The sequence below is a fragment of the Desulfobacterales bacterium genome (assembly GCA_030066985.1).
In the GTDB taxonomy this organism is placed as follows: Bacteria; Desulfobacterota; Desulfobacteria; order Desulfobacterales; family JAHEIW01; genus JAHEIW01.
In genome coordinates this window covers 1-210,871 of record JASJAN010000001.1, presented here as the reverse complement: position 1 = coordinate 210,871, position 210,871 = coordinate 1, and the positions used below count along the sequence as shown (strand labels likewise).

The 210,871-nt window shown below is 49.5% G+C and carries 155 protein-coding genes, 1 pseudogene and 1 riboswitch; of the genes and pseudogenes, 83 read left to right on the top strand and 73 right to left on the bottom strand.

Annotated elements, in window-relative coordinates; all coding sequences use genetic code 11:
- Positions 1-208: 208 nt before the first annotated feature.
- Entirely contained in the window at positions 209-2,170 is a 1,962-nt protein-coding gene (locus QNJ26_00780) for an aldehyde ferredoxin oxidoreductase N-terminal domain-containing protein (GenBank protein ID MDJ0984045.1), read from the bottom strand.
- A 463-nt stretch (positions 2,171-2,633) separates the two neighbouring features.
- On the opposite strand from QNJ26_00780, the gene QNJ26_00775 reads away from it, so the two are divergent.
- Complete coding sequence (locus QNJ26_00775) at positions 2,634-3,563, top strand: cation diffusion facilitator family transporter (GenBank protein MDJ0984044.1); 930 nt, start codon at positions 2,634-2,636, stop codon at positions 3,561-3,563.
- Between the two features lie 158 nt (positions 3,564-3,721).
- Here the strand turns inward: QNJ26_00775 and smpB are convergent, their stop codons facing one another.
- From smpB to QNJ26_00760, 3 genes are all read right to left on the bottom strand, one after another.
- Positions 3,722-4,180: an SsrA-binding protein SmpB gene (gene smpB / locus QNJ26_00770; protein MDJ0984043.1), complete on the bottom strand. Its 459-nt coding sequence runs from the start codon at positions 4,178-4,180 to the stop codon at positions 3,722-3,724.
- Between the two features lie 374 nt (positions 4,181-4,554).
- Positions 4,555-6,318 (bottom strand): phosphoenolpyruvate--protein phosphotransferase, encoded by a 1,764-nt coding sequence (gene ptsP / locus QNJ26_00765; GenBank protein ID MDJ0984042.1) that lies wholly within the window; start codon positions 6,316-6,318, stop codon positions 4,555-4,557.
- A 9-nt stretch (positions 6,319-6,327) separates the two neighbouring features.
- Positions 6,328-6,609, bottom strand: a complete 282-nt coding sequence (locus QNJ26_00760) for an HPr family phosphocarrier protein (protein MDJ0984041.1) — start codon at positions 6,607-6,609, stop codon at positions 6,328-6,330.
- A 172-nt stretch (positions 6,610-6,781) separates the two neighbouring features.
- Between QNJ26_00760 and QNJ26_00755 the strand changes: the two genes are divergently transcribed.
- The 11 genes from QNJ26_00755 to QNJ26_00705 all read left to right on the top strand — a co-directional run bounded on the left by QNJ26_00755 (position 6,782) and on the right by QNJ26_00705 (position 19,163).
- Complete coding sequence (locus QNJ26_00755) at positions 6,782-7,000, top strand: UXX-star (seleno)protein family 1 (GenBank protein MDJ0984040.1); 219 nt, start codon at positions 6,782-6,784, stop codon at positions 6,998-7,000.
- 310 nt (positions 7,001-7,310) lie between these two features.
- Complete coding sequence (locus tag QNJ26_00750; protein MDJ0984039.1) at positions 7,311-8,906, top strand: PAS domain S-box protein; 1,596 nt, start codon at positions 7,311-7,313, stop codon at positions 8,904-8,906.
- Between the two features lie 289 nt (positions 8,907-9,195).
- Positions 9,196-9,957, top strand: coding sequence for an ABC transporter ATP-binding protein (locus tag QNJ26_00745; protein ID MDJ0984038.1), 762 nt, complete (start codon positions 9,196-9,198; stop codon positions 9,955-9,957).
- Between the two features lie 5 nt (positions 9,958-9,962).
- Entirely contained in the window at positions 9,963-11,888 is a 1,926-nt protein-coding gene (locus QNJ26_00740) for an AMP-binding protein (protein MDJ0984037.1), read from the top strand.
- Positions 11,888-12,781, top strand: coding sequence for a branched-chain amino acid ABC transporter permease (locus QNJ26_00735; protein MDJ0984036.1), 894 nt, complete (start codon positions 11,888-11,890; stop codon positions 12,779-12,781). The genes QNJ26_00740 and QNJ26_00735 overlap by 1 nt, the downstream gene beginning before the upstream one ends.
- Before the next feature lie 3 nt (positions 12,782-12,784).
- Positions 12,785-13,879 carry a branched-chain amino acid ABC transporter permease gene (locus QNJ26_00730; GenBank protein MDJ0984035.1) on the top strand — a complete coding sequence of 365 codons (1,095 nt, stop codon included), beginning with the start codon at positions 12,785-12,787 and terminating at the stop codon, positions 13,877-13,879.
- Positions 13,880-13,961: 82 nt separating this feature from the next.
- Positions 13,962-15,194, top strand: coding sequence for an ABC transporter substrate-binding protein (locus QNJ26_00725; GenBank protein ID MDJ0984034.1), 1,233 nt, complete (start codon positions 13,962-13,964; stop codon positions 15,192-15,194).
- A 104-nt stretch (positions 15,195-15,298) separates the two neighbouring features.
- Positions 15,299-16,120, top strand: coding sequence for an ABC transporter ATP-binding protein (locus QNJ26_00720; GenBank protein ID MDJ0984033.1), 822 nt, complete (start codon positions 15,299-15,301; stop codon positions 16,118-16,120).
- Between the two features lie 123 nt (positions 16,121-16,243).
- Positions 16,244-16,636 carry a universal stress protein gene (locus QNJ26_00715; protein MDJ0984032.1) on the top strand — a complete coding sequence of 131 codons (393 nt, stop codon included), beginning with the start codon at positions 16,244-16,246 and terminating at the stop codon, positions 16,634-16,636.
- Between the two features lie 316 nt (positions 16,637-16,952).
- Positions 16,953-18,479, top strand: a complete 1,527-nt coding sequence (locus QNJ26_00710) for an AMP-binding protein (GenBank protein MDJ0984031.1) — start codon at positions 16,953-16,955, stop codon at positions 18,477-18,479.
- A 204-nt stretch (positions 18,480-18,683) separates the two neighbouring features.
- Positions 18,684-19,163 carry an amino acid-binding protein gene (locus tag QNJ26_00705; GenBank protein ID MDJ0984030.1) on the top strand — a complete coding sequence of 160 codons (480 nt, stop codon included), beginning with the start codon at positions 18,684-18,686 and terminating at the stop codon, positions 19,161-19,163.
- Positions 19,164-19,690: 527 nt separating this feature from the next.
- Here QNJ26_00705 and QNJ26_00700 read toward each other — a convergent pair.
- Positions 19,691-20,344 carry a hypothetical protein gene (locus tag QNJ26_00700; protein MDJ0984029.1) on the bottom strand — a complete coding sequence of 218 codons (654 nt, stop codon included), beginning with the start codon at positions 20,342-20,344 and terminating at the stop codon, positions 19,691-19,693.
- Positions 20,328-20,780 (bottom strand): hypothetical protein, encoded by a 453-nt coding sequence (locus QNJ26_00695; GenBank protein ID MDJ0984028.1) that lies wholly within the window; start codon positions 20,778-20,780, stop codon positions 20,328-20,330. The genes QNJ26_00700 and QNJ26_00695 overlap by 17 nt, the downstream gene beginning before the upstream one ends.
- Positions 20,781-21,335: 555 nt before the next feature.
- On the opposite strand from QNJ26_00695, the gene QNJ26_00690 reads away from it, so the two are divergent.
- Positions 21,336-22,166 carry a PAS domain S-box protein gene (locus QNJ26_00690; GenBank protein MDJ0984027.1) on the top strand — a complete coding sequence of 277 codons (831 nt, stop codon included), beginning with the start codon at positions 21,336-21,338 and terminating at the stop codon, positions 22,164-22,166.
- A gap of 127 nt (positions 22,167-22,293) precedes the next feature.
- Here QNJ26_00690 and QNJ26_00685 read toward each other — a convergent pair whose 3' ends face one another.
- The 5 genes from QNJ26_00685 to QNJ26_00665 form a co-directional block, all read right to left on the bottom strand.
- The gene (locus QNJ26_00685) at positions 22,294-23,454 is read right to left on the bottom strand and encodes a M20 family metallopeptidase (GenBank protein ID MDJ0984026.1); all 1,161 of its coding nucleotides are present in this window, start codon (positions 23,452-23,454) and stop codon (positions 22,294-22,296) included.
- Between the two features lie 137 nt (positions 23,455-23,591).
- Positions 23,592-24,746, bottom strand: a complete 1,155-nt coding sequence (locus QNJ26_00680) for an acyl-CoA dehydrogenase (protein ID MDJ0984025.1) — start codon at positions 24,744-24,746, stop codon at positions 23,592-23,594.
- Positions 24,747-24,875: 129 nt separating this feature from the next.
- Complete coding sequence (locus QNJ26_00675; protein MDJ0984024.1) at positions 24,876-25,427, bottom strand: XRE family transcriptional regulator; 552 nt, start codon at positions 25,425-25,427, stop codon at positions 24,876-24,878.
- Between the two features lie 116 nt (positions 25,428-25,543).
- A complete protein-coding gene (locus QNJ26_00670; protein ID MDJ0984023.1) occupies positions 25,544-26,395 on the bottom strand; it encodes a 3-hydroxybutyryl-CoA dehydrogenase in 852 nt (283 codons plus the stop codon).
- Positions 26,396-26,529: 134 nt separating this feature from the next.
- Positions 26,530-27,705, bottom strand: coding sequence for an acetyl-CoA C-acetyltransferase (locus tag QNJ26_00665; protein MDJ0984022.1), 1,176 nt, complete (start codon positions 27,703-27,705; stop codon positions 26,530-26,532).
- Positions 27,706-28,138: 433 nt separating this feature from the next.
- On the opposite strand from QNJ26_00665, the gene QNJ26_00660 reads away from it, so the two are divergent.
- From QNJ26_00660 to QNJ26_00650, 3 genes are all read left to right on the top strand, one after another.
- A complete protein-coding gene (locus QNJ26_00660; protein MDJ0984021.1) occupies positions 28,139-28,921 on the top strand; it encodes an enoyl-CoA hydratase in 783 nt (260 codons plus the stop codon).
- A 94-nt stretch (positions 28,922-29,015) separates the two neighbouring features.
- Positions 29,016-30,182 (top strand): pyruvate carboxyltransferase, encoded by a 1,167-nt coding sequence (locus tag QNJ26_00655; protein MDJ0984020.1) that lies wholly within the window; start codon positions 29,016-29,018, stop codon positions 30,180-30,182.
- 265 nt (positions 30,183-30,447) lie between these two features.
- Positions 30,448-31,203, top strand: a complete 756-nt coding sequence (locus QNJ26_00650; GenBank protein ID MDJ0984019.1) for a DUF6125 family protein — start codon at positions 30,448-30,450, stop codon at positions 31,201-31,203.
- Positions 31,204-32,668: 1,465 nt separating this feature from the next.
- On the opposite strand, the gene gpt is transcribed toward QNJ26_00650, so the two are convergent.
- The 5 genes from gpt to QNJ26_00625 form a co-directional block, all read right to left on the bottom strand.
- Entirely contained in the window at positions 32,669-33,163 is a 495-nt protein-coding gene (gene gpt / locus QNJ26_00645) for a xanthine phosphoribosyltransferase (GenBank protein MDJ0984018.1), read from the bottom strand.
- A 175-nt stretch (positions 33,164-33,338) separates the two neighbouring features.
- Positions 33,339-34,292 carry an ABC transporter permease gene (locus QNJ26_00640; protein ID MDJ0984017.1) on the bottom strand — a complete coding sequence of 318 codons (954 nt, stop codon included), beginning with the start codon at positions 34,290-34,292 and terminating at the stop codon, positions 33,339-33,341.
- Positions 34,293-34,445: 153 nt separating this feature from the next.
- A complete protein-coding gene (locus QNJ26_00635) occupies positions 34,446-35,528 on the bottom strand; it encodes an ABC transporter permease (protein ID MDJ0984016.1) in 1,083 nt (360 codons plus the stop codon).
- Positions 35,529-35,558: 30 nt separating this feature from the next.
- Positions 35,559-37,136, bottom strand: coding sequence for an ABC transporter ATP-binding protein (locus tag QNJ26_00630; protein ID MDJ0984015.1), 1,578 nt, complete (start codon positions 37,134-37,136; stop codon positions 35,559-35,561).
- 346 nt (positions 37,137-37,482) lie between these two features.
- A complete protein-coding gene (locus QNJ26_00625) occupies positions 37,483-38,586 on the bottom strand; it encodes a BMP family ABC transporter substrate-binding protein (GenBank protein ID MDJ0984014.1) in 1,104 nt (367 codons plus the stop codon).
- Between the two features lie 549 nt (positions 38,587-39,135).
- On the opposite strand from QNJ26_00625, the gene QNJ26_00620 reads away from it, so the two are divergent.
- From QNJ26_00620 to QNJ26_00555, 14 genes are all read left to right on the top strand, one after another.
- Positions 39,136-40,392, top strand: a complete 1,257-nt coding sequence (locus tag QNJ26_00620; protein ID MDJ0984013.1) for a threonine synthase — start codon at positions 39,136-39,138, stop codon at positions 40,390-40,392.
- Between the two features lie 157 nt (positions 40,393-40,549).
- Complete coding sequence (locus QNJ26_00615) at positions 40,550-42,019, top strand: pyridoxal-phosphate dependent enzyme (GenBank protein ID MDJ0984012.1); 1,470 nt, start codon at positions 40,550-40,552, stop codon at positions 42,017-42,019.
- A gap of 372 nt (positions 42,020-42,391) precedes the next feature.
- Positions 42,392-43,606 carry a YgeY family selenium metabolism-linked hydrolase gene (locus tag QNJ26_00610; protein MDJ0984011.1) on the top strand — a complete coding sequence of 405 codons (1,215 nt, stop codon included), beginning with the start codon at positions 42,392-42,394 and terminating at the stop codon, positions 43,604-43,606.
- A gap of 44 nt (positions 43,607-43,650) precedes the next feature.
- Positions 43,651-44,598 carry a carbamate kinase gene (arcC, locus tag QNJ26_00605; protein ID MDJ0984010.1) on the top strand — a complete coding sequence of 316 codons (948 nt, stop codon included), beginning with the start codon at positions 43,651-43,653 and terminating at the stop codon, positions 44,596-44,598.
- A 238-nt stretch (positions 44,599-44,836) separates the two neighbouring features.
- The gene (gene xdh, locus QNJ26_00600; protein ID MDJ0984009.1) at positions 44,837-47,401 is read left to right on the top strand and encodes a selenium-dependent xanthine dehydrogenase; all 2,565 of its coding nucleotides are present in this window, start codon (positions 44,837-44,839) and stop codon (positions 47,399-47,401) included.
- 334 nt (positions 47,402-47,735) lie between these two features.
- Positions 47,736-49,025 carry an amidohydrolase family protein gene (locus QNJ26_00595; GenBank protein ID MDJ0984008.1) on the top strand — a complete coding sequence of 430 codons (1,290 nt, stop codon included), beginning with the start codon at positions 47,736-47,738 and terminating at the stop codon, positions 49,023-49,025.
- A 270-nt stretch (positions 49,026-49,295) separates the two neighbouring features.
- Positions 49,296-50,495 (top strand): knotted carbamoyltransferase YgeW, encoded by a 1,200-nt coding sequence (gene ygeW / locus QNJ26_00590; GenBank protein MDJ0984007.1) that lies wholly within the window; start codon positions 49,296-49,298, stop codon positions 50,493-50,495.
- Positions 50,496-50,607: 112 nt separating this feature from the next.
- A complete protein-coding gene (gene ygfK / locus QNJ26_00585) occupies positions 50,608-53,883 on the top strand; it encodes a putative selenate reductase subunit YgfK (GenBank protein MDJ0984006.1) in 3,276 nt (1,091 codons plus the stop codon).
- A gap of 255 nt (positions 53,884-54,138) precedes the next feature.
- A complete protein-coding gene (locus tag QNJ26_00580; protein ID MDJ0984005.1) occupies positions 54,139-55,554 on the top strand; it encodes a nucleobase:cation symporter-2 family protein in 1,416 nt (471 codons plus the stop codon).
- Positions 55,555-55,746: 192 nt separating this feature from the next.
- On the top strand, positions 55,747-58,035 hold the full coding sequence (xdhA, locus tag QNJ26_00575) for a xanthine dehydrogenase molybdenum-binding subunit XdhA (GenBank protein MDJ0984004.1): 2,289 nt from the start codon (positions 55,747-55,749) through the stop codon (positions 58,033-58,035).
- Positions 58,036-58,317: 282 nt separating this feature from the next.
- On the top strand, positions 58,318-59,196 hold the full coding sequence (gene xdhB / locus QNJ26_00570; protein MDJ0984003.1) for a xanthine dehydrogenase FAD-binding subunit XdhB: 879 nt from the start codon (positions 58,318-58,320) through the stop codon (positions 59,194-59,196).
- Complete coding sequence (gene xdhC / locus QNJ26_00565) at positions 59,193-59,666, top strand: xanthine dehydrogenase iron sulfur-binding subunit XdhC (GenBank protein MDJ0984002.1); 474 nt, start codon at positions 59,193-59,195, stop codon at positions 59,664-59,666. The genes xdhB and xdhC overlap by 4 nt, the downstream gene beginning before the upstream one ends.
- A gap of 207 nt (positions 59,667-59,873) precedes the next feature.
- Entirely contained in the window at positions 59,874-60,410 is a 537-nt protein-coding gene (locus QNJ26_00560; protein MDJ0984001.1) for a bacterioferritin, read from the top strand.
- A gap of 255 nt (positions 60,411-60,665) precedes the next feature.
- Entirely contained in the window at positions 60,666-61,511 is an 846-nt protein-coding gene (locus QNJ26_00555) for an HDOD domain-containing protein (GenBank protein MDJ0984000.1), read from the top strand.
- 208 nt (positions 61,512-61,719) lie between these two features.
- Here QNJ26_00555 and QNJ26_00550 read toward each other — a convergent pair whose 3' ends face one another.
- The 3 genes from QNJ26_00550 to QNJ26_00540 all read right to left on the bottom strand — a co-directional run bounded on the left by QNJ26_00550 (position 61,720) and on the right by QNJ26_00540 (position 67,461).
- Positions 61,720-63,483 (bottom strand): formate--tetrahydrofolate ligase, encoded by a 1,764-nt coding sequence (locus QNJ26_00550; GenBank protein ID MDJ0983999.1) that lies wholly within the window; start codon positions 63,481-63,483, stop codon positions 61,720-61,722.
- 257 nt (positions 63,484-63,740) lie between these two features.
- Entirely contained in the window at positions 63,741-65,717 is a 1,977-nt protein-coding gene (locus QNJ26_00545) for an ABC transporter ATP-binding protein (protein MDJ0983998.1), read from the bottom strand.
- Entirely contained in the window at positions 65,707-67,461 is a 1,755-nt protein-coding gene (locus QNJ26_00540; GenBank protein ID MDJ0983997.1) for an ABC transporter ATP-binding protein, read from the bottom strand. The genes QNJ26_00545 and QNJ26_00540 overlap by 11 nt, the downstream gene beginning before the upstream one ends.
- 100 nt (positions 67,462-67,561) lie before the next feature.
- On the opposite strand from QNJ26_00540, the gene QNJ26_00535 reads away from it, so the two are divergent.
- The gene (locus tag QNJ26_00535; GenBank protein ID MDJ0983996.1) at positions 67,562-69,559 is read left to right on the top strand and encodes a ribonuclease catalytic domain-containing protein; all 1,998 of its coding nucleotides are present in this window, start codon (positions 67,562-67,564) and stop codon (positions 69,557-69,559) included.
- A 353-nt stretch (positions 69,560-69,912) separates the two neighbouring features.
- Here the strand turns inward: QNJ26_00535 and QNJ26_00530 are convergent, their stop codons facing one another.
- Positions 69,913-70,392: a YbaK/EbsC family protein gene (locus QNJ26_00530; GenBank protein ID MDJ0983995.1), complete on the bottom strand. Its 480-nt coding sequence runs from the start codon at positions 70,390-70,392 to the stop codon at positions 69,913-69,915.
- Between the two features lie 410 nt (positions 70,393-70,802).
- Between QNJ26_00530 and QNJ26_00525 the strand changes: the two genes are divergently transcribed.
- A complete protein-coding gene (locus QNJ26_00525) occupies positions 70,803-71,432 on the top strand; it encodes a TetR/AcrR family transcriptional regulator (GenBank protein MDJ0983994.1) in 630 nt (209 codons plus the stop codon).
- A 100-nt stretch (positions 71,433-71,532) separates the two neighbouring features.
- On the opposite strand, the gene QNJ26_00520 is transcribed toward QNJ26_00525, so the two are convergent.
- A complete protein-coding gene (locus QNJ26_00520; protein MDJ0983993.1) occupies positions 71,533-72,975 on the bottom strand; it encodes an AIR synthase related protein in 1,443 nt (480 codons plus the stop codon).
- A 330-nt stretch (positions 72,976-73,305) separates the two neighbouring features.
- Here QNJ26_00520 and QNJ26_00515 point away from each other — a divergent pair, with 330 nt between their 5' ends.
- A complete protein-coding gene (locus QNJ26_00515) occupies positions 73,306-75,030 on the top strand; it encodes a cobalamin-dependent protein (GenBank protein MDJ0983992.1) in 1,725 nt (574 codons plus the stop codon).
- 317 nt (positions 75,031-75,347) lie between these two features.
- Here the strand turns inward: QNJ26_00515 and QNJ26_00510 are convergent, their stop codons facing one another.
- Both QNJ26_00510 and QNJ26_00505 read right to left on the bottom strand, forming a co-directional pair.
- On the bottom strand, positions 75,348-76,988 hold the full coding sequence (locus QNJ26_00510; protein ID MDJ0983991.1) for a DUF799 family lipoprotein: 1,641 nt from the start codon (positions 76,986-76,988) through the stop codon (positions 75,348-75,350).
- A 199-nt stretch (positions 76,989-77,187) separates the two neighbouring features.
- Positions 77,188-78,882 carry an FHA domain-containing protein gene (locus tag QNJ26_00505; protein MDJ0983990.1) on the bottom strand — a complete coding sequence of 565 codons (1,695 nt, stop codon included), beginning with the start codon at positions 78,880-78,882 and terminating at the stop codon, positions 77,188-77,190.
- A gap of 367 nt (positions 78,883-79,249) precedes the next feature.
- Positions 79,250-79,327: riboswitch (cyclic di-GMP riboswitch) on the top strand.
- Positions 79,328-79,509: 182 nt separating this feature from the next.
- On the opposite strand from QNJ26_00505, the gene QNJ26_00500 reads away from it, so the two are divergent.
- Both QNJ26_00500 and QNJ26_00495 read left to right on the top strand, forming a co-directional pair.
- Positions 79,510-80,328 (top strand): DUF799 family lipoprotein, encoded by an 819-nt coding sequence (locus tag QNJ26_00500; GenBank protein MDJ0983989.1) that lies wholly within the window; start codon positions 79,510-79,512, stop codon positions 80,326-80,328.
- A gap of 251 nt (positions 80,329-80,579) precedes the next feature.
- Entirely contained in the window at positions 80,580-81,386 is an 807-nt protein-coding gene (locus tag QNJ26_00495) for a glycerophosphodiester phosphodiesterase family protein (protein MDJ0983988.1), read from the top strand.
- Between the two features lie 225 nt (positions 81,387-81,611).
- Here the strand turns inward: QNJ26_00495 and QNJ26_00490 are convergent, their stop codons facing one another.
- The 3 genes from QNJ26_00490 to QNJ26_00480 form a co-directional block, all read right to left on the bottom strand.
- Entirely contained in the window at positions 81,612-82,979 is a 1,368-nt protein-coding gene (locus tag QNJ26_00490) for an MFS transporter (protein ID MDJ0983987.1), read from the bottom strand.
- Positions 82,980-83,224: 245 nt separating this feature from the next.
- Positions 83,225-83,926, bottom strand: a complete 702-nt coding sequence (locus tag QNJ26_00485; protein MDJ0983986.1) for a SagB/ThcOx family dehydrogenase — start codon at positions 83,924-83,926, stop codon at positions 83,225-83,227.
- Between the two features lie 64 nt (positions 83,927-83,990).
- Entirely contained in the window at positions 83,991-88,388 is a 4,398-nt protein-coding gene (locus QNJ26_00480) for an acyl-CoA dehydratase activase (GenBank protein ID MDJ0983985.1), read from the bottom strand.
- A gap of 619 nt (positions 88,389-89,007) precedes the next feature.
- On the opposite strand from QNJ26_00480, the gene QNJ26_00475 reads away from it, so the two are divergent.
- Positions 89,008-90,483 (top strand): efflux transporter outer membrane subunit, encoded by a 1,476-nt coding sequence (locus QNJ26_00475; GenBank protein MDJ0983984.1) that lies wholly within the window; start codon positions 89,008-89,010, stop codon positions 90,481-90,483.
- Between the two features lie 135 nt (positions 90,484-90,618).
- Here QNJ26_00475 and QNJ26_00470 read toward each other — a convergent pair whose 3' ends face one another.
- Complete coding sequence (locus QNJ26_00470; GenBank protein MDJ0983983.1) at positions 90,619-92,103, bottom strand: CDP-alcohol phosphatidyltransferase family protein; 1,485 nt, start codon at positions 92,101-92,103, stop codon at positions 90,619-90,621.
- A 548-nt stretch (positions 92,104-92,651) separates the two neighbouring features.
- On the opposite strand from QNJ26_00470, the gene murJ reads away from it, so the two are divergent.
- The gene (gene murJ / locus QNJ26_00465) at positions 92,652-94,229 is read left to right on the top strand and encodes a murein biosynthesis integral membrane protein MurJ (GenBank protein MDJ0983982.1); all 1,578 of its coding nucleotides are present in this window, start codon (positions 92,652-92,654) and stop codon (positions 94,227-94,229) included.
- A 109-nt stretch (positions 94,230-94,338) separates the two neighbouring features.
- Here the strand turns inward: murJ and QNJ26_00460 are convergent, their stop codons facing one another.
- From QNJ26_00460 to QNJ26_00445, 4 genes are all read right to left on the bottom strand, one after another.
- Entirely contained in the window at positions 94,339-95,328 is a 990-nt protein-coding gene (locus tag QNJ26_00460) for a beta-ketoacyl-ACP synthase III (protein ID MDJ0983981.1), read from the bottom strand.
- Positions 95,329-95,521: 193 nt separating this feature from the next.
- Positions 95,522-96,682, bottom strand: coding sequence for a radical SAM protein (locus QNJ26_00455; protein ID MDJ0983980.1), 1,161 nt, complete (start codon positions 96,680-96,682; stop codon positions 95,522-95,524).
- Between the two features lie 106 nt (positions 96,683-96,788).
- The gene (locus QNJ26_00450; protein MDJ0983979.1) at positions 96,789-97,010 is read right to left on the bottom strand and encodes a hypothetical protein; all 222 of its coding nucleotides are present in this window, start codon (positions 97,008-97,010) and stop codon (positions 96,789-96,791) included.
- A gap of 93 nt (positions 97,011-97,103) precedes the next feature.
- A complete protein-coding gene (locus QNJ26_00445) occupies positions 97,104-100,898 on the bottom strand; it encodes an AsmA-like C-terminal domain-containing protein (protein ID MDJ0983978.1) in 3,795 nt (1,264 codons plus the stop codon).
- Positions 100,899-101,281: 383 nt separating this feature from the next.
- Between QNJ26_00445 and QNJ26_00440 the strand changes: the two genes are divergently transcribed.
- The 4 genes and pseudogenes from QNJ26_00440 to QNJ26_00425 all read left to right on the top strand — a co-directional run bounded on the left by QNJ26_00440 (position 101,282) and on the right by QNJ26_00425 (position 105,014).
- Complete coding sequence (locus tag QNJ26_00440) at positions 101,282-101,791, top strand: tetratricopeptide repeat protein (GenBank protein MDJ0983977.1); 510 nt, start codon at positions 101,282-101,284, stop codon at positions 101,789-101,791.
- A gap of 249 nt (positions 101,792-102,040) precedes the next feature.
- On the top strand, positions 102,041-103,060 hold the full coding sequence (locus QNJ26_00435; protein MDJ0983976.1) for a zinc-dependent alcohol dehydrogenase family protein: 1,020 nt from the start codon (positions 102,041-102,043) through the stop codon (positions 103,058-103,060).
- Positions 103,061-103,295: 235 nt separating this feature from the next.
- Positions 103,296-103,658 (top strand): annotated as a pseudogene (gene nifU / locus QNJ26_00430) (Fe-S cluster assembly scaffold protein NifU).
- A gap of 180 nt (positions 103,659-103,838) precedes the next feature.
- Positions 103,839-105,014: a cysteine desulfurase family protein gene (locus QNJ26_00425; GenBank protein MDJ0983975.1), complete on the top strand. Its 1,176-nt coding sequence runs from the start codon at positions 103,839-103,841 to the stop codon at positions 105,012-105,014.
- A 21-nt stretch (positions 105,015-105,035) separates the two neighbouring features.
- Here QNJ26_00425 and QNJ26_00420 read toward each other — a convergent pair whose 3' ends face one another.
- The 7 genes from QNJ26_00420 to QNJ26_00390 all read right to left on the bottom strand — a co-directional run bounded on the left by QNJ26_00420 (position 105,036) and on the right by QNJ26_00390 (position 114,262).
- Positions 105,036-105,494: a hypothetical protein gene (locus tag QNJ26_00420; GenBank protein MDJ0983974.1), complete on the bottom strand. Its 459-nt coding sequence runs from the start codon at positions 105,492-105,494 to the stop codon at positions 105,036-105,038.
- 374 nt (positions 105,495-105,868) lie between these two features.
- Positions 105,869-106,219: an FHA domain-containing protein gene (locus tag QNJ26_00415; protein ID MDJ0983973.1), complete on the bottom strand. Its 351-nt coding sequence runs from the start codon at positions 106,217-106,219 to the stop codon at positions 105,869-105,871.
- Positions 106,220-106,315: 96 nt separating this feature from the next.
- Positions 106,316-108,844 (bottom strand): serine/threonine-protein kinase, encoded by a 2,529-nt coding sequence (locus QNJ26_00410; protein MDJ0983972.1) that lies wholly within the window; start codon positions 108,842-108,844, stop codon positions 106,316-106,318.
- A gap of 74 nt (positions 108,845-108,918) precedes the next feature.
- Complete coding sequence (locus QNJ26_00405) at positions 108,919-109,737, bottom strand: general secretion pathway protein GspB (GenBank protein MDJ0983971.1); 819 nt, start codon at positions 109,735-109,737, stop codon at positions 108,919-108,921.
- A 195-nt stretch (positions 109,738-109,932) separates the two neighbouring features.
- Positions 109,933-111,660: an AAA family ATPase gene (locus QNJ26_00400; protein ID MDJ0983970.1), complete on the bottom strand. Its 1,728-nt coding sequence runs from the start codon at positions 111,658-111,660 to the stop codon at positions 109,933-109,935.
- Positions 111,661-111,972: 312 nt separating this feature from the next.
- Entirely contained in the window at positions 111,973-113,100 is a 1,128-nt protein-coding gene (locus tag QNJ26_00395) for an aminopeptidase (GenBank protein ID MDJ0983969.1), read from the bottom strand.
- A gap of 244 nt (positions 113,101-113,344) precedes the next feature.
- On the bottom strand, positions 113,345-114,262 hold the full coding sequence (locus QNJ26_00390) for an HD domain-containing protein (protein ID MDJ0983968.1): 918 nt from the start codon (positions 114,260-114,262) through the stop codon (positions 113,345-113,347).
- 538 nt (positions 114,263-114,800) lie between these two features.
- Between QNJ26_00390 and QNJ26_00385 the strand changes: the two genes are divergently transcribed.
- From QNJ26_00385 to QNJ26_00375, 3 genes are read left to right on the top strand one after another with little or no spacing between them, the layout of a single operon-like run.
- Positions 114,801-115,442 (top strand): HD domain-containing protein, encoded by a 642-nt coding sequence (locus QNJ26_00385; GenBank protein ID MDJ0983967.1) that lies wholly within the window; start codon positions 114,801-114,803, stop codon positions 115,440-115,442.
- Between the two features lie 5 nt (positions 115,443-115,447).
- Positions 115,448-116,137: a hypothetical protein gene (locus tag QNJ26_00380; GenBank protein ID MDJ0983966.1), complete on the top strand. Its 690-nt coding sequence runs from the start codon at positions 115,448-115,450 to the stop codon at positions 116,135-116,137.
- Between the two features lie 4 nt (positions 116,138-116,141).
- On the top strand, positions 116,142-117,392 hold the full coding sequence (locus tag QNJ26_00375; protein MDJ0983965.1) for an IMP cyclohydrolase: 1,251 nt from the start codon (positions 116,142-116,144) through the stop codon (positions 117,390-117,392).
- A gap of 273 nt (positions 117,393-117,665) precedes the next feature.
- Here QNJ26_00375 and ltaE read toward each other — a convergent pair whose 3' ends face one another.
- Positions 117,666-118,700: a low-specificity L-threonine aldolase gene (gene ltaE / locus QNJ26_00370; GenBank protein ID MDJ0983964.1), complete on the bottom strand. Its 1,035-nt coding sequence runs from the start codon at positions 118,698-118,700 to the stop codon at positions 117,666-117,668.
- Between the two features lie 258 nt (positions 118,701-118,958).
- Between ltaE and QNJ26_00365 the strand changes: the two genes are divergently transcribed.
- The 3 genes from QNJ26_00365 to QNJ26_00355 all read left to right on the top strand — a co-directional run bounded on the left by QNJ26_00365 (position 118,959) and on the right by QNJ26_00355 (position 123,615).
- Positions 118,959-120,914 (top strand): acetoacetate--CoA ligase, encoded by a 1,956-nt coding sequence (locus QNJ26_00365; GenBank protein MDJ0983963.1) that lies wholly within the window; start codon positions 118,959-118,961, stop codon positions 120,912-120,914.
- Between the two features lie 14 nt (positions 120,915-120,928).
- Positions 120,929-121,339, top strand: coding sequence for a tRNA (N6-threonylcarbamoyladenosine(37)-N6)-methyltransferase TrmO (gene tsaA / locus QNJ26_00360; protein MDJ0983962.1), 411 nt, complete (start codon positions 120,929-120,931; stop codon positions 121,337-121,339).
- Between the two features lie 86 nt (positions 121,340-121,425).
- Positions 121,426-123,615 (top strand): ATP-dependent RecD-like DNA helicase, encoded by a 2,190-nt coding sequence (locus QNJ26_00355; protein MDJ0983961.1) that lies wholly within the window; start codon positions 121,426-121,428, stop codon positions 123,613-123,615.
- Here the strand turns inward: QNJ26_00355 and QNJ26_00350 are convergent.
- On the bottom strand, positions 123,599-123,838 hold the full coding sequence (locus QNJ26_00350) for a hypothetical protein (protein ID MDJ0983960.1): 240 nt from the start codon (positions 123,836-123,838) through the stop codon (positions 123,599-123,601). The two genes, QNJ26_00355 and QNJ26_00350, sit on opposite strands and share 17 nt — an antisense overlap.
- Before the next feature lie 293 nt (positions 123,839-124,131).
- Here QNJ26_00350 and QNJ26_00345 point away from each other — a divergent pair, with 293 nt between their 5' ends.
- A complete protein-coding gene (locus QNJ26_00345) occupies positions 124,132-124,635 on the top strand; it encodes a DUF4136 domain-containing protein (GenBank protein MDJ0983959.1) in 504 nt (167 codons plus the stop codon).
- A gap of 223 nt (positions 124,636-124,858) precedes the next feature.
- On the opposite strand, the gene QNJ26_00340 is transcribed toward QNJ26_00345, so the two are convergent.
- Positions 124,859-125,170, bottom strand: coding sequence for a DUF4124 domain-containing protein (locus QNJ26_00340; GenBank protein ID MDJ0983958.1), 312 nt, complete (start codon positions 125,168-125,170; stop codon positions 124,859-124,861).
- A gap of 159 nt (positions 125,171-125,329) precedes the next feature.
- Between QNJ26_00340 and QNJ26_00335 the strand changes: the two genes are divergently transcribed.
- Entirely contained in the window at positions 125,330-125,503 is a 174-nt protein-coding gene (locus QNJ26_00335) for a hypothetical protein (protein ID MDJ0983957.1), read from the top strand.
- A 164-nt stretch (positions 125,504-125,667) separates the two neighbouring features.
- The gene (gene purB / locus QNJ26_00330; GenBank protein ID MDJ0983956.1) at positions 125,668-127,020 is read left to right on the top strand and encodes an adenylosuccinate lyase; all 1,353 of its coding nucleotides are present in this window, start codon (positions 125,668-125,670) and stop codon (positions 127,018-127,020) included.
- Positions 127,021-127,474: 454 nt separating this feature from the next.
- Here the strand turns inward: purB and QNJ26_00325 are convergent, their stop codons facing one another.
- The 6 genes from QNJ26_00325 to mutM all read right to left on the bottom strand — a co-directional run bounded on the left by QNJ26_00325 (position 127,475) and on the right by mutM (position 131,728).
- Positions 127,475-127,654, bottom strand: a complete 180-nt coding sequence (locus QNJ26_00325; protein MDJ0983955.1) for a hypothetical protein — start codon at positions 127,652-127,654, stop codon at positions 127,475-127,477.
- A gap of 386 nt (positions 127,655-128,040) precedes the next feature.
- Positions 128,041-128,220, bottom strand: a complete 180-nt coding sequence (locus tag QNJ26_00320; GenBank protein ID MDJ0983954.1) for a hypothetical protein — start codon at positions 128,218-128,220, stop codon at positions 128,041-128,043.
- Positions 128,221-128,661: 441 nt separating this feature from the next.
- On the bottom strand, positions 128,662-128,835 hold the full coding sequence (locus tag QNJ26_00315; protein ID MDJ0983953.1) for a prepilin-type N-terminal cleavage/methylation domain-containing protein: 174 nt from the start codon (positions 128,833-128,835) through the stop codon (positions 128,662-128,664).
- Positions 128,828-129,544, bottom strand: a complete 717-nt coding sequence (locus QNJ26_00310) for a hypothetical protein (GenBank protein MDJ0983952.1) — start codon at positions 129,542-129,544, stop codon at positions 128,828-128,830. Before QNJ26_00310 ends, QNJ26_00315 begins: the two co-directional genes overlap by 8 nt.
- A 200-nt stretch (positions 129,545-129,744) precedes the next feature.
- On the bottom strand, positions 129,745-130,686 hold the full coding sequence (locus QNJ26_00305; GenBank protein ID MDJ0983951.1) for a DUF3786 domain-containing protein: 942 nt from the start codon (positions 130,684-130,686) through the stop codon (positions 129,745-129,747).
- Positions 130,687-130,897: 211 nt separating this feature from the next.
- Positions 130,898-131,728, bottom strand: a complete 831-nt coding sequence (mutM, locus tag QNJ26_00300) for a bifunctional DNA-formamidopyrimidine glycosylase/DNA-(apurinic or apyrimidinic site) lyase (protein ID MDJ0983950.1) — start codon at positions 131,726-131,728, stop codon at positions 130,898-130,900.
- 247 nt (positions 131,729-131,975) lie between these two features.
- Here mutM and QNJ26_00295 point away from each other — a divergent pair, with 247 nt between their 5' ends.
- The 7 genes from QNJ26_00295 (at position 131,976) to QNJ26_00265 (ending at position 141,642) form a co-directional block, all read left to right on the top strand.
- Entirely contained in the window at positions 131,976-133,133 is a 1,158-nt protein-coding gene (locus tag QNJ26_00295) for an acyl-CoA dehydrogenase family protein (GenBank protein MDJ0983949.1), read from the top strand.
- A gap of 49 nt (positions 133,134-133,182) precedes the next feature.
- Entirely contained in the window at positions 133,183-133,821 is a 639-nt protein-coding gene (locus tag QNJ26_00290) for an XRE family transcriptional regulator (protein MDJ0983948.1), read from the top strand.
- A gap of 425 nt (positions 133,822-134,246) precedes the next feature.
- Positions 134,247-137,294: a pitrilysin family protein gene (locus QNJ26_00285; GenBank protein ID MDJ0983947.1), complete on the top strand. Its 3,048-nt coding sequence runs from the start codon at positions 134,247-134,249 to the stop codon at positions 137,292-137,294.
- Positions 137,295-137,560: 266 nt separating this feature from the next.
- Entirely contained in the window at positions 137,561-138,601 is a 1,041-nt protein-coding gene (locus QNJ26_00280) for a trypsin-like peptidase domain-containing protein (GenBank protein MDJ0983946.1), read from the top strand.
- On the top strand, positions 138,601-139,314 hold the full coding sequence (locus QNJ26_00275; GenBank protein MDJ0983945.1) for an MBL fold metallo-hydrolase: 714 nt from the start codon (positions 138,601-138,603) through the stop codon (positions 139,312-139,314). The genes QNJ26_00280 and QNJ26_00275 overlap by 1 nt, the downstream gene beginning before the upstream one ends.
- Before the next feature lie 480 nt (positions 139,315-139,794).
- Positions 139,795-140,718 (top strand): exopolyphosphatase, encoded by a 924-nt coding sequence (locus QNJ26_00270; GenBank protein MDJ0983944.1) that lies wholly within the window; start codon positions 139,795-139,797, stop codon positions 140,716-140,718.
- A gap of 210 nt (positions 140,719-140,928) precedes the next feature.
- Positions 140,929-141,642 (top strand): WbqC family protein, encoded by a 714-nt coding sequence (locus tag QNJ26_00265; protein ID MDJ0983943.1) that lies wholly within the window; start codon positions 140,929-140,931, stop codon positions 141,640-141,642.
- Between the two features lie 452 nt (positions 141,643-142,094).
- Here QNJ26_00265 and QNJ26_00260 read toward each other — a convergent pair whose 3' ends face one another.
- From QNJ26_00260 to QNJ26_00220, 9 genes are all read right to left on the bottom strand, one after another.
- Entirely contained in the window at positions 142,095-143,780 is a 1,686-nt protein-coding gene (locus QNJ26_00260; GenBank protein MDJ0983942.1) for a sulfatase-like hydrolase/transferase, read from the bottom strand.
- A complete protein-coding gene (locus QNJ26_00255) occupies positions 143,770-144,891 on the bottom strand; it encodes a glycosyltransferase family 4 protein (protein MDJ0983941.1) in 1,122 nt (373 codons plus the stop codon). Before QNJ26_00255 ends, QNJ26_00260 begins: the two co-directional genes overlap by 11 nt.
- Entirely contained in the window at positions 144,891-145,268 is a 378-nt protein-coding gene (locus QNJ26_00250; protein ID MDJ0983940.1) for a 6-carboxytetrahydropterin synthase, read from the bottom strand. Before QNJ26_00250 ends, QNJ26_00255 begins: the two co-directional genes overlap by 1 nt.
- 214 nt (positions 145,269-145,482) lie before the next feature.
- Positions 145,483-146,154 carry a methyltransferase gene (locus QNJ26_00245; protein MDJ0983939.1) on the bottom strand — a complete coding sequence of 224 codons (672 nt, stop codon included), beginning with the start codon at positions 146,152-146,154 and terminating at the stop codon, positions 145,483-145,485.
- A gap of 217 nt (positions 146,155-146,371) precedes the next feature.
- Entirely contained in the window at positions 146,372-147,403 is a 1,032-nt protein-coding gene (locus QNJ26_00240) for a zinc-binding alcohol dehydrogenase (protein ID MDJ0983938.1), read from the bottom strand.
- Positions 147,400-148,215, bottom strand: coding sequence for a RibD family protein (locus tag QNJ26_00235; GenBank protein MDJ0983937.1), 816 nt, complete (start codon positions 148,213-148,215; stop codon positions 147,400-147,402). Before QNJ26_00235 ends, QNJ26_00240 begins: the two co-directional genes overlap by 4 nt.
- Before the next feature lie 29 nt (positions 148,216-148,244).
- Positions 148,245-149,354, bottom strand: coding sequence for a CDP-alcohol phosphatidyltransferase family protein (locus QNJ26_00230; GenBank protein MDJ0983936.1), 1,110 nt, complete (start codon positions 149,352-149,354; stop codon positions 148,245-148,247).
- Between the two features lie 493 nt (positions 149,355-149,847).
- On the bottom strand, positions 149,848-151,317 hold the full coding sequence (locus tag QNJ26_00225) for an exonuclease domain-containing protein (protein ID MDJ0983935.1): 1,470 nt from the start codon (positions 151,315-151,317) through the stop codon (positions 149,848-149,850).
- Positions 151,318-151,606: 289 nt separating this feature from the next.
- The gene (locus QNJ26_00220) at positions 151,607-152,728 is read right to left on the bottom strand and encodes a hypothetical protein (GenBank protein ID MDJ0983934.1); all 1,122 of its coding nucleotides are present in this window, start codon (positions 152,726-152,728) and stop codon (positions 151,607-151,609) included.
- A gap of 190 nt (positions 152,729-152,918) precedes the next feature.
- Between QNJ26_00220 and QNJ26_00215 the strand changes: the two genes are divergently transcribed.
- The 6 genes from QNJ26_00215 (at position 152,919) to QNJ26_00190 (ending at position 159,548) form a co-directional block, all read left to right on the top strand.
- Positions 152,919-153,119 (top strand): hypothetical protein, encoded by a 201-nt coding sequence (locus QNJ26_00215; GenBank protein MDJ0983933.1) that lies wholly within the window; start codon positions 152,919-152,921, stop codon positions 153,117-153,119.
- Between the two features lie 430 nt (positions 153,120-153,549).
- On the top strand, positions 153,550-154,158 hold the full coding sequence (locus QNJ26_00210) for an RNA polymerase sigma-70 factor (GenBank protein MDJ0983932.1): 609 nt from the start codon (positions 153,550-153,552) through the stop codon (positions 154,156-154,158).
- 178 nt (positions 154,159-154,336) lie between these two features.
- Entirely contained in the window at positions 154,337-154,843 is a 507-nt protein-coding gene (locus tag QNJ26_00205; protein ID MDJ0983931.1) for a zf-HC2 domain-containing protein, read from the top strand.
- Between the two features lie 34 nt (positions 154,844-154,877).
- A complete protein-coding gene (locus tag QNJ26_00200) occupies positions 154,878-155,081 on the top strand; it encodes a hypothetical protein (protein ID MDJ0983930.1) in 204 nt (67 codons plus the stop codon).
- On the top strand, positions 155,071-155,766 hold the full coding sequence (locus tag QNJ26_00195) for a DUF3106 domain-containing protein (GenBank protein MDJ0983929.1): 696 nt from the start codon (positions 155,071-155,073) through the stop codon (positions 155,764-155,766). The genes QNJ26_00200 and QNJ26_00195 overlap by 11 nt, the downstream gene beginning before the upstream one ends.
- A 392-nt stretch (positions 155,767-156,158) precedes the next feature.
- Positions 156,159-159,548 carry a hypothetical protein gene (locus QNJ26_00190; protein ID MDJ0983928.1) on the top strand — a complete coding sequence of 1,130 codons (3,390 nt, stop codon included), beginning with the start codon at positions 156,159-156,161 and terminating at the stop codon, positions 159,546-159,548.
- Between the two features lie 2 nt (positions 159,549-159,550).
- Here QNJ26_00190 and QNJ26_00185 read toward each other — a convergent pair whose 3' ends face one another.
- On the bottom strand, positions 159,551-159,841 hold the full coding sequence (locus QNJ26_00185) for a PilZ domain-containing protein (GenBank protein ID MDJ0983927.1): 291 nt from the start codon (positions 159,839-159,841) through the stop codon (positions 159,551-159,553).
- A gap of 219 nt (positions 159,842-160,060) precedes the next feature.
- On the opposite strand from QNJ26_00185, the gene QNJ26_00180 reads away from it, so the two are divergent.
- Both QNJ26_00180 and QNJ26_00175 read left to right on the top strand, forming a co-directional pair.
- Entirely contained in the window at positions 160,061-160,231 is a 171-nt protein-coding gene (locus QNJ26_00180; protein ID MDJ0983926.1) for a hypothetical protein, read from the top strand.
- Between the two features lie 530 nt (positions 160,232-160,761).
- Positions 160,762-160,989, top strand: a complete 228-nt coding sequence (locus tag QNJ26_00175) for a hypothetical protein (GenBank protein MDJ0983925.1) — start codon at positions 160,762-160,764, stop codon at positions 160,987-160,989.
- 202 nt (positions 160,990-161,191) lie between these two features.
- Here the strand turns inward: QNJ26_00175 and QNJ26_00170 are convergent, their stop codons facing one another.
- A complete protein-coding gene (locus QNJ26_00170) occupies positions 161,192-161,908 on the bottom strand; it encodes a hypothetical protein (protein ID MDJ0983924.1) in 717 nt (238 codons plus the stop codon).
- Positions 161,909-161,990: 82 nt separating this feature from the next.
- On the opposite strand from QNJ26_00170, the gene QNJ26_00165 reads away from it, so the two are divergent.
- Entirely contained in the window at positions 161,991-162,578 is a 588-nt protein-coding gene (locus QNJ26_00165) for an isochorismatase family cysteine hydrolase (GenBank protein ID MDJ0983923.1), read from the top strand.
- Between the two features lie 124 nt (positions 162,579-162,702).
- Here QNJ26_00165 and QNJ26_00160 read toward each other — a convergent pair whose 3' ends face one another.
- The 3 genes from QNJ26_00160 to pspA form a co-directional block, all read right to left on the bottom strand.
- Complete coding sequence (locus QNJ26_00160) at positions 162,703-163,086, bottom strand: PspC domain-containing protein (GenBank protein ID MDJ0983922.1); 384 nt, start codon at positions 163,084-163,086, stop codon at positions 162,703-162,705.
- 3 nt (positions 163,087-163,089) lie between these two features.
- Positions 163,090-163,341 (bottom strand): phage-shock protein, encoded by a 252-nt coding sequence (locus QNJ26_00155; protein MDJ0983921.1) that lies wholly within the window; start codon positions 163,339-163,341, stop codon positions 163,090-163,092.
- Positions 163,342-163,490: 149 nt separating this feature from the next.
- Positions 163,491-164,180 (bottom strand): phage shock protein PspA, encoded by a 690-nt coding sequence (pspA, locus tag QNJ26_00150; GenBank protein ID MDJ0983920.1) that lies wholly within the window; start codon positions 164,178-164,180, stop codon positions 163,491-163,493.
- Between the two features lie 189 nt (positions 164,181-164,369).
- On the opposite strand from pspA, the gene pspF reads away from it, so the two are divergent.
- Entirely contained in the window at positions 164,370-165,431 is a 1,062-nt protein-coding gene (gene pspF / locus QNJ26_00145) for a phage shock protein operon transcriptional activator (protein ID MDJ0983919.1), read from the top strand.
- Between the two features lie 409 nt (positions 165,432-165,840).
- Here the strand turns inward: pspF and QNJ26_00140 are convergent, their stop codons facing one another.
- Positions 165,841-168,252, bottom strand: coding sequence for a penicillin acylase family protein (locus QNJ26_00140; GenBank protein MDJ0983918.1), 2,412 nt, complete (start codon positions 168,250-168,252; stop codon positions 165,841-165,843).
- Positions 168,253-168,586: 334 nt separating this feature from the next.
- Here QNJ26_00140 and rmuC point away from each other — a divergent pair, with 334 nt between their 5' ends.
- The 11 genes from rmuC (at position 168,587) to QNJ26_00085 (ending at position 190,348) form a co-directional block, all read left to right on the top strand.
- A complete protein-coding gene (rmuC, locus tag QNJ26_00135) occupies positions 168,587-169,960 on the top strand; it encodes a DNA recombination protein RmuC (GenBank protein MDJ0983917.1) in 1,374 nt (457 codons plus the stop codon).
- Positions 169,961-170,157: 197 nt separating this feature from the next.
- Complete coding sequence (locus tag QNJ26_00130; GenBank protein MDJ0983916.1) at positions 170,158-171,426, top strand: MFS transporter; 1,269 nt, start codon at positions 170,158-170,160, stop codon at positions 171,424-171,426.
- Positions 171,427-171,553: 127 nt separating this feature from the next.
- A complete protein-coding gene (locus QNJ26_00125; protein ID MDJ0983915.1) occupies positions 171,554-173,428 on the top strand; it encodes a GNAT family N-acetyltransferase in 1,875 nt (624 codons plus the stop codon).
- Between the two features lie 203 nt (positions 173,429-173,631).
- Positions 173,632-175,578 carry an ASKHA domain-containing protein gene (locus QNJ26_00120; GenBank protein MDJ0983914.1) on the top strand — a complete coding sequence of 649 codons (1,947 nt, stop codon included), beginning with the start codon at positions 173,632-173,634 and terminating at the stop codon, positions 175,576-175,578.
- A gap of 371 nt (positions 175,579-175,949) precedes the next feature.
- Entirely contained in the window at positions 175,950-177,527 is a 1,578-nt protein-coding gene (locus QNJ26_00115; GenBank protein MDJ0983913.1) for an acetyl-CoA decarbonylase/synthase complex subunit delta, read from the top strand.
- A gap of 78 nt (positions 177,528-177,605) precedes the next feature.
- Entirely contained in the window at positions 177,606-179,642 is a 2,037-nt protein-coding gene (gene cooS / locus QNJ26_00110) for an anaerobic carbon-monoxide dehydrogenase catalytic subunit (GenBank protein MDJ0983912.1), read from the top strand.
- Between the two features lie 71 nt (positions 179,643-179,713).
- Positions 179,714-181,930, top strand: a complete 2,217-nt coding sequence (gene acsB / locus QNJ26_00105) for an acetyl-CoA decarbonylase/synthase complex subunit alpha/beta (protein MDJ0983911.1) — start codon at positions 179,714-179,716, stop codon at positions 181,928-181,930.
- 122 nt (positions 181,931-182,052) lie between these two features.
- Complete coding sequence (acsC, locus tag QNJ26_00100; GenBank protein ID MDJ0983910.1) at positions 182,053-183,393, top strand: acetyl-CoA decarbonylase/synthase complex subunit gamma; 1,341 nt, start codon at positions 182,053-182,055, stop codon at positions 183,391-183,393.
- A gap of 91 nt (positions 183,394-183,484) precedes the next feature.
- A complete protein-coding gene (locus QNJ26_00095) occupies positions 183,485-184,375 on the top strand; it encodes a dihydropteroate synthase (protein MDJ0983909.1) in 891 nt (296 codons plus the stop codon).
- A gap of 511 nt (positions 184,376-184,886) precedes the next feature.
- Positions 184,887-189,083 carry a PEP/pyruvate-binding domain-containing protein gene (locus QNJ26_00090; GenBank protein ID MDJ0983908.1) on the top strand — a complete coding sequence of 1,399 codons (4,197 nt, stop codon included), beginning with the start codon at positions 184,887-184,889 and terminating at the stop codon, positions 189,081-189,083.
- Positions 189,084-189,085: 2 nt separating this feature from the next.
- A complete protein-coding gene (locus QNJ26_00085) occupies positions 189,086-190,348 on the top strand; it encodes a glyceraldehyde 3-phosphate dehydrogenase NAD-binding domain-containing protein (GenBank protein MDJ0983907.1) in 1,263 nt (420 codons plus the stop codon).
- Positions 190,349-190,509: 161 nt separating this feature from the next.
- On the opposite strand, the gene QNJ26_00080 is transcribed toward QNJ26_00085, so the two are convergent.
- Positions 190,510-190,806 carry an antibiotic biosynthesis monooxygenase family protein gene (locus QNJ26_00080; protein MDJ0983906.1) on the bottom strand — a complete coding sequence of 99 codons (297 nt, stop codon included), beginning with the start codon at positions 190,804-190,806 and terminating at the stop codon, positions 190,510-190,512.
- 253 nt (positions 190,807-191,059) lie between these two features.
- Positions 191,060-191,914 (bottom strand): 16S rRNA (adenine(1518)-N(6)/adenine(1519)-N(6))-dimethyltransferase RsmA, encoded by an 855-nt coding sequence (gene rsmA / locus QNJ26_00075; protein MDJ0983905.1) that lies wholly within the window; start codon positions 191,912-191,914, stop codon positions 191,060-191,062.
- A 264-nt stretch (positions 191,915-192,178) separates the two neighbouring features.
- On the opposite strand from rsmA, the gene QNJ26_00070 reads away from it, so the two are divergent.
- The 3 genes from QNJ26_00070 (at position 192,179) to QNJ26_00060 (ending at position 196,680) form a co-directional block, all read left to right on the top strand.
- A complete protein-coding gene (locus tag QNJ26_00070) occupies positions 192,179-192,550 on the top strand; it encodes a hypothetical protein (GenBank protein ID MDJ0983904.1) in 372 nt (123 codons plus the stop codon).
- Between the two features lie 229 nt (positions 192,551-192,779).
- A complete protein-coding gene (locus QNJ26_00065; GenBank protein MDJ0983903.1) occupies positions 192,780-195,770 on the top strand; it encodes an insulinase family protein in 2,991 nt (996 codons plus the stop codon).
- A gap of 121 nt (positions 195,771-195,891) precedes the next feature.
- On the top strand, positions 195,892-196,680 hold the full coding sequence (locus QNJ26_00060; protein MDJ0983902.1) for a sugar phosphate nucleotidyltransferase: 789 nt from the start codon (positions 195,892-195,894) through the stop codon (positions 196,678-196,680).
- Between the two features lie 422 nt (positions 196,681-197,102).
- Here QNJ26_00060 and panB read toward each other — a convergent pair whose 3' ends face one another.
- From panB to QNJ26_00015, 9 genes are all read right to left on the bottom strand, one after another.
- Positions 197,103-197,954 (bottom strand): 3-methyl-2-oxobutanoate hydroxymethyltransferase, encoded by an 852-nt coding sequence (gene panB, locus QNJ26_00055; GenBank protein MDJ0983901.1) that lies wholly within the window; start codon positions 197,952-197,954, stop codon positions 197,103-197,105.
- Positions 197,955-198,095: 141 nt separating this feature from the next.
- Positions 198,096-199,019 carry a 2-dehydropantoate 2-reductase gene (locus QNJ26_00050; GenBank protein MDJ0983900.1) on the bottom strand — a complete coding sequence of 308 codons (924 nt, stop codon included), beginning with the start codon at positions 199,017-199,019 and terminating at the stop codon, positions 198,096-198,098.
- 151 nt (positions 199,020-199,170) lie between these two features.
- Positions 199,171-200,154, bottom strand: a complete 984-nt coding sequence (locus QNJ26_00045) for a dipeptide ABC transporter ATP-binding protein (protein MDJ0983899.1) — start codon at positions 200,152-200,154, stop codon at positions 199,171-199,173.
- Complete coding sequence (locus QNJ26_00040) at positions 200,147-201,154, bottom strand: ABC transporter ATP-binding protein (protein ID MDJ0983898.1); 1,008 nt, start codon at positions 201,152-201,154, stop codon at positions 200,147-200,149. The genes QNJ26_00045 and QNJ26_00040 overlap by 8 nt, the downstream gene beginning before the upstream one ends.
- A 145-nt stretch (positions 201,155-201,299) precedes the next feature.
- Positions 201,300-202,580, bottom strand: a complete 1,281-nt coding sequence (locus QNJ26_00035) for an ArgE/DapE family deacylase (protein MDJ0983897.1) — start codon at positions 202,578-202,580, stop codon at positions 201,300-201,302.
- 66 nt (positions 202,581-202,646) lie between these two features.
- Positions 202,647-203,471 (bottom strand): ABC transporter permease, encoded by an 825-nt coding sequence (locus QNJ26_00030; protein ID MDJ0983896.1) that lies wholly within the window; start codon positions 203,469-203,471, stop codon positions 202,647-202,649.
- Positions 203,468-204,412, bottom strand: a complete 945-nt coding sequence (locus tag QNJ26_00025; GenBank protein MDJ0983895.1) for an ABC transporter permease — start codon at positions 204,410-204,412, stop codon at positions 203,468-203,470. Before QNJ26_00025 ends, QNJ26_00030 begins: the two co-directional genes overlap by 4 nt.
- A gap of 196 nt (positions 204,413-204,608) precedes the next feature.
- Positions 204,609-206,105, bottom strand: coding sequence for an ABC transporter substrate-binding protein (locus QNJ26_00020; protein MDJ0983894.1), 1,497 nt, complete (start codon positions 206,103-206,105; stop codon positions 204,609-204,611).
- A gap of 40 nt (positions 206,106-206,145) precedes the next feature.
- Positions 206,146-207,150: a P1 family peptidase gene (locus tag QNJ26_00015; protein ID MDJ0983893.1), complete on the bottom strand. Its 1,005-nt coding sequence runs from the start codon at positions 207,148-207,150 to the stop codon at positions 206,146-206,148.
- Positions 207,151-207,402: 252 nt separating this feature from the next.
- Here QNJ26_00015 and hisS point away from each other — a divergent pair, with 252 nt between their 5' ends.
- Positions 207,403-208,662: a histidine--tRNA ligase gene (gene hisS, locus QNJ26_00010; protein ID MDJ0983892.1), complete on the top strand. Its 1,260-nt coding sequence runs from the start codon at positions 207,403-207,405 to the stop codon at positions 208,660-208,662.
- A 303-nt stretch (positions 208,663-208,965) separates the two neighbouring features.
- On the top strand, positions 208,966-210,732 hold the full coding sequence (gene aspS, locus QNJ26_00005; protein ID MDJ0983891.1) for an aspartate--tRNA ligase: 1,767 nt from the start codon (positions 208,966-208,968) through the stop codon (positions 210,730-210,732).
- Positions 210,733-210,871 lie beyond the last annotated feature (139 nt).

Here is a 210,871-nt window from a genome sequence, read left to right as displayed (position 1 = left end):
TACCGCTCAGTTATAATGGATGAAAATCATTTTATCGCATTAATTTTCACCCGTTGGTCTTCGCTTTCAGCTTCGCCCCAACAAGCTGGGCGAGTCGGACGCTTCCACCTGTCCGCCTCAGGCGGATTATTCAGAGCGAAGCATCCGCCTGAGGCGGATAGCTTCGCCCTGAAGTGCCTTGCATCTGAAAGCCTCCAACTCATGCAAATTAAGGTACTTGTTTTTCCTTTTTTACCGATGTTTCTTTGGCAGAAGCATCTTCACCGTCTGACAGGATACCTCTTTCTATGAAATCTTTGCTCACATAATCCAGGCCCAGTTCGTCGAGGGTTTCCTTGGTGGGGATCCCGTCATTGTTCCAGCCCTTGAATTTATAATATTCGTCAAGCAGTTTGGTTTCCATCTCAGGGTCCCTGATCTGCCAGTGATCCTCGGGAGGCTTCTCATCGACTCTTCTTAAGCCGCGCCTGATATTCAGGGCTCTGACCAGGTTGCGGTTCCTGCGTCCGATTTCCCATATGGTGTCTGGATCCAGTTCCAGTCCGGTGGCATGGGAAATAAAATCCGGCAAATTATACAGATGATAGGGCGGCCGGCCGCCAAACTGGCCCCTGAACGAAGAAAGGAAGGCGCAGGTTCCGATGGCATCATCAATGTAATGCATGGTCTCATTCCAGTCGGCAATATTGACAGACGCTTCAACGGTTGGATGGCTTCGCGGCTCCCACTCTGAAAACCATTTTTTAAATCGTTGAGGTGCGGCGTCCCAGTTTTTAACAAATTCTTCGCGCTCTTTCTTGTCAGCAATGGGCACCTGGGGAAATGAGCCTTCCACCTGGGTGATGCACATCTTCTCACCGGTGGCGTACATCAGAAAGTAGGGGTAATTGATCATTTTGAGCTTAAGGGGCACCTGCTCAAATTTTTTCATGGTGTTATGATCATATTCCTCGGCCCCCTTACCGATTTGGCGGGCGGCATGATATACCCCGTTGGCCAACGCATCGCCGACCCCTTCGCGTCTGACCATTTTTTCAACCAGGTAGAAAAACCGTTCACCGGAGTCGGACGGAAATTTCGGCAGATCTTTGTCGGTTAAAATCCCGGCTTCATAGAGCTCGATGGCAAAGGCCAGAATCTGGGGCGTGGAAAACCCGTCCAGCCCGTATTCCTGGGTGACGCCCAGGATGTCATAATTAAAATCCAGCTCTTTGTAGGCCGCCATCGCATAGGTCAGCTTGCTGTAGCATTTTAAAAAATAGGTGGGCCGTCCCGGATACGAAATGGCCTGATGGCAATCCTTGGGGCAGTTGTAACAGGCCGTCCATCGCAGCCGCACGCTGTCGCTGATGGCCGCCCACTTTTCTTCAAGCTCCTTGTTCCAGTACCCTTTGATGCGCTCGCGCGCATTGCCCCAGGCAAAATTATTAACATGCCACTCTTCGTCATCCTCGTGCAAAAAAACATCCCCGCAATTGGGGTTTTCATAGATGGACTGGTACATGGGATTGCACAGCTCGAAAAGCTCCGCCGGTTGGGCGACATTGATGTCCCTGGTCCCGCGCACAGCAATGGCCTTTAATTTTTTATCCCCCATGATTACGCCCACGCCTCGCGAGGCGCTTGAGTTGGCGTGCTCGATGGTCGACAGGTAGACCCTGTTTTCTCCGGCCAGACCGATGGCGGCCACTTGGGCATCGGACTCATTCACTTCCGCTTTAATGCATTCACCGGTTTCCAGGGCGCCTTTGCCCTGCAGATGGCTGGCATCCCGGATTTCGACTTTGTCATTGTGGATCCACAAATAGACCAGATCGGAGGCCTTGCCGCGGATGATGATTTTATCGTAGCCGGCATGCTTGAGCTCCGGTCCAAAAAAACCGCCGAACAGTGAATGCGAATACAGGTTGGTCTGGGGCGAGAAGGTATCAACGGAGGTCCGGTTGGCGCCGGGAACGGGTGTGGATATTAATATGCCCGCACTGAATATCAGCGGATTGTCTGGTGAAAAGGGCTCGACTTCCGGCGGAACCCTGTCCCACAGGATTTTGGCGGCAGTCCCCTGACCCCCGAGGTGCAGCGGGGTTAAATCCGGGTCAGATTCTACGCGCTCAATGCTGCCGCGAGATAGATCAATCTCTAAATTATATCCTGTCTCTGCGTACCTCATTTTATTCCCCTTATAAATTGACTATATGTTTGATGCATCAGAAGACGGCTAGGTAAGATTTTGAAATTATGTGTAATTTTAGTGGCATTCCATTACGGCTATAAATTAACTACAATATAGCTACAAAATAGCCACATAAAAAACATTTATAGGCGGTTCCCTAAAATTTGTCAAGGAAAAACTCCGCTTTAAAGCGCATCCGCCTATGCCTGGCTAAGCTGTGATGAATGCAAATATGGATCATTATAAATCTATGTATTGTTGTTTTTCGGCTTTATTGCCCTTTAGAGACGTCAAATGGCCGTTTTCTGCGCTAATTTGACAATAACCGATGCAAACCATATGTTGAGTTTTCTGTGACCGCTGTATTTTTTGTTGACCTCATACATGCTGTTTTATATTTATCTTCGAATCCAGCGGGTAAAGTCCCAATGATTCATTTTCCATATGGAGCCCTTTTGCCATGGCATCTGCATCCTCTAAAAAAGTCATCTATGCAGCCTTGATCGGAAATGGTCTGATTGCACTGACAAAATTTATTGCTTTTTTTCTGACCAAAAGCTCGGCCATGCTGTCTGAGGGGGTTCATTCGGTGGTCGATACCGGCAATCAGGTACTGCTGCTTTACGGGTTGCACCGTGCCAAACGTCCGGCCGATGAGCGCTTTCCCTTTGGCCACGGCAAGGAGGTTTATTTTTGGGGTTTTGTGGTGGCGATTACCATCTTCACTATTGGTGCGGGGGTTTCCATTTATAAAGGCGTCCACCACATTTTACATCCCGTCCCCATCGAAAATCCAACGATCAACTATGTTGTGCTGGGCTGCGCCCTGATATTTGAAGGCGCGGCCTGGTATTTTGCCTTTGCTGAATTTACCAAAGCCAAGGGAAAATGGGGCTATTTCGAAGCGGTGCAAAGGGGCAAAGACCCTTCCATGTTCGTGGTTCTATTTGAAGATTCTGCCGCCATGCTGGGTATCATCGCGGCTTTTATTGGGATTTTTCTAAGTCAGATTACGGGAAATTATGTATACGACGGTATTGCATCGGTGGTGATCGGATTGATTTTGGCAGGGACGGCCGTTTGGCTGGCTTATGAAATCAAGGGATTGCTGATCGGTGAAAGCGCCCCGCCCGAAATCGTCAACGGAATAAAAGAAATCGCGAAATCTTATCCCAAAATAAAACACGTCAACGAGGTCTTGACCCTGCACATGGGGCCTGAATTTGTCCTGCTGAATCTCAGCGTGGACTTTGCCGATAGCCTTTCAGCCGGTGATGTTGAAGATACGATTTCCAGGCTGGATCGCCACATCAAACAAACCTACCCCAAAATCAAGCGCGTCTTTGTCGAAGCCGAATCCCGGCGGGATACGGCTGCTGTTGTTCAATGAACCGCAGATAACACCGATTTAAAAAACAAAATCAATTATCCACAGATTACGCTTACCGGTCGGCCCGTTGAGCTGGTTAAGCCCGTTGAGCCCGAAAGAAGAGGAAAGCCGCTTAGTTTTTACTTTTTAAACCGGCCAACCGGCAACGGGCTCAACCTTTAGTAATTTTTGCGTTCGCGCTCCATGTCGCGCTTCTCATCGCGGCGCTTGATGGCCTCACGTTTGTCATATTTGCGCTTTCCCTTGACCAGGGCCAGCAGGATCTTAACCCTGCCGCCCTTAAAGTAAAGTCGTAGCGGTACGAGGGTGTGACCCTTTTCATTGACTTTGCCGTAAAGTCGCTTGATTTCATATTTGTGCAACAGCAGCTTGCGCGGCCTCAGCGGGTCGTGGTTGTCATAATAAGCGAAGGGGTAGGGGGCAATATGCAGCTGGTAGACAAATACTTCACCGTTTTTAATGCGGGCATAGGAATCCTTAAGGTTTGCCTGTCCCATTCGCAATGATTTGACCTCGGTGCCTCTGAGCTCCAGGCCGGCTTCGTATTCGTCGACGATAAAATAATTACGGCGGGCTTTGCGATTCTCAGCAATGATTTTGATGTGCTCTTTTTCCAAAATAGCAAAATCGCTTTTTTTATTGGCCTTAGATAAAGTATAGATCTACTCGTTTTAGTATTTAGACAGGATTTACAGGATTATTTAGGATCATTCTTTATCTTTCTCACTTCCCGGATGGAAGTGAGAAAACTCAATCCGCTTTCAGCGGAATATTTATTGCTTTGGTAAGGCCGGCCAATGATTCAGAAAATTATAGTCGTGCAAATTCAGCAACCACGTAATTATGAGTACGTTGTCATTCGCCGAAGGCGATTGTGTATTTTCAGTTTCTTCTGGAAACTGAAAATGGAAATTAAAATCTTGTAAATCCTGTAAATCCTGTCATAAAAAATGCCGACCATCCAAACCCTGAACCTTGAACGCGGAACCCTCTACTCAGAATACACCTGCTCTGCTAAAATGCTGCCGTAAGTTTCTTTGATCAGCTCAAAGGTACTTTTGGCGGTGGTTTGTTTAAGTACTTCCTTTAAAAAAAAGCGGGTATCTGCCACATTCATGGCCCGAATCACCCGTTTGATATCCGGTATGGTTTGAGGGTTCATGCTGAGCTCATCCATTCCAATGCCCAATAGAAGCGGGATGTGATGAGGTGTGCCGGCCATTTCACCGCACATAAAAATCTTGATTTCCTTTTCGCGGGCGACATCGGCGACCTGCTTAAGCATCCGTATAATGGCCGGGTCAAGGGGTTGGAAGAGATGAGCCACCTGCTCGTTGCCGCGGTCGATGGCCAGCGAGTACTGAATCAAGTCATTGGTTCCGATGCTGAAAAAATCCACCTTGTCGGCGATCACGTCTGCCATTATCACCGCTGAAGGCACTTCGATCATGGCGCCGATCTGAATATCGCGGTTGTACGGCAAGCCGTCTTTTTCCAGCGATTCAGCCGCCTCGTCCAGCATCCGGATGGCTTCGCAGAGCTCAAAGTAAGTGGATATCATCGGAAACAAAATACGGACATTGCCATATGCGGCTGTTCGGAGAATCGCCCTTAACTGATCTTTAAACACCTGCGGTTTTCTGAGGCAATAGCGGATGGCTCGCAGACCCAAGGCCGGATTGGTTTCCTCTGAGTTGAACTGATTGGTTAAGGCTTTGTCACCATTGATATCGAGGGTGCGGATGGTGACCGGTTTGGGGTCCATGACCTCAACCACATCTTTGTATTTATCCAAGAGCTCATCTTCGCTGGGGAAATCGACACGGTTGAAATACTGAAACTCTGTGCGGTACAAACCGATACCGTCACCGCCGTAGTTGAGCAATGCAAATACTTCCTCGGGCAGCTCGATGTTGCCCATCACCGCCAAACGGACACCGTCAGTTGATTCTGCCGGTGCTTTACTCTCACGGGTGATGACCGCTTTGTATTCTTCATAATTGATTTTGCGTTCTTCATATTGAACTAAGGTGTCTTCGGTCGGATGGATAATAACAGTACCGCTATTGCCATCGACAATGATGAGGTCATCACTGCGAATTGAGGCGCTGGCTTTTATTAATCCGACTACGGCAGGTATCTCTAAACTGCGCGCGATAATACCGGTGTGCGCTGCTTTTCCACCACGGTCGGTAATAAAGCCCATCACCCGTTCCAGGTTGATCTGGCTGGTTTCAGCCGGGGTCAGGTCATGGGCCACCAGGATGACACGTTTGTCGATGGCTGCGATATTGACCTTTTTGGCCCCGACAAGGTTGTGCATAATACTGTCGGCCACCTGGACGACATCAGTTGAACGCTCTTTTAGATAAGGGTCGGTCATACTCTGGAAAACTTCGATCAGGTTCGATACGACTTTTTTAAGGGCCCATTCGGCATTGACGCTTTCCTGTTTGACAGTTTCAATCGTGCGGCCGTAAAGCATTTTATCTTTGAGCAAGGCCATATGCGTTTCAAGGATATGGGCATGCTGCAATTCTTCAGGGCTTTTCTCGACAATTTTGCGCAGCTCGTCCCGTGATTTTTTGACAGCCGCCTTAAAGCGTTTGATCTCTTTTGCCAGATCTTTGGCCTCGACATGATATTTTTCGACGACTTCGACACCTTCACTGTCTACCAGGTAGGCCTTACCAATGCAGATTCCCGGAGAGGCATTGATTCCTTTAATAACGATTTCTTTGGTATCTGTTTCCATTAGATCAGCTTATTCTCCAAATCCGCTTTCAACCAATTTTGTGATGGCCTGCAGGATTTGAATATCGACTTTGTTTTCTATGCCTATGGTAATACGCGTGCCCTTTTCACATGCCAATGTCAGGATATCCACAATGCTGGCGGCATCGGCTTTCTGGTCACCTTTCATAATCCAGACCGACGTCGTCGCTTGATTGGCGAGCTCAGCGATTTTGGCAGCCGAACGCGCGTGCAAACCGAGTTCATTGATGATGGTGACTTTGCGGGATAGGTTTGATTGTCGGCGCGACATATAACCAATATTATAAGAATTTTGGCAAATTATCAAAATATCAATATATGTCAATTTGAAAACATTGACAAGACTGGAATTGGCTGTTAAGGTTTTTCTGATATTGATTACAACCAATTGAAATTAATATAAATTAATCAACAATTACCCTAAGAACAGGAAGGATTGGGCCATGTCTGAAAAAGTATTGATTTTTGGCAAGGATGCCTGACCCTACACGAGGGCAGCTCGTGAAGCGTATGCCAAGGGCAACAAGAAAGTCGAATATCTGAATATCATATCTGATCCCGATCAACTCGACGTTATGCTGGAACATTCCAATGGGGCACGTAAAGTACCGGTGATCGTCGAGGATGGAGAGGTTACCATTGGTTTTGATGGGGGGACGTGAGGGGTCTAAATTTGTTCAGCTGGAAGCTGAACAAATTCGTTATTGGTTATTGGCCGCTGACGACTGGAACACAGGGGGGTGCCCCTCTGCAGGAACAGGTACCCGTCATTTGTGTAATAGGAACATTTTGAAAACAGCCGAGGACGAGGACAATAAAACCCCTCAACTTTCGTCCTCGTCCTCGAAATCTAAACTCACAAAATTTTCAAAAACCTTATGACGCAAGAAACCAGCCGCAAAAAGTAAGAAGCGGTAGGGAAATTGAATTTTAGAAAGCCGACCGGCATCTTCTAATCCTATTGTGAGTGCCATGTTAAAAACCACGTCCAAGCAAGCGTCAAGAGACAAATCGCAGGTCACCCTAACACAGCTGGAGCAGGAAATCCGGTTGTTGAGGGAGGCCGAGGAGGCGCTTCGTCGTCAAAATGAATACCTGACGGCGTTGCATGAAACTTCGCTGGGGCTCATAGACCGTTTGGACAAAGAGGAGTTGCTCGAGACGATTTTAGAGCGTGCGGCACGGCTCAGTGGTACAGAACATGGCTATATCTACTTGCTCGAGCCCGGTGATGCGCAAATGCAAATTCAGGTGGGCATGGGTTTTTTTAAATCCCAGCTGGGGTTGCGGGTTAAACCAGGTGAGGGCATGGGCGGTAAGGTCTGGCAGAGCGAAAAACCATTGCTGGTCGATGACTATCACTCCTGGGAGGGGCGGTTAAGCGATAGATCATTGGATCAGCTTCATTCGGTGGTCGGGATACCGCTTAAATACGGTAGCCGGGTCCATGGTGTTATCGGTCTGGCAAGTGTCGAGACAGACAAAAAATTTCATGCAGAAGATATTGCCATCCTGGGCCGTTTTGCTGAGCTGGCACTGGTGGCGCTTGATAAAGCGCGCTTATACGCTGACGTTCGACACGAGCTGGCCGAGCGCAAACGCACCGAAATAACCCTGCGTGAAAGCGAAGAGCGCTATCGACTGCTGCTGGAATCTTCCCCGGATCCGATTGTGGTCTACAATATGCGCGGCCGGGCCACTTATGTAAATCCGGCCTTTGAGCAAACCTTCGGTTTTTCGAGTGATGAGGTGTTCGGCAAGACCATTGATTTCGTCCCCGAGGAAAGCTGGCCGGAAACCCGGGAGGCCATTGAAAATATGCTCAGTGGTAAAAAAATTCATCTGTTTGAAACCCAGCGCCTGACCAAAGACAGCCGGGTGCTGGATGTTCAGATCAGTTCAACGCTTTACCGGGATCAGGCGGGCAAACCGGTGGGCAATATTGTGATTCTGCGGGATATCAGCGCTCAGAAGAAGGCTAAAAAGGTCTTGCAGGAATATCACGATCAATTAGAGGAGCTGGTGGCCGAGCGAACCGCAGAGCTGGCCAAAACAAACCGCCAGCTGGAGTTGGAAATAGAAGAGCGCAAAAGAGCCGAGGAAGCTTTGCGCAAAAGAGAAGTGGAACTGGAGGCCCAATCCCATCACCTCGAAGAAGTGAACACCGCCCTTAAGGTTCTTTTAAAGCAGCGCGAAGATGACAAAAAGGAGCTCGGCGAAAATGTGCTGTCAAATGTCAAGGAATTGATCAGCCCTTATCTTGACAGATTAAATAAAAGCCGCCTCAACACAGACCAAAAGACGCTGATCAATATCATGGATTCTAATCTGGAAAATATTATCTCACCTTTTATCAGCAAACTGTCTTCAAAATATTTTAATTTCACCCCCATGGAAATAAAAGTCGCCAACCTGGTTAAAGAAGGCAAGACCAACAAGGAAATCGCGGAGCTGCTGTGTCTATCCAAAAATACCATATTATTTCACAGACATAACATCCGCAGTAAACTGCGCCTGAAAAACAAAAAAATCAATTTGCGATCCCATCTTTTGTCCTACGATAAATAGTGGTTATTACCCGCTATTTTACTGCTATTTTATCAACTTGACATTCTTCTCCTTTGCGGTATGTTTAGCGTCGTTGGTTATTCATTTCAATATCTTATATTACCGCCCAATATTATTGATAAACTCGTGGATGCTGTTGGGCTCTATTATTCTCTTGACTAAAGCACAGATACATTATAGCTAAGTCATTTTAATCATAAACCGTTCAAGCAAATGAATTGCATTCATTTCTTCTAAGTTATTCCGGCCAGGAAAAGACGTTTTCTAAACTTGAAATAGCGGGGGGTTGATGGCGACATTAAAGGTAGACGATGTCACGCTTACATTTGGCGGGCTGAATGCTTTATTCGAAGTCAGTCTGGATGTTCAACCGGGGCTGATCACCTCAATCATCGGCCCCAACGGCGCCGGCAAAACAAGTTTATTGAACTGTATTTCTGGATTTTACCATCCGACATCGGGTGACATCTTCTACGGTGATCACAAACTCAACAAAGCCTCACCGCACCAGGTTTCCATTATGGGAATCGCGCGCGCTTTCCAGAATATCGAATTGTTCAGCGGCATGACGGTTTTAGATAACCTCATGTTGGCCCGGCATAAAGACCTGCACTACAGTCTCTGGAATGCGATCTTCTATTTTGGCAAAGCCTCCCGGGAAGAATCGCTAAACCGCCAGTATGTCGAAGAGGTCATCGATTTTATGGAGCTGGAGGCTTACCGTAAGAAAACGGTCGGCAGCCTGAGCTACGGGATCCAAAAGCGCGTAGAGGTGGCGCGGGCCCTCACCCTGGCACCCGAATTGCTTTTGCTCGATGAGCCCATGGCGGGTATGAATATCGAAGAAAAAGAAGACATGGTGCGATTTATCATCGACATCCAGAAGGAGCGAGATGCCACCGTTGTCCTGGTGGAGCATGACCTGGGGGTGGTCATGGACATTTCAGATCACATCTATGTCCTTGATTTTGGTGAGCTGATCGGCTCCGGATCCCCTGAAGAAATCGTCAAGATTCCCAAGGTTGTCGAAGCATACATTGGAGAAGAATAGCCCTGATGCAAGACAAAAAAGAACTCCTTAAATATACCATTCCGCAGCTCTTACGCTGGCGGGTCAATCAGACCGGCGACAAGGTTGCCCTGCGTGAAAAAGATTTTGGATACTGGAACAATTACACCTGGAAAGATTTTTACGAGCGGGTGCGCAAAGTCGCCCTGGGGCTTGATAAGCTGGGGATTAAAAAGGGAGACAAGCTGGCCCTGATCGGCGACAACATTCCCGAGCTGCTGTTTATGGCCGTTGGCGCCCAGTCCATCGGTGCGGTTTCGGCCGGCATCTATCAGACCAGTCTGCCCGATGAAATTGCCGAACTGATCAATTACATGGACGTTACAGCCGTTTTCTGTGACGATCAGGAACAGGTGGACAAGCTGGTGGAGGTCAAAGACCGCATTCCCCAGGTCCGCAATGTGATCTATGAAGATCCGCGCGGCATGCGCGACTACCGCGCCGACGACTGGTTTATTGAAATTGAAGACCTCTATGAAATCGGCGCCGCAGCTGAGGCCGAAGACCCGCAAAAATTCGACGCCTATATTGATCAGGGAAAGCCTGACGATGTATGCCACTTCTGTTTGACCTCCGGCACCACCGGGCTGTCCAAAGCATCCATGATGACCCACAAAAACTATATCAACATGGGTATTCAGATCACCAAGGTCGATTACCTCTCAAACACCGACGAATACCTTTCGTTTTTACCCTTTGCCTGGATCGGCGAGCAGATGAACTCCTTCGGGGTGGCCATGGCCACCGGCATCACGATTAACTTTCCGGAATCTGTCGAAACCAGCATGGAAGACCTCAAGGAGATCGGGCCCCACTTCATGTTCGGCGCCCCCAGAATCTATGAAACCATTCGCTCGCAAATCTGGCTTAAGATCGATGATTCCTACTGGCTCAATCGCTTCATGTACAATAAATTCATCAAGATCGGCGAAAAGGCGGCCCGCTATCGCATGAGCGGTGAGACCATGCCGGCATCGCTGCGCTTTATGGCCTGGCTGGGAAAGATCCTGGTCATGGATCCGCTGATCAACCAGATCGGGCTGCGCAGGTTGCGGCGGGCTTACACCGGCGGTGCGGCCCTGGGTCCCGAGCTGTTTACCTTTTACCAGGCCATCGGTGTTAACCTGAAGCAGATTTACGGCCAGACTGAAATTACCGGTATTGCCTACATGCACCTTGACGGTGACGTCCGGCCCGATACTGTCGGCAAACCGCTGCCCGAGACCGATTGTAAAATCAGCGAGCAGGGAGAGATCCTGTCGCGCTCTCCTTCAGTTTGTGCGGGCTATTACAAGCGAGACGAACAAACGAAAGAATTGCTGGAGGGGGATTGGCTGCATTCCGGTGATGCCGGATATATCGACGAAAATGGCCACCTGATCGTCATCGACCGGGTCTCCGACGTCATGCACAACAGCAAGGGCGAGATGTTCAGCCCCATGTTTTTAGAAAACAAGCTCAAATTCAGCCCGTATATCAAAGAAGCCGTCATTTTCGGTGATAAGCAGGAGTTTGTGGCGGCCCTGATTAATATCGACCCCATCGTGGTTGGCAAGTGGGCCGAAGACCGCGGGCTATCCTTTACCACCTACATGGATCTTTCCAACAAACCGGAGGTTGCCGAGCTGCTCAAAGAAGCGGTCGTTGACATCAACGCGCGCGCGGAAAAGGCGCATTTTAAAATCAAGCGCTTTGCGGTGCTGTACAAACTGCTGGACATGGATGACGGCGAGCTGACCAAAACCGGCAAGATCCGCAGAAAATTTGTCATGGAAAAATACAAAGACCTGTATGACGCTCTTTATGATGAGAGCGTCAGCAAAAAGAAGGTCGAGGCTTTTTTCCAGTATCAGGACGGCCAGTCCACCACCGTGGAGGCTGAAATGCACTTTTATACCATGGAAGGGGTTTAATGAGCTATTTTTTCCAGCTGGTCATTAGTGGTATCGTGGTGGGCTCCATCTATGCGCTGTCGGCGCTGGGATTCGTGTTGATCTATAAGTCCAGCCGCGTGCTCAACATCGCCCACGGGCAGATCATCGCCTCGGGGGCCTTTATTACCTATGCCCTGACGGTTTGGGTGGGGATCCACATTGCGATTTCATTTATACTGAGCATGATTATCACTTTTTTTCTGGCCATGAGTGTCGAGCGCATATTTCTGCGCCGCCTGATCGGCGAGCCCATCATATCGGTGATCATGGTAACCATCGGGCTGATGTCGATTATCGACGGTATTATCTACATGACACCGTTTGGGTCGGAAAATTTCTCGTTTCCGGAATTTTTACCCAAAACACCGCTGGCCTTTGCGGGCGTTTCCGTTTCCTGGACCCAGCTGGTGGGTGTGATCATCACCTTTATCATGATCGCCGCTTTTACCTGGTTTTTCAAGGCGTCCACTGTGGGCATTTCCATGCGGGCGGTTTCAGATGATCAATTTGCGTCAATGTCCATCGGCATATCGGTGCCCAAGGTGTTCGGTCTGGCCTGGGCCACGGCGGGGTTGAGTGCTGCTGCGGCCGGGGGCATCATCGGCAATATCACGGGTTTGAATTTCGATGTCCTGCACTCATTTGGCATCATCGTGTTCCCAGTGGTGATCGTGGGTGGGTTGGACTCCATTTTCGGGGCGATCGTGGCGGGCATTATAATGGGGCTGATCCAGCAATTTGCTTCCGGCTACCTGGACGGCAACTGGGGGCTTTTCGGGACCGCGGATGTGCTGCCTTATGTCATTTTGCTGATCATTCTGTTGATCAAACCCCATGGTCTTTTTGGGATACACGAAATAGAGCGGGTATAGTCTATGTCTGAAAATCGATGGTTGGCCACCGGCAACTTTTTTACCTCTTATAAGGACGAGCAGCGGATATTCCTGACGCATATTGACCGGGTGGTTTTTATCTGTTTTTTAGTGCTGCTGTTCGTCTGGCCGCTTTTTTTCAAGGTCGGCAATAAATACATGCTGGTCATCGACAGCATTCTGATAGCCATCGTGGCGGTCTATGGCCTCAACCTGCTGACCGGCTTTGCCGGGTTGATATCCATCGGCCATGCCGCTTTCGTGGGGGTGGGGGCTTACACCCTGGCTTCTTTTTCAACCGTTCTGGGCAGCGACCACGTGCTGCTGACCCATTTCTGGCCCCTGATGATTCTGGTCGCCGGCGGGGTCGGCGCGGTTATCGGCGCCATCGTGGGGCTGCCGTCGTTGCGGCTCAAACACCTTTACCTGGTGATCGCCACGCTCTCTTTTCAGATGATTTTTCAGTGGGTCATTAATTTTGCGCAATTTTTTAACCAGGGACAGACCATAGCCATCGGGCGCGTGTTCTGGTTTGCCGGCAAGGTTGCGCGCAAACAGCACTATTTGTTCTGGTACTATGTGATTCTGATCATCGTGGTGATCCTGGGATTTGCGGTTCGCAACCTGCTGCGCAGCAAACACGGGCGCTGCCTGGTGGCCGTGCGCGACAATGACCGTGCCGCCGATGCCATGGGCATGCACCCCGGATTTACCAAAGTGTATGCCTTTGCGCTGTCGGGCTTTTTCGCCGGCGTTGCCGGGGCCCTGCATGCCTATTTGTGGCGGGGGGTGGGTTTTGAGTCCTTTACGCTGCATCACTCCATTTCCTACCTGGCCATGGCCATTGTGGGCGGCCTGGGGACCCTGGTGGGTTCTTTCTTCGGCCCGGCGGCCATTTTGATGCTGGAGCTGCAGGTGGAAAACTTTGCCGAATTTGTGGGGCACTATTTTACGGCCGTGGGGGATGTGGCTACGGCCTTTCGGCCGCTGTCCTTTGGTCTGGTGATCGTTTTGTTTTTGATATTCGAGCCGCGTGGCATCGCCAACTGGTGGCGGATCGCACGCACCTATTTCAAGCTTTGGCCCTTCCGCTTTTGACGGTTAGGCGCTGAAATAACCCTATGCAGTCTTAAACGTTCCTTAAGATGGCAAAATGCTAATCAAACAAAAGGAGGAAGAAATGAAAAACAAACAAGTCACTTTCATGCTGGTTGTTCTGTCTTTTGTGCTGATGCTGGGCTTTTCCACTCAGGCCATAGCCGCAGAAACCTACAAGGTCGCTTTATCCCTGGCAATTACCGGCCCGACATCTGACGTCGGCAGCCAGTATGCAAAGGGTGTCGAGGATTATTGCAAATATGTCAACGATGAAAAAATTCTCGGCGATGACAAGCTGGTGTGCATCATCCGCGACGATGGCTACAAGACGGAAGTGACCAAACGAAACTTTGAAGAATTTTTAGATGAAGACATCGTCTTCTATTTGAACTATTCCACCGGCAGCACGATGGCTTTGCGACAGGATTTTCAAGAGGAGAAAATCCCGGTTCTGCCGGCTTCCTTTCATGCCGGTAACCTGGAGGGAAACGATTATATTTTTCTGCCCATCGCTTCTTATTCCAGCCAGGCAGTCGGCCTGGCCGAGTATGTGGCTGCAAACCACAAGGGCAGCGGCAAACCCAAAATTGCCCTGTTTCTACATCCCTCCGCGTTCGGACGCGCGCCCCGCGATGATGTTAAAAAATCAATCGCCGCAGGACTGGGCGTCGATCTGGTGGAAATCGTGGAGCACGGCAAGGACCTGGACAACACGGCCATGCTCAAACGCCTTAAGAGCAAAGGCGTGCAGTATGTGATCAGCCAGACCGTGCAACCGCCGGTGGCCACCATGCTCAAAGGGGCTCAGAGCCTGGGCATGATCGCTTCGACTTACGGTGAGGCCGGTAAAATTACCTTCCTGGGTTGTCATTATGGTGGTGGGCCTGCGCTTGTCTCTTTGGCCGGTTCGGCTGCCGATGAGAACTACTATTGGACAACATCTTACAAAATGATGACCGCCATGGGGCCGGGAAGGGACGCACAGTTTGCCCTGGCCAAACGCTATGGCCGGGATGAGAAAGTGGCCAAAGATGCCAACTACACCAACGGCATCATGGTAATTCAGGTGGCCGTAGAGACCATGCGGCGGGCCAAAGCAAAAGGCAAAAAGATAAACCGTGAGACCTTGTACCAAGAACTGCTGGCCATGAACGGGTTCAATGCCTATAACACCTTGACCACCGTGGGTCCGGTGACATTCTCGAAAACCGATCGCGAAGGTGTGGACACCCTGCAGCTTTACGTTTCCAGGGGGGGGCTATTCTATGAAATCGGTGCCCCGTTCGTTTCCGAGTATGTCCAGAAGATCAAATAATAACGACATCGCTCTGCGATGTTAATTAATGCAGCTTTGCAGCATTAAGCTACCTAAAAAGGGAGGGTTGCCGCGTGCAACTCTCCCTTTCAAAAGTAAAAAAAATGACAAACGAAACATCCAATGGCAATCTGCTCGATGTCAATAACATCGAAGTGGTCTACAACGACATTGTTCAGGTGCTGCGCGGCGTTAGCCTGAGCGTGCCCAAGGGCGGTATCGTTGCCCTGCTGGGAACCAACGGGGCCGGTAAGACGACCACCCTGCGGGCCATTAGCGGCCTGCTCAAGCCTGAAAACGGCTTTATCAAGGATGGCTACATCAAATTCGATGACAACGACATCACCAACGTCCTGGGCACCCAGGTTGTCAAGCTGGGAGCGGTTATGGTGCCGGAAGGGCGGCGTGTGTTCAAGCATTTGACCGTAGACGAGAACGTGCGCGTGGGGTCCATCACCCGCAAAGACGGCACCCAGAACGTGCGCGACGACCAGAAACTCATGTTCGAGCACTTCCCGCGCCTGGCCCGGGTCACCAACCGCTTAGCAGGCTACTGCTCCGGGGGTGAGCAGCAAATGATCGCTATTGCACGCGCGCTGATGTCGGCGCCCAAGATGCTGATGCTGGATGAACCCTCTTTGGGATTGGCGCCGTTGCTGGTCAAGGAAATTTTTGAAAACATCAAGCGCATCAACGAAGAGATGGACACTACTCTGCTGATCGTGGAGCAAAACGCCAAAATTGCGCTGGAAGTGTCAAATTACGCCTACATCATGGAGACCGGCAAAATCGTTCTTGAAGGGCCTTCTGATGAATTGAAAGACAACCCGGATGTTAAGGAGTTTTACATGGGGGTCACCCAGGGCGGCGGTCGTAAATCCTTCAAAGATGTTAAATCCTACAAACGGCGCAAACGCTGGATGTAGAAGTAACCATCGCCAGAGACGGTGGTTGATAAGTGGTTAAATGGTTGAATGGTTAACTGGGAAAATATCATCTTACCGTTAACGATTTAAGCATTTAATCATCACCGAATATAGAGGTGCGACATGCAATTTTTGATTGGCTACAATGGTTCTTCTGAAGCAAAAGCGGCTTTATCTCTGGCAAGAGATTTCGCGAAAACCTTTAGTGCCAAAGTCTATGTAATGTCATCCCTGGAGGGTGGCGCCGGGGAAAAACCTGAAGATATCAATCAAGCCGAACAGAATCTGCGCGAAGCCAAAGATTTTTTTGACGAACAGGGTGTTGAATGTGAAACCCACCAGATGGCCCGGGGTTTGACACCCGGCGAGGATCTGGTGAGATTCGCCGAGGAAAATCAAATCGACCAGATTTTTGTCGGCATTGAAAAAAAATCCAGAACCAGCAAGCTAATACTCGGGTCTACGGCTCAGTTTGTGATTTTAAAAGCGCCGTGTCCGGTGATTACCACTAAATAAGCGATGATTATTTAGCGGGTTGGTAATTATATTGGATTGAGCAGCGCCATGAATAATCACTCGTGAAATCCGCGCGAACTCGTGCTTAAGGGTTTGTAGCAAAAAAACAGTTAAATGGCACTCTAATAATTAGATAAAAATTTGCGCGTTTTTAGCGATCTGCAGCACCTCGCCTATTCCTGTTTTTTCAAACGATCCCTAATGCACTCAAATCCGCCTGCGGCGGACGTCGTGTTTACGAGCGATCACCCATGGCGCTCCTTGTAAGTGTTTGAATGAAAAATTCTCCAAAACCTTTAATAAATAGGACTAGAGTATGGGCCTTTATGATTTGACCTTCTATGACGTGATTCAACGCAACGCTCAAAACTTCACAAACCGTCCTGCATGGTTTGAAGTCGATGATGAAAGAACGCTGACATTTGCAGATATAAAAGAACAGGTGGATCGCCTGGCTTTCGGCCTGCAGAAATTGGGCCTCCAAAAAGGCGATCGCATCTGTGCGGTAGGCAAAAACAGTCTGGAATTTTTTCTGCTGTATGGTGCCGCAGCAGCACTGGGCGCGATTGTTTTGCCTATCAACTGGCGCCTGTCGGTGGATGAAGCTCTTTTTAATGTAAATGATTGTGAACCTAAAATTTTTTTTGTGGACAAAGAATTTGAGGAACTGGCTCAGGAGCGCAAGGACAAATTACCGTCGGTTGAGCATTTTTTCAATTTAAATTCTGCAGATGGTGAATTTGCTGCATTTGCCACCCTGTTGGATAACCCGGGCGAGTTTGATGCGGTGGATGTCGTCTCAGATGACGGCCTGGTGATTATTCATACCGCCGCTGTGGCCGGCAGACCCCGGGGTGCGCTGTTGACCCATGGCAATGTGATCGCTGCCAATGTCAGCTTGAACCTGCTGTTTCATTTATCGGTTGATGATGTGCATTTAAACCTGTTGCCGTTATTTCATGTCGCCGGGTTGTTTATGGCCACCGGCAGTTTCCACGCCGGAGTACAGAGCGTCAACATGAGCAAATTTGATGCCTCCCAGGCGGTGGATTTGATTGATGAGAAAAAGGTCACGGTTCTGTACGATTTTTCACCGATTTTAGGCTCTATACTGGATGCACACGAGAAATCCGACAAAGACATCACCTCTTTGATAACCGTAAAAGGCATTGAAAATCCGGAAACTATTGAAAGATATCAAAAGGTCACCGGCGGCACCTTTTTTTGCGTTTACGGCCAGACCGAAACATCGGCCATGGCCACTCTGGGTCGCTACGATGACAAGCCGGGTTCCGCCGGCCGGATTCTTGAACTGGCTGATGTGAGGTTGGTGGATGACAATGACGACCTCGTCGGCACCGGGGAGATCGGAGAAATCGCCGTCAAAGGACCGATGGTCTTCAAAGGCTACTGGAACCTGCCGGAAGATACCGCCTACACTTTCCGCGGCGGCTGGCATCATACCGGTGACCTGGGCCGTTTTGATGTAGACGGATTCCTGTGGTACGAGGGCCGCAAAGCCGAAAAAGAGCTGATCAAGCCGGGTGGGGAAAACGTTTACCCGGCCGAGGTTGAACGCGCCATATTAGAGCATCCGGCCGTTGAACAAACCGTGGTCTTCGGCGTTCCGGATCCGACCTGGAAAGAAGCTATCAAAGCGGTCTGTATTTTAAAAGAAGGCCAGGAACTGGACCACCGTGAACTGACCGCCTTTGTCAGCCAACACATTGCCAGCTATAAAAAACCAAGTTATGTCGACTTTGTCGATGAATTGCCCCTTCTGGAGGACGGCTCCCCGGATCGGGCCAAAATCAAAGAGCTGTACGGCGGGACGCAGGAATAGGCGGCTTCAGCCGCCAGCTCCTGGTTTATGGCTTTTCGTCTATTATCATATTTGGATAAAAATCTTTCCGAATACTTTTTCCTTCCGATTCAAAGAGTGTTGACTTCCTGCCGTATTATCCTTATATCCTACGTTTATCATTGATCTTTTATGTCTAAATGTTTTTGATATAAGATCGCAAGACGAACATACGAGGAGAAACCAATGGTCAGACAGGAGATATCTCTTTTTCTAAAGAATGTACCCGGCGAGCTTGGCCGGTTGGCAGCTATGTTTGGAGAAGCCGGTATCAATATCGATGCCATCACCATCCAGGATGCATCAGCCTATGTTCAAGAGCTATTTAAGGCTAGAGGTAAATCACTGAAACGCATTGCATCAGCTGCCAGCTATAATTCGATGCGCAAAGATTCAGTTGAATTTGCCCTGATCCGCCTTTTGGCCGGCGACACGGACAAGGCAGTTGATCTGCTGTCAAAAAATGATTTTATTTTTGATGTCATGCCCGTGATTGCCCTTGAGCTTGACAATAAGCCGGGGGAACTGGCCAACATTTCTTCTAAGTTTGGCCAAGAGGGCATTAACATCAATTATGTCTATGGATCGGTTTCCTCGCCTGATGAGAAATGTCTGTTTGTTTTTTGTCCGGAGGATATTGACAAGGCATCAAAGATATTTTCATAGCAAACCCTCATCTTTTGTCCGATAGTCCGCCTCAGGCGGATTGCGATCGACTCGACTGAGCTCGTCGCAGGCCGCTTCAAAATGCTCACGTATTATCGTGTACGCTCCGCTTTTGAAGCGAATAGACGCCTTGCTATCGAACAAAACTTGAGGGTTTAATTTTTTAACTTTACTATCCTCGCCAGATATGGTTGACGCAAACTTCATCGAGCCCTGTTAAGTAGCAGGCTATCCTACCTTCTATCATCTCCTTTTTTATTCGATATAGCTGCGAGTCAGGAATGTGTTTCGCCAGCTGTAAGGTGATCTCTCTACTTCTAAGAAATAGGTGGTGCAAATAGGTGTCAAGTGTCAGAGAATAGAGGACCCGTTTTCGCTTTATCAAGCTACGCCGGGCAAGCAGAGGTCAGAAGACAGAAGGCGGAAATTGAAAGTGGCTGCGGCACGAATGAATTTGCTGAATTTCGTGCCGTTTTAATTTTCTGGCTAAAAGAAATGATGGCACATCACCCCTCAAGGGTGAAGTATTATCTTTTGGATTGAGGTGTTCGGAAGATAAGGGTTTCATCTGTATGGTATTGCATTAAAGCGGTTTGTGGATAGTTGATGTTCTTTAAATTATCAGAAACAATTTTCTGCGCAATCTTCTCTTCATTTTTTACGATCTGATCATCAATAAAGCAGCAGTATTTGGCGCCAAAAAGAAACCAATCGCTGCGACATTCAAAATGTATTGAGCCAATGTAAACTACCGGTGAATTGGGTTGAATGTCAAATCGATAGCGTTGTACATTTTGCCAGCGGGCGGCATAATCAAAAGCATTCGTTCTGCGCTGGCCTTGAAATCCAAGGTAATAAATGCCCGGTTCCAGAATCAGATAGGTCCACCCCTGCTTGCCGGTTTTAGCTGTCAGTAATTTTGGCAAATAGACGGGCTTTAGCGCGCCGCCGGACTCAAAATCACCGATTGCCATGGACATATTTTCACCCGTTATGCATCCCTGAATCGGCTCCTCACCATCTTCACCTGATATTTTGCAGGTCACTCTGAGAAGCACGAGTGATTTTTGCCCCTGCTCTATTGCCGAAAGGTCGCTGCGGCTTGGGGGCAGGCTGATCGCACATCCGCCAAACACACCAAAAAACAACACCACAAGCGCTATTTTATTCAGGTGTTTCATCTTTCCTGATCCATCGCATCAAATGATCACCATAGGACACAAATAATGATCGCGTTGTTATTTCATAATTCTGCACAATATCTTCCGCATCAAATCGAATTAGCAAAACATAATTTTTCGGAATATCTGCTGCGCCGACAGAAGCCTGATAGCCGCCTGCAATGGCCCAAATCATGATCGCCTGGCGTGTCTGCCAGTCATACGCGAAGATGTTTTTATCTATCAGGAAAATATGCGGCGGGCCCAATTGGTCCGTTATTTCGGATTTAGTGGTTATTCCCTGCTTAACAAAGACAAGCTGCTGATCGGTGACTTTTTCTCCTGATAATACCTTGTTTTCTGGCGTTGGTATGGTGATGCACCCACTCAAGACCAGTAAGATAGGTAAAAATGCAAATATTTTAGTGTTCGTTATTATCTGGGTGTGTGGGCTCATGAGATGTCATCAAGGTTAAATAGTTTAGATATCATGGATTTTTGTTCCTTTTCTGCTTAGGTATAAAAGCAATCAATATGCCAAATTTTCTTCAACAGCGCTTTATTATATAAAACTGCAACGGTATAAGGTGTCTTTTAGCGGGCTATCAATTATCTTACATAATTACAGAATATTAAAACCACATCTGAATAATAGGCTTATTGGTTGACATTATTCTGGGAAGTGGCATGGTTTGGATCAACCAACTGCAATGGTGCAACCCATGTTGACAAAAATTGTGCCCTCTTCATCAAAGACCATGCGATTAAGCGGTTTAGCGTGGGCAACAATAATTTATACAGCAACAATAGTTGCATTGTTTATGCCGAAGAAAGCGCTTGAAACCTTCCAAATGATCACCATCGTTATACAGCTCATGGTTATCAAAAAGCTGTCTTACGGCCATTATTTACAATCCGCATGGATACTGGTATAAATCCCACTTAACGAATCGGTTCAGCATGTTTACATTGTCCATGACACTAAAAGCTAAACCTTTTTCCATCTCAGATTATGGATCGCCTGCCATCAAAACAAACAATTTTAATCGCGGACGCCAATGCGGAAAACAGTAGCGTTCTGAAAAAGATTTTGTTACCTGACTTTGGCATCAAAGTTGCCAAAGATGCAAAGGAAACCATCCGGCTGGCCTTATCTTCCGATACCCCCGCATTGATCCTTTTAAACATCATGATGCCGACCGCAGATATGCTTGGGGTTTGCCAGCAGTTAAAAGCGGATCCAGCCACCAAGAACATCCCAATAGTCCTTCTATCGGAGCCGACCTTTGATGATCAGGTAGCAAAGGGATTTGAGGTCGGTGCGGCGGATGTCATTACAAAACCGTTCAACAGCGCTGTGGTCAAAGCCAGGGTTAAAACCCACTTAGAGCTGAAGGGATTTCGAGAGAAATTTGAAAATAGCGTTAAACAGCATATGAGCAAGCTGGATGAGGAAATTAAGGAACGCAGAGAAATTGAAGATAGCTACCGCGCGCTGGTTGAGCATGCCAGAGACGGCATTGCCATTATTCACGATTTTAGAGTCAAATTCGCCAATCCTGCCTTTAGCAAAATGATCGGCATCCCCGAAAAAGAGCTGATCGGCGCGCATCTTAAGAAATTTATTTCAGAAGAAGAATTTATCAAAAATACCACGCGCTATTCCGACAGGATCGCCGGTTTGAATCTACCGCGTATTTACAGATCACAGGTGATTCATGCAGACGGGTCGACCATCGACGTCGAGCTCAATGTCAGCGTCATACCCTATGGCAGATCACTTGCCGCTCTGGTGTTTATGCGCGATATCCGCGAAGAGGAAGCTTGGCAGTATTGTCGCTAATGACCAAGAGGCTAGATAGGGTATATTAAGAATTCACACCTCTTGGCTTTTGTGGCAATGCCACTGTTCATTTCAGCAAACATAGGCCTGCTGACTTTGGGTTGGGGAAGAAGCCAGGGGTGCGATTTCAGGAAATCCGGCCGTCTGCAAATGCTTTTACGATCTCACACACCAGGTGAACGTTCGGCACGATACTGTCCAGTTCGATGTACTCATCTAGACCATGCGCACCGCCGCCGCGAATCCCCATGGCATCGATTGTGGGAATGCCGAGGCAGGCTGTAAAGTTGCCGTCCGAACAACCGCCGGTGGATGTCAACTGCATATCGATACCAATCCCTTCACCGATGACCTTTATCTGCTCCCACAGTTGCAGCGTTTTTTCAGACGGCACCATCGGCGGACGATTGATCCCGCCTGCGATCTCAACCCGGACATCCGGTGTTTGAATATTACGGCTAAGGGCTTGAAAACCGTCTTCGATTCGTTGCGCTTCGTCCGGCTCGGCGATACGCACATCCACGCTTGCGTTGGCCAGGTCCGGGATCACATTAGCAGCCGTCCCACCTGAAACCACGGTGACATTGACGGTAGTGCCGATGTCATCGCGGGCCAGATCTTTGATGGCCAGGATTTGATGGGCCAATTCGATGACGGCATTGGCGCCATCTTCCGGAGCAACCCCGGCATGAGCTGCCCTGCCGTGACAGGTGACATGAAACACACCGCCGCCTTTGCGGTGCAGGAGCCGCTCACCGCTGGCTCGCCAGGGTTCAAACACAAAGACACAACGACTTCTTTTGGCCAGGCCTTCGTACCAGGGACGTGAGACGCGCGATCCGATTTCCTCATCGCTGTTAAAAGCCATGGCAATGGTGATATTATCAGCTCCATCCGTTTGCTGCATGACTTCGGCAACATGCAGCATGGTGACCAGACCACCTTTCATATCGCTTACGCCCGGACCATAAGCCCTTTTGTCGTCCTTGGAAAAAGGGCGGCTGGCGACGGTTCCCTTTTTAAAAACCGTATCCATATGCCCGATAAACAGCAGATCGACGGCCGCATCCTCCCCATCGAGCGGCCGGTTGGATACCTCCAGACATGGCACTTTACCATCATCAAATGCGTGGAGGGTCGTCGGCCATCCGATCTGATCAAATCGTTTACGGAAAAAACCGGCGACTTGATCCAGGCCTTCCGGGTAATGACTGCCACTGTCGATATTGACGACGGTTTCAAGATCACTGATAAATTGATCATAGCGTGACGCAATAAGATCGTACATTGGATTCTCTTTCTTTTTGAGGGATCAATAAAGATGTTAATATGGCACTGACACTGAAACCACACCGGAATTCTCAAACCGGTTCGATTTAAAATAATACAGCCATCGGACAAAAGATGAGGGTTTTGAATCCAGTTTTAAGGTTTGCGCTTGTCTTTAAGCACATGATTGGAAATCACCACCCGCTGAATTTCGGAAGTGCCTTCATAGATGGTGAATACGCGGGCATCGCGGTAAAAGCGCTCGACCGGATATTCTTTGGTAAAACCGTAGCCACCGTGCATTTGCAGGGCTTTGGCGGTGGTGCGGTTGACCATTTCGGAAGCAAACAGCTTGGCCATTGAGGCCTGGGCCGTGTAATTTTCCCCGCGATCTTTCATTTCGGCAGCCGCAAAGGTCATCAGCCGGGCCGCTTCGATTTCCGTCGCCATATCGGCAATCATCCAGCGCAGCCCCTGGAATTTGGATATGGCCTGGCCAAACTGTTCCCTTTCCTGGGCATACTGAACGGCGGCGTCAAAGGCCGCCTGGGCCACGCCCACCGATTGGGCCGCAATCCCAATACGGCCGCCATCGAGGCCCGTCATGGCGATTAAAAAGCCATCGCCGTCGTTGCCCAATCGGTTTTCGGCCGGGATGCGGCAATCCTCAAAAATAAGATCAGTGGTATCGGAGGCGCGCAGCCCCATTTTGTCTTCAAGCGCACCGACCGTTAATCCCGGCGTGCCCTGTTCAACTAAAAAGGCACTGATTCCACGATGGCGTTTGCTCTCATCGGTTTTGGCGGTGACGATAATAAGGCCTGCATTTTTGCCGGTGGTGGTAAATCGCTTGGTGCCGTTAAGGATGTAGCTGTCACCATCAAATTCGGCTTTGGTGGTTTGCCGGGCCGGATCTGAGCCTGCATTGGGTTCGGTCAGGGCAAAGGCCCCGATGATGTCGCCGGTTGCCAGTCGGGTAAGATAGTTCTTTTTTTGCTCTTCGCTGCCATAGCGTAGGATGCTTTCACAGACAATGGAGTTATGGACTGACATGACCACGGCAGTCGATGCACAGGCGTAAGCCACTTCCGAAAGTGCCAGGACATAACTCACCGAATCGGCGCCGGAGCCGTTATATTCGGGGGGTACCATCATGCCCATCAACCCCAGCTCGCCCAGTTTTTTTAAGTTGTCGCCCGGAAATTCTTTGGTCTTATCCCGCTCCATGGCCTTGGGCGCAAATACAGCTCTGGCCAGATCCCGAACCATCGACTGAACCATGAGTTGTTCTTCGGTTAACTTGAAAGACATGTTTTAATTCCTTGTTAGCTGCCGGTCACCGGCTGCACGCTGCTGGCACCGACCAGATCCTGTGAATAAAACGATAGCTTTCTCATAAAGCCGCGATCCAGAAGCCAGCTGCCAAAGACCAGCAGCCAGTTAAGGTGAATAAATTACAACCAACAACTCAGCCGACTCTTCGCTGACGTTTGTCATCTTGTGACGAATACCGGAGTTGAAATGCAGCGAATCGCCATTACTCAATACGTTGACGTGCTCTCCCACAATAACCTCGATTTTACCCGTCAGGACATAGACAAACTCTTCACCTTCGTGATGGTAACCGACGCCCTTATGGTCTTGTTTGGGTTCAACGGTGACCAAAAACGCCTTCAGGTGTTTATTTTCAGCTCCGGGTGTCAGCGTCGTGTAAGCGTAATTTTTGGTTCGCTTGGTGTGTGCCTTGATGCGACTTTCAAGCTTTGACTCCGGCTCTTTGAGCAGAGCTCCTGAGTCGATTTCCAGTGCTCTGGAAATTTGCAGCAGGGCGCCCACCGGGGGAATGGACTTGCCAGCTTCAATTTCTTTCAGGTAATCGGTGGAAAAGCCGGTTTCATTTGCCAGCTGCTCAAGCTTCATTTTTTTCCCTGTGCGGGCCTTTTTGATTTTTTGGCCGATAGGGATGCGTTTTTTAACCTTTCTTCGCGGCATCTTCCCTCCCAGTCGGTTAGCCGGTTGACCGGTTGTCCCGTTGGCCGGTTGTCATCATTACTCACAGTTTACAATGACCGGCAAACGGGCTCAACGGGCCTACGGGCAAACCGGGATTATTTATATTCGAAAAAGCCTTTACCTGTTTTTCTCCCCAACCAGCCGGCTTCGACATATTTGCGCAGCAGCGGGCAGGGGCGATATTTTGAATCTTTGAACCCGTCATAAAGGGTTTCCATAATGGCCAGACAGGTATCCAGACCGATTAAATCTGCCAGGGCCAGCGGACCCATGGGATGGTTCATTCCCAGTTTCATGACCGTATCAATATCTTCACGGTTACCGACGCCGTGGTAGAGGCAATAAACCGCTTCATTGATCATCGGCAGCAATATGCGATTGGCGATAAACCCAGGGAAGTCATTTGCTTTCGCCGGTGTTTTGCCGAATTTTTCAGCCAGTTCCCAGGTGACCTGCAGGGTTTCATCCGATGTGGCAATGCCGGGGATGACTTCCACCAGCTTCATAATGGGCACCGGGTTCATAAAATGCATGCCGATCACTTTCTCGGGCCGCTGGGTTTGGGCAGCGATGCGACCGATCGGAATAGATGACGTATTTGTGGCCAATATCACAGCATCGTTGCAGATTTCATCCAGATCCTTAAAGAGCTGATATTTTATTTCTTCATTTTCTGTGGCAGCCTCGACCACATAGTCGGCCGATGCCATATCCGCTAAACTCACGCTGGTTTTGATGCGGCCTAAAATCGCACTTTTGTCGTCTTCTGACATTTTGCCTTTATCAACGCTGCGGCTCAAAATTTTGGAAATGCTTTCAAAGCCTTTTTCTACAAATTCTGTTTTGATGTCATTCATGATGACATCCAGACCACTCATCGCCGCAACCTGGGCGATTCCGCCGCCCATCTGACCGGCACCGATTATACCAAATGTCTTAATCTCCATCTTTTTCACCTCTTCATTCTTCTCGTCTTGAATCATAGATTCCAGCTATTAATATTCAAAAGGTTTCGGGTGTCAGGGTCAATTAGAAGTGCTGACACCTGAATCCGCCTGCGGCGGAAAACCTGAAAACTTCATTACCTTTTGACAATCATCGCTACGGCTTCACCGCCTCCTAAGCACAAGGTGGCCAGACCGGTTTTTTTATTCTGTTTGATCATTTCATACAAAAGGGTGACCAGGACCCGGCAGCCGCTGGCACCAATGGGATGGCCCAGGGCCACACTACCGCCATTGACATTGACCTTTGCCGCATCCAGATTGAGTTCTTTTAAAACGGCCACCGTGGATCCACTGAAAGCTTCATTAACTTCGAACAAATCAATCGCGTCCTGGGATATGCCTTCTTTTTTCAAGACCTTGGGGATGGCCAAAATAGGCGCCACCAGAACATACTTCATTTCCAGCCCGGCAGATGCCTGGGCGCCGATGGTGGCCATAACGTCGCAGCCCAATTCATTGGCTTTTTCCCGGGACATCACGACCACGGCGGCAGCGCCGTCACTGATGATGGAGGCATTACCGGCGGTGGCCCAGCCGTTTTTTTGAAAGGCCGGCGACATCTTGGCCAGAATTTCATAATTCGTCTCCCGCGGGCATTCATCCTGTTCGAACAGCACCGGGTCCCCCTTGCGCTGGGGAATCGCCACCGGCATGATCTCGTCTTTAAATTTTCCGGAGCTGATGGCTTCTAAAGTTCGGCGATACGATTCAGCGGCATAACGATCCTGATCTTCTCGGCTGACATCATATTTTTCCGAACACAGATCATTAGAAATGCCCATATGAAAATCATTGACGATATCCCATAAACCGTCGTGCACCATATGGTCCTGCAGCTTCCCGGTGCCCATGCGATAACCAAAGCGGGCTTTTTCCAGAAAATAGGGGGCCATACTCATATTTTCCATGCCCCCGGCCACAACGATATCCGCGTCACCGGTCTGAATGGCCTGGGCGGCCAGCATGACAGATTTTAGCCCCGAGCCGCAAACTTTGTTGATGGTGAAACACTCGGTTTCCCAGGGCAATTCCGCCTTGACGGCAGCCTGCTTGGCTGGATTCTGCCCATAGCCGCAGGGCAGCACCATCCCCATAATAGCTTCATCGACGTCATTTTTCTGAATGCCGGCCCTGTTGATGGCTTCTTGAATTACCATGGCCCCCAACCGAGTGGCACCGATATTGGCCAGGGAGCCGTTAAAATTGCCCAACGGGGTCCGCACGGCACTAACTATGACTGCCTCATTCATGTTTAATACTCCTTACTGAAAATGGGAATTAAATTCGGATGACTGCTATGTCAAAAATGGTTCAGTATCTTTCACTTTTTCCTATACGGCATAGCAGATGAAAGCAAGCTTCAAATGCAAACTGAACGAGCGCTCGTTCGATGGATAGCATGTCTCGATTTGGCTTGTCAAGTTTTTCAATCTACAGGTGCGCATATTATTTATCTAATTGAAATATTATGAAATAATTGCTTTTTGATCTCTAATTGCATCTGGGCAATATTCCTATTGACAAATGGGTACAGTTCCATTACTAATGAATAATTGACCGAGCGCTCGCTCAATATTGATAATATGCTAATATTATTGTTAAATTTAAATATTTAACCTCTTAATTTGGGGTCGATATAAGATCTATCCTTTAATGATGCTTTTTTGATGTGGGAGGACATGTATGAGTGAAAATGTTTTAGCGGTTGAACGGGAAGAGAATATCGTTACATTGACCTTAAACCGCCCGGAGGTCATGAATTCATTAAATTTTCCGTTGCTGCATGCGTTGAAAGATCAGATCGATGCGTTGCGGTTTCAGCGGGATGTGCGTGTGGTGATTATTACCGCAGCCGGTGAGAAGGCCTTTTGTGCGGGTGCTGATCTTAAAGAGCGGGCCACATTGCCGCCGGAGAAGGTAAGGGAATATATTTTCACCATCCGCAATCTGTTCACTTCCATTGAGGAGCTCAACAAGCCGGTGATTGCGGCTGTCAACGGTATCGCGCTGGGTGGCGGGACCGAGCTGTCTTTGGCCTGTGATATCCGCATTGCCGCCACCAATGCCACCATGGGTTTGACAGAAACGCGGTTGGCGATCATTCCTGGTGCTGGTGGTACCCAGCGACTGCCACGGCTGGTGGGTCGTGGTAAAGCCAAGGAGCTCATTTTTACTGGACAGCGCATCAGCGCCGAGGAAGCGCTCAAGATCGGTCTGGTCAACAAAGTCTGTGATCAGAAAGACTTGCTCGACGAATGCAAGAAAATGGCTGCCATGATCTGTGAAGCCGGGCCGGTGGCCATCGAACAGGCCAAGTACGCCATCAATCGCGGGTTGGAAACCGACATCCACACCGGTCTTGCCATTGAATCCAATGCCTACTGGGTCTGCATCCCGACCAAGGATCGACTCGAAGGGCTGGCGGCGTTTAAAGAAAAACGCAAACCAAACTACATAGGCGAATAATCTCCTAAATTTTATCTAAAATTCAGGAGACAATTACATTATTAACTAAGCCATTTTTGATCGTAAACTCATCATAAGGAGGGAAGAAAACAAAATGACTGAATATGATTACTGGAAAATTTTTCCGAGAATGCCCAAAAAGGTAACCGTTGGCGATATTACCGTCAGAGACGGGTTTCAACATCTGGAGCAATTTATCTCCACCCGGGCAAAAATATTTTATGCCGAAGAGCTCATTTTTGCTGGCTGCCGCAACATCGAGGTGACCAATCTGGGCAATCCTTATCTGATGCCGCAATTTAGCGATGCCGAAGAGGTGTTGGCCCATCTGCGCAGCGACCGCTTCAAAAACCGCTGTGCCAAAAAAGGGATCAACTATGACGACCTCACCATTACGGCGGTCACGATTCGCGAAGGTTCGGTTGATCGGGCCATCCGGCTCAAGGAAAAAGGGCTCGGTCCGGATCGCTGCTTGATGATGGTTTCAACCGAAGAAGAGCATCATTTCGCCAATTCGGGGACAACGCTGCCCGAGTACTGGAAAGAAGCAGAGCGCTGTATCAAAAAATGCACCGATGCCGGTTTAAAAATGTGCGGTACGGTCAGCACCATCTGGGGCAGCCCGATCGCCGGTGCCACCGAGCTTCAGGATGCCGTCGATTTCACCAAACGCTGGCTGGAAATTGGTGCCTCTGACATCGAGCATGCCGACCACGACGGCAGCGCATCAGCCCCGGATGTCTATCGCTATTTTTCAATGATCCTGGATCAAATACCGGATACCTCGCTGCATATCGCCCATTTTCATGAGACCAAACGGGTGGCCTCGGCTTCGATTCTGGCAACCCTGCAGGCTGGCATCACCCATTTTGAAGCCACCCTGGGCGGCATGGGCGGACAGCCGGCCAATTTCCTGGATGACTGCCCGGTGCCGGGGACCGGTGAGTACTATTATGAAGACCCCCGCTTTGTCGGCCTGACCTGCCTGGAGGATATGCTGGTTCAGATCGACGAGATGGGCATTGAACACGGCTACAATGTTGATCGGGTATTATGGCTGGGGCGCCAGATGGAGCGCACCGTTGGCCATCGTCTGCGCAGCGAGGCCGCCATCAATGGTAGAACCCTTGTAGAAGGCCATCCCAAATTTGCCCGCCCGGGTCTTAAGAAGTTAAAAGAAAAAATAGGGGAAACACCCAGTCAGCTTTTTCCCTCGGAATGGGATGCTGAGCCTGTGTTGCCGGAGCAATACCGCCCATAGTCTGAATCAAGCGTTTCAAATTTAAAAAAGGATAAATTTTTCTTAAGGAATTCTATCGTTTTTGATTTTTAAATTTGAAACCCTTCGGGCTTGCCGATCTTACCGCATCTACAGTGTTAGATGGCGTTCCGCATAGTACACTATAGCGGAACGCCATCTGCCGTGTAGCTGCGGCAACCTCGTCAATCGCTCGATTCAGGTTTAATCTGAATCAAGCGTTTCTACAGAAATTTCTGAATTATCGCACTCCGTAGGAGAATCATCTATGAATGAAAATGTGGGAAGCATCGATGAGTTGAGTCAGGAGGATACCGCGCGACTGGTGATGGATATGTTCCATCGCATTATGATTCATTATGCCCTGTGGTTCACCGAAGTGCGGCATCAGATGGGCATGGAGCGCGCGCTGGATATCTTGAAGACCGCCTCGGAAAGAAGTATCGGCATTCAGCTAAGTCGGCTGGCCAAATTTATCGGATTTGAAATGAAAGACGGTGTGCCGGAGCCGTTACTGAACATGTCAAAAGCTTCGCTTCAGCAACTGATGGACCAGGTGGCCGTCAACTGGCTGGCCAATGACGGGGTCTGGTTTCAGGCAGTGGAGTTTAGCAGCGGTATGGATGATGCCAAGCGCTGTAACGACACCTGCTGGGCCCATTTTTCACCGTTCGAAGCCCAATCGATTAAAAATTTCCTGGAACTGCCCGAGGCGCCCGGGCTGGATGGTTTGAAAAAGGCGCTCAATTTCAGGGTGTATGCACGCATCAACGAACAAAGCATTATCGACGAAGATGACGGCAGTATTGTTTTTCAGATGAATGAATGCCGGGTGCAAAACGCACGCAAGAGAAAAGGACTGGATGATTATCCCTGCAAATCAGGCGGGATGGTCGAATATACCTATTTTGCGCGCAGCATCGATCAGCGCATCTCCACCGAATGCATTGCCTGCCCGCCCGATAAGCACCCGGATGATTGGTATTGTGCCTGGCGTTTTAAAATTAAACGAGACAATACTTGATCCGATAGCGCACTGAGCTACAAGAGGTCAATAGTATCACGGGATTAGAGGCCTTCAAAGACTTGGTGGATATTTGAGCTGTCAAAGGTTTTCTATCAGCCTCTATTAGGTAGGTTCCAAGTATCAGGCAACATATTGCGTCGGTCATCTGTCATTTTGGCTTCTTAGCTGAATAAGATTGGTTTTTGCGAAGCGCACCGATGATATCTTTTAGCTTGTTTCGGATTGTTTTTTTGTGCAGCGTATTTTTAGAAAATATATAACCACAATATTGGCATCTTTGTGTTTTTTGTTGTGGCAATTTACATCTTGGGCAATGGATTATGGTAGCTTTCATTTTACTTACCGATAATATTTCTATCATTGCTGAACTTCAATAATTTTGATAACCGCAACCAAGTAACTATATGAAAAGAAAATAAATAATAGATCTTAAATGTCAATTAAGTGCTTATAAGCATATGGGAGGATGATCGCATTAGAAAAGATAATTATAACGATCGGCGCATGTAGTTTAATAGTTTTCTTTAAATGAAGAAATTGTCATCAGGGGGGGATATTTGAATTTTTTCGAGATTATTAAAGAATTGATCTGCAAAATTCCTGCCTGGTAAATTTTAAATAATTCATAAAACAATTAGTTGAGGATAAATTTTTGATTTTAAAAAATTAAAATGAATTACCACCTATTGCGTACTCTATTTTTGTGCATTTTAATATAAGTCATAATAGAACAACTGTCGAAGCTTACAGCGATTCCATATGTGCTGCTGCGTATAATTTTCCCGCCGAGTTGAATATTCTCAAAAGTGAATGGACTAAAAAAAGCGAGAGTTATTTTCTGACCGACAGGAAGAGATGCGTTAATATCAATATAAGCGCCAGTCGAATTAAAATCGAGGATTAATCCTTTATGGCTGTGATTATTAAGGATACAATTGACCGGTATTAAACACGATTTCCTGGGAGACAAGCGTTCATCGGTGATTGACTTTGCGTATTCTAACAACAAAAACCGTTCTCTTTCTGACATATCCAAAACAAGCTTTAACAAACGTGAAAAGGTTGTATTGTAGCGCATGTTTTTGGGTTTGCCTGCAAGTTCGTTTGAAACATACATAAGCCGTTCTTTCTTGATGGGATTGAGTTACTCAGGGGGCATGTTGCTCAAAAGAATCATCAGATCATATAGGCTCTCCGTATCTTATTCCGCAAACCATTCTTTCGCCTTGTGCTTATTCTTAAGTTTTAATGAGCAGATAGGTTACCCGTAAACACGATATTAATCGGGTAACGATATTTGGAGAAACCTTCAGATATCATCAAACTACAGCTATGTAGCTGATATCCGCTCAGTTTGCAACTACTAGTAATGGTGACAATAGGATTTGTAATTAAGTCGATGTCAGATTTGAGTGTAAGTTCTAAACAAGTGAAGTCAGATAAAATTTTGGGTTACACCAATTTATGGCTGGTCCTGTTTGATATCCACGATGGGCTGTACAAATTGGGATTCGGTATCCCAAGGAAACAAAATCCAGGTATCCTGGCTGACCTCGGTGATAAAGGTGTCAACCAGCGGCCGCCCCTCGGGCTTGGCGTAGACGGTGGCAAAGTGCGCTTTGGGCATCATCTCCCGGACCAGACGGGCCGTCTGGCCGGTATCCACCAGATCATCCACCAGCAGCCAGTCCTCGCTGTCGATATCCACCGATTTTAATATCGAGCTTGAGCCCTGATCGCGACCATCGTAACTGGAAACACAGACGGTATCCACCAGGCGAATTTCCAACTCGCGCGCAATGATGGACGCCGGCACCAGACCGCCCCGGGTAATGGTAACGATGCCTTTCCAGGCCTGCATATCCACCAGACGCCAGGCCAACGCCTTGGAATCCCGATGCAGCTGTTCCCAGGATATGGGGAATGTCTTCGTGTAACGCGTTTGAGTCGCTTGCATATTGTACCTCTCTAAAATTGAGGGATTACTAAATTTGTTAGTCGTCAGTTGTTTGTTGTCCGTTGTAAAAAGAATGATGTAGAATTTATGCTACTGCCTTGTGAATCCAAAAGATTTTGCTACGGACAACTGGCGATTGACAACTGATATTGCGCTTTCAAGCGCAATAAAGACTCTATTTATCTTCCCGCATGTAGGACTTGGCCAACGCACTGGGCGCGCCCACGCGTTTGCTCAATGCTTCCCACCAGGTTAAAACGACGAGCACCAAAACGGTGGCCAGGTACGGCATCATATTTAAAAAGGCGGCCGGAATGTTTGTTCCCGATGCCTGCAGGCGGAACTGTACGGCATTGATGCCGCCGAAAAGGATGGCGCCCCAGACCGCCCTGGCCGGATTCCACATCGAAAAGATCACCAGAGCGATGACGATCCAGCCTCTGCCGCCGGTAATGTTTTCGGTCCACCCCGGGGCGTAGGACAGTGACAGATGGGCGCCGCCAATACCCACCAGCATGCCGCCAAGGATGGTATACAGGTAGCGCGTCCGTGCAATATTGATTCCCATGGCATCGGCGGTTTGCGGGTTCTCGCCCACCGCCCGCAAATTCAAGCCATTACTGGTTTTGTAAAGGTAGTACCAGCCGGCTGGCAGCAGGAGATAAACAATATAGGTCATCACATCTTGATTGAAGACGGCGCCGATGATCGGCAAATCGCTTAAAAGCGGTATAGCAAAGGGTTCAAATTTGGGGCCTACCAGCCCCACCAGATAGCCTCTGTTTGATTCCGGGCCCAGCCGCTGCCCTAAAAAACTGGCCATCCCGGAACCGAAGAGGGTGATGCTCAAACCACTGACCACCTGGTTGGCCCGCATGGTAATCGATAAAAATGCATGAATGCTGGACATGGCCCCACCCACCAGCATGGCCACCAGAATTCCCAAAAACAGGCTGCCGGTATGATAAACGGTGGCAAACGAGGTCACCGCACTCATAAGCATTGTGCCTTCAACGCCTAAGTTGAGAATCCCCGAGCGTTCGGTATAAATTTCTCCGACGGTGGCATACATCAGAGACGTCCCGGAGCGCAGGGTGATGGCCATTAAAGATGTTACCAGTTCGATCATATTCTTACTACCAATGGTTTCAGGTGTTCCGCCTGAGGCGGATTCAGGTGTCAGCGAACAGATAACAGAGGACAGAAAACAGAGGACAGATGAAGCGTTTCAATATCCATTATTTCAATCTGACTTCTGTCGTCTGACCTCTGTCTTCTGATATCATCCAGATTGGGCCTCCCTTGTTTTGGGTTTGATGATACGTAATTTATATTCGGTAAACAGGGAGCCCGCCAGCATGGGAAAAAGCAGCATGCCTTGCAATACGAGGCCCATGGCGGCCGGTAATCCCATCATCATTTGAACCTGGTCGCCGCCGACCAGAAGGGCAGCGATTAATAGGGCCACAAATATGGCTGCGATGGGATTAAGTTGTGCCAGCCAGGCGACAATGATCGCCGTATACCCATAGCCGATGGAAAGGCCTTGCTGCAATCTGCGCGAAATCCCGGTAACCTCACAGACCCCGGCCAGCCCGGCCAGGGCACCGGCCAGCAGTAAAGCAATCATGATATTTTTAGCGATTTTAATGCCCTGGGTCTGGGCAGCGCCAGGATTATTACCGATGACCTTGAGTTCAAAACCCCAGCGGGTGCGGTTGAGCACAAACCAGAGCACCAATGCCAGGGCCAGCGCAAATATCAGCCCCAGATGGGCGCGTCCGGCAATCCTCGGCAGCCAGGTAAAATCCGGGAACTGTGGTGTGCCGGGGAAGCCGAAGCCTTTGGGGTCGCGCCATGGTCCGTAATAGAGATGTTCTGCAAAAAGAATCGCCACGTAATTGAGCATCAAGGTGGTCAGCACTTCATCCACCTTTAAGCGCACTTTGAGCAGGGCGGGAATGCCGGCCCAGAAAGCCCCCGCCAGCATGCCCACCAGGATGGCCAGCGGCAAAACCATCCAGGATGGCAGAAAAGGGGACCAAAACAGCGCCACCCAGGTCGCCGCAATGCCGCCAAAGGTCAGCTGGCCTTCGGCGCCGATATTCCAGAATTTTAAACGGAAAGCGATCAATATGCCCAGACCGGCCAGCATCAGCGGTGTGGCTTTTACCAGAGTTTCGGTGAAATTCGGCCATGATCCGAAAGCGCCCTTAAACATGGCAATAAAGGTCACAAACGGATTGGTTTTGAAGATGGCCAGCAAGATGGCGGTTAAGATAAGCGAGATAAAAAAAGACGCCAGTGGAACCAGGAAGATGGCTTTGCGAGAAAGTGTTTTTCGTTTTTCGAAAACAAACCGCATCAATTCGTCTCCAATTCGATTAAGCCCAGATCAAGCTGTTATCTCCTCTAATGTCACACCGGCCATCATCATTCCCAATGTTTCGGTGTCAGCCTTGCTGGAGGGCAGAATTCCCATAATTTTGCCTTCGAACAACACCGCAATTCGATCCGCTACGGTCACCAGTTCCTCGAGGTCTTCCGATACCAGCAAAACAGCGGTACCCGCCTCGCTTTGCTCGATCATCTGTTTGCGCACAAATTCAGTGGCACCCACATCCAGACCCCGGGCCGGGTAAGCGGCCACCAGCAGCCCACGACAGGCATCGATTTCGCGGGCTAAAATGGTTTTTTGGATATTGCCCCCGGACAAAAACTTGGCGTGGGTATGCGGGGTGGGGGTATCAATGCGAAACAGATCAATCATACGGCTTGCCAGATCGAGTATGCGGGCAGGGTGCAGAAGGCCCTTTTTTACCAGTGGGGGCTTGCGATAGCATTTCATGGCCAGATTGTTGGCCACACTCATATCACCGGCAACGCCTCTGGCGATCCGGTCCGCCGGGATGTGACTGACGCCGGAATTGATGATATCCAGCGGTGATTTGTTGGTTTTGTCTTCATTAAAGATGCGGATGGTTCCACTGCTGACATTGCGCAGACCGGTGAGAATTTCAACCAGCTGTTTCTGGCCGTTTCCGGCCACGCCGGCAACACCCAGGATTTCACCGCAATGTATCTTAAGAGAGATTTCGCTCAAGGCCGCCATCCCCTTGTCGTCGTTTGCACTGACATCTGCTAATTCAAGGGCAACTTCTCCCAGCTCGCGCTCCTTTTTTTCAAGCTGAAAGAGCACGTCCCGACCGACCATCAAGCGGGCCAGCTCCTGGGGATTGGTTTTGCCAGTTTGTTTAACGGTGACCAGGCGGCCTTTGTTGAGCACCCTCACCCAGTCGGAGAACGCAATGACCTCCTCCATTTTATGGGTGATGAAGATGGCGGATTTGCCTTCACCGGTCATCTGCTGCAGAATACCGTTGAGCTCTTTGGATTCCTGGGGGGTTAAGACGGCGGTGGGTTCATCCAGTATCAGGATTTCAGCGCCGCGGTAAATGAGCTTTAAAATTTCAACCCGCTGCTGCTCGCCGACGCTCAACTGCCAGATGCGACTGTCCGGATCGACCTGAAGATTGTAGCGTTCAGAAAGCTGCCGGATGCGGCCACGGATATCTGCCATATCCGGGACAAACGGCAGGTCGGGTAATCCCAGGATGATATTTTCCGCCACCGTCATGGTGTCCACCAGCATAAAGTTCTGGTGGACCATTCCGATGCCGAGCCGCATGGCATCTCGCGGCGAATCAATCTCGACGCGTTTGCCCCGGATAAAGACCTCGCCCTCATCCGCCCGGTACATGCCGGCCAGGACATTCATCAGGGTACTCTTGCCCGCACCGTTTTCACCCAGCAGGGCCAGAACCTCACCCGGATAAAGCTCCACATCCACATCTTCGTTGGCGACCACATTGGGGAACCGTTTGGTGATCCCCTTCATCTCCAGAATGGGCGTTTTGGTTTCGTCTGACATGGCTTTAGGATGATCCGGTGTTTGCTTAAAAGATAGCCTCACGCAAACCTGCCCGCCTCGCCTTGCTCGCATGGCGGGCGTGGGCCGCAAAGCAGATTAAAAAGTTTTTTAAAGAAAAACGAAACTTTAAAAGTGGTTTTAAAACTTTAGATTACGCCTAATGGCACGGCGCGATTTTAAATAAATTAAATGTTAAAAAGTGGATTTTAAAGCCCCAGATTATCCCCGAGGGCAAGGCGTAAGCCGGTTCGAAAGTGGAGCATACATGTAGTATTCGAGCATTTCGAACCGGCTTAATGCACACCTTTATTTTCATAAAATAGATGTGTAATCCATTTATCCTGGATAACGCAGCCATCGGGGATTAGATGGGCTTTAAAATTCACTTTTACTGGCCGGCTTTGCCGACAACCCCCTCAACAAAATAGCTCATATTGAGCATATCCGGGTCGCTCATCTTGCCACCGGCCGGAACCACTTCCTTTCCGTTTTGATCCTTAATCGGACCCCAGAAGACATCCCAGGTTCCGTCTATCATCTGTTTTTGCTTGGCAGTCACCAGGTCTTTGACATCCTGCGGCACTCTGGGGCTAAAATCCGACAGTTTGACCATGCCGTCTTTCAACCCGCCCCAGTACTGGTGCGTTTTCCATGAGCCGTCCATAATGGCTTTGACGGTGGCGACATAATAGGACCCCCAGTTCCAGACCGGGCTGACCAGGACGCTGTCACCGACAAACGCGCGCATATCCGAGTCGTAGCCAATGCTTACTAAGCCCCTTTCTTTGGCGGCCTTCTGCGGCTCGGTGGTGTCCTGATGTTGGGCAATGACGTCTGCACCGGCGTCCAGCAGCGCAATAGCCGCTTCTCTTTCCTTGACCGGATCAAGCCAGGTATTGGTCCACACCACCCTGACCTGAGCTTTGGGATTAACCGAACGAACACCCAGGGTAAAGGCGTTGATGCCCCGAATCACCTCTGGAATGGGAAAAGCCGCTGCATAACCGATAATGTTGGTTTTGGTCGCTTTTCCAGCCACAATTCCTGAGAGATAGCGCGGTTGATACATGCGGCCAAAGTAAGTGCTCATATTGGGAGCGGTTTTAAATCCCGAGCAGTGCTCGAAATAAACCTTGGGAAAATCCCCTGCAACCTCCAGCATGGGGTCCATGTACCCGAATGAGGTTGCGAAAATGACATTATAGCCCTGCATGGCATACTGCCGAATGACCCGGGCCGCATCCGGCCCCTCGGGCACGCTTTCGATATAAGTGGTCTTGACTTTGTCGCCAAATTCTTTCTCCAGCATTTTTCTGCCCGTATCGTGCTCCCAGCTCCAGCCGAGATCTCCAATGGGACCGACATAAATAAATGCCGCTTTCAAGGCTTCCGCAGCGTCCGCTTTCGCCGGTCCCGGTGCCCCACCGCCGAATAAACCCCAGGTAAATGCGACGAAAACCACCAGTGCTATAAAAAATTTATTTCTTTTCATGACAGCCTCCTTTCAAAATTGATGACTCAGGACATTTAAATGCCAAAAATGGGTTTAATATCCTAAATTTATTGACGAATAATGAAAATGGACATTGAGAGCTATGGCCCAGCCGCCATTTTTTCGGTCTGCTGAGCGTGGTTGGATCATTATGATTGGATTCAGGTGACGTATCACAACCTGTTTGCGAGTGCAAGCTTCAGATGCGCATCTTTAATCATTCGGCAAAGAACGGTCTGTTTTAACAACCGATCCTTTATTTTTTTTATAAATGCGGGTATGGTCTTAAATACAAATTATTAGGTTTGCGTCCCGCAAGTGATTTAATAAATAGTGAACGATTTTGTCAGTCGTTTTATTCGGCAATACAGGTATCAGGTGTTCCGCTTGAGGCGGATTCAGGTGTCAGGGAAGTTAAGACCAAAATCCGAACCAGGACAAACATGCGACCATTATTGCTATTGAGTAGCAAAGACTTGACACTGGTCACCGAAGGCCTGACACCTGACACCAGTTTTATTCTATTTTATTCTATAAGGAGCGAATTGATTGCAGCACATACACGGTTTGAAATGTCTGGTTTGCGGTAAGCTCTATCGGCCTGAAGACGTCGACTACGTCTGCCCGGATCATGGAGACGAGGGCGTTCTGGATGTGGTTTACGATTACGATGTGATCAGCCGGCAGTTGAGCAAAGAATCTCTGCTGCAGTCCGATGATCTTTCCATCTGGCGCTATCGGCTGCTGCTGCCCGTTGACGCGCGCATTGATGTCCCGGGCCTTTCAATCGGCTGGACGCCTTTGTATCCGGCGCAACGCCTGTCGACAGACCTGGGTCTGAAGAACGTCTGGGTCAAAGACGACGGACGCCAACCCACCGCCTCCTTTAAAGACCGCGCCAGCGCCATTGCCGTGGTGAAAGCCAAAGAAAAAGGCGCCCGGCTCATTACCACGGCCAGCACCGGAAATGCCGCCGCTGCTTTAAGCGGTTTGTGCGCCAGCATGCAGCAGGCCAATGTGATCTTTGTTCCGGAAACCGCCCCGCAGGCCAAAATCGCCCAACTGCTGGTATTTGGCTCGCACGTCTTTCTGGTCAAAGGAACTTACGATGATGCGTTTGAGCTGTGTCTGCAGGCCACGCGGAAATATGGCTGGTACAATCGCAATTCCGGGTTCAATCCTTACATGACCGAAGGCAAAAAAACAGCCGCTTATGAAATTTGTGAGCAATTGGACTGGCGGGCACCCGACTGCATCTTTGTGAGCGTGGGGGATGGATGTATCATCGGGGGCTTGCACAAGGGCCTCAAAGACCTGCAAGCTCTGGGCTGGATCGATAAGATGCCTAAATTAATGGGGGTGCAGGCTGCCGGCAGTAACTATTTGTACACCGCCTGGAAAAATAAGGAAGATATTCTCACCAAATCACCCATCGATGCCCATACCGTGGCAGACAGTATCAGCGCGGGATTGCCGCGGGACCGCATCAAGGCCCTGGTCGCCGTCAATGATTCTGAAGGCGCCTTTATCTGTGTTGAGGATGACGACATACTTGCCGCCATACCCGAATTGGCCCGCAAAACAGGCGTTTTTGCCGAGCCAGCCGGCGCAGCCGCTTACGCCGGCCTTGTCAAAGCGGTTGATCGGCAGCTGGTGTCCAGCGATGATTCCATCGTCGTTTTAAACACCGGCAATGGTTTAAAAGATGTCGCCGGCGCCATGCAGGCGGTTGAGCAAGTTGGGACCCAGCCGGTTCATGTCGAGCCGGATCTTGATGCTCTCAAGCAGGTAGTTGCCACATGGTAAATATAAAATAGGTGTCAGGTTTCGGGTGTCAGGTGTCAGGATTGCGAACCTCATGACTTTCGAAATCACCAGATCCTGCACTCTGTCATCCCTTTGCTGACACCTGAATCCGCCTCAGGCGGAACACTTGAAACCTCTTACTTGAGGAGATTGTACCGTGATTGATTTGACCATTGTTCCCGAAGGGCTTGAAAGCGCCGTTCAAAGGGCCAAAGAAAAAAAGATCATCATTCCCACATTCAAGCAGCAGCAAGATCCCGGCCGCATACCCGAGGCCATCGTCGCCCGGCTGAAAAATATCGGGCTGTGGGACATCGATCCCTTAAACCTCTTTCGGATCACGTGGCACAATGAGCCGGTGCCTCAAGGCGGCGGATTTGGCGATGTGAATTTCATTGAATTCCCCAAGGCAATCACCGGTGTCGAGGCGCGCATCGTGGCAATTGTCGGTAAATGGTTTCCTACCGGCGCGCATAAGGTGGGAGCCGCCTTTGGCTGCCTGGTACCGCGTTTGGTAACCGGTCAGTTCGACCCTGCTGTCCAGAAAGCCGTATGGCCGTCGACGGGTAATTACTGCCGCGGCGGGGCATACGATTCCACTTTGCTGGGCTGCGAATCCATTGCCATCCTGCCGGAGGGGATGAGCCGGGAACGCTTTGACTGGCTCGCATCGGTTTCCGGGGAAATCATTAAAACCCCGGGCAGCGAAAGCAATGTTAAAGAAATTTTTGACAAGTGCTGGGAGCTGCGGCAATCCGGACAGGATCTGACGATTTTTAATCAGTTTGACGAATTTGGCAATTATCTCTGGCATCATGAAATCACCGGGCCAGCGGTGCTGAAAGTCCTCAAACGCATCATGGGCCCTAAAGATAAATTTTGCGGCTTTATGTCAGCTACCGGCTCGGCCGGCACGATCGCCTGTGGCGATTTTCTCAAAAAGCAGTTTCCGGCCAGTAAAATTGTGGCCAGTGAGGCGCTGCAGTGCCCAACGTTGCTACGCAACGGGTTTGGCGAACACCGCATCGAGGGCATCGGTGACAAGCATGTGCCCTGGATTCACAATGTCAAAAATCTGGACATGGTCGTGGCCGTTGACGACGAAATTCCCATCAGCCTGATGCGTCTGTTTAACGAGCCGGCCGGCAAAAAATATCTGGCGGCCAAAGGCGTTCCTGCGGAGCTGCTTGAAATGCTTGACCTGCTGGGCATATCCTGCATCGGCAATTTGGTGACAGCCATTAAATTCGCGCGCTATTATGAACTGGGGGATCAGGATATTGTCATGACGGTGCTGACCGATTCGATGGAGATGTACGCCAGCCGGCTGGTCGAGCTCAACCAGGAACGCGGCAAGTTTAGCGATAGCGATGCGGCTGCTGTTTATGCCCGCCATATTGAGGGGCTGACCATCGACAACATGGAGGAACTGACATACTACGGGCGGAAACGCATCCACAATCTCAAGTATTATACCTGGGTTGAGCAGCAGGGTAAAACCTACGAAGAGATCCAGCAGCAATGGTATGATGATGATTACTGGAACAGTATCCCTACCAATGCGGATCAAATCGATGCCCTGATCGAGGAGTTCAATTCCAAAACCGGACTACTCGATAAGCTATAGCTGTTAAAGCGGAATGGATTCCATTTAAATTTTAGAAATTAGACAGGATTTTCTTTTCTTTCACGGTTTCCGGATGAAACCGTGAAAATACAATCCGCCTTACGGCGGAAACAATCAGGGTTATAAATTGGCTATACATCAATCAAAGACGGCTGCGATATGATGAACTCTCTGTAAAGAGGCGTTGTTTTACATCTCATTTTGGAAATTGGTACTTTATCATATATTAGGATACTGCGCATTCCGCGAAGCGGATTAGGTTTCATCACTTTCTTCCGGAAAGTGATGAACATAAAAAGATCCGGTAAATCCTGTTAATCCTGTCATAGAAAAATAAAATCAGGATCCATTCAGATTGATAGAGGATTTGACATGAACATTGATTTTAAAGCAGTTTTGAATCGTGCCAACAAATATAAGCCCGAGATCTCAAAATTCTTGCGCGATATGATTGCCATTCCCAGCGAAAGCCGTCAGGAAGAAAAGGTCATCCAGCGCATCAAGCAGGAAATGGAAGCAGTTGGATTCGACCGGGTGGATATCGACCCCATGGGAAATGTCTTGGGGTATATCGGAAACGGACGGCATCTGGTTGCAATGGACGCCCATGTGGACACAGTGGGTGTCGGTGATCCCGAACAGTGGGATGTTGATCCCTATCAGGGGTATGAAGATGATGAGATCATCGTGGGGCGCGGCGCCAGCGACCAGGAAGGCGGTATGGCCGCTATGGTCTATGCCGGCAAAATCATCAAAGATCTGGATCTGCAAGATGACTATACACTGTTGCTGAGCGGAACGGTTCAGGAAGAAGACTGCGACGGCCTCTGCTGGCAATATATCATCAATGAAAGCAACATCCGGCCCGATTTCGTTGTTTCTACTGAACCCACCTCCTGTCGGATCTACAGAGGCCAGCGCGGTCGGATGGAGATCAAAGTGTCGACCAGCGGGGTCAGCTGTCATGGCTCGGCACCTGAAAGGGGCGATAATGCCATATTCAAAATGGCGCCGATTCTCAATGAGCTTCAGGTGTTAAACGGTCGTTTACGGGAAGACGATTTTTTAGGCAAGGGGTCGCTGACGGTTTCAGAAATTTTTTCCAGTTCGCCCTCACGCTGTGCGGTTGCCGACGGCTGCTGGATCTCCATCGATCGACGCTTGACTACCGGTGAAACCAGCGAATTGGCATTGCAGGAAATTCGGGAATTGCCAGCTGTCAGAAAAAGCGGTGCCCGGGTGGAGATGTATACCTATGACCGGCCATCGTATACCGGTCTGGTCTATGCAACGGATTCCTATTTTCCGGCCTGGACTCTGGAAGAAAAACATCCGGCCTGTCAGACGCTGGTGGCCGGCTATCAAAACCTTTTTGGAAAAGACCCGGTGGTGGATAAATGGACATTTTCAACCAACGGGGTGGCCATCACCGGGATGTCTGATATTCCCTGTATCGGTTTTGGGCCGGGACATGAAGATCAGGCTCACGCACCTAACGAGAAGACCTGGAAAAGCGAGCTGGTTCAGGCCGCAGCCATGTATGCTGTCATACCGGCAATGTATATTGATCTTATTACCAGAAATTAGTGTATTGCTTGGATGAATAGAAATATTTCAGCAAGGTGGGAACCATGCCCAAATTGCTTGTCATCGCTATCGGCGGCAATTCTTTGATAAAGGATCCCCGTTATCAGCGTGTCGAGGATCAATATGCCGCCATCTGTGAAACCGCCCGCCCGATTGTTGATCTTATCGAAGGCGGTTACCGAACGATCATCAGCCATGGGAATGGCCCTCAGGTAGGCTTTATTCTACGACGATCGGAAATTGCCTACATGCATGAAGGGCTGCATTTTGTGCCCCTGGCAAGCTGTGTGGCCGACACCCAGGGCGCCCTGGGCTACCAGATCCAGCAGGCACTTGAAAATGAGTTCAACAAGCGCCGCTTGAACCAGATGGCCGTGACAGTCGTTACGCGGGTCGAAGTTGATCCGTATGATCCTTCATTCGCTGATCCAGACAAGCCCATTGGTTCTTCTTACAACGAACTGCAGATTAAAAACCTGCAAAAAGATCATCCGGAATGGGCGGTCATCCGCGATGCCGGACGCGGTTACCGGCGAGCGGTGCCTTCCCCGATGCCTGTCCGCATCATTGAGCTGGATGCGATTGAAACTTTAGTCAATCAAGGGTTTTGCGTTATTGCCATTGGCGGTGGTGGCATACCGGTCGTCCGCCTTGACGATGGCACGTTTGAAGGCCGTGATGCCGTTGTCGACAAAGACTATGCCTCCAGTTTGCTGGCCACCCGCTTAAATGCCGACATTCTGTTGATATCAACGGCCGTTGACAATGTTTTTTTAAATTATGGAACAGCTGACCAAAAGGCCTTGGACGCCATAAGTGCAGAGGAGACCAAACGTTTGATGGCCGAAGGCCATTTTGCCGCCGGCAGTATGCTGCCCAAAATTAAAGCTGCGCTGGATTTCCTCGAGCACGGTGGTGAGAGCGCGATCATTACCAGCCCGCACCTCTTGAAGGCGGCCATAGAAGGAGAAGCCGGTACGCGTATAATTTGAAATGTCTCACGCAAAGCCGCAAAGACGCCAAGATAAAAAAATAAGTTTATCTTCGTGTACGATGAACATCCGCAGTGGCTTTGAAGCTGACGACAACGAATAATATTTAACCACGAAGAACACGAAGAACGAAAAGAAAACAAAATTTTACTTTTTAAAGCCCTTCGTGAACTTCGTGCACTTCGTGGTAGATTTATATATTTAGATAAACCATCCATTCGAACAAGATATGTGAATCATGATAAAATTTACATTAAACGGCGTGGACATATCCTATGACGGTGACCACAAGCGGTCATTGTTAAATTATCTAAGAGAGACGGCCGGCATTGTTTCGGTTAAAAATGGTTGCAGTGGGGAAGCAACCTGCGGTGCTTGCTTGGTCGAGGTGGATGCCAAGCCGGCGTTATCCTGTGTAACCCCCATGCGCAAACTGGATGGTGCCAGCATCGTCACCATTGAAGGTTTTCCGGCAAGCCTGCGCCAAACACTCGGGCGGGCATTTGTGGCCCAAGGAGCGGTGCAGTGCGGTTTTTGCACACCTGGCTTTTTATCGCGCTCCAAAATACTTTTGGAAAACAACCCCCAACCCAGCCGCCAGGAAATTATTAAAGCCCTTCGATTTAACCTGTGTCGCTGTACCGGTTATATCAAAATTGTCGATGCCATCGAACTGGCGGCCGAGCATTTGCGCAATAATCAGGAGATTCAACTTACCGCTAGCGGCAAGGTGGGCACATCTCAGCCCAAATACGATGCCTATGACAAAGCAGTTGGCCGCAGCGCGTTTATTGATGATATGCGCATTGATGGCATGCTGCATGGGGCCCTCAAATTCAGCGACCATCCCCGGACGCAAGTCCGCCGGATTGACGTTGCCGCAGCAGAAAACATACAGGGTGTCGTGCGGGTTTTTACGGCCAATGATATTCCCGGTGAACGCACCATCGGCGTGATTCACCAGGATTGGCCCGTGATGATTGCAGCCGGTGAGTCTACGCGCTACATCGGAGATGTCCTGGCCGGCGTGGTGGCCCAAGACGAAGATACTGCCCGCCGGGCTGCTGCTGCGATCGATGTGGAATATGATGTCCAAGAGCCGTTGACAGATGTGCATCGTGCTGAAAACAGCCCCGTTAACGTCCATGAGTCCGGCAACCTGCTGAGTGTATCCCATATTCAACGCGGCGATGATATTGATTCGGTTTTTAAGGCATCAGCCCATGTGGTCGAAGCGACTTATCAGACCCAGCGGGTGGAGCACGGCTTTTTGGAAACTGAGGTCGCGATTGCATTGCCCATGGGACGGGACGGGATTGAACTTTATGTTCAAAGCCAGGGTGTATATGAAGACCAGCGGCAGATCGCCCGCATCCTCGGTGTTGCCAGCGATAAGGTCAGCGTTAAACTGGTTCCCACTGGCGGGGGATTTGGCGGCAAAGAAGATTTGACCGTTCAGGGTCATGCGGCTGTTTTCAGTTACCTGCTCAATCAACCGGTCAAGGTCAGCTTAAGCCGCTCAGAATCCATTCGCATGCATCCCAAGCGACATCCCTTTTACATGCAGTACACCCTGGGGTGTGATGAACACGGTAAGCTGACCGGCTTGTCCGCGCGCATTTTAGGAGATACCGGCGCTTATGCATCATTGGGGGGTGAAGTGCTGGAAAGGGCTGCCGGTCACGCCACCGGAGCTTATTACGTTCCGAATGTCGATATTGAATCCAAAGCGGTTTATACCAACAATATCCCCTGCGGCGCCATGCGGGGCTTCGGGGTTAATCAGGTCACCTTTGCCATGGAAGGCTGTATTGAAAAGCTGTGTGTTAAAGGCGGGTTTGACCCCTGGCAGTTCCGGTATGATAATGTGCTTGAAACCGGCAAAGCCACGGCCACCGGGCAGATTCTGGGTGAAGGCGTCGGTTTGAAAGAGACTCTGCTGACGGTCAAAGACGAATTTTACGCGGCCAAAACAGCGGGGCTGGCCTGTGGCATCAAAAACTGCGGCATCGGCAACGGCGTCCTTGAAGAATGTGACGTTAAAATTGAAATTCAACCTGAAAATCGCATCCTATTACAGCACGGCTGGACCGAAATGGGCCAGGGGGTGGATACCGTCGCCCAGCAGATTCTGTGCGAAGAAATCGGAATCGATAATCCGGATTGTGTTGAAGTCAGCGTCAACACCGAGTCCAAAGCACGGGCCGGCATGACTACCGCCAGCCGTGCAACCTTTCAAATGGGACATGCCATCATCAGCGCAGCAAGTGATCTTAAAAAGGATTTAACCTCCAAGAGCCTGGCGCAATTAAAGGGCAAGGTATATACTGGCCGCTGGGTTTGTGATTGGACCACCCCGCTCGATGAACCGGGAGAAGTGCTGACCCATTATTCTTATGGTTATGCCACCCATCTGGTGATCTTGGACGAATCCGGACAGGTGGACCGGGTCATCGCGGCCCATGACGGAGGGAAAATCATCAACCCGATCCTGTTTGAAAGCCAAATTGAAGGGGCGGTCGTCATGGGGCTTGGTTATGCGCTTAGCGAGGAACTGCCCATGGAGGAAGGGCAGCTGAAAATAAAACGTTACGGCAAGCTGGGTCTTCCGCGCATCAAACAGGTACCGCGCATTGAGGTCAAGAAGGTAGAAGTCAAAGATCCGCTGGGCCCTTACGGTGCCAAAGGGATAGGGGAGATTGGCAACATCCCCACGGCCGGTGCTGTTGCCAATGCATTGTTTCGCTATGATGGGGTGCCGCGCTATCAACTTCCGATCAATAAGCGGCAAAAAGTATTATAGGTTCTTTGTTACGTGTAGCATATGATTTGTTTTATCGAGGACGTTTACGAGGACGACGACGAGGACGAAACGTTATATGCTTTATCGTACTCGTCCTCCTACTCGTCCTCGTCCTCGGCTTTTTGGAGGTGTTCTTTGTATCAAACAATCGGCACTTACACCGCTGCATAAAAAAAGTGCCAGACAGCCAGCAACCAGAGGACAGGCGACAGAGTACAGAATGTGATGCTTGCCATCCAAAAAATAGTCATCTGTCTACTGCTAATAACTGCTGAACCATTGAAATAAGATCTCTAAACCTGGAACCTGCACTAACCAATGATAAGGAGAAGGGATGACCCTATACCTGAAGGATGCCACCTATATCGATTGGAAGACCCTGGCGTTTACCGCGACTCATTTGGCGGTTTCCCCTGGTGATGACGGCGGTATCGAGTTTATAGATGCGCTGCCGTCAGCAGATGACTTGGGCGCCGATGATCAGATTTTGGATTGTCGACATCAGCTGGTTACCCGGGCATTTGGTTGCGCTCATCATCATATCTATTCCGCTCTGGCCAGAGGGATGCCGGCACCGGCGAAAATTCCCCAAAATTTTTCGGAAATTCTGCAATATATATGGTGGCACCTGGATAAATCCCTTAACACGGATATGATCGAAGCCAGTGCGCTGGTCTCCGCATTGTATTGCGCCAAAAACGGGGCCACCTTTGTGATTGATCATCATGCCTCGCCTTTTGCCATCGATGATTCGCTGGAAACCATCGCCAGGGCATTTGATCGTATCGGCATTTCCCATTTGCTGTGTTATGAGATATCCGACCGGGACGGGGAGGGATCTAAAGAAAAAGGCCTGCAGGAAACCGATTCCTTTCTAAGCTCTGGACGTCAGGGCCATGTCGGCTTGCATGCCTCTTTTACCGTCGGTGATGATTTGCTCAAACGGGCCATCGATCTGGCCCACAAGCATGATACCGGTCTGCATGTGCATGTTGCCGAGGATGCGGTCGATCAGGATGCCTGTTTAAAACAATACAACAAAAGGGTAGTGGAGCGTTATGCGGACACCGGTGCGCTGGAGCTGTCCAAATCGATATTTTCCCATTGCATCCATTTGAGCGAAAAGGAAAAACAACTGCTGCGCGACTCCGGTATTTACGTCGTGCAGAACACCGAAAGTAACTTGAATAACAATGTGGGCGTTACCAATTACCGGGAGCTGGGCGATAACATCATCCTTGGAACTGATGGCATGCACAGCGATATGCTGCGCAGCGCCAAAGCTGCGTTTTTAACCGGTCAGGCGACCGAAGGCCTGGGTATGGACACGGTTTACAACCGCTTTCGAAAGGTACATGATTATATTCGGGAAAACGGATTTAGCGGCGACGGGGACAATCATCTGGTTATCTTAGATTATGATTCGCCCACGGATATCAATGCCGGAAATTTTTTAGGGCACTTTGTCTATGGGATTGATGCCCGCCACGTGGAGAGCGTAATTGCAGGCGGCAAGCTGATAATCGAAAACAGAAAACTGCTGACGATGGCCGAAGACGAAATCTTGGCCTATTCACGGGAGATGGGCCGCATGCTATGGGCGAAAATGAGTGGTGACAAATAAGCTGTTTTTTTCTCACCGCAAAGACGCAGAGCACGCAGAGAGTTTTTACCTTTTGTCCGATCGGGAGATTGCGATCGGACAAAAACTCAGCTCTATGGGTGTGGAGGTAATTTTCAGCTGCCGCAGGCATAGTTGTGTTGATTTGCCGTCATCTCCCGGCAAATCAAAGAATTTAAATCTTTGCGATCTTTGCGCCTCGAGCGCAGCGGGCGGTGATATTATATTGCTAAATGATTGTACGTACATCAAATAAGTAGGGGTTTACATATCATGGTCAAACAAGAACTTTTGAAAAGGATCGAATCCCTGAAGCAAAAAAATGTCAGCGGGATGTATCTGAACGATTTTCTGCTGACCTGGGATAAATCTGAGGATGAAATTGCCGCCACTTTGCAGACAGCGGAAATATTGCGTGCTTTGCGTCAGCAGAATATCTCCAGCCGTTTATTTGACACCGGTCTGGCCATTTCAATTTTCAGAGACCAATCCACCCGGACCCGCTTTAGTTTTGCCAGCGCCTGTAATTTGCTCGGTCTGGCCATTCAGGATCTAGACGAAGAAAAATCACAGGTTGCCCATGGCGAAACCGTGCGGGAAACGGCAAATATGATTTCATTCCTGGCGGAGGTGATTGGTATTCGAGATGACATTTATATCGGCCAGGGCCACACCTATATGAAAGAGGTGGCCCAGGCGGTCAGTCAGGGACACCAAGAGGGCGTGTTGCCGCAGCGGCCGACTTTGGTCAACCTGCAGTGTGATATTGATCATCCCACCCAGACGATGTCCGATGTGCTTCATCTGATCAACACTTTCGGCGGCCCTGAAAATTTGAAAGGCAAAAAAATCGCTATGTCCTGGGCCTACTCGCCTTCCTATGGCAAACCGCTGTCGGTGCCCCAGGGCATTATCGGCCTGATGAGCCGCTTTGGGATGGAAGTTGTGCTGGCCCATCCCGAAGGCTATGACCTGATGACGGATGTGGTAGGCGTTGCGCAATCAAACAGCACACAATTCGGTGGGTCTTTCAGTCAGGTGACGAGCATGGCGGACGCTTTCAAGGATGCCGACATCGTTTATCCGAAAAGCTGGGCGCCCTATAGCGTTATGGAGGAGCGCACGCGCTTGCTGCAGGACGGCGATCGCAAAGGACTGCAAGCGCTTGAAAAACGCTGCCTGGAGATCAACCAGCAACATATCGATTGGGAATGCACCGAGCAGTTGATGAAAACTACCCGGCAGGGCCGGGCGCTGTATATGCACTGTCTGCCGGCTGATATCAGCGGTGTCAGTTGCGAAAGGGGCGAAGTGGCGGCGTCGGTCTTTGAGCGTTACCGGGTGGCGCAGTACACCCAGGCCAGCTATAAACCATATATTATTGCGGCGATGATTTTTCTGAGTAAATTTGAGAAGCCGGCGGAGAAATTATCCGAGCTGGTTCAAAATGTTAAACGAAGGGTTCATAAGTGACTAAGGTGATCTAAAATGCCTAATGAGCCTAAAATAATGGTCTCGCTTCGCTATATCTTTTAAAAAGATAGAATTCCTTAACTTTAGTCACTCCAATTATTGGAGAAATTCCATGAGTGATAAATTCACCTGTTGCCCGATAGGCCGTCTGCTGCAATGGATTCTGGAAGAAGAAAAGCAAGGCCAGATCTTCGGGATTCGTCAAGAGCTTTTCTTTGTGCCCCAACCGGGTGATACCTTTAAAATGCAGCGTTACGGTCAGACGCTGGAGACACCCATCGGGGTGGCTGCAGGCCCGCACACACAGCTTTCACAGAACATCATTAGTGCCTGGCTAACCGGTGCCCGGTATATAGAGCTTAAAACCATCCAGACGCTGGATGAGTTGGAGGTGACCAAACCCTGCATCGATATGACCGATGAGGGCTATAACTGCGAATGGTCCCAGGAACTTAAGCTGGAGCAGTCGTTTGACGAATACCTGAACGCCTGGATTGTTTTGCACATTCTCAAAGATAAATTCGGCTGGGGAGAATCCGGGTCGGCCGGATTTATCTTTAACATGAGCGTCGGCTATAATCTGGAGGGCATCCTCAATGCCAATGTCCAACAGTTTCTGGATAAGATGGCCGACTGTGGTGCCGAGAAAAGCGCCAAAATTGAACAACTGGCAAAGATCTATCCGCGAGTCCGGGATCTAGATATCCCTGACCGACTGACCGATAATATTACCATTTCCACCATGCACGGCTGCCCGCCGGATGAGGTCGAAAAGATCGGTCGCTATTTTGTCGAGGAGCGCAAACTGCACACCACCATCAAGTTGAATCCAACACTGCTGGGGCCCGAAAAGCTACGTCATATCCTGAACGATAAATTGGGCTTTGAAGTCCATGTCCCGAATCTGGCCTTTGAGCATGATCTAAAATATGAGGCCGGTGTTGCATTGATCCAAGCGCTGCGAACCAGCGCTGATAAAATCGGCGTTAAATTTAATCTGAAGTTGACCAATACGCTGGAAACCACCAACGATCATCAGAACCTGCCCGACAGCGAGCAAATGATTTACATGAGCGGTCGCGCGCTGCATCCGATCAGTATCCATCTGGCCGAGCGCCTGCAGGCCGAATTCGACGGTCAGCTGGATATCAGCTTTTCGGCCGGCTGCGATTGCTTCAATGTAAGCGAACTTCTGGCCTGCAATTTGCGCCCGGTAACGGTTTGCTCCGATATCCTAAAGCCCGGCGGATACGGGCGTCTGAGCCAGTATATTGAGGAAATTTCAGCCCGTTTTGAGAAAGCCGGTGCGGATTCGATCAACACCTTTATTACCGCCCGGGCCCAAACTGAGGATTCAACACGGGCATCCTTGATTAATCTTAAAACCTATGCTGCGGCCGTCGTCGCTGATGAGGCCTATCAGAAATCACAGTTTCCCTATGAAAACATTAAGACACCGCGAAAACTGACGGCCTTTGATTGTGTCCAGGCACCGTGTGTCTCCACCTGCCCGGCCAGCCAGGATATTCCCGGTTATATGCACTACACAGCTTCGGCCGACTACCAGAAGGCCCTGGATGTCATTTTGGAAACCAACCCGTTTCCCAACATGCAGGGAATGGTGTGTGATCATTTGTGCCAGTACAAATGCACCCGTATGAATTATGATGGCTCTCTGTTAATCCGGGAGATCAAACGCTTTGTTGCCCAAAAACAGGATCGCACCGGACCGCGCAAACCGACTGCGCCCAATGGGCTCAAAGTTGCCATCATCGGCGCCGGCCCATCCGGGCTGGCCTGTGCATATTTTCTGGCGCTGGACGGTTTTGACGTCGATGTTTACGAAGCCAAGGATAAACCCGGAGGTATGGCAGCTGACGGTATCCCCAGCTTTCGCCTGGATGACGACAGCCTGAAAAAAGACATCGAGGGCATTGTTGCGCTGGGGGTTAAAATTCATTTTGGTTCGACCATAAATTCGCAAAGATTCGAACAACTGAGAAGCACCTATCAATATGTTTACATTGCGGTGGGCGCCCAAAGCGGTTTGAATTTAGGCATTCCCGGTGAAGATGCACCGGGCGTATATGATCAGATCAGTTTTCTAAGGGCGGTTAACCGCAACCAGGCACCGGAGCTGGGCAAAAATGTGGTCGTTATCGGCGGCGGCAATTCGGCCATGGATGCGGCCCGCACCGCCAACCGATTGGTGGGTCCGGAGGGTAAAGTCAGTATTGTTTACCGCCGCACCCGCGAAGAAATGCCGGCGGACCTTGAAGAGGTTCAAGCCGCACTCGCAGAAGGTGTCGAACTGATTGAGCTGACAGCACCGGAATGCCTGCTGGTGGAAGATGGGCGCGTGACATCCAACGTTTGTTTCAAGATGGAACTGGGTCAGACCGATGCCAGCGGCCGGCCGCGGCCAATCAAAATCGAGGGGACTGAATTTGAAATTCAGGTGGACAGTGTGATCTCCGCTATCGGACAGCGGGTCGAGCTGGATTTTTTTCCGGATGAGGATTTGCAACCTGATCCCGACACCTTTGAAACCCAGCTGATCAATGTCTTTGCTGGCGGAGATGCTGTGCGCGGGCCGTCCACCTTAATCAAGGCCATCGCTGACGGCAAGCGGGTCGCTGAGACCATCAGGCAACGGGCAGCCGTCGAATTTGAGCTGCCGGCAGCTTGCAGCGATCGCAAGCCCGATTTGAAAACGCTGCAGATTGCCCAGGCGCGGCGAATGTTCGGCCCTCGGATGCCTGAAACGTCCACCGACAAACGGCATAGCTTTGATTTGGTGATCCAAACCCTGGATGAGGCCGCCGCCAAGCAGGAAGCCAAGCGCTGTTTGCAATGCGATCTGCTGTGTAATATTTGCACCACGGTTTGCCCCAATCGGGCCAATATGGCTTACGCGTTGGATCCGATTGAATTTCATGTTTGCCAGGTCGTGCGCCTTGGCAAAGACATCCGCATCGAAGAATTGGAGAAAGTCAGCATCACCCAGCCGTTTCAGATTATTAACATCGGCGATTTCTGTAACGAATGCGGCAACTGCACCACTTTCTGCCCGACCAGTGGCGCACCGTATAAAGTCAAACCCAAATTTTATTTGACTGCCGACAGTTTTAAAAACGAACAAAACGGCTACACATTTATGGATGGGGTATTGAAAGCCCGAGTGGATGGCAAACTGGAAAGCTTATCCCAGGATGCAGACCGCCTCATTTATGAATCATCGGAGATCAGAGCGCAGCTGAATGGTAAAACGTTTAAGGTTGAAGACGCGACGCTGCTGTCAGATGCAAACACCCCGATTGAGCTGCGCCATGCCGCCCGGATGGCGGTTCTGTATACGGCTTTGAAAGATTTGCCCATATTTGTGTGAATGCAATATGGTCTGATTCTGCCCCGCAGAAATATGCATATATTTTCTTACCACAAAGACACGAAGGTCACAAAGAAACGCTTTAAACAATTTACTTTTCGTGACCTTTGTGGTCTTGATGTCTTTGTGGTTAAAGTGCATTATCGCGCAAAACCGCAAAGCTGGCCAATGGATTTCCGAAGATTAGAAAAATCTTTGCGCCTTAGCGTCTTTGCGTGAGGCTTGTTTTCCGGCCAAGCCGGATCAGGAGATACCATGCAAAATTCGAACAATGCCGTCGATCCCGCCCTGGAAATAGTCTACGGGCTGAATGATAAACCACCGTTGGGGGAAACCCTGTTTGCGGCCCTGCAGCATCTGTTGGCCATCATTGTCGGCATCATGACACCACCGCTGATCATTGCCAATGTGCTGGGGTTTTCTCCGGAAATGAAGGCCTATCTGATCAGTATGGCGCTTTTTGTATCCGGCATTGCCACCTTTATTCAGGTTAAAAAAATTGGACCGGTTGGGTCAGGGCTTTTAAGCATTCAGGGCACCAGTTTTGCGTTTTTAGGCGCCATTATATCCGTCGGCATTGCGGCCAAAAAATCGGGTGCCAGCCAGGAAGAGATTATGTGTATGATTTTAGGGGTCTGTTTTGTGGGATCTTTCATTGAAATGATCTTCAGCCGGTTTATTCCCTTGCTGCGTAAAATTATCACCCCGCTGGTAAGCGGCATTGTGGTTACGCTGATTGGTCTGTCCCTGCTAAAAGTCGGCATCACTGATTTCGGCGGCGGTAAATGGCTGCTGGACAACAAACCTGAATTATTTGCCAGCCCGACCAACATTTTCCTGGGAGCCCTTGTCCTGTGTACCATTATTTTCTTAAATCGAAGCCAGAACAAATTTGTTCGTATGAGCGCGATCGTCGTCGGTTTGGTATTGGGCTACGTTGTGGCCGCCATGCTGGGGAAGGTGAACTTTGCAAGGCTGGCCGGTATGAGCTGGCTGGCGGTCCCGCATCCCTTTAAGTTTGGGTTTTTTCAATTTTCATGGACGGCATTTATTCCAATAGCGCTGTTATACCTGATTACAACCGTGGAATCCATTGGCGATTTGACCGCCACCTCGATGGTATCCAAACAACCTATCAGCGGGGACCGATATTTTAAGACCATTTCGGGCGGCATACTGGGCGATGGGGTCAACTCGGCCTTGGCGGCGCTTTTTAATTCTTTTCCAAACACGACCTTCAGTCAAAACAATGGTGTTATTCAACTCACCGGTGTGGCCAGCCGCAAGGTGGGCTATTTTATTGCCCTTTTGCTGGTCATTGTCGGCATGTTTCCTGTGGTGGGCGGTATATTCAGCATTATTCCCAATTCCGTATTGGGTGGTGCGACCATTATTATGTTTGGCACCGTCGCTGCCGCTGGTATTAAAATCATCGCTTCCAGTGTGATCAACCGCCGCGGTATGCTGATCATGGCCATATCGCTGGGTACCGGTTTGGGAGTTGTCTTCGTTCCCCAGATATTGAGTAAATTCCCGGATATTATTCAAAAGATATTTGGCTCGGCAATTACCACCGGCGGCTTGACGGCCATTTTTTTAAATATCGTATTGCCGCGCGGGGGGGTGATGGATGAGCAAGTTAAAGATGAGCCCGAACCTGCAACGGTATAATAATTTACTTTGGTTATGATCTTTTAAAATTTACCACAGAGAACACAGAGATCACGGAGAAAGAACTAAGTGTATTATCTTTAAGAAAACAGCATCAGAATTTTTCTCTGTGGGCTTTGTGAACTCTGTGGTGAATAATAAGTATTTGATTTCATAGATTACGCCAGGAATATTATAGAAAGAGAGGCGGCAATGGCAATTGGCAAATCTGTTAAACGGGTCGATGCGGTGGCGAAGGTAACCGGCCGAGCTAAGTATACCGACGACTTTTACATGCCCGGCATGTTGGTGGCCAAATATTTACGCAGCACCATGGCTCATGGCCGTGTGAAAAAAATTGATACCCGCAAAGCAAGAGAGCTCCCCGGGGTGGAAGCCGTATTCACGTATGAAGATGTTCCCAAAAGCCTTTATGCCACTGCCGGCCATCCATACTCACTGGATCCGGCCCACAAGGACGTCGAAGACCGCCTGCTGCTCACCGAGCATGTCCGCTACTGGGGTGATGAAATCGCCATCGTGGTGGCCGAAAACAATATTGTTTTGCAAGAGGCACTTAAGCTGATCGAGGTGGAATACGAGACCTATGAGCCCCTGGTCGATCCGCAGACCTCGCTGGCGAAAGGCGCACGCGAGATTCATGCTGGATCCAAGAATGTGATTGGTGAGTCTGAATATACCGTGGGCGGCAAAATCGAAGATGCTCTTAGTCGTGCCGACATTACCCTGGACAACCAATACCGTACACAGATGTGCCAGCACTGCCATATCGAAAATCATATTGCCTATGCTTACATGGATGACCTGGAGCACATCGTTGTGGTGTCATCGACCCAAATTCCACACATTGCCAGAAGAATCGTCGGTGAGGCTTTAGACATACCGTGGGGGCGAATCCGAATTGTTAAACCCTATATCGGTGGCGGATTCGGTGCCAAACAGGATGTCATTCTTGAACCCATGGTGGCTTTTCTAACCTTGAAATTGGATGGACGACCGGTCAAGATCGATCTGTCTCGTGAAGAGTGTATGATCGGCACCCGAACGCGTCACCCCTTTGACATAAAGATGCGCGCCGGCGCCAATCAAGATGGAACCCTGGTGGCGCTGGAAATAGATGCAGTGGCCAATACGGGTGCCTATGCATCTCACGGGCATTCGGTAGCCGGTGCCGCCGGTTCAAAATCCCGCTCGCTTTATCCGCGGGCGGCCATGCACTATCACGCTAAAACCGTCTATACCAATACGCCGACCGCCGGCGCCATGAGGGCCTACGGGGCGCCGCAGGTCATCTTTGCCGTGGAGTGCATCGTTGAAGAGGCGGCCCGTAAAATCGGGATGGATCCGGTGGCCTTTCGAGTGCAAAACGTTGCGCGGCAGGGCGATGCGGATCCGTTAACCGGTGAGCGCTTTGAAAGCTGCGGTCTAATCGAATGCCTCCAAAAGGGCAAAGACCTGATTGACTGGGATAAAAAGCGGGCGGCTTGGCGCAAAAAACAGACCGGGCCGCTGCGGCACGGCCTGGGTGTGGCCTGTTTTAGCTATGCCTCCGGTACCTATCCGGCCTGCCTGGAAATTGCCGGAGCGCGCATCATTCTCAACCAGGATGCCTCTTTGCATATTCAGGTGGGCGCCACCGAAATCGGGCAGGGTCTGGATACGATTGTGGCCCAGATGGCTGCCGAGACGGTAGGTGTGCCATATGCGGTTGTGCATGTGGTCTCCACCCAGGACACGGACGTGGCCCCCTTTGATACCGGCGCTTATGCCTCGCGCCAGGCCTATGTGGCCAGCAACGCCGTGTTCCGGGCGGCGCGAGAGCTAAAAGCCAAAATCCTTGAACACGCCGGCCGGGTAACCGGAATCCTGGGCGGGGAGCTCGACATTCTAAACGGAGATATTGTGGATCGCAAAGACCCCGCACGCAAGGTTATTGCGCTCAAAGAAGTGGCGCTGGACGCTTATTACGACAAGCAGCACGGCGGTCAGTTAACCGCAGATGTCTCTCACAAAACCTGCACCAACGCGCCGACTTTCGGCTGCACCTTTGTTGAAATCGAGGTGGATATACCTTTGTGCAAAGTGGAGATAAAAGAAATTTACAACGTGCATGATTCCGGTGTTATCCTGCACCCCGTGATGGCAAAAGGCCAGGTGCACGGCGGGGTGGCCATGGGCATCGCTGCCGGGCTTTATGAGGAGATGAAGATCGATTCTGAAACCGGCAAGATATACAATAATAATTTTCTGGATTATAAAATACCCACGGTTGTGGATGTGCCGGACATTGGCTGTGAGTTTGTCGAAACCTATGAGCCGTCATCCGGTTACGGCAACAAGGCGTTAGGCGAGCCGCCGATTATTTCACCGCCACCGGCGATTCGCAATGCCATCTATGACGCCACCGGCATTGCCATCAATGAGCTGCCCATGACGCCGCATACGCTGTTTCGGTATTTTAAAAAAGCCGGGTTGATTTGACTATGATATCAACGCCCGCTTCGCTCAAGGCGCAGAGATCGCAGAGAAGGCTCTTTTTCCTTTGTCGTTGAGAGGACGACAAAGGAAAACCACTTAGCAGCTGCGCTGCAAAATAATAAAAACTAGGCTTCTGAGATTTTAGGAAGCTTATCATCACAGCCCGTAGAGCTTGATGATTTTCGCTTTTCGGCGTCTCAGCGAAAAGCGAAAAAATAAAAAAACTCAGCGTCCTCTGCGTCTCTGCGGTGAACAAAATCAAATTCATCCTAAAAAGGAGAGTGAATGTTTAATTTTAAGAGCTATTCCAAGGCCGGCAGTGTTCAAGAGGCGATTCAGCTCTTAGAGCAAAATCCCGCGGCGCATCTGATTGCCGGTGGCACCGATATGCTGGTCAAACTGCACAAGGGCAAAGCGCAGTTTGATCACCTGGTGGATATTCACGATATCGCCGAGCTCAATTATATCACCCAAAACGATGCGGGCGATATCATCATTGGACCTCTGGCGTGCTTTACGCATGTGGCTGAATCCGAGTTGATTTGCAAGCACATACCGGTCTTAGCCGAAGCCGTCCTTACCATCGGCGGGCCTCAGGTTCGAAACATGGCAACCATCGGCGGTAATCTATGCAACGGTGTGCCCAGTGCCGACAGCGCCACACCCCTGATCGCCCTTAATGCCACTGTGACCATTGACGGTGGAAATGGTTCCCGCCAAATGCCTTTGGAATCATTTTTTCTGGGTCCCAGCCAGGTGGCGGTCAAACAACATGAAATACTGACCGCGATTACCATTACCCGGGACAACTATACTGGCTATTTTGGGCATTTTCATAAGTATGCCATGCGGGATGCTATGGATATTTCCACCATCGGCTGTTCAGCGGTTTGCAAGATTAAAGATGGCATCCTACAAGACCTTCGGCTGGCCTTTGGGGTGGCCGCACCTGTTCCCATTCGCTGCAAAGGGACTGAAGATAAAGTTCGGGGCCGGAAGATCACATCGAAACTGTTGGATGATATTGCCACGGCTGTGCCGGCTGATGTTCGCCCGCGGACATCCTGGCGGGCGGCCAAGGAATTCCGGCTGCAAATCATCACCACTCTGGCCCAGCGGGTTGTGGAGCAGGCAGTATTGAAGGCGGGAGGAATCATACAGTGAATCATAAAATTACCCTTACGGTAAACGGTAAGCCAAAAGAAATCAGCGTTGATGTACGACAATCTTTGCTGGAAGTCCTACGGGAACAGATAGGACTGCTGAGCGTCAAGCAGGGATGTGCTGTGGGTGAATGCGGCGCCTGTACGGTTTTAATCGATGATGTGCCCATCGATGCCTGCCTGTATCTGGCGGTTTGGGCCGACGGCAAGTCCATTCGCACGGTGGAGGGCGAAAGCCGCGACGATAAACTATCCCGGGTGCAACAAAGCTTTGTGGATGAAGGTGCGGTGCAGTGTGGCATTTGTACACCCGGATTTGTAATGGCGGCCACATCATTGGTCGAAAAACACAAGCAGCAAAAAGTCAGCCGCTATGAGATCCGGCGCGGTCTGGCCGGCAACCTTTGCCGCTGCACGGGTTATGACACGATCGTAAGCGCCGTGCAAAAATGTCTGGATGATGACGATTAATCGTCAGTTTCCCGCAAATGACTTGCTGCCCAGGAACGCGCTTTACTATTCGAATTTGAGCTCCGCAATAGTCAACTCGATTTGACAATTCTTTCGACCATATTATGTTAAATTAAACTGTTTCTATGCGGATTGACCCTGCCAAACATAAAACCTTAAACCTGGCGTCATTGGCTGCTAAAGATCGCCTTTTATCGGAGGTAAATTATGGCAAAAGTTTCTAAAGAGAAAAGAACCAAAAAAGTCATTGAGGTGTTGAACAAGGCCCGTGCCATGGAGTTGCAAGCGATACATCAGTACATGAACCAACATTATAACCTGGACGACCTCGACTATGGAGAGCTGGCGGCAAAAGTAAAGCTGATTGCCATCGATGAAATGCGACACGCCGAGCATTTTGCCGAGCGGATTAAAGAGCTGGGCGGCGAACCCGTTGCAGGGCATGACGGCAGCGTTAAAAAAGGTCAGGCGGTCGAAGGTATTTTCCCATTTGACGCCAATCTGGAGGATGACACCATTGATGTGTATAATCAGTTCCTTCTGGTTTGTCGCGAAAATGGAGACAGCGTCAGTATGAAGTTATTTGAAGAAATCATTGAGGAAGAGCAGGCCCATTATAATTATTTTGATAGTGTTGACCATCATATCAAAAAACTGGGAGATACGTATCTTGCTAAAATTGCCGGGACACCATCATCCACAGGGCTGGGACCCAGTGGATTTGCTGTATCCGAAGACGGATAATAAAATTAATAATATTAGACAGTTAAAGATTCTGTGCAAAGATCGAGAAATCCTTAGGATGACTCGATCTTTTTTTTGAAATTTTTGAACTTACCAATTACCATCCGCAACTTGTCGTGGCAGCATACCACCATGACCTTCAGAAACGCCATATCTTCTGAAAACGCCCAATTTCCTTAAGATTTTCATCCGTTGACCGATATACTCCTTATACCATTGCGATCCAAATGAGACCACCTCGGGGGAGGGTAATCTGTGACAAACCGAAAGATTTACCGCATTGCACTGAAAGTTGAAGCTTTCCCAGGCATGCCAACCACGGCAGCCAAACTGCTTCCCCTTCTGGACAATGCCGACTCAACCGCATCAGAAATTGAAAGCATCCTAAAATATGATCCGGGATTGACCGCCAATATTTTAAAATTGACCAACTCAGCCTATTTTGGCATCCCTACCCGCATCAGTTCGGTTAAGCAGGCCATCGTTTTGTTGGGTTGGAAGCGACTCTTGCAGGTGGTGACGACCATCTGCATGAGTCCGCTGATGAATAAAACGATCCCCGGATACGATCTTCCCAGAGGAGCCCTCTGGCAGCATTCGGTGGCCGTATCGGTGGCAGCAGAGATTCTGGTTAAAGAGCTGAAAATACCCGACGCCGATGAAGTTTTTACCGCGGCGCTGTTGCATGACGTGGGCAAATTAATTCTGGGCGGGTTTGTCAAAGAAGATCTGCAAAATATCGAAGACATGGTAACCAAAGGCATTGCCTTCGACGTGGCAGAATCCATGGTACTGGGAACCAACCATGCTGAAATCGGCGGCCAGATATTGGATAAATGGTCTTTTCCATCAGATCTGGTCAGTGCGGTTCAGTGGCACCATGATCCGGAATCCTGCGAGGAACATTGCAATCTGAGCGACATTGTGCACGTGGCCAACACCATGGGCATCATGACCGGTTTTGGAAAAATCGATCAGGATCTTGCTTTGGAGCACTTCGGACCGGTAGCGGATCGACTGGGGCTGGCACCTGAAAATCTCGAAAAAATGGCCCAACAAACAGCGACGTATGTCAAGAAACTGATGACCACCTGGAACTAAATCAAGTCAGCTTCAAACTCACTGTGTTCCATGCTGCGAATCACGCTGCCAGTCGGCAGAAGCCAGATAACAAAACCATAGAAATTCCCCCGCCGCGCCGTAGCATTTGCGAAGGTGGGTGACCGTTGATCCCTGAACCTTTGAAAAAAAATGGGGCCTGGAAAGTGTTACCAGGCCCCATTGTTTTTTAGGGTTTATATGGGCCGAATTAGAACAATCCGGACACCTGTCCGGTATTGACGTCAACATCCACCCGTCTGAAAGCCGGGTCGGAGCCGGTGCCGGGCATCAGGCTGATGGTGCCGGCGCAGGGGCACAGAAATTTGGCGCCGGAATAAATCAGCACGTCCCGCACGGGCAGCGTCCAGCCTTTGGGCGCACCCTTGAGCGTCGGGTCGTGGCTCAGGCTCAGGTGGGTTTTGACCATCATGGTTGTAAAGTCGGCGTACTTGGGGTCGTCCTCGAGCATTTTGGCCTTGGCCTCGGCTTCTGGAGTCCAGGCCACACCGTCGGCACCGTAGACTTCTTTGGCGATGATGTCGACGCGGTCGCGCAGTTTCATCTCCAGCGGATAGAGGAATTTGAAGTCGTTTTCCTCTTCACAGGCTTCGACCACGGCATCGGCAAATTCCAGGGCGCCGTCGCCACCCAGCTCCCAGTGCTTGGACTCAGCACAGCGGGCACCGGCCGCCTCAGCTGCTGCACGCACCACCTTACATTCTTCATCCGTATCGGTGTAGAAGCGGTTGATACAAACCACCGGGTTGATGCCGGCCTTACGGATGGTGTTGATGTGATGCACCATGTTCACGCAGCCTTTTTCAACCATTCCGACGTTTTCTTTGGTGTATTCTTCCGGCATGGCGATGCCCGGCGTCACTTTGGGGCCGCCGCCGTGGCTCTTCAGCGCGCGGATGGTGGTGGTCAATACGGATACATGCGGTTTCAAACCGCTGAAGCGGGATTTGACGTTCCAGAATTTTTCGAAGCCGATATCAGCACCGAAACCCGACTCGGTGACATGGTAGTCGAACAGTTTCAGGCCGACGCGGTCGGCGATAATCGAAGACTGACCGACGGCGATATTGGCGAACGGTCCGGCATGCACCATGCAGGGGTTGTATTCGGCGGTGCACATCATGGTGGGGTTGATGGTGTTGCGCATAAAAGCGGTCATGGCGTTGCCGCATTCCAGATCGCCCGTCGTGATGGGCTTGCCGCTCTTATCGAAGGCCACTGTGATGTTGTTGAGCCGTTCTTTGAGGTCGGCCAGATCGCGGATAATCGACAGAATGGCCATGCACTCAGAGCCCACGGCGATCCCGAACTTGGACTGCATGGTGAATCCGTCGAAGCGGCCCCCGATACCGATAATGATGTTGCGCAGGGCCTGGGCACAGAAGTCGATGATCCAGCCCATCTCCACACGAGTGGGATCGATGTTCAGGCGCGCCATGCGCGTCAAGCGGTCCAGTTGTTCATCGGAGTAGTTGCGCTCATGCTGCATGCGCGCGGTCAAGGCCACCATTGCCAGGTTGTGGGCGTTCATGATGTCGTTGATATCACCGGTCAAACCCAGGGAAAATTCGGTCATCGGAATCAGCAGGGAGTTGCCGCCGCCGGCCGCAGTTCCCTTGACATTCATGGTGGGCCCACCGGAGGGCTGACGCAGCGCGCCGCCCACATTCTTGCCGCGCTTGCCGAGACCTTCCATCAAACCGCAGGAGGTGGTGCTTTTGCCCTCTCCGAGCGGGGTCGGTGTGATGGCGGTCACCTCAATGTATTTGCCGTCCGGCTTGTCTTTGAGCCGGTCGATAATTTTAAGAAAATCGAGTTTCGCCAGTCGGCCCATCGGAAGAATTTCATTCTTCTCAAGACCCAATTTTTCCTGCCATTCTTCCGGTGTCGGCATGTTCTTTTCTGCCGCCTCCGAAATTTGCCAGTCTGCCATCTTTACTGCATCATAAGCCATCTACTTAACCCTCCTTTCCATTTGTTGATTGAGCTATTACAAAGTCGTTTCGGTCCTATAAACAGCCTAATACCGTGGTTATTTAAGACAATATGCGTGTACCATCTGACCAGGCGTTTGGCAAGAGATTTATTAAAGAAGGTTTCAGGTTTCAGGTGTCGGTAAACAGATGACAGAAAACAGAAGTCAGACATACCCCATCTTTTTCCAATCTTTATCCTCTGTCCTCTGTCGTCTGACCTCTGTGAACTGAGACCTTAGCTGTGCAGCTGATTGAGTTGAAAATAGAACCCTTGTCGGGCCATTAATTCTGCATGCGTTCCGGTTTCAACGATACGGCCTCTGTTCATGACGATGATTCGGTCGGCGTGGCGCACGGTTGACAAGCGATGGGCTACTACCAATGCGGTCCTGCCCTTCATCAATTTTTCAAGGGCCTGTTGAATCCATAGCTCAGTTTGCGAATCAATGTAAGAGGTGGCTTCGTCGAATAATATCAGCTGCGGATTTCTGGCAAATGCCCGCGCAATCGATATCAGCTGCCGCTCGCCGCTCGAAAGGGAAATTCCCCCTCCAGAAAGGACGGTGTCCAGTCCGTCAGGTAATCTTTGAATCAGGCGGGTGCAGTTGGCCGCTTCAATGACCTCCTGCATTTGCTCATCGGTTAAGCGATGGGTATTGTCAAATATATTTTCGCGGATGGTGCCGCTAAACAGAAACGGCTCTTGCATCACCAGAGCCATCTTGTGGCGAAACTCAGTTGGATCCAATTCTACGATATCGACATTGTTGATCAGTATACGGCCGGCAGTGGGATCGTAAAACCTGGGAATCAGGTTCACCAGTGATGTTTTACCGGCACCTGTCGGGCCGACCACCGCCACCGTGTCACCAGCTTTAATTTGCAAAGAGATGTTTTTAAGCACTTTTTCATCACTGATATAGCTAAAGGAAACCGCATCCAGTCGCACTTCATGGATGCGATCCAGACCCGCTGCATCCGGCCGAACACGATCTTTTGGCAGGGTGTTTTGCGTGTCCAAGATCAACAATATCCGTTCAGCCGAGGACATCGCATTTTGCAGAATATTATATTTTTCAGCCAGATCCCGAATCGGTCTGAAAAACATTTTGATATAGGATAAAAAAGCTACCAGGGTCCCTAAACTTAGCGATTCTTCCAGCACCCGACCGCCGCCATAGAAAATCACCACGGCGATGGCGATTACCCCCATCAGTTCAATGATGGGCATAAAGATGGCCAGGACATGGATTTGGCGCATACCGGCCATATAATTTTCGTGATTTAGCTGTCTGAACTTTTGGTAGTTTTTTGATTCCTGGACAAACAGCTGAATCACACCAATACCTTCGATGGTTTCTGCAAAACGAGTGTTGATCTCAGCCAATTTGATGCGCAGCGTCCGGAAAACGTCCCGGGCTTTTACGGAAAATACGGCCGAAGCGTAAACCACGATGGGCAGGACCGTAAACGTTGCTAGGGCAAGCTTCCAATTGAGGGCCAGCATAATGGTGGCAATACCGATCAGCAAAAAGATGTCCTTAAACACCAGTGAAATGACCGAGGTAAATAATTCATGCATGTTCTGGACATCATTTGTCAATCGGGTGACCAAACGACCTACCGGATTGCGTGTGAAAAATTCAATCGCCAGGTTTTGTACATGCGTAAAGAGCTTCATCCTTAGATCGTGCATGATCATGTGACCGCAATATTCCATGATCATTTTCTGGCTAAAGTTGAGAATGAAATTAAAAAAGACGATGGCCAGAAAGATGAGCGCCATTTTACCCAGACCGGCCACATCATTTTGACGCAATGCTTTCAGATCGGATTTCTCGAGCTGTCCCAAAGCATCGATCGGAATCAGGGCCGTTTGGCCCTGCAGTTGGAACAAGGCGCTGTATTTTTGAACGATCTCCCTCTGAACGGCATCCGTTAGATCAGCCTTCAAATAGCGGGCGCGGGTCCCGTCGGTCTGCGATGGGGTTGTTCTCATCGGGGCTGCTTGCGGAACGATATAGCGGTCAATGGCGACTTTGGTCACATAAGGCAGTGCCAAATCCAAGGCGGTTATGCCCAATACCAGCAAAATGGAGTAGAGGATGAGGTGCCGGTAAGCCCGCACAAACGGCAACAATCTTCTCATCAGTTTGAGGTCATAGGGTTTGCCCAGCTGTGTTTCCTCAAAATATCCGTAATCAGGATGCATTCAGGTCCTCTTCCAATTCCTGCAAATGAAATGCTCTGGCGTAATATCGATCGGTTGCGACCAAATCCTGGTGGGTGCCCTGCTCGATAATGCGTCCCTGCTCGAGGGCGATGATCTGGTCCGCAAAACGAACGGCGGAAATGCGATGGGATACGATGATGATCGTTTTTTGGCCGATCATTGATTTGAGCGTTTCGATGATGGCTTTTCCGGTAGCCAGATCCACCTGGCTAATGGGGTCATCCAAAATTAATATGCCGGCATCCTGGTTGAATACCCGCGCCAGGGCAATACGTTGTTTTTGACCGCCGGATAGAATCACGCCTTTTTCACCGACCAGTGTGTCATAGTTATTGGGAAATGCCTGGATCGTATCGTAAACGGCAGCTTTCTGGGTCACCTTCTGCAGCCGGGATTCGGACGTCGCCAGATGGTCAAAAGTGATATTTTCCCTGACGGTTCCGGCAAACAAAAAGGGCTCTTGGGGCATGAAGGCGATCTGTGATCTTAAACTGCCAATTTTCAGCGATCGGATGTCATGGCCGTCAATCTGGATGCTGCCGCCGGACACCTCATATCGTCTGGGTATCAGATTCACCAGGGTTGTTTTACCGCTGCCCGGCGGGCCGACAATACCGAGAACGGTTCCGGGCTCAATTATCAGCGATATCCCCGAAAGTGCCGCCGGGCTGTGGTTACCATTCGGTGCATATGAGAAATCAACGCTATCAAAGACAATGCGACCGTCAAACCGATCGAGCTCCTTGGCACCCTTAAGATCCTTTATTTCAGGACGGGTCTTTAGAATTTGATTTAAGCGATCCAGTGAAGCGCGCCCTCTTTGAATCAAGTTGGTTACCCAACCAAGGGCCATCATCGGCCAGGTCAATAGCGCCAAATAGCTGATGAAGGCCACAAAGTCTCCGGGTGTGATGGTCTGAGCGATCGTCTGGCGTCCACCCAGATACAGTACGATGGCCAAACTCAAATTGGTAAACAGCAACATCATCGGAAAAAAGGAACCCACAATTTTGACCAGACCCAGGTTCTCTTTGACATAGTCTCGTGAGACGCTTTCTACCCGGGCGGCTGCTTTTTGCTTATGGTTGTGGGCTTTGATAATGCGAATACCGGCGAAACGTTCTCGAATGACCTCGGTTAAGTCAGCAAAGGTGGCTTGAACACGCTGATAGCGCTGGTGCATTTGTTTGCTGAAAATTTTGGTCGCGATGGTAATCAACGGCATGGGGATCAGGACAAAAAGGGTCAAGGTAACATTGATGTAGAGCATAAATCCAATCGCGGCTGCACCCAATACAACGGCATCATTTAATGCCACCATTCCCATTCCGGTGGCCATTCGGACCTGTTGAATATCATTGGTGGCATGGGCCATTAAATCGCCGGTCTGAGTCTTATCAAAATAAGAGGCAGACAGCGTCTGGATATGGGTAAACAGACGGTTACGCAATCCCTCTTCAACGCGTCGCGATGTTCCCAGCAAGCAACGCCGCCACACATAACGAAATATGCCAATCCAAATGGCAATCACGGCCATATAAACCGCATAGCGCATCAGCTGGCCCACGTCGATTTGCAAAACGGTCAGCCCATCTACGGCCCATTTGATAATGCGCGGTATAAACAGCTGCAGCACGTCAACGATAATTAAGCTGAACAGACCGATGGCAATTTTCCAGCGATTTTCTCTAAAATAAGGCTTGATGAGAGTAATGGTTTTCATGCAGCGTGACGTCAAACGGTTATTTATTATAACAATCTGAAAATAAACAAAATTCTATCTTTCGTTGACTTCGTCGGTGTCGGTTGTTATTGTAAATTTTATGGAATCAGGATGTATTGTTGAATATATTGACCGCCAGAAAATAACGTGCGCCGTGGTTCTTGAAGTCAAGAATCAGCGGCTACGCTTGTTAACCGAAAACAATCGCGAGGTCAACCTTTCCCGCAAACGATTGCTGCACCATGATAAAATGCGTCTCGATCTCACATTGGGCAGAGATCAAATGGTTGAGACCTTGAAGCAAGTTGTTCGCAAACGCGAACAATTGATTGACCATATTGATATCCGTGATCTGTGGGAAGTGCTCAACACAGAGCAGAACTGGATCGATCTGAGGACCATGACCGAATTCTGCTTTCCGGAAAGCGCCTCAGGTGACCATGAAGCAGCGGTGATGCGCGCTTTATTTAATGATCGGCTGTATTTTAAATTTAACCCCGATGGTTTCCGGCCCAACTCCGAAAAACAGGTCGAGCTGCTCGCTGCCCAACGCAAACAGGCCGAGCGAAAACGCAAACTGATTGAAAGCGGGGGCAGCTGGCTTAAGTGGATGTTAAACTCGGACCCATCCAAGGTGCCTTCCTTTGCAGATGCAGATACCCAGGAATTTAGCGACATTTTAAGATCTTATTATCTTTTTGGCAAAGATAGCAATGATTATACAATTGCCAAGGCCATGGCGGCCAAAGCCGGTGTTGAGCGCATCGAGGAGATTTTTCGGGTCCTGGTGAAGCTGGGTGTGTTTGATGAAAATGAAAATATTGAATTGTTGCGCTGCCAGGTATCGGCTGGATTTTCGGAAATGGTGTTGACGCGTGCGGCGCAGATTGTCAGCGCAAACCCGGTGCTTTCCGCTGCACCAGAGCGCAGCGATCTGACCGATATGTCCCTGATGACCATCGATGGCCAGGGAACCCTGGATTTCGATGATGCCATCAGCATTGAAACAACTGCTGATGGATTTCGACTGGGTGTTCACATCGCCGATGTAGGCCATTTTATACCCAAAAAGGATGTGGTTGACCAGGAAGCGCTATCGCGCGGCAGCTCCATTTACATGCCGGATCTTAAGATATCCATGCTGCCGTCGGTTCTAGCGGAAGGTCTTTGCAGCTTGAAAGCCGGCGAGCTGCGCCCGGCCATCAGCATTATGATTGGATTGAGCCCGCAAGCTGAGGTCTTGAACTATGAAATTATACAAAGTTTGATAAAGGTCAAAGATCAGCTGACCTATTTTGATGTTAATAGTGCCGCAGATGAGAGTCAGGATATACGCATTTTGCGCGATATTGCCCAGAGATTTCGCCAAAAAAGACTGGATGATGGGGCTGTTCAAATTACGGTGCCGGAAATCAGCATCTGGGTCAATGAGCACCGGGAAGTTTCTGTAAACCAAGTTAATCGGGAAAGTCCGGGCAGAATGCTGGTTTCAGAGCTAATGATCATGGCCAACTGGTTAATGGCCAATTATTTAAAAGAACGCCAAATACCCGCCATTTTCAGGTCGCAGCGCAAGCCCCGAGAACGCTTATACAAGAAAAATGCCGGTACGCTTTTTCAAAACTGGATGCAGCGCAGACTCCTTAGCCGTTTTGTTTTGGATGCCAAACCGGATACCCATTCGGGTCTGGGACTGGATGCTTATATCACGGCAACCTCGCCCATTCGGAAATATTCGGATTTAACCAATCAGCGCCAGATTAGAGCCGCGTTGGGGCTGGAAACAGCTTATACCGCCGAAGAAATCGCGGATATCATTAAATCCCTTGAGTTGCCCATGAGCCATGTCGGCCGTTTTCAATACACCCGCCATAGATATTGGCTCTTAAAATATCTTGAAAATCAAATCGGGCAAAAAGAAGAGGCCATCGTTTTGCATCGGGCCCGCCGAAATTACCAGATCCTGTTGAACCATTACATGTTGGAGTGCGATTTGCCTATATCGAGCGGCATCGAGTTAAAACCGGAAGATTTGATCCAGGTGACGATTCAGCGGGTTAGTGCTAGGCAAGACATCATCCAAGTGGCCATCGGCTAGTACCTGAAGCTTGCATGAAAATTAATGAGAAGAAAACTAACACGAAAAGAGACCCAGTCGAGCAATTAAAAAATTAATCTAAAATACCGTAATTTTATCAAGGATGGATATCATTTTATCTCATTAATTTTCACCCTTCGGGCGAGCCGGAGGCTTCCATCTGCTGCGTTATCAAAGGCGAAGCATAGTGAACTATAGCTTCGCCCTTAAGTGCCTTGCATATGAAAGCCTCCGACGCGTGCAAACTTCAGGGATCCATTTCCTATTTTTTATTGGGGATGAGCTAACCTTTGATATCAGCGACCTGATGCTTCATGTAACAACTGGCATTTTGAAAATTCTCTCATTCATAGCTACTTAACAGAAATGACGGTGCCGGCGGTGATGGTTTTGAGATCGCCGGGGGTTAGCTTGAACACAGCGTGAGGTGTTCCGGCAGCCGCCCAGATTTCATCGTACTGCAACAGATCTTCGTCAATGAAAATCTTGAGCGGGCGGTCATGGCCGACCGGCGGAACCCCACCAATGGCAAAACCGGTCATCTGGCGAACGTAATCAGGCGTGGCCATTTTGACGGGCTCGGAGACATTGTTCGCGATGGCCTGCTCATTGACCCGGTTGGCGCCACTGGTGGTCACCAAAATGGGCTGATGGGAGTTCTCACCCTCGAATATGAGCGATTTTACGATTTGCCCCACCTCACATCCGACGGCCCGGGCCGCATCCGCCGCGCTTCGCGTAGTGTCTTTCATTTGAACCACTTCACAGCTCAGATTGTGGGCTTTTAACGCCGCCTGCACTTTTTTGGCACTGGATTTTAGTTTTGCGGTCATATATCCTCCATTTTGGGCTGTCCCACCTTGTCATTTAAAGCAACCGCGAGCAAGTATTTATTCGCATATCTCATATACCCGATTGTGTGCGTTTATCAAAGAATATTTATTGCCAACATCAGTCGCTACTGACTTTCAGGTCTAATAGCCACAGCGGACTAAATGCTGTTTTTTGCTGTGTAGACTTTCATGCTAAGTTTTTATCAATTTTATGAATGCCTTTCAATCTCCATTTTTTTTTATATTTTTACTTTTTTATATTAATCAATAATTATAATTATTATAATTAGTTAAAGCAATTTAGACTCACTGCGCATGGGGGTGGCAGCAAATATTTTACTTGACTAAATAATAAATAATAATTATATAGTCATATTATAAATAAATGATATTCAGAAAGGATCTGGGCCATGGGAATCCAGGAAAGGAAAGAAAGAGAAAAGGAGCGGCGGCGACAGCAGATCATGGTTGCCGCTAAAAGGGTTTTCTCAGATAAAGGTTTCAATAAAGCCACCATGGAAGACATTGCTCAGGAAGCGGAACTCAGTCCGGGAACTTTGTATCTTTATTTCAAAAACAAAGAAGAGCTTTATGCTTCGTTATCGCTTCGAATTCTTCAATATCTCTTAATTCGTGTCGAACATGTCAATGAAGAAAAAGACTCCGGGCCGGAACAAAAGTTGAAATCTCTGGTAGATGCCATGTACGATGTCTATGAATTTGATCCGTTGATCATTATCAACATGTTTCACCTGCAATCCAGTGAAACGCTGAAGAACTTATCGCCACAGCTCATGGAAGAAATTAAAATGCTGTCGCGTAAATCCCTCGGTTCGATTGCGCAAATATTCAAAGAAGGTGTAGAAAAGGGCATCTTCATTGACAAGCATCCAGTGGCACTGGCTGACACGTTTTGGGCTTTGTTTTCCGGTGTGGTCTTATGGCTGACCAGTAAAAAAATAATCGATGAAAGAAAAGATTATCTAAAACAAACGCTTGATGTTGGCTTTGAAATATTTCGTCGCGGGCTCAAAAAGTAGACAAAAACTTCCTGGTTGGCCGGTGAGGCCGTCAGGCTCGCAAAAAAGTAATACAGTCTATTTATATGGTTAACCGGCAACGGGCTTACGGGCTCAACCATCAAAACAACTTCGTGATTTCATCCGCTTCAAAACTGGGCCAAGCAACTTGCTTGTTACCCTCATAGGCCTGGATTCCCTGACCACTGTCCATTACTTCACCAATGCAGCTTATCATGACGCCAGCCGCTTCGATGCGCTGCATCAGTTTTTGACTCTCGGTGCTGCGGCAGCAGATTAAAAGACTGCCGGAACCAATCAATCCCAGCGGATGAATATCCAACACATTACATACTTTTTGCGTTTCCGGATAGACGGGGATCTGATCCATGTCGATCCTGATTTTATGCGCCCCTGCCACGCTCAATTCCGACAGCGCTGTCGCCAGCCCCCCTTCGGTTACATCATGCATGGCATCGGTTCCTGGGTTTTGTGCGGCAATTTTAGCTTCAGTCATTACGCTGATCTGATCTAAAAAATGACGGCAATGATCAATTTCGTTGGCAGATACGCCCCGCTTTTTGAGACGGTCACCGAATTCTCTAGCAATAATAGCGGTCCCTTCAACCGCCACTCCCTTGGATAACAGCACGTGGTCCCCTTTTTTCATCTGGCGTTTATCAATCAGATCCTTGCGGGAAACCGTACCCGCCATCATTCCGGCCACGACGGGTCTGACGACAGCGTCTGTAATCTCTGTGTGCCCGCCGCACAGCGTAATGTCCCAATGCTGACAAAAGCGTTTGAGTTCATCGAACACACCTTTAATTTGTGAAGGCGTTGTGCCGCAGGGGAAAAATAGCGTTGTTAAAAACCACCTGGGAGTCGCACCGGAAGTGGCAATGTCATTGGCATTGATTAAGACGGCATATTGTCCGATGGAATCGGTGGCAAAGGTAATGGGATCGGATTTAAGGACCAAGACTTCTTCGGTCTCGATATCAACGGCGGCAATATCTTCGCCAACACCCGGATTGATCAAAACGCTTGGGTCTTCAAAAATAAATTGATCTAGAAAATTTCGTAATAGCGGATTCGGCAATTTGCCCGCCGGAAGCGGGATGCCCATGCGGACCATATCTTTAATTTCGGCAATGTTTTCGAACTCAAAGTCGGCGGAGGATGCCTCCGGGCCCGCTTCCTGTCCAGCGCGCATCCATGCGGTTATGGCGCCTATCTGCTGCGCGGCCCGGATCTCGGGTGGATGCGGTGATATGAACAGGACGCTGCCGACCGCTATATTCATCTTTTGTGCGGCACGATGAATCAGGTCCGCATCCGCTTTGTGGCGCATGATTTCAGGCCGGCTGATGATGACATCCATATCATCTTCATTGATAAAAGGACAACTGCGCAATGCCTCCTGAACAGTGTCTAAATCCGAGCGGCTGATAATGCCAAGTTGCAGATCTTTTGCAATAAGATCCTGACTGGATTTCAGCAAAGCAGTCGTGGGTTCAAGGCGCAATAGAACAGCCTTGATATGGATGGGTCGGTTTGTCATGATGCGTGTTTCCATGCCAGAATGCAATTGAAAAGTCAAATCGCATGCGCTTTAGTCACTTTGCAATTTGATACCTGTTTTGACAATAACGAATTTCAGGTTTAAACATATTCTTATCGAGGATGAGCACGACATGGGGCATCTTTGGTTTGCTGTGATCTCGTCCTCGCTATCAAAGTTATCAATGGCCTTCATAGCTGCCAATCTCTGTGAATACCGTCAATTGAGGGTCGGGGCGTTTTGTTATTTAAACCATCCCGCGATAATCAACCGTTGGGTACAAAAACACCCCGGTCCTTTAACAAATTATTTGGGTGACACGATATTGGAATGAAAATATTATTAATATATCCGTATTGTCTCGAGTCACGGCTGAACGACGAGGATATCAGTGTGGTACCCCAGGGGCTCTTTTACATTGCAGCGCTTCTCAAAAAACACGCCTACGATGTGGAGATCTTAAACTGGCATAACACCAGCAACCGTTCCCAAGACATCAAAGCCGAACTGATAAACAAAAACCCGGATGTGATCGGGTTTTCCATCCTGCATGCCAACCGCTGGGGGGGAATCGATATTGCGCGTATTGCCAAACAGGTGAATCCGCAAGTTAAAGTTGTTTTTGGCGGCATTGGCGCCACCTTTTTGTGGGAGCACTTTTTAACCCATTTTCCCGAGGTGGATTTTGTTGTGATCGGTGAAGGCGAATACTCTTTTTTGAACCTGATTCAATGCCTCGATCAAGGCACAGCTTATCAACTTGACCACGTCAAGGGACTGGCCTTTCGCAAGGACGGTCGTGTGCGCCGCAACTCAGATGCCGACCCGATATGCGACCTCGATCAACTTCCCGTACCGGCGCAGCATTTTAGCTATCAACACGTATCGCTGACTCGCGGCTGTGCCGCCAATTGCCATTTTTGCGGCTCGCCCCAATTTTGGGGCCGCCAGGTTCGATTTCATTCGGTGGATTATTTTGTCGAGCAGCTTTCGTTGCTCTACCAGCAAGGGATCCGGTTTTTTTATGTCTCTGATGACACGTTTACAATCAGCACCCGTCGGGTCATTGAGATATGTAAAAAAATCATTCAAACCCAAATGGATGTGCAGTGGGCGGCCATTTCGCGGGTCGATATGATCAATGCCGAAATTCTCTACTGGATGAGAAAAGCCGGCTGTATCCAAATCAGTTACGGGGTGGAGAGCGGTTCTGAAAAAATACGCAAACTACTTGGCAAAACAATAAGCAGCCAGCAGATCCGCCAGGCATTTGAGCTGACGCAAAAGTACGGTATCATGGCGCGCGCATTTTTCATTTATGGCTGCCCCCAGGAAAGCTGGCAAACCATTGAGGAAACGATTGAGCTGATAGATGCCATAAAACCATTGAGCATCATATTTTATATCTTGGATTTATATCCGGGAACAGCCCTTTTTGATGATTACAAAAACCGTAACACGCTTAGCGATGATATCTGGCTGCAACGAATCGAAGATATCATGTATTTTGAAACCGACCCCTCGCTATCAAAGGATCTCATCCTGGAATTTGGCAAAAAGCTCCGAAACCGGTTTTATGAAAAGCTCCCTGAATTTGTCGAGGCTCTGGATCTGGTCGATGACCCGGAATTTTACCCGCAGCATTCGGATTTTTTTTCGCGCTTGGCACTGACGTTTGACAAAGGCGATTATTCCGGTATCGACGCCATCGCTCATAAAGACCAAATTGCCGAAAAACTCTATCGCCGATCTCTGACATACGCCCCCAATGCGCGTGCCTATCTGGGATTGGGCATGCTGTATCAACAGCGCAGAGCCTTCGATGAGTCCATTCAAATTCTACGAGCGGGACTTGAAATTTTCCCACACGAGGAGCAATTGCAGCTTTGCGTGGCGATCAGCTATATGAATGTTGGAGATTATCACCAGGCGCTGGGTTTGCTTTTAAAATTACAGCACCTGAAGGAAGGGGTCTATTTTATCGCCCAATGCTATCAGGCCTTAGATGATGTGACCAAGGCCGAGCTGTATCTTAAAAAATACCAGACACTGTAAAAGATTGACCAGCCATCCAGCAATCGGGCCCCTTTGATTGACCAATTTTCGGATGGCAATACCTGGCTTTTTCACGAGTTGGAGGCTTTCATATGCAAGGCATTTTAGGGGCGAAGCTATAGTGAACTATGCTTCGCCCCTAATAACGCAGTAGATGTAAGCCTCCGGCTCGCCCATCGGGTGAAAATTAATGCGATAAAATGATTTTTATCCGTTTCACCCAACAGATTTTTTATGGTAATAAAATTAATTTCCCTAATATGTTTTCTTTAAATGAAAATTTTACATCGCAGTAATTTTTATGAAAAAGCCAGGTACTAGCTGTCAATCCTGAATTCAATCGGTTTTTCCAGGATCGGCTGAATTTTGAATTGGCCGACAATTTCGGTCTGTTCAGGATCCTCAACCCCCCACCAATTGTGTTTGGCTTTAACCTTGCTGGCAGAGTCTGCGACCTTGATGGCCCAGTTGCCATTGTTGACGATATTGTTTTGCTGAATTTTGGCCTTTGATTTTTCCAGAATAAACCCGCCGGCGCCATTTTCGGTAATCACTGAATTTTCGACGGTCAGCTGGGCTTTACGGGCAGCGATCCCAATTTTGCCGGATGTGCGCACAAGCGTATGGCGAATTTCAGCAGTGCTATGCTCAAGAACGATTCCCCAGACATTATCCTGAAAGCGGCAATTTTGTAATTTAACCGTCGCGTCTGTCACTCTGAGGCCAAATTCGGCATCCGAAATTTGACAGTAATTGATCTGGGTGCCGTTTTTGGTTTTATCTAAAAAAATACCTTTCCAGCCCCCGTCACCCAAGCTGGCGAAACGCACAGGCGCTTCTTTTGTTCCATTGATCCGAAGCTCGCCCTTTACAATCAGACCCAGATCCAGAAACCATATGACCGTTCCGGGCTGGACGGTTAGTTTTGCCCCTGGCAAGACCACCAGCGCGTCTTCTACCAGATAAGGGCTTTTGGCAGCGGTGAGAATGGTGTTTTTGGTGATTTTTGGCGGCAGCACTGTTGGCTCGCCGATTTTGATGGGACCCAGGGTGTCGACCCACTGGCTGCCGGTACCGGTATTGGATCGCAAATATCCGATTATACGCCCGTGGGGCAGGCGATCTTTGCTGCGGATGCGATAGGCACCGATATAAACACCGGGTTCCTTTTCTTTTAGTGGCAGATTTTTAACCAGCGGCGGGATACTCCAACTGGCCTTTTGATTTTTTTCACCGATCATGGCGACTTTGAGTAAATCCCCCGGTCGCAGCAATTTGCCTGCCGCGTTGTGAACCAGCGCAATAATTCTAGGGGGCGGTTCGCTCACCCCTTCGCGGTCTGGAATGGTGGCGACCATCTGCATGCAAAGTTCGGCGGCGGCCTGGAGGTGAGAGGCTTTTTGATGCGTAATGGCGGTTTTGACAATCGTTGCTGCCAATCCGGTCAGACTCAGGGGAACACTGCCATCCTGGATATGAATATTGTGCTCAAGCTCCCAAATGATCTGCTCTGAATCGCAACGCACCATTCTGGCTTTCAAGCCCGCAGAGTTGTCCGAGTACACTAGCGCATAAGTTTTACCCAGGCTGGTCACCTCGCCGAAAATAACCGCATCAACACCCAGCAATTGACCCAGTCGGGCTGCGGCAACGGGATCACCGGATACGACCGCCTGATAAAGCTCATTTCTTCTCAAGTTGTCATCGATGACAAACGGCTCTATATCTAAATAATTCAGTGAACTAAAGAAGTTGTAAAACATTTTACGAACGATACTGCCGGCCTCCGGGTTAGAGGTCTTGTTGACAAAAGGCACAATCGCAACCTTGTGCGGCAATTGATCCTTATCAAGTACGGCCGGTTCAGGGTCAGGCATCAGCATATTTTTGATGGCACAACCGTTGATGCCCGCTGCCAGGCAAATGACGACCAAAAAAGTAAAAGTTTTATGTCTCATGGGATGATCTCATCAAAAGGTTAAGTATAACGGTCACGGCCAAAAGGCTCGACATCCTTTCTGAAAGAACCATTTCACAAACGGTTCAATGCACGAAGGCTTCTATTTTGTGTTTTTCTTTAATTTTTGTTTGCTGCTTTCTGCTGGTTTCTTATGGCACCCTCATACCCGGAAGGATAAATAGGTACCGCAATCAGAATTACCAGGGGGTATCGGAGTCAGATTCGCCTTCTTTTTCCTCAAATAGATATTTCATGATCCGGGAACTCTCGGTACCGGATTCTTCCAGCAGGCGCTGGATTTCTTCACGCTTTTTCTTTTCTTCTTTCTTTGTCAGCTTGCTGCCGCGGGTATTGCTGGCATTGCTGCCTTTTTTAGCAGAAACCATTTTCTGGCGGCAGGCCGTAATTTTGGCTTTGATTTTTTTGGATTCAGGGTCGATGATACTGTAGCGTTCAAAATAAAAAAGGGCTTTGGGCCAGTTTCGTTTTTTGTAATAACCTTCTCCATGCTCGCGGTAATAAGTTTTCATCTGTTGAATGCGCTGAAGCGCCAGTTCGTGCTTGGGATTGGTCGCCAGAATAACCTGGTATACGGAAAAAGCATTTTTATTAACCGGTGTCAGATACCGTTTAGCGATAAAATGGCTCTCGGCTTCTTTTAGCAGCTGGGCCATATTGTGTTTTTGATGGTTTTTTTGCTGATACGCCAGCCAGATCCGGCGAATGGCTTTTTGGGCCTCTTCAAAGTATATACTGTCTTCACGAATAGAGGCGTATTCTCTCAAGGCAGATTGATGCTGGTTATTTGATTCCAGCTGTTCCCCTAAAGTTAAACGGTAATAATCCAAACGATCCCAGAGCGTTTCGGCCTCTTGTCCGTGTCCATATTTGGCCAGATACGCTTTTAAAAATTCCTTGGCAGCATCCACGTCTCCCTTTTCTGCCTTTTGCTGAGTGATGGCCAGAGTGATCTGGGCCAGCATATCTTTTGCCATTTGCGCATTTTCAGGCGAAAGATCGGTGAGCAGCAGCTGTTTGATGGCATCCCTAGCGGGCAAAAATTCACCCAATTCAATCTGATCGGCAACCGCGGTCAATTTTTGTTGCGCCTTCCAGGGCATATAAGCGTGCATGTAGAGCAAGTACCCTGAAAAAGTGAGAATCAACATCGCTGCCAGCCACAGCCCTCGGCCGGATTTTTTCTCGGGAAGCACAATTTTTTGGGTTGTTTGACGGGCGTCGGTTGCTTGATCAGAAATAAAGGTAATTGAAAACGTGCCCATTCTGAGCTGATCTCCCGAATAAAGGCGTTGTTCTGAAATCGTCTGGTCATTCAGAAAAAGGGGATTGGTGGTGCTGATATTGCGGGCAACAAAACCATCGTCCTGCTTTTCAATTACGCAGTGTTTTCGAGAAATGGACGGGTGCATCAATTTCAAGGTGGCTTCGTTGGATCTTCCAATAATCAATTTGTCCAATTTTAAGGGAATAATTTTGCTTTTACCGGAAGCGGTGGTGCATACCAGTCGCGGCCCCAGTGATTCATCACTGGGGGTATCCAGCACCATGGTCTTATCGTCCATGGGGGTGGGTTTGGATATCGGATGTGCGGTATCTGTCATCTGAATGACAAAAGTGGATTTTCCCAGTGCCAATTCGTCCCCATTATTTAAAAATTGACCCTCGGTGGGGTGCCCATTGACGGTTATCTCACTGCGTCCCAGGTTTTTGATGAAATAGCGATTCTCTTTGTGGCCGACCTGGGCCTGAACGTCTGCAACCTGGGGATCACCGATGACAATCTCACAGTGATCTGACTTTCCAATACGGAAACTTTTCTTTTGAGTTTCGTGAACCTTTTGAGGATTCGATTTTTGAATTAATTTAAACATTAACCACTCAGCTTTTTGGTATTCTGATCAAAACGGACCGTATCATGCAGAGATGATAAAGAATTTGTACACTCCAGGTATATGGTTTTTATCGGCATTTTTCAGAAAGGCTTTAATTGAATAACCGCTTTTTTTTGGCTTGATTTGAATTATTGGATCGCGGTCAGAAAAAGCGGTGGGGCTGGCTGGTAGGACGCTATTTTGTCACAAAATCTGACAATATTTGTCATTTTGAGGGTGCGATAAACAGGGCGCACTATTATAAGTTGCTAAAATTAATATTCTATTTGAATTTAAAGCCTTGGGCCTGTTTATTGCACGCTTTTAAAGGCGAACGCTGCCATATGAGCGTTTCATTAAAATTCGTTGATGAAAAAGCCAAAACCCGAGTAATCGGGTGACGGAAAGCCACGGGTCCGCTTCGGCGGATCGCCGGGTTGCCAAAGCATGTCTGCAAAGCTGGTTACCGGAATAATGGTGGCGCAGCTTTTTTTTTGGCAAAACCCCAAAGCTAATTTGGCAATGGCCAGGACCTTTCTCAGCGAAATTGATCCTGGACATAACTCTGCTGAGGTTCGGTTGTGCAACTGAATAAATTGCAGCAACCATTAAACAGGGGGCTTTGCAATGTTCACATTCGTTGATTGCAAAATTTGGGTTCGGCACTTAGCATCTTGGGTATCGGTCATCATTTGTTTGATGATGGTCAGCGGTTGTGCCTCTCAGCTGGGCTTTGTCAAAGACAGTGATGATGAAGTCCAGTGGGTCATTGTCAGAAATCCTCCCAAATCAATCGCCATTTTGCCGTTTGGCAACCAGACCGAATCAGAGGACCTCAACGAATTTGTGCGTACCACATTTTACAGCCATTTATCTGCCCAACCTTACAGGGATATTGAGCTGCATGAGGTCGATCGCAAGCTCAAGATCCATAACGTGATGAGGCCGGATAAATTAGACCATGCATCGGCCCGCATGCTGGGTCGAATTTTGGGCTGTGATGCCGTTGTTGTTGGCAACGTCACTGAATATCAGCGCTTATATGCGGGTATTTATTCGCAGTTGGCCGTGGGCGCATCCATAGCGGTTTGGGATACCAGATCCGGAAAACAAATCTGGTCGGATGAGCATACGACTCGTCATCATGAAGGCGGTATTCCGCTGGCGCTAACCGACATCGCAATGATCGGTATCCGGTCCGGCCTGAATTTAACCGAATCCGAGAAAGTCAAGACGGTGGATGAATTGTCGCGCTATTTAACCAGCCGGGTTCCGATTCCGGATCTGAACGGCCATAAGAAGGGCCCCAAATTTGTCAGTCTCAAGCGCCTGACCAAAACCAAACACCAACGCATCGAAAGACCGAAGCCCAAGCGTCTGAATAGAAATTTGCGAAAACAAAGTCTTAAAAAGCTGACCAAAGTTAATCATCCGCAGTATCGTTAATTCGTTTCCATCCGGTCTTGGTTTAATTTTCGGATAGGCATTTATTTGAGCCCGTCCGCAAACACCCTTAATGAGTTGATTTGTCTAGTTCCCAAATATCTAAACCCCCAATTCTAATCGATCAGCTTTTTTCAAACGCTACGTTGTAGTCGATAAATTTGCTTGAATTTCGATTATGGTTCTGGAACTATCGGTCTGATTAAATGCGGCATCACGCAAAATTTGAATCGCCCGTGATGGATTGGGATGAAATGAAGATTCTGCCAACTTTAGAGACCACCATTCGCCACGCACTGGACCGGTTTTATGCCCGTTGGCCGCAGCGTACTCCTCCCGATGAATGTCTGCGAAGGTGTAAAATTATTTCCCATCGCGGCGATTACGATAATCGGGTCATTTTTGAAAACACCTTGGCGGCATTTGACCGTGCCAGAGAGAGCAACGTTTGGGGAATCGAGCTTGATTTGCGCTGGACAAAGGATCTTCAACCGGTCATCCTGCATGATACGAACCTGCGCAGGGTGTTCGGCACCGATCTGAACATCCATCAGGCCACCCTGGCTGAAATTAAATCCAAGTGCCCTATGGTCCCGTCATTGGCCGAACTGGTCCCCAGGTATAGCCCCCAAATGCATCTGATGATTGAGATCAAAGCCGAGGAATATCCGGACCGGGCCCGCCAGAACCGGATTCTAAAAGAGTTGCTGGCCCCCTTGCAGCCAGTGGAAGACTATCACCTGCTTACCATGACACCACAGATGTTTAACCTCATCGATTGTGTCCCCCGAAACGCCTTTTTACCGGTTGCGCATCTTAATTTTTCACAACTGAGCAAACTGGCCATAGAACAAAATTACAGCGGGGTCGCCGGGCATTATGCCCTGCTGACCCGCTCGCGCCTTAAAAAGCATAAAATCTTCATGCAGCATCTGGCGACCGGTTATGTCAACTCCAAATACTGCTTATTTCGTGAGCTGAATCGGGGTGTCGAATGGGTTTTTTCCGACAATGCCGTGGAACTTCAAAAGACCGTCAATCGGTTGATAGGTCAAAGGTAGGTTCGGATATCTTGAAACCCTGGAGCTTATAAAAAAGTAAAAGCGATTTCAAAAATAGTAGATCACGTCTAAGGGCAAGGCGAAAACCGATTCAAAAGTGGAGTCCGCCTCCGGCGGATTAGTATTCGAGCATTTTGAATCGGTTTTTAATCCGCCACGAATATTGGCGGACCATTGGGCGTCTGTCCGCCTCTGGCGGATTAGATGCATTTTTGAGATCATTTTTTAGTCGGCTTCCAGCAGGGCTGCCTGCTCCCGCCCCTTTTCCTCATCGACAAAATAAAAAAGCACCGCACCGGCGATAAACAAAATTAGAATGGAGGCGATGCCCCAACGAGATGCCATTTGGCCAACGGCAATGATCTGCTCGGGTGTTGGTGAGGGCGGCATCAGCAATCGTCTGGCGGTCAATCCGACTGTGCCTATTAAAATCGGTCCCAAAATAACAGCAAATTTGCCCAGCATATTATAGAAGCCGTAATATTCGGCAGCTTTGTTCTTAGGAATCAGACGTGAATAATACGATCGGCTGAGGGCTTGGATACCGCCTTGCACCAGACCGATGGCAATAGCCAGGATGTAGAATTCGATTTTATCGGTCATCATCGCGCCCCACACCGTAATGCCCATATAAAGCGCAATGGCAAGATAGATGGATTTGCGAACGCTCCAACGCTCTCCCAACGTGCCGAAGACCAGGGCCGCTGGGAATCCGATAAACTGGACGAGTAACAGCGCGATGATTAAATCATTGGAATCAAAACCCAGAGAGAGGCCATAATCCACAGCCATGCGAATAATGGTATCCACACCGTCGATATAAAACCAATAGGCCAGCAGAAAGGTAAAAACCACTTTGAGGTGGCGAATTTTTTTAAATGTTCCGACAAATTGGCGGAAACCTGCGGCGAGAATATTTTCATCGCTTTTATCCGTAGCGGTGCCTTTTTTCTCCGGCACCCAGAATATGGTAAAAAAAGTAAACAGACCCCACCACAAAGCCACCGATAAAAATGAAAACCGCACAGCGGCAGCGGCATCGGGTAGTCCGAAGGTGTGGGGTCTCAATGTCATCAGTACGTTGATCAAAAACAGCAGACCCCCACCAAGATACCCCATGGAAAACCCCAGACCAGAGACATAGTCGATTTTTTCTTCGCCCACAATATCCGGCAGCAGGGCATCGTAAAAAACGTTGGCACCGGAAAAGCCGATGATGCCCATGGCGTAGATGAAAATGGCCCAGCCCCACTGTCCCCTCTGGACCATAAACAGGGCAGCTGCCATCAAAACGCCCAGATAGGCAAAAAAAACCAGAAATTTTTTCTTAGCCGATCCCTTATCGGCTATGGCCCCCATAACGGGGGCCATCAGGGCGACAATCAAACTAGCGATGGAATTACCAAATCCCAACTGGGCGGTGCTGACATTCACATCTGAACCGTAGCTCCAATACTGTTTAAAAAAAATGGGAAAAAATCCGGCCATCACTGTGGTAGCGAACGCAGAATTGGCCCAGTCATACAGAGCCCAGCCCCAGATTGCCTTGCGGTTCTTTTTCAAGACAACATCTTCGTGTTTGCTATCAGCCATGTCTCGGTGTTGGTCATAACATTATCAGGTGTCAGGTGTCAGGCCTTCGGTGACCTATGTCGGGCCTTGCTACCGAATAGCAATATCAGTCGGATCTTTTCGTTGTGTTCGATTTTAGTCTCATCTTCACTGAAACCTGAATCCGCCTGCGGCGGAACACCTGAAACCAAGTTATGCATAGTACCAATTTTTAACACGAATTCTTAAAATAGCAAGGAAATCCAATGGTGAAGTGATAATCCGATTTACCGCCCGACGGGCAGCAAGTACAACGGCTGTTCATCAACGGGCAATCGGGCGATTTCTTTGACCGCCTCATCCCTAAAAGCACCGATCACTGCTGTCTGAAGCCCCAACGCGATTGCCTGCAAGCTTACGTTTTGGGCCGCATGGCCAACTTCCATGTGGACGTAGCGCAGACCGCGTCGGCCGTATTTATCGGTGGTGCGCGCATAAACGGCACAAAACAGCAAGACGACGGGTGCTTTTTTGATGGCCCCTTGGCGCAGAGCCGCACGACTGATCTCTGATCGCTTGTCGCCGGAGATAATATTGACCAGTGCATGTTGGTCGGGGCGGTATTTATATATGGCGGCGGGAAGGTCTTTGACCCGGCCGGCAATGACATAGAGCTCCAGCGGATAAAGGGCTCCGGCCGAAGGTGCCGTCCGGAAACCGCGCGGATGGGTTACTCCCTGGGCGGACCACACGAGCTGGGAAATTTCGGCAAGACTCAGGGGGTCCTTCTTGTACGAGCGCACCGATCTTCGGCTTTGCAGGGCCTTTTCGACCGAGATATCTCCATCGCTGCGCGCTGCGGGCAACTGAATCGTCTGAGTCGGACTTGCCGGCGACATGGATTCACCTCTCCCGGGTGCATACGGGTTTAAGGTCAGCCACACAACCACTGCCATCTGGGTCGCAACCCTGATAAAAGCCGGACGCATGGGTTCTCATCCTTGATTTGGCAATTGCGATTCGTATGGTTGCAGCCCGGTATTGCCATTTGGCTTAATGCTGACCGGGCTTGTACGGGTAATGCTGAATGCGGTTGTGCAGTCGTTCGGCCCGTAAACAAAACGTCTCCAGTTTGGCGTCGATGAGTTGTGGAAAAGGGGAACCATCGCTTTCGATTGCCAGAAACGGAAGCTGTTCGACATCGGTCAGAACGGCTTTCAGCTGCTGGTTGGCCGGTTCTGTTGCCAGTTTTTCTTCACGGGTCATGGTTTCGTTTAATATGGCTTCCGACAACCGGTTGGGCATGCAGCCAAACGGGCCAATGGCAATGACACCGCAGGATTGTGTAACAATTTCGGTTAGGGAACCACCTACCGTCAGTACCGCTTCACCCGGAAGGTTTTTGGATATATAAGCCGAGGCATTTTTGATGAAGGTATCGATATCGATAGGCTCGGCGTGCACCAGGCCGGATTGGTTCAATATCGATTTGATTCGCCTTTCATAGCGGGCCTGAAATTTGTTGCGAATTTTAAATCTTAATTTTTCCAATATGTTCATATTGTCAGGACTCAGCCCCTGATCGACCATGTAATTGCAATATAACAGCCACTCGGCAACCGGTGAACAGACGGTGGCAAAACCTTTTTCAGCCAGACGCTCTGTGATGTATTGACGCGAAAGCGCATCCCGCCGCACAAATATTTCACCGGAGAGCGTGATTTTAGGGACGCTTTCAAACGGTTTTTTCATAGATAACTGCTGCAGATGCCTGGCAGTGTGCTTTAATTGGTGTTCGAGAACCGAAAAGTCTCCATCTTCCAGTGCAGTTAGGAGCGCCTGCCATTCGTTTTCAAAGAGTTCCATGGCTTTTTTGGTTTCAACCGCATTGGCCAGAATCATCGAGCGAATGTCTTCCATGACATCGGAAACAACCACCGACCACCATCCCCGTGTTTCGAAATCCTTGTCCATCCCCATATACCCATCTTCAGAACTCAGGGTAAACAATGCCACATCCGGTATTTCAAGCCGTTTGATGAGATCTTCCATAAAAATATAGTATTGCCCGAATCGACATGGCCCGGTGCCGGTGGCAAAAAAATAAACCACAACCTCATCATCGCGTTTGCCGTTATTGATATAGCTCAACAGCGTGCCGGTGGTCAGAATCAGGGGCAGACATTCCTTGCAGGAGGTATTGGCGCGACCCAGTTTCAAAACGGCTTCGTCAGAGGGGCGATGCGCCTCGGCCTGAAAGCCAGAACCTCTCAAAACGGCGGCAAATGCCTCAGAAGACAGCTTGCCCATTGATGCCAGTAAAACGGTGACCCGCGGATCGGTCATCGGTAAAGTTTCACCGGAAGATGTCACTATATTGGCCGCTCCATTTTGACTTGTGATTTGGGCTGGACGAAAAATTTGCGGTCGTTGATTGATTTTTTTCTGGGTGACCAACTGTCGGTAGGCCTGAACAATATCCAAAAACGCTTCAACCCGGGTTTCCAGCCCCGCATCTGCTGTGTGGCTGTCCAACTCAAGGGTCAGGGAGGGCTTACGGCCCATAATTTCGCGGAAATACCCGACGACAAATGAATCCGGCCCGCAGGAAAAATTGGTGATGTAAGTACCAAACAGCTGGGGGTGGCGTTTGACCAGCCGACCGGCTTTCATCATCAGTTTGCCCATGCCCCAGTACATATGTCGCTTGGATCGTTCTTTGCTGATTTTTAGGAAATCAAGCGGTATCACCAGAATACCCCTGGAGGCAAATTTATACGGGATGCCCATATGGGCCTCATCGGCGTAGCCATTATAGGGGCGCGAAAAAATCACCACGGCGAATTTTTCCGGATCCGCCTCCAGTTCGGCCATGGCGTTTTGCCCGATGGTCTGCATTTCCGCCATACAATCCAATTGTCTGCGCATGGCGATTTCAAACGCAGCTTCAGCTTCCTTGCGTTTGATGCCCATTTGCATGGCAGAGGCAACCAACGGCTTTTTGGCTTCGGCGATGCCCAGTGAAAGATCGACCAAAGGACTCAAAAGCTTGGTTCCCTTTTCGGCAAGCTGTCCCAGTCTCTTGCGGAAGGTGGTTTGCAGGTAAAAGGTTTCCCCCTGAACCAGCGGGCACACCTGGGAGTGCGAATCTTCCCCGGCGTTCGCATCGTTGGGTACCGCCTTAAAATGGGGTAAAAAAATAAAATCGGGTGGCGATTGGTTTTCGATCAGCGAATAGAAAAACCCGTGGGCCAGTTCCACCGGATAGCAAAATGGCGCGTTACGCTGGTCAATACCCTCCTGTGAGGCTTGCGACGGCAGCACAACCGCATATCCCAGTTGGGCGAAAAAATTGGAATACAGCGGATAGTAAGTGTTGATCAAAAAGCTGCGGTTGAAGCCAATGGTCCCCCGCTGTTTGCGGCCCACATCCGCTGGTTTGGCTGCACCGTATTTCTCAAATATGAGCTGCTGGCGGACGCGTACCAGGTCCAATTTTCCGACGTCATATTTTACATTGTGACGCAGGTTGTAGTAGCGGTTGCAGGCGCCACCAAACGGATACTTTTTGCCTTCAACCTGAATCATGGCAATGTCGCACCGGCGGTCGCATTTTTCCTTTCCGCCTTTACAAACAAATGATTTCCCGTAGGTAACGCTTCGGTTTGCCAGCGTTTCCAGATTGAATTGGTCTGTGGGCATCAGTCCGGTATCGATTCGATTTTTGACAGCCAGGGCCACACCAAATGCGCCCATAAGCCCGGGCTCCGGCGGAACGACGATGGGCTTGCCGATCAAGGACGCCATCGCCAGTGGCACCGCTTTGTTGTAACAGACCCCACCCTGCATAAATACTTTTTCACCTACCGGTCGGTTGCCTTTGACGCGATTTGAATAATTCATGCAGATGGAATAAACCAGACCGGCAACAATGTCTTCGTGTCGCACGCCCTCATGGATGGCGTTTTTAATATCAGAGGCAATAAAGGCGGCGCACTGATCGTTAAAATTCGGCGGGTGCTTTCCTTGTAAGGCCGCATCGGCGATTTTTTCCATCGCAACCCCAAGGGTTTCATAGGCCGATTCCTCCAAAAAAGAACCGGTTCCGGCCGAGCAAGCCTCGTTCATGGCATAATCGGACGGCACCCCATTGGTGATATAGGTGTATTTGGCATCTTGACCGCCGATTTCAAAAATGGTGTCCACCTGCGCGTCAAAGTATACCGCCGCAGTGGCATGCGCGATAATCTCATTGATGACCCCATCGCTAAGCGCATGTAATCCGGCGATCTGCCGGCCTGAGCCGCATATACCCAGACCGATTATCGACAGCTGCGCAGCGTCCACCTGCGTCTTGATTTGTGCCAAAATAGATTCGTAGCAGCGCCGGGACGCACCCACCGGATCGCCGTTGGTGCGCAAATAAACCGAGGCCAATATGGCATCATCTGATTTGCGCAAAAGAACGGCCTTGGTGGTGGTGGAGCCGACATCCAGCCCAAAAATACAGGTATCACCGGGGCGAGCCTGCCCTTTTTCGATGGTTTTAAATTCAACCTCAGCGGTGTAATCGTTTAACGGTGGTAAGGTATCAAATGACGTGATTTCAGAATGAAATAAATTCTTTGCACCTTGAACAGCGGCGGTTTCATGTTCAAGTGCCCAGAGTGCGGCCCCCAGCGCTTCAAAATAAGGAGCTTCACCCGGTACGATTAGCCCGGGGATATCCTGGTTGAGATAATCGACCATCATGTTGTTGCGGGCGGTGCCGCCGACCAGCAATAAGTTGCGCCGCTCGACCTTTTTTAAAAGTTCCAAAATTTTATTGGCCATCATTTTGCACAATCCGGCGGTGACCTGGGATTTTGGAACCCCCTTATTGGTGGCGTGAGTGCAATCCGATTTACAGAACACCGAACAGCGACCCGAAACGTGGTGGGGCGACGCTATCGACGCCCACTGGGCAGCTTCATCCAAAGACACATTCATGCGCCGCAGTTGCTGCAGAAAGAATTCACCGGTGCCCGATGCACATTTGTTGCCGGTGATCACGTTTGATATGCTGCCGGTCTGATCCAGAACATAGACCATAAACGTCTCACCACCGGCGGAAATGATTGCCGGACAATCAATACCTGCCGGTTTAACAAATTGATACGCATATTCGACGGCTTCAGGTTCGGATATGGAGGTCAGATTTACAAATTTGCGGAATTTGCGACCGGTGGCCGCGATGCGGTCAAATGAGCTAACATTCAGGTTTTCAAAAGCTTTTAACAATGTACGCTTGGGATCGCCTTCGTGGGGATACAGGGCGGATTCAATGAGCAACGGTCTGGGTCGCTGTTGCGCATCGCCACCTGTCGATGGCCCTGTGACCTGCTTTAACTGGACAATCGATACAGTTGATGCCCCCAAACAGATTCCCAAAGATGTTATTGCTTCAGTCATCGATTCTGCTTCAACTTTCAGCCGATTTAATGGTTCAACTTGTTGATGAGCCGGTATCCTAACAGCTGTCCATGGGAAGGATTGTTGTGGCCCAATATTCGGTTCATGCCATAGCAGGCCTGAAACCTGATGATGGTAATCATCCTCCAAATATCCGGTCACCCGAAGGTTGGCAAAAAGACAATGCCCGGTCTCATGGCGTCATCGCCCAGATCAGAAGGCCGGGATTTCCGGAAGGCATTTCTCAATGGCTACCTGTGTTTTTAAGGCTTAGCGAATGCCTCTAAATGCGGTACACCTAATGTGAATGTCTATTACTTTAATTTGAATCGTCTTGCAAGGCTTATGTTCTGCAATTATTGAGTTTGATGCATTGGTTCAATCAAAAAACCCAACCCTCATGGGTGCTCGTGATGATGGCTTCTGGGAAGGGTGTTTCCATTTATTAAATAAAATGAATTCAATAGGATATATAAGAATTTACCTTTGGCCGAACCCTTTTGCGAATTGGCTTAGCCCAAGCCGGGCTTGACATTAAATCTGAGGTTTTATACAACCTCTTAGTTTGATAATTAAATAAAATCAATGGATTGGATAACAGACTAAAGGAGATACCATCATGACACCCCGTTTGATTCTGATCGGCATACTGGGCGTATTGCTCAACACGTTGATCGGGTGCATTAATTTGGGTCCGCATTATCAGCGCCCCGATGTCAACATTGATATGCCGGAATTTTTTCAGAACGATACGTTAAAATCCGACGTCGATGCGGTGATTGCCGATCGATGGTGGCAGGATTTCAATGATCCCGAACTCAACCGGCTGGTTGAGGAGGTCCTGGTGTATAACTGGGACTTGAAGCAGGCCGCGGCCCGCATACTGGAAGCCCGGGCGCAGTTTGTTCAGGTAAGTGCCGACCGCTGGCCCCAGGTCAATGTTGATTATGAATGGGATAAACGTCGTTTCGGGGGGGTTAATGTCGGGCGCGGTCGCACGATTACCACCCACCAGCTAACCTTTTTGGCTCTGTTTGAAATCGACCTGTGGAGCCGCCTGGCCAAGGCCTCCAGGGCAACCTGGAATGATATCCTGGCTGATGAGGCCAATCGACGAACGGTTGCCCAGACCCTTGTGGCGGAAACCATCAACCTGTATCTGCAAATTGAAGCCTTTGAGCGGCGTCTGCAGATTGCCGCCGATAGCATCACTGCTTTCCAGCGCAGTTTACAGTTTGTCGAAATCCGTTATCGTCGTGGCCTGGTCTCTGCTCTGGACGTTCGCCAGGCGCGGCGCGTCCTGGCCGGTGCCCAGGTTCGTGTCCCCGAATTGCAGCAACAACTGGGGATCACCCAACAGCAGCTGGCGATCTTACTGGGTCGTTATCCCGAAACTTCACCGGCACGAACCCAGCCCCAGGACTACTATCGTCAGCCGGCGCCGGTGCCGACCGGTCTGGCGTCCAGCCTGCTGCTCAAACGGCCCGATATTCGTGCTGCCGAACTGCGGCTACGGGCCTTAAACGAGCAGATCGGCGCTGCCAAGGCGGATCGCTTTCCGCAAATTACCCTTACCGGCAGTTACGGCTGGAATTCAGATGGTAAAGACCGGCTGCTAAAAAGCGACAGCGTGATCTGGAATTTCACCCGGGGTGTCGTGCAACCGATCATGAATGCCGACCGCCTCAAAGCCCGCCAGCGCGGTGTCGAAGCCCAGTATGAGCAAGCGGTTTCAGATTATGCCAACACCGTTTTAAATGCCTTTGCCGAGGTGGAAGGTGCGCTGTTGACCCGTAAAAAGCAATTGGAGCGCCGGGAGCGCGAGGTGGTATTTCTGGAGGAGGCCCGGGCGACTCAGCGGGTGGCTCAAAACCGCTATATCAAGGGGTTGATTCAATACTTGGACGTGCTGGATGCCCAGCAGACGCGGTTTACCGCTGAAGACAATCTGGCCCAGGTGGATTTGAATATTTTAACCAACCGCGTTAATCTGCACCGCGCCCTGGGGGGCAGCTGGGCCGTGCCGGAGCCGATTCAATTGCAGCCGGATGGCTATTTCTTTGACTTTGAAACCGAAGATACTGTGCTGCCATAAGCACAAATCCAAACCTAAATCGGTTAAGCCGGTTGAGCCCGTTGCCGGTTGGCCCGTAAAAATAAAATCAGACACATTATACCGATTTCAACCGGCTCAACCCAAAACCGTGATCGCCAATTTTTAGCAAAGCATTTATGGTATAGCCGGTTTGGTGCGGGTCTCCCGGGCAGCGATTTCCGGATCGATACGCCAGGTGACCAGGGGGGAAAGGGTGTAAAGCAGCATATAGATCAGGCTGGCCTGACCATAATAGGGTGTGAATACGGAGAAGATAACCATCAGTGATCCGCGCCCAAACCAGGGATGCCGACTCATGAAACGACCCAGATGCAGATATCGCACTGGATAGGCATTCATTAGGAGGGCGGCCACGATGACCAACCCAGCGCTAGAAACACCCCAGAAGCGAACCCATTCGGAGCTGTCATTGACGACCTGGCTAAAAATAATCAGACCCGACATCACCAGCAAAGCGGCTGCCGGCGTCGGCATACCCTTGAAAAACCCGGGAATCGGTGATTTATCCAGCGTAAAATAAACCAGGCGTCCAATGCCCAGCAATGCATACGACCATGCAATCCAGCCCAGGGGCAGTTTTTGCAGGACCGGATCTGGATGGCCGGATAGGGTGATATAAAAAATCCAGGCCGGAGCGATACAAAAACTGACTGCATCTGAAATGTCGTCGAGCAAACTCCCAAAGCTGATGCCCTCTTTTGGTTTTTCGTCATCTAAAGGTTCTGTCAGACCCAGTCTGCGGGCAACGGCGCCGTCGAGCTTGTCAAACAGCGCCGCGCCGATCAGAAACAGCGATGCTTCTCGGATGCGTCCCTGGTATGCAAAAAATACCGCCAGCAGCCCCATGCCGGCATTCATCAGGGTCAACGTATTGGGAAGGAAGGCCAGAATGCGACGGCGCATCTGCTCATCTCCTAGACACAAATCGTCCAGACACAGTCGGCCGTATTTGCGAACATAACCGGCAATCGAGGCAAAGTTGATAATCAAAAAAATGATTTCGATAAACAACAAACCCCGCAACGGCAGATTTCCCAGCCACGATATCCAGAAATATATATTCGAAGGTGGTCCTTCGGGCACATAAAACGCATAGGCATAAAGCAAGGCCCCCACCGGTGCAGCGACAATCGTCCGCAGGCGGGTAAATTCTTTGTATTCGAGTTCCTGGTCATTGCGGATGGCAAAACCGCGCATAAAATGGGCGAAATTGTCCCGAACCAAAACGGTTACCGCCAGTAATAACACCAGGATGGCATGCAGCATCTCTCCCCGGGTGGGATCCGGTGAACTGAAGTGGACGCGCCACATGACGCCAACAGCCAACAACGGAAAGATAATCGAGTAGACCAGTTTATCCATCAAGCGGTCGGCCAGCTGCGCTAAGGGTGGGTGAAGCTCAAAACGTGCCGCAAACCAGCCATCAACCAGGTCAAAGCTCATGGCAATGAACAAAAACAGCACACCGATCGTATACATAATCGGACTTTGGGTCCACATAACCGCAATGGCGCAAATTAAGCCGGCAAACACCAGCGGTGGTCGTCCGTAAACAAAGAGTGCCGTTATCTTTTGTGAAATATGTTCTCTTTTGGTCATTACTTCAATCATCTTAAAAGATTTGCCTATTCCTGTCAAGAAACGGCACTTTGAGCCGCTCCTGAGCCTTCTTCAAGGGTTTCACTCTTGATCCCTCTAGAATATGGGTTCAACCTCTGGCAAAAGCAAGCTTTACCTGGATCTTGCATGAAAATGAATAAGAGATTGTAAGGCCATATTACTGAAAGCGGGTCAAAAACTGGCATCATAAACCAAATGGGCTTTTCAAAAAATAAGGATACATATCATTTAATCTTATTCATTTTCACCCTTTGGGCGATCGCAGGCTTTCATCTGCTGCGTTATTTAGGGTGAAGCATAGTACACTATAGCTTCACCCTTAAGTGCCTTGCATATGAAAGCCTCCGACGCGTGCAAAATCCAAGCTTTACCTGGATCTTGCATGAAAATGAATAGGGGATCTTCAATTATTTACTGATCACCAGTGTCATCGATGATGCTTTGCCTTCTGCGATGCTTTCTGATAAGGCAATGGCAACATTAGCGGCCGAATATGCTTTTTAATCTCACTTTAACAGGCAACCCGCATGTCGCGTTCCGTCTACAAAAAAGTTGGCATTGCTTCCCTGATAATGATGACATCGATTTTGCTGAGCAATCTAATCGGGTTGGTCAGGGAAATGGTCATTGCTTATTTTCGGGGAGCAGGGAGCGAAGTTGATGCCTATCAGCTCTCTTTTCTAATACCTGAAATATTAAATCATATTCTTGCCAGCGGTTTTCTTTCCATTACATTCATTCCAATTTTTTCCCGCTACCTCTCGGAAAAGAATGAGAGCGGGGGGTGGCGTGTATTTTCTATCATTCTGTCCAATTTTGGGGCGCTGCTCATATTTTTCATTCTCATCGCTGAAGTGTTTACCGCCGAAATCATTTCGGTGCTGGCACCTGGGATTGATGACCCTGCGCTCAAAATAGCGGTGATTCGTATGACCCGCATCATCCTTCCAGCTCAGATCTTCTTTTTTGCCAGTGGGCTATTAATGGCTGTCCAGTATGCCAAAGAAAATTTTGCGATACCCGCCCTGTCCCCGATTATCTATAATCTCTGTATCATTTTGGGCGGGGCTCTATTGGGTAGCCGGTTGGGGATGCTTGGTTTTTCCTGGGGGGTTTTGGGTGGTGCGGCCTGCAATTTTATGGTTCAGGTCATCGGCGCTCGAAGGGTTGGTATGACGTTTCGATTTTCATTTGAGCTCAGACATCCAGACCTTAAAAAGTATATCGTTTTAACACTTCCGCTGATGCTTGGCCTGACCATGACCTTTTCTCGAGAATTTTTTTTCAGGATTTTTGGTTCCTATCTCCCGCCGGGCGGAATTTCCGGCATCAACTATGCCCTCAAGATCATGCTCATTCCGGTTGCTTTATTCGGGCAGGCCATTGGAACAGCCGTTTATCCATTTTTGGCACGACTGGTCGCTGAAAACAAATTGGCGGAAATGAACAATCTGCTGAATAACACCCTGCGTTACTTAGCGCTGGTCATACCGGTTTCGGTATTGCTCATGGTGGTCCGAAATGAGGTGGTGTCTATCATTTACCAGCGCGGCCAATTTGATGCTGCCGCAACTGCCCTGACAGCGGATATTCTGATCTATTTGCTCGTGGGTGCGTTTGCTCTTGCGGCCTATACGATTGTGCCCAGGGCCTTTTATGCGACACAAAACACTTTATTTCCGGCTATTTATGGCAGCATAGCGGTTTTACTCAGCATCCCTTTTTATATTTTAGGATTGCGATATTTCGGAGCCAAGGGTATCGCCATCGCAATTTCAATTTCGGAGATTTTACAGGTGGCTGTGCTGTATATGATATGGAATAAAAGAAGCCAAAATACCGCAACTCGACCGGTTTATGTTTTTTATGGGAAGATGATTGGTCTCAGCGTCATTCTGGGACCACTGCTTGTCTGGTTTAAAGCAAACCTTCTGAAAGGGATTGATACTGCCACTTTTACTGGAAGTTTGTTGGTCATAGCCCTGACCACAACCGCTTTTATGGCCGTAATGGCAGTAGTTGCCTATGGATTGAAGGTTAACGAAATTACCGATGTAGCCGGGCAGATGGTCAATAAAATCAAACAAACCATCGGGCTTTCATAACATCGATTTTCCGCCAAAGATCTCGGCCGCATTGAAGACGATTTTCGGACGTAGAGCATTATCGAAATAGCCGCTGTTCAACGTTCAAAGTGTTATCGATGCGGCTGGGCTACCATCGAATTAGGGCACTGCCCCAGGTCAATCCGCCACCGAAAACCGGCAAGCAGACGAAGTCTCCAGCTTTGATACTGCCGTCACTCGCAGCTTCATCCAAAGCAATGGCACAGGACGCCGAAGAGATATTGCCATATTTTTGCAGCGTCAGGTAAAAGCGGTCAAAGGGGATTTTGAGCGATCTGGCAATGTTTTGAAACATACGGATGTTGGCCTGATGCGGTATAATCCAGCTGATCTGATCGACCGTTAAATCGTTGAACGTTACAGCTTCATTGATGGCTTCGATAAAATGGCGCACCGCCACCCGGAAGCTCAAACTGGCTTCAATCATATTCAGGGTATGTCGGCCCTGGTCGACGCTTTCATGGGAGATAGGTGTGGTTTTTGAACCGCCGCCAGGCAGCAGCAGATCCTGTCCTTTGGCACCGTCTGTGTGGATGTGGGTGGATAGAATTTCGTGACCATCCGTTCCCAATGCCAGCACCGCAGCTCCGGAGCCGTCGCCCCACAGAATGCAGGTATTTCGATCCTGCCAATCAAGGGTACGGGTCATTATTTCAGCGGCCACCACCAAAACCCTTTGGCAGGTTTTGTTCATTAGGTACTGTTCGGCCACGTTTAAACCGAAAATGAAGCCGGAACAGGCTGCAGTGACATCAAAGGTAATTGCTTGCGGTGCGTCCAGTTTGGCCTGCAGCCAGTTTGCGGCTGATGGACAGCAGGTGTCCGGCGTAATGGTGGCCATGATGATTAAGTCGATATCTCCGACGGTCAGACCGGCGGCCGCCAGCGCTCTTTGAGAGGCCGCGCACCCCAGGTCAGCCGCTGTAACATCGGGATCCGCGATTCTTCGTTCCCGCACGCCGGTGCGCTTGCGGATCCATTCATCGGTGGTGTCCAGCCCCATCTTTTCCAGATCACTATTGGTCAACCGCTTCGGCGGGACGTAAGAGCCGGTTCCCAGGATGCGAATTGCTTGCACTTTTCATTTCTCCGGGAATTCGTTCTTAATGTCAGTTGGATGTTTAAACCTGGTGTATAGTGTTTTGTGTTTAGTTTTTGGTGTTTGGTATGAACTATATCGCTTTGTATTGGATTTTAGCTTGCTAACACTAAACACCAAATACAACACACACCTCATATAAAGGCTGCATTTCTGATCATTTAGGAGATTATCAGATGTACCGGTCGACCATTTCAGAAATCATTTTCTCGATTCCCTGTGGGCCCTCTTCCTGTGTCACGGTTTCAATCAGGTTTTTGATTTTTTGGTAGGTCGCCGGATCGCGCTTCAAATCATCAATTGAGCGATAGGCGCCGCCGCGGCGGCCGGCGCGATAAATCAGACGGTCGCTATCCGAAAGATCCTGATAGGCCTGAACAACAGCCAGCATTTTTTCCTTTTCATCTGGCAATTTGCCGCTGACTTCTTCGAGCAGATTCATAATATGATCGCTGGTGACCGTGCTGTTGATGCCATCCAGGGTTTGAATGAAAAGCCCGATTTCTTCGGCCAACATATCGTCGGTTTGCATTGTGAAGCTGCCATCTTCCAGCCGGCTGTGCAGCGGTACATGCAGGGGGACCCGGAGACTGCGAAGACGAATAAAATGGGGATTAATTTGATTGAGCACCTTGGCGGTTTCGACGGCATGATCGCGCCACATTTCTTGGCCGCCCAGTCCGGGCATCACGTATTCAGATACCTGCATGCCGGCAGCCAGCAAGCGTTTACCGGCTTCTATGTGCTGCGCTCCGGTAACACCCTTTTTCATCAGCTTCAGCAAGGGGTCATAGCCACTTTCCAGCCCGATATGAACGCGATCGAGGCCGGCGGCGCGGATTTGTTTTAACGCGTCAACCGATTTGCGAATGACGGTTCTAGACCGGGAATAAGTGGTCACCCGCTTAATCTCGGGAAATTGCGCTTTTAAAAACTGCAACACCGTCACCAGGTCTTTGGTGCTCATGATCAGGTTATCTGCATCCTGCAAAAAACAGGCATCTGTCTGGTAATACAGCCAGGCAGCAATGCTTTGATATTGATTGCTGGTGCCGGGTTGATTGAACAACGCGCTGACCACCGCATCGGTGACAGTGCCGTTGTGACCCAGCTGTTCTGAAAGCGCTTTGATTTCATCTGCAATCTGCCTTGCGGCGAGTATATCCTCTTTTATTTCATCGACGGTTCGAAGCGAGAATTTGTCGCGTTTGTACACCGGACAAAACAGGCACTGGTTCCAAGGGCAGTTGCGCGTCAATCGCAGCAGCAGACTGCGGGCTTCATTGGGCGGTCGGATGGGGCCCTGCTCAAATGTGGGGGGGGTAGCATTCATGGGTCTGTTGCCATATCCTCAGATGGGTTATTTATGGGGCAGAATTGTCAATTTTTCAATAAAAAAAAGGACGGCCGCCGCAGCCGTCCTTGAAGTTTGAGTGCATCTACGCAATCGGTGACGGTTTGCACAGATGTTCTTGCTCCATTGCCACGCGTCCACAACCACCACACACAAATTTCATTTCAGCGATTTTATCTTTGCACTGATGGGTGTGATCCGTTTCGGGGGCGCCGCAGAAGCTGCATTTGGCCTTGTCACCACACGGATTACACAGATGCCCGGGTGCATTTGCAACCGCACCACAGTTTTTACAGGTATAGGCCATTTTCCATCTCCTTTAATTTGAGGTGTTTTGGGTGTCAAATTTTCAATTTCAACATTAGTACGCTTCATGCAAAAGTCAAGAATGGGGAGGGCTTTAAGGAGATGTGCCGGGCGATTTTTTTTCTTTGGGTGAGGGTTGCTCTTTTTTATCGGGAAGAACCGGCTGAATAATGGTAATCGGAAGCTTGAGGGTTCTTTCCAGAATGCCTAATAAACCTGAACCCACTGCCGTCGGTGAAAGCGGTATGACATCCGGGTCCCCAAGATCGCCGATGGCTCTGAACGGAATCGAAATCAGATTGCCCCCCAATATGTTGCCGACCAGGGGGATGATCTTCACAATCCGATCAACGGTTTTAAACGGGGCCACCAATACGACCAGATCGACTTTGTTTTTGATCAAATCGATATCCCCCTCAATGGCGATACCCATGGAGGGGCTGTCAATGGAGGTGTCTGTGATGATCAGTTTGCCGTCTTTAAAGACACCATTAGCCGTCATCGAGTTATAGGCAAAGCCTTTGCCCTTCAGATCCGGAACTTCCCCCCGGTAAATTTCGGTGACATTGAGCAATGCAAAAATTTTGGCCAGCAAGCCGAAACGATAAATGCGACCCTCTACAGAATTAAAATCCAGATTTCCGGTCAATGATTTTGCAAATTCGCTGGGCCGGGCCTTGCCCAGCAGCTCACCCCCCAAATTGTAACTGCCCGCCATTAAATGCGGCCTGTCAAACAGGCAGGTAAGACTCGTGTCCAGTTCCTGGTCTTTTGCAACCGGATTAAAATACAGCTCAAAAGACTCACCGGAGATCTTAAGAATGCCGGGAAACTGGATGCCGCAGAGGTTGGCTTCCCGAATGACAATTCGGGTATCGGTTTTACCGAAGGTAATGTCAGCGTGAACCGGGCGCCAGCTAAAACCATTATAGGTAAAACTGTCTAACTCTACGCTCAAACCGCCGCGCAGCCCTAGCTTTTCATCGGGCGCTGTGGTCTTCTCCACGCTGGTAATTTGTTCAATCTGGCTCCATTTCAACTGATCGGCTGTCAGCTGCAACTCAAGCGACAACAGGTCTTCAGAAAAAGTGGCACCGCCCTCAAGGTTAATCTGACTGTCTTCCCATTCAATTTGCACCGTGCTCAGATCGATACGACCGTTGAGGCCTGCAGCGCTAGGGGTGTCCTTGGCAATAAAATCTACTGTTTTGACCTGGATCGGGGCTTTGAAAAAATCCGATACCCATTCTAAATCTTTTATGTCGCCGGATAAATGGAATTGCCAGGCTTTGGATGCACCCACCGGACCTTTGAAATCCAATTCCGTAAGTATCATTTTGCCCCCGGTGGCTTTATACCCTTTGAACATTTTATTCAGGGTGTCAAAGCTCACCAGCCACGGGTAAAGCTCTGCGATCTGGATATTGGCTGAATCGGCATTGAGCTCGATTAAGGGGATTTTACCCCATTGCTTTCCGAATGATAGATGGCGTATGGTGGATGTGCCGAACCTGGCATTGGTTTCCTGGATATCGAATCGCGTGCGCCGCCAAAACAACTCGCCACCGCTCAACTCTATATCGGTCGGAAATTTTGCTGAGCGGATATGCCATTTATCAATGACGCCGCTGAAGGTAAATTTTCTTTTCGATTGGGTGCTGGTGGGGCCATCAAATGTCAGGCTCCTAAAGGCCAGGTTACCGCTTAAAACCGGAACATCTCTGACACGTTTTTTCAGATCCCGATGGCTTTTGAGCCAGGCATAGACTTCATCCAGATTTATCACGCTTGCACCGGCGTTGGCCGTCAAAGACGATTTCTTACCCCATTTGAGGGTGGCATTCAGACCTGAAAATATCGACTGCCCAACCTGAGCGGTCCATTTATTTACCTTCAACTGCTTATTATGACAGCTAAATTGTCCCCGTGTGATGGTCACTGGACCGGGTATCTGAGCTGAGCTCAACATCAGATTTTGAATCACCCCTTTGGATTTCACCTGCCACTGGGCCGGCTTAAATAGGGGGCCATTTAGGGTAGGGTTTTGCAAAAGGATGGCGCCGGCGATGGTCTCAATCTTTTTGAGGTCCTTTTCAAATGTTTGCATTTGGCCCAGCCAGGTGTGCAGTTGGCTTAAATCGATGTGGGCCGATGTTGATGATGCTTCCAGCAGTGACGCTTTTTGCCACCCAAAGCGGGTTGACAGCCCGGTCAAGCTGGATTTTCCAAAACGAACATCGCAATTGGTCAACGCTATCTGATCCCCGTCCAAAACGAAGCTGCCGCCTTTTACCGTCATCCGATAAGGTATTCGCTGGTAGGTTGTATTGACCGTGAAGTCAGAGGCCATGACCTTCACTTTGGTATCACGCAAATCTTCACCAATCACCAGCATGCCCAGAGCGCTGCCTTCAACTTTTTTGAAAAGCTTTAGCTCTTTTTGAAATTGCTTGTCATCGATCAGACGGGCCAAAACAGAAGGCAGCTGCGACAGATCTGCCTGGACAAGTGCTTCAATATGAAAAGGGGCGGTTGCATCTGTCAGGGGGATGGAGAGTTTGCCATTTTTCGCAAATGACTTTCCCATTTGCGCCTCGGCATTTTCACCCTTTAAGATGCCGTTGGCAATCGTGGCATCACCCTGCACATTCTCCAGTTCCAGCGAGCCGACCGGAATCGATATTTTCCCGCCGACGAGTTTGCCCTGGATCACCAAATTTTTTGTGTCAGCCAGTTGGGTCCAATCAGGTGCCTGGCTTTGCAGGGTGACTCTCTCAAAATCACCGTCACGCAATATTTTAAAAATATCGGATACGTTTTCGGCATTTTCGGTCAGTGCCAGCGCTAATTTTTGGGCTTTGCCCACATTGATCTGCCGGCCTTCCAGTTCCAGTTGAACGACGGGCTGTCGGGCATCTATATTGAGACGACCCGATAGACTCAAGCGGGGCTCTGTCAAATCAAGCCGCGAAAGATCCAGCGAAAGGTGGTCTTCTTTGAATTCAAAACGGGCCTGCACACGGGTGTCGTTTATTTTTAGCTCTTTGTTCGCACGTTGCCAGTACATATACGGGATGGACCCCTCAATATCAGCCCGCACATTATTGGGACCATCTGTCATTAGGTCGATGGTTAGGTTTGCGCGCGCATTGGTCATTTTGAGGCTATGATCGGGAAATAGGTATTCAACCACGGCATGCGGCCGGAGCTGATTCAATTTAATTTGGCTGTTCAATTTAAAACCGGATTCGGCGTACCGGCCTTCAATCGATATGTTCTCCCAGTAGTTTGATTGGCATTGCGCCGAAAATTCAATGGATGCCCCCTTATGTTTGATCTGGCTGGTGACACCCTGAAGTGCTAAAAACCGCTGTTGCCCCTTATAAAAATTGACGCGGCCATTACGAACAGTGATGGCGATGCTCGGAATCTTGAGCTCCGGCATCGATTCAATAATGGCCTTGAGCCAATCGACGGGGGCTTCTAACGAAAACGGTTTACCATCTGTTTTTTGTGTTTCTGTGGTTTCCGGGAATTGAACCGTAATATTCGGCGATCGCGAATGGACCACTCTGATTTCTATATCACCGGTGATCAGCGGCAGGATTTTCGGATAGATCTTCAGCGAATCTATCGTTCCTTTGACGTTTTCAGGCACAGTAAAACGAACGTCTGAAATCACGACATGCGGACGCGGGAAAAACGCCATTTTAAGACGCTGGTATTCAATTGTGCCCCCTAAATCCCTGGCATACAGGCGTTTGACCTCCTGTTTGACGGTTTCCAGGTTAATCAGTTGCGGGGTAACCACCAGCAGAACTATCAGCGCGCACAGCAAAATGGCAGACAGGCTGATGAGGGTGACCCATATTTTGCGACGTTTGGGCATACAGAATAGTGATTCATACAACGGGTTTCAGATGTTGGCAAAAACCTCTATTAGTTTACCATATTTTGACGATACTGCGACCTTTTATGTCGACGCAGACATGCGATGCAGGGCTGGCATATCATGTTTTAAAATAGAAGGCAAAATATCAAATAGAGGCTGCGGGCAACCGGTTGCGCCAAGTCTTCCACGGCCACTTGCCAATGTGACCATTCGCGGTCTCAAAGCCGCGTTGTTTGGTATTGTTGATGGGGTCACTTTAGTTGCTCTGGGTCTGTTCTGTGTTTACCATAAAAAATCCAATATTATCATGTAGTTAAAACTCTTGACATTAGGGGTTGACATCATTAGCTTCAACAGTATGACTGCATGGAGGTGATACCATGTCAAAAGCCAAAAAAAAATTTCAAGCGGCCATGACGCAGTTTGTCGGCCAAAATTACAATAAAAGTATCGATTTATTTAGTGAGGCCATTGCCTCCGATCCGGAATTCAAGATGGCCTTTAAAAGCCGCGGTGCGGCCTACCTTCGATTGGGCAACATCCCGGATGCGCTGGCCGATTTTAACCGTGTTCTGGAATTGGACCCACAAAACGCGCGGGCATTTCATTTGCGCGGCTTAGCGCACGAAAAGGCCGGTGATTATTCTGAGGCCCTTGAAGACTTGAGCAAAGCCATTGAGATTGACCCGGAATACGGCGCTGCCTACTATAGCCGGGCTAATTTGTATTCAAAAATCGGTGATACAGATCATGCGACTGAAGACGCTGAAATGGTAACCCATTTGACCGAAATCAATATCGAGACCTTCGGTGATGAGAACAATGTCTGGCGTTCAAGACAGCTCCAGCTGGAAACCATTTCCAACGATAATTTGGCCATGAAACGATAATGTACGCATCTGACCTTGTATTTGCGAATCAAAGAAAAGTTGCCAAGCGATACGTTTGATGCCGTGCGGTTTGCAAATCCGGTCTGATTGAATACGATTCAAAACAGCAGCAATCCACATGAGAATAGGTATTGCAGAAAGTGCCCAAAGGTTATACAAAATCTTTTTGTTTCATAGGGTACCACAACCTATCAGGGATAAGGTTACAGTATTGTTGCCATTCCAAGGGGGTATGGATTCGTGAAAGCAATGGTGCTAGAACAGCTGGGCACGATCTCTGATCACAGCAAACCCCTTGTGTTGGTCGATTTGCCGGAGCCGGTTCCTGCGGACAACCAGATCTTAATAAAAGTGTCCACCTGTGGCGTGTGCCACACGGAGTTGGATGAAATTGAGGGGCGCACCCCTCCGCCGAAATTACCGGTAATTCCCGGTCATCAAATTGTCGGCCGGGTGGCAGCCTGCGGAGATGGGGTCACCCGATTCAGCACCGGGGACCGCATCGGTGTTGCCTGGATACATTCGGCCTGCGGTCGTTGCGCGTTTTGTAAAGGCGACGCGGAGAATTTATGTGCGTCGTTTAAGGCTACCGGCAGGGATGTGCACGGTGGCTATGCTGAATATACGATCGTAGATGAAGGTTTTGCTTATGCCATCCCTGAAATTTTTAACGATCTGCAGGCGGCACCACTTTTATGTGCCGGCGCCATCGGCTATCGTTCGATGCGGCTTTGTGGCGCGAAAAATGGCCAGAACCTTGGCTTGACGGGTTTCGGCGCATCCGCCCATCTGATCTTAAAAATGGTGCGCTACAAGTATCCAGATACAAAGGTGTTTGTATTTGCCAGAAGCGGCACAGAACGTGATTTTGCACGTCAGTTGGGTGCCATCTGGTCTGGCGATACAGACGCGCAACCCCCCGAAATGCTCGATGCGGTTATTGATACCACGCCGGCGTGGAAGCCGATTGTAAAGGCTCTGAATTGCCTGAAACCGGGAGGTCGGCTGGTCATTAATGCCATCCGCAAGGAGGAAAGTGACAAAAAAACCCTGTTGAGCCTGGACTATCCAAAGCACCTCTGGCAGGAAAAAGAAATCAAAAGCGTGGCCAACGTGGCGCGCAGCGATGTCAGTGAGTTCTTGATGCTGGCCGCTGAAATTCCGATCCAACCTGAGGTGCAGAGTTTTAAACTGCAAGATGCCAATCGCGCTCTGGTTGAATTGAGGCAACGCAAGATAAGAGGCGCCAAAGTACTTCAAATAGATTAAGTCTTGTTTGACATTTATCGTCGTCGGCTATCGTTTAATTTAGACTACGATGCGAATGAGTTAGGTAACTTTGTAGTATTGGAGTATAGGAGTGATGGAGTGATGGAAAAACATCCAATACTCCAGTACTCCAACACTCCATTACGCCTACTTTTGAAAACCATAACACGATTACACAATAGCTTTACCGATAAGCTGGAAGTTTAGATACTGATAAATAAAGGAGGAATGGAGAATGTACAATAAAACGGTTATGGATCATTTCCGCAACCCGCGCAATGTGGGTGTGATCGATGATGCCGACGGTGTCGGTGAGGTCGGCAATCCGCTGTGCGGCGATATGATGACCATCTATCTTAAGATTGAAGATGAACAGATCGAAGATATTAAATTTCAGACTTTTGGCTGTGGATCTGCCATTGCCGTATCCAGCATGATCACCGAAATTGCCAAGGGCAAGAGCCTGGCGGATGCCAAAAAACTGACCAATAAAGATGTCGCTGCGGCCCTGGAGGGCTTGCCGAAGAACAAGCTGCATTGCTCCAACCTGGGAGCCGATGCGCTGCAGTTGGCTATCCAGAACTATGAGGATAAAAAAGCCGGTGTGAAGCGGCCCCAACCGATCCGCAAAGAAAAACATGAGCACTCACATGGTAAAAAGTGTTATTGTCCCTATTGTGATATCGAAATTATGCCGGACATTACCTTTTGTGATGCATGCCAATCCAGTTTGGAAGAAGAACATTAATTTTGCCGCGATGTTGCAAGGTAGGTCATTATGAAAGTTATCAATCTGGACCATATTTCGGCCAAACCGCTATTGCCGGAAATCAAAAAGGTGATGATTGAGGCCATTGAAAAAGATTATCACAACCCCTCCAGCCAGCATAAATCGGGCGAAGAAGCTGCTGCGGCACTTCAAAACGCGCGTGAAGCGGTCGCGCAGTTGCTGAACTGCAAGACACCCAAGGAAATTGTCTTTACATCCGGTGGAACCGAGTCCGTCAACCATGCCATCAAAGGTGTGGCCATGGCGAATGAAGATAAAGGCAAGCACATCATTACCTCCAACATCGAGCACAATGCCGTCATCCGCAGTTTACGACGTCTCAAATCCGCCGGGTTTGCCGTTACCTCGCTTCCGGTGGACGCCAACGGGCGTGTGAAGCCGCAGGATGTGGCCGATGCCATCACCAAGGAAACGATTCTGGTGTCTGTTATGCACAGCAACAACGAAACCGGCACTCTGCAACCGATTGAGGAAATTGGCAAGATTACCCGTGAAAAAAAGGTGATATTTCACACCGATGCGGTGGATTCGGCTGGAGTGCTGCCGATGGACGTACAAAAACTGGGGGTGGATTTGCTCAGCTTTGCGGCCAATACGTTTTATGGCCCGGCAGGTGTCGGGGGGCTGTATATCCGCCGCGGCACCCGTATATTTCCCCTGCTGGATGGCGGCGTTCAGGAAAACAATAAGCGTGCCGGTGCCGAGAATCTAGTGGGCATTATCGGGACTGGCAAAGCGGCAGAGCTTGCAGTGCGGGACATGGACAAGCGCTTGGCGCATCTGAAAACTTTAAAAAACAAACTCTTAAACGATTTTCCTAAGAGCATCGACGAATATATTGTCAATACGCATCCAGAATTTAGCTTGCCCAATCTGGTGTCAATTTCGGTTCAATATATCGAAGGGGAAAGTGTGATGCTGATGCTCGATGATGAAAATATCGCTGTATCGACGCGTTCTGCATGTGCAACCGGCTCATTGCGAGCCTCGCATGTCCTGCTGTCTTTGGGCCTCAGTCATGCCGATGCGCAGGGAACCCTGGTTATCTCTTTTGGGATCGATAATACGGAAAAAGATATCGATACCTTTCTAAAGGCCCTTAAGCAGGTGGTCACGACGCTGCGCGATATATCTCCTCTCTATCAGAAGGCTTCTCAGACCTAACCGACGACACTTACCGTACCGTTAACCCGTGCCGGCCAGCAGGCTTTCAAAATAGGTATCGATCATCTGATGATATCTGCTGAACTTGGTTTTGAGGAGTTCCCTAAATTGCAGGTATTCGGGCTCGGCTAGCAGCTGATCAATTTCATGCGCTTTCTTACCCAGTTGTCGGCAGTACTTGTCAGTGATGGTTTGGGGGGCGGTGCCTCTGTTTTCAGCTACTCGGTTGGTCGCTTCAATTCGTGAAAAGCCGTTGTTTTCTATTTCATACATGACTTCCAGGATCTGTGCCAGGGATTTGGGTGCACCTTCAACTGTGAGCGCCGGCATGTCTGCGGATTCGTCTTTTTGAGGCCGGTCGGTACTAGTACCGAGCAGCAGGCGGCTTAACACCGAATTGGGTGAGTCGACAAACGGCTCAGCATGTTTCTGTAGGTAACGCCAAAGCCGTTCATCAATTTCGATCGAATATCTCTTCATCCTTGGACCTCGTTTCCTAGTATTTATCATCCATTACATGCAAGATCCAATAGCTTGTCAAGGATAATTTATGGTTAGGCGTCTTTAAGATCTAGTATAAACAGATGATGTTTTTGACATATACGTGCTATTGCTAGTTCTTTTGCCGATAATCTGATGGTACTAGATTCCAGATCTGTTTTTTTGATGCAGCTAGCAGCGTTGATCCAAAAGATCATTTGGATGGCCGATTCATCTAGTGATTCAGGCGGGATTGGTACTGATGTCAACGTCTATAAAGATCAATCTGAGCGATGGAAATGCAGAATAAAGACACTTGATCCTGGAGTTGATGAATCTTTTGGGATAGGCTTGTATCGTTAAATCAGATCTTTTTATTTTGATGAGGATACTTTTACGGTTTTATCGGCCAGATCCGCAGCCACGGTTTTCTTTTCATCCGTTGACTTGATTTCTATGGTGTGTTTGCCGATGGTGAGAACATCCTGCGGCACTAATTTCGCTTTTTTAATGTCCTTATTGTTTAATAAGGTGCCATTGGTGCTATCGAGGTCCACCAGGCCATAGCCATCTGGCAATTTGATGATCTTGGCATGCTCTTTTGAAACCGCCAAATTATCGATGACAATGTCGTTGTTGTTGCTCCGACCAATGCAGATTTCATTCTGATTGGTTTCAATTTGTTTAAGAACTTTGCCTTTGAATTTTAGTTCCAGTTTTAGCATGCTGAGTGACCTCCCGAATCATTCTGCAATTTTGCGCCACCTTCATAAGCTATCTTATCATGTTTTTTTATCCCCTGCAGTACATTTCTGAAGTCTTTACAATTCCTGCCGGCAGCGGTTGATGTCTTTGATAACATGGGTGGCGGACTGGTATCGCTTGCTGACACCTTTGCGCAACAATTTATCAATCAGATTTACACAGCATTTCGGAATTTGGGACGCAACTTTTGACAGCGGTTCGTAGTTATTATGGGTGATGGCGTATAAAAGGGCTGTAATATTTTCGCCTTTGAAAGGTTTTTCAGCGCTGAGCATTTCGTATAAAACAATTCCCAGGGAGAAAAGATCCGAGCGGCCGTCAACTTTTTTACCGGACACCTGTTCCGGCGACATATAGTTTGGGGTGCCGAAAATAACCCCTGTTTCAGTTTTGGTTGACGAACTCATGACGCGTGCAATACCAAAATCGGCGACCTTGATTTGATCATTTTCCAGCATGATAATGTTGGCCGGTTTAATATCCCGGTGGACGACACCTTGCGCGTGGGCATAGGCGAGCGCCTCTGCTACTGAAAGCCCCGCACCCATGACCCCATCGATCGGCAACAAACTGTTTTTCTGGCAAAAATGCGTTAGCTCTTTGCCCTTTAGCAACTCCATGGCAATATAGGCCATATCATGATCTTCGCCCACATCAAAAATCGTGACGATGTTGGGGTGTGAGAGTTTACCGGCGGCCTCGGCTTCGCGGAAAAATTGTTCCTTCACATCGTTGAGCTGCTGGGCCTCAACGTCGCTATAGCTGAGCGTTTTGATGGCCACCTCTCGATTGATGCTCGGATCCCTGCCCAGATAGACGGTGCCCATGGCGCCGTGACCCAGTTCTTTGATAATCTCGTAACGCCCCAGGGTGGGTTTGGTGGTTGAATCGGCCCATATGAGCGGGGTATCCTTTTTATGTTGCCCCACCGGCAGGGCGACGGTCTGCTCAATTTTTTCCAGCTGTTTTATCCGTCGCTTGATGTCTTTATATGCGCCGGCCTTTAGGATATGATGGTAAACCGCCAACGCTTTGTTGAACATTCTTTTGCGCTCAAAATCCAGTCCCAGGTTATAGAGCAATGCTTTTACCGATTTTTCGTTAATCGGGCATTTTAAGAATTTTTCAAAAGCCATATCCAACATACCCTGGCTCTGTAGGGACAGTCCCAACGACTTGTTTAACTCAACACTCTCATCTTTCTTGGCATCGGAAATACGCGACCATCCGGTAAAGGCGAAACCCGCAACAGCAAACAGGGCTGGCGTAATGCTGCGCAGCCATTGATCTGAGGTCACAAACAGCAGTATGGCAACACCCATCCAAATCGTCAAAAATAAGGCAAAGATGAGCATCCCGGTTCGTGGCGGGACCTTGGGAATGACCACCAGCAAAAAAAAGCCGAAATATAACAGCACCAATATTTCCAGAACCCGAAACCATGCCGGTCTGGCGATATGATTTCGATTGATCATGTTTTCGACCGCACAGGCGGTAATTTCAATCTCCGAGGCCAAACCATAGCGCGGTATTTGGTAGCGCAGAGCGTAAGCATCAGCGGTCAGTCCGAGCAAAACGACCCTGTTGCGAAATTGTCTGTTTTCGATTTTTCCTTCGAGTACGTCGATAGCTGATATTTTTTGGATGTTGGCCGCCTGGCCGCTGAAATCAATCAGCATATGATGCGGCCCAATGGTGGGGATGCTCAGCTGCCTTATTTTTAGACCTGAAGGCTGCTCCCGCACGTTCCGCATGTGGACACCATAATATTTCAGAGCGACCTGCAGCGCCAATGAAAGAAATTCTCGGTCTTGAAAGCTAATCAACAGCGGAATGCGGCGAATCTTATTATCCGGATCGGCTGTCAGGTTAAGGTGTCCCAATGCACCTGATTTTTTTGACAGCTCAAGAAAGGGTTGTTGCACCTCAGAGACCCGGATGGGTTTGCTGGAGCGCCCATTCAACAAGAATGCGGCCGCTTTGACCGGCAGGTTTTGTTCTACGGGCTTGGGGCTCAATTGGATCGAATTCATTTTTAACCAGCCCGACAGAGGCGCCGGTGTATTGGCATCTGAATCCTGCAACATAAATCGCAGAGGCAAGACGACATTGCGAGCCGATCGAACTGCAGAGATCAACTGTGCATCGTGATCAAGTCGGCCTTGCATTTGGGCCAGCAGTCCGTCAATTTTTTCCAGCGTTTGTATTTGTTTGGATGGCGGTTTTTGGCGAAGTGTTTCTCTGAGATCTTGAATTTCAACACTGCCGGCATTCAACTCCCGGCTGCGGTATAAAACGGAGATGCCCAGCGTGTGCGCACCGTTTTTGGAGAGGATGTTAATGATCTTGGCCATATAAGACCGCGGCCAGGGCCAATCCCCCACTTGCTGTAGACTCCGATCATCGATGGTAACCATGACAACTGGCGTTCCGGCGGTCCTGTTCCTCAACCCCGACATCAGATCATATGCCTTATATTCAAGTAGCAGCAGCGGCCTGAAGCCCAAAAGCATTGCCGCTAAAATGGCGATCATCAGCAACAGGCAGACCGCACGGCTGGAACTCAAAACGCGTTTAATATCCATAGGCATCTAAAGTGGTGGTTTGCGCATCAACAATACCGGCTTTGCCTAATGCAGATGGCCGGTTTCGGGGTCGCTTACCGCAACCCAAATTCAAGTTGCCAGGTTTGGCTGCCGTCGTTGACGATCACATCTTCCTGACGGATTTGGTTGATGGAAAAGCCTTCTATTGATTCGCCTTCTCGCACGATGCGGTCGTTGATGACCGCAATCCGTTGTGAAGCAACCTTTGACCAGGCAATGGCTTGCAGTTTTAAACTGTCGTTATCCAGTTTCTGGTAGGATCTTGTGGCCCGGGCGGACCTTGATGGTGATTTTTTCGCCGGCACAGCTCCAAGAGATCGGGTTTCACGCTGTTCCGCTTTCCTTGTAATTGAAACGGGTCTGCGAGATCTGCTGGGTTTAGCGGTCGGTTCCTTCTCAGCAGCGCGGGCCTGTGGTTCGGATGATGTCATTTGTCTTGTCTGATTTTTCTGCCTTAACTGAGATTGGAGAGATTCGGTGCGCCCTCGGTTAGTGCCGACTCGCTCACCCTCAGATGTTGCCCTGCTTGGTTTTTTTTGCTGATTTAGCGCTGTTGTCGGTTGGGGACCCGGGCGTTTTGATTGCCCTGGTTGGGGCTCTATTTTAGCCTGGAAAACCGGGGGTTTTTCAGATCGACCGGGTGACCCAATTCTGGTGAGGAGCCGGTCTTTTTGGTTGAAGATCAGCCATCCAGCGCCGATGACAACCCCTAAAAGGATCAGCACCCAAACCACCTTGTGCCGCAGCCAGATCCGAAACACACGACCTTTTACGGCCTCTTTGGTATCGATTATCGGCGGCCCGGACTGTAAATCGTCCGGTGGCGGTGTGGTTTGGTCAACTCGTTTTAATGCTTTTAAAATGGTACTCAAACTTTTAAGATCCTTAGTTTTTGAAGCTAAAAGTCCGACCGAGCCGCAGCTGAACGCGTCTAAGTTTGAAAGAATAAAAACACGAAAAAAAACCCTATTTTCGTGTTTTTACGAGAAACACATCAACTTAATTTTAAAAGGGTCGACACGTCTGTTCAAGGTAACCGCTTTATCATATTTTTATCCCAAATAGGGTCATCTGGGCGCGTACAGCTGTGGCATGCTAAAGGAATTTTTTTCTCTGTAAAGGATGATTTTGGTCAACGGGCCAACATATCCGTCTACCGGAATGCCATATTTGGCTTGAATGGATTCCACCGCGTTTTGGGTGAATTCGTCATATTTTTCATCGATGGCCACATTCTCAAAACCGATATCCTGCAACAGCAATTTCAGCGTTATGACCGAATCCTTATACGACTGCGTTGGTATGGTCCCCCAAATAGAATGATAATTTTTCCAGGGCAGATAGGCAACGCCGGACCAGTAGAATTCGAGTTCCTCTAAATCGGTGACAATCCAATCCGTTTTATTTTTGCCTTTTAGCATAATTGCATCACCGTCCAGTCGACTTAACGTCAGATACCCCGGACTTGAACTGCCAGGTGGATAAAATTCGAGTATGGCGGGCAAATTTAATTTCTTTAAAAATACCATATCGGTTTCGAGACGATGGATAAACATTCCGTTGGGTTTGGCCGAAAGGCGAAAGTAGGTCTGATCATCATTAATATCATTTAAATGGGGCGTAAACTGAGCGCCTGTTTGCCATAGCTTCATCGCTTGCTGTAAAGCCGGTTGGCGAGAACTGGGTCCATCCATGTGCATTAAGTAATCGGCCAAACTCATTGTTGAAACACGGTTTTCCGCTGGCGGTGCTGTTGTCGGTTTGATAGGATCGCTGATGTCAGCGCTCGGTGCCGGCGCTTTGGCTTCGGTTTTCACCGCAGCGGTTTGGGCCACAACGGGTGTTTCCAAATCGTCAGGGCCCGTGATCGTCGCCATGATGGTATCCCGAATCGGTTGATAAAAGACGACAACCAGAAACACAATGCTCAACATTGAAATGCCAACCAGCGCCCATTTGCCGGTAGTAATGCCGCTGCTTTTTACCTGCCCTCGAGTGGCAAGCTCTTTTACCGATGCTTTGGCAATACTGGCTGATATTTTAAACTGATTCAAAACGAAGGCGGTTAGCAAGGAGCGGTCACAAACAATGTTGATTAAGCGCGGTATACCTTTTGAGTATTTAAAAATTTGGCGATAAGCGGATCGGTCAAATTTTATGGCCGATTTTTGGGCGGCGATGTTAATGCGGTACTGGATGTATTCCTTGCACTCATTAAATGTTAATGGACTCAGGCGATAGCTGAGCGTGATTCTTTGGCCGACCTGCCGCAGCGCGTGAGAATTAAGCATTTCTGAAAGTTCGGGCTGTCCGACCAGGATAATCTGCAACAGCTTGTCCCGATTGGTTTCTAAATTGGAAAGCAGTCGCAATTGTTCCAAAACGTTGCGATTTAAATTCTGGGCCTCGTCGATGAGCAGGATCACTTTTTTTCCACTGGCCTTCTTTTTGATCAGGAAGGCATTCAGCAGATCAATTAAATCTTTGGTGTTGTCACTGCGGACCTGGATACCAAATTCTTCAATGATGGTTTTCAGCAACTGTCTGGGGCCCATTTTGGGATTGAAGATGTAGGCCGCTTCTACACTGCCGTTGAGGCTTTCAAGAAAAGTTCGGCACAGGGTGGTTTTCCCTGTTCCGACCTCTCCGGTAATTTCAACGAACCCGTCTCCCTGGGAAATCGCATAATTCAAATGGGCCATTGCTTCCTCATGGCTTTTACTTAAATAAAAATAAGCCGGATTTGGCACCAGTTTGAAGGGCTTTTCTTTAAAACCAAAAAACTTATTATACATCTATAACCGCCTTTAAATCCTTTGAAATGGATGAATAAAGACCAAAGAACAGCATCTAAAGGCTGTCACCGCCCTATATCTCAAGATCCGCTTGGTTGCGCAGGTTTTTGATTGATCATTCAGAGGAATCAGGTGCAAAAAATTAGAAGCGGCGGAACCATTCAATTCTTTGTAAGAGGTATGAAATCCTTTAACATTTTTCTTTTGCTGTCTGTGGATATTTTAGTTGAAAATGCGGTATCCGTCAACCTTTCAATCCATCTTCAAGCCGGTGCGTCTTTTAATTTTACTAAATTCCCAAATTTTCGGTTTTCACTGGATCACTTTGCTGCGATGTTCAGTGGGTTGCGCATTCTGAAGGGCCTGGGTTAAAACGCGCTGCCGTTCCTGCGGCTCTTTTTCCGCAAGTTGCCGACATTTTTCATAAAATTTTTCCAGGTCACCCTTGCTATCGGACAGCATTTGGCTAAAGGCCGGTTCCCAATCATGATAGGTTGACACACTGATCAATTGTGCATTGTTTAATGGCTTCTGAAACCAGGCACTATAAACGGCCATTTCGTGATGCGTGGTGCTGACGGTCCTGAATTCGGACCGCATCCGGTTGAAAATGGCTGCTTTTTGGTCTCGTTTTTCCTCTGTTGACAGACTGCTTTCATATACCTGCTTTAGTTGGGTCCGATATTTTGAAACCAGGGCAATGAATTTTTGACGTTGATGCCGCTTGCTTTGCCATTCTGGATAGCCTTTGGCCCGGTTGGTGGCCATTTGCCAGCGTTTAAGACCTTCCTGTTCAACTGCGGTTGCAAAGCTTTCGTTAAAGGCGGTATCATCCGGTATGTACAGCAGTCCATGGGCCAGTTCATGAAATATGAGCGCGACCGTATCGGTATCACTCAGGTGAACAAAGGTGCTCAAGACCGGATCATCAAACCAGCCGAGGGTCGAATAGGCTATTGCACCGCCGATGTACACATCAAGCCCCTGTTGAGCTAAACCATCGGCAAAGCGGCGGGCATCGGCCTCCTTAAAATACCCGCGATAGATTACGCAGCCGACGATCGGAAAACACCAGGTTTTGGGCGTCAATGACAATTCCGGCGCAGCGAATACATTCCAGACCACATAGGGACGGTCCAGTTCCACATAGCTTAAATAATGACCATTGACCGGCAGCAGGAGCTCTTTTTCGGCAAATTCTCTTACGGATTGGATAAATTTAAGTTTGTCTCGCAGTTCTGGTGGTGTTTGCGGATCTTCGATCAGATCAGCAATCGGCTGTCGTTTCTGCAAAATCTGCATTTGACCGTCAATGGCCTGTTCATAATAGGGCAGTGAGCGGCACTGAAGGCAAGTTGATGACCACAACAGCACGACCGTAATACCTAAAATTCTTCTGAGACCGGAAAGTAACGACCGTGTTTTTTCATTTGCTTTCATAGGTGTTAAATTCAGCATCCTGGGGTGCATCTCAAAATAAATAGGTTTCAGGTGTCAGGCCTTCGACGGCCCATTTCTGGCTTTTGTCACTCAGTAGCAGCCACTGTCGCAATGATTTTGTTGTTTTTAGATTTCAGTCTTATTGATACTGACACCTGACACCTGAAACCAAATCAGTATAGATACCTGAAACATACGGTTGCTGGCAAGCATGAAATGAAAAGCAAGATATGGGGGTACAAACTCAAATAAGGCTATAGCAAAATTTTTCAAAAATGATGCGATCAAATTTTCCGGCTTCGACGTCGTTTTTGATGACCTTAAGGGCGTCCAGCGGGCTTTTGGCTCTGCGGTAGGGTCGGTCCTCGTTGGTTAACGCTTCGTAGCAGTCGATGATGCCCAGCAATTGACCGACAAATGAGATGCGCTGCGTTCCCAGCGGGTAGCCGCTGCCATCCAGTTTTTCGTGGTGTTCGAGGGCGCCCTTGGCGATGTCGCCGTCAATGCCGCTTTTGAATTTAATGATAAATTCTCCCAGTTTGGGATGCCGCTTCATGACCTTGAATTCTTTGCCGGTTAATCTGCGGGGCGCTCTCAGGATATTGTCCGGAATCTCGGTTTTACCCACATCATGCAATAAGGCGCTTAAACCCAGGCGTTTGGTTTCCTGTAATGATCTTTTCGAGTAAAAGCAAAAACCCAGCGTCAATGCCATCACATTTACCGAATGAATTACCGTGCTGTAGTCTTTAAATGAAATCGAAGCGATGGTTTTGACCACCTCTGGATTTTTGGAGTACCCGCTGACCAGCATATCCACCGTTTCGGGCAATGCCTTTAGCGTTCCGCTGCGCGGCTCTTTGAGGGTCTCTTCAACCAGGTCGCAAAGGGTTGATTTCACGGCCACCACATTTCCTGTTTGAATACTTGTAAAAATGTGCTGGTTAAAACCGGTTTGCAGCACTTTTATGGCAGTCAATCGATCTTTCTGATGAATATACAGTTCGGACGGATGCCGTTCTTCTGACAGCCGACATTCCGTCAACGATTTGCCCGGTGGCTTGTACAAGACAAAAGAACCGTCTTGAACATAATAGAGCGCGATGTCCTTATAGTAATTAATCTGTGAGTTTCGGATGGGAATGTAATTTTTTTCCTGCACGGTCTGTTGTCTTCCAGTGAAATGTGAAGCCAATAGGGCTGCAATTGTTTCATCGGTCAGTTGAAACAAAAAGTTTACCAAAATATTCAGCCCATTTTATTTCAGATAGCATTGTATGTATTTCTACAATTTTCTGTTGATCCGAGACTCCGGTTTGTAAAATAAATTACAAAAATAAATCCCTAACCTCTTGCAAGATGAATCCAAATTGGTATATGGTCCTGATACCTGAAATGGATTACCTGTGATCCCATACGCCGTCTGTCCCGGGCAGATAGCCACGGTAATCGGTCATCGTTCCACCTTGCCGCGCCCACTTATCCAGGTAAAATACAATGTAATTACGGCATCTTGAGCGTACGAGGGCGATACGCCTACGCATTCTAAATATCAACTAAAGCGATCCATAGCGATTGCTGTCCCAGACGCGTTGGTTCTATACTAGAATTAGACTAGGATGTTACATCAAAAAAAGGGTAAAAATACTAGAACTGACGGTAAGCCATCATCAGACGCCCCTGTAACTGACCGCAGTGTTATGCAGCGGGCACTTGAGCAGATGAAGGATTTTGCCCATAAGTGTTTTCACAGCGCTGCCGGCAGTCATGGCTGGGATCATACCCTCAGGGTATATCGATTATGTGAAAAGCTGGGTCCTGCAGAAAATACAGACATGGATGTATTAAAGGCGGCGGCTTACCTGCACGATATCGGGCGATCTGAGCAGGATGCCGCCAACGGCGGTATCTGTCACGCTGTCAAAGGCGCCCAAATGGCCAAGCCGATTGTCGAATCGCTTCCGCTCTCAAAGCCCCAACAGCAAAATATCATCCATTGTATTCGCACCCACCGCTTTCGCAGTGATCGGCAACCCGCCACCATCGAAGCCAAGGTGTTGTTTGATGCCGACAAATTGGATGCCATTGGTGCGGTTGGGGTGGCCCGGGCATTTCTCTTTGCCGGCGAACTGGGAGCGCGACTGCACAATCCTGACGTTGATGCTGAAAAAACAGAACCGTACTCAATTGATGACACCGGATATCGCGAATTTAAAGTCAAACTCTGTAAAATCAAAGCGCAAATGCTGACTGCAACAGGCCGACAATTGGCCCGCTCGCGCCATGCCTACATGGAAGGTTTTTTTAACCGCTTTTTAGCAGAATATGAAGGAAAGAGGTAACCACTATGAGCATTAATGTCGTAGAAAGGGTAGATGATGTTGTTAAGGTGCATAATGTGCTGGTCAGTGTCTCCGACAAAAGCGGGCTTGAGCAGTTTATTCCGCGCCTGGTTGAGATCAATCCCCAAATTCAGATTTTCTCAACAGGAGGGACCTATGGTCGCATCCGTGAAATTCTGGGAGATGCCGTTTCCGGCCGCCTGATGCAGGTTTCAGATTATACCGGGCAGCCCGAGACCCAAGGCGGGTTGGTCAAGACTTTGGATTTTAAAATATACCTGGGGCTGCTTACAGAGACTTACAATGATGCCCACCAGGCCGACCTGAGTCGCACGAGCAGTGTGTCCATCGATATGGTCGTGGTCAATTTGTATCCTTTCAAACAGACCATATCCCAACCCGATGTCACTGTGGAGCAGGCCAGAGGCAATATCGATATTGGTGGGCCTTGCATGATTCGGGCCTCTGCCAAAAACTACATCCGGGTGGCATCTGTCGTTGATCCGGCTGATTACGAAAAGATCCTGACGGTGCTTAACGAAAACCAGGGCGCCACAACTCTGGATCTACGTTTCCAGCTGGCCCGCAAAGCATTTGACCACACCGCCGTTTATGATCGTACCATTGCCGATTTTTTGGTTTCAAAACCGATCGATGATGTAACTACCTGTTATCAAATTAAAAATAAGGAGTAATATCATGGTTGAAGACCTTAAAAAGATGTATCGCACCGTGATGGATGACCATTTTCCGCCCCAGATGGAAATCAGTTTTGTGGATGCCGACAAACGTCAGACGCTTTTTTATGAGAAAGTGGTCTGGGTTGTCGATGACGTTCAAAAAGGCCTGCGCTATGGTGAGAATCCCGGCCAGGAAGCCGCTTTGTATAAACTGGTCAACGGCAACCTGGTGCTCGGTGAAACCGAAACCCTTCAGCCGGGGCAGTTTCTGGCATCTGACATTGAGCTGCTGCAGTCCGGCAAGCACCCGGGCAAGACCAATCTGACCGATGCCGACAATTCGCTAAACATTTTGCGTTATTTTGTGGACAAACCCAGCGTGGTTATCGTCAAACACAATAACCCTTGTGGAGTGGCCCGAGCCGACACATTGGTCGATGCCTATGTCAAAGCCAATATGGCCGACCGGGTGGCCGCTTTCGGCGGCTGTATTGCCGTTAATCAACCGGTCGATAAAGCCACTGCTGAGGCCATCACCCAACAGTATGCCGAAGTGGTGGTCGCGCCCGATTTTGAGCAGGGTGTGATGGATATCTTTGCCCAGAAACCCAATCTGCGCGTGGTTAAAATCGGAAACATTGAAAGGCTGCAATCGTTTGTGGGGCAAAGATGTGTTGAATTTAAAAGTCTGATCGACGGCGGTATCATTGCCCAGTGGTCGTTTGTGCCGACCACCCGTTCACAGAATGATCTTAAGCTGGCCGAATGTGAGTACAAAGGTCAGCATTACAAGATCAATCGGGAACCCACCGATAAAGAATATGATGATCTGCTTTTTGGCTGGTTGGTGGAATCCGGGATTACGTCTAATTCGGTTATCTACGTCAAAGATGAGGTCACAGTGGGCATCGGTACCGGCGAGCAGGATCGGGTAGGGGTGGCTGAGATTGCCAGAGATAAAGCCTATCGTAAACTGGCCGATCGGTATTGTTTTGAATCCCACGGTCTGCCTTACAATGAATTGACCGATGCGGATAAAAAATCAGCCATTGATGCCCAGGTGGCATCTGAGAAAGGCGGGCTGACTGGGGCTGCCATGGTCAGCGATGCTTTCTTTCCGTTTCGAGATGGAGTTGATGTGGGCCTGCGTGAAGGCATTACGGCGGTCATCCAACCCGGGGGCTCCGGCAACGATTATCAGTCCATCGAAGCCTGCAACGAGGCCGATGCGACGATGGTGTATACGGGCCAACGCAGCTTCAAACATTAAAACTGGGTTCCAAACCCACATCTTTTGCCCGCTGGCGGTGTTACAATTAGGTTCAAAATGCTCGCGTACTAACGTGTACGCTCCACTTTTGAACCTAATTGCGCCTTGCCAGCGAACAAAATCTAAAGGTTTCGAACCCAGTTTACTTCCTTTTTTTCGTCTAACAAACTTCTCATTATGGGCATAACTAAATCGTTTAATAAGTTTCGGACCCAGTTTACTTCCATTAGGTCATCGGCCGTGTGCCATGAGCCCTGAGCCGTATGCCGGATCCTATTCCATTACCTTAGAGACAACGTCTATCGCCCGGTCGATATCATCGGATGAGACCTGATAATGTGTAACGGCTCTGACCCTTTGAGGTCCGACCGGCAGCATTCGAACACCGGCGGCATTGATTTGCTGCGTAAATTGTTGCGCGGTCATCGGTTTACCGGGTAACTCAAAAAAGACGATATTCGTTCGTATTTGATCCGGATCAATGGACAGGCCTGGTATCTGGGCAAGACCCACGGCCAGTTTTTTGGCATTGGCGTGGTCATCCGCCAACCTATCCACCATTTCATTGAGGGCCACAATGCCGGCAGCCGCCAGTACGCCGGCCTGACGCATACCACCACCGAGCAGCTTACGCACCCGACGCGCTTCATTGATAAATTCCTGAGATCCGCAAACCATCGATCCCACAGGTGCCGCCAGGCCCTTACTCAAGCAGAAGGAGACCGAATCGGCTTCAGCGGCCAATTCCCCGGGGTCAACGCCCAGCGCAACGGCGGCATTGAAAAATCGAGCCCCATCGACATGGATTTTTAATTGATGTCGTCGGGCAATATCGCCGACCGCCTGCATATACTCGATTTCAAGCGGGCAGCCATTGCAGATATTGTGTGTATTTTCTAGCAGGATAAGCCGGCTACGGGGAAAATGGACGTTATCGCCGCGGATGGCGGCTTCGATTTCGTCGAGTGCCATTTTGCCGTCCGGTTGATTGGGAACCGTTCGGGGGTGTAAACTACCCACCGCCGCGGATCCGCCCTGCTCGTAAAAAAAAGTGTGGGCGTGACTGCCCAGAATGATCTCGTCACCACGGCCGCAGTGGGCCAGTTCGCTGACCAAATTGGCCATCGTGCCGCTGGTGACATATAAGGCAGCTTCCTTTCCCAATCGATCTGCGGCAATGTCTTCCAGGCGGTTTACGGTCGGATCTTCACCAAAAACATCATCGCCCACCTCTGCTTCGGCCATTGCCTGTCGCATTGTCGCTGTTGGCTGGGTCATCGTATCTGACCGCAATTCGATCATCGGCATTAGAGTTCTCCTTTGCTCCTCATTTTGCACGGCTGTCAACAACTTCAAATCAGTGACCGCTCATCCAATGTGGAATACTGATATCTAAAATTGAGCGTACCTTCAAGCATTAAAGCCTTTGAAGATTCGGTAATTGAAGGCATTTTCTTGACTAATGGATAACAATGGCGGTAAATGACATGATGAAACCAGATTTGCAATCGCAATGATATTCCATCTGGATTTTGAGCTCAGATCACCGTGAAGGGGAGGACAATTATGGCTAAATTGTTGTGGCAACCCACCGAGGAACAAATCAAACAGTCCAATATGTATCGTTTCATGATTTATATAAATGAAACCTACAAGCAGAATTTCAAAGACTATGCGTCTCTTTACGACTGGTCGATTGAGAACATTTCTGAATTCTGGGCGGCTTTCTGGGATTTTGCCGACATCCTGCATTCCAAAACCTATGATGAGGTCATCGATGACAGCGCCAAAATGCCGGGTGCCAAGTGGTTCACGAGCGCCAAACTCAATTTTGCCGAGAATCTGCTGCGCTACCGGGATGATCGGGTGGCGTTGATCTTCAAAGGCGAAGACCAGCCGTCTATCCGGATGACCTACGCCCAGCTTTACGACGAAGTGGCGCGCCTGGCCAAATCGTTGAGAGCGCTGGGGATTCAGCCCGGCGACCGTGTAGTGGGGTTTATGCCCAATATGCCCGAGTCCATCGTTGCCATGCTGGCAGCCACAAGCATGGGCGCGACCTGGTCATCGTGTTCACCGGATTTTGGCATCAAGGGCGTGCTCGATCGCTTTGGTCAGATCAAGCCCAGGGTGCTGTTTACGGCCAACGGATACTCCTTTAAAGGCAAAAAATTGGATTCTCTGGAACGCATCTCAAATATTCTCAAAGAACTGCCATCCATTGAGAAAGTGGTCGTTGTGCCTTACACTGAGGACAAAGCAGATATCAGCGCCATCGCCAATGCCGTTCATTATCAGGATTTCCGCTCATCAGAATCCGACCTGGAAATCGAATTCGAACAACTCCCTTTTGATCATCCCCTGTATATCATGTACTCATCCGGAACCACCGGTTTGCCCAAGTGTATGGTGCAAAGTGCCGGCGGCATTCTGGTGCATCAGTTAAAAGAACACATCCTGCACACCAATTTGCAGCGTGAGGACACGCTTTTTTATTTCACTACCTGCGGCTGGATGATGTGGAATTGGCTGACCTGTGCGCTGGGGGTTGGCGCCACCCTGGTGTTGTTTGACGGCAATCCGTTTCACCCGCACCCGGGCGCACTGTGGGAAATGGCCCAGGATGAGAAAATAACGGTCTTTGGGACCAGTGCCGGCTATATTGCCGCCTTGATGAATGCGGGCGTCAAACCCGCCAAGAACCATGATCTGTCACCGTTGCGCGCTGTTCTTTCCACCGGTTCCCCGCTGTCCATCGAAGGTTTTGAGTTTATTTATGAGGAAGTTAAAGCCGATTTGCAGCTGGCATCCATTTCCGGCGGAACCGATTTAAACGGCTGTTTCGCCCTTGGCAACCCCATGCTGCCGGTTTATGCCGGCGAGCTTCAGTGCCGCGGTCTGGCGATGGATGTGCGCGCCTTTGATGAGCTGGGCAATGAGCTGATCGATGAGCAGGGTGAGCTGGTCTGCTGCAAGCCCTTTCCGTCGATGCCCATCTATTTCTGGGATGACCCGGACGGAAAAAAATACCATAGTGCTTATTTTGATGTGTTTCCCAACATCTGGCGCCATGGCGATTTTGTAACCGTCACCCGGCGCGGCGGAGTGGTGATGCTCGGCAGATCGGATGCCACGCTGAATCCGGGTGGGGTTCGCATCGGCACAGCTGAAATTTACCGACAGCTGGAACAAATGCCGGAAATTGCCGACAGCGTTGTGGTCGGCCAGGATTGGAAAAATGATGTCCGGGTGATTTTATTTGTTAAGCTGGATGAAGGGGTTGAGTTGACAGATGAGCTTAAAGATAACATCCGCCAGACCATCCGCGTCAATGCATCGCCGCGGCATGTGCCTGCTAAAATCATCAGCGTGCCGGATGTCCCCTACACACTTAATATGAAAAAGGTGGAGCTGGCGGTAAAAAAAGTGATCCAGGGCCAGGAAGTGCTCAATAAAGATGCCCTTAGCAATCCGCAGGCGCTGGATTATTATGCAGACATCAAAGAACTCCAAAGTGATTAATCCGGAGAGATACGATGCCACAAACTTTTCAGATATTTCCCGTGGGTAGGCTCAATAAAAAGGAGGAGGCGGCATGGATCGACATCTTTGAGCCTTATGCCGACGCGCTGCTGGGACTGGAGGGTTTTTCTCATATCCTGGTGTTTTTCTGGTTCCATGAAAACGATATGGCCGACCGACGGAATACGTTGCGGGTGTACCCCCGCAAAGACGAAAAAAATCCCCTGACCGGCGTTTTTGGCACTCATTCACCCCTGCGGCCTAATCTGGTCGGGTTGACGCGCTGTAAAATAAATTCAATTGAAGGGCTGCGCATTCACATTGAAGACATCGATGCCTTTGACGGTACGCCAGTCATTGACATTAAGTGCTTTATACCGGATTCACCGCCAGAGTCGGAAATACGACTACCCGATTGGGTCTAAGTGGCAGGATTTGATTTCATCAACGAATACTCGATTTTTTCGAATGAACTCCCATCCAATTTAACTCGTGCAAATGGACACCCGTCATGCCCACCGAATTATCCGGTCAGATAGAAAGGATCACCTTCACCAACGAAGATAACGGCTTTACGATTGCCAAGGTGCAGGTTAAGGGCAAACGCGATCTGGTCACCGTGATCGGGAATTTGATGGCACCCATGCCCGGTGAGATCCTCGACATGCAGGGCGAGTGGACCGTACATCCCAAATTTGGCAAGCAGTTTAAAGTGGCCCAGTTTAAAACCAGGGTTCCGGCCACCGCCAACGGCATTCAAAAATACCTGGGATCCGGCCTGATCAAGGGTATGGGCCCGGTGATGGCCGGCCGCATCGTGGAGCGCTTTGGTGAAAAAACGCTGGATGTTATTGAAAATCAGATCGGGCGCCTGGCTGAAATAAAGGGCATTGGTGAGAAAAGCCTTGCCAATATCGCCAAGGCCTGGGAGGCACAGAAGGACATCCGCGATGTGATGATTTTTTTGCAAAGTCATGGCGTCAGCGCGGTTTATGCAACTAAAATTTTTAAGCGTTACGGGGATCGTTCGGTTGCGGTGGTCAAGCAGAATCCTTATCGCCTCGCGACCGACATTTTCGGCATCGGGTTTCTAAAAGCCGACCAGATTGCCAAAGAGCTCGGTTTTGCAAACGACGCCAGGGTCAGAGTCGAAGCCGGTGTTGTCTATACCTTGCAGCAGCTATCCGATGACGGTCATGTGTTTTATCCCTATGCGCCGCTGATCGAGCGCTGTCAAGATATTCTTGGCGTCGGGCGTGAGCCGATTGTCGGGGCCGTTGGCAGCCTGAATGCCGATCAGCAGATCATTATTGAAGATATCAATGAAGGGCTTGAAGATTTTAAAGCCAACAACAAGGCAGTTTATCTGACCCGATATCATCAATGTGAAATTGGCATCGCCAACCGACTGAAGGCATTGCTCTCCACACCCAAAGCGATGCGTGCGGTTGATTCAGAGCGGGCCATTGAATGGGTCCAGCAACAACTTTCCTTTCGGCCGGCCGAAAAGCAAAAAGAGGCCATCCGGTATGCCCTTGAAAACAAAGTCCTGATACTCACAGGCGGGCCGGGCACCGGTAAAACCACCATTGTAAAGGCAATTCTTAAAATACTGTCACAAATGAAGATCAATATCATGCTGGCGGCGCCCACCGGCAGGGCGGCCAAACGCATGAGTGAAATGACCGGCGAGGCTGCCAAAACGATCCACCGCTTGCTCGAATACAGTATCCATAAACTGGGATTTCAACGAAATGAAAAAAATCCCCTCGAGTGCGATGTGCTCATCGTTGATGAAACCTCGATGATCGACACGATGTTGATGTACCACCTTTTAAAGGCGGTTCCCGCAACCGCCAGCTGTATTTTTGTGGGTGATGTCAACCAGCTGCCGTCGGTGGGCGCCGGCAATGTGCTCAACGATATGATTGCTTCCGGAGCTGTTGCGGTGATCGAGCTGACGGACATATTCCGCCAGGCCAAAGCCAGCCGCATTATCGTCAACGCCCACAAAATTAACGTCGGTGAACTGCCGGTGGTCAGCCAATCTGACATATCCAATCCGCAGAATGATTTTTACTTTATTGAGCAGGAGGACCCTGAGAAGGTTTTGGACATTATTCTGGAGCTGGCTCACAGACGAATCGCGTCGCGTTTTGGCTTCGATGCCATCGACGATATCCAGGTGTTGACACCGATGCACAAAGGGTTGGTCGGGGCCACTAACCTCAACCATCGGCTGCAGACCGTATTAAACCCCGGAAACAGCGGTATTGAGCGCGGAGACCGCACTTTCCGTGTTAACGATAAAGTCATGCAGATCCGCAACAATTATGACAAAGAGGTCTTTAACGGCGATATCGGCCGTATCAGCGCCATTCAAACCGAAGAGCGTCAGCTGACGGTTTGCTTCGACAACCGGTCGGTGGTTTACAATTTCAACGAACTGGACGAGATGGTGCTGGCGTATGCGGTGTCGGTCCATAAATCCCAGGGTTCGGAATACCCGGTCGTCATCCTGCCTGTTCTGACCCAGCACTATATCCTGCTGCAGCGCAATCTCATCTACACGGCCGTCACCCGAGGCCGCCATCTGGTGGTCATGGTTGGCAGCCGCAAGGCGCTGGCCATCGGTGTCAACAACGATAAAACCCAGCAACGATTCACCCGCCTGCGCCATCGACTCAGCCCTTCCGGGTGAACTCGTATCCCTCCGGTGTCAGATAAGCCGCAAAGATATCCACTTTGTCGGTGTCTACCAGTCCTTTTTCAAACAAGGATTGGATGGCGGCTTTTACTGCAGGGACGGATTTCTGCAAGCGCTTTGCGACAATCGTTGTCTCAAGGTAACCCGGCGGTCCGGCCGCATCCCATTCATCGGCTAAAAGCGCCAGCAGATCACGTTCTGCACGATTCAATTCCATTTTTTGCCCCGTCCTCCTTCAGACCGCATTGCATTTGAATTTTACGGCGGACCAGACGAGCGTTTATTTCATTTCATGTCCGCCCCTAACAAACGGTAAGTTCGAGAGATGAATATTTCAATACCGTGTTTTTATGGAGTGATAACGCCTGATCCAACAGGATTGACTCCGGCGCATTTGTTGATTATGATGGTAGCATAAATTCTATCTTTGAGACGATAATGCGCTTATTGCATTGTGCACGAATTCGAATCATATGAATTGAATCTTCGAGTATACTAAGGAGGTCGGATATGAACACTTTCAATAAGTTTCTCTTGTTGGGATTGGTGGTTGTATTCAGTGGTTGTGCCGCGACAATTGAGGTCCCCCAAACGGTAACCTGGGATTATAATGTAAATAAAAACTTTTCAACCCTGCGAACATATGACCTGAGTCCGATCCCCTCGACCATCGGTATTGAGCATCTGATGCTGGAGCGGATTCAAGCCGCCATCCATACCACCTTACAGGCCAAAAACGTCCAGCGCTCTTCCCAAAACCCCGACTTTCTGGTCGCAATTTATGGGGTCAGGTCCAAAATATTCACCACCGCGTGGCGCGGATTTGACTCCGATCTGATTGTCGAAAAAGGAAAACTAATCCTGCAGTTTGTGGATCCCAAAACCCGTCGGGTCATCTGGTGGGGTGAAACGCGGGCGATCTTGGATCCGGATCGGAATCCGGCCATTGAAACCCAGACGGTCAACGATGTGGTCCATCGAATTCTGACGAAGTTTCCGCCCTTTACTTCATAAAAAAAGAATGGGGTCTTGGAATTGTGGAATTGGAATGCTGAGATTGGCTTCTAAGATCAATTGTTATTTGATGGCCCTTTTTAGATATTAAAATCGAAGCCTCATGTGGTCCTTTGTGCATCATTCCATTTTTCCACCATTCCATTACTTTATTATCCCGCCAACAGGAAACTCCTCTCCCATTGCGCAATTTCAACGCCTGATCGGCTAAGTTTGTGATTCTTTATTTTTCTTTGGATTTCTTGGATTTGAACAGTTTTTTACGGATCTTGAGGTAAGATCTGACAACCTTGTTTTTGATGCTCACAACCAGCGGCGTGCGGATGTGTTTATAGCCTTTATCGGTGTACACATTTCTTGCGTTTTGCGGTGGCGGTCGGTCAGAAATGTGCTTTTCTCCATCGGCATCCGTCCAGTAATACAGCGTTATGCTGGGCTCCAGCTGCCGTCTGTGGGTTTTATCGTACCAGTCCCACCCCAGATAGCCGCCGAAACCGACGATGACAATAATGACGACAATCAACGCTTTCCGCATTTAGCGCTCCCGCCGTGGTTATAAATTTCTGCAATCATTATCTGCTGTACCGTATTATATTAAAAATTAAATAAAAAAGCGATCTAAAGATTTTGGCCATCAGGCCGATATGTATCTGGTTGGTGTGGTAAGAGACAAACCCCAAAAAGGAGTCCCATAATGGATGCAGGCCAAGTGACATTAGATGGATCGATGGCAATGATGACCCAACAGGTGCAGAAAACCGCTGATATGCAGCTTGCCATGCTTAAGATGGCGGTCGAAAGCCAGCAACAGATGGCGAAAATGATCGCTACGGCGGGAGTGGGAGAGAACGTCGATGTGACCGCCTGAAACCCACGCTGCCAAAACCCCGTGAAACCATTTGCCCACCATTGACGGTTGCATTTCAAATGCCTGCTATACCCAGCAGCTTGACACCACTAAGCCATTTGCCTATACTTCAGCGATTCACTCCATTTATATAAATCCCATGATCTGAATATAGGAACCTTCCCATGGATCTATCGAACTTAGAAGCGATTTCACCGGTTGACGGTCGCTATCGGCGAGCGGCGGCACCCCTGGCCCCATATTTTTCAGAAGGGGCCTTGATACACTATCGGGTACGAATCGAAGTCGAGTATTTTATTGCACTGTGTCGTCTGCCGCTGCCTGCGCTCAAAGATATCGGAAAAAAGGCCCTTGAATCCCTGCGTAGCATTTACCAAGATTTTACGGTCGAAGATGCGGCCATCGTCAAAGATATCGAAAAAGTCACCAATCATGATGTCAAAGCGGTCGAATATTTTTTAAAGGATAAATTTGATAAATTGGGTCTGGAAGCCTATAAAGAGTTTATCCACTTTGGATTGACGTCTCAGGACATCAACAATACAGCGCTGCCGCTATCCATCAAGGACGCCTATCTGGCAGTGCTCAAGCCGGCGCTCACTGAGGTATGTGAACATCTTGAAAATAAAGCTAGAGATTGGGCCGATATCCCCATGTTGGCCCGCACCCATGGCCAACCGGCTTCTCCGACCACCATCGGAAAAGAGCTTTACGTGTTTGTCGATCGTCTGATGGTTCAGATCGATCAGTTGGATAACATCCCGTATTCCGCAAAGTTCGGCGGCGCCACCGGCAACTTTAATGCCCATCAGGTGGCCTATCCGGATGTGGATTGGATCGCATTTGCCGACGAGCTGGTCAACAAAACACTGGGTCTTCAGCGTTCCCGGGTGACAACCCAGATCGATCATTATGACAATCTGGCGGCCTTTTGCGATAATGTTAAGCGCATTAACACGATTCTGATCGATTTGAATCGCGATATGTGGACCTATATTTCTTTTGATTATTTCAAGCAGAAGATCAAAAAAGGAGAGGTTGGTTCTTCGACCATGCCACACAAAGTCAATCCCATTGATTTTGAAAACTCTGAAGGCAATTTGGGTGTTGCCAATGCGATCTTGGAACATCTTTCCGCCAAGCTGCCCATTTCCAGACTCCAGCGGGATTTGACAGATTCGACTGTTACCCGTAATGTCGGCGCTCCGCTGGCCCACACCCTTATTGGGCTAAAATCATTGCTGCGCGGTTTGAATAAGTTGATTTTAAATGCGGCGGTTATCCGTGCCGATTTGCAAAATAACTGGGCGGTGGTGGCCGAAGCCATCCAGACCATTCTGCGCCGCGAAGGCTATCCCCAGCCTTATGAAGCGTTAAAGACGCTCACCCGCACCCATAAAATCATCGACCAGCAGGCCATTGCTGAATTTATTGAATCTTTGGATATCGCCGAATCCGTTAAAGATGAGTTGCTGAAAATTACACCAGAAAACTATACCGGAATCACTGAGTTTTGACTTCGAATATCACTCTTCAGTTTAACCCCTTTAGCCAGATCCAAGCAATTTTTATGTCATTGTTTAGGATGCCGGATTTCACTATTTCTCATCCTCGTTTAGATGCCTCTAGTCCCCTTAGAATTTGACAAACATAAAAAATGAAGGGGGTTTGTTAACAGACGAATCCTTTCCGTGCGGCCCACAGAAATTACCACCACAGCCAGCAGGCTGTCTTGCAAACCACCCATGAGCTCATTATACCTCAGGTGCCGAAGGCGGCCTTAGAGGCCCAATACCCGGCTGCATATTCTACCGTTTTGCCGGACGTATACAGTCCACGGTTGGTTTCCTGGTGGCAGACCCCCTGGACGAGGTAGACAAATCGGCAGCCCCAGTTTGTGGTGGTACACCTGGCGTCACCAAAATTTCCATACCCCCAGGTGTAGGGAATGTAGGAACCAGCTGACTGCCCTCAGGTCCAAGACCAGCAATCGGTTTCTGAACTGTCATTGGCACAATGATAGGTATGGTCCATGGCCAGGCCGGTCCATTCCCAGAATCCATAGCGTTTGGCATACATGTAATTTTTAGCCGAAGCTATGCTCGCGGCAAGCACGGCGATGAGGATTAAAACGAATGCGATCTTTTTCATTCGACCCCCTTAAGCGGTGTGTTAGAAATGCGATTTAGATTTTCACGTTCTTACCCACTTAAAATCATATGCATGCAAATCATTTTTAGGGGGACGGTATTGGCAGAAACCCTTTCCTGAAACTAAAATCTGCTGAATCAGGGCATGGGTTGTTGTTTTCAGCCTTATCTCGTAAATAACCTTTCGATTCACCGGCTGAAGGCAGCATGACCGCCTGGCAGAGCGGGGGAGGGCTGTTATACAAATCGCCTAAATTCAGGCCAAAAAAATTGTTGTTCATATCCCTAAAGAGATGTGACTGAATGGCAGTATGTCGGCACTAAAAGCCGGCGTCCCATTACAAAAAAGATCCAGGATATTTTTTTCCTACACAGACAGCAGCACACCTAGTTCTCAACGCTGCCAAACAGCAGCTCAAACTGCTCATCGGTCCAAATATCTCGGCAACTGTCCATATAATTGAGACGAAGCTCGGTTTTGATATTTTCAAATTCTTGCGCCGGGATGCTTCCTTCCCTGTGTGCTTTGACGATGACGGCCAATTCTTGTTTGTGTTGCCGATACATCGATTTAACCGCCTCTATAGGGCGCCTATCAAATTGATTTTCGATCATTTCAACGCTGGTGGCGTTATTTTCAATCGGAAAGCCCAGCGGCTTCTCATCAGGGTCGATCTTCTCCTGTCGGGAATGCGCTGGAAATAAACCGCCGGCCGCGCCTTTATGCTCTTTGGACCACTTGTCAGAAAATATGGCTTTCCAAATGAGACGGTCATTAAGGGCTCTGCCCTCGGGCCGAAATGCCTCCGCCGGAGCCCCGGTTGTCGGATCGATAAACTCCAGACGGGTGCCTTCGGACAGTTGACGCTGGTATACGACGGGCTCGCCGGGATCATGCGACCAATTCGGCGGGTCGTTGACAGCGCTTTGATCGACAAAAAGGAAGATAGCTGTCCTCTATAAGTAGACCGACCATGAGTTTACCTTCATTTATGGCCGTGGACATGGTTAATTAGGCCACTTCTCTAAGCTCTTCGGTAAACTGCGCAATTCGGTGCTGGCGCGCCAGTCCAAAAAATTGGGCACGGCCACCGCCAGGATAATGGCCAAAACACCCAGCGCAGCCACCAGCTCGGGCAGCCCGAATCCCTTAACGTTGTCGATGATTTTAGCCTTAATCAATCTTGATCACCTTTACGTTGGCAAGCGTATTTATCGCTACCAGCTTCTTTTTGCCTCTGGAATTTTGCAGAACGATGGTTTGTGGGTTTAAACATCTGCCGATATAGTCAAAACTCAGACGCGCCGGGTCATAGGCAGGCTCCTGCTTATCGGCTGTCAGGTCTGAATCTGCGGATTGATTTTCATCATCCTCACTGTTTTCATTATTCGGTGCCCTAAGCTCTGATGTTAGCCCCTGACCGGTTCCCAGGCCCTTCTGCTCAGCTGGCTGCAACTTTCCGTGCTGCAGATTGGTGTCAACTTCAAGGCCTTCAATTTCAACTGGAAGATCTTCAACTTCTTGCAACGGCGCTACGATAGTTGAGGCGGTGTCGTTGAGTTTCATTCGGATACCGCGCGGCAATTGCCGATCGCAGACGACCGGCTCATTGGGGTCGTAGGCGCCGTTTGGCGGTCCGCCGCTGCTATTGGTAGTATCGACAAAAACACGATAGGTATTTGAATTTAATTCAATAATTACGGTTTTGCCATCACGCACGGCCCGCGACTTGGCTTTTTGCACATCATCGCCAAAACGTTCGGTGGCAGCTGACAATCTGACATCATCACGCCAGGCGACCACACTTGGTGCGGCAATGGCTGAAATGATGATCAGCGCACCGACGATCAGAAAGATTTCCAGCAAGGTAAATCCGGCCTGTTTGTGCATGATTAAATTCCCCTCCTAACTGAAGTTGACAAGCTGACGCGAAATTGTGTGCCATGTTGGGCACCGTCTATAGGAGAAACTGTGATAGGTATCAGATAATTTAGGGTTAATCTTTAGGAGAATATGACCGGAGTTCAAAAGAAAGGTGGTTATCGCGACGGCAGGCTATCTTAAACCAGGGGCTCCATCAGCTTCCGTGATTATTCGTCTGCCGGTGATGGTTTTGCAGCAACGGGCCCCTGCAACAGAGCGGTGGCAACTCGGTTCACTATGCCCCAGATGGCATCGGCGGCGAAAACCGCTTCAATGGAGCGGTCAAATAGCACCGATATGCGGGGATCAAATTCGGCATCGCCTTGCCAGAATAAAAAATACAGCGGCACGCGCGGAAACGGAAACAGCTCATAAGCCGCATCAGCCATGTCCACCGGACGTCCGTCCAGAAACCGGGCAGCTGCTGTAAAACCGCTGATGTCCTGACCGTAGCGCTGCAGCAGGGGGTCGGTTTGCAGCACATGGGGCCCCTGGAAAAAATGGGCCTCTTTGAGGTCTTTGACACCCACAATGTCGCTGCCGAGGGGGATAAGCTGTTTGACGTTATTCAGGTAAATGACAGTGACCAGCTCCAGCAACGGGTCTGGCGAATTTATCCAGCTCCCACCGCTATCGCGTTTCAGGCAGCGCTCGGCCACATCCACCAGCACCTCTTCGTTCAAGAATTGAAAGACCAATTGGCGGTCTGATGCCGGCCTGAAAAGGGTCCAGTTGCAAAGGGCGTTGAGATCTTTGGATTGCAGCGCATCCCAGAAATGCGACGGGACTTCCACCGGCGATTGATCCGGAGCGAAGGCCGGCGGGATTTGCTGACGGCGGCGATCCTGCATCTGAAGATACGCCTGGCTGAATGGGTAGGGACCTTTGGAGAAATTATCACAGGGAAATTGAGCGCAATCCCGCAGGCAATAGTCCACGCGGTTTAATTGCGCACATGCCAGAATGGCGCAGGTGCCGCCCAGTAAACGATGTTGAGCGGCCAGCTTTTGTTCGGCCTGCGGGCTGGTGCCCGGGCCGCAGCTGGAGCAGGTCCCCAGCAGATTTAATTTGCAGATATCACAGTTAATACCACAGGCGCCGGTGGGCATCTTCTGTTCCTCTTTTTCAAAATCAGTTAATCTATGTCAGGTTAACACCTAAATTCTCTTGTCAGTCCATAATATACATCAGGTTTCGGGTGTCAGGTCTCAGGTTTCAGGGACAATCAGAAGGGCTGACACCTGACACCTGAACACTGAAACCTTTTGTACTCTTTTGGCTTGAAACTGGCTAAAATTATATTACATTGGCAAGACGCATTTAAATCCTCTGGCATAAGGGGCAGATATGCGTGCTGCGCTGGCCGACGATAATGCGCTCAATTTCAGTTCGGCAGCGCGGGCATGGCTGTCCGGTGCGCCGAAATACGTTCAGTTGGTCGCGATTGCGGCCCTGATGCCTGGCCACCGAATAAAAATTGGTTTCACCGGTCCCCAGCGAAGTTCCCAGATTTTTAAGGCCCCGTTTGAGCACCCGTGGTATGGCACGGTACAGTGCTCGAATTTCGGTCGCAGACAAAGAGGCTGCCCTCCGGCAGGGGTGAACCTTTGATTCCCAGAGGGCTTCATCCACATAGATATTGCCGAGTCCGGCGATAAAGGACTGATCGAGCAACAAAGGTTTTAACAGACGCTTGCGCGGCTTGAGACCCGCGGCCAATTGTGTTTGTGTAAAACCCCTTGAAAGCGGCTCGGGCCCCAGACGATTCAAAATTTGAGCAGCGTCAGCGGTCAGATACAGGCGGCCAAATTTGCGGGTATCATGGAAGCGCAGCTGTTGCCCACCGCTAAGATCGAGCAGCACATGCTCGTGCTTTTTGCGGGGTTGATCCGGGGTCACCAGATGCAGCCGGCCCGACATGCGCAAATGCATCAACAAGTGGCCGCCGTTTTGAAAACCAAACACAATGAATTTACCGCGGCGTTTGATGGCTGCGATCGTCCGGCCTTTGATGCGGCTGCAAAATGCCCTGGCTGATGGCTCGGCAATCGTGCGGGCCCAAAAAACCCGGGCCGAATCGATGGTTCGGCCTCGCAGGCCGGCAGCGTTGAGGTCATTGACAATGGTCTGCACTTCGGGGAGCTCGGGCATCTTCAGTCAAGGTTCAGGGTTCAGAGGTTCAGGGCTCAAAGGTTCAGGGTTAAATGGTTCAAAGATACGACCCTGAACCCAGAACGGTGAACCCGGAACCTTTGCAATAACGATTGACAACACGACGTCTTGCGCCTATAAAATGGGCCAGTTTCAAGTACCATACCACAGACCAGCGTATAAAAAAATGCTCGTTTACTGACCCCAATTGATAATTGTCGGATTTTCCGATGATAAAGGAGCGCTTATGGATTTTAGCCTTTCAACTGACCATGAGATCTTGCGTGAATCGGTGCGCAGTTTTGCCGAAAAGGAGATCAAGCCGGTTGCCAAGGAGTTGGATGAAAAAGAAGAATTTTCTTATGATACGATGCAGAAAATGGCTGAGCTGGGGCTGTTCGGGGTTTTTGTTTCCGAACAATATGGCGGCCAAGCCATGGACTACTTATCATATATCATAGCGGTTGAAGAAATCGCCCGGGTTGACGGATCGCATGCCGCCACCGTTGCCGCCGAAAACTCACTGGGTATCGGCCCGCTGTATTATTTCGGCAATGAAGAGCAGAAGAAGAAATATTTGCCCAAGCTGTGTAGCGGAGAGGCCCTCTGGGGATTCGGTCTGACCGAGCCCAATGCAGGCTCTGATGCCGGCAATACCCAGACCACCGCCGTTTTGGACGGCAATGAGTGGGTCATTAACGGGAGCAAAATTTTTATCACCAATGCCGCCACCGATATCACCACCGGCTCAACCGTTTTAGCGAGGACCGGCGTGCGGGATGACGGCAAACCGGAACTGTCCTGCATCATCGTTGAATCCGGCACCCCCGGCTACACCGCCAAAGAAATGCACGGCAAGCTCATGTGGCGCGCCTCCAATACCAGTGAACTGTATTTTGAAGATTGCCGGGTTCCCAAAGACAACCTGTTGGGACCCCGCGGACAAGGGTTTCACCAGATGATGAAAACCTTAGATGGCGGCCGGCTGTCCATAGGCGCTATGGGCCTCGGTGGCGCTCAGGGCTGTTTTGACATGGCCATGAAATACAGCCAGGAGCGCGAGCAGTTCGGCCGCCCGATCGCCACTTTCCAGGTCAATGCTTTCAAGCTGGCGGATATGGCCACCGAAATAGAATGCGCCCGTTTGCTGCTGTATAAGGCGTGCTGGTTGAATGACAATGCCCTGCCTTATGCCAAAGAAGCGGCTATGGCCAAGCTGTACTGCTCGGAGGTGATGTATCGCGCTGCCAATCATGCCGTCCAGCTGCACGGCGGGTACGGATTGATGAAAGAATATGATATCGAGCGTTTTTACAGAGACCAGAAACTGCTTGAAATCGGCGAAGGCACCTCCGAGGTTCAGCGGCTGGTGATCGCCAGGTATCTGGGCGCCAAAAGTCTGTAATCCAGCAGTTTATCTAATCAGACCAAACGATTTGCCATAAGGAGCTAAAATGCAAGATAAAATTAAAAAGCCGCATTTTGACTTTGACTTTTTTGAAGATTTAACCGGTGATATTCCGGTGGAGCCGCCCAAGAGCGTGGATGACGTTGGAGAGCGCATCCGCAAAATCCGGGAAGAAAAGGATCTGTCGCTCGATGAGATATCCAAATTGACGGGTTTTGAGGTTGATTTTCTGTCAAAAATCGAAAATAAAGAGCTGCAGCCCCAACTGGGCACCGTGATCAAACTATCAAAGGCACTGGACAGCGCCTTCGGCCGGCTGGTATCTGGTGTGGGCGATAAACTGTATGTCATCACCCGCAAGAACGAGCGGCGCACCATCACTCGGTCGACATCTCAGAAGAGCCGCAAACAAATCTATACCTATAAAAGCCTGGCGCCGGATGTGAAGGGGCGTCATATGGAGGCTTTTTTGGTTCAGCTCGAAGAAGATCCCGATAAGGAAACCTCGCTGCACGAAGGCGAAGAATTTATCTTTGTGCTCGATGGCGAAGTGGTTTTGGAAATCGGTGAGGATCGCTTTGAACTTGAGCCGGGTGACAGTGCCTATTACCTGTCGACCACCACCCACCACATTGCCGCCAAAAAGGGCAAAGCCACCATCGTGGCGGTCATGTACGAAGCCTGATTTGCAGCCAAAATGGTTGGGGGGCTGGGTGTTCGCGATATTCGGCCACGATATGCACCATTAACTCCGGCCAAGCGGGACTGATCATCTATTGCGTGAAGGTCAGCGTTTTGATGGGCCCATCTCTATCCCTGTAAAAATTAAAAAATAAATAAATACAAATACTTAATTAAACTTAAGATTCATTGCGAACGGCCGGGTAACCCTTAAATACCGGGCCGTTTTTTATGGGCTGGCACTTGGATTTTAGTGGAAATTTGTTATACCCTCCATTTTCGGGTCTCAAAACAGAGTCGAATATGCGCTCTGAGTTTTGACAAATTAATTTTGACCATTAAAATATAGGCTTGTATGATTTTTGATGATTATTGGTTCATTGAGCTTAAAAAAGCTGCACTATCCTAACGATTAACGGAGACACACCCATGCGTATCAAAAAATTGCTGCTTTTCGGTTTCCTGCTTTTGTTTTTGACCGCAGACCCTATCCCGGCTGCGGATTCAACGCTTGATATTCAGCTTAATGTCAAAGAATTTCAGCTGGAAAACGGGATGCTGTTTTTGGTGGTAGAACGGCCGGCAACCCCCCAGGTAGCCGTCCGCCTGGCAATCCGTGCCGGATCGTCCCTCGAAGAAACCGGTCGCACCGGTATTGCGCATTTGCTCGAGCATATGATGTTCAAGGGGACTAAAAATTTTGGCACCCTGGATATTGCCAAAGACGCAAAACTGCAACAGCAAATTGAAGCCGCCTATCAAAGCATTCTCAGTGAGCAGGAGAAACGATCTCCCAACGAGAAGCTGATCGAGCAAAAACGCGCTGAAATGGAAAAATTGCGCGCTGAAGTCCAGAAAATCTATGTGCCCCAGGCATTTTCATCCCAGTTGGGTAAAATCGGGGCAGTGGGTATCAATGCGTTTACATCCAAAGATCAGACGCAGTATATTGCTTCGGTCCCTTCGGACATGCTGGAACAATGGTTTTCCATCGCCAGTGAACAGATTCTTGAACCCTCCTGGCGTGAATTTTACGTTGAAAAAGAAGTGGTGCAGCGGGAGTGGGCCTTTCGTTACATCAATGATCCTGGCGGGGCGGCCTGGCTGGATCTGAATGCAACCGCCTATACCGCCCACCCGTATCGCAATCCGACCATCGGCTGGAAAAGCGATATGGAAAAATACAGCACTCAGGATGCCATTGATTTTCACAAAAAATACTACAATCCCGCCAATGCGGTTTGCGTGCTGGTCGGAGATGTCACTGTGGCACAGGCCAAACAAATGGCCAAAACCTATTTTGCGCGTTACCCGGCCGGAACACGCGCCCCTGAAAGGGTCACACAGGAGCCGCTCCAGCAGGGACCGCGCAGGAACATACGTTTTTTAAAGGGCGCGCGCACACCGCTGGTCAGAATCGGCTACCATGGCGCTCAAATGGGCACTGCTGATTTTTATGCCCTCGATGCTCTAACAATGGTCCTGAGCCATGGGCGGGGCGCGCGCATGACCCAGAATATCATCAACCAGGGGTTGGCTGTTGAGGCCTGGGCCTATAATCCGGATAATCGCTATGGCGGCATGCTGATTGTCGGCGGATCACCCAATGAGCCTCAAGCTTTCAAACAGGGCGCCGATCAGATGAGTGAAGACCAGCGGCGGCAGGCCTATCTGGCCGCCTGTGAAAAGCTCGAAGCCCTGCTGGTTGCTGAAATCGAAAAATTTAAAACCGCACCAGTATCTGCACGCGAGCTGGCGCGCATTAAAAAACTCAACCAGCGGGACTTTTTGGACCGCATGCGCAGCAACGAAAGCCTGGCCGGCACGTTGGCGACCCTTGAGGTACAGGTGGGCTGGCGCTATTTAGCTGACTATCTGGCACAACTGGATGCGGTTACGCCCGCCGACATCCAAGCCGCAGCTCAAAAATATATTCGCTCCACCAATAAAACCGTGGCTTATGTGATACCCGGTGGTAAACCCGATAAACCGCCCGCCCAATACACCGAAGTGCGCAATATTAGCTCTGGCGCGGCAGCCAATTTGACTTATCAGGGTGACTTCAAAAACAGGTCCGAGTTTCCCACACCTAAGAAATGGAAGCATCCGCTCTCTTTTAAACGCGACCCTCAAAAAATTGTATACCCCCGGGCCCAGACCTTTGAGGTCGAAAAGGTCAAAGTGTTTTTCTTGCCGGATACCGAATTGCCGCTGATTGATCTGACGATTTTGTTAAAGGCTGGATCGGTTGACCTTGAGAAGTCCAAGACCGGTTTAGCCGATATTTTCAGCAACGTGATTGTACGCGGTGGAACCCGGACACTGTCACCCAACGAGCTGGCCCTGGTACTGGATGAAAATGCCATTCAACTCAGCGTGTCGGTGGATGAAGAGCAGACCTCGGTTCGGCTTTCGGTGATGAGAGCTGACTGGGAAAAGGGGCTGAAGCTATTGCAGGAGGTGCTGACACAACCCGGTTTTGATCCGGGTGTCCTGCAGGTGGCCAAAAACCAGGAGCTTGTATCGCTAAAACGGCAGGGGGGCAATGCCATGTCGGTGGCCATGCGTGAAAGTAAAATATGGCATTTCAACGATCACCCTTATGGCCGAGATCCGCTGATCGGCCTGCAGACAATACCCGACATATCATCTAAAGCACTGGAGGACTTTTTAAAGACTTACTTTGTCCCTGAAAACATGACCATTGCCATCGCCGGGGATACCAACAAAGATCAAATCACTGCCGGTTTGAGGCCTTTTTTACAGGCTTTTCCGAAACGTCCGGCGCCGCAGCGAAATTTAAAGGATCCGGCCGTGACCCCACCGGTTGTGGTGCTGGTCGACAAACCCGGCCAGGTGCAATCTCAGGTGATTTTGAGCTTGCCGAGTGTCAAACGCACCCACCCGGATTACTGGAAAGCCAGCCTTTTGATGACTGTTTTTGGAGGCAATGACTCGCTGATGTACAAACGGTTGCGCGATGATCTGGGTCTGGTTTACTCAGCCGGCTTTTACCAAATTTATAAATGGCAGGCCGGCCAATTGGTGGGTTACATTGGCTGCAAAGGCGATCAGACCACTGCAGCGATTGCGGAAACGCTAAAACTGATGGATGCCCTGCGCGATAAGATTCCCGAAAAAGAGTTGGAACTAAAGCGACTGGATGCGCTCAACAGCTTTGTTTTTAACGTGGATACCAAATCCGAGCTGGTGGATGTATACGGGCGTTACCATTTGCGCCGGGAGCCACTGGATACCCTCGAACGAATTCAGGATGCCTACATGAGTGCCACCAAAGAAGATCTGCACCGATTGGCGCTGCAGCTTCTTGATCCCCAAAAAGTTCAAATTTTTATCGTGGGAGATAAAAGCATCAGCGTGTCGTCACCAGACGGCAAGGCGGAAACTCTGGAAGAAAACCTCAAACGCCTGGCGCGCAGTCGGAACCTGCCCTTTCAGGAAGTTCAGCTGCGATAGGTCTGCGACTGGCGGGCGGCTGCTAAATCAATCTCGACGAGGGCTAATAGACTGAAGCAGCTTCGGCCACTTGGTGAACTTAAGCAGCTAATCTCGAAATATCAAGGCGTTCAAAGATAACGTCAATCATTTACAAAACACTGCTTTTTCGGCCTTTATTTTGTGACGCAGGCTTGAATTGCCAAATCGCATATCTATCTTTAGTCTAGTTATCGTTACCAAGTACAGCCTGCGCTGTATCATAAAACGCCGAAGGACATTGGTAAATGAATGCCCAACTGGAGCACCTGCTGAAATTAATCGCGGCAGAATCGGACGACAGCAATGCCACCGAATCATCGGAGCACAGACCGGCCGGAGATGCCGATTTGGAGTTGCTTGACGCGTATTCGCGGGCGGTGGTTTCGGTGGTGGATTCAGTGGGCCCGGCTGTGGTCAGCATTGCAGTCGGTCAACAGCGGCGCGGCACTGAAGCGGATCAGACCGGCGCCGGTTCCGGTGTGGTCATTGCCCCGGATGGCTATATTCTGACCAACGATCATGTGGTGCAAAATGCCGATCGGCTGAACGTCCGCTTGACCGACGGCACCTCGCTCTCAGCCACTCTCATCGGCCAGGACCCGGCAACCGACCTGGCCGTTATCCGGGCGGATACCGCTTATTTGCCGTGCTCAACACTGGGCAGCTCCGAGCGGTTGCGTGTCGGTCAATTGATCATTGCCATGGGAAATCCCTTTGGTTTTCAATCGACCGTCACCACAGGTGTGATCAGTGCGCTGGGAAGGGCGCTTCGAAGCACCCAGGGACGGTTGATTGAAAATATCATCCAGCACACGGCACCGCTGAATCCCGGAAACTCCGGCGGGCCGCTGGTCGATTCAGCCGGCAGGGTGGTGGGCATCAATACCGCTATTATTCCCATGGCCCAGGGGATCGGTTTTTCGATTCCGGGCACAACTGCCCGGTGGGTGGTGTCCCAGATTCTTTCTCATGGACGGGTGCGCCGCGGCTATCTGGGCATTGCAGGTCGGCAGCGGCCCCTTGACCGCCCCATCGTTCGCTTTCACGGTTTAAACAAGCGTCATGCCGTCGAGGTGTTAACCATCGAATCTGCTAGCCCGGCCGCACAGGCCGGATTGCGGGTCAATGATTTAATCGTGGCCATCAACCAGGTGGATGTTGAAAGTGTCGATGACCTGCATCGTTTTCTGGCGGAATGGCCCATCGGAAAACCGGTTGAAATTGACCTTATTCGTGGCCAGAGACGTCAGATGCGGGTGATCACACCCGAAGAGGCCGGTGTTTAATGGCCGACATGCGCTTACATGTCAAACAGTTTCGCTACGCAACCGATAATCTGGGCTATCTGATTTACGGGAAAACTTCCGCTTTGGCGGTCGATGGGGGCGCCGTCGAAGCGATGCTCGAATATATCAATGCCCGGGGGTTGCAACTTGATATTGTCACCCAGACTCACTCGCATCCGGATCATATCTGCGGTCATCAACAGCTGATCGATCACACCAGCGCCGCACACCTGAACGCACAGAGCTTGAGCAGGATCAGGGAATTGGTGCTTGATGGCCATAAAATCAGGGTGTACCACACCCCTGGCCATACCGAAGACTCGGTCATTTTCCATACAGCCGACACGCTTTTAACCGGCGATACACTTTTCAACGGTAATGTGGGCAGCTGTTTTTCCGGTGGCATGCAGCGGTTTTTCGAATCCATCAAATTGATTATGGGTTTTTCCGATCATACCCGCATCTATGCCGGCCATGACTATGTCAACTATTCCATGCAGGTCGCCAAATTAATTGAACCTTCAAATTCAGAGATCGATCGCTTCCGTGAAAATTATGATCCCCATTGCGTCTGCTCCAGCCTTGAACAAGAGCATAAAATCAATCCATTTTTAAGATTCAATGATCCTGCTATGATCGCCATCCTGAAAGCAAGAGCACTGCCCCATGTAACCGAATACGAGCGCTGGACGTCCGTTATGTCTTTGCCCTAGAAGCAATGTCTTGGTGCAAAGTAAAGGTTCCGGAGCGAAAGAATCGTGGTACAGTCATGACGTTTTCCCTTCGGCGAGGCGAAATTTCGTGTCGGTATAGTGCATTTAACGTGCTCTGCAGTCCCTATGAGACCCCGCTTACAGGTGGCTTCATATTGGGAATCCAGTCCAAATTGTATGGTATTACATGGACTTATGTGCGAATCACATGCAATACGTGATCCCTAACGATGATGGATGGTTTTGGTTCGATAGCGCGCCTGCCGGAAAACAACACGTCCTTTTGTGAAATTAAGATGACGCCAAATTTATGTTTTCCCTGAAACATGCCGATATCTATTCGATACACCTTGTTTTGAATGGGTTTAATTTTTATATCGGCACCTTGGTTTTACGATATAAAAATTGGCCCAATGTTATAAAATATTTTATACTAAACATATTTATAACGGAAGCGGTGGCATAAAAAGGGAGCTACTATTGAGATTACTGACGCGATCGGATTTTGACGGTTCAGTCTGTACGGCCATTCTTGAGGAACTGGGGCTTATCGATGATATCCTGTACGTGCATCCCAAGGACTTGCAGGACAACAAGATTGCCGTCACTAAAAATGATATTCTGGCAAATGTGCCTTTTGTCGACGGTTGTGGGCTTTGGTTTGATCATCATTCCAGTGAATATGAACGCTTGCAGCTAGATGGCAGGTTTAAAGGTGCCAGTAAAAACGCACCCAGTGCCGCTCAAGTCGTCTATGATTACTACAGACGGAAAAAAGATTATGCAGATAAGTTAACCAAATTTAAGGAGCTGATTGAAATTGCCGGTAAAGCCGATTCGGCCCAATTTACCAAAGAGGAAATTCTTCATCCAAAAGGCTGGACCATGCTGGCATTTATCTCCGATCCACGCACCGGCCTCGGCTATAAACGCAGCTTTACCATCAGCAATTTGGAGCTCATGAAAAAATTGCCTCGATTGCTGCGCACCCTAAAGGTAGACGACATATTGAAGCTATCCGATTTTCAGGAGCGGGTGGTTCTTTATCAGGAAGAAAATCGCAAATACGAGCAGCTGATTACCCAGACGGCCAGAATCGAAGGGGATGCCCTTGTTCTTGATCTGCGGAACTGTGAGAGCATCCCGGTCGGCAACCGTTTTATGGAATATGTCCTGTATCCCAGGCAGAATATTTCCATACGAATTGCGAACGGCAAGAACAAGGCCTTTGCGATGATTTCGGTCGGGCACAGTATCATTAACCCGACTGCCACCGTTGATGTGGGGTCATTAACCCTCAAATATGGTGGTGGCGGTCATAAAAAGGTCGGGACCTGCCAGGTGGCGTACAAAGATGCCGACCGGATCGTTGACGAAATGCTGGCAGTGATTAACACCCCTTGATCTTCATTAATATGACTAAGCTCCATAAACACAGGAGCACCTCAGCATTTGCTAGATAAAAAGGAGTGTCTAAAATGCCTAAAATGAGCTAAAGTGCCTAAAGTTGTGGTGTCGCTCTGCTCCATCATTTTTTATTAAAATGGCAGTATTCCTTAACTTTAGTCACTTTAGGCCACTTCCAACTTTAGTGCACTTGTTTAAATTGCTTCCATGATAGTAAGCACCCACCAACCCTACTTCATCCCGTACGCGGGTTTCTTTTTCAAGGCCCGGCAATCAGATATTTTTGTTATTCTTGACAACGTTCAATTTCCACAGGGCACGACATGGATCAGTCGCAATCGCCTTAAAAATGATCAAGGGACCCTGTGGCTGACGGTGCCGGTCTGGAAAAAAGGCCTGGGTCTGCAGTCGATTAATGATGTCAGGATCTGCCATGCGTTTCGATGGATCAGCAAACATCTGGCCAGCCTAAAGTGCGCTTATGCACGGGCACCCTATTTGGCCGACCATTTGCCTTTTGTCGAAGCCACCTACCGGGCTCGTTTTGAAAGCCTCATTGACCTGAACATGGCATTTATACGGTATCTGTTCCGGCAGCTGAACATCGATTCTGAGATTAAACTGCAATCGGAGTTGGGCATTCAATCAACCGGACATCAGTTGCTGGTTGATATCTGCCGGCAACTGGGGGCCTCCGTTTATCTGGCGCAGCCGCAAGCGCGAAAATATCTGGATGGCGAGCTGTTCGAAAAAGAGGGTCTTCAGATTCGGTTTCTAAAACCCCCCGCCTGGGTCTATCCACAACTGTGGGGGCCTTTCATTGCTAACCTGTCGGTTCTTGACATGCTGTTCAATTGTGGTCCCAATGCACAAAAAATCATTCTGCCTAAATTTTGCATGAAAATTAATGAGAAGTTTTAATAATTCTTGATGGCCGCTGGCTAAGCTAATAAGCAAAGTCTACTGAAAATCCGACCAGGTAAAATGGATCAAAAGCATTTTATCTCATTAATTTTCACCCGATGGGCGAGTCCGCCAAAGGCGGACAAGCCTCAGGCTTCCATCGGTCCGCCTCAGGCGGATTATTAAGGGCGAGGCATAGTTAACTATAGCCTCGCCCTTAAATGCCTTGCATATGAAAGCCTCTGATTCGTACAAGATTCAGGTACTAAATTGATCGCTTCGAATTCTGAAAAGGGTAAACTGCTTTATCTAATCGGAATTCTATCCTTTTTATTTTTTAGAATTCGAAACCCTTCGGGATCGCCGATCTTACAGCATCTGCCGTGTAGCTGCGACAACCCTCCAGAGGCGGATCTTCGACCTCGACAATCGCTCAATTTAGTTTGTGTACTTGTTGATCTTACTTATAGCTATCTGCTGCTGAATGCCTCTAGGAAGCGTGGCAGGAACGTTTCCATTCCGGGGTGGGGCGGCAGCTGTTGCGGAATCAGCCCGGGGGTGAAGCCATTGTTTTCAAACGGTTCCAATAACAGCTTATTGCGGCTAATCACATGAACCGGAACCGACCAACTGCTGTTGGGGCCGGTGATCTGCACATTGGGCTGATGGTCCCCCATGATGATCACCAGCGTACTGTCGTCAATATATTGTGTGATAAAGTGTTTAAGAACGGTCATCTCATAGATCATTGCTGCGACATAAGCCTCAGCTGCGTTTGCCAGGTCCGGCCAAACCACTGGAAAAGTTACGGTCTCCGTTTGATGATAAATACGACCGTCCCCGATCTGCGACCAGTCTTCTATATACGGTGGCTGCCGGTGAAATGGGGCATGGCTGCTGATAAGGACGAATTCGATAAATAGCGGCTGACTGCGGGGCTGGATTTCTTTGCGATAAATCGTTTCAAGAACATATTGATCGGACATCGGTGACCAGCCAAAACGGGGCCCCTTGTAATTGAAATCCTGTGCATCGTAGTGTTTTTGATAACCGAAAAATTTACCCTGGGGCCAGGGCAATTCATTAGCCGGCATCACACTGATGGTCCGGTATCCGGCCTTCTCAAACAACGGCGCTATGGTGATGGCTTCAGAGGTGATGAGCAGATCGTAGACCAACTGGTCGGAAAGGTTGACGCCGCTGGCAATCGAAGCGTGGGCCAACCAGGAGCTGCCGCCGAACGCCGGTGATTTAAAGAACCCGGAACGAACTGCAAACCCCTGATCCACCAAATCTTTTTCATACTGTTTCATAACCGGTGAGATCATGCGGAAATGACGTTGCTTGTCATACACAGTTTGCCCGTAGGATTCGATAAAGACGAGATACACATCTGCGCCTTTCAATTTGTCCAGCGATGAAGGCGTTTGTTCTATAAGGGCCTTTGCTTGGCGGATGGTTTGCATGTTTTGGGTTCGGTAGCCGCGAACATGCAATATAAAATCAATTTCTTCAACAATTCGTTGGGAAATCCCAGGGTGAAAAATCGCTAACGGCCGGCTACGCGTCACACTGGTTGCTAACAGCGTTGCGGCCAACACGGCGACAATCGCGGTGACAATGATCCTCGCTTTTTTCTGGCGGGTAAGCGTCTGATGAATCGATATTACAGACCACCAGGTACCCGCAGTGATGATGGCGAACAAAAAAGCACCAGCTGCCATATAGAGATAAAACGTTTTTAGCGGCAGCGTTTTGTACAGCAGCCGGATCAAAACCGGCACAAATTGCGCGTCGATGTAAAGGTTAAATGGGCGGAAAAAATACATCGGAACCAATTCATCAGCGCTGCGAAACAATCGGATGAAGATGGCCAGCAGCGTTAGCAAGACAAATAGGCTGCGGCGGTAGGGCAGGTTCAAGCCGGTGGCGATACAAATGACGGCAACAATAAACAATGCTTCCGAGGAAATCAGCACCGGTAACCATAGCGGTTCCTGCGGAGCCGGGTAACGCAAGTTGAACATCACATTCAAATAGCCCCAGGCCAATAAAAACCCAGCAGCGGGCCCGAGAGATCCCAGCCATTTGGATAGGCCGGAAGGACTGCTTAATGCTGCTTCTGATAGGATATGGTTCGTTTCTCTAAAGTTCATTGTCAGTTGTTTTGCGCTTAATGGGCCCGGTTCTCTTTTTTAATTGGATCAGAAAATAATGGATGGCATCCATTGTATCGCTCCAGCCAGGTCTGGCAAGGGCGGTTTGATATGCGTTTTGACTGAGACGCACAAGATGATCGCGGTCCTGGTGCAAATCTGAAATAAGGTCGGCACATTTTTTTGTTTTACCGGCCGGAATCAAAAAACCGTTTAAGCCATCGCGAACAAATTCTTTTACGGCTCCAGTTGTCGAGGCCAAGATCGGCAAACCGTAGGCCAGGGCTTCCAGGCAGGCGATGCCAAAGCCTTCATGGGAAAAGGGCATAACAAACAACTGGCTGTTGGCTAAAATGTTGCGGAGATCTTCGCCGTTGAGCAATCCCGTCAGGCGTACCTGCCGGCTGATCTGATAATCCGAAATCATGCGCTGGATCCCACGGACATATTTGCGATCCATCCGCAGGCTGCCCACCACCGTAAGATGCCAGGTCTCCGGCGGCAACTGCATCAGGCTTTTAAACAGCTCGCTCAAACCTTTTATCGGTGTGATATTGCCGACAAACACCAGCGCCAGAGGGCCCGGTCGTCGGGCTCTGGTTTTTATATCTTCGGGTGATTGCAGGTGCCCGAGTCGATCCGCTCCAGGATTGGCGACAATGAAAGGGGGGCGCCCGCTGATCAGGTGTTGCACATGGCCGCGGGTGGTTTCACTGTTGAAGATAAAGGCATCAACGCTGGTCAGATAATTTCTTTCAACGGCCTTAAAAAGATGGTTGATACCGTTTTGGCGGGGCTGGCTGGAAAGCACCTGATGCACAATGGACACAATCGGAGTGCCGTGGGTCTTCCGATGTCTGTGGTTGAGCCAGAAAAGAGAAGGATGGATGAGTCCATCCTGTAAGATGAGATCATAACCATTGCGGAAAAATTTGGCCTTGAGTTCGAATGACAAATTGTCCAGCAACTGTCTGGCGTAGCGGCGCCAGGGAAGTGAGATAATGTCCACGGTATGCCCCTTATGGCGCAAATGCTTCACCAGATATTTATCATAGAGAAAACCGCCGGTCAGGGTGTTGAGGCTGCCATATATCATCAAGCTCAAACGCATTATACATCTTTCGAGTAAGCCGCCCAGGCAATATCATTTTCCCAGATCTTAATCGTCATCGATGTGACATTCGACGCTTTGAGCGGTTCCGCAAGGGTTTGCCAGATGATTCTGGCAAAATGCTCCAGGCTGGGGTTCAGCCCTTCGAACGCCACCAACTGGTTAAGGGTCTTATCCCGGTAGTGTTCAACGATGCCGTCCAGGGTTTCTTCAATCTCACAGATATCGACCAGATAACCGTGCCGATCCAGTTGCGGTCCGTCGAAACGGGCTTCTACCACATAATGATGGGCATGGGTTTCGTTTTCCGGCCCCCAGTCGCCACCCGTTAAAAAGTGGTTGGCTATAAAATTGCGGCGTACAGCGACGGAGTACATGCGGCACCTCCAAAAATCTTGTATATTAAAATGCAGATTCGTTTTTCGATTCCTAACGATGTACCATTAGACAATGGAGTAATGGAATACCGGGAAATATGATGAATTGCCTATCAACAAGGGCTTTAATATAACCATTACGCCAGCACTCCAGTACTCCAACACTCCGGCCGGTTATTACCAGCTAGAATAGAAGCTTGCCTGCTGAGATTATTTAGTTAGCCGTGATTTTACGTCCTGCCATTTTCGGAAAATACTTCCCTACAACAGCCTGGTAGCGACGATATTCATTGCCAAAGCGCTTTTCCAGATAAACTTCCTCCATATTGATCCGATAATGGGCGTTCAACAGAAAAAGGATCATGGCGACAAGGGGCACCACGGCGGGGCGTGCCAGCACAAACCCGCTGAAAATAATAGCCAGACCCAAAGTGATTGGATTTCTAACAGCACGATAGATCCCAGCGGTATAAAGACGAGTAGTTTCACCAAATTCGTGAAAGCTGACGTGTGCCCGCAGCGTTGCAACGGCGATATAAGTCAGGATGTTTCCCAACAGCAACAGCCCCGCACTGAAAATCGAAAAAATGGCAGGCGGCGGTATTTCCATGACAGGTAATAGATAGCGGTTTATCGCCGGTGATACAATTGTTAGCAGCGGGATGAATGCGCCGACCAGAACGATCAGGGTGGCAGTGGCCGTAGCAACCATTTTCGGGGTGGAATTGGCAATAGCCGCAGCCGGATGGTGCTCGGCAAAACTTGATTTGCGCTTTAGGTTAAAAAACATTTCTGCGGTAGACCCGGCACTGGGCACGGCAAAAAAGAAGATCTGGTAAAGCTGGGCGATATAGGTTGCAATGATGAAGTAGTCAAGCCAGTGCATGTGTTCATCCATATCTGAAAATTAGAGAAATTATATATTTTACGGAGTTGTGAGCTATAAAGTTCAGATCTGTTCTAACAGAAAACAGATGTCAGAAGACAGAGGCCAGAGAATTGTGCACGGACAACTCATTTTTTTCTGTCCTCTGTCGTCTGTCCTCTGTCATCTGACCCGAGACACCTGAGACCTTTTGTTTGAAATTCACAATACGGAAATTTCAATCCTCGTAGGTAAAAATAACCTGCAGCGCTTCATCGGGGTTCTTATCCAACAGTTCATAGGCCTCTTTTGCTCGGTTGAGGGGAAATTGATGGGTGATAAGTTGCGATGGTTTTAATCTCCGAATCATTTCCCAGGCGATTTTGAGCCGTCTCTGTTTGGTCCAGCGCCCTGAATATTCAGGCGACAGGGTGCTAACTTGGCTGCTGATCAATTGAATGCGGTTACGATGAAACTGCCCGCCCAGATCCAGTTTGGCCATCTGGTTGCCATACCAGGAACCGAGCACAATCCGGGCGCCGAAACTTGCCAGTCGGATCGCTTGATTCAGGGCCTGCGAATCGCCCGACAGCTCATACACTAAATCTGCCGGGCCGGCTGTCGATTTTTTGCTGCCCGCGCCCAATGCGTTTTCTATCGCGGCCGTATCTTCTGGATCCAGTGCATGATCGGCACCCAGATCTAAAGATGTTCGGCGTCGAGCGGCATAGCGATCCAATGTGACCAACTGCTGCAAGGGGAATAGCTTCAGCAGGGCCGTTGTGAGAAGGCCCACAATACCCTGCCCGATCACTACCACGCGCTCGCCAATAACCGGTCGGCCATCCATCAGAAAATTGACAGCCGTTTCCATGTTGGGCAAAAAAAGCGCTTCTTTCAGATCGATCCGCGCGGGGATCGGCAAAATCTCGTCTATTTTGGCCGTATAGTGGCTTTCGTGGGGATGAAAGCAAAAAATGGGGCGGCCCTGCCAACTATGATCGATGCCCGGGCCCAACTCGAGCACTTCTCCAACTGAGCCATACCCGTACTTCAAAGGGTATTGAAACGGCTTTGATAGCGCTTTTATGGTCGTGTCCATCGGCAGTCCTGACGGGATTTGGCCCCGATATATCAGACATTCGGATCCTGCGCTGATGGCCGAAAAAAGTGTTTTGATGAGGACTTCTCCGGTCCGGGGTGCCGGTATGACCTCTTTTTTTAGTGCCACCGCATAAGGTGTTTCAAATATGACTGCTGTGCGCTTCATGTGGACTTCCACCCCGGGCGCGCCCAAACGATGATATCATTGCCCAGTTGTTGATAGTGGACATGCTCACAATCCAGGAATTGAGCAATTTCAAGCCCTCTGGAGTTGAGAACCTGCAAACCGCCGACCAGTTTGGGTGCAATCGTAATTATGAACTGGTCTACCAGCTTGGCGTTTACAAAGCTGGTGATTACACGGGCGCCGCCTTCGACCATAAGGGAGTTTATTTTCTTTAGGGCCAGCAGATCCATCAGGGCGCTTAGATCGATTTTACCATCGGGACCGGTGGCACAGTTGACCGCTTTTGCACCGGCTTTTTCAAGCACCCGGATTTTTGCAACCGAATCGGTTTTGCCATTGATCAACCATGAGCTTGAATCTTCTCTTTGGACACATTTTGCATGCAGGGGGGTGCGTAAGTGGGTATCCAGGATAATGGGCTGCGGATTTTTGCCATCAACCCGTCTGACGGACAGCTGCGGGTCATCGGCCAATACCGTTCCAATTCCGACCAAGATGGCGTCACAGGCAGCACGGATTTGATGGGTCAGCTTCCACGATTGTGGTCCGCTCAATGCTAAGGGCTCATTGTTACGGGAAGCAATGCTGCCATCGATGCTTTGGGCATAACTGAGCGTTATGAACGGGCGCTTGTTTTTGACGCGGTATTGCGCGGCGTAATCCAGCTGTGCTTTTAAATCCTCTATGGACTGGATGCGGGTGTTGGCATCATTATCAACGATATTGTCGACTTCAATGTAGGTGCCAGGATCGCGATTGCGTTCAGTTTTCAATGATTTGTACGATCGCACGATGTCCCTCCCAATCATATCTACCTGATTTATAGACGGGCCCTTTTTCCCTGTCGCTCCCACAACAGTTTATTTTCCGGTTGCCATAGTGAGCCCAAACCCGAACCGGTCAGCATCAACGTCAGCGCACAGGCCAGAAGCAAGAAATTGCAAATCGGTGAATCCCATGTCATCAGGGTACCGGCCAGTATGACACCCATCAGTAATGCCATGCTGCGGGCCAAAAAGCCCAAAGCAATCATTACGCCGGCCCCTGCCAGTATTGGCAGTGCCGGTAGGCCTAATGGCATTGAAGCATCCAGTGCGGTAACAGCGACAGCGGCATCGTAAATGACAAAAATGACCGTTGCGCAAATAACCAATCGCAAAAAAACCGGTAGCAATTGGGTTGACACAAAGTCGACATGACGATCCCAGCGGGTTTGCTGAAGATGATTGACTTTCACATGACCGGCGATTACCAGTGCATCTCTGATAAATCCAGCCAATAGCGGTATCATGAAGATCGTCGCTGCCACTGTCAATGCCGGTCGAGGAAAAATCGGTAACAGGGCCACAGCCACCAAACCCATCTGGAATCCGGCAATCATTCGTTTGGCCGGATGGGGCTTGATTTTGATGACCCCTTTATTGTTCTTCTCTCGATGCCCGATATGGGCTTGAAAAACGTAATACGCCAGACTGACGACAATATAGTAAAATGGCAGTCGACCATGCCCGATGGCCAAAACAGGCGCAACCAGCAGGCCCAGCGCATCGATTTGGGTGTCGAGCCATTCACCTAAACGGGTTTCAGATCGCATGACTCTGGCCAAAAGGCCGTCGACGTAGTCCAAGAAAGCCGCAATGATATAAATGGCACCGGGTACCCAGATCAGCCAGTTGGCCCCAGCCACAGAACCTGGTGGCTCCTGAAACATGAATCCGCCCAATGCGGCGATTAAAAAGCCGCGTCCGATGGTTAGCCAGTTGGCAACGCCCAAGGCATTATGCAAAGCCGGGTTCTGCACAGAGCTGCTTTTGCCCAGGCCGAGCCATAACAGCCATAACACAACTGTGATGATGGCCATTGTTTGCAGCATCCATTGCAAAGCGGAGATCGGCTGCCAGACGAGATAAAGCCAGCAGAAACCTGCCATGCTAACCAGCAGGCCCGTAACACATGCTGTCCACCAGGCAGCTTGCAGACGACACCGTGCGGTTCCGTCGCCCTCGTTACAAGGCTGCTGTATGATGTCTGCTTTGAGCATTTTTGATTTTTAAGATCAGGTGATATCGCGGATCGCCATTGCCGACAGAATCGTCGTTGACGGCTGCACTCAGAATTTTAAAAACCCTTAGAAAACATAAGGCGTCTTTTATCGTTGGCAATCTAACAGAATAGCGCCGTTCAGAAAAAACATGCCCGCTATGCGCTTTTGATCCAGGCAATAGACAGAACCACTGTGGCCTAGATGGTAAAATTAGAAGAAAAAAGCATAAAAAATTGTGAACTGCCTTCAGATACTTAGATTTTGTTTGAGAGCAAGGCGAAATTCAATTTAAAAGCGGAGCGTACACGTTAGTACGCGAGTATTTTAAATTGAATTTGAACACAGCTATCGGACAAAAGATGGGCATCTGAAGGCAGTTCTAGAAGTTTTTGCCGATGGTGAGCTGCCTACCCGCCCCCCTTTTGGGAAAGTGATCATCAATGTAGTGTTGCAGTTCGTGAAGCAGGGACAGTTGTTCTTTATCCAGATCGCTGGATTTTTTCAAACGCTGGATTTCTGACAGAGCGGCAGTCGGGGTCATCCGGGGATTTCCCCGATAATCCACCAAGGCTTGATCCTCGCTGCTCGGGTTGACCCGGCGAATGTAGGCTTCAAATTCCGCAGCGGACTCATCTGACAGCTGCTGGGGGAAATTGCGACCCAACACGCGATTGGCTAAAACGCGGGCATCCGGGCTTGTGAGCCGCCGTGCAATGTTTTCTTTTTCTTCTGGCGGCGCTTCCTGGAATTCTTTGAACACAGCTTCATCGTTGCGGTTAAAGAAACCAATCTGATACAGGGCTGCATCCGGATCCAGATGGGGAATAAACGGATAGGTGTATTTGCGGTGATAATCGACGATTTCCTGGAAGATGGACGGGTTGGCCTGAAGCCATTTCAAGTTTTCAGTCACAACAGCCTTGCGCTCCGCACTTAATAATTTCAAATAGCGTTGGTTGGGCGGCAGCAGAAAACCGGGCTCACCGTATCGCTTGCGTACGATCCAGGTGGAGGCTTCGATGGTGTCGGGCTTTGTCTCTGTAAGAGTCGGTGAATCAATGCGCAGCCACAGGGTCTGATTTGAATAGGGTATCGAGTTTCCAATCGACAATACCGGCACCTGATACATCAGCTGGGGGCCATATTCGCTGCCCACCATCAAGCCCCAGCGATGCTCACCCAGTGCACTTTGAAAGATCGCCGGTATCTCGCCAATTCGATGCGCATCCGTCTCTTTTTCAAAATACCCCATTAGATAGTGCCACATTTTTTGGCTTTTAAAAAATCTGCGCGCCAATTCAAGGGTGGCCTCCACATCAACTGTTGCATCGTGGGCAGGACCGCTGGTCAGCTGATTGATGTCGCTAATTAGTTCCAGTTTCAATGACGGTTTGGTGTTCACTTTTGGCCAGCGAATAACCTCACGTTTATAAAGCCAGTATAAAACCGTTATGGGCAAAAGATCCATCCGTCGACAACCGTTTTTAAATTGATGCGTATACGGCGACAGCAGGTTGCGATGAAATGAAAAGCGTAAAAATTCATCATCAAATCCCAGAGAGTTATATCCCAGACTGATGGTTTTGCGCTGATTCATCTGTTGATGAACCTGGCGAACAGCCTCATATTCACTCAGTCCGTTTACCTGATGTTTTAACGATATGCGGTTTGTGATCACTGCCCCGGGAGAAGGGATGACGTCCGGGCGCAATTGTATCTGGATACTAAAGCGTTCAAGCTCATTAAGCTGCCTGTCGGTACGGATCGCTGCAAACTGCAGGATCTGGTCAAAGGCCTTGTTGAGTCCGGTGGTTTCGATATCATAAAAAAGGAACGTTTGGGTCATCATCTGATCATCTGAGTGGCCGTGAAGCTATCAGCGCTGTTTGTTGTTTTTATCCGTCGGATCTAAAACTCATCTTCTTACGGCCATTTGTCAAGTTTAAAGATGACTGCGAATGGGCTCTTTTTAGAATGAAGGATTTCGATTATTTACGGCAATGCATCTGGGATGACCACAGACGAATGCAAACTGTCGCTGATAATCAGATCTCAGAGATGAAATCAGAAAACGACGATGAAGGCAAAGGAGGGCGATCTTATTCCGGCTTTGTTATTGCTAATGGTATTTTTGGGGATTAGCGAACCGTTATGGTTAAATCACTTACTTCATAACCAAATTCGGTCAGCAGGCTCCTGGAGGTTTTAACAATTTCATCGGGATTCAGTTTGGTTTCGACATAGATGTCCATACCCTTGATTTTTTCAGGGATGCGCAGTTGATCCGAATAGCGCGAAAAGTAAGTTTTATCCTCACCTGATATCCACAGTACCTTTTCAAAGTCCTTTGAATGAATGGCGGCAAAATAGTCACACAGGTTGGTCAATAAATCCTCCCAGTAGCGGACCGGATTTGTTTTGCCGTTAAAGGTGAAGGATTTGATTTCTTTATCCATGTAGCTTTCGGGCTTGGGTTTCGATTTCCTGGGTGATTTGGTTGGGAATTTTGGAAGCCCCTTTTTGTCTGGCATGGGGATTTCGATTACTTTTGGCGGCGGCCCGATGGTGGCGGCAGGGCGGTTGGTGATTAACCATCTGTCTAAATTTTTTTCCAAAAAGCGCTCCACCATTTTTACATCGACACTGCAACCGCAAATTTTTTCGGTGGATTCACGCAACAATTCTACCAGAATCATGTTGGGCTGGGTGACCAGTTTATTCCAGGCCTCGGGAATCACATCGGCGGCCATTTTTTGATTTTTGTTTTGGTTGAGCTTTTGGGCGGCCTTTAAAGCCTGGCCGTTGGCAACCTTACTTTTATTGAGCAGATCAATCAAATTCGGCACAATGGCATCTTGGTTTTGCTTCAGCAGGTCAGCGGAGTAAAACCATTTATCCTGCGAATTACCTGCGGATTTGGTCAGGTAAAACCACCAGACAATTCCGTTGGTCAAAACTGAAATATCGACCTTTTCCTGGGCCGCAAAGCTGAGCAGCGGTTTTTGATAATTGTCCAACTTCTCGTGGACGCGTTTAACCTCGATGAAAATTTTATTGGAATTTTTGCTGCGCAGTGCGTAAGAGCAGCTTGTGGAATTGACGGCATAATCCGGGTAAACTTCATCGACATTAAAGATATCCCAGCCCAGAAATGAGAGCAAACGCAGTACCACCGCCTGCTTGGTGGACGCCTCATCGAATTTTGCAAGCTTGTTATTGTCTTTTAAACTGTTGATAAACGAATCAATCTGCTTTTTCATAATGTCCCCAAGTGTAACATAATGCAATTTGTCGGCATTTTTGCAAAGGTCGCATTATCCTATATCGGTCGATCGAAATTAAACTTAAATGTTTTTAATCACTAAAGTTTTTAATCGAATTGGCCGATATTCTCCTTACAGACAAACGTATGCAATCTTGCATGCGATCTCCCGAAAAAGGAAAATGCTGATGAAAACCAAACTATTATTTTTTTGCGGTATTGTTTTTTTAATGTTGGGATGGAAAACCAAGGACGGGGTATTGTTTTTTTTCTTTGCCGTTCACCTGTTGACGCTTGCTATTGGCGTCTTTGTTTCCCGATATGATCAAAAACGCCAGCCTGCATTGACCTTAGATACACTTCCCAAAACCGATTCTTCCGATACATAGTTATTGAGACCCCCTTAAATGGGCTAAAGGCACCCCATTAATTGATTCGATGGGGCGGTGCCTCCTGACCTGATCATTTGTGAGATGGTGCAGCGGAGCATTTTTTTTATGGCGCCCAGCCGACGATCACCGTATAATAAATACCTGAGTCTTGCATGAAAATTAATGAGAAGTTGTCAAACTAATTAAGGACAGCATATTTTGCAAATCAGCAAGTTAGACCAAAGTACCGATACGGTTAAGTCGATGAAAATCATTTTATCTCATTAATTTCCACCCAATGGGCGAGCCCTATTGAATGCCGCTTCGCGGACCCCGCAGAGGATTCAATAGGGCTCGTGCAAAATTCAGGAAATACATTCATACCCGTAGTGAGTCAGTTCTATCCCCTGGCTTTGACCGCTGATATCGATCAGGATTCATCAAGACAATGCGATTTCGCAAAAAAGAGCAGAATGCCTATTTAGCCGATTCCGACGTTCAGCTGATGCTGGCGGTCAAAAAAGGTGATCGCCATGCGTTTGATGACCTGATGCGTAAATACTATGCGCGCATTTTAAACTTTGCCTATCGTTTGATTGGCAACCGTCAGCTGGCAGAAGACATTACCCAAGATGTGTTCATGAAGGTCTATAAAAGCGCGGCGCGATATCGACCGCGGTCCAAATTTCAGACCTGGTTGTATACCATTGCCAAAAATACCTGTTTAAACGAGATGCGGCGCCATCGCCGACAGATGGTGTCACTGGATGAGCCCTTGGATGCCGAAGCAGGGGATCTCAAAAAGGAGATGCCCGATCCCGATGCTGATCCGGCTGCCGCATATTTTCAAAAGGAACAGCAAAAGCAGGTGAGAGCGGCGATAAATGATTTGCCTGAAAATCAAAAAATAGCTGTAATTTTAAAACGTTATGAGAATTTTTCTTATGCTGAAATTGCGGCCACCCTGGAAGTGACAGATAAAGCGGTCAAATCGCTGCTGAGTCGGGCCAAGGTAAACCTTAAAAACAAACTGGCTGGTATTATCGATTCGGATTAGGCGCTCAGAATTGATCCGGTGCGATTTATAAAATGCGTTTTTAAACCACTAAAACCCAAAGATCACACAGAATCTTCCGCTTATGTGACTCATATCTTTGGATTCATTGTGTCTTTGTGGTTTGATTAGCGAAACTTTTTTACATTTGGCGTGTTATACAGATTGGAGAAGTGGCATTATGAACTGTCAGCAAACAAAAAAGTTATTGCCTGTTTTTATGGACGATGCGCTGGACTCGGACCAGCGGCAGCAAGTCGCAGACCATCTGGCTGCCTGTGCCGATTGCCAAGCTGAAGCACGGGCATTGGAAAAAACCTGGGACTTGATCGGCACCCTCAAAGCCATAGATCCTGACCCCAATTACAGGGTTCGATTTTGGCGGTCTGTTGATGCCGGCCACCCCTGGCATGCCAGGTTGCTGCAAGTTGTTCAGTCGCTATTTGCGCAACCGCGCCGGGTTCCCGCCGCTGCTGGAGCGGCAATCGTTGTGTTGCTCGGCGTGATAACCGTCAGTCAATTACTTCAAAAACCGCAAATACCATCCGTATTGGCCGGGCTTAATGATGCTGAACTGGAGATGGTTGCCAAACTAGAGATGGTAGAAGATTATGAGATTATTCAGGATATGGATTTTTTTTCGGATTTTGAAATCATCGAAAAGCTGAATGGCCTTGGGGCTTCTTAAGCGGCCGGGCGAACGCAGAGAGCGCTTAGCTTAAATGAATATCAAAAGAATCATCTTTGGAATTGCGCTTGTGATTTTATCACACGCATCTGTTGGCTTTACCCAGGACGAAGCCCTATCTGAGGATGACTTAGAGGTTATTCAGATTTTAGAAATTTTGGAAAACCTGGATTTATTGGAAGAAGATTTGGACCTTTTGGATACAATGACCGATATTGGAGAAGACGATGACAGCTAGACAACCGCAGGCCATCAACATATTTTTTGGTTTTATCATCCTGCTGATTTGCGCGTTGATAAGCCCGGCGGCCATGGCGTCCCCGACACATCGCGCGGGTATGGAAACGCAACCGCTTAAAGCCTATATGGATTCGTCCATCGCCCAGCAGGCCAAGCGTGATCAACAAGATGATATCCGTTATGATCTAGCACAGAATGATGACAGTCAGTCAAGCGCACGTCAAAAATGGCAAAACCTTTCGCCGGAACAAAAGCGTCAATACCGTCAACGATTAAAGCGCTGGAAGCAATTATCGCCGGAACAAAAAGCAAAAATTAAGGCCAGATACGAGCGCTTTAAAAACCTGCCGCCGGAAAAGCAGAACCGAATTCGCAAGAACTGGCGCCGCTATCAGCAACTGGAACCCTCCCAGCGCGAGAAAGTGCGTGAAAGATACCGACGCTGGAAAAATTTGAGTGAATCCGACAAACAGCGCATTCGGGAACGCCGCCGCCGCTTTGAAAACATGACCCCGGAACAGCGCAAGCGTTTGCTTGAAAAAAGAAAAAAATGGCAAAATTTATCGCCTGAGAAGAAACGTCAGTTGCGAGAGAAGTACCGCCAACGACGCCGGCAGAATGCCGACAACCCAAGACAATTCAATCGAAATTATCGCCCGCGTCGCGGCAATCGGCAAAATTGACCCCCATATGAACCTCCTGTGAAAGCCCCGAGCATCCAAAGCGGCATCGGGGTTTTTTGTGCCTCTTACCGCCCCAGTCTCGAAATCCATTCAACGGCTAAACCGTCACCATATAGATATATAGAAGTGATAGGTATATAGGCAGCGCCAACATAGCAGTTGACAATTGTGCGTGACTGTGGCTTGATATTATATCTGCCAATCGTCAAGCCGATCATCATCCAAGACATTGACGATTGCTCCAGTATTCCCTGAGGAGTCATTTCCGCCAATTAAGCTTGTCCCAATCGAGCGCGTGCCCGCTTTTATCAATTTTTCAAATAAAATTGTAGATATGCCTTACGTGTACTCGGATACGGCAATCTCAAATTTGTCCCAGCACGAGGTACGTTATGTTTGCCAAATTACAAGTCTACAAGTTGATCCCGCGATGGGCCGCCTTTGCGGCTGCGGCGTTGTTGGCCCTTTTGTCGTTGCTGACCATAGCGGTTTGCACCACTTACGCAACGCAGATCTTGAATCCGGAGATGCCGCAAATCCTGCAGCAGGTGTCAGCTCAGATGCCCGCTGATTGGCACCCCCGGCAAATGCACAATGGTGACGTCCATCTGCACAATCCGCTGCAGCGGCTAAATGCCCAAATTGACCGCCACGGGATACATCTAAAGGTGCAAGACAGATACAGATTAAACATGCGGCTTTTGCGTTTTGGTTTTAATGGCCGCTTAAAAATACCCCAAGCGGGCCGCGCCGATATTGACGGTGTGCGGGTGGATGTGATGCACGCCACCGGTCTATACGAATGGTTTATTAACACCCCGCTCGGCATCGAGCAGGGTTTTACCCTGATGCCAGTTTTTGCAGAGTCCCAAAAAGAGACCGATGCATCAGGGTCGCATCTGTTTGAGCTGCATTTTGAACTAGGCGGTGATCTGGTCCCCGAATTAACAGCGCAAGGGCTTGATTTTAAAGATCGCACCGGCAGGGTCAAAATGCATTATAACCACTTGCTGGCCTTTGATGCCCAGCAGCAAATCTTGCCGGCACGGTTTGCGTTGGCCGGAAACCACCTAACCATCACGGTGGATACCAGCGGTGCTGTTTTTCCGCTGACGATTGATCCCTTGTTTAGCTCCGAGCAATCCTTAACGGCATCCGATGCAGCTGCTTTAGACCAGTTCGGCGACGCGGTGGCCGTTGATGGGGATACCATCGTGATCGGTGCACCCTTGGACAATTCGGGCACATCCACCGATAGCGGTGCGGCTTACGTTTTAGTGCGCGATCCATCAACCGGCGTATTCTCCGAGCAGCAAAAGTTAACGGCATCCGATGCGGCGGCTGAAGACAACTTCGGCAGTGCGGTCGATGTGGACGGTCATACCATTGTTGTCGGTGCGCCCCTGGTAAATTCAGGCACTTCGCCGGATACCGGCGCGATATATGTATTTACGCGCGATCCCACGGACCCCACAGATCCCTGGACCGAGCAGCAAAAATTGAGCGCCAGCGACGAAGCTTCGGGTGACCGTCTCGGTACTTCGGTTTACCTGGAAGGCAATACCGTGGTGGGGGGTGCGCCGCGCAAAGATGATGGCACCACTACTGCTGCCGGTGCAGCCTATGTGTTTAGCCGCGATCCGGACGATGCCACCGACCCCTGGACCGAACAGCAAAAACTGACAGCCGGCGATGCGTCAGCCGAAGATCAGTTTGGCACGTCTGTTTCGCTAAACGGGAATACCATTGTGGTCGGCGCCCCGCTGGACAATCTGGGCACCTCATTTGATGCCGGCTCGCTGTATGTGTTTACCAGAGATCAAGCGCTCAGTTCTGACCCCTGGACGCAACAACAAAAACTGACGGCCAGCAATGCCGGTGCCGACGACCGTCTGGGAACATCAGTTTCAATTGATGCCAACACCATTTTGGCCGGTGCCCCCCGGGAAGATACCGCCGGCTTTGTCGACTCAGGTGCCGCTTATATTTTCACCCGCAGCTCGGCATCGGCCGGTTTTAGCGAGAAGGAAATTTTAAGGGCGACCTTTACCGGCTCCGATTTTCAATTTGGCACCTCTGTTTTTGTGGAGGGTGCCACTGCGATGATCGGCGCCCCGCTGGAACGGATTTTGACCTCCACCGACGCCGGTGCAGCTTATCATTTTGTGCGAGACCCGCAGTCCGGCGACTGGAGCCAACAGCAGCGGTTGACGGGCAGCAGTCCGGAGGCACAGGCTGAATTCGGCGGTGCAGTTGGAATTAGTGCCGGCACCGCTATTTTAGGATCCGCAAAAAGAAATCAGGGAACATCCACTTCTGCCGGCGCTGCGTTTGTGTTTGTATCGGAGCTGTTGTCTGATGAAATCTCTCAGGAGACTGACATTCTAACCGCTGACGATGCAGCCGCCAATGACGCTTTTGGCAGTGCGGTGGGGCTCAGCGGAGATAACACCCTGATCGGGCTCCCTAAAGCCGATTCGGGAGGGGATCTGAATACCGGGGCGGTTTCCGCTTTCGAGCGCAATCCAAACAACCAGGTGTTTGATGACGAGGCCACCTTAAAAGCCGGTGATAAAGCGGCATTTGATACCTTTGGTGCAGCCGTGTCGGTTGATGCCGACATCGCGGTTGTCGGTGCGCCCGATGACAATGTTGGCGCTGATGCCGATGCCGGCAGCGCCTATATTTTTACCCGCAATTCGGCCAACGGCGACTGGGATCAGACCGATCAACTGGACGCTGGGGCCGATGTGGATCCTCTCGACAAATTCGGCAGTGCTGTAGCGATTGACGGCGATGTGATCCTGATTGGTGTGCCCTTTCACAACCCGGGCGCCGTGCCCGATGGCGGTGCGGCCTTTCTTTTCAGCCGCAATCCCGCCGAGGCCGCTGCCAATCAATGGACCGAAACGGACAAACTGACTGCCGGCATTGATGAGGATATGGATGACCGCTTCGGAACAGCAGTGGCATTAAACAGCGATACGGCCCTGATCGGAGCGCCGTTTGAAGATAACGGCGGGGCGGTTTTTGTTTTTGTGCGCAATCCCGATGACAACAGCTGGACACGACAGCAAAAGCTGACTGCCGCAGACTCAGACGCAGGAGATCAGTTCGGGTATTCGGTTACTGTGTTCGGCAACACGGCCATCATCGGTGCGCCCCAGGCGGATGTCACCGGTGGAATCGCTGCCGGGGCGGTGTATATATTTACCCGTGATCCATCGGATGTAAGCGATCCGTGGACAGAGCGCCAAAAACTGGAAGGCCTGGATCCAGCGATCGGTGATGCGTTCGGCACGGCGGTATCTCTGGTGGGCGATATAGCTGTGATCGGTGCGCCGGGTGTGGATTTGCCGCTGAATATGATGGTGCGTGTCGATGCCGGTGCTGCTTACGATTTCAGGCGGGATCCGGATACGGGGGAGTTCAATCTGCTTTCCGAACTGACCGCCTCCGATGCGATGGCTGACGAAGCCTTTGGTACGGTGGTCATCGTTGCCTGCGATACCATTATCATCGGGGCGCCGGATGTTGATCTGGGTCTATTGACGATGAATGCCGGCGCCGTTTTTGTTTTTCAAACCTTTGAGGACGCGGGTGACTCAAATGGCAGACGCAGCAGCAGCAGCGGATCTGGGACATGCTTTATTGACACATTAAGATCGGATCTGGAAATCAGTACACCGGTATACCTGCTGGCGGCAGCGATCTTTGCATTGGTGTTGACTTTGTTAAGATATGTGGGATGTAGAAAGATTGGTGTGCGGCGGCAGCGTTAGGATTAGGAAGCGGGATCCAGATATTGGATCCCGATGCCGAAGGCGTTGGCATCCAGACGACTTAGTTTTCGGCACCAGATGACTTTTGCCCGAAAAAATTTGCTGTCCTGGGCATTGGCAATAAATACAGGTGTGCCGGGCTGCAGATCCGCTTCAGCCTCAAAATAGGCGCCGCCTTCGCTGCAATTGATAATGGTCGCTTTGCCGACCCCCTCGCTTTTAGAGCTGGCGACCCTAATGGCAGCGGTCAGCAGATACCGTTCTGAAAAGCGGTTTTCTGAGCCAGTCGCCATTACCCCCCCATGTTTATTCTATACATTGACATCACTTCTAAAATAAATATGTTTAATTTTGTAACATGATCGCTGGAAAATGCAATGGCAAATCGATATACGATTCCGTTTTCTTTGATCTTGTTGCCAATCAATAGCATCACAGTTTGTGGCCGTTGGTAGAAAAATCTTCTTCATACCCGGCATTTTCTCGATTTCGATATGCGAAAGGGATGTAAAATGGAAAAAAAAGTGCTATCGGCCATGAAAAAGGCCGGCAAGCCCGTTCGTCCTGGTGACGTGGCCAAAATGATCGGTGAAGACAGCAAAGCTGTCTCGAAAGCCATCGGTGAACTGAAAAAACAGGGAAAAGTATCCTCTCCCAAACGCTGTTATTATCAGCCCAGTTAGCCTCAGGCATCAGAGGTCAGATGACAGAAGTCAGATGTCAGACGACAAAAGACAGATAGAAATAATGGCAACTGAAGTGTGTTATCTGTCCTCTGTTTGCTGATACCTGCTTGCCGCAATATCTTGTGGGGTCGAAGCCTTTCGGCGAAGCCCCAAGCTCAATGGAGCGAAGCCGGGTCACCTGAACACTTAAACCGATTCTTGCCCGCGACCTGCTTACCTGAATATTAAACCTTTTAGACTCACCCACCCAAAATCATCGGAAACTTATTGCCCAACTGACAATTTTTTGACCCTTTTTCTGACAACATTTGTCACATTTTGCCGATCAAAAAAGCGGTAAAATTCATAACTATCTGAAAATATTTATATAAAAAAATTGCGGCATCTTGGCATGATAGTTGTATAGGTATGTAGTTCATTTGTTAGAGATAATCCTAATGTTTCAACGCCCAGTGACCGATATTAGGATTATCAGGTATGCACGAAATTGGCCAGTAACAACAACCTCAAATGATAAGGTGTTAAAAATGTTAGACAAAGCAGCAGACAATCACAATTTTGATTTCAACATTGGTCATCTTGTCAAAAGCCCTTGCAAAGCATGCCCAACCCGTGAAAATTTCCCCGGCTGCATGGAAGACTGCGAGCTTTTGGATCAAATTCAGTCAGTACTGTCTGATTCCATTTCCAGCGCCAACAACTATTCTGTCATGGAGACATTTGACGTTCCTTCAACGGTGCTGGATCAAATCTGATCTGTAACCGGCCTCAGCCGGTTGGCTGGGGCCGGTTGCCCAAAAAATTTAAAATACCATCCTTTCCCACCAAGTTTGGCTTCGGCGATGTCTTTCTCGCCCTTGTTTGCGTGCTATGGGCGGTTGCATTTTCGATTCAACAATTTCTTGGCGCCACACATCGTTTTTGGTTTGCTGTATGTCATCCGCAAGCCGTAGCAGCCTAATTCCCCTCAACGTATCTGATCCCTACATACAAAAACGTATCCCGTGCGGTGGTGACATGCGATAGGTCCGTATAGATTTTATGATCCTTTCCCCAGAGGTTGCCGTGGCCGATAATCTCGGGGTTGATATCCTGACTACCGCTTGCGGTAAAATCCAATTCTGCCTTCCATATCAGCGACGGCTGGCCGTTTGCGCCGCTATAACCGCTAGCACCTTTTTGATCTGAATAATAGTCATTGTAATCATAGGAGCTGTTGGCCTCGATAAATAAGTTGACCTGTTTGGCAAGCAAGCGATCGGGCACCTGCCACTGAATGACAGCCGTATCGCCCGATGGGGTCGCAGCGGTCATGGCATCGATCTGTAAGCTGTTTTCATTTTGCTCTTTTTGACGGACGCCGTACCAGACCGGAATGGATTCCGGTCGATTTTCAGCGAGGATCCATTTGTTTTCTGCTGCTTTGCCGGTGACATAGATGGTTTGAACCTTTTTGCTGTCTTTTTCTTCTAACCAGATAGCAAAGGTGGGTTGAGATTTCGGCAAAAAAATGGAAGGTTTTTTATAAACATCATAATTGTAGGTCAGCTTGAATTCCAGGTATGGCTGATCTTCATCGATTTGAGGGCGATCAGCAGGTTGCGGAGCGGCGGCGCATCCGATGAGTACCAGTCCGAGCAACACCGTCCTTGTCGTTTTTTTTACCATTTGCATTGTGTTCCTCTCCGTTCACTGTTTGATATCGGTTATCATATATTGTATGAGACATAATTCAACATAATACTGGAAGGATATTATGAAAGAAACATCTCAAGAGTTCCCCGCCCTTTTGATCATCGATATGGTCAAGGATAATTTCGACGAAGAGCGGGCCCTGCCGATAACCCCTTATGCGCAAGCCACCATTGGTCCCCTCAACAACTTGATCGGTGTGTTTCGCAACCAGCAATGGCCGATTGTATTTTCCACCGATGCCTTTCACAAAGATGATTTCATTTTCAGGGGCCGGATGCAGCCGCATTCGCTGGCGGGTACAGAGGGCGCCGACGTTTTTGAAGAGCTGGATATGAACGGCGATGATTTATGGCTGCCGAAACCACGATTTTCAGCTTTTTTTAATACCGATTTGGCGATTTGGTTGCGGGATAGGGGTGTGAGCCTGTGCGCGGTGGGTGGCATTGCGACGCATTTTTGTGTGCTAACCTCTGTGTTGGACGCCATCTGTCATGATTTCAAGGCGGTTTTGCTCGAAGATTGCTCGGCTGCATTCCCCGAGCAGGTTCACCAGCAGACATTGGATCATTATCGCCGCAACCCGCTATACCCATTGCTTAGAGTTGCCACATCCGCTGATTTGATAGCGGCGCTTTTGGATAAAAGCTAGCGCTTTGGGTTGGCCAGTTAAGTCCGCCTCCGGCGGATTGAGCCGGTTTTAAAAGAAACTCTTGGGCGACTTGATTAACGGGCAAACGGGATGACCCGCCAGAGGCTGACAAGCGGGTAACGGGCTAACCATTGAAGCGATTTTCCCAGTCGTATTCGGTAGAGGTCACAATGTGCTCCATGCGCTGAATGCGGCGCTGTAGATTTTCGTATCGCCTTTTCAGCCGCTGAACCGCACCGTGCCGGGAGTGGGCATAGCTGTCATAAAACTCCTTTTCGCCTGAATCTTTAATCGGCACTACCGGCTCGGGTTTCATCAACAAGGCCGCCAGCAGATACAATCCGATGGCCGGCAGGAAACCGGCGACAAACAATAAAATCAGAGCGATCATGCGGGTCCAGAAAACGGAAAACTTAAAATGGTCCGCCAGCCCTTTACACACGCCTAGAATCATTCCGCCGCGCGAACGATATATACCATAGCGGTCTTTTCGGATGTGATATGTCATAATTTAGCTCCCTTTCTCTGCGGCCCGCTTTGACCCTTCTTGATCCAGCAATATGGCTTCCAACGCTTCAACACGATTTTCCATGCGGGCCAATCCCTTATAAATCTCTTGGATCATCTTGGCCTCTTCGGCCTGATCTTCGGCAGACAGACCCCCGCGAAAGAATTTTATCGCCAGAAGAATCGTGCCCGGAATGATGGCTAACGCCAGCAGGATACTTCCGAATACAATGGCTACGATCAGTACTTCTTTCATCTTTGCCTTTACCTTGTTTAGGTGATGGTGGTTTTATTCAGTTATTCGATAAACTCTGAATGCGCTCAACAAATCCTGTCGACTGTTATAAATGGTTCAGTGCAAATCGATCAATAAAAATTTCGCTATACCGACTAGCCCGCCATACATCACTTGGACGCTTTTTCTTCATCCAATTTTGCAATCGAAGGCGGTGTTTTTAACGCCTGCAGCTCTTTTTCGATTTCTTCATCTACACCCAGGGCTTCAAATTCAGCATCCAAGGTTGACTGTTTTCCGAAATTGACCAGATCGGCTTCGGATTCCATCCGTTCGATGCGATTTTCAAGCTCGTCAAATTTCATCATGGCCGCGGCACTGTCCACCCGTCTGATTTCTTCCTGAGCCTGAATCTTTTGACTGGCGTGAATATGGCGCTGGACAAGCAGGCGTTGCTTATCGCGGGCTGATTTTAACTTCTCCTCCAGCTGGCGAATGTCCACCTGATATTGTTCCACTAAAAGATTGTGCTCAGTAAGCTCGCTTTCCAGTCCATCGATACGGCGGGCATAACGACGCTTTTCCACCAAAGCTTCACGCGCCAGATTATCTCTGCCTTTGCTAACTGCCAGCTGGGCCTTTTCTTCCCAATATTGGATCCGATCCTGCACACTCACAAGCTGTCGTTGGACCTTTTTGCTGCTGGCCATCGCGCCGGCGCAGGCCGCTTTGATTTCAACCAGCGTGTCTTCCATTTCTCTGATCATCAGCTTGATCAATTTTTCCGGATCTTCGGCTTTATCCAGGATCGCATTGATATTGGAGCTGATGATATCTCGAAAGCGTGTAAAAATACCCATGGTGACCCTCCTGTTTGCGATTTAACAATCTGGCCAACTAAGGAGCATATATCATGCCAGCGGCAAAATTATACATATAGTATTGAAATTATGTATAATATTTCTGAAACTCTTTTATTGACAAATATGTCAAAAATACCTATATTTAGTCAAAAAAGATAAAAATTGGTATAATTAACCTGGATCCACATGGTCAACACTCATCAGAAAAATTTAGACTCTCGGCCGGCGACCGCAGTTACCGAAGCTCTTGGACAGTCAGAGCCATTTTTAGCGTTTCAGGAACGGCTTTCCCGGGTGGCACCGGTAAATCGACCGGTTCTGCTGATCGGAGAGCGTGGAACCGGCAAGGAATTGGCTGCCCTGAGGCTGCATTATCTGTCCGATCGATGGCAGGCCCCGATGGTGGCGCTGAACTGTGCCGCCCTGTCGCCGTCGCTGATTGAGTCCGAGCTGTTCGGTTATGAAAAGGGGGCATTCACCGGCGCGTTGCAAAGACGGGTTGGCCGCTTTGAGGCCGCTGATCGCGGAACTCTGTTTTTGGATGAGATCGGTAGTATCCCAATGGAAGTGCAGGAAAAAATCCTCAGGGTGGTGGAATATAATGCTTTTGAGCGGGTTGGCAGCTCACAGAGCATTGAAGTGGATGTCCGCATTATTGCCGCCACCAATGCAGATCTAAAGGAGTTGGCCCGCAAAAACCGTTTCAAACAGGATTTGTTGGATCGGCTTTCTTTTGAAGTGTTGTTCCTGCCGCCACTCCGGGAGCGAAAAGAAGATATTCTTTTAATTGCCAGTCATTTCGCCGGTCGGATGGCCTTGGAACTCGGTTGGGACGAAATCCCTGTATTTAGCGATGACGCCGTCGCAGCATTGGAAAATCACAGCTGGCCGGGCAATATCCGGGAACTGAAAAATGTTGTCGAACGAGCGGTCTACCGTTCCGATGCGGCCACCATTGACGACATTGATTTTCATCCGTTTCATTCTCCTTACGGCCCGATCGACCTATCCCCGGCTGAAGAGCCGTCGGCAAACGGCCGGTCCGACCGGACGGATTTGTCGGCAATGCTGCAGGGTTCCCTCAAAGATGCGGTCTGGCAGCTGAAGGTGAGCATGATGCAAGCGGCCCTGCAGAAAGCAAAATTCAATCAGAAAAAAGCCGCTCAGATCCTAGGCCTGACCTATCATCAATTTCGCGGTCTTTACCGCCAGTTTCAGGCCACACAGTCGGAGACAGCTTCTGTTTAAATTAAATTTGTTTCCCAACTATCAATGTTCATCATAAAGTGTTCAGGTGTCAGCTAAAAGCAGGTTTCAGGTTTCAGGTGTCAGGTGTCAGTTCAATGTTTCCAGACTTCAACCAGAAGTTTTTAGTTAGTCCTCCGTCCTCAGCAACCATTACCTCGTTTTGATTTATTAGTTATTCCGGGTTAAGCCGAAAATAGACATCTCAGTACCCCTGGAAGACAATACAGGCCGAAAAACGACAAGTCCGATATGGGTGCAGCCCTCCTTTCCGATTATCATCTATTAACCGTAATCTTTTTGCATTTTACTGAAACCTGACACCTGACACCTGAAACCCAAGAGAATTGACACCCGAAACCTGACACCTGAACCGCCTCTGGCGGAACTTCTGGACGCTGCCACCTGCCAGCTAATGGGGTCTTAACATCAATTTGCCCATTGGCTTTTGACGGATGTTGGCAGCGTTCATCAACTCAGGGCGCCATTTTCCGCTGTTAAATAAAGTCGCCTGGTCATCATAATGACGGCTGAGAAAAAAACCGGACTGCCCTGTGGGGTTTACGCTCAGCACACCTGCGGGATTTGAAAAATCAACCACAAAGCGCATGGCCGGGCCGTAAAGCACAGGGTAGCGGCCTTTGGTGTTGAGCCGAAAGGCCAGATTGGCGATGACTTCATTGCCGCCTGGCACTGAAAACGGCCCGACATTAAACACTTTATCCAGCGGTTTTTTTCTGCCCAGCAGGTGTTGATGTTCAAGGGTATGGACTTTGCCCCACTGCCATTCAGAAATGACGGACCCCAGCTGCTTTTCCAGCTCCCGCAGGGCCCGTTCAAAGGATTGCACAAAAATCATCTGGCGGGTTTCTTTTATGTCTTTGGTGTGGATGTTATCCCACCACAATGATGAATCGTTTTGCAGAATTACCGGCAACGACCGTTTCATCAGATGCGTCGTCAAAAAGATCTGATAATCCGCTGGTCCTAATTCATCGATAAACGTGGTTTCAGCAATCAGCGCCAGAAGCTTATAAAATAGGGTAGGGCCGACAGCGTTTATGGTGTGGTCACCATCCCATTGCTCAAGGATCCGATAGGCCTCTGCGGCCAGCGGTGTATGGGTGAGCTGCGCCGGACCACCGATGGTTCCTAAGATTTCTGCGGTCATTTCGGGCAGTGCCGGCGATTGGCTATCGGTACCCATATTTTTAACCGCCTCAACTGACCACCGGTTGCGTGCTTCCAAAAGGGCCTCGATGCGACGGGCGCGATGATCCGGTGCGTAATAGCCGGGATAAAGTTTGTCCGTAAAAGTCTGCGGTTGATTGTTGGCTGAATACACATAACCATTCGGCGGATTTTCCGAGTGGGGATTGTCCTTAAAATCATAATACCCCAGCGGTTCATCTTTGCCGCTGGCTCCGTCGAGAAACAGTTTGGAATTCACATGCGCGGGTCGCTTCACGAGACGGGCGGCGGCCCACCAGGCAATGTTTCCGGATGTATCGCCATACATGATGTTAAGCCCCGGTGCATCAACCAAAGCGGCAGCGCGGCGCATCTCATCGATATTCTTAGCGTGGGAAAAATGATAGGCCGCCTGCAGCGCTGTGCTCGGGAATTGGTTTAACGTCCACCACAGTGAAATGGGATCAGATGTCATAGCCGCCAGCGTGTCATTTACGTCATTCAGCAGTGGGCCATGGCGTGATTCCCGCACCTTAAACGTCACATCTTCGGCAAACCGCACCTGAATCGTTTCACTCCGAATCGTCAGATCCTCCCAGTGATCATCGACCCAGACCTGATCGGTATTTTCGGGATTGGCGCGCTCTTTATAAAAATCGACATCATCATTGTGGAACATGGTCAATCCCCATGCAATAGAGCGGCTGCGTCCCACCAGACCAAAGGGGATCCCGGCGGCATAAAAGCCGTAAAAGCTGTTGCTCGGATATTCAAGATGGGCTTCATACCACACGGATGGTTGGGTAAACACAATATGGGTATCGTTGGCCAGCAGTACCTTTCCCGAGGCGGTTTTTTGCCCCGAAATCACCCAGCCATTGCTGCCGATCCATGCGGCAGCCGGCAACCGCTCGAGAATCGGCGAAATGGCCGCGCTGATGGCGGCTGCCGATGAGTTGAAATTTGATCGATGAACCGGAATTTTGCGGGCGCCGGCCGGCCAGCCCAGCTCCCAGTCTTTCAGGTACGACCAACCATACGCTTGGTGCACCTTGGCGACCAGCGGGTCGGTACGAAAGGCCTGGGAAAAGCCAAAGGCCATGAATCCAGCGACCAGGAATATATCCTGAGGGGTAAATTTTTCTTTGGGAATTCTTAAGATCGTAAATTCAATCGGCGTTTTGCCTTTTTCTATAAACTGGTTAATGCCGTCTAAATAGGCCTGCGCAGCTTTTTGGTAAGGGCTGCCACTATCACGGCTCAGCTTTTCTGCCGATCGCCTGGCACTCTCGCCGATTCCGATAGTACGGAAGAATCGATCTGTTTTCACCAGTTTTTGACCGAGGATTTCCGCCATGCGCCCAGCGGCAATCCGCCGCATGATCTCCATTTGGAAAAGGCGCTCCTGCGCATGGACATAACCCAGTGCAAAATAGGCATCGGCCTCATTTCTGGCATATATATGCGGTACGGCCCAGTCGTCAAAATAGACGTCCACTACCCCGTGAAGGCCTTTAAGCACCAGATCGCCTGAATATTGCGGTTTCAGTTGTTGCAGATAAATCACCCCCCCGACCATCAGAAGCACCGCCAGCAGTAGGGTGATCCATATCATTTTGGTCAACAGTTTCATTTGAATATGACTAAATTACGGTTGCAGCGCTTGACGCTCAACTCTGTTTTCTCTATAATCGCCTGAACCTGAATAAAGCTTTCACTATTTATAAATATCTGAATTTGTAAATATTAAGGAAATCTACGGTCGGCCACACGACCACTTAACCCCATGCGGCTGAAGGTGGCTGTTGTGATCGCAAGCGATAGCATGTTGTTTTAGGTTGTGCAAGCAGATACCCGTGTCAGCCAAAGCCGCACATTCAAGGTGTAGACAACGGGTTGACGCTATTTTAAGGATTCAGATCAGATGGATGCAAACGACGATAAATGGCTAAAACACTTTTAGACCGATGTCTGATTTAAATACCATCATTGTTGAAATTGGCTTAACCAACATGCTTTTGATTGGTGTGGGGGTGATGTTGATCGCCGCCCTGATTTTGCTAATCGTTTTGATTCGGCGCCGCGAAATCAGCGCGCGGGAATTTTTCGACAGTCTCGAAAAACAGCAGGAGCATGGCGAACGGTTGGTCCGGGATGAATTTACCGCCAATCGTCAAGAAGCTGCCGGCAACGCCAGATTGGCCCGCGAGGAAATCGGCAGTGCCTTGAAATTTGCCAGTGATTCCCAGCTTAAACAAATGCGTGAAGTCGCCGGTATGCAAAAAGATCAGCTGGATAGTTTTTCCAAGCAGCTGCTGGAGATGACGCAACTGAATGAACAAAAATTTGACGCCATGCGCAAAGCCGTTGAAACCCAGTTGCGAACATTGCAGGAAGACAATAGTCGCAAACTTGAGCAGATGCGCGCGGTGGTGGATGAAAAATTGCAGTCGACGCTGGAAAGACGGCTGACAGATTCCTTTAAACAGGTCAGTGAGCGCCTGGAGCAGGTGTATAAGGGGCTGGGAGAGATGCGCAGCCTGGCTACCGGTGTGGGGGATCTGAAGAAAGTACTGACCAATGTCAAAACCCGGGGCACCTGGGGAGAAATCCGTCTCAGCCATATACTGGAGCAAATCTTGACGCCGGACCAATATGCCGTCAATGTGGCTACCAAAAAAGACAGCAGCGAGCGGGTGGAGTTTGCCATCAGGCTGCCCGGCCCGGATTCGCATCCGGAAAAAGTGGTGTGGCTGCCCATCGATTCGAAATTTCCCCAGGAGGATTACCAGCGACTGCTGGATGCCCAGGAGGCCGCCGATAAAAACCTGGCGGAAAAATCCATTAAAAGCTTGGAGATGCGTGTAAAAGCCGAAGCCAAGGCCATCCGGGAAAAATATATCGATCCTCCCCAGACAACTGATTTTGGGATCATGTTTTTACCGGTGGAGGGCCTGTATGCCGAAGTGCTAAGGCGCCCGGGTTTATGCGACAGCCTGCAAAGAGAGTATCGCATCGTGGTGACCGGGCCGACTACCTTGGCGGCGCTGTTAAACAGCCTGCAGATGGGATTTCGCACCCTGGCCATTGAGAAACGATCCAGTGAAGTCTGGGAATTACTCGGGATTGTCAAAACCCAATTTGACAAATTTGGAAACGTATTGGCCAAAACCAAAAAGAAGCTGCAGGAGGCCAGCAACACCATTAATCAGGCCGAGGTGCGCACCCGGGTGATTACGCGCAAGCTGAACAAGGTACAGGAATTGCCCAAAATGGATTCGGCCAAACTGATAGAATCGGTGGCCATTGATGACGATGAAGAAGTTGAGACGGATTCCTAGATGTTTCAGGTGTCAGGTGTCAGTTCTAAGGTTCAAAGGTTCAGCGTTCAAAGGTTCAGAGGTTTGATAACTGCTTCATACGAGCCGATGTCAAAAAAGACAGTTGACATAACCCTGAACCTCTGAACCCAGAACCTGAATGCTGTAGAAATTGAAATGCTCCGAACATTCCAATATTGAATTTAAGAAGGCTCTGCATGAATGTGAACCCATCTAGCAAGCTCGACTCCCATGACCGGCGAATTCTGTTGAATACCTGCTATGGTCATTTTATGAGCCATTTTAACATGCTGGTTTTCCCCGCCCTGGTGTTGCCGCTGATGGCACGCCTGGACATGCCCATGGCACAGGTCCTGTCACTTAGCTTCTGGATGTATCTTCTGTTCGGACTGACCGCTTTGCTCTGGGGGCTTCTGGCGGATCGCTTCGGCGCCCGACCCCTGCTGCTTATTTATTTTTTGGGAGCGGGTTTTGCCAGTTTTGCGGCCGCTTTGTGGCTGGATACCCCGCCTTTATTGAGTACCGCGCTGGCGGCTCTGGGCTTCTTTTCCGGAATTTACCATCCGGCAGGTCTGGGGCTGATATCCAAGGAGATGTCGCGTATCAGCATCGGTATGGGATATAATGGAATGTTTGGTAATTTAGGTCTGGCTATGGCGCCGCTGTTGACCGGCATCATGAATTGGCTCTGGGGCCCCCAGGCCGCCTATGTGTGTCTGGGCGCGCTGAACCTGGTCGGCGCAATGCTGATGGTAGCCTACCCAATTAGCGTATCAGGCGCCGACACCGCCAAAGAAAAAAGCGATGGAAAGGGCATTCTGGGCGCCTTTATCATTCTGCTGGCCGCTATGATGCTGGGTGGCATTGTCTATCGGGGTGCCACGGTGATTTTGCCGGCTTACTTTGAATTAAAGACCCCCATGCTGTATCAATGGCTGACTGCGGCAAGCCAGGACGGAATTTCACAAAACCTGGTGGCAACCACCATTACTTCGATTATTTTCCTGATTGGTGTTTCGGGGCAATTCAGCGGTGGGCAATGTGCCGATCGCTATGATCCGGGCATATCCTATTTAATTTTTTTTGGGATTGCCGGTCTGGCGGCTTTCTGGATGGCCCTAACGCGGGATTTGCTGCTCGTCGGTCTGGCGGTGATATTTTTCTTCTTTTTGCTCGGGATGCAGCCGATTGAAAACACGCTGGTGGCCAGATTTGCCCCTAAACGATTTCATCATTCCGCTTTTGGTGCCAAATTCGTGTTGACCTTTGGTGTCGGGTCTCTGGCTGTAAAGGGCGTGGCTGCCATTGAAACAAGCTTTACGATTGAAACGGTATTTATCTGTCTGGCAACTGTTGCCGCCATGGCGCTGGGATTTATCGGATGGCTAATCGCAACATGCAGCAGGCGCGATGTGTGCGAGGGGAGCATTCCCGCAGATGCCCAGTTGCCGACCACCAAAGCCTAAGCCAAGTCCAACGGGCCTGTATCTATATCTAATATGACCACAAAGGCACAAAGCGCACAAAAAAGATCAAAACAAGTAAAACACTTTGTGGTTTCACGAAATGTAAAGACACTTTCTGGAGTAGACCATGTCGCCACCCGTCTATTGGGCCGATAAATATGTTGAAAACAAACGTACCGCCACTGAAGCCATTGCCTTGATCAAACCGGCCCAACGCGTATTTATCGGTTCATCCTGCGGAGAACCCCAGCATCTGGTGCGGGCCCTTTCCGAAGCATCCAACACTTTCAAAGACATTGAGATCAATCGACTGATGACCATGGAAACCACTCCGTTGACGCTGATTGCCGATAAAACCCGCGATCAGAGTCTCAATATTCGGTCGTTCTACCTGGGCTCGGCAAAACCCAAGGCCATTGCCCGCAACAAGCGATTTATCACACCGATCAATCTTTCCGCGGTGCCGCGATTATTTAAAAGCCGGCTGCTGCCGATTCACGTTGCGTTGATTCAGGTGTCCCCGCCGGATGATTTTGGCTGGATGAGTTTGGGGGTATCAGTGGACATCACCCTGGCGGCTGCGCTGTCCGCCGACCTGGTCATTGCCCAGGTCAATAGGCACATGCCCCGGGTGCTGGGGCGCAGCTTTATGCATGTCAACGACGTGGATGTGTTTGTCGAACATGACGAGCCCCTGCTGACCATCGGGGAAGCGCCGGAACTCAAAGCGGCCAATGATATTGGACGCTTGATTGCACGCTTGATCGAGGATGGCTCCACGATGGAAATCGGGTTGGGATCCACCCATCAGGCCACCCTGCTGGCATTGGCGGATAAAAATGATCTGGGCATCCACACCCAGTATATAACCAATGATATCATGCATCTTTTTTCGCGGGGCGTGATTACCAACCGCAAAAAAGGCTATAACGAAGACAAAATCGTGGCATCGGGTGCCCTCGGTACTGAAGAGCTGTATGAATTCTTAAATGACAATCCGGCCATCGAATTTTATCCTTCCGATTATGTCAACGACCCGATGCTGATTGCGCGTCACAACAAAATGGTCTCTATGAACGTTGCTATGAGCATTGATTTGACCGGCCAGGTGGCAGCAGATGCGCTGCCCTACAATCATTTTTCCGGCATCACCGGGATGCTTGATTTTTTGCGCGGTGCGGTTCAATCCCCGGGGGGCAAGTCCATTATGATGCTGCCGGCTACCGCGCTAAAAGGACAAAAGAGCCGTATTGTGCCCCAGCTGGATGATGAGGCTGTGGTGGTCCCCAGAGGCGATGTGCATTATGTGGTCACCGAATACGGCGTAGTGAATTTATTTGGCAAAAGCTTGCAGGAAAGGGCAATGGCCATGATCAGCATAGCGCATCCGGAGTTTCGGGATGAGTTGTTTCATGAAGCCAAAAATATGGGGCTCTTGAGTGCCGAACGAACCCTGAATGAATCCATTCACGGCGTCTACCCCATTCATCTGGAGGAAACGGTCGAAATCGGCAACGAGGCCGTCACTATCAGACCTGCCAAGCCGGTGGATGAACGCCGCATTCAAGAGCATTTTTACAACCTGGACAAAGATGATGTTGTCAGCCGTTTTTTTCACGAAAAAACCAGTTTTGTTCACGATGACGTCAAAGGGGTGTCCTTGATTGATTATATCAATGATCTGACCATCCTGGCGGTCGTCGGCGAGTTTGGTTTTGGCCAGGTGGTCGGGATCGGTGAATGCCTGTTTGATCCTGCGAGCAATGAGGCTGAGGTTGCCTTTTCGATCAGCAAGGCGTATCAAAATAGGGGTCTGGGCAAAATTTTGATGGAAAAGCTGGCATCCGCGGCGCGCGACAATGGTATTGTCGGGTTGGTGGCCTATACCTCAACCCAGAATAGAGGCATGATCAAGCTGTTTAAATCATTGCCTTATAAAGTCGACAGTTTTTTTGACGGCGATATGCTCAAGCTGAGCTGTAAGTTCAATAAACCTGCGTAGCCAAGGTTTTGAAAGTTCAGGGTTCAAAGGTTCAGAGGTTCAATGGTTTGGCCGCTGGTAACTTGCTTCTTGCTGCTGGCATTTTCTCTGACCAGCTGCCAGAAGCAAGAAGCCACTGATTTACCGGCTTCCAGTAGCCAATAGCCAGAAGCATATGACTAACCCAATACCAAAAACAAGTGACCCAGTGAAGGAAATCTGAGATGACAATCCACAAGATCACTTTTTTACCGCATGAGGCCGATATTGAGGTGCCCAAGGGCGAAACAATAATCCATGCTGCCATGGAAGCTGGTGTGCATGTGAATGCCTCCTGCGGCGGAGAAGGCGTCTGCGGTAAATGCCGCGTTCGGATCGAGGAAGGGACGGTTGACGGCGGCATCAGCGAAAAGATCAGTCAACAAGACCAGGAAAAAGGCTTTCGACTGGCCTGCCAGGCCCAGGTGAAAAGTGATCTGCTCGTTCGCATCCCGGTTGAGTCCGCCATGGATGCCAGTGCTTTGCGCAGCCAGATGGCGCCGCGTAAAACCGCGCACATTCAGGAAATGGATTTTGATGAGTTGAAGGAAAAAGGCCTGTTTGTGGCGCCGGTGGAAAAAAAGTTTTTGCAGCTGCCAGAACCGACGCTGCAGGACAATCTGTCGGATATGACGCGGCTGATCAGCTATTTAAAGGCACAACACGATGAGCATCGTTTGGACGTGGCCCTTTCAGTAATTCGTAAAATTCCGGATATCATCCGGCAAAAGGATTTTGAAGTCACCGCCACCCTCGTGCGCCCGGTTCGCGATATCGGCAAAACCCGCTTGATCAACGTTCAAACAGGAGATACCACCGATCGCAGCTATGCAATTGCCATGGATATCGGGACCACCACCATTTATGGGCAAGTGATCGATCTTATCAGCGGTGCTGTTATGGCCGAGCACGGGGAATTCAACGGCCAGATCAGTTATGGGGAGGATGTCATTTCCAGAATCGTGTACGCTGAAAAGCCGGACGGTCTGCAGCGCCTGCATGAAGTTGTGATGAAAACCATCAATAAAATATTGGACAAGATTATCGAAAAATCCGGTATTGATCATGAGGATTTATCGACCATCACCCTGGCTGGAAATACCACCATGACCCAGCTGCTGCTCAAAATTAACCCACGCTATATTCGGCGTTCACCTTATGTGCCGGCGGCAACGCTGTATCCGCCCACCCGGGCCAAAGATCTGGGGATGGCGGTCAGTGATCACGTGTCGGCTCTGGTTTACCCGGCGGTTTCTAGCTATGTTGGCGGCGATATTGTGGCAGGTGTCATGGGCTCTGGCATTTATCGTACGGAAAAGCTAACCCTTTATATGGATGTGGGCACCAATGCCGAAATTGTGATCGGCAACAAAGACTGGCTGGCCTGCGCGGCCTGTTCAGCCGGGCCGGCTTTTGAAGGCGGCGGTCTCAAGTACGGCATGCGTGCCGAAAAAGGTGCCATCGAAGATTTTTCGATCGACCCGGTGACCTATGAGCCCATGATCATCACCATCGGCAATGTTCGACCCAAAGGCATCTGCGGATCCGGTTTGATTACCATGGTGGCCACCCTGTTTGAGATGGGTGTCCTTAACAACCTGGGAAAATTTAATCGCGATTTGGCCACTGATCGTATTCGGGAACATGAAGGGGTTTATGAGTTCGTGCTGGCCTGGAAGGATGATACCCAGATTGACCGCGATGTTGTATTGACCGAAATCGATATTGAAAACCTCATTCGGGCCAAGGGCGCCATTTACAGCGGCTGCATGACCCTGCTGACCGAAGTCGGTATGAACATACAGGATATCGAACACATTATCCTGGCCGGTGGTTTCGGCAGCTATGTGGATTTGGAAAAAGCCATGGTGATTGGGCTGCTGCCCGAAATGGATCCCACTAAAGTCACCTTTATCGGTAACGGCTCGTTGATGGGTGCCCGCATGAGCAGCCTGACCAATCGCATCCGCAAAGATGTGGTCGAGGTGACTGATAAAATGACCAATTTTGAATTGTCCGACACGCCATCTTACATGGATAATTATATTGCCGCCTTGTTTTTGCCCCATACCGACATCAATCAATTTCCCAATTTAAAAGCCCGCCTGGAAGCCCGACAGAAAAACCGATAATGAATCGGATTTATTAAGAAATTGCTATTTAGTGAGGCTCTGCTCTTGACAAAGCTATCCACCCTAGATAAATAGCAATATTCTGCATTTAGCATATGCTGGGGGGACCCCTAGACACGTGATAACCATCGACGAGTGACAGGTTGCAGAAACGTGATTTTGGGGTTCGAAATTACTTCCCACCGCGATAATAAAGACATGATATCTACCGTCTGTAGATTCAATCATACAAAAAAATAATATACGAAAGGGGGCTGATAAAACCTGGAGCACCCGTGGGGGCTTGCTCTGCCGTAGTTAAGGGGATCGTTTCAAGAAACAAATAACATTAATCACCTCAATAGCTGTTGGATAGAGACAAGGAGGTAACATTGGGTTTTGAATTTACGAAAGAAAAATATTCCGGTGCAATAAAGGAAATTACGTTAGGAGAGGGAGATAAGGCCGTCACGGTTGGCGGTGCCGCCTGTTATCCATTTTACAGTTTCGAAGGCGAAATGCCCCATAAACCCAGGGTTGCCATGGAAGTATGGGATATGGAACCGGAGGAATGGCCCGAAGCCGCTTTAAGCCCGTTTAAAGATGTCATCTCAGACCCGGCGGCCTGGGCAAAGAAATGTGTCGATGAATACGGAGCCGATATGATCGTGCTGCAACTTAAAAGCACCGATCCCAACGGCCAGGATGCCGGTGCGGATGCCGCGGCAGCCACGGTCAAAAAAGTCCTCGACGCCATCGACGTGCCGCTGGCCGTCTGGGGCACAGCCAATGTTGAAAAAGATGAGGAAGTGCTCAAGAAAATTGCCGAGGAGTGCCAGGGCGCAAATCTGATTTTGGGCCCGGTGGAGGACAAAAACCACAAGGGCATTGGCGCGGCTGCCATGGGTTTCGGGCATACCATTATCGCTTCATCTCCCATTGATGTGAACTTGGCCAAACAATGCAACATCCTGCTGGAAAACCTGGGGGTCTCGATGGACAAACTAATCATCGATCCCACCACCGGTGGTCTGGGCTACGGTTTGGAGTATTCCTACTCGGTCATGGAGCGCATCCGCATGGCGGCTTTGGCGCAGGGGGATGACAAATTGCAGCTGCCCCTGATCAACAACCTGGGCAACGAGGTTTGGAAATGTAAAGAGGCCAAGCAGCCTGTGGATGAAGCGCCCACTTTGGGCGATCCGGAAAAACGGGGTATCTTGATGGAAGCTGTTGGCGCTGTTGCTTATCTGATGGGCGGTTCTGATGTGCTGATCATGCGCCATCCTGAATCGATTCGGCTGGTCAAAGCCTATATCGATCTGGTGTATGACGGCGGTGTGGCCACCGATGTTCCCGGTATTACCAAACAGTTGGGTGATGTCGATATCGATCTGCTGGCGCTGTCTCCGGATCCGGATCTGACCATCGAAGAGGAAAAGAAAGCCGCACCGGCTGCCAAAAAGAAAGCGGCTCCCAAGCCCGAGAAGAAGGCCGCACCGGCTGCCAAAAAGGAAGCGGCACCTGAACCGGCCAAAGAAGTAGCAGCACCGGCTGCCGCTGCAGCGCCCAAGGCCGAAGCGGCACCTGAAGTGGATGCGGCTGCAAACGCCGAAGCGGCTGCCAAGGCCAAAGCCGAAGCCGAAGCCAAAGCCAAAGCCGATGCCGAAGCGCAGGCCAAAGCCGCTGAAGAAGCCAAAGTAAAGGCCGAAGCCGAAGCCAAAGCCAAAGCCGAAGCCGAGGCCAAAGCGCAGGCTGAAGCGGCGGCTAAAAAGGCTGCTGAAGAAAGAGCCAAAATTGAAGCCGAGCTCGATGAGGTCCGGCAGAAGCGGGTCAAAGAGCGCGCTGACCTGGCGGCCAAACGCGCTGCAGCTGCTAAGAAGGACGCCAAAAAGACAGCGGCCGAGGTTCAAAAATCGATGGCTGAAAAACTCATCGATAATCTGAACTGGATCCATAAACGAAAGTGATAACCGGCTGTCGACGTCGCCGAAGTGTTCAGACACCGACGGTCAACCATAAATCCAATTAGTGGGGAGGAACCACATATGCCAGAAACAACGGACAAGAAACTAGCAAAACCCGAAAAGGCCAAAAAAGTTGCTGACCCGGTGGCGGCTTCAATTGACCAGGCCAGTCAGCAAATGATCCGGCGCGCCCAGGAACTGGGCATCGAGACCGTCTTTGATCGCGCCGTCACCATGAAACCCTGTAATATTGGTATCCAGGGCACCTGTTGTAAAAATTGTGCCATGGGCCCCTGCCGTCTGCCGCTTCCAAAATCCGGCATCGAAGGTGAAGACGAACGCAAGGGACTGTGCGGCGCGACCGCCAACACCATCGCCGCACGCAATTTTGCCCGTATGGTGGCGGCCGGATGTGCAGCCCATTCAGATCATGGGCGCAATGTTGCCGAAGTCTTTCTGGCAGTTGCCAACAAAGAAACCGGTGACTACAAAATTAAAGACCCCAACAAACTGATCGCAATCGCCCCCCATTTTGGGGTGGACGTCAAAGTCGAAGTGGATGGCGAAGAGGTCGACCGCAACCTGGACGAAATTGCCCTCGAAGTGGCTGAAAAAGCCATAGCTGAATGGGGCAAACCTGAAGGCGAGCTGGATTATCTCAAGCGCGCTCCCAAGCCGCTGTATGAACGCTGGCAGAAGCTGGGCGTGCTGCCGCGCAACATCGACCGTGAAGTTGTGGAGATCATGCATCGCACTCATATGGGCGTTGATCAGGACTACAAAAACATCGTTAAACAATGCACCCGGGCTGCGCTGGCCGACGGTTGGGGCGGTTCGATGATGGCCACCGATCTGCAGGATGTCATGTTCGGCACGCCCTTTCCGCTGCAGACCGAAGCCAATCTGGGCATCATGAAAGAAGATCAGGTCAACATTATTATTCACGGGCATGAACCGGTTCTGTCCGAGATGATCGTAGCTGCCGCCCAATCAAAAGAAATGATCGATTACGCCAAAACAAAGGGCGCCAAAGGCATTCAGCTGGGCGGTATCTGCTGTACCGGCAACGAGATCCTGCAGCGTCACGGCGTGCCGCCAGCCGGCACCTTCCTGCAGCAAGAGCTGGCCATTGTCACCGGTGCCTGCGATGCCATGGTGGTGGATGTTCAGTGTGTGTTTCAAAACCTGGCCAATGTGGCCAAATGTTTCCACACCAAATTGATCACCACCCACCCGATTGCCCGCATGGAACAGGACAATGTGACCCACATCGAATTCGATGAGCACCATGCCATGGAAGATGCCAAGAAAATCGTTAAAATGGCCATCGATAATTTCGAAAACCGCGGTGCCGACGTCATGATCCCCGCCCAGAAGGCCGCACAGATTGCGGGTTTCGGCGTGGAGTCGATTCAATATCATCTGGGAGGCTCCTTCCGCGGGTCTTACTACACCCTAAATGACAATATTATCAACGGTCGCATCCGAGGGGTTGCCGGTGTGGTGGGTTGCAACAATGCGCGCAACCGCCATAACGAAGCCCATCTGACGCTGGTCAAAGAGCTGGTCAAAAATGACGTCATCGTTCTGACCACCGGTTGCAACGGCATCGCCTGCGCCATGGAAGGTTTGCTGACACCGGGCGCTGCGCATGTTTACTGTGGGCCTGGTTTGGCTGAGGTGTGTGAGACCGTGGGTATTCCGCCGGTGCTGCACCTGGGCTCCTGTGTGGACAACAGCCGTATTTTACTGGCGGCCACCGAAGTGGTTAAGGCCGGCGGGCTGGGCAATGACCTTCAGGACCTGCCGGCGGCCGGCGCCGCTCCGGAGTGGATGAGCGAAAAAGCCATCAGCATCGGTCAGTATTTTGTGGCCTCAGGTGTCTATACCCTGTTCGGCGTCAATCTGCCGGTCACCGGCGCGCCGGTATTTCAACAGTATCTGTTTGAAGAGCTGGAGAAAATCTACGGTGGCAAGTGGGATCTGGCAGCCGATCCGCTCGAAATGGCGCGCAAAATGATCGCCCATATCGATAAAAAGCGCAAAGAGCTCGGCATCGACAAAGCCCGCGAGCGGGTCCTGATGGACATGGCGGATCGCCAGCGCCTTGAAGCATAAACAAAAACAGGTATGCAGGGATTGCATCCCTCAATTAACAATTTAAAATCCTCAAAAAAGGAGGAAACTGTATGTCTAGGTTAGTTGCATTTGCCGCAATTCAAGGCGGCTACAATGTTGTGTCGCAGGTTGAAGGCGAATACCAAAAAGCGCTGGATACCTTTAACGCAGATACCAAGGTGGGATTTCCCAACACCGCCTACTATCTGCCGGTCATTTATTCGCTGTTGGGAATCAAAGTTGAAACCCTGGAAGACATCAAAAAGCCGCTGGATGTGGCGCGCGAGCTTCTGCCGCCGCACATTAAAGGCATGAACCATCTGCCCTATCTGGGGCCCCTTCTGGATGCCGGCATGGCCACTCTTTTTGCTTTTGAGATCAGAGAGGTCCTGCGCTACTTGAACGAGCCGGATTTTTATCACCATTCCGAGGACATCGATGAGGATGCCGGTAAAATATGGCTGGGTGCCGCCGATGACACTGTTTTCCGTAAACGCGGTGTCGAGTTTGTGGACGGCTCTGCTCCGGGGTTTGCCGCCATCGTGGGCGCCGCCCCGAGTCCTGAAATCGCCAAAGAGATTGTCGAGGATTACCAGAGGCGCAGTCTGTACATTTTCCTGGCAGCCGGCCACAACAATACCTCGGTGGCCCAGCAGCTGCTGGAAGCCGGGGTTCAGATTGGCTGGAATACCCGCATCGTGCCTTTTGGTCCGTATATTTCATCGGCTATTTTTGCGCTGGGCTTTGCCAACCGCGCGGCGATGGCTTTCGGCAACGTCCAACCGGGCGATTATAAAACCATGCTGCTCTACAACAAAAACCGCATCTTTGCCTTCGTAAATGCGCTGGGCGAGGTCGGCACCGATTGGGCCGGTGCGGCTGCGGGATGTGTCAACTGGGGTTTTCCGACCCTGGCCGACACCGATATCCCCGAAGTGCTGCCCACCGGTATCTGTACCTATGAGCATGTGGTGGCCAACGTAACCCATGAAGAGATGGTCCAAAAATCGGTTGAAGTCCGCGGCCTGAAAGTCAGCGTATCTGAGATCGAAATTCCTTGCTCTTTCGGACCGGCCTATGAAGGCGAGCGTGTGCGCGGTGCCGATCTGTTCGCCCAGATGGGCGGCGGTAAGACCCAGGCCACCGAGCTGGTCAAAATGGCTGAAATGAATGAAATCGACGACGGCAAAGTCGAAGTAATCGGACCGGACATTACCGAACTCAAAGAGGGCGAGACCATGCCGCTGGGTATTTATGTCCAGATCGCAGGCCGTGAGTTTCAGACGGATTTTGAGCCGATCATCGAGCGCCAGATCCATCACTTGATCAACTATATTCAGGGCATCATGCACATCGGCCAACGCGATATTGCCTGGATCCGGGTCAGCAAAGCCGCTATCGAAAAGGGCTTTACCCTCAAAGATATCGGCACGGTGCTACACGCCAAATTCCATCAGGATTTCCAGAAGATCGTCGACAAGGTCCAGGTCACCCTTTACACCGATCAAAAGGATGTGGATGATCTGACCAAGCGCGCCCGGTCCGAATACAAAGCTCGCGACGAGCGTGTCGAAAAGATGACCGATGAAGATGTGGAAACCTATTACTCCTGCACCCTGTGCCAGTCCTTTGCGCCCAATCATGTCTGTACGGTCAGCCCCGAGCGCACCGGACTGTGCGGCGCCTATAACTGGATGGACTGCAAGGCGTCTTTTGAAATCAATCCCACCGGCCCCAACCAGCCGATTGAAAAGGGCGAATGCCTGGATCCGGTTCTGGGCCAGTGGCAGGGTGTCAATGAATTTGTGCAGAAGGCTTCCCGCGGAGCCGTGGATCATTACAACTTTTACTCGATGGTTATTGATCCCATGACCACCTGCGGCTGCTGCGAATGTATCGCCGCCATGCTGCCGTCCTGCAACGGTGTGATGACAGTAGGTCGGGATTATTCCGGTGAGACACCCTGCGGTATGAAGTTTACCACCTTGGCCGGTGTTATGGGCGGCGGCGCATCTTCGCCGGGCTTTGTCGGTCATTCCAAATTCAACATCACCCAGCGCAAGTTCATCCTTGGCGATGGGGGCATCAAGCGCCTGGTGTGGATGCCGAAGGAACTGAAAGAGGAAATCCGCGAACGGCTGGTCAGACGGGGTGAGGAAGTCGGCATTCCGGATCTGGTTGACCGCATTGCGGACGAGACCGTCGGTGTCACCGAGGAAGAGATTCTGCCCTTCCTGCAGGAGAAAAAACATCCGGCGCTGGAGATGGATCCAATCATCGGAGGATAAAACATCAGTTGCGGGTATACGGGTTACGGGTTGTGTGTTTAGCAAAAATACACGCGCAACTCGTGATCCCAACCCGGAACCCGAAACGCGTAACACGCGACTCGTAGATAAGGAGATAAAGAATGGCATTAACCGGTATTCAGATTTTTAAACTATTGCCGAAAACCAACTGCAAGGAATGCGGTGTGCCGACCTGTCTGGCATTTGCCATGAATCTGGCCTCCGGCAAAGCGGAATTGGACAGCTGCCCTTATGTTTCAGATGAGGCCCGGGAGCAACTGGCTGAAGCCTCCGCACCACCGATTCGCCCGGTGCCCATCGGCAAAGGTGTTCGCGCTGCCACAACGGGAGGGGAAACGGTCCAGTACCGTCACGAAAAAACGTTTTTTAATCCCACCCTGCTGGCCGCCACGGTTCAATCCGACATTGCGGAGTCTGATCTCGACACCAAACTAAAGGCTTGGAATGCTTTTCAATATGAACGGGTAGGCTTGAATTTGCGGCCCGAACTGGTGGCCCTCAAAGATGCCAATGGCGACAAGGATGCGTTTGCCAATACGGCCAAAAAAATTGCCGAAACTTCTGAATTCAACCTGGTGCTGATGACTGAAGATCCCGGCGTTATGAAGGCCGCCGTTGATGTTTGTGGGTTCAAACGTCCGTTACTGTACGCCGCCACTGACGACAATGTGGCAGAGATAGGGGCTGTGGCCAAGGAACAAAGCTTGCCCGTAGCCATAAAGGCTGATTCGGTGGAAGGCCTGGTGCCGTTGAGCGAAAAACTCACGGAGATAGGAATTAAGGATATCGTTCTGGACCCCGGATCCCGTGAAATTAAACAGGCCCATCAGGACCAGGTGGCCATCCGCCGGGCGGCGCTCAAGGACCTGAACCGCTCAGTGGGCTATCCCACCATCCTTTTTCCAAACGAAATGGCCTCCAATCTGGACATGGAAACATTGATTGCCGGCACCTTTGTTGCCAAATACGGCGGCATTGTTGTGCTATCGGATTTTACCGGCGAAAGCTTGTTTCCCCTCCTGCTGGAACGCTTAAACATTTATACCGATCCCCAGCGACCCATGACGGTGACCGAAGGTATTTATGAAATTAACAATCCGGATGAAAACTCACCGGTCATGGTGACGACCAATTTTGCGCTGACCTACTTTATCGTATCCGGTGAAATTGAAGGCAGTCGGGTTCCCTCCTATTTGTTGATCAAGGATTCTGAGGGGCTATCGGTTATGACCGCCTGGGCGGCTGGCAAATTTGCCGGTGATGATGTGGGCATGTTTGTCAAAAAGTCCGGCATTGCGGACAAAGTCAAGCACCAGGAACTGGTCATTCCGGGGTATGCAGCCGCCATTGCCGGGGATGTTGAGGAAGAACTGTCGGGCTGGAAGATTACGGTAGGGCCCAGAGAAGCGGCCCATATCCCTGGATTCCTCAAGGCAAAATAACCCTTTCGATTGGCGATTGACCGCTGCCTGACACATGCGGTTCAATCGCCAATCGGAACTGTAAACTGGTCGATGAGAAAAGGGAGGGTCTATGTATTTAATCGGAGAAAGCTTAAACGTCATATCAACAAAGATCGGCACGGCCTTCAAAGAACGGGATCCCAAGCCGATTCAGGAGGAAGCCCTTTTCCAGAAGGAAAAGGGAATGGATTACATTGACATCAATCTCGGTCCGGCCAAAAAAGACGGCCACGAATTGATGCCCTGGGTAGTGGAGACTGTGCAGGAGGTTGTCCCGGATGTACCGTTGGCGCTGGATACGTCCAATATCGATGCCATCGAGGCGGCGCTCAAGGTTTACAAACCAACATCCCTGCCACCGCTGGTGAATTCGATCATGGTTCGCCCCGAGCGGTACGAGCGCATGGTGCCGCTGGCTGCTGAACACAACGCGGACTTTATTGCCCTGATGTGGGGACCCGAGGGGTTGCCGCGGGATGAAAATGAACGGGCGGCGCTGGCGGTTGAGTTACTCTATTTTGCCAATGAGGCCGGAATTCCCAACGATAAAATCTGGGTTGACGGCATTGTAACCCCCGTCAATATTCAGCAGCCCCAGTTGATCAGCCTGATGACTTTCCAACAAATGCTGCCTGAAATTGCGCCGGAAGCCAAAAGCACCTGCGGTCTTTCAAATATTTCCAACGGACCGCCGGACCACCTGCGCCCGATTTTGAATCAGACCTACATGGTCATGCTAGAAAAATATGGCATGTATTCTGTGATCGCAGACCCTCTGGATGACACGCTGATCGATATCGCTAAGGGCAAACGCCAGGACATCGTTGACTTGATAAACGGCATGCTGGACGGCAACGAGCCGGACATGGCGTCACTTTCTGAAGAAATGCAAAATTACGCTAAAACCGTCAACGTCATCCTTGGAAATTCGTTGTATTCTGATTCCTGGCTTGAGTTGTAAGATCAAGTTGCCCTTCGACCGCGCTCAGGGCTGTGGGCCCTACGACTGCGCTCAGGACTGTTGGCCTGTCGAAAGGCCTGTTGAACGTCAAAATGCGCTTTTTGAATAGGGGCTGTGCGCGCGTAAATCGCATAATATCAAATCGAAAAAAGCCTCTCCCGCTATGGGGGGAGGCTTTTTTGGTTTTATTTGGGCAACTGATTTTTATCTTTTATGGGTGGCAGACGAAATTCACATTGTCGCGCGAACCCCCTGCGTTTCCTTGAAATTGGCCATGAACTTTGGTACGCTTAGCTCATAGGTTCAGAGGTTCTGGGTTCAGAGGTTCAAAGGTTCAGGCCCTTGGATCTTTTCCTCTGGCCATCGACTTTATATCTTTCAGATTTTTCTGTTTGTCTAACCTCTGAACCCTTGAACGTTGAACCTTTGAACCAGCGGCTGATACTTGATAGCCTGTAAGTGAAACCATTTATGTTTGATTTTCTGCTTTTTTAAGGAAAGACGAGCAGCAGTGAAAGTTAAATCCAAAGCACTTGAAGTGAATTTGGCCGACTATCATGTCGATGTCGCCATTGATGAAAAATATGCAACCCTTCAGGAAGTCTTGTCCCAATATTACGGGTTGATGGAGGGGCTAAACACGCTGTTAAAGGAGCTGTCTCATCCGTATAAGAACTGGCGCTTCATTGTCATCGAAACTCGCAAGTATTCCCTCGAATATTTTCATCTGATAAAAAAACATCCCAAAGGACCGGCAGCAGCGCAGCTGCTAATCGATATTTTCTTTGATGCCATAGATTCCGAGGTTGAAATGAACGTCAAAATCGATGCCATTGATAATCTGCAGCTGTTTTTGCAAAAGGTCCTCAAGGATTCAGGCTCGGAAATAGAGATATTTTTGCCGCCGATCGACAGCGCTTTTTCGCGTATCAGCGATTTACCCGATGATATTTTTGCCCTCTTTGCGCGTAGCTACTATCAAATCGATCGCTTGGCTGAGACCTTCCTGAACTGCGTGCCGAAATCAGATGGTGTTTTTAACACCATCAACCGCCTGTTGATTAAATTTTATCGCGTTACCTATGCCTACTGGTTGAGCGAAAGAGACCCGCAAGCCTGGTTTGCAGGGGAAATGTCTGAAAGGGACCAGCGCAGCACGTATTTGCCATTTTTTAAAAGCATATCGCACACACAGCTGGTAGACTGGAACCAGCAACTTAAGCAGATGATGCATCATCAACGTCTTGATTCTGACAAAACACTGAAGGCGCTGTTGAAACTTCCCGGGTTTAATCAGATTGTCGAGCAGTATCGCCACATTCCGCGGCATCTGTTAAACAAGGCCGGCGGAAACGGGCGCGGTCGGCATCTTAAGCTCATATTTTTATTTCATATAATGAGCATCACCGGTCTATCGCTTATTCATCGACAAACCTTACGCGATATTAACCAGACCCTGGGCTGGATTATCGAAAATGAAAATTACCGTGACATTCAAAATCTGATCGAGAAAACCTTTTCCATCCTGAAAGAGCGTGCCAGTATGTATCCGGCCACGACGCTGAACTGTGTGCTCAACATGGGACAAGGCGTCTACAAAACCGACGATATCGACCTCATCAATTTTTTCATCGATTCGGTCATTGATTTAGGCTTTGCCGCACCGAATATTCAGGGCGTTGACAACAATTGGCAGATACAGGTTAACAAGACCCATATTTTAAACATTCGCACCTGGCTGGAGCTGATCAAATTAGACCCCAAACGATCCATTCGCCTGCTTTCCGCCCTGATTATTCATCTGTCCCTTTGCGGTGTATTTATCAAGGATATTGATCTTTTTCCTCGCGATATTACCCAATTGTTAAACAGTGGCATCGGTCCTGTTTATAACCTTGCCAAACAGCTCACGCGCCTGTTTCCGGTATATTTCAATGATATTGGAGCTGAGGGCCGGCTAAGGGATATTTCGACACGCATTGATGAAATTTCTCAGCGCCGGGACATTCTCATCCACTATCTCAGAAAGCAAAGTCATGTGGAAAGCAGCAATCGCATCATCGATCTGATGGAGGCGGTTCTCTATTTTTGGCAATCACGCGATAAAACCCGTCTGGAACCTTATATCCCCCCTGCTATTTATGATCAGATCGAAACTCAAGGACTGTTCATTGATGGTGTTTTTCAAATAATGGGCCATCTAAAGGAAAAGGGTATTCGCAATCCAAATGATCTGCTGGCGATAAGTGAGAAAAACATCGCCCACTGGTTGGAAACCATCAAAGGCGTTCCCGCGCTCGACCGGGAGCGTGTGGAACTTGCGGCAGCATTCTATAAGATACTGAACCAGAAATATAATTTCGATTTAATTGAGCTGGATGCCTACCTTGCCCAATTGCGAACAGAGGCGTTACCGGATTTAAATCGGCTCGAGCTGGCCTTTGTCGAACCGGATTTGCACAAGCGGTTGTTTATGCTGCTTGAGTATATGGAAAAATTACAGGCCGTCATTTTATCTGAAGAAACATATGAAATCCGCCAGGACATTTATAAAAAAAGACATATCACCATCGATATACCGTCAATGTACGGCAGTTATCATGAAATGAAATTTGACTGCCTGGGGCTTACCTTTCGGATCGAGTCACTGGTCAATGTTCTTTTTGAGCAGCTGATTGAAAATATTGACCTGAGTCTGATTACCAAGGCCACTTTTCATCAAATATACAGTTTGTTGCGATTGTTTGACAGAGCCTTGAAGCTGGACGGCATTTCATCCAAGGAATTCGAACGCCAGCTTGAATTTTTAGCCCATTCCCTGGAGGTCAAAGGCTTTACCTTAACGCAATATCTGGATATTTTTAAAGGATTTGCCCAGGCCGTCAAGAACATGGTCAATGATTATTTTAATAATATTCATGGCCAGAACCTAACCCGGATTTTTGCCCAGACACCGCTGGGCACACTGTTGCCGAAATTTCTACCTTCAGGTGAAACCATTGATAGCGAAAACCTGCAATTGCGTGTTTCCGAGATTTTCTTCCGGGACCGTATCGCCCTGAGTCTGGGGCTGCAGCAACTCGATCTGTTTTTAAGCCGGATTTTAAGCACCCTTTTTCAACAATCCTACAAATTGCCTAAAGATAAGCTTCAGCGCTTGCTTCTGTATGATCCCCAAAATGCCATCACGCCGATTGACTCTTCCCTGGCGCGTTTAACCGGCATCATCTATCTGGGCAACAAAGGACTAAACATGGTCCGGCTGAAAAGTTTTGGCTATCCGATACCACCGGGTTTTATCATCACCACCGAAGTATTTCGTTGCCGTGAGATTATTGAGAGCTACCCGCCGGCAGAGCAAAATTTTAAAGAAAAAATTATCGACAATATCTCAGCCCTGGAAAAAGTGACCGGTAAGATTTTCGGTGATCGACAAAACCCGCTGCTGCTATCCGTGCGCAGCGGTTCCTCCATATCCCAACCGGGCATGATGGACACCCTGCTGGATGTCGGCAACAATGAGGAGATTACAGAAGGCATCGCCGCAACATCCGGTAATGCCTGGTTTGCCTGGGACAATTACCGCCGATATTTGCAATGCTACGGAATGGCGTATGGCTTGAAGCGCGATGACTTTGATGCCATCATCAACGAATCCAAACAACGGCTGGGAATTCCCCTCAAGAGAGACTTCACCGGAAAGCAAATGCGTGAAGTTGCCCTGACATACAAGCAGTTGATCCAGGAGGCCGGTATTGAAGTGGTGGAAGATCCCTACGAGCAGCTCCATCTGGCCATCAAAGGGGTTCTGGCGTCATGGGAATCATCACGGGCCATGGCCTATCGACGGATAATCGGAATATCAGAGGATTGGGGCACAGCAGTTACCGTTCAGGCTATGGTCTATGGCAATATATCCCAGCAGTCCGGCACCGGTGTTGTTTTCACCCATAATCCCCGCTGGTCCGGCGATACCCTGAAACTATGGGGCGATTTTACCATCGGTAATCAAGGTGAAGATGTCGTCTCTGGACTGGTTAAAACCATGCCCATATCGATCTTCCAACAGGAAATCGAAATGCGGGAAACCGATGTTACCATGGAGACCCATTTTCCGGAAATTTATCAGGCATTGAATGACTGGGCCCATGACCTGATCGATGAAAGAGGCTGGAGCCCGCAGGAAATCGAGTTTACCTTCGAAGGGTCGTCACCCGATGATTTGTATCTGCTGCAAACCCGCGATATGGCCATTCGTGAAAGAAAGCAAGTGCTGACCTTTGATTTTGAGCAAGATCCCCAGAGATTGTATCTGGGACATGGTGTCGGCGTCAGCGGGGGAGCCATGAGCGGGCGTCTGGTGTTTACCCTAAAAGATATCGAAGAATGGCGGGTGATGGATCCCGGTGCGAATTTGATTCTTGCCCGCAACGATACTGTCCCCGACGATATCCGGGAAATCCATGCGGCTGATGGGCTGTTGACCGCTCGCGGGGGGCTGACCTCTCACGCAGCTGTCATCGCGCACCGGCTGGGTAAAACCTGTGTGGTCAGTTGTACCAATCTGGAATGTAATGAAAAGGAAAAATACTGTGAGTTTAATCAACTTAAAATAAAATCCGGCGAGCACATCAGCATTGACGGGCACGAAGGACCGGTATATCAGGGTTTAATCAAGGTCAAGGAAACCAGGAAAGGAGCCAATTAGACATGGCCAAGGCGGATTTATCTTCAAGTGGCAGTAAGTTGGGTGTCAACGGATTTGGGCGCATTGGTAAATTGACCCTCTGGCACCACATTGGCCGAAGATTTTTCGATGAGATTATTGTCAATATCGGAAGACAGCCGGGTTCAAGCCTCGAAGACATCGCCCATTATTTTGAGCGAGATTCAACCTACGGATGGCTACACGGCTATCTTCACGGGCATCGCGGTCAACCGGTTATAGAAGATTTAAATGAGGACGATGGCTCGATGATGGTTGATGGTGTTAAAGTGCGATTTTTAAGAACACATCGCAACCCGGTTGAGATTGGCTGGCGCGATCATGACGTACGGCTGGTGGTGGATACCACCGGTCAATTTTTGGATCCGACTCTGGATGCCGATCACGAAGGTGGGGCTCTTCGGGGCCATCTCGAGGCCGGTGCCGAGAAGGTGATTGCTTCTGCGCCGTTTAAACTAAAAAACAAAGGTGTTTCAACGCCCGAAGATGCCGTCACCACTGTGATGGGCATCAATGAAAACGATTATGACCCCAGACGTCATCGGATCATTTCAAATGCTTCCTGCACAACCACCTGCTTGGCACATATGGTCAAGCCCTTGATCAATGCTTTCGGTCCTAAAAAGATCATGTCTGCATCGATGGCCACCGTCCATGCAGCCACCGGATCTCAGGAGGTGTTGGACCGCCTTCCGAAAACCGGCAAGACCGATCTTCGCAAAAATCGCAGCATCCTGAACAATATCATTCTAACCACCACCGGTGCTGCCAATGCATTGAGACTGGTCATACCGGAAATGGCTGAAATCGCCTTTATTGCTGAATCCGTCCGCATACCCGTTCAGACCGGATCTTTGATCATACTGGTAGTCAATTTACAAGAAGAGCCGAGCGGCCCTTTTATCACCCGGGATACCATCAATGACATATTTGAACAGGCGGCCCGCGAAAACGCCCAGGGCTACCTATACTTTACCAACAAACAGAATGTTTCCGGTGATATTATCGGTATGCCGCGGGTTGCGGCCACCATCGAAGGCCACGAAACCCACACCCGTACAGCCGAGGCAACGATTGATTTAAATAAAGTACCCGGTTTGGGAAAAGGAAATTTTGGCAATCTGAAAGAATCGATTATCCGGGTACCGGTCACCCAGGCGGTTATTTATGGTTGGTATGATAATGAAATGGGAAGCTATGTGAATATTTTAGGGGATCGAACGGTATCTATTGCGGAGAGTATCTAACTAGAAACTTATGTTGCGAGTTTCGAGTTGCGTGTTACGCGTATCGCTATCATCATCAATCAACGCGCAACGCGCAACCCGGAACGCGCAACTCTCTGTATGCCGGGTATACGCTAAATGTATTAAAATTGAATCTGGCACACGAGCGTTAAGGTGAGTCGTTACTCCGCAAAGCCGTAGTGGAAGATTTCGTATTCGGTTGTGCCGCCCAGCAGAGCATCGATCTGATCCTGAATCTGTTGGCGCTCATTGCTTTGCACCCATCGCTTCCAGTCTTCTGATGTTTCCCATGTACTGATTACCAAAAATTCATCCGGCTTCTCAAGGTTTCGCATCGTCTCGCCGGTGATGTAGCCGGTTTGTTGATTGGCCATCGATCGCATCTCGCGAAAAAGCGGTATCATTTTTCTAGCCCTATCCTCCGGTACTTTACGTCGAATTAATATTTTAACCGCCATAAGAGCCTCCTCATTTATAGTAGGTTTTTAAATTTCGACTTTGATTGCGCCAATTAAAGTTTACCACGAAGGTCACGAAGTTTGTTAAGATCTCTTAATGCCATTCTTGGTGGTCTTCGTGGTTTTCCTCTTTCTAGATCCCTTTTAAATGGATAATTTTGTGTGCGGTATCCAAAAGAGCTCTGGTAAAACATAATATGCTTGTCGAACCGGGTCAAGACACATTCAGATAAATATTCACCCCAAACGACGGTTAGCTTGATTTGCCAACCTGCGCTAAACTGATTTGAAGCGCTACAAATTCAGCCACATCGAGGGTCTCTGCTCGCCTCGCTGGATCAATGCCGGCGGCCTCCAGTGCTTGTTGCGCCGTTTGCGGTTTAATTTTAAGACCACTGCTCGAGAGGGCATTTCTTAGTGTTTTGCGCCGGTTTCCAAACGCCGCCTTGATCACCTCAAAGAGCATGACTTCATCATGCGCGGGATATTCACGCCTGACGTTAAAATCAACCTCGACGACCTCTGAATCGATTTTAGGAACCGGATAAAAAAGTGATGCCGTCACCGTGGCGATGGATTTAATTTCGGCACAATACGCCAGCATGACCGTAAGTCTCCCGTATTCCTTTTTACCGGGGCCGGCCGTAATGCGACGGGCCAGTTCTTTTTGAAACATCAAAATCGCGCGGCTAACATTTTTGCGGGCCTTTATGAGCTTGATGAGGACCTGCGAAGAAATGTTATAGGGCAGGTTTCCGACGACTATCAAGGGACGATCTATCTTTCCCGCCAACAACGGTAAATCAACTTCCAATATGTTTTTTTCGATAATCGTCACATTGGATCTTTTATGAACCAGTAACTCCGTTTTGAGTAACTGAGTCAACTGGGGATCTTTTTCGATAGCAAAAACATGCTGTGCCGTTTTTGCCACCGGGATGGTGAGTGCCCCCAATCCGGCACCAATCTCAACAACCGTATCCGCTGGTGAAATCTGGGAGTTTCGCACAATCATGCCCGCCGTTGAGGGATCGACCAAAAAATGTTGCCCCAGTTTTTTCTTGGGTCTAAGGTTCCAGGCCTTGAGCAATGCTTTCGGAGAAGTCATCTTTTTTTCAGTAGTTAAAGGTTGTGTTGGTTCATGATTTAACACTGTTCACCACAAAAGCACAAAGATCACAAAGAAATGAAATCGCATTTTTTTCTTAAGTTGTTCCTTGTGTGCTTTGTACCATTGTGGTTTTATTTATCTACCGTTTGGCATTATCTTGACTTTTTGGGGTTTTATCATTAATTTTTACCGCAAATTCCATAGGTTCACCCATTTTTAGCGTGTCAGAAAGCGCACATCTTTTTGCGCGAGGAGGCTCTCATGACGAGAAAAAAGGGCAAAGGTATCAGTTTCGATGCCATGGTAAAATTTTTCATGCAGAATTACAATATCCCGACCAAAAAAGACGTTGATCGTTTAATGGCAAAAATGGATCGATTGGAAAATTTGATCCTGGCAGGTATGGCCAGCGGTGGATATCCGCTAAATGGACAGAGGGGGCGGCGCAAAGCGGCGGTTACGGCAGTGGATATGGTTTTTGAAACCATCAAGCGCTCACGTAAAGGGCTCGGATTTGCTGATATCCAAGCCAAAACGGGATTTGGCGAGAAAAAAATCCGCAATATTATTTTCCGCTTGAATAAAATTGGCAAAATAAAACGCAAGAGCCGCGGCATCTACGTAGCTGCCTGACGCCATATTTCTTACCTGATCTGCAACTTATTGTTACCGGTGTTTAAATCTTGAATCGGTGCAGAGATCGACTGAATAGTTGAATTCTACCGCGAAAGCATGAAAGGACGAAAATACAAAATAGAATAAAAAATTTCGTGCTTTTTATCTATCGTGATTTCGTGGGAAATCTTTATAAAACGACAAGATTATCCAAAATGACCAACACCTTATTAAGAAAGTTATCATGATGAGCAAATTTGTGGATTCCCGAAATTCAGATTTTCGTCAAGGTGAACAGGTGGGTAACTATGCTGTTAAACGGGTCGTGCCTTTAGAGCAGATTCGATCTTTTTTCTACGACCTCGAGCATATCAATACCGGAGCACGGCACATTCATATCAGTAACGAGGATGCTGAAAATACGTTCAGCGTCGCTTTTAAAACCGTACCGGTCGACTCAACTGGTGTTGCCCACATTCTTGAACATACAGTACTTTGCGGTTCCCAACGCTATCCAGTTCGTGACCCTTTCTTTTCGATGCTCAAAAGAAGCCTGAGCACTTTCATGAATGCCTTTACCGCCTCCGATTGGACCATGTATCCTTTTTCGACCCAGAACAGAAAGGACTATTTCAACCTTTTGGATGTCTATCTGGATGCCGCCTTTTTCCCCAAATTGGAAGAATTGAGTTTCAAACAGGAAGGGCATCGACTTGAAATTGAGGGCGATTTAAATTCTAAAGATCCCGATCGGTTTCGCTTGACTTACAAGGGTGTCGTTTACAATGAAATGAAGGGCGCCATGTCTTCACCGGATCAGGTTATGGTGCGTTCGATCCAGAAAGAATTGTATCCGTCAACAACCTATCATTACAATTCCGGCGGAGATCCGGCAGAAATTCCCAAATTGACTTACCAGCAATTGAAAGAATTCCACCGGCACCACTACCATCCCAGCAATGCATTGTTCTATACTTACGGCAATGTGCCATTGGCTGAAAGCCTTGTTGCCATTGAAGATATGGTATTGCAGAAATTCAAGCGGGTCAAACCCGATACGGATGTGCGTGCACAACCACGATGGCGCAAGCCGCGGGTGGCTTCATTTCCATATCCATTCAACCCCAGCGAGGATCCGGCGAAAAAATATCAGACCTGCGTTGCCTGGCTGGTGGGCGATATTAAGGATGCCTTTCACCTTTTAACCCTGGCCCTCCTGGAGCAAATCCTGTTGGGAAACTCTGCAGCACCATTGCGCAAAGCGCTCATTGATTCAGAACTCGGCTCTGCCTTGTGTGACGGTTGCGGGCTGGATACCGATAATCGGGATACGGCTTTTATTGCCGGTCTCAAAGATGTTGAAGCGCAGGCCGTCGAAAAGGTAGAAGCCATTATTTTTGAAACCCTGACCGATCTGGTCAAAAAGGGCATTGATAAGCAACTTATTGAATCAGCCATTCATCAGATCGAGTTCCATCGCAAGGAAATAACCAATACACCTTATCCATACGGTATTAAACTCTTACTGGCATTTACCAGCCCGCTTCTGCATGGCGGAGATCCGGTCAAGATTTTAAAATTTGATGATGATCTTAAAAAGTTGCGTGATTTAATGAAGCGCGAACCGTTTTTTGAGAGTCTGATCGAAAAAAGACTCCTGAACAATCCTCACCGCATCCGACTCACCATGGTTCCGGATCAACAAATGGAGCAAAATGAGACCCTCCGGGTGCAAGACGAATTAGAAGATATTAAAACCAAGCTGTCGCGCTCTGTGCTGGATAAAATCCAACAAGACAGTAAATCTCTTCAACAACTTCAAGAAACCAAAGATGATGTGTCCATTTTGCCGACCCTGGCGCGAGAAGATATACCCGCTTCAGTCCCGATCGTTAAAGAGTCGCAATATGAACCTTCTTCTGTCACCACGATATATCGGCAGCCGACTTCCGGAATTTTTTATTTCGCGGCGTCGGCCGGTGCCGGTAGTCTACCCCCGGAACTGAGCCCGTGGGCCCCCTTCTTTTGCTATGCTCTGACCCGCTGTGGTACCGGAAAGCACGATTACACCCAGATGGCTCGCCGAATTGTCGCCTATACCGGCGGGGTCGGGTCAGCGACTCATGCCCGCACGCGTTATGATCAGGACGGGAGCTGCTTGCCTTTTATATCATTTAGCGGTAAATGTCTGGACCGTAATCAGGAGCATTTGTTTGGCATCATCCAAGAGTTTATCGCCGATTTTGATTTTACCGACCATTCGCGCTTAACCAGCCTTTTGAAGGAATATCGCGCCGCACTTCAAACCATGATTGTCCACAACGGACATCGTCTAGCGATCTCGGTTGCTTCCCGAAATGTTTCTCCTGCCCGGGCGCTCAGCGAATCCTGGAGTGGTATTCATCAGCTTAAAACCATTCAGCAGCTGACTGATGATCTCGATACCCGAAAACTCAATTGGTTTTCAAAGAATCTGAACGACATCGGAAAGCAAATTTTCGTGCGCAACAATTTCCAGATGGCGATCATCGGAGAGAAAGACACCTTAACTGGCGCCAATCGGGCATCAGCGGAAATTTTTAGGCAATTGGCAGACGGAAAAAGCGAAGGATTTGGTCCGCCCCGCATCCACAAAGGCAATGGTTCACTGCGCGAGGGTTGGAGTACGTCAACGGCTGTGTCGTTTGTTGCACTGACATTTGAAACCGTTCGTATGACTCACGCTGATGGCCCGGCTCTGACGGTCATCAGTAAGATTTTACGATCGATGTATCTGCACCGTGAAATTCGCGAGAAAGGCGGGGCCTATGGAGGGTTTGCCATCTACAATCCGGAGGATGGGTTGTTTGGTTTTGGTTCGTACCGCGATCCCCATATTGTTACGACACTAAATGTCTATACCGCTGCAGCAGATTTTATCCGCAGCGGTGCCTACTCAGAAGAAGACGTCAAGGAAGCGATTTTGCAAGTGTGTTCTGAAATAGACAAACCGGATCCACCGGGACCGGCTGCCCGTAAAGCCTTTTACCGCAAAATTGTTTCACTTTCTGACGATATTCGCACCCAGTTCAAGGCGCGTTTGCTATCGTTAACGCGCCGCGATATCCAGCAGGCTTCCGAAAAATATTTTGACCCCCAAAGCGCAAACAGTTCGGTGGCCGTCATTTCAAATGAAGAAAAACTCAAGGAGGCCAATCAACAATTGGCGGATCAGCCCCTTAAGCTGTTGCAAATTTGATGGTCAAAAAAATTTTCTAAAATGCTTAAAAAAAAGTCATTCACTATTAGAAGTGCTAAAACCACTCGACCCAATACCGAAGTTTTGTGTTAGTCTGATCACTATTTAGAAGATACGACAAATGGAAAAAATAGGTCTTATCCCTGCGGCCGGCATCGCCGAACGGTTGGGGTCTTTGGCATTCAGTAAGGAGCTTTTACCTGTCGGCTTTAAGGCGGATAAAAAGCAGTCTGAGCTGAAAGCGGTTTCTACCTATCTTTTGGAAAAATTCCGTCAGGTTGGTATTAACAAGGTTTATGTGGTTATCAGGAAAGGGAAATGGGATATTCCTAACCACTATGGAGACGGAAGTGAGATCGGTGTCCAACTGGCTTATTTGATAATGACCCATCCTTTTGGTGTGCCCTACACATTGGATCAAGCATATCCATTTGTAAAAAAATCGAAAATATTTCTTGGATTTCCTGACATTTTATTTGAGCCTGAGAATGCTTTTGCGGTGGCTGATACCGCCCTTGAGCAAAAAAGCGCCGATTTAATGCTTGGGCTTTACCCCGTGCAAGACAAAAGACAGGCGCAAAAAAGCGACATGGTAGATTTTGAAACAGATGGCCGCATTACACAAATTGATGTCAAACCGGAAGCAACTGAACTTAAGTTTAGTTGGACTTTCGCTATCTGGAAACCGAAATTTACGTTATTCATGCATGACTACTTAAAAAATGATCTGGCTAAAAGACATAAAGGCGCAATCCAAGCCGAAATTTACCTTGGCCATGTTATTCAGGCTGCTATCGAAAATGGATTTTCAGTTTTCGGGCACCCTTTTGCCGATTCTCATTTTATAGATGTGGGACATCCAGATGATCTTGCAAAGGCGATAAGAGATTACTTTGTTGATAGATTTTAACTATGGGGCAAGATCCATTCACCGCTTTTAATTACATGATCTAAAAATTCATAAATTCTTGCATTTCAAATCATCCAGAACCTTTCAATATAAGAACCTCTGACGAATCGATACAATTAACCCCTGACTTGTAAATCGATGCGCAATTTTTTGCTGCCAAGTAGCATACCTGCAATCTGCAAAACAACATATCGATTGATTTAAATCCCATCTAATTCTATAAGTCCGTTAACCGATATTGTATCGTCCAAACGGCTAGTGATTTCTTCAACATACCTAAACTTAAGGTGTGACTCCCGGCAAGTTGTGATATCATATTGCCAAACAAACTTGTAACCGACATTCTTATTCTGTCAAATCAATTACAGGCAAGGGCATCTGAATTTTGAATTCTAATATCTGACCAACTCTCCCCGACACATTTATTTTTCAATCATCATTTCTAGTTGTGCAAGCGTCTCCGCCGGCATTTTGAACGAATGCTCCGCAGCCGGAAATGTTGCGGCCTGCACATCTTTTTTATAAGCCTGCATGGCGTCCAGAATAATAGTCCGGATCTGGGTATATTGTTTGACGAATTTGGGCACAAACTTGTCGAACAGGCCAACCATGTCGTGGGTGACCAGTACCTGGCCATCCACCTCCGGTCCGGCACCAATGCCGATGATCGGAACCCTGACCGCTTTAGAGACCAACTTGCCGAGCGGGGCCGGTACGGCCTCCAGAACAATCGAAAATACACCGGCGTCTTCCAGGCCTCTGGCATCATCAATGATTTGCTTGGCTGCTACCGCGTCCTTGCCCTGCATTTTAAAGCCTCCCAGAGCGCTGGCCGTCTGGGGTGTTAACCCGATGTGACCCTGGACCGGAATGCCGGCCTTGACGATCGCATCAACAGTGGGGACGAAATGCATACCGCCTTCCAGTTTAATGGCATCACATCCCCCTTCTTTCATCAGACGGCCGGCGTTGTGAATGGCTTCCCGGATCGAGGTGTTATAGCTCATAAACGGCATGTCGCCGATCACCAGCGGTCTTTTACATCCCCGTACAACCGCTTTGATATGATGGATCATGTTTTCCATCGTGACTTCAACGGTGCCGTCCAATCCCATAACCACCATGCCCAATGAATCTCCCACCAGTACCATGTCAATCTCTGCCTGATCTGCCAACAAACCAAACGGGTAATCATAGGCGGTCAGCATCACCAGTTTACGGCCTTCAACTTTGGCCTGCTGGATTTCTAATATGCTAGTTTTCTCATTGCTCATTATTTGCTTTCTCCTTCTTCTTCATAGATTCATCGGATTTTAGGTGTCAGGTGTCAGAATGGTGAAACCGATGACGTAAAAATTGACAAAATCCGCTCGTTGTCGTCTTTTCCTGACACCTGAACACTGAAACCTGAAACCTTATTTTAGGTAGTGTTCCTCCATCGTTTGAACCAACGCTGTGAGCGTCTGATTGACCGGCGCTTCAATTCCCAAACGTTCGGCTTCACGCACAACAAAGCCATTAATGGCATCAATTTCAGTCGGCCGACAATGATCCACATCCTGCCCCATCGAGGAGCGGTTGGCGGCTGTGGCGCCGGCCACCTGGAAAACATGATCGACGGCATCATTGCGAATGTTGATATCCTGGGCCAGTGCCACACTTGCAGCTTCTTTAACCGCTGCGCGACTGAGATCCTTGGTGCATTCAAGGTCAAGAATCTGACCGTTTTTGATTCCGCTTAGGGCCGTGATGGCATTAATGCCGATATTGACCAGCAGCTTATCCCAGAGCACCGGGCGGACATCTTTAACTGCAGCAGTTTGGATACCGCTCTGGGCGAATTGATCAGCGATTTGCTGTGCCCTTTTGAATTCGCTTTCACCTTGGGACCACATGCCAACAGTTGTGGGGCCGGCACCGGCGTGTCGGATGGATCCGGCCTCGAGCATGGTAGAGCCATGCGCTGTTGTCCCGACCAGGATGCGATCGGGTGAGAAGAACTGTGCGATCGTTTCAGCATTGCCCATACCGTTTTGGAGGGTCATCACCAGGCCCTCTGGGCATGCCAGGTGCGCGGCTGTCTGGGCGGCGGCTTTGGTTTGGGTTGATTTTACAAAAATGAGCACCAGCTCCGATTCACCGATTTTTCCCGGATCGCTAGCGGCTTGCAGCTCGATGTTGCGGGCCTTGCTGTCAAACTCGATGGTCATCCCGTTTCGGTTGACCGCATCGATGTGCTCCTGCCAGACATCAAAAAGCCAGACATCATGTCCGCCTTCAGCCAGAAGTGAGCCGAAGAGGCTGCCCATTGCGCCGGCGCCCACAATCGCAACTTTCATATTTTTCCTCCGTTACTGGACACTCCGATAGCAAACAAAAAAAAATACCACGAAAAAACGAAAACGCGAAAGGTAAAAAGAGTATTTCGTGCTTCTCAGATTCCGTGTTTTCGTGGTTAAAATATGATGTTACAAAATCATTATGAAAGATTTACAGTCCTCTGCTATCATTTAACCAACAGGCCACGAAATGCTGCGGTGCCGCCTCCACCAGCAAAGGTTTCTCGGTCTGACAGCGCTCAAAGGCATGCGGACATCGCGGATGGAATGTGCAACCCGCCGGCGGATTTATTGGACTGGGCACATCACCCTCCATGGGAAACGGCTCTTTTCCGCAGTGGGGATCGGGCATGGGCACAGACCGCAGCAGGGCCGCCGTATAGGGATGACGAGGGGTATTGCTGAAATTTTCAACAGGTGCCAGCTCGACGATCCCGCCCAGATACATCACGGCAATGCGGTCGCTGATATGTTCGACCACACTTAAATCATGGGAAATAAAGACATAAGAAAGCTGAAACTCATCTTTGAGGTCAGCCATTAAGTTGATAACCTGGGCTTGAATGGAAACGTCCAGGGCGCTGACCGGCTCATCGGCAACGATCAAATCCGGTTTCACGCACAGCGCTCTGGCAATACTGATGCGCTGGCGCTGTCCGCCCGAAAATTCGTGCGGGTATTTGTCCAGGTCGGATGCCCGCAGGCCGACTTTCCCAATGAGTTTGGCAGCTACCTTTGTGCGTTCGTTTTTGGTAAGGCTTTTTATGGCACGCAAAGGTTCGGTAACAATGGCATCCACTTTCATGCGGGGATCGAGACTGGCGTAAGGATCCTGGAAAATAATCTGCATGCGGCGCCGCAGCCCTCGCATCTCCTTGGCGTCCAGCCCCATGATCTGCTGTCCATCAAATTCAACATTGCCGCTGGTGGGCTCGACCAACCTTAGAATCAAGCGCCCCAGAGTTGTTTTCCCGCAGCCGGATTCCCCCACCAGGCCAAAGGTTTCACCGCGGGCCAGCTCAAATGAGACGCCATCAACAGCTCGGACTCGAGCCTGTTGTCTGGTAAAGAATCCAGCGCCAAGCGGAAATTCCTTGACCAGATGATTGACCCTTAGTAGCGGACGATCAAACACTTTGTTTTCTCCGATCCGGATAGCGTTTGAGCCAACAGCGTGCGCGCTGACTGTCACTAATTTTAAATAATTCGGGTTGTTGCTGGCGACAGGCATCGAATGCATGTGGACAACGGTCGGCAAAGCGGCAGCCGACAGTCGTCTCCGTCAAGGCGGGAACGGTCCCGGGAATTTCATTAAGCCGCGGTGTATGCCCGCCTTTGTGCTCACCCAATCGCGGCATTGATTGCAAAAGACCCTGAGTGTAGGGATGAAAAGGTTGATCAAAAATGTCCGTCATGCGCCCCTGCTCAACGACCTGTCCGGCGTACATGACCACCACCCGTGAGGCCATCTGGGCCACCACCCCTAAATCATGGGTAATCAGCAACACAGACATATTCAATTCCGATTTAAGACTCAGCATCAGGGACAGGATCTGGGCCTGGATGGTGACATCCAAAGCGGTGGTTGGCTCATCTGCTATCAGCAATTTGGGCCGACACACCATGGCCATGGCGATCATGACCCGTTGACGCATACCGCCGGAAAGTTGGTGAGGGTAATCCTCAAGCCGCTTACGGGCCGCCGGGATTTTAACGTGATCCAGCCATGCCGCTGCTTCTGCGAGGGCTTCTGATTTTGAAAGTGCCTTATGAACCATCAGCGGTTCGGCGACCTGCCGTCCGATCGGCAGTACTGGATTTAAGGAGGTCATGGGTTCCTGAAAAATCATGGCGATATCACGACCCCGAATATGGCGCAATTCTTCAGCGTCCAGGCGCAGCAAATCCTGATTTTCAAATTGGATACGGCCGGTATCGATCCGGCCTGGTGGTGACGGGACCAGACCTAAAATGCTTAAGGCGGTGACGCTTTTACCGCAGCCGGATTCGCCCACCAAACCCAGTGTTTCGCCGGCAGCCAGATCAAGGCTGAGACCATCCACGGCGCGGGCGATGCCTTCGGAAACCTCGAAGCTAACCCTAAGCTCTTCAATGACGAGTAGTTTATCATTCATATCAAGGCTTTGATTAAGCTAACCCCCCCTTTTTGGTTTCAGGTGTTCCGTCTGCGGCGGAACTTTAGAGCCTGACACCCGAAACCTGACACCTGCGGCTCTTCTCTATAACTGATATCGGTTTCATAGTAGCGAAATTATTCTATTAAGCAGGCGGTTGGTACAAAAAATGAAGGGCCGTCAAAGCATAAACCTTGGCGGTTTCAATCAGTTGATCCAGATCAACCCATTCATCGATTTGATGCGGTACGTGACGATCGCCTGCGCCCATGGTGACAATGGGTATATTTTTCATCGAATGCAAAAAAGTCCCATCAGTGGCACCGGGCACGCCTGCGTAAATCGGTGGTTTTTGACTGATGGTTTGGGTCGCCCAAGCTGCGGCTTTGACAATGGGCTCGCTTGGGTCGGTCTGCGTGCAGGGCCTGTCGGTTATAATGTCAACCTGGACTGCCAGATCGGGACTGCGCTGCACATCCAGCATTTGATCGTACTGTACATAGTTCTTACGAACGTCCTGGGCAACATTTTTAGCCAGGATTTTCAGATCTGCGATGATGTCTTGATGAGACTGTGCCGGTGTTGTTCGAACGTCAACCAGCACCATGGCCTCCCTTGGCACAACGTTAAGCTGCGGTACGCCGGCGGATGGGGCCTGAATAACGGTTGGTGTGAAGCTGGGCCAACCTAAATGCGGATCGCATCCGACGGCAGTGGCCGTCTTTTTTTCCAGATGGTGCAGGCCGTCAATCAACCGGGCAATGGCCGGCGCACAGTTTAGACCGGTCAACGGCATGGCACCGTGGCTCATGCGGCCGACGATACGATAACGGGCCCGAACAGCGCCTTTCTGAGAAGTGCAGATCAAGCCATCCTGCGGTTCGCAGATGACAGCAGCGGTTATGCTGTCGGCATGACCTTTGTTTATAAAATCCACCACACCAAGCATTTGGTCTTCTTCATCACATAGGACGCCGCCGATAATGGAACCCTTTAGTGCAATTGCTGCAGTCTTTATGGCCTTCATCGCAATTAGCATGGCCGCCAGATTGCCTTTGGTATCATTGGTGCCGCGACCATACATTTGTCGACCGACGATTTCAGCACCAAAAGGATCGTAGCGCCAGGCCGAAACATCACCGGGCGTCACCACATCGGTATGGCCTTCAAACATCAGGTTGCGATTTTCTGATGCCCCCCGCCATTTGATGATGATATTGGGTCTGTTGGGAGTGACCTGATCGACTTGAACCTCAAAACCCTGCGATTGCGCCCAACGAGCTACTTTTTCCGCCACAGCCTGTTCACTGGTGCCGGCCGCCGGATCCCACACCGAGTTGATGCGCACCAGCTCAGCCGTCAAGGCAATTAACTCCTCGGGGTCGATATGACGAAGAACTTTTTGTATCGTTTCTGAAGGTATCATGGCTATGTAATTTTTTTGAATATATATGGTTTTCCATCCGGTCCGCCCAGGCGGACCGAATAAAAACTACCTGATTCGGACCATTTTTGGATCAAGCGTATCCCTGAGTCCGTCCCCCAACAAATTGAAGCCCAGTACGGCCCAGGCAATGGCCAATCCGGGGAAGATGGCCATCCAGGGTGACAGTGACATATAGGTTTGCGCTTCGTTTAGCATTCGGCCCCAGGAGGCGTGCGGGGGCTGGGTTCCCAATCCAAGGTAGCTGAGCCCGGCCTCGGCCAAAATAGCCACTGCAAACTGAATGGTGCCCTGGATGAGCAAGGGCGAAATAATATTGGGCAGCACGTGGCGCCAGGCAATTGACCACTCACTGATACCGGCCGCCCGGGCGGCGACAATAAACTCCCGCTCCCAGATGACCATCGCCACTGCCCGGGTCAAACGGGCAAATACCGGGATATAAAAAATACCGATCGCCAGCATGGCATTGATCATCGACGGACCCAGAATCGAGGTGATCAAAATAGCGGTCAATACCGCCGGAAACCCGAATAAAAAGTCCGATAAACGCATGATGGACTCATCAACCCACTTGCTGTAGTAAGCCGCTACCAGCCCCAATGTGACGCCAACACTCAAACCGATGGCGACTGTCATCAATCCGACGATGATCGAGTTGACCGCCCCCACCATCACGCGTGAAAGGGTATCGCGGCCGTACTGGTCTGTGCCCAGCGGGTGTTGCCAGGATGGGCCCTGCAGTCGCAGTTTGGCGTTCATGCGGTTGGCTTCAAAAGGGGTCCAGATAAGGCTGAGCACCGCCGCAATAACCACAATCAGCGACAGGATAAATCCGATGGTAAAGTTTTTATTTTTAAAGAAGCGTTTCATTCCAGCTGTATCCTCGGATCGACCGCGGCGTAGGCCAGATCGACGAGAAAATTGATGATGACGACGGCTGCCGCCATAAACAAAACGATATCGCGCACCACCGGTAAATCCCGTTGGCCGATGGCATTGAATACGAGTCTTCCCAGACCCGGCAGAAAAAAGACATTTTCGATGATAATCGCCCCTGCCAGAAGCTGTCCCAACTGAAGCCCCATAATGGTCAGGACCGGTACCAGCGCGTTGCGCAAGGCATGCCCGTAGACAACGGTCCGTTCTTTGAGCCCTTTGGCGCGCGCCGTGCGTACGTAATCCTCACGCAAAACTTCCAGCATCGAAGAGCGGGTCAGACGAGTCAGAATGGAGGCCCGGATGGCACCCAGCGCGAAGGCGGGCAGCAATAGCGCTTTGAGTGAACCCCAGAAATCCGTGCCCCAGCCCGGAAAACCCCCGGCGGAAAACCAGCCCAGTTGGACCGAAAACACCAGGGTCAGCAGGATACCAAACCAGAATTCCGGGGTAGCCAGCCCCAGTTGGGTGCAGAACATGACCGTCACGTCGCCGGATTGGTTTTGATGCCGCGCGGCGTAGATGCCGAAAGGCAGCGAAATGACAAGGGCGAACACCATGGCCAGAAGGGCCAGCGGTCCGGTCACCGCCAGGCTGTCGCCAATTAATTCAAAAACGGGCATTTTATAATGAATGGATTGGTGGCTGCGGCCTAGTAAAAGATTCCCCATCCACTGGGCGTATTGTCCCATAAATGATTTGTCCAGGCCCAGCTCAGCACGCAGATTCGCCAGCGATTCGGGGGTTGCATTGATTCCGAGAATAATCTGCGCCGGGTCACCGGGAAGCACAAAAAGGACCGCAAATACCGCAATGGAGACAAAGAACAGCAGAATCAGCAGGATGAGCAGCTTTTTGATCAAATAGCGGAGCATGCGTTTAATTCAGGGAGGCAGTTTTTATTATTGATGTATTTTCATTTCGGTATTGACCACAAAGAACACAAAGATGCACGAAGACATACCAAAAAAGATTTACTGCTTCGTGTCCTTCGTGAACTTCGTGGTAAAATTTTTTCCGCATAGAATGGAGATACTTAGCATAATACCCAGCTTTCCAACAATGTGCCGATTACCGCTTCCACCACACCTCTGTGCAATCGAGTGCGATTGTGGGGTAATTCTCCCACCAGTTCATCAACTCGATCTTCATGGCAGACAGTGCCGGTGACAGGAACAAAAATCCGTTGACGGCCTCCTCGGCGACGATTTCCTGACAGCGGCCGAACCATTTGGCTTTTTCCGCTTCGTTGGGCGCTTTGAGTGCTTTGGCATAGGCATCCCGAAATTCCTGGGAATCGAACTGGAAATAGTAATCCGGATTGGCATATATGCCGATATCCCATGCTTCGGCGTGTCCGATCATGGACAGCTCAAAGTCTTTTTGCTTGAAAATGCGATCCAGCCAGAAGCCCCATTCAACAATCTCGATTTTGAGTTTGATCCCGATTTGACCCAGCATGTCGGCGATGACTTCGCCTGCGCGTTGTGAATAGGGATAAATGGCCGGCAGCTTGATGGTGGCCGAGAAACCATTCGGATATCCGGCCTGGGCCAGCAAGGCCTTGGCTTTTATCGGGTCATAGGGAAACCGACCGGTCATATCCTTGTAGTAAGGGGTAACAGGCGGCCAGTGGGAGCCGATAACGGTGCCGTATCCGGCCATGACCAGGTCAATGACCGTCTGGCGGTCAATGGCAAGCGCAATCGCCTGGCGCACCAGCTTGTTGTCAAAGGGTTTGGCTTTGTTGTTGGTGGACATGATGACTTCAGAGGTGGACGCTCCCGAAAGCACTTTAAAGCGTTTGTCTTTGGCGATGTCTGCCGCCAGTTCGGGTGCAAACAGCCAGCCGATAAGATCCACATCACCGGCTTTTAAAGCGGCAACCTGCGCACTGGGGTCCTTGATGAAGCGATAGGTGACTTTGTCCAGATAGGGCAGGACCGGGTTCCAGTATTTCTCGTTTCTGACCATTTCCACGCTGTCGCCCCGGGTCCATTTGGCAAATTTAAACGGCCCGGTTCCGATGGGCGCGGCAGCCGTATTTTCGTATCCTTTCATCGGCAGCATGACGGCATCGCCTTCGGCCATGTGAACGATAAACAGGGCGTCAACATCTTTGAGAGTGACCTTCAGGGTCTGACTGTCGGGTGTTTCAATATTTGCGATAACCCGGAAAAATTCAGGATGGGCATTTTTCGTGTCCTGTGCTGCGCCGCGTTCAAGGTTCCACTTGGCGACCTGGGCATTGAAAGCTTCTCCGTTGTGAAACTTGACCCCCTGGCGCAGTTTAAACGTATACACTTTGCCGTCCGGCGACACATCCCATTGGGTGGCCAGCCCGGGCACAAATTGGCCGTTGCGGTCGACTTTGACCAGTCCTTCCATGATATTGGCGAAGACGACCCGATCGATGGCAGCCGAAGCGCTTGCAGTCGGATCCAGCCCCGGTGGCTCATCCCCCACGCACAGCACCAGGTTTCCGCCTTTATTGGGTGCCTCTGCCCAAACCGGTGCAATTGAAAGCGTGATAGCGAATGCCAGAGAAAGTAAAAGCAGTCTCCTCATTATTTTTCCTCCCTTTTTTCTGAAATGAGATGAACATTATTTATCGATCATCAAGGTCGCAGAATGCCGTCATGCCGGCGGCACTCTTAGCTGTCAGGATGGCCCTTATAATGGCTCTTGATAAACAGTCTGCTGCAGCGTGACCGATGTCGGTAACCGCCTGGGCCTGGGTCGCACTGAAAAAACCCTGCTTTTGGGGTAACTTTTGTTTGCCGGTGGCCATGCAAAAAATGGTATCGCCATCAAACATCGTGTGTGCCGGTCGAATGGCCCGCGCCATACCGTCATGGGCCATCTGGGCGACTTTGCAACCCTGGGCCTTGCTCAGCTTGGCATCGGTGGCGACCACTGCAATGGTGGTGTTCTGGGCTGCAGCGGCTGCAGGCAGTGGTGGCAGTTTCACGGCCCGTTTTCCCTGTGGGTCGAATTCCTGCTCGATTTGCAGGCCTATTTCCCATGGTTGCCCGCTGGCGGGATCGATGACTGATCCGCCTGAATTGACAGCGGCCAATGCGGCCACCGTGATGCCGGCGTCCAAAACGGCGCTGGCGGTTCCCAGCCCCCCTTTGATGCTGCCTGCCCAGGCGCCGGTGCCGGCGCCCACGCAGCCGCAGGCGACCGGGCCACTGCCGGCGGCTTGGCAGGCTTTTTCACCCCATTCGGCACAAACTGGGGGAACAAAATCAGATCCACGATCGAGATCATACAATACCGCTGCCGGGACGATCGGTGCGACATATCCTTTATCCAGCGGGAATCCGAAACCGTTTTTCGCCAGCCAACGCACAACGCCGTCTGCAGCGGCCAGACCATAAACCGAACCGCCGGAGAGCACCACCGCCTGCGCTTTTTCAACCAGATTGGTCGGCGCCAATAGATCGGTTTCCCGGGTGCCGGGCGCCGAACCGCGTACGTCAACAGCGGTCACCGCGCCCTCGGTACAGACAACCACAGTCACCCCGCTGGCAGCAACCGGGTCGGTGTAATGGCCGACGGTGATGCCGGCCACATCGGTAAGAGTGTTATATTTGCCCGCAGTTGTCAATTATATGCGCCTTTCCTTTCCAAGAATGGTTTTGTACCAGAATATAGTCAGACTAATATATATCCAATTGAGTTTAAAAGTAAATCAATTAGGCAATCACTGTTGGGGTGTCAAGTCTTAAAAAAAATATTAAGGTTGACTAAATTGGCGATATTAAGATAAAAAATCAGATTTACTTGAAAACAGAATAAAAACACCGTCGCAGGCCTTCTATTTTTGAACGCCTATCGGATGTGAAGGACACCCCATTCAATGATCCAGTTAATCAGAGGATTTAAAGATATTCTCCCCGGCGAAATTGAGCTGTGGCAGGCAATTGAGAAGGTGGCACGTGAGCTTCTGGAAGACTTTGGCTTCCAAGAGATCCGTATTCCCATTATGGAGCGCACCGAGCTGTTTGCCAGAAGCATCGGTGAAGACACTGACATTGTCGAAAAAGAAATGTACACTTTTCCGGATCGCAAAGGCGACCTGATTACGTTGCGCCCGGAAGCGACGGCTTCTATTGTACGGGCTTACATCCAACATCGGCTGCATGCCAAGGATCCGGTCCAAAAACTTTACACGATCGGTCCCATGTTTCGAAGAGAGCGACCGCAGAAGGGAAGGTACCGCCAGTTTTACCAGATCAATGCTGAGATTTTCGGTGTCCCATCCGGGCTGGCGGATGTCCAGCTGATTTATCTTTTAATCACTTTGTTTAAGCGATTGAAGGTCGCTGATGTTAAAGCCCACATTAACTCACTGGGCTGTCCGACATGCCGGCCTAAGTATAAAGACGCCTTATCGGACTTTTTGACCTCCATCAATGACCAGCTGTGCGCCAACTGCCAGCGACGAAAGGATCGTAACCCGTTGCGCGTGCTGGACTGCAAAGTTCCGGACTGCCGGGCGGCGCTGGCGGATGCACCTTCCATCATCGATTATCTCGATCCGGAATGCAAAGCCGACTTTGATGAAGTTCAACAGATGCTGCAAAAATTGGGTGTTTCCTTTGTGGTGGATAAAAACCTGGTACGCGGTCTGGATTACTATGCGCGCACCACATTCGAGATCCAGACGGCGTCCCTGGGAGCCCAGAATGCGGTTGCCGGCGGCGGCCGCTATGATGGGCTGGTCAGTGAACTGGGGGGACCGGATATACCGGCTACCGGCTTTGCGATTGGATTTGACAGACTGACGGAATTGACCGGTCTTGAGACAAAACAATTTTACCGCCAACCGGTTATCTTTGTGGCGGCATTGGGGGAGCAAAGCCGTTTGCAGGCGTTTGAGTGGGTTTGTGCTTTAGGGGCTGAAGGCATCAGCGCTGAGCTGGATTTTAGCGGCAAGAGTCTAAAAAGTCAGATGAAACGGGCCGATCGGCTGGCAGCCGGATATGTTCTGATTGTCGGTGACGACGAGCTCAAAAAGGGGGAGGCTATTCTGCGGAATATGAAAACCAAAGACCAGGTTTCCGTTCCCCTTGAAGGTTTGGTTGAAGCCATTAAAAAGCGAATTGACGCCAAGTAGTTTAAAGCGTTGAAAATAAACTAACAAAATGTGAACCTTTTTCAAAAATAGTAGATCACGCTTTCCGGTTGGCCAGTTGAGTCCGCCTCCGGCGGATTGAGCCCGTAAAAAGAGGAAAATCGTCTAAATTCATTTCATGAACCGGCAAACGGGACAACGGGTAACGGGCACAACTTGTAGCATTCACGCATTTTGAATTGGTTTGTAATCCGCCACGAATATTGGCGGACCCATGGGCGCTAGATGCATTTTTGAAATAGGTTCCAAAACAAGGAGATGATATTGCCTGATCAACTAGGAAACATGCGCAGAACGCATCATTGCTGGGAGCTAAACGCCAGCGATGTTGACAAGGAAGTGGTTTTGATGGGCTGGGTCCATCGTCGGCGGGATCACGGGGGTGTGATCTTTGTGGATTTGCGGGATCGGGAAGGTATCACCCAGGTGGTGTTTAACCCAAAGGTGGACAAAGAAATCCATGCCAAAGCTCATGCCATCCGCAATGAATACGTGCTGGCGGTGCGGGGCAAAGTGGAAAATCGGCCGGACGACATGATTAATCCTAAATTGAAGACCGGCGAGATTGAGGTGGCCGTCACGGAATTCAGGCTTTTGAATAAGGCCAAAACCCCGCCGTTTCTGATTGAAGATGAGATTGATGCTTCTGAAACCATTCGGCTCAAACATCGTCACCTCGATCTGCGGCGTCCTGCAATGCAAAAGAACCTGATTCTGCGGCACCAAACCACGGCTGCGGTCAGAGAATATCTTAATAAAAACGGTTTCTTCGATCTGGAAACGCCCTTTCTAACCCGCAGCACCCCTGAAGGCGCCAGGGACTATCTGGTCCCCAGCCGGGTAAACCCAGGTCAGTTTTATGCCCTGCCGCAATCGCCGCAGATCTTTAAACAGCTTTTCATGATTTCCGGTTATGATCGTTATTACCAAATCGTGCGTTGCTTCCGGGATGAGGACCTGCGCGCTGATCGACAGCCTGAATTTACCCAGATTGATATTGAAATGTCGTTTGTGGGTGAAAACGACATCATGAAACTCACAGAAGGCCTGATGGTCCAACTGTTCAAACGGGTTCTGGGCATAAAAATTAGGCGCCCGTTTGCACAACTAACTTATGAGGAGGCTGTCGGCCGCTACGGGCTGGACAAGCCCGATACCCGTTTTGACCTTGAGCTTAAAGAAATTTCCGATATCGTTGCCGGCTCCAACTTTAAAGTGTTTGCCGACGCGGTAAAAAAGGGCGGCATCGTCAAAGCTTTGAATGCCAAAGGCTGCATACATTTTTCGCGCAAAGAAATTGACGATTTGACGGATTTTGTCAGTGTTTACCGGGCCAAAGGCATGGCCTGGATTAAGGTTAAAGAAGATGAATGGCAATCTCCGATCACCAAATTTTTTACGGATGCCGAAAAGAATGCCTTGGCTGAACGCATTAACATGGCGCCTGGAGATCTGGTCTTTTTTGTTGCCGACCAGCCCAAGATCGTCAACGAAGCCCTGGGTCATCTCAGAAATCACCTGGGCAAAACCCAGGGGCTGATCAACGAAAACGAGTACCATTTCTTATGGGTAACCCGTTTCCCGATGTTTGAATATGATGAAACCGAAAAACGGCTGCAGGCCCTGCATCATCCATTTACGTCGCCCCTGGAAGAGGATATTGCCCGTCTGGCGAAAGAACCTTTAGCCGTAAACAGCCGGGCCTACGATCTGGTGCTAAACGGTTTTGAAATCGGCGGCGGCAGCATCCGGATCCATCAGCGCAGCGTTCAGGAAAAGGTTTTTAAAGCGCTGAATATGGATCGCCAGACCTATGAAGGCAAGTTCGGCTTTTTATTGGATGCGCTGGATTCCGGTGCACCGCCACACGGCGGCATTGCCATTGGTTTTGACCGGTTGGTAATGCTGATGTGCGCTCAATCATCCATCCGGGATGTGATCGCATTTCCCAAAACCCAGAAGGCGGCTTGCCTGATGACCGAGGCACCTTCGGAGACCAGCAAAGCACAACTGGATGAACTGTACCTCAAGCTGAAACCGATAACGAAATAAAACCTCACTAAAGCGCATTCTGATTGATTTTTTCTTGACTTCTGTTAGGATAACAATTATTTAACCAACTTTATTTTGATCCCCAGCAGCTCAGTAGGCAGAGTCCGCCTGCGGCGGATTAACCACCGGGTTGTGGGAA

What these genes read in the sequence shown, in the direction of transcription:
- QNJ26_00095 (MDJ0983909.1), top strand. Translation starts at nt 183,485, where the DNA reads ATGTATTTAATCGGAGAAAGCTTAAACGTCATATCAACAAAGATCGGC.
- QNJ26_00495 (MDJ0983988.1), top strand. Translation starts at nt 80,580, where the DNA reads ATGAAGATTCTGCCAACTTTAGAGACCACCATTCGCCACGCACTGGAC.
- QNJ26_00280 (MDJ0983946.1), top strand. Translation starts at nt 137,561, where the DNA reads ATGAATGCCCAACTGGAGCACCTGCTGAAATTAATCGCGGCAGAATCG.
- QNJ26_00640 (MDJ0984017.1), bottom strand. Translation starts at nt 34,292, where the DNA reads ATGATCGAACTGGTAACATCTTTAATGGCCATCACCCTGCGCTCCGGG.
- QNJ26_00525 (MDJ0983994.1), top strand. Translation starts at nt 70,803, where the DNA reads ATGGGAATCCAGGAAAGGAAAGAAAGAGAAAAGGAGCGGCGGCGACAG.
- QNJ26_00440 (MDJ0983977.1), top strand. Translation starts at nt 101,282, where the DNA reads ATGTCAAAAGCCAAAAAAAAATTTCAAGCGGCCATGACGCAGTTTGTC.
- QNJ26_00470 (MDJ0983983.1), bottom strand. Translation starts at nt 92,103, where the DNA reads ATGACCAAAAGAGAACATATTTCACAAAAGATAACGGCACTCTTTGTT.
- QNJ26_00305 (MDJ0983951.1), bottom strand. Translation starts at nt 130,686, where the DNA reads ATGCCCACCGGCGCCTGTGGTATTAACTGTGATATCTGCAAATTAAAT.
- QNJ26_00550 (MDJ0983999.1), bottom strand. Translation starts at nt 63,483, where the DNA reads ATGGCTTATGATGCAGTAAAGATGGCAGACTGGCAAATTTCGGAGGCG.
- QNJ26_00685 (MDJ0984026.1), bottom strand. Translation starts at nt 23,454, where the DNA reads ATGTACGATCTTATTGCGTCACGCTATGATCAATTTATCAGTGATCTT.
- QNJ26_00160 (MDJ0983922.1), bottom strand. Translation starts at nt 163,086, where the DNA reads ATGACATATCACATCCGAAAAGACCGCTATGGTATATATCGTTCGCGC.
- QNJ26_00220 (MDJ0983934.1), bottom strand. Translation starts at nt 152,728, where the DNA reads ATGAAAAAGCAGATTGATTCGTTTATCAACAGTTTAAAAGACAATAAC.
- QNJ26_00485 (MDJ0983986.1), bottom strand. Translation starts at nt 83,926, where the DNA reads ATGCGTCCGGCTTTTATCAGGGTTGCGACCCAGATGGCAGTGGTTGTG.
- xdhA (MDJ0984004.1), top strand. Translation starts at nt 55,747, where the DNA reads ATGGCAATTGGCAAATCTGTTAAACGGGTCGATGCGGTGGCGAAGGTA.
- QNJ26_00735 (MDJ0984036.1), top strand. Translation starts at nt 11,888, where the DNA reads ATGAGCTATTTTTTCCAGCTGGTCATTAGTGGTATCGTGGTGGGCTCC.
- QNJ26_00635 (MDJ0984016.1), bottom strand. Translation starts at nt 35,528, where the DNA reads ATGCGGTTTGTTTTCGAAAAACGAAAAACACTTTCTCGCAAAGCCATC.
- QNJ26_00580 (MDJ0984005.1), top strand. Translation starts at nt 54,139, where the DNA reads ATGCAAAATTCGAACAATGCCGTCGATCCCGCCCTGGAAATAGTCTAC.
- QNJ26_00450 (MDJ0983979.1), bottom strand. Translation starts at nt 97,010, where the DNA reads ATGGCCTATACCTGTAAAAACTGTGGTGCGGTTGCAAATGCACCCGGG.
- QNJ26_00375 (MDJ0983965.1), top strand. Translation starts at nt 116,142, where the DNA reads ATGGTTGAAGACCTTAAAAAGATGTATCGCACCGTGATGGATGACCAT.
- QNJ26_00165 (MDJ0983923.1), top strand. Translation starts at nt 161,991, where the DNA reads ATGAAAGAAACATCTCAAGAGTTCCCCGCCCTTTTGATCATCGATATG.
- QNJ26_00505 (MDJ0983990.1), bottom strand. Translation starts at nt 78,882, where the DNA reads ATGTTTAAATTAATTCAAAAATCGAATCCTCAAAAGGTTCACGAAACT.
- murJ (MDJ0983982.1), top strand. Translation starts at nt 92,652, where the DNA reads ATGTCGCGTTCCGTCTACAAAAAAGTTGGCATTGCTTCCCTGATAATG.
- QNJ26_00255 (MDJ0983941.1), bottom strand. Translation starts at nt 144,891, where the DNA reads ATGCGTTTGAGCTTGATGATATATGGCAGCCTCAACACCCTGACCGGC.
- QNJ26_00560 (MDJ0984001.1), top strand. Translation starts at nt 59,874, where the DNA reads ATGGCAAAAGTTTCTAAAGAGAAAAGAACCAAAAAAGTCATTGAGGTG.
- QNJ26_00710 (MDJ0984031.1), top strand. Translation starts at nt 16,953, where the DNA reads ATGGGCCTTTATGATTTGACCTTCTATGACGTGATTCAACGCAACGCT.
- QNJ26_00780 (MDJ0984045.1), bottom strand. Translation starts at nt 2,170, where the DNA reads ATGAGGTACGCAGAGACAGGATATAATTTAGAGATTGATCTATCTCGC.
- QNJ26_00200 (MDJ0983930.1), top strand. Translation starts at nt 154,878, where the DNA reads ATGAATATCAAAAGAATCATCTTTGGAATTGCGCTTGTGATTTTATCA.
- QNJ26_00730 (MDJ0984035.1), top strand. Translation starts at nt 12,785, where the DNA reads ATGTCTGAAAATCGATGGTTGGCCACCGGCAACTTTTTTACCTCTTAT.
- QNJ26_00290 (MDJ0983948.1), top strand. Translation starts at nt 133,183, where the DNA reads ATGCAAGATAAAATTAAAAAGCCGCATTTTGACTTTGACTTTTTTGAA.
- QNJ26_00215 (MDJ0983933.1), top strand. Translation starts at nt 152,919, where the DNA reads ATGAAAACCAAACTATTATTTTTTTGCGGTATTGTTTTTTTAATGTTG.
- QNJ26_00130 (MDJ0983916.1), top strand. Translation starts at nt 170,158, where the DNA reads ATGAATGTGAACCCATCTAGCAAGCTCGACTCCCATGACCGGCGAATT.
- QNJ26_00760 (MDJ0984041.1), bottom strand. Translation starts at nt 6,609, where the DNA reads ATGTCGCGCCGACAATCAAACCTATCCCGCAAAGTCACCATCATCAAT.
- QNJ26_00030 (MDJ0983896.1), bottom strand. Translation starts at nt 203,471, where the DNA reads ATGAAACGCTTCTTTAAAAATAAAAACTTTACCATCGGATTTATCCTG.
- acsC (MDJ0983910.1), top strand. Translation starts at nt 182,053, where the DNA reads ATGGCATTAACCGGTATTCAGATTTTTAAACTATTGCCGAAAACCAAC.
- QNJ26_00060 (MDJ0983902.1), top strand. Translation starts at nt 195,892, where the DNA reads ATGGAAAAAATAGGTCTTATCCCTGCGGCCGGCATCGCCGAACGGTTG.
- QNJ26_00435 (MDJ0983976.1), top strand. Translation starts at nt 102,041, where the DNA reads ATGGTGCTAGAACAGCTGGGCACGATCTCTGATCACAGCAAACCCCTT.
- QNJ26_00365 (MDJ0983963.1), top strand. Translation starts at nt 118,959, where the DNA reads ATGGCTAAATTGTTGTGGCAACCCACCGAGGAACAAATCAAACAGTCC.
- QNJ26_00065 (MDJ0983903.1), top strand. Translation starts at nt 192,780, where the DNA reads ATGAGCAAATTTGTGGATTCCCGAAATTCAGATTTTCGTCAAGGTGAA.
- QNJ26_00610 (MDJ0984011.1), top strand. Translation starts at nt 42,392, where the DNA reads ATGAACATTGATTTTAAAGCAGTTTTGAATCGTGCCAACAAATATAAG.
- QNJ26_00020 (MDJ0983894.1), bottom strand. Translation starts at nt 206,105, where the DNA reads ATGAGGAGACTGCTTTTACTTTCTCTGGCATTCGCTATCACGCTTTCA.
- ltaE (MDJ0983964.1), bottom strand. Translation starts at nt 118,700, where the DNA reads ATGCCGATGATCGAATTGCGGTCAGATACGATGACCCAGCCAACAGCG.
- QNJ26_00240 (MDJ0983938.1), bottom strand. Translation starts at nt 147,403, where the DNA reads ATGAAGCGCACAGCAGTCATATTTGAAACACCTTATGCGGTGGCACTA.
- QNJ26_00445 (MDJ0983978.1), bottom strand. Translation starts at nt 100,898, where the DNA reads ATGCCCAAACGTCGCAAAATATGGGTCACCCTCATCAGCCTGTCTGCC.
- rsmA (MDJ0983905.1), bottom strand. Translation starts at nt 191,914, where the DNA reads ATGACTTCTCCGAAAGCATTGCTCAAGGCCTGGAACCTTAGACCCAAG.
- QNJ26_00400 (MDJ0983970.1), bottom strand. Translation starts at nt 111,660, where the DNA reads ATGTATAATAAGTTTTTTGGTTTTAAAGAAAAGCCCTTCAAACTGGTG.
- hisS (MDJ0983892.1), top strand. Translation starts at nt 207,403, where the DNA reads ATGATCCAGTTAATCAGAGGATTTAAAGATATTCTCCCCGGCGAAATT.
- QNJ26_00775 (MDJ0984044.1), top strand. Translation starts at nt 2,634, where the DNA reads ATGGCATCTGCATCCTCTAAAAAAGTCATCTATGCAGCCTTGATCGGA.
- QNJ26_00475 (MDJ0983984.1), top strand. Translation starts at nt 89,008, where the DNA reads ATGACACCCCGTTTGATTCTGATCGGCATACTGGGCGTATTGCTCAAC.
- QNJ26_00265 (MDJ0983943.1), top strand. Translation starts at nt 140,929, where the DNA reads ATGATAGTAAGCACCCACCAACCCTACTTCATCCCGTACGCGGGTTTC.
- QNJ26_00225 (MDJ0983935.1), bottom strand. Translation starts at nt 151,317, where the DNA reads ATGATGACCCAAACGTTCCTTTTTTATGATATCGAAACCACCGGACTC.
- QNJ26_00295 (MDJ0983949.1), top strand. Translation starts at nt 131,976, where the DNA reads ATGGATTTTAGCCTTTCAACTGACCATGAGATCTTGCGTGAATCGGTG.
- QNJ26_00185 (MDJ0983927.1), bottom strand. Translation starts at nt 159,841, where the DNA reads ATGGCGACTGGCTCAGAAAACCGCTTTTCAGAACGGTATCTGCTGACC.
- QNJ26_00085 (MDJ0983907.1), top strand. Translation starts at nt 189,086, where the DNA reads ATGGCCAAGGCGGATTTATCTTCAAGTGGCAGTAAGTTGGGTGTCAAC.
- QNJ26_00665 (MDJ0984022.1), bottom strand. Translation starts at nt 27,705, where the DNA reads ATGAATGAGGCAGTCATAGTTAGTGCCGTGCGGACCCCGTTGGGCAAT.
- rmuC (MDJ0983917.1), top strand. Translation starts at nt 168,587, where the DNA reads ATGTCTGATTTAAATACCATCATTGTTGAAATTGGCTTAACCAACATG.
- QNJ26_00715 (MDJ0984032.1), top strand. Translation starts at nt 16,244, where the DNA reads ATGCAATTTTTGATTGGCTACAATGGTTCTTCTGAAGCAAAAGCGGCT.
- QNJ26_00540 (MDJ0983997.1), bottom strand. Translation starts at nt 67,461, where the DNA reads ATGAAAACCATTACTCTCATCAAGCCTTATTTTAGAGAAAATCGCTGG.
- QNJ26_00545 (MDJ0983998.1), bottom strand. Translation starts at nt 65,717, where the DNA reads ATGCATCCTGATTACGGATATTTTGAGGAAACACAGCTGGGCAAACCC.
- arcC (MDJ0984010.1), top strand. Translation starts at nt 43,651, where the DNA reads ATGCCCAAATTGCTTGTCATCGCTATCGGCGGCAATTCTTTGATAAAG.
- QNJ26_00155 (MDJ0983921.1), bottom strand. Translation starts at nt 163,341, where the DNA reads ATGAAAGAAGTACTGATCGTAGCCATTGTATTCGGAAGTATCCTGCTG.
- QNJ26_00385 (MDJ0983967.1), top strand. Translation starts at nt 114,801, where the DNA reads ATGCAGCGGGCACTTGAGCAGATGAAGGATTTTGCCCATAAGTGTTTT.
- gpt (MDJ0984018.1), bottom strand. Translation starts at nt 33,163, where the DNA reads ATGCAAGCGACTCAAACGCGTTACACGAAGACATTCCCCATATCCTGG.
- QNJ26_00675 (MDJ0984024.1), bottom strand. Translation starts at nt 25,427, where the DNA reads ATGCCGCGAAGAAAGGTTAAAAAACGCATCCCTATCGGCCAAAAAATC.
- QNJ26_00285 (MDJ0983947.1), top strand. Translation starts at nt 134,247, where the DNA reads ATGCGTATCAAAAAATTGCTGCTTTTCGGTTTCCTGCTTTTGTTTTTG.
- QNJ26_00230 (MDJ0983936.1), bottom strand. Translation starts at nt 149,354, where the DNA reads ATGGCAGGTTTCTGCTGGCTTTATCTCGTCTGGCAGCCGATCTCCGCT.
- QNJ26_00205 (MDJ0983931.1), top strand. Translation starts at nt 154,337, where the DNA reads ATGAACTGTCAGCAAACAAAAAAGTTATTGCCTGTTTTTATGGACGAT.
- QNJ26_00260 (MDJ0983942.1), bottom strand. Translation starts at nt 143,780, where the DNA reads ATGAACTTTAGAGAAACGAACCATATCCTATCAGAAGCAGCATTAAGC.
- QNJ26_00195 (MDJ0983929.1), top strand. Translation starts at nt 155,071, where the DNA reads ATGACAGCTAGACAACCGCAGGCCATCAACATATTTTTTGGTTTTATC.
- QNJ26_00250 (MDJ0983940.1), bottom strand. Translation starts at nt 145,268, where the DNA reads ATGTACTCCGTCGCTGTACGCCGCAATTTTATAGCCAACCACTTTTTA.
- QNJ26_00510 (MDJ0983991.1), bottom strand. Translation starts at nt 76,988, where the DNA reads ATGAGACATAAAACTTTTACTTTTTTGGTCGTCATTTGCCTGGCAGCG.
- QNJ26_00650 (MDJ0984019.1), top strand. Translation starts at nt 30,448, where the DNA reads ATGAATGAAAATGTGGGAAGCATCGATGAGTTGAGTCAGGAGGATACC.
- QNJ26_00720 (MDJ0984033.1), top strand. Translation starts at nt 15,299, where the DNA reads ATGACAAACGAAACATCCAATGGCAATCTGCTCGATGTCAATAACATC.
- QNJ26_00625 (MDJ0984014.1), bottom strand. Translation starts at nt 38,586, where the DNA reads ATGAAAAGAAATAAATTTTTTATAGCACTGGTGGTTTTCGTCGCATTT.
- panB (MDJ0983901.1), bottom strand. Translation starts at nt 197,954, where the DNA reads ATGAGCAATGAGAAAACTAGCATATTAGAAATCCAGCAGGCCAAAGTT.
- QNJ26_00705 (MDJ0984030.1), top strand. Translation starts at nt 18,684, where the DNA reads ATGGTCAGACAGGAGATATCTCTTTTTCTAAAGAATGTACCCGGCGAG.
- QNJ26_00380 (MDJ0983966.1), top strand. Translation starts at nt 115,448, where the DNA reads ATGAGCATTAATGTCGTAGAAAGGGTAGATGATGTTGTTAAGGTGCAT.
- QNJ26_00455 (MDJ0983980.1), bottom strand. Translation starts at nt 96,682, where the DNA reads ATGAATGCTACCCCCCCCACATTTGAGCAGGGCCCCATCCGACCGCCC.
- QNJ26_00245 (MDJ0983939.1), bottom strand. Translation starts at nt 146,154, where the DNA reads ATGCACTGGCTTGACTACTTCATCATTGCAACCTATATCGCCCAGCTT.
- ptsP (MDJ0984042.1), bottom strand. Translation starts at nt 6,318, where the DNA reads ATGGAAACAGATACCAAAGAAATCGTTATTAAAGGAATCAATGCCTCT.
- QNJ26_00345 (MDJ0983959.1), top strand. Translation starts at nt 124,132, where the DNA reads ATGAACACTTTCAATAAGTTTCTCTTGTTGGGATTGGTGGTTGTATTC.
- QNJ26_00690 (MDJ0984027.1), top strand. Translation starts at nt 21,336, where the DNA reads ATGGATCGCCTGCCATCAAAACAAACAATTTTAATCGCGGACGCCAAT.
- QNJ26_00325 (MDJ0983955.1), bottom strand. Translation starts at nt 127,654, where the DNA reads ATGAAAAAGATCGCATTCGTTTTAATCCTCATCGCCGTGCTTGCCGCG.
- QNJ26_00140 (MDJ0983918.1), bottom strand. Translation starts at nt 168,252, where the DNA reads ATGAAACTGTTGACCAAAATGATATGGATCACCCTACTGCTGGCGGTG.
- QNJ26_00520 (MDJ0983993.1), bottom strand. Translation starts at nt 72,975, where the DNA reads ATGACAAACCGACCCATCCATATCAAGGCTGTTCTATTGCGCCTTGAA.
- QNJ26_00750 (MDJ0984039.1), top strand. Translation starts at nt 7,311, where the DNA reads ATGTTAAAAACCACGTCCAAGCAAGCGTCAAGAGACAAATCGCAGGTC.
- QNJ26_00320 (MDJ0983954.1), bottom strand. Translation starts at nt 128,220, where the DNA reads ATGTATCGGCAACACAAACAAGAATTGGCCGTCATCGTCAAAGCACAC.
- QNJ26_00350 (MDJ0983960.1), bottom strand. Translation starts at nt 123,838, where the DNA reads ATGGAATTGAATCGTGCAGAACGTGATCTGCTGGCGCTTTTAGCCGAT.
- QNJ26_00515 (MDJ0983992.1), top strand. Translation starts at nt 73,306, where the DNA reads ATGAAAATATTATTAATATATCCGTATTGTCTCGAGTCACGGCTGAAC.
- QNJ26_00355 (MDJ0983961.1), top strand. Translation starts at nt 121,426, where the DNA reads ATGCCCACCGAATTATCCGGTCAGATAGAAAGGATCACCTTCACCAAC.
- QNJ26_00025 (MDJ0983895.1), bottom strand. Translation starts at nt 204,412, where the DNA reads ATGCTCCGCTATTTGATCAAAAAGCTGCTCATCCTGCTGATTCTGCTG.
- QNJ26_00180 (MDJ0983926.1), top strand. Translation starts at nt 160,061, where the DNA reads ATGGAAAAAAAAGTGCTATCGGCCATGAAAAAGGCCGGCAAGCCCGTT.
- QNJ26_00120 (MDJ0983914.1), top strand. Translation starts at nt 173,632, where the DNA reads ATGACAATCCACAAGATCACTTTTTTACCGCATGAGGCCGATATTGAG.
- QNJ26_00725 (MDJ0984034.1), top strand. Translation starts at nt 13,962, where the DNA reads ATGAAAAACAAACAAGTCACTTTCATGCTGGTTGTTCTGTCTTTTGTG.
- QNJ26_00335 (MDJ0983957.1), top strand. Translation starts at nt 125,330, where the DNA reads ATGGATGCAGGCCAAGTGACATTAGATGGATCGATGGCAATGATGACC.
- QNJ26_00210 (MDJ0983932.1), top strand. Translation starts at nt 153,550, where the DNA reads ATGCGATTTCGCAAAAAAGAGCAGAATGCCTATTTAGCCGATTCCGAC.
- QNJ26_00395 (MDJ0983969.1), bottom strand. Translation starts at nt 113,100, where the DNA reads ATGAAAGCAAATGAAAAAACACGGTCGTTACTTTCCGGTCTCAGAAGA.
- QNJ26_00415 (MDJ0983973.1), bottom strand. Translation starts at nt 106,219, where the DNA reads ATGCTAAAACTGGAACTAAAATTCAAAGGCAAAGTTCTTAAACAAATT.
- tsaA (MDJ0983962.1), top strand. Translation starts at nt 120,929, where the DNA reads ATGCCACAAACTTTTCAGATATTTCCCGTGGGTAGGCTCAATAAAAAG.
- QNJ26_00080 (MDJ0983906.1), bottom strand. Translation starts at nt 190,806, where the DNA reads ATGGCGGTTAAAATATTAATTCGACGTAAAGTACCGGAGGATAGGGCT.
- QNJ26_00655 (MDJ0984020.1), top strand. Translation starts at nt 29,016, where the DNA reads ATGACTGAATATGATTACTGGAAAATTTTTCCGAGAATGCCCAAAAAG.
- QNJ26_00070 (MDJ0983904.1), top strand. Translation starts at nt 192,179, where the DNA reads ATGACGAGAAAAAAGGGCAAAGGTATCAGTTTCGATGCCATGGTAAAA.
- QNJ26_00670 (MDJ0984023.1), bottom strand. Translation starts at nt 26,395, where the DNA reads ATGGAGATTAAGACATTTGGTATAATCGGTGCCGGTCAGATGGGCGGC.
- QNJ26_00500 (MDJ0983989.1), top strand. Translation starts at nt 79,510, where the DNA reads ATGTTCACATTCGTTGATTGCAAAATTTGGGTTCGGCACTTAGCATCT.
- QNJ26_00490 (MDJ0983987.1), bottom strand. Translation starts at nt 82,979, where the DNA reads ATGGCTGATAGCAAACACGAAGATGTTGTCTTGAAAAAGAACCGCAAG.
- mutM (MDJ0983950.1), bottom strand. Translation starts at nt 131,728, where the DNA reads ATGCCCGAGCTCCCCGAAGTGCAGACCATTGTCAATGACCTCAACGCT.
- QNJ26_00175 (MDJ0983925.1), top strand. Translation starts at nt 160,762, where the DNA reads ATGTTAGACAAAGCAGCAGACAATCACAATTTTGATTTCAACATTGGT.
- QNJ26_00310 (MDJ0983952.1), bottom strand. Translation starts at nt 129,544, where the DNA reads ATGCACAAACAGGCCGGATTTACCTTGCTGGAAATCTTTCTGATCGTC.
- QNJ26_00695 (MDJ0984028.1), bottom strand. Translation starts at nt 20,780, where the DNA reads ATGAGCCCACACACCCAGATAATAACGAACACTAAAATATTTGCATTT.
- QNJ26_00700 (MDJ0984029.1), bottom strand. Translation starts at nt 20,344, where the DNA reads ATGAAACACCTGAATAAAATAGCGCTTGTGGTGTTGTTTTTTGGTGTG.
- QNJ26_00680 (MDJ0984025.1), bottom strand. Translation starts at nt 24,746, where the DNA reads ATGTCTTTCAAGTTAACCGAAGAACAACTCATGGTTCAGTCGATGGTT.
- xdh (MDJ0984009.1), top strand. Translation starts at nt 44,837, where the DNA reads ATGATAAAATTTACATTAAACGGCGTGGACATATCCTATGACGGTGAC.
- QNJ26_00170 (MDJ0983924.1), bottom strand. Translation starts at nt 161,908, where the DNA reads ATGCAAATGGTAAAAAAAACGACAAGGACGGTGTTGCTCGGACTGGTA.
- QNJ26_00530 (MDJ0983995.1), bottom strand. Translation starts at nt 70,392, where the DNA reads ATGACCGCAAAACTAAAATCCAGTGCCAAAAAAGTGCAGGCGGCGTTA.
- QNJ26_00480 (MDJ0983985.1), bottom strand. Translation starts at nt 88,388, where the DNA reads ATGACTGAAGCAATAACATCTTTGGGAATCTGTTTGGGGGCATCAACT.
- QNJ26_00660 (MDJ0984021.1), top strand. Translation starts at nt 28,139, where the DNA reads ATGAGTGAAAATGTTTTAGCGGTTGAACGGGAAGAGAATATCGTTACA.
- QNJ26_00420 (MDJ0983974.1), bottom strand. Translation starts at nt 105,494, where the DNA reads ATGAAGAGATATTCGATCGAAATTGATGAACGGCTTTGGCGTTACCTA.
- QNJ26_00595 (MDJ0984008.1), top strand. Translation starts at nt 47,736, where the DNA reads ATGACCCTATACCTGAAGGATGCCACCTATATCGATTGGAAGACCCTG.
- ygfK (MDJ0984006.1), top strand. Translation starts at nt 50,608, where the DNA reads ATGAGTGATAAATTCACCTGTTGCCCGATAGGCCGTCTGCTGCAATGG.
- QNJ26_00340 (MDJ0983958.1), bottom strand. Translation starts at nt 125,170, where the DNA reads ATGCGGAAAGCGTTGATTGTCGTCATTATTGTCATCGTCGGTTTCGGC.
- QNJ26_00740 (MDJ0984037.1), top strand. Translation starts at nt 9,963, where the DNA reads ATGCAAGACAAAAAAGAACTCCTTAAATATACCATTCCGCAGCTCTTA.
- cooS (MDJ0983912.1), top strand. Translation starts at nt 177,606, where the DNA reads ATGCCAGAAACAACGGACAAGAAACTAGCAAAACCCGAAAAGGCCAAA.
- acsB (MDJ0983911.1), top strand. Translation starts at nt 179,714, where the DNA reads ATGTCTAGGTTAGTTGCATTTGCCGCAATTCAAGGCGGCTACAATGTT.
- ygeW (MDJ0984007.1), top strand. Translation starts at nt 49,296, where the DNA reads ATGGTCAAACAAGAACTTTTGAAAAGGATCGAATCCCTGAAGCAAAAA.
- QNJ26_00050 (MDJ0983900.1), bottom strand. Translation starts at nt 199,019, where the DNA reads ATGAAAGTTGCGATTGTGGGCGCCGGCGCAATGGGCAGCCTCTTCGGC.
- pspF (MDJ0983919.1), top strand. Translation starts at nt 164,370, where the DNA reads ATGGTCAACACTCATCAGAAAAATTTAGACTCTCGGCCGGCGACCGCA.
- QNJ26_00410 (MDJ0983972.1), bottom strand. Translation starts at nt 108,844, where the DNA reads ATGGATATTAAACGCGTTTTGAGTTCCAGCCGTGCGGTCTGCCTGTTG.
- QNJ26_00035 (MDJ0983897.1), bottom strand. Translation starts at nt 202,580, where the DNA reads ATGATACCTTCAGAAACGATACAAAAAGTTCTTCGTCATATCGACCCC.
- QNJ26_00425 (MDJ0983975.1), top strand. Translation starts at nt 103,839, where the DNA reads ATGAAAGTTATCAATCTGGACCATATTTCGGCCAAACCGCTATTGCCG.
- QNJ26_00125 (MDJ0983915.1), top strand. Translation starts at nt 171,554, where the DNA reads ATGTCGCCACCCGTCTATTGGGCCGATAAATATGTTGAAAACAAACGT.
- QNJ26_00040 (MDJ0983898.1), bottom strand. Translation starts at nt 201,154, where the DNA reads ATGAATGATAAACTACTCGTCATTGAAGAGCTTAGGGTTAGCTTCGAG.
- QNJ26_00275 (MDJ0983945.1), top strand. Translation starts at nt 138,601, where the DNA reads ATGGCCGACATGCGCTTACATGTCAAACAGTTTCGCTACGCAACCGAT.
- aspS (MDJ0983891.1), top strand. Translation starts at nt 208,966, where the DNA reads ATGCGCAGAACGCATCATTGCTGGGAGCTAAACGCCAGCGATGTTGAC.
- pspA (MDJ0983920.1), bottom strand. Translation starts at nt 164,180, where the DNA reads ATGGGTATTTTTACACGCTTTCGAGATATCATCAGCTCCAATATCAAT.
- QNJ26_00190 (MDJ0983928.1), top strand. Translation starts at nt 156,159, where the DNA reads ATGTTTGCCAAATTACAAGTCTACAAGTTGATCCCGCGATGGGCCGCC.
- xdhB (MDJ0984003.1), top strand. Translation starts at nt 58,318, where the DNA reads ATGTTTAATTTTAAGAGCTATTCCAAGGCCGGCAGTGTTCAAGAGGCG.
- QNJ26_00745 (MDJ0984038.1), top strand. Translation starts at nt 9,196, where the DNA reads ATGGCGACATTAAAGGTAGACGATGTCACGCTTACATTTGGCGGGCTG.
- QNJ26_00535 (MDJ0983996.1), top strand. Translation starts at nt 67,562, where the DNA reads ATGGAATCAGGATGTATTGTTGAATATATTGACCGCCAGAAAATAACG.
- purB (MDJ0983956.1), top strand. Translation starts at nt 125,668, where the DNA reads ATGGATCTATCGAACTTAGAAGCGATTTCACCGGTTGACGGTCGCTAT.